This is a genomic window from Kutzneria kofuensis (assembly GCF_014203355.1).
Taxonomy (GTDB): Bacteria; Actinomycetota; Actinomycetes; order Mycobacteriales; family Pseudonocardiaceae; genus Kutzneria; species Kutzneria kofuensis.
On record NZ_JACHIR010000003.1, the window covers coordinates 1 to 225,972 of the forward strand.

The 225,972-nt window shown below is 70.8% G+C and carries 208 protein-coding genes and 3 pseudogenes (1 of these 211 only partly in view); 102 read left to right on the forward strand and 109 right to left on the reverse strand.

The window, feature by feature from the left end; all coding sequences use genetic code 11:
- Positions 1-323 (reverse strand): annotated as a pseudogene (locus BJ998_RS42220) (hypothetical protein); the annotation flags it as partial.
- Between the two features lie 139 nt (positions 324-462).
- On the opposite strand from BJ998_RS42220, the gene BJ998_RS42225 reads away from it, so the two are divergent.
- The gene (locus tag BJ998_RS42225) at positions 463-1,155 is read left to right on the forward strand and encodes a hypothetical protein (protein ID WP_184869797.1); all 693 of its coding nucleotides are present in this window, start codon (positions 463-465) and stop codon (positions 1,153-1,155) included.
- Here BJ998_RS42225 and BJ998_RS42230 read toward each other — a convergent pair.
- Genes BJ998_RS42230 through BJ998_RS42250 form a run of 5 tightly spaced genes read right to left on the reverse strand, consistent with a single transcriptional unit; the run spans position 1,140 to position 6,216 of the window.
- The gene (locus tag BJ998_RS42230; protein WP_184869798.1) at positions 1,140-2,036 is read right to left on the reverse strand and encodes an acyl-CoA dehydrogenase family protein; all 897 of its coding nucleotides are present in this window, start codon (positions 2,034-2,036) and stop codon (positions 1,140-1,142) included. The genes BJ998_RS42225 and BJ998_RS42230 overlap by 16 nt on opposite strands.
- The gene (locus BJ998_RS42235) at positions 2,027-2,830 is read right to left on the reverse strand and encodes an acyl-CoA dehydrogenase family protein (protein WP_184869799.1); all 804 of its coding nucleotides are present in this window, start codon (positions 2,828-2,830) and stop codon (positions 2,027-2,029) included. Before BJ998_RS42235 ends, BJ998_RS42230 begins: the two co-directional genes overlap by 10 nt.
- Positions 2,827-3,933 (reverse strand): acyl-CoA dehydrogenase family protein, encoded by a 1,107-nt coding sequence (locus tag BJ998_RS42240; protein WP_184869800.1) that lies wholly within the window; start codon positions 3,931-3,933, stop codon positions 2,827-2,829. The genes BJ998_RS42235 and BJ998_RS42240 overlap by 4 nt, the downstream gene beginning before the upstream one ends.
- Positions 3,923-4,765, reverse strand: coding sequence for an enoyl-CoA hydratase (locus BJ998_RS42245; protein WP_184870266.1), 843 nt, complete (start codon positions 4,763-4,765; stop codon positions 3,923-3,925). The genes BJ998_RS42240 and BJ998_RS42245 overlap by 11 nt, the downstream gene beginning before the upstream one ends.
- A gap of 11 nt (positions 4,766-4,776) precedes the next feature.
- Positions 4,777-6,216, reverse strand: a complete 1,440-nt coding sequence (locus BJ998_RS42250; protein ID WP_184869801.1) for a FadD3 family acyl-CoA ligase — start codon at positions 6,214-6,216, stop codon at positions 4,777-4,779.
- A gap of 44 nt (positions 6,217-6,260) precedes the next feature.
- On the opposite strand from BJ998_RS42250, the gene BJ998_RS42255 reads away from it, so the two are divergent.
- From BJ998_RS42255 to BJ998_RS42270, 4 genes are read left to right on the forward strand one after another with little or no spacing between them, the layout of a single operon-like run.
- Positions 6,261-7,388 carry an acyl-CoA dehydrogenase family protein gene (locus BJ998_RS42255; protein ID WP_184869802.1) on the forward strand — a complete coding sequence of 376 codons (1,128 nt, stop codon included), beginning with the start codon at positions 6,261-6,263 and terminating at the stop codon, positions 7,386-7,388.
- On the forward strand, positions 7,385-8,155 hold the full coding sequence (locus tag BJ998_RS42260; protein WP_184869803.1) for an SDR family oxidoreductase: 771 nt from the start codon (positions 7,385-7,387) through the stop codon (positions 8,153-8,155). Before BJ998_RS42255 ends, BJ998_RS42260 begins: the two co-directional genes overlap by 4 nt.
- Before the next feature lie 9 nt (positions 8,156-8,164).
- Positions 8,165-8,764 carry a TetR/AcrR family transcriptional regulator gene (locus BJ998_RS42265; protein ID WP_184869804.1) on the forward strand — a complete coding sequence of 200 codons (600 nt, stop codon included), beginning with the start codon at positions 8,165-8,167 and terminating at the stop codon, positions 8,762-8,764.
- The gene (locus BJ998_RS42270) at positions 8,742-9,896 is read left to right on the forward strand and encodes an acetyl-CoA C-acetyltransferase (RefSeq protein WP_184869805.1); all 1,155 of its coding nucleotides are present in this window, start codon (positions 8,742-8,744) and stop codon (positions 9,894-9,896) included. The genes BJ998_RS42265 and BJ998_RS42270 overlap by 23 nt, the downstream gene beginning before the upstream one ends.
- Here BJ998_RS42270 and BJ998_RS46890 read toward each other — a convergent pair whose 3' ends face one another.
- Positions 9,897-10,148: a hypothetical protein gene (locus BJ998_RS46890; RefSeq protein WP_221339614.1), complete on the reverse strand. Its 252-nt coding sequence runs from the start codon at positions 10,146-10,148 to the stop codon at positions 9,897-9,899. It abuts the gene before it with no gap.
- Here BJ998_RS46890 and BJ998_RS42280 point away from each other — a divergent pair.
- A complete protein-coding gene (locus BJ998_RS42280) occupies positions 10,129-10,422 on the forward strand; it encodes a hypothetical protein (RefSeq protein WP_184869806.1) in 294 nt (97 codons plus the stop codon). The two genes, BJ998_RS46890 and BJ998_RS42280, sit on opposite strands and share 20 nt — an antisense overlap.
- 100 nt (positions 10,423-10,522) lie before the next feature.
- On the opposite strand, the gene BJ998_RS42285 is transcribed toward BJ998_RS42280, so the two are convergent.
- Together BJ998_RS42285 and BJ998_RS42290 are read right to left on the reverse strand one after the other, a co-directional pair.
- On the reverse strand, positions 10,523-11,875 hold the full coding sequence (locus BJ998_RS42285; protein WP_184869807.1) for an NtaA/DmoA family FMN-dependent monooxygenase: 1,353 nt from the start codon (positions 11,873-11,875) through the stop codon (positions 10,523-10,525).
- A gap of 10 nt (positions 11,876-11,885) precedes the next feature.
- On the reverse strand, positions 11,886-12,950 hold the full coding sequence (locus tag BJ998_RS42290) for an LLM class flavin-dependent oxidoreductase (protein ID WP_184869808.1): 1,065 nt from the start codon (positions 12,948-12,950) through the stop codon (positions 11,886-11,888).
- Positions 12,951-13,051: 101 nt separating this feature from the next.
- Here BJ998_RS42290 and BJ998_RS42295 point away from each other — a divergent pair, with 101 nt between their 5' ends.
- On the forward strand, positions 13,052-13,450 hold the full coding sequence (locus tag BJ998_RS42295) for a VOC family protein (protein ID WP_184869809.1): 399 nt from the start codon (positions 13,052-13,054) through the stop codon (positions 13,448-13,450).
- On the opposite strand, the gene BJ998_RS42300 is transcribed toward BJ998_RS42295, so the two are convergent.
- Entirely contained in the window at positions 13,434-15,221 is a 1,788-nt protein-coding gene (locus BJ998_RS42300) for a pectate lyase-like domain-containing protein (RefSeq protein ID WP_184869810.1), read from the reverse strand. The genes BJ998_RS42295 and BJ998_RS42300 overlap by 17 nt on opposite strands.
- A gap of 132 nt (positions 15,222-15,353) precedes the next feature.
- On the opposite strand from BJ998_RS42300, the gene BJ998_RS42305 reads away from it, so the two are divergent.
- Positions 15,354-15,965 carry a TetR/AcrR family transcriptional regulator gene (locus BJ998_RS42305; protein ID WP_184869811.1) on the forward strand — a complete coding sequence of 204 codons (612 nt, stop codon included), beginning with the start codon at positions 15,354-15,356 and terminating at the stop codon, positions 15,963-15,965.
- Between the two features lie 54 nt (positions 15,966-16,019).
- On the opposite strand, the gene BJ998_RS42310 is transcribed toward BJ998_RS42305, so the two are convergent.
- On the reverse strand, positions 16,020-16,751 hold the full coding sequence (locus tag BJ998_RS42310) for an SDR family oxidoreductase (protein WP_221339615.1): 732 nt from the start codon (positions 16,749-16,751) through the stop codon (positions 16,020-16,022).
- A gap of 147 nt (positions 16,752-16,898) precedes the next feature.
- Here BJ998_RS42310 and BJ998_RS48285 point away from each other — a divergent pair, with 147 nt between their 5' ends.
- The 9 genes from BJ998_RS48285 (at position 16,899) to BJ998_RS42355 (ending at position 25,773) form a co-directional block, all read left to right on the forward strand.
- Positions 16,899-17,798, forward strand: a complete 900-nt coding sequence (locus BJ998_RS48285; RefSeq protein WP_246490105.1) for a TetR/AcrR family transcriptional regulator C-terminal ligand-binding domain-containing protein — start codon at positions 16,899-16,901, stop codon at positions 17,796-17,798.
- A 4-nt stretch (positions 17,799-17,802) separates the two neighbouring features.
- Positions 17,803-18,564, forward strand: coding sequence for an alpha/beta fold hydrolase (locus BJ998_RS42325; RefSeq protein ID WP_184869813.1), 762 nt, complete (start codon positions 17,803-17,805; stop codon positions 18,562-18,564).
- 40 nt (positions 18,565-18,604) lie between these two features.
- A complete protein-coding gene (locus BJ998_RS42330) occupies positions 18,605-19,237 on the forward strand; it encodes an HNH endonuclease family protein (protein ID WP_184869814.1) in 633 nt (210 codons plus the stop codon).
- A 108-nt stretch (positions 19,238-19,345) separates the two neighbouring features.
- Positions 19,346-20,278: a hypothetical protein gene (locus BJ998_RS42335; protein ID WP_184869815.1), complete on the forward strand. Its 933-nt coding sequence runs from the start codon at positions 19,346-19,348 to the stop codon at positions 20,276-20,278.
- Positions 20,279-20,460: 182 nt separating this feature from the next.
- On the forward strand, positions 20,461-22,995 hold the full coding sequence (gene lanL / locus BJ998_RS42340; RefSeq protein ID WP_184869816.1) for a class IV lanthionine synthetase LanL: 2,535 nt from the start codon (positions 20,461-20,463) through the stop codon (positions 22,993-22,995).
- A 47-nt stretch (positions 22,996-23,042) separates the two neighbouring features.
- Positions 23,043-23,156 carry an ALQxL family class IV lanthipeptide gene (locus tag BJ998_RS46895; RefSeq protein WP_221339616.1) on the forward strand — a complete coding sequence of 38 codons (114 nt, stop codon included), beginning with the start codon at positions 23,043-23,045 and terminating at the stop codon, positions 23,154-23,156.
- Between the two features lie 127 nt (positions 23,157-23,283).
- On the forward strand, positions 23,284-23,964 hold the full coding sequence (locus BJ998_RS42345) for an NBR1-Ig-like domain-containing protein (RefSeq protein ID WP_312890651.1): 681 nt from the start codon (positions 23,284-23,286) through the stop codon (positions 23,962-23,964).
- Positions 23,965-24,094: 130 nt separating this feature from the next.
- A complete protein-coding gene (locus BJ998_RS42350) occupies positions 24,095-24,475 on the forward strand; it encodes a hypothetical protein (protein WP_184869817.1) in 381 nt (126 codons plus the stop codon).
- A 101-nt stretch (positions 24,476-24,576) separates the two neighbouring features.
- Positions 24,577-25,773 carry a helix-turn-helix domain-containing protein gene (locus BJ998_RS42355; protein ID WP_184869818.1) on the forward strand — a complete coding sequence of 399 codons (1,197 nt, stop codon included), beginning with the start codon at positions 24,577-24,579 and terminating at the stop codon, positions 25,771-25,773.
- 187 nt (positions 25,774-25,960) lie between these two features.
- Here BJ998_RS42355 and BJ998_RS42360 read toward each other — a convergent pair whose 3' ends face one another.
- The 3 genes from BJ998_RS42360 to ileS form a co-directional block, all read right to left on the reverse strand.
- Complete coding sequence (locus BJ998_RS42360) at positions 25,961-27,487, reverse strand: ATP-grasp domain-containing protein (RefSeq protein WP_184869819.1); 1,527 nt, start codon at positions 27,485-27,487, stop codon at positions 25,961-25,963.
- 90 nt (positions 27,488-27,577) lie between these two features.
- Entirely contained in the window at positions 27,578-27,943 is a 366-nt protein-coding gene (trxA, locus tag BJ998_RS42365) for a thioredoxin (RefSeq protein WP_184869820.1), read from the reverse strand.
- 127 nt (positions 27,944-28,070) lie between these two features.
- A complete protein-coding gene (gene ileS / locus BJ998_RS42370) occupies positions 28,071-31,139 on the reverse strand; it encodes an isoleucine--tRNA ligase (protein ID WP_312890652.1) in 3,069 nt (1,022 codons plus the stop codon).
- 1,004 nt (positions 31,140-32,143) lie between these two features.
- Between ileS and BJ998_RS42375 the strand changes: the two genes are divergently transcribed.
- A complete protein-coding gene (locus BJ998_RS42375) occupies positions 32,144-32,734 on the forward strand; it encodes a YczE/YyaS/YitT family protein (RefSeq protein ID WP_312890653.1) in 591 nt (196 codons plus the stop codon).
- Positions 32,735-32,736: 2 nt separating this feature from the next.
- On the opposite strand, the gene BJ998_RS42380 is transcribed toward BJ998_RS42375, so the two are convergent.
- Positions 32,737-33,156, reverse strand: coding sequence for a roadblock/LC7 domain-containing protein (locus BJ998_RS42380; RefSeq protein ID WP_184869822.1), 420 nt, complete (start codon positions 33,154-33,156; stop codon positions 32,737-32,739).
- A 14-nt stretch (positions 33,157-33,170) separates the two neighbouring features.
- Positions 33,171-35,867 (reverse strand): ATP-binding protein, encoded by a 2,697-nt coding sequence (locus tag BJ998_RS42385; protein ID WP_184869823.1) that lies wholly within the window; start codon positions 35,865-35,867, stop codon positions 33,171-33,173.
- Between the two features lie 566 nt (positions 35,868-36,433).
- Here BJ998_RS42385 and BJ998_RS42390 point away from each other — a divergent pair.
- From BJ998_RS42390 to BJ998_RS42415, 6 genes are all read left to right on the forward strand, one after another.
- Entirely contained in the window at positions 36,434-37,477 is a 1,044-nt protein-coding gene (locus BJ998_RS42390; RefSeq protein WP_184869824.1) for an ABC transporter substrate-binding protein, read from the forward strand.
- An 80-nt stretch (positions 37,478-37,557) separates the two neighbouring features.
- Entirely contained in the window at positions 37,558-38,307 is a 750-nt protein-coding gene (locus BJ998_RS42395; protein ID WP_184869825.1) for an ABC transporter permease, read from the forward strand.
- Positions 38,304-39,125 carry an ABC transporter permease gene (locus BJ998_RS42400; protein WP_184869826.1) on the forward strand — a complete coding sequence of 274 codons (822 nt, stop codon included), beginning with the start codon at positions 38,304-38,306 and terminating at the stop codon, positions 39,123-39,125. Before BJ998_RS42395 ends, BJ998_RS42400 begins: the two co-directional genes overlap by 4 nt.
- Positions 39,109-39,879: an ABC transporter ATP-binding protein gene (locus BJ998_RS42405; RefSeq protein ID WP_184869827.1), complete on the forward strand. Its 771-nt coding sequence runs from the start codon at positions 39,109-39,111 to the stop codon at positions 39,877-39,879. Before BJ998_RS42400 ends, BJ998_RS42405 begins: the two co-directional genes overlap by 17 nt.
- Positions 39,880-39,932: 53 nt before the next feature.
- Positions 39,933-40,892, forward strand: a complete 960-nt coding sequence (locus BJ998_RS42410; RefSeq protein ID WP_184870270.1) for an LLM class F420-dependent oxidoreductase — start codon at positions 39,933-39,935, stop codon at positions 40,890-40,892.
- Positions 40,893-41,015: 123 nt separating this feature from the next.
- A complete protein-coding gene (locus tag BJ998_RS42415) occupies positions 41,016-41,618 on the forward strand; it encodes a mycothiol-dependent nitroreductase Rv2466c family protein (RefSeq protein WP_184869828.1) in 603 nt (200 codons plus the stop codon).
- Positions 41,619-41,954: 336 nt separating this feature from the next.
- Here BJ998_RS42415 and BJ998_RS42420 read toward each other — a convergent pair whose 3' ends face one another.
- Positions 41,955-42,407: a DUF5709 domain-containing protein gene (locus tag BJ998_RS42420; RefSeq protein ID WP_184869829.1), complete on the reverse strand. Its 453-nt coding sequence runs from the start codon at positions 42,405-42,407 to the stop codon at positions 41,955-41,957.
- Positions 42,408-42,528: 121 nt separating this feature from the next.
- Here BJ998_RS42420 and BJ998_RS42425 point away from each other — a divergent pair, with 121 nt between their 5' ends.
- Both BJ998_RS42425 and BJ998_RS42430 read left to right on the forward strand, forming a co-directional pair.
- Positions 42,529-43,392 (forward strand): hypothetical protein, encoded by an 864-nt coding sequence (locus tag BJ998_RS42425; protein ID WP_184869830.1) that lies wholly within the window; start codon positions 42,529-42,531, stop codon positions 43,390-43,392.
- Positions 43,393-43,426: 34 nt separating this feature from the next.
- Positions 43,427-44,368, forward strand: coding sequence for a hypothetical protein (locus BJ998_RS42430; protein ID WP_184869831.1), 942 nt, complete (start codon positions 43,427-43,429; stop codon positions 44,366-44,368).
- 14 nt (positions 44,369-44,382) lie between these two features.
- Here BJ998_RS42430 and BJ998_RS42435 read toward each other — a convergent pair whose 3' ends face one another.
- Entirely contained in the window at positions 44,383-45,297 is a 915-nt protein-coding gene (locus tag BJ998_RS42435; RefSeq protein ID WP_184869832.1) for an NAD-dependent epimerase/dehydratase family protein, read from the reverse strand.
- Positions 45,298-45,368: 71 nt separating this feature from the next.
- Between BJ998_RS42435 and BJ998_RS42440 the strand changes: the two genes are divergently transcribed.
- The 6 genes from BJ998_RS42440 to BJ998_RS42465 are packed head-to-tail and all read left to right on the forward strand — an operon-like array spanning position 45,369 to position 52,158.
- Positions 45,369-45,827, forward strand: a complete 459-nt coding sequence (locus tag BJ998_RS42440; protein ID WP_221339617.1) for a MarR family winged helix-turn-helix transcriptional regulator — start codon at positions 45,369-45,371, stop codon at positions 45,825-45,827.
- 40 nt (positions 45,828-45,867) lie between these two features.
- On the forward strand, positions 45,868-47,343 hold the full coding sequence (locus BJ998_RS42445; protein WP_184869833.1) for an amidohydrolase family protein: 1,476 nt from the start codon (positions 45,868-45,870) through the stop codon (positions 47,341-47,343).
- Positions 47,340-48,425: a M20 family metallopeptidase gene (locus BJ998_RS42450; protein ID WP_184869834.1), complete on the forward strand. Its 1,086-nt coding sequence runs from the start codon at positions 47,340-47,342 to the stop codon at positions 48,423-48,425. The genes BJ998_RS42445 and BJ998_RS42450 overlap by 4 nt, the downstream gene beginning before the upstream one ends.
- Before the next feature lie 27 nt (positions 48,426-48,452).
- On the forward strand, positions 48,453-51,662 hold the full coding sequence (locus tag BJ998_RS42455; RefSeq protein ID WP_184869835.1) for a serine hydrolase: 3,210 nt from the start codon (positions 48,453-48,455) through the stop codon (positions 51,660-51,662).
- Between the two features lie 28 nt (positions 51,663-51,690).
- On the forward strand, positions 51,691-51,960 hold the full coding sequence (locus BJ998_RS42460; RefSeq protein WP_184869836.1) for a DUF6343 family protein: 270 nt from the start codon (positions 51,691-51,693) through the stop codon (positions 51,958-51,960).
- A gap of 30 nt (positions 51,961-51,990) precedes the next feature.
- Positions 51,991-52,158, forward strand: a complete 168-nt coding sequence (locus tag BJ998_RS42465; protein WP_184869837.1) for a hypothetical protein — start codon at positions 51,991-51,993, stop codon at positions 52,156-52,158.
- 82 nt (positions 52,159-52,240) lie between these two features.
- Here BJ998_RS42465 and BJ998_RS42470 read toward each other — a convergent pair whose 3' ends face one another.
- From BJ998_RS42470 to BJ998_RS42510, 9 genes are all read right to left on the reverse strand, one after another.
- Positions 52,241-54,520, reverse strand: coding sequence for a M4 family metallopeptidase (locus tag BJ998_RS42470; RefSeq protein ID WP_184869838.1), 2,280 nt, complete (start codon positions 54,518-54,520; stop codon positions 52,241-52,243).
- A gap of 610 nt (positions 54,521-55,130) precedes the next feature.
- Positions 55,131-56,432: an FAD-dependent oxidoreductase gene (locus BJ998_RS42475; RefSeq protein ID WP_184869839.1), complete on the reverse strand. Its 1,302-nt coding sequence runs from the start codon at positions 56,430-56,432 to the stop codon at positions 55,131-55,133.
- On the reverse strand, positions 56,417-57,682 hold the full coding sequence (locus BJ998_RS42480) for an ATP-grasp domain-containing protein (protein ID WP_184869840.1): 1,266 nt from the start codon (positions 57,680-57,682) through the stop codon (positions 56,417-56,419). The genes BJ998_RS42475 and BJ998_RS42480 overlap by 16 nt, the downstream gene beginning before the upstream one ends.
- Before the next feature lie 12 nt (positions 57,683-57,694).
- The gene (locus BJ998_RS42485; RefSeq protein WP_184869841.1) at positions 57,695-58,891 is read right to left on the reverse strand and encodes an acyl-CoA dehydrogenase family protein; all 1,197 of its coding nucleotides are present in this window, start codon (positions 58,889-58,891) and stop codon (positions 57,695-57,697) included.
- 11 nt (positions 58,892-58,902) lie between these two features.
- Positions 58,903-60,198: an ATP-grasp domain-containing protein gene (locus tag BJ998_RS42490; RefSeq protein ID WP_184869842.1), complete on the reverse strand. Its 1,296-nt coding sequence runs from the start codon at positions 60,196-60,198 to the stop codon at positions 58,903-58,905.
- Complete coding sequence (locus BJ998_RS42495) at positions 60,195-61,445, reverse strand: MFS transporter (RefSeq protein ID WP_246490106.1); 1,251 nt, start codon at positions 61,443-61,445, stop codon at positions 60,195-60,197. Before BJ998_RS42495 ends, BJ998_RS42490 begins: the two co-directional genes overlap by 4 nt.
- Positions 61,442-62,440 (reverse strand): NAD(P)/FAD-dependent oxidoreductase, encoded by a 999-nt coding sequence (locus tag BJ998_RS42500; protein WP_184869843.1) that lies wholly within the window; start codon positions 62,438-62,440, stop codon positions 61,442-61,444. The genes BJ998_RS42495 and BJ998_RS42500 overlap by 4 nt, the downstream gene beginning before the upstream one ends.
- Positions 62,440-63,981: a class I tRNA ligase family protein gene (locus BJ998_RS42505; protein WP_184869844.1), complete on the reverse strand. Its 1,542-nt coding sequence runs from the start codon at positions 63,979-63,981 to the stop codon at positions 62,440-62,442. Before BJ998_RS42505 ends, BJ998_RS42500 begins: the two co-directional genes overlap by 1 nt.
- Positions 63,981-65,255, reverse strand: coding sequence for a lysine N(6)-hydroxylase/L-ornithine N(5)-oxygenase family protein (locus tag BJ998_RS42510; protein WP_184869845.1), 1,275 nt, complete (start codon positions 65,253-65,255; stop codon positions 63,981-63,983). The genes BJ998_RS42505 and BJ998_RS42510 overlap by 1 nt, the downstream gene beginning before the upstream one ends.
- A gap of 338 nt (positions 65,256-65,593) precedes the next feature.
- Here BJ998_RS42510 and BJ998_RS42515 point away from each other — a divergent pair, with 338 nt between their 5' ends.
- The 6 genes from BJ998_RS42515 (at position 65,594) to BJ998_RS42540 (ending at position 70,523) form a co-directional block, all read left to right on the forward strand.
- Complete coding sequence (locus tag BJ998_RS42515) at positions 65,594-66,316, forward strand: LuxR C-terminal-related transcriptional regulator (RefSeq protein ID WP_184869846.1); 723 nt, start codon at positions 65,594-65,596, stop codon at positions 66,314-66,316.
- 118 nt (positions 66,317-66,434) lie between these two features.
- Positions 66,435-66,842 (forward strand): cupin domain-containing protein, encoded by a 408-nt coding sequence (locus BJ998_RS42520; RefSeq protein ID WP_312890654.1) that lies wholly within the window; start codon positions 66,435-66,437, stop codon positions 66,840-66,842.
- Entirely contained in the window at positions 66,839-67,171 is a 333-nt protein-coding gene (locus tag BJ998_RS42525; protein WP_184869847.1) for an avidin-fold protein, read from the forward strand. The genes BJ998_RS42520 and BJ998_RS42525 overlap by 4 nt, the downstream gene beginning before the upstream one ends.
- Positions 67,168-68,541 (forward strand): FAD-binding oxidoreductase, encoded by a 1,374-nt coding sequence (locus tag BJ998_RS42530; RefSeq protein WP_184869848.1) that lies wholly within the window; start codon positions 67,168-67,170, stop codon positions 68,539-68,541. Before BJ998_RS42525 ends, BJ998_RS42530 begins: the two co-directional genes overlap by 4 nt.
- Positions 68,538-69,182 (forward strand): DUF6875 domain-containing protein, encoded by a 645-nt coding sequence (locus BJ998_RS42535; protein ID WP_184869849.1) that lies wholly within the window; start codon positions 68,538-68,540, stop codon positions 69,180-69,182. Before BJ998_RS42530 ends, BJ998_RS42535 begins: the two co-directional genes overlap by 4 nt.
- Positions 69,183-69,197: 15 nt before the next feature.
- Positions 69,198-70,523 carry a M20/M25/M40 family metallo-hydrolase gene (locus BJ998_RS42540; protein WP_184869850.1) on the forward strand — a complete coding sequence of 442 codons (1,326 nt, stop codon included), beginning with the start codon at positions 69,198-69,200 and terminating at the stop codon, positions 70,521-70,523.
- Between the two features lie 251 nt (positions 70,524-70,774).
- On the opposite strand, the gene BJ998_RS42545 is transcribed toward BJ998_RS42540, so the two are convergent.
- On the reverse strand, positions 70,775-71,917 hold the full coding sequence (locus BJ998_RS42545) for an HNH endonuclease signature motif containing protein (protein WP_184869851.1): 1,143 nt from the start codon (positions 71,915-71,917) through the stop codon (positions 70,775-70,777).
- Between the two features lie 318 nt (positions 71,918-72,235).
- On the opposite strand from BJ998_RS42545, the gene BJ998_RS42550 reads away from it, so the two are divergent.
- Both BJ998_RS42550 and BJ998_RS46900 read left to right on the forward strand, forming a co-directional pair.
- Positions 72,236-74,542: a molybdopterin-dependent oxidoreductase gene (locus tag BJ998_RS42550; protein WP_184869852.1), complete on the forward strand. Its 2,307-nt coding sequence runs from the start codon at positions 72,236-72,238 to the stop codon at positions 74,540-74,542.
- A gap of 123 nt (positions 74,543-74,665) precedes the next feature.
- Positions 74,666-75,850: a PAS domain-containing protein gene (locus BJ998_RS46900; RefSeq protein WP_221339618.1), complete on the forward strand. Its 1,185-nt coding sequence runs from the start codon at positions 74,666-74,668 to the stop codon at positions 75,848-75,850.
- 46 nt (positions 75,851-75,896) lie between these two features.
- Here BJ998_RS46900 and BJ998_RS42560 read toward each other — a convergent pair whose 3' ends face one another.
- Both BJ998_RS42560 and BJ998_RS42565 read right to left on the reverse strand, forming a co-directional pair.
- The gene (locus BJ998_RS42560; RefSeq protein ID WP_184869853.1) at positions 75,897-76,820 is read right to left on the reverse strand and encodes an LLM class F420-dependent oxidoreductase; all 924 of its coding nucleotides are present in this window, start codon (positions 76,818-76,820) and stop codon (positions 75,897-75,899) included.
- A 9-nt stretch (positions 76,821-76,829) separates the two neighbouring features.
- On the reverse strand, positions 76,830-77,420 hold the full coding sequence (locus tag BJ998_RS42565) for a TetR/AcrR family transcriptional regulator (RefSeq protein ID WP_184869854.1): 591 nt from the start codon (positions 77,418-77,420) through the stop codon (positions 76,830-76,832).
- Positions 77,421-77,502: 82 nt separating this feature from the next.
- Between BJ998_RS42565 and BJ998_RS42570 the strand changes: the two genes are divergently transcribed.
- Genes BJ998_RS42570 through BJ998_RS42580 form a run of 3 tightly spaced genes read left to right on the forward strand, consistent with a single transcriptional unit; the run spans position 77,503 to position 80,770 of the window.
- Positions 77,503-78,945 carry a bifunctional 3-(3-hydroxy-phenyl)propionate/3-hydroxycinnamic acid hydroxylase gene (locus tag BJ998_RS42570; RefSeq protein ID WP_184869855.1) on the forward strand — a complete coding sequence of 481 codons (1,443 nt, stop codon included), beginning with the start codon at positions 77,503-77,505 and terminating at the stop codon, positions 78,943-78,945.
- Positions 78,942-79,772: an alpha/beta fold hydrolase gene (locus BJ998_RS42575; protein ID WP_184869856.1), complete on the forward strand. Its 831-nt coding sequence runs from the start codon at positions 78,942-78,944 to the stop codon at positions 79,770-79,772. Before BJ998_RS42570 ends, BJ998_RS42575 begins: the two co-directional genes overlap by 4 nt.
- On the forward strand, positions 79,769-80,770 hold the full coding sequence (locus BJ998_RS42580) for a VOC family protein (RefSeq protein ID WP_184869857.1): 1,002 nt from the start codon (positions 79,769-79,771) through the stop codon (positions 80,768-80,770). Before BJ998_RS42575 ends, BJ998_RS42580 begins: the two co-directional genes overlap by 4 nt.
- A gap of 3 nt (positions 80,771-80,773) precedes the next feature.
- Here the strand turns inward: BJ998_RS42580 and BJ998_RS42585 are convergent, their stop codons facing one another.
- Genes BJ998_RS42585 through BJ998_RS42605 form a run of 5 tightly spaced genes read right to left on the reverse strand, consistent with a single transcriptional unit; the run spans position 80,774 to position 83,954 of the window.
- Entirely contained in the window at positions 80,774-81,769 is a 996-nt protein-coding gene (locus tag BJ998_RS42585; RefSeq protein WP_184869858.1) for an amidohydrolase family protein, read from the reverse strand.
- Positions 81,766-82,122 (reverse strand): cupin domain-containing protein, encoded by a 357-nt coding sequence (locus BJ998_RS42590; RefSeq protein WP_312890655.1) that lies wholly within the window; start codon positions 82,120-82,122, stop codon positions 81,766-81,768. The genes BJ998_RS42585 and BJ998_RS42590 overlap by 4 nt, the downstream gene beginning before the upstream one ends.
- 13 nt (positions 82,123-82,135) lie before the next feature.
- Positions 82,136-82,561: a protein-tyrosine phosphatase family protein gene (locus BJ998_RS42595; protein ID WP_184869859.1), complete on the reverse strand. Its 426-nt coding sequence runs from the start codon at positions 82,559-82,561 to the stop codon at positions 82,136-82,138.
- Positions 82,558-83,064, reverse strand: coding sequence for an oxidoreductase (locus BJ998_RS42600; protein WP_184869860.1), 507 nt, complete (start codon positions 83,062-83,064; stop codon positions 82,558-82,560). The genes BJ998_RS42595 and BJ998_RS42600 overlap by 4 nt, the downstream gene beginning before the upstream one ends.
- A complete protein-coding gene (locus BJ998_RS42605; protein ID WP_184869861.1) occupies positions 83,061-83,954 on the reverse strand; it encodes a class I SAM-dependent methyltransferase in 894 nt (297 codons plus the stop codon). Before BJ998_RS42605 ends, BJ998_RS42600 begins: the two co-directional genes overlap by 4 nt.
- A 68-nt stretch (positions 83,955-84,022) precedes the next feature.
- Here BJ998_RS42605 and BJ998_RS42610 point away from each other — a divergent pair, with 68 nt between their 5' ends.
- The gene (locus BJ998_RS42610) at positions 84,023-85,663 is read left to right on the forward strand and encodes a glutamate--tRNA ligase (protein ID WP_184869862.1); all 1,641 of its coding nucleotides are present in this window, start codon (positions 84,023-84,025) and stop codon (positions 85,661-85,663) included.
- Between the two features lie 176 nt (positions 85,664-85,839).
- On the opposite strand, the gene BJ998_RS42615 is transcribed toward BJ998_RS42610, so the two are convergent.
- Positions 85,840-87,165, reverse strand: coding sequence for a ferredoxin reductase family protein (locus tag BJ998_RS42615; protein ID WP_184869863.1), 1,326 nt, complete (start codon positions 87,163-87,165; stop codon positions 85,840-85,842).
- A 232-nt stretch (positions 87,166-87,397) separates the two neighbouring features.
- Here BJ998_RS42615 and BJ998_RS42620 point away from each other — a divergent pair, with 232 nt between their 5' ends.
- From BJ998_RS42620 to BJ998_RS42630, 3 genes are read left to right on the forward strand one after another with little or no spacing between them, the layout of a single operon-like run.
- Complete coding sequence (locus BJ998_RS42620; protein WP_184869864.1) at positions 87,398-88,669, forward strand: FAD-binding protein; 1,272 nt, start codon at positions 87,398-87,400, stop codon at positions 88,667-88,669.
- Positions 88,666-89,280, forward strand: coding sequence for a hypothetical protein (locus BJ998_RS42625; protein ID WP_221339619.1), 615 nt, complete (start codon positions 88,666-88,668; stop codon positions 89,278-89,280). Before BJ998_RS42620 ends, BJ998_RS42625 begins: the two co-directional genes overlap by 4 nt.
- 9 nt (positions 89,281-89,289) lie before the next feature.
- Positions 89,290-89,964 (forward strand): endonuclease/exonuclease/phosphatase family protein, encoded by a 675-nt coding sequence (locus BJ998_RS42630; RefSeq protein ID WP_184869865.1) that lies wholly within the window; start codon positions 89,290-89,292, stop codon positions 89,962-89,964.
- Here BJ998_RS42630 and BJ998_RS42635 read toward each other — a convergent pair.
- Complete coding sequence (locus tag BJ998_RS42635; protein ID WP_184869866.1) at positions 89,954-90,799, reverse strand: MmyB family transcriptional regulator; 846 nt, start codon at positions 90,797-90,799, stop codon at positions 89,954-89,956. The genes BJ998_RS42630 and BJ998_RS42635 overlap by 11 nt on opposite strands.
- A gap of 101 nt (positions 90,800-90,900) precedes the next feature.
- On the opposite strand from BJ998_RS42635, the gene BJ998_RS42640 reads away from it, so the two are divergent.
- The 9 genes from BJ998_RS42640 (at position 90,901) to BJ998_RS42680 (ending at position 101,478) form a co-directional block, all read left to right on the forward strand.
- Entirely contained in the window at positions 90,901-91,665 is a 765-nt protein-coding gene (locus tag BJ998_RS42640; protein ID WP_184869867.1) for an SDR family oxidoreductase, read from the forward strand.
- Positions 91,666-91,732: 67 nt separating this feature from the next.
- Positions 91,733-92,473: an alpha/beta fold hydrolase gene (locus BJ998_RS42645; protein ID WP_312890656.1), complete on the forward strand. Its 741-nt coding sequence runs from the start codon at positions 91,733-91,735 to the stop codon at positions 92,471-92,473.
- A gap of 34 nt (positions 92,474-92,507) precedes the next feature.
- Positions 92,508-93,515: a LacI family DNA-binding transcriptional regulator gene (locus BJ998_RS42650; protein ID WP_184869869.1), complete on the forward strand. Its 1,008-nt coding sequence runs from the start codon at positions 92,508-92,510 to the stop codon at positions 93,513-93,515.
- A 257-nt stretch (positions 93,516-93,772) separates the two neighbouring features.
- Positions 93,773-94,774 (forward strand): LacI family DNA-binding transcriptional regulator, encoded by a 1,002-nt coding sequence (locus tag BJ998_RS42655; protein ID WP_184869870.1) that lies wholly within the window; start codon positions 93,773-93,775, stop codon positions 94,772-94,774.
- 35 nt (positions 94,775-94,809) lie between these two features.
- Entirely contained in the window at positions 94,810-95,988 is a 1,179-nt protein-coding gene (locus tag BJ998_RS42660) for a sugar ABC transporter substrate-binding protein (protein WP_221339620.1), read from the forward strand.
- Positions 95,985-97,016 (forward strand): carbohydrate ABC transporter permease, encoded by a 1,032-nt coding sequence (locus BJ998_RS42665; protein ID WP_184869871.1) that lies wholly within the window; start codon positions 95,985-95,987, stop codon positions 97,014-97,016. The genes BJ998_RS42660 and BJ998_RS42665 overlap by 4 nt, the downstream gene beginning before the upstream one ends.
- A complete protein-coding gene (locus BJ998_RS42670; protein WP_184869872.1) occupies positions 97,013-97,810 on the forward strand; it encodes a carbohydrate ABC transporter permease in 798 nt (265 codons plus the stop codon). The genes BJ998_RS42665 and BJ998_RS42670 overlap by 4 nt, the downstream gene beginning before the upstream one ends.
- 10 nt (positions 97,811-97,820) lie before the next feature.
- On the forward strand, positions 97,821-99,749 hold the full coding sequence (locus tag BJ998_RS42675; RefSeq protein WP_184869873.1) for a glycoside hydrolase family 31 protein: 1,929 nt from the start codon (positions 97,821-97,823) through the stop codon (positions 99,747-99,749).
- Between the two features lie 19 nt (positions 99,750-99,768).
- Positions 99,769-101,478 carry a GH39 family glycosyl hydrolase gene (locus tag BJ998_RS42680; protein ID WP_184869874.1) on the forward strand — a complete coding sequence of 570 codons (1,710 nt, stop codon included), beginning with the start codon at positions 99,769-99,771 and terminating at the stop codon, positions 101,476-101,478.
- Between the two features lie 38 nt (positions 101,479-101,516).
- Here BJ998_RS42680 and BJ998_RS42685 read toward each other — a convergent pair whose 3' ends face one another.
- Entirely contained in the window at positions 101,517-101,900 is a 384-nt protein-coding gene (locus BJ998_RS42685; protein WP_221339621.1) for a nuclear transport factor 2 family protein, read from the reverse strand.
- Between the two features lie 131 nt (positions 101,901-102,031).
- Here BJ998_RS42685 and BJ998_RS42690 point away from each other — a divergent pair, with 131 nt between their 5' ends.
- Complete coding sequence (locus BJ998_RS42690; protein WP_312890657.1) at positions 102,032-103,930, forward strand: potassium transporter Kup; 1,899 nt, start codon at positions 102,032-102,034, stop codon at positions 103,928-103,930.
- On the opposite strand, the gene BJ998_RS42695 is transcribed toward BJ998_RS42690, so the two are convergent.
- Entirely contained in the window at positions 103,927-104,286 is a 360-nt protein-coding gene (locus tag BJ998_RS42695; RefSeq protein ID WP_184869875.1) for an ArsR/SmtB family transcription factor, read from the reverse strand. The genes BJ998_RS42690 and BJ998_RS42695 overlap by 4 nt on opposite strands.
- 37 nt (positions 104,287-104,323) lie before the next feature.
- Between BJ998_RS42695 and BJ998_RS42700 the strand changes: the two genes are divergently transcribed.
- A complete protein-coding gene (locus BJ998_RS42700) occupies positions 104,324-105,334 on the forward strand; it encodes a cation diffusion facilitator family transporter (protein ID WP_184869876.1) in 1,011 nt (336 codons plus the stop codon).
- Here the strand turns inward: BJ998_RS42700 and BJ998_RS42705 are convergent.
- Positions 105,325-106,107: an alpha/beta fold hydrolase gene (locus BJ998_RS42705; protein WP_184869877.1), complete on the reverse strand. Its 783-nt coding sequence runs from the start codon at positions 106,105-106,107 to the stop codon at positions 105,325-105,327. The genes BJ998_RS42700 and BJ998_RS42705 overlap by 10 nt on opposite strands.
- A gap of 140 nt (positions 106,108-106,247) precedes the next feature.
- Between BJ998_RS42705 and BJ998_RS42710 the strand changes: the two genes are divergently transcribed.
- Positions 106,248-106,967: an enoyl-CoA hydratase-related protein gene (locus BJ998_RS42710; protein WP_184869878.1), complete on the forward strand. Its 720-nt coding sequence runs from the start codon at positions 106,248-106,250 to the stop codon at positions 106,965-106,967.
- A 122-nt stretch (positions 106,968-107,089) separates the two neighbouring features.
- Positions 107,090-107,833, forward strand: coding sequence for a PIG-L deacetylase family protein (locus BJ998_RS42715; RefSeq protein ID WP_184869879.1), 744 nt, complete (start codon positions 107,090-107,092; stop codon positions 107,831-107,833).
- Here BJ998_RS42715 and BJ998_RS42720 read toward each other — a convergent pair.
- Positions 107,830-108,873, reverse strand: coding sequence for a lysylphosphatidylglycerol synthase transmembrane domain-containing protein (locus BJ998_RS42720; protein WP_184869880.1), 1,044 nt, complete (start codon positions 108,871-108,873; stop codon positions 107,830-107,832). The genes BJ998_RS42715 and BJ998_RS42720 overlap by 4 nt on opposite strands.
- Positions 108,874-109,018: 145 nt before the next feature.
- A complete protein-coding gene (locus BJ998_RS42725) occupies positions 109,019-109,588 on the reverse strand; it encodes a TIGR03086 family metal-binding protein (RefSeq protein WP_184869881.1) in 570 nt (189 codons plus the stop codon).
- A gap of 124 nt (positions 109,589-109,712) precedes the next feature.
- Between BJ998_RS42725 and BJ998_RS42730 the strand changes: the two genes are divergently transcribed.
- Genes BJ998_RS42730 through BJ998_RS42740 form a run of 3 tightly spaced genes read left to right on the forward strand, consistent with a single transcriptional unit; the run spans position 109,713 to position 111,237 of the window.
- Complete coding sequence (locus BJ998_RS42730) at positions 109,713-110,153, forward strand: SRPBCC domain-containing protein (protein WP_184869882.1); 441 nt, start codon at positions 109,713-109,715, stop codon at positions 110,151-110,153.
- Positions 110,150-110,497, forward strand: a complete 348-nt coding sequence (locus BJ998_RS42735; RefSeq protein WP_184869883.1) for an ArsR/SmtB family transcription factor — start codon at positions 110,150-110,152, stop codon at positions 110,495-110,497. Before BJ998_RS42730 ends, BJ998_RS42735 begins: the two co-directional genes overlap by 4 nt.
- Positions 110,494-111,237, forward strand: coding sequence for a DUF6597 domain-containing transcriptional factor (locus tag BJ998_RS42740; RefSeq protein WP_312890658.1), 744 nt, complete (start codon positions 110,494-110,496; stop codon positions 111,235-111,237). The genes BJ998_RS42735 and BJ998_RS42740 overlap by 4 nt, the downstream gene beginning before the upstream one ends.
- On the opposite strand, the gene BJ998_RS42745 is transcribed toward BJ998_RS42740, so the two are convergent.
- The 9 genes from BJ998_RS42745 to msrA all read right to left on the reverse strand — a co-directional run bounded on the left by BJ998_RS42745 (position 111,234) and on the right by msrA (position 120,522).
- On the reverse strand, positions 111,234-111,824 hold the full coding sequence (locus BJ998_RS42745) for a TetR/AcrR family transcriptional regulator (protein ID WP_184869884.1): 591 nt from the start codon (positions 111,822-111,824) through the stop codon (positions 111,234-111,236). The genes BJ998_RS42740 and BJ998_RS42745 overlap by 4 nt on opposite strands.
- A 52-nt stretch (positions 111,825-111,876) precedes the next feature.
- Positions 111,877-113,031: an acyl-CoA dehydrogenase family protein gene (locus BJ998_RS42750; RefSeq protein WP_184869885.1), complete on the reverse strand. Its 1,155-nt coding sequence runs from the start codon at positions 113,029-113,031 to the stop codon at positions 111,877-111,879.
- Positions 113,028-115,034 carry an acetate--CoA ligase family protein gene (locus tag BJ998_RS42755; RefSeq protein ID WP_184869886.1) on the reverse strand — a complete coding sequence of 669 codons (2,007 nt, stop codon included), beginning with the start codon at positions 115,032-115,034 and terminating at the stop codon, positions 113,028-113,030. The genes BJ998_RS42750 and BJ998_RS42755 overlap by 4 nt, the downstream gene beginning before the upstream one ends.
- A 92-nt stretch (positions 115,035-115,126) precedes the next feature.
- Positions 115,127-115,945 (reverse strand): helix-turn-helix transcriptional regulator, encoded by an 819-nt coding sequence (locus BJ998_RS42760; protein ID WP_184869887.1) that lies wholly within the window; start codon positions 115,943-115,945, stop codon positions 115,127-115,129.
- A 20-nt stretch (positions 115,946-115,965) separates the two neighbouring features.
- Positions 115,966-116,799: an SAM-dependent methyltransferase gene (locus BJ998_RS42765; protein WP_312890659.1), complete on the reverse strand. Its 834-nt coding sequence runs from the start codon at positions 116,797-116,799 to the stop codon at positions 115,966-115,968.
- 50 nt (positions 116,800-116,849) lie between these two features.
- A complete protein-coding gene (locus BJ998_RS42770) occupies positions 116,850-117,596 on the reverse strand; it encodes a class I SAM-dependent methyltransferase (RefSeq protein ID WP_184869888.1) in 747 nt (248 codons plus the stop codon).
- Positions 117,597-117,604: 8 nt separating this feature from the next.
- Positions 117,605-118,810 carry a cytochrome P450 gene (locus BJ998_RS42775; protein ID WP_184869889.1) on the reverse strand — a complete coding sequence of 402 codons (1,206 nt, stop codon included), beginning with the start codon at positions 118,808-118,810 and terminating at the stop codon, positions 117,605-117,607.
- On the reverse strand, positions 118,755-119,501 hold the full coding sequence (locus tag BJ998_RS42780) for a tRNA-dependent cyclodipeptide synthase (RefSeq protein WP_246490107.1): 747 nt from the start codon (positions 119,499-119,501) through the stop codon (positions 118,755-118,757). Before BJ998_RS42780 ends, BJ998_RS42775 begins: the two co-directional genes overlap by 56 nt.
- Before the next feature lie 499 nt (positions 119,502-120,000).
- Positions 120,001-120,522 (reverse strand): peptide-methionine (S)-S-oxide reductase MsrA, encoded by a 522-nt coding sequence (msrA, locus tag BJ998_RS42785; RefSeq protein ID WP_184869891.1) that lies wholly within the window; start codon positions 120,520-120,522, stop codon positions 120,001-120,003.
- 194 nt (positions 120,523-120,716) lie between these two features.
- On the opposite strand from msrA, the gene BJ998_RS42790 reads away from it, so the two are divergent.
- The 3 genes from BJ998_RS42790 to BJ998_RS42800 are packed head-to-tail and all read left to right on the forward strand — an operon-like array spanning position 120,717 to position 123,187.
- A complete protein-coding gene (locus BJ998_RS42790; protein ID WP_184869892.1) occupies positions 120,717-121,349 on the forward strand; it encodes an alpha/beta fold hydrolase in 633 nt (210 codons plus the stop codon).
- Positions 121,350-121,389: 40 nt separating this feature from the next.
- Positions 121,390-122,064 carry a TetR/AcrR family transcriptional regulator gene (locus tag BJ998_RS42795; RefSeq protein ID WP_184869893.1) on the forward strand — a complete coding sequence of 225 codons (675 nt, stop codon included), beginning with the start codon at positions 121,390-121,392 and terminating at the stop codon, positions 122,062-122,064.
- Between the two features lie 13 nt (positions 122,065-122,077).
- On the forward strand, positions 122,078-123,187 hold the full coding sequence (locus BJ998_RS42800) for an FAD-dependent oxidoreductase (RefSeq protein WP_184869894.1): 1,110 nt from the start codon (positions 122,078-122,080) through the stop codon (positions 123,185-123,187).
- Here BJ998_RS42800 and BJ998_RS42805 read toward each other — a convergent pair.
- The 3 genes from BJ998_RS42805 to BJ998_RS42815 all read right to left on the reverse strand — a co-directional run bounded on the left by BJ998_RS42805 (position 123,176) and on the right by BJ998_RS42815 (position 125,354).
- On the reverse strand, positions 123,176-123,865 hold the full coding sequence (locus BJ998_RS42805) for an SDR family oxidoreductase (protein WP_184869895.1): 690 nt from the start codon (positions 123,863-123,865) through the stop codon (positions 123,176-123,178). The genes BJ998_RS42800 and BJ998_RS42805 overlap by 12 nt on opposite strands.
- 74 nt (positions 123,866-123,939) lie before the next feature.
- Positions 123,940-124,776, reverse strand: coding sequence for an oxidoreductase (locus BJ998_RS42810; RefSeq protein ID WP_184869896.1), 837 nt, complete (start codon positions 124,774-124,776; stop codon positions 123,940-123,942).
- Between the two features lie 137 nt (positions 124,777-124,913).
- The gene (locus BJ998_RS42815) at positions 124,914-125,354 is read right to left on the reverse strand and encodes a MarR family winged helix-turn-helix transcriptional regulator (protein ID WP_184869897.1); all 441 of its coding nucleotides are present in this window, start codon (positions 125,352-125,354) and stop codon (positions 124,914-124,916) included.
- A 77-nt stretch (positions 125,355-125,431) separates the two neighbouring features.
- On the opposite strand from BJ998_RS42815, the gene BJ998_RS42820 reads away from it, so the two are divergent.
- Complete coding sequence (locus BJ998_RS42820; protein WP_184869898.1) at positions 125,432-126,898, forward strand: FAD-dependent monooxygenase; 1,467 nt, start codon at positions 125,432-125,434, stop codon at positions 126,896-126,898.
- On the opposite strand, the gene BJ998_RS42825 is transcribed toward BJ998_RS42820, so the two are convergent.
- Positions 126,884-127,348: a MarR family winged helix-turn-helix transcriptional regulator gene (locus BJ998_RS42825; RefSeq protein WP_312890660.1), complete on the reverse strand. Its 465-nt coding sequence runs from the start codon at positions 127,346-127,348 to the stop codon at positions 126,884-126,886. The two genes, BJ998_RS42820 and BJ998_RS42825, sit on opposite strands and share 15 nt — an antisense overlap.
- 47 nt (positions 127,349-127,395) lie before the next feature.
- Between BJ998_RS42825 and BJ998_RS42830 the strand changes: the two genes are divergently transcribed.
- Positions 127,396-128,586, forward strand: a complete 1,191-nt coding sequence (locus BJ998_RS42830) for an FAD-dependent oxidoreductase (protein WP_184869900.1) — start codon at positions 127,396-127,398, stop codon at positions 128,584-128,586.
- Here the strand turns inward: BJ998_RS42830 and BJ998_RS42835 are convergent.
- Positions 128,567-129,412 (reverse strand): NAD-dependent epimerase/dehydratase family protein, encoded by an 846-nt coding sequence (locus BJ998_RS42835; protein WP_184869901.1) that lies wholly within the window; start codon positions 129,410-129,412, stop codon positions 128,567-128,569. The genes BJ998_RS42830 and BJ998_RS42835 overlap by 20 nt on opposite strands.
- Positions 129,413-129,520: 108 nt before the next feature.
- On the reverse strand, positions 129,521-129,829 hold the full coding sequence (locus tag BJ998_RS42840; protein WP_184869902.1) for a hypothetical protein: 309 nt from the start codon (positions 129,827-129,829) through the stop codon (positions 129,521-129,523).
- 281 nt (positions 129,830-130,110) lie between these two features.
- Here BJ998_RS42840 and BJ998_RS42845 point away from each other — a divergent pair, with 281 nt between their 5' ends.
- Together BJ998_RS42845 and BJ998_RS42850 are read left to right on the forward strand one after the other, a co-directional pair.
- Entirely contained in the window at positions 130,111-130,572 is a 462-nt protein-coding gene (locus tag BJ998_RS42845; RefSeq protein WP_184869903.1) for a hypothetical protein, read from the forward strand.
- Positions 130,573-130,715: 143 nt separating this feature from the next.
- The gene (locus BJ998_RS42850) at positions 130,716-133,730 is read left to right on the forward strand and encodes an AfsR/SARP family transcriptional regulator (RefSeq protein WP_184869904.1); all 3,015 of its coding nucleotides are present in this window, start codon (positions 130,716-130,718) and stop codon (positions 133,728-133,730) included.
- A 143-nt stretch (positions 133,731-133,873) separates the two neighbouring features.
- Here the strand turns inward: BJ998_RS42850 and BJ998_RS42855 are convergent, their stop codons facing one another.
- Positions 133,874-134,029 (reverse strand): hypothetical protein, encoded by a 156-nt coding sequence (locus BJ998_RS42855; RefSeq protein WP_184869905.1) that lies wholly within the window; start codon positions 134,027-134,029, stop codon positions 133,874-133,876.
- A gap of 104 nt (positions 134,030-134,133) precedes the next feature.
- Between BJ998_RS42855 and BJ998_RS42860 the strand changes: the two genes are divergently transcribed.
- The 5 genes from BJ998_RS42860 (at position 134,134) to BJ998_RS42880 (ending at position 138,459) form a co-directional block, all read left to right on the forward strand.
- Positions 134,134-135,135, forward strand: coding sequence for an AraC family transcriptional regulator (locus tag BJ998_RS42860; RefSeq protein WP_184869906.1), 1,002 nt, complete (start codon positions 134,134-134,136; stop codon positions 135,133-135,135).
- 27 nt (positions 135,136-135,162) lie between these two features.
- Positions 135,163-135,516: a YciI family protein gene (locus tag BJ998_RS42865; protein ID WP_184869907.1), complete on the forward strand. Its 354-nt coding sequence runs from the start codon at positions 135,163-135,165 to the stop codon at positions 135,514-135,516.
- Between the two features lie 64 nt (positions 135,517-135,580).
- The gene (locus tag BJ998_RS42870) at positions 135,581-136,138 is read left to right on the forward strand and encodes an RNA polymerase sigma factor (RefSeq protein ID WP_345032285.1); all 558 of its coding nucleotides are present in this window, start codon (positions 135,581-135,583) and stop codon (positions 136,136-136,138) included.
- A complete protein-coding gene (locus BJ998_RS42875) occupies positions 136,135-137,139 on the forward strand; it encodes a CU044_5270 family protein (RefSeq protein ID WP_184869908.1) in 1,005 nt (334 codons plus the stop codon). Before BJ998_RS42870 ends, BJ998_RS42875 begins: the two co-directional genes overlap by 4 nt.
- A gap of 198 nt (positions 137,140-137,337) precedes the next feature.
- On the forward strand, positions 137,338-138,459 hold the full coding sequence (locus tag BJ998_RS42880; protein WP_184869909.1) for a M14 family zinc carboxypeptidase: 1,122 nt from the start codon (positions 137,338-137,340) through the stop codon (positions 138,457-138,459).
- Here BJ998_RS42880 and BJ998_RS42885 read toward each other — a convergent pair.
- The 4 genes from BJ998_RS42885 to BJ998_RS42900 all read right to left on the reverse strand — a co-directional run bounded on the left by BJ998_RS42885 (position 138,449) and on the right by BJ998_RS42900 (position 143,999).
- Positions 138,449-139,390, reverse strand: coding sequence for a methionyl-tRNA formyltransferase (locus BJ998_RS42885; RefSeq protein ID WP_184869910.1), 942 nt, complete (start codon positions 139,388-139,390; stop codon positions 138,449-138,451). The two genes, BJ998_RS42880 and BJ998_RS42885, sit on opposite strands and share 11 nt — an antisense overlap.
- 74 nt (positions 139,391-139,464) lie before the next feature.
- Positions 139,465-140,286 carry a hypothetical protein gene (locus BJ998_RS42890; protein ID WP_184869911.1) on the reverse strand — a complete coding sequence of 274 codons (822 nt, stop codon included), beginning with the start codon at positions 140,284-140,286 and terminating at the stop codon, positions 139,465-139,467.
- A gap of 516 nt (positions 140,287-140,802) precedes the next feature.
- Positions 140,803-143,268 (reverse strand): ABC transporter permease, encoded by a 2,466-nt coding sequence (locus BJ998_RS42895; protein WP_184870281.1) that lies wholly within the window; start codon positions 143,266-143,268, stop codon positions 140,803-140,805.
- Positions 143,268-143,999 carry an ABC transporter ATP-binding protein gene (locus BJ998_RS42900; protein WP_312890661.1) on the reverse strand — a complete coding sequence of 244 codons (732 nt, stop codon included), beginning with the start codon at positions 143,997-143,999 and terminating at the stop codon, positions 143,268-143,270. Before BJ998_RS42900 ends, BJ998_RS42895 begins: the two co-directional genes overlap by 1 nt.
- 121 nt (positions 144,000-144,120) lie before the next feature.
- Between BJ998_RS42900 and BJ998_RS42905 the strand changes: the two genes are divergently transcribed.
- From BJ998_RS42905 to ligD, 3 genes are read left to right on the forward strand one after another with little or no spacing between them, the layout of a single operon-like run.
- Positions 144,121-144,795 carry a response regulator transcription factor gene (locus tag BJ998_RS42905; RefSeq protein ID WP_184869912.1) on the forward strand — a complete coding sequence of 225 codons (675 nt, stop codon included), beginning with the start codon at positions 144,121-144,123 and terminating at the stop codon, positions 144,793-144,795.
- Positions 144,788-146,158 (forward strand): sensor histidine kinase, encoded by a 1,371-nt coding sequence (locus tag BJ998_RS42910; protein WP_184869913.1) that lies wholly within the window; start codon positions 144,788-144,790, stop codon positions 146,156-146,158. Before BJ998_RS42905 ends, BJ998_RS42910 begins: the two co-directional genes overlap by 8 nt.
- A gap of 4 nt (positions 146,159-146,162) precedes the next feature.
- Positions 146,163-147,113: a non-homologous end-joining DNA ligase gene (gene ligD, locus BJ998_RS42915; protein ID WP_184869914.1), complete on the forward strand. Its 951-nt coding sequence runs from the start codon at positions 146,163-146,165 to the stop codon at positions 147,111-147,113.
- On the opposite strand, the gene BJ998_RS42920 is transcribed toward ligD, so the two are convergent.
- From BJ998_RS42920 to BJ998_RS42930, 3 genes are all read right to left on the reverse strand, one after another.
- Positions 147,099-148,745, reverse strand: coding sequence for a substrate-binding domain-containing protein (locus tag BJ998_RS42920; RefSeq protein ID WP_184869915.1), 1,647 nt, complete (start codon positions 148,743-148,745; stop codon positions 147,099-147,101). The genes ligD and BJ998_RS42920 overlap by 15 nt on opposite strands.
- A 68-nt stretch (positions 148,746-148,813) precedes the next feature.
- The gene (locus tag BJ998_RS42925) at positions 148,814-149,494 is read right to left on the reverse strand and encodes an SCO4402 family protein (protein ID WP_184869916.1); all 681 of its coding nucleotides are present in this window, start codon (positions 149,492-149,494) and stop codon (positions 148,814-148,816) included.
- 34 nt (positions 149,495-149,528) lie between these two features.
- The gene (locus BJ998_RS42930) at positions 149,529-149,915 is read right to left on the reverse strand and encodes an SCO5389 family protein (RefSeq protein WP_184869917.1); all 387 of its coding nucleotides are present in this window, start codon (positions 149,913-149,915) and stop codon (positions 149,529-149,531) included.
- Between the two features lie 137 nt (positions 149,916-150,052).
- Between BJ998_RS42930 and BJ998_RS42935 the strand changes: the two genes are divergently transcribed.
- The gene (locus BJ998_RS42935) at positions 150,053-150,256 is read left to right on the forward strand and encodes an ATP-binding protein (RefSeq protein WP_376776059.1); all 204 of its coding nucleotides are present in this window, start codon (positions 150,053-150,055) and stop codon (positions 150,254-150,256) included.
- 24 nt (positions 150,257-150,280) lie between these two features.
- On the opposite strand, the gene BJ998_RS42940 is transcribed toward BJ998_RS42935, so the two are convergent.
- Positions 150,281-150,481: a hypothetical protein gene (locus BJ998_RS42940; protein WP_184869918.1), complete on the reverse strand. Its 201-nt coding sequence runs from the start codon at positions 150,479-150,481 to the stop codon at positions 150,281-150,283.
- Positions 150,482-150,570: 89 nt separating this feature from the next.
- Between BJ998_RS42940 and BJ998_RS42945 the strand changes: the two genes are divergently transcribed.
- Entirely contained in the window at positions 150,571-150,900 is a 330-nt protein-coding gene (locus tag BJ998_RS42945) for a GNAT family N-acetyltransferase (protein ID WP_376776060.1), read from the forward strand.
- On the opposite strand, the gene BJ998_RS42950 is transcribed toward BJ998_RS42945, so the two are convergent.
- Positions 150,897-151,520, reverse strand: a complete 624-nt coding sequence (locus BJ998_RS42950; protein WP_184869920.1) for a TetR/AcrR family transcriptional regulator — start codon at positions 151,518-151,520, stop codon at positions 150,897-150,899. The two genes, BJ998_RS42945 and BJ998_RS42950, sit on opposite strands and share 4 nt — an antisense overlap.
- 81 nt (positions 151,521-151,601) lie before the next feature.
- On the opposite strand from BJ998_RS42950, the gene BJ998_RS42955 reads away from it, so the two are divergent.
- The gene (locus BJ998_RS42955) at positions 151,602-151,949 is read left to right on the forward strand and encodes a PNPOx family protein (RefSeq protein ID WP_184869921.1); all 348 of its coding nucleotides are present in this window, start codon (positions 151,602-151,604) and stop codon (positions 151,947-151,949) included.
- A gap of 285 nt (positions 151,950-152,234) precedes the next feature.
- Positions 152,235-154,985 (forward strand): helix-turn-helix transcriptional regulator, encoded by a 2,751-nt coding sequence (locus BJ998_RS48885; protein ID WP_184869922.1) that lies wholly within the window; start codon positions 152,235-152,237, stop codon positions 154,983-154,985.
- A 7-nt stretch (positions 154,986-154,992) separates the two neighbouring features.
- Here the strand turns inward: BJ998_RS48885 and BJ998_RS42965 are convergent, their stop codons facing one another.
- Positions 154,993-156,855 (reverse strand): AfsR/SARP family transcriptional regulator, encoded by a 1,863-nt coding sequence (locus tag BJ998_RS42965; protein WP_184869923.1) that lies wholly within the window; start codon positions 156,853-156,855, stop codon positions 154,993-154,995.
- Between BJ998_RS42965 and BJ998_RS42970 the strand changes: the two genes are divergently transcribed.
- The gene (locus tag BJ998_RS42970; RefSeq protein WP_184869924.1) at positions 156,856-157,692 is read left to right on the forward strand and encodes an alpha/beta fold hydrolase; all 837 of its coding nucleotides are present in this window, start codon (positions 156,856-156,858) and stop codon (positions 157,690-157,692) included. It begins immediately after the preceding gene.
- Here the strand turns inward: BJ998_RS42970 and BJ998_RS42975 are convergent.
- Entirely contained in the window at positions 157,682-158,167 is a 486-nt protein-coding gene (locus BJ998_RS42975; RefSeq protein ID WP_184869925.1) for a TetR/AcrR family transcriptional regulator, read from the reverse strand. The genes BJ998_RS42970 and BJ998_RS42975 overlap by 11 nt on opposite strands.
- 84 nt (positions 158,168-158,251) lie before the next feature.
- Between BJ998_RS42975 and BJ998_RS42980 the strand changes: the two genes are divergently transcribed.
- Positions 158,252-159,283, forward strand: coding sequence for an FAD-dependent monooxygenase (locus tag BJ998_RS42980; protein ID WP_184869926.1), 1,032 nt, complete (start codon positions 158,252-158,254; stop codon positions 159,281-159,283).
- Here the strand turns inward: BJ998_RS42980 and BJ998_RS42985 are convergent.
- Both BJ998_RS42985 and BJ998_RS42990 read right to left on the reverse strand, forming a co-directional pair.
- On the reverse strand, positions 159,256-160,071 hold the full coding sequence (locus BJ998_RS42985; RefSeq protein WP_184869927.1) for an SAM-dependent methyltransferase: 816 nt from the start codon (positions 160,069-160,071) through the stop codon (positions 159,256-159,258). The two genes, BJ998_RS42980 and BJ998_RS42985, sit on opposite strands and share 28 nt — an antisense overlap.
- Positions 160,072-160,106: 35 nt before the next feature.
- Positions 160,107-161,279 (reverse strand): LLM class flavin-dependent oxidoreductase, encoded by a 1,173-nt coding sequence (locus BJ998_RS42990; protein WP_184869928.1) that lies wholly within the window; start codon positions 161,277-161,279, stop codon positions 160,107-160,109.
- A gap of 278 nt (positions 161,280-161,557) precedes the next feature.
- Here BJ998_RS42990 and BJ998_RS42995 point away from each other — a divergent pair, with 278 nt between their 5' ends.
- A complete protein-coding gene (locus BJ998_RS42995; RefSeq protein WP_184869929.1) occupies positions 161,558-162,388 on the forward strand; it encodes an oxygenase MpaB family protein in 831 nt (276 codons plus the stop codon).
- On the opposite strand, the gene BJ998_RS43000 is transcribed toward BJ998_RS42995, so the two are convergent.
- The 5 genes from BJ998_RS43000 to BJ998_RS43020 all read right to left on the reverse strand — a co-directional run bounded on the left by BJ998_RS43000 (position 162,375) and on the right by BJ998_RS43020 (position 166,589).
- On the reverse strand, positions 162,375-163,547 hold the full coding sequence (locus tag BJ998_RS43000; RefSeq protein ID WP_184869930.1) for an FAD-dependent monooxygenase: 1,173 nt from the start codon (positions 163,545-163,547) through the stop codon (positions 162,375-162,377). The two genes, BJ998_RS42995 and BJ998_RS43000, sit on opposite strands and share 14 nt — an antisense overlap.
- Positions 163,544-164,638, reverse strand: coding sequence for an MAB_1171c family putative transporter (locus BJ998_RS43005; RefSeq protein WP_184869931.1), 1,095 nt, complete (start codon positions 164,636-164,638; stop codon positions 163,544-163,546). The genes BJ998_RS43000 and BJ998_RS43005 overlap by 4 nt, the downstream gene beginning before the upstream one ends.
- The gene (locus tag BJ998_RS43010; RefSeq protein WP_184869932.1) at positions 164,629-165,174 is read right to left on the reverse strand and encodes a hypothetical protein; all 546 of its coding nucleotides are present in this window, start codon (positions 165,172-165,174) and stop codon (positions 164,629-164,631) included. Before BJ998_RS43010 ends, BJ998_RS43005 begins: the two co-directional genes overlap by 10 nt.
- A 7-nt stretch (positions 165,175-165,181) precedes the next feature.
- Positions 165,182-165,667: a hypothetical protein gene (locus tag BJ998_RS43015; protein ID WP_184869933.1), complete on the reverse strand. Its 486-nt coding sequence runs from the start codon at positions 165,665-165,667 to the stop codon at positions 165,182-165,184.
- A 292-nt stretch (positions 165,668-165,959) separates the two neighbouring features.
- Complete coding sequence (locus BJ998_RS43020; protein ID WP_184869934.1) at positions 165,960-166,589, reverse strand: response regulator transcription factor; 630 nt, start codon at positions 166,587-166,589, stop codon at positions 165,960-165,962.
- A 74-nt stretch (positions 166,590-166,663) separates the two neighbouring features.
- On the opposite strand from BJ998_RS43020, the gene BJ998_RS43025 reads away from it, so the two are divergent.
- Positions 166,664-167,287 carry a prepilin peptidase gene (locus BJ998_RS43025; RefSeq protein ID WP_184869935.1) on the forward strand — a complete coding sequence of 208 codons (624 nt, stop codon included), beginning with the start codon at positions 166,664-166,666 and terminating at the stop codon, positions 167,285-167,287.
- On the opposite strand, the gene BJ998_RS43030 is transcribed toward BJ998_RS43025, so the two are convergent.
- The 3 genes from BJ998_RS43030 to BJ998_RS43040 all read right to left on the reverse strand — a co-directional run bounded on the left by BJ998_RS43030 (position 167,284) and on the right by BJ998_RS43040 (position 169,737).
- Positions 167,284-168,300 carry a CpaE/TadZ family protein gene (locus BJ998_RS43030; RefSeq protein ID WP_184869936.1) on the reverse strand — a complete coding sequence of 339 codons (1,017 nt, stop codon included), beginning with the start codon at positions 168,298-168,300 and terminating at the stop codon, positions 167,284-167,286. The genes BJ998_RS43025 and BJ998_RS43030 overlap by 4 nt on opposite strands.
- Before the next feature lie 100 nt (positions 168,301-168,400).
- Positions 168,401-168,823, reverse strand: coding sequence for a hypothetical protein (locus BJ998_RS43035; RefSeq protein ID WP_184869937.1), 423 nt, complete (start codon positions 168,821-168,823; stop codon positions 168,401-168,403).
- Between the two features lie 53 nt (positions 168,824-168,876).
- A complete protein-coding gene (locus tag BJ998_RS43040) occupies positions 168,877-169,737 on the reverse strand; it encodes a helix-turn-helix domain-containing protein (RefSeq protein WP_184869938.1) in 861 nt (286 codons plus the stop codon).
- A 68-nt stretch (positions 169,738-169,805) separates the two neighbouring features.
- On the opposite strand from BJ998_RS43040, the gene BJ998_RS43045 reads away from it, so the two are divergent.
- Complete coding sequence (locus BJ998_RS43045; RefSeq protein ID WP_184869939.1) at positions 169,806-170,540, forward strand: dienelactone hydrolase family protein; 735 nt, start codon at positions 169,806-169,808, stop codon at positions 170,538-170,540.
- On the opposite strand, the gene BJ998_RS43050 is transcribed toward BJ998_RS43045, so the two are convergent.
- From BJ998_RS43050 to BJ998_RS48310, 5 genes and pseudogenes are all read right to left on the reverse strand, one after another.
- The gene (locus tag BJ998_RS43050) at positions 170,528-171,673 is read right to left on the reverse strand and encodes a GDSL-type esterase/lipase family protein (RefSeq protein WP_184869940.1); all 1,146 of its coding nucleotides are present in this window, start codon (positions 171,671-171,673) and stop codon (positions 170,528-170,530) included. The genes BJ998_RS43045 and BJ998_RS43050 overlap by 13 nt on opposite strands.
- Positions 171,674-171,929: 256 nt before the next feature.
- Positions 171,930-172,469, reverse strand: a complete 540-nt coding sequence (locus BJ998_RS48300) for an alpha/beta fold hydrolase (protein WP_246490211.1) — start codon at positions 172,467-172,469, stop codon at positions 171,930-171,932.
- Between the two features lie 56 nt (positions 172,470-172,525).
- Positions 172,526-172,903, reverse strand: a pseudogene (locus tag BJ998_RS48305) (alpha/beta fold hydrolase); the annotation flags it as partial.
- The gene (locus BJ998_RS43060) at positions 172,813-173,868 is read right to left on the reverse strand and encodes a tartrate dehydrogenase (protein ID WP_184869941.1); all 1,056 of its coding nucleotides are present in this window, start codon (positions 173,866-173,868) and stop codon (positions 172,813-172,815) included. The gene BJ998_RS43060 and the pseudogene BJ998_RS48305, both read right to left, overlap by 91 nt.
- A 213-nt stretch (positions 173,869-174,081) precedes the next feature.
- A pseudogene (locus BJ998_RS48310) lies at positions 174,082-174,271 on the reverse strand (LysR family transcriptional regulator); the annotation flags it as partial.
- A 150-nt stretch (positions 174,272-174,421) separates the two neighbouring features.
- On the opposite strand from BJ998_RS48310, the gene BJ998_RS43070 reads away from it, so the two are divergent.
- Positions 174,422-175,228: an SAM-dependent methyltransferase gene (locus tag BJ998_RS43070; protein ID WP_184869942.1), complete on the forward strand. Its 807-nt coding sequence runs from the start codon at positions 174,422-174,424 to the stop codon at positions 175,226-175,228.
- Here BJ998_RS43070 and BJ998_RS43075 read toward each other — a convergent pair whose 3' ends face one another.
- The 7 genes from BJ998_RS43075 to BJ998_RS43105 form a co-directional block, all read right to left on the reverse strand.
- A complete protein-coding gene (locus BJ998_RS43075; RefSeq protein WP_184869943.1) occupies positions 175,229-177,361 on the reverse strand; it encodes an MMPL family transporter in 2,133 nt (710 codons plus the stop codon). It lies immediately after the preceding gene.
- 5 nt (positions 177,362-177,366) lie between these two features.
- Positions 177,367-177,921 carry a TetR/AcrR family transcriptional regulator gene (locus BJ998_RS43080; protein WP_184869944.1) on the reverse strand — a complete coding sequence of 185 codons (555 nt, stop codon included), beginning with the start codon at positions 177,919-177,921 and terminating at the stop codon, positions 177,367-177,369.
- A 75-nt stretch (positions 177,922-177,996) separates the two neighbouring features.
- Positions 177,997-178,395 carry a tRNA (N6-threonylcarbamoyladenosine(37)-N6)-methyltransferase TrmO gene (gene tsaA / locus BJ998_RS43085; protein WP_312890662.1) on the reverse strand — a complete coding sequence of 133 codons (399 nt, stop codon included), beginning with the start codon at positions 178,393-178,395 and terminating at the stop codon, positions 177,997-177,999.
- Positions 178,396-178,453: 58 nt separating this feature from the next.
- A complete protein-coding gene (locus tag BJ998_RS43090) occupies positions 178,454-179,548 on the reverse strand; it encodes a GlxA family transcriptional regulator (protein WP_184869945.1) in 1,095 nt (364 codons plus the stop codon).
- 538 nt (positions 179,549-180,086) lie between these two features.
- Complete coding sequence (locus BJ998_RS43095) at positions 180,087-181,298, reverse strand: FAD-dependent monooxygenase (RefSeq protein ID WP_184869946.1); 1,212 nt, start codon at positions 181,296-181,298, stop codon at positions 180,087-180,089.
- A gap of 114 nt (positions 181,299-181,412) precedes the next feature.
- Positions 181,413-183,002 (reverse strand): Na+/H+ antiporter, encoded by a 1,590-nt coding sequence (locus tag BJ998_RS43100; protein ID WP_184869947.1) that lies wholly within the window; start codon positions 183,000-183,002, stop codon positions 181,413-181,415.
- 73 nt (positions 183,003-183,075) lie between these two features.
- A complete protein-coding gene (locus tag BJ998_RS43105) occupies positions 183,076-184,065 on the reverse strand; it encodes a LacI family DNA-binding transcriptional regulator (RefSeq protein ID WP_184869948.1) in 990 nt (329 codons plus the stop codon).
- Between the two features lie 374 nt (positions 184,066-184,439).
- Here BJ998_RS43105 and BJ998_RS43110 point away from each other — a divergent pair, with 374 nt between their 5' ends.
- The gene (locus BJ998_RS43110) at positions 184,440-185,228 is read left to right on the forward strand and encodes a class I SAM-dependent methyltransferase (protein WP_184869949.1); all 789 of its coding nucleotides are present in this window, start codon (positions 184,440-184,442) and stop codon (positions 185,226-185,228) included.
- A gap of 39 nt (positions 185,229-185,267) precedes the next feature.
- Here the strand turns inward: BJ998_RS43110 and BJ998_RS43115 are convergent, their stop codons facing one another.
- A complete protein-coding gene (locus tag BJ998_RS43115) occupies positions 185,268-186,752 on the reverse strand; it encodes an amidase (protein ID WP_184870284.1) in 1,485 nt (494 codons plus the stop codon).
- Positions 186,753-186,884: 132 nt separating this feature from the next.
- Positions 186,885-189,185, reverse strand: a complete 2,301-nt coding sequence (gene katG, locus BJ998_RS43120; RefSeq protein ID WP_376776061.1) for a catalase/peroxidase HPI — start codon at positions 189,183-189,185, stop codon at positions 186,885-186,887.
- Positions 189,186-189,343: 158 nt separating this feature from the next.
- Between katG and BJ998_RS43125 the strand changes: the two genes are divergently transcribed.
- The 4 genes from BJ998_RS43125 (at position 189,344) to BJ998_RS43140 (ending at position 194,035) form a co-directional block, all read left to right on the forward strand.
- Complete coding sequence (locus tag BJ998_RS43125) at positions 189,344-190,090, forward strand: 3-hydroxybutyrate dehydrogenase (RefSeq protein WP_184869950.1); 747 nt, start codon at positions 189,344-189,346, stop codon at positions 190,088-190,090.
- Positions 190,091-190,109: 19 nt separating this feature from the next.
- The gene (locus BJ998_RS43130) at positions 190,110-191,396 is read left to right on the forward strand and encodes an MFS transporter (RefSeq protein WP_184869951.1); all 1,287 of its coding nucleotides are present in this window, start codon (positions 190,110-190,112) and stop codon (positions 191,394-191,396) included.
- A 4-nt stretch (positions 191,397-191,400) separates the two neighbouring features.
- Positions 191,401-193,266, forward strand: coding sequence for a helix-turn-helix domain-containing protein (locus BJ998_RS43135; protein ID WP_184869952.1), 1,866 nt, complete (start codon positions 191,401-191,403; stop codon positions 193,264-193,266).
- 142 nt (positions 193,267-193,408) lie between these two features.
- Positions 193,409-194,035, forward strand: a complete 627-nt coding sequence (locus BJ998_RS43140) for a DUF4360 domain-containing protein (RefSeq protein ID WP_184869953.1) — start codon at positions 193,409-193,411, stop codon at positions 194,033-194,035.
- A gap of 264 nt (positions 194,036-194,299) precedes the next feature.
- On the opposite strand, the gene BJ998_RS43145 is transcribed toward BJ998_RS43140, so the two are convergent.
- From BJ998_RS43145 to BJ998_RS43160, 4 genes are all read right to left on the reverse strand, one after another.
- Positions 194,300-195,049, reverse strand: a complete 750-nt coding sequence (locus tag BJ998_RS43145) for an SGNH/GDSL hydrolase family protein (RefSeq protein ID WP_184869954.1) — start codon at positions 195,047-195,049, stop codon at positions 194,300-194,302.
- A gap of 43 nt (positions 195,050-195,092) precedes the next feature.
- Complete coding sequence (locus BJ998_RS43150) at positions 195,093-196,442, reverse strand: dihydrolipoyl dehydrogenase family protein (protein ID WP_184869955.1); 1,350 nt, start codon at positions 196,440-196,442, stop codon at positions 195,093-195,095.
- Between the two features lie 19 nt (positions 196,443-196,461).
- Positions 196,462-196,905, reverse strand: a complete 444-nt coding sequence (locus BJ998_RS43155; RefSeq protein WP_184869956.1) for a VOC family protein — start codon at positions 196,903-196,905, stop codon at positions 196,462-196,464.
- Positions 196,906-197,025: 120 nt separating this feature from the next.
- Positions 197,026-197,451 (reverse strand): MarR family winged helix-turn-helix transcriptional regulator, encoded by a 426-nt coding sequence (locus BJ998_RS43160; RefSeq protein WP_184869957.1) that lies wholly within the window; start codon positions 197,449-197,451, stop codon positions 197,026-197,028.
- Positions 197,452-197,500: 49 nt separating this feature from the next.
- On the opposite strand from BJ998_RS43160, the gene BJ998_RS43165 reads away from it, so the two are divergent.
- On the forward strand, positions 197,501-198,337 hold the full coding sequence (locus BJ998_RS43165) for an SDR family oxidoreductase (protein ID WP_184869958.1): 837 nt from the start codon (positions 197,501-197,503) through the stop codon (positions 198,335-198,337).
- 52 nt (positions 198,338-198,389) lie between these two features.
- On the opposite strand, the gene BJ998_RS43170 is transcribed toward BJ998_RS43165, so the two are convergent.
- The 4 genes from BJ998_RS43170 to BJ998_RS43185 all read right to left on the reverse strand — a co-directional run bounded on the left by BJ998_RS43170 (position 198,390) and on the right by BJ998_RS43185 (position 207,809).
- Entirely contained in the window at positions 198,390-199,196 is an 807-nt protein-coding gene (locus BJ998_RS43170; protein ID WP_376776062.1) for a chitosanase, read from the reverse strand.
- Positions 199,197-199,267: 71 nt separating this feature from the next.
- A complete protein-coding gene (locus BJ998_RS43175) occupies positions 199,268-200,464 on the reverse strand; it encodes an MFS transporter (RefSeq protein WP_184869959.1) in 1,197 nt (398 codons plus the stop codon).
- A gap of 370 nt (positions 200,465-200,834) precedes the next feature.
- Positions 200,835-201,977, reverse strand: coding sequence for an HNH endonuclease signature motif containing protein (locus tag BJ998_RS43180; protein WP_184869960.1), 1,143 nt, complete (start codon positions 201,975-201,977; stop codon positions 200,835-200,837).
- A 390-nt stretch (positions 201,978-202,367) separates the two neighbouring features.
- The gene (locus tag BJ998_RS43185; RefSeq protein ID WP_184869961.1) at positions 202,368-207,809 is read right to left on the reverse strand and encodes an ATP-binding protein; all 5,442 of its coding nucleotides are present in this window, start codon (positions 207,807-207,809) and stop codon (positions 202,368-202,370) included.
- Positions 207,810-208,273: 464 nt separating this feature from the next.
- Between BJ998_RS43185 and BJ998_RS43190 the strand changes: the two genes are divergently transcribed.
- Complete coding sequence (locus tag BJ998_RS43190) at positions 208,274-209,473, forward strand: IS110 family RNA-guided transposase (protein WP_376775833.1); 1,200 nt, start codon at positions 208,274-208,276, stop codon at positions 209,471-209,473.
- A gap of 204 nt (positions 209,474-209,677) precedes the next feature.
- Here the strand turns inward: BJ998_RS43190 and BJ998_RS43195 are convergent, their stop codons facing one another.
- From BJ998_RS43195 to BJ998_RS43205, 3 genes are all read right to left on the reverse strand, one after another.
- The gene (locus tag BJ998_RS43195; RefSeq protein ID WP_184869962.1) at positions 209,678-211,015 is read right to left on the reverse strand and encodes a glycoside hydrolase family 5 protein; all 1,338 of its coding nucleotides are present in this window, start codon (positions 211,013-211,015) and stop codon (positions 209,678-209,680) included.
- A gap of 129 nt (positions 211,016-211,144) precedes the next feature.
- Positions 211,145-213,931, reverse strand: coding sequence for a helix-turn-helix transcriptional regulator (locus BJ998_RS43200; RefSeq protein WP_184869963.1), 2,787 nt, complete (start codon positions 213,929-213,931; stop codon positions 211,145-211,147).
- 98 nt (positions 213,932-214,029) lie between these two features.
- Positions 214,030-215,145 carry a discoidin domain-containing protein gene (locus BJ998_RS43205; RefSeq protein ID WP_184869964.1) on the reverse strand — a complete coding sequence of 372 codons (1,116 nt, stop codon included), beginning with the start codon at positions 215,143-215,145 and terminating at the stop codon, positions 214,030-214,032.
- A gap of 158 nt (positions 215,146-215,303) precedes the next feature.
- Between BJ998_RS43205 and BJ998_RS43210 the strand changes: the two genes are divergently transcribed.
- Together BJ998_RS43210 and BJ998_RS43215 are read left to right on the forward strand one after the other, a co-directional pair.
- Entirely contained in the window at positions 215,304-216,359 is a 1,056-nt protein-coding gene (locus BJ998_RS43210) for an LLM class flavin-dependent oxidoreductase (protein ID WP_184869965.1), read from the forward strand.
- 220 nt (positions 216,360-216,579) lie between these two features.
- Positions 216,580-217,527, forward strand: a complete 948-nt coding sequence (locus BJ998_RS43215; protein WP_184869966.1) for a GlxA family transcriptional regulator — start codon at positions 216,580-216,582, stop codon at positions 217,525-217,527.
- On the opposite strand, the gene BJ998_RS43220 is transcribed toward BJ998_RS43215, so the two are convergent.
- The 3 genes from BJ998_RS43220 to BJ998_RS43230 are packed head-to-tail and all read right to left on the reverse strand — an operon-like array spanning position 217,519 to position 219,837.
- The gene (locus BJ998_RS43220; protein WP_184869967.1) at positions 217,519-218,457 is read right to left on the reverse strand and encodes an ABC transporter substrate-binding protein; all 939 of its coding nucleotides are present in this window, start codon (positions 218,455-218,457) and stop codon (positions 217,519-217,521) included. The two genes, BJ998_RS43215 and BJ998_RS43220, sit on opposite strands and share 9 nt — an antisense overlap.
- Before the next feature lie 10 nt (positions 218,458-218,467).
- Positions 218,468-219,220, reverse strand: a complete 753-nt coding sequence (locus BJ998_RS43225; RefSeq protein WP_184869968.1) for an SDR family NAD(P)-dependent oxidoreductase — start codon at positions 219,218-219,220, stop codon at positions 218,468-218,470.
- 14 nt (positions 219,221-219,234) lie between these two features.
- Positions 219,235-219,837 carry a TetR/AcrR family transcriptional regulator gene (locus BJ998_RS43230; protein ID WP_184869969.1) on the reverse strand — a complete coding sequence of 201 codons (603 nt, stop codon included), beginning with the start codon at positions 219,835-219,837 and terminating at the stop codon, positions 219,235-219,237.
- 107 nt (positions 219,838-219,944) lie between these two features.
- Here BJ998_RS43230 and BJ998_RS43235 point away from each other — a divergent pair, with 107 nt between their 5' ends.
- The 5 genes from BJ998_RS43235 (at position 219,945) to BJ998_RS43255 (ending at position 223,875) form a co-directional block, all read left to right on the forward strand.
- Positions 219,945-220,790: a haloalkane dehalogenase gene (locus BJ998_RS43235; RefSeq protein WP_184869970.1), complete on the forward strand. Its 846-nt coding sequence runs from the start codon at positions 219,945-219,947 to the stop codon at positions 220,788-220,790.
- Positions 220,787-221,602, forward strand: coding sequence for an RNA polymerase sigma factor (locus BJ998_RS43240; protein WP_221339625.1), 816 nt, complete (start codon positions 220,787-220,789; stop codon positions 221,600-221,602). The genes BJ998_RS43235 and BJ998_RS43240 overlap by 4 nt, the downstream gene beginning before the upstream one ends.
- 60 nt (positions 221,603-221,662) lie before the next feature.
- On the forward strand, positions 221,663-222,790 hold the full coding sequence (locus tag BJ998_RS43245) for a hypothetical protein (RefSeq protein ID WP_184869971.1): 1,128 nt from the start codon (positions 221,663-221,665) through the stop codon (positions 222,788-222,790).
- A gap of 90 nt (positions 222,791-222,880) precedes the next feature.
- The gene (locus tag BJ998_RS43250; RefSeq protein ID WP_184869972.1) at positions 222,881-223,258 is read left to right on the forward strand and encodes a nuclear transport factor 2 family protein; all 378 of its coding nucleotides are present in this window, start codon (positions 222,881-222,883) and stop codon (positions 223,256-223,258) included.
- 80 nt (positions 223,259-223,338) lie between these two features.
- A complete protein-coding gene (locus tag BJ998_RS43255) occupies positions 223,339-223,875 on the forward strand; it encodes a M15 family metallopeptidase (protein ID WP_184869973.1) in 537 nt (178 codons plus the stop codon).
- 80 nt (positions 223,876-223,955) lie between these two features.
- On the opposite strand, the gene BJ998_RS43260 is transcribed toward BJ998_RS43255, so the two are convergent.
- Positions 223,956-224,717, reverse strand: coding sequence for an NPP1 family protein (locus BJ998_RS43260; protein ID WP_184869974.1), 762 nt, complete (start codon positions 224,715-224,717; stop codon positions 223,956-223,958).
- Positions 224,718-224,837: 120 nt separating this feature from the next.
- A protein-coding gene (locus tag BJ998_RS43265; RefSeq protein ID WP_184869975.1) for a (Fe-S)-binding protein crosses the window boundary here: on the reverse strand, positions 224,838-225,972 show its 3' portion. The gene runs 959 nt beyond the window's last position; the window shows 1,135 of its 2,094 coding nt (coding positions 960-2,094); the start codon falls outside the window, past its right edge; it ends in the stop codon at positions 224,838-224,840.

A 225,972-nucleotide genomic window follows, 5' to 3' on the forward strand; every position in this document is an offset into this window, starting at 1 on the left:
AAAACGCGCTGGTAATCGCGGGCAAAGGGGCTGACGCTGCCGAAATGCCTGGCGAAGTACCGGGACCGGGCCCACGAGGGATGGGCCCGCCGCAGCACCGCCGTGACGAAGGAGGCACACTGGCTCTGGTTGGACCACGTCGCCGGCTCGCCCGGCACGCCCCAGGTGACGATGTTCGGCTCGTCGGGCTCCTTGTACACGTTGGCGCCCGCGCCCGGCAGCATCAGGTGGTCGATGAGCGCCTCGGCCTCGGCCAGGTGCGGCACCACCACCCGCCTGGGTCTGAGCAGGTGGCGGGCCGTAGCCAGGTCGGCTGCGTGCACGTCGGATCCTCCTTGGGCTGGTCGGGGGATACCCTAAATGGTCGGTCCGCAGTCCTGACGCAACCCTGGCGCAACCCGGGCGTGATGCTGTGATCAACGCCAGTTGGGGGCAGCCCTCTCCAGACGTCAGGAGACCCGCGTGACGATGACGAATGTGGTGCCCCGCGGCGACACGGTCCTGCGGTCCGTGCTGCACCTCGCCGACCTCGCCCCGAACGCCGGGGGCTACCAGTGGCGCCTCACCGACGGCGCCGCCCACCTGCACGTCGACGCGCCCGACAGCCGGCCGGCCGTGCTGCTCGGCGTCGGCGCCGTGCTGCACCACCTGCGGATCGCGCTGGCGGCCGCCGGCTGGGGCGCGTTGATCAGCCGCGGCACGACGCCGTCCGATCCGACGCACATCGCCTCGATCCGTGCCGTACGGAAGCAGCCCACCACCGAGCAGGTCGCGATGGCCGCCGCGATCAGCGTGCGTACCGGCGATGACGCCGACTACGGCGAGGCGGCGGTGCCGTGGACGGTGCTGAACCGGCTCGCCGCCCAGGCCCGTGCCGAGGGGGCGGAGATGACCGTCGTGCTCGACCACGAGACCCGGATCAGGATGCTTCGCCGCACGCGGTCACTGCGCAACGCCGGCGTGGTGGCGGTGATCGGTTCACGGCCGGGTGACGAGGTGGTGGCCGGCGCGGCGCTGAGTGCCGTGCTGCTGATGGGCACGGTGTGGGGGCTGCTCGGCTGCCAGCTGCCGGTGCGGCCGCTGCTGGCGCAGCAGGTGATCGGCCCCGACCTGGTGCCGCAGGTCGTGCTCAGACTCGGCTATCCCCGCACCTGATACGCGCGGAGGTGCTCGGCGGGATGGCCGAACAGGAACGCGGCGCCGTGCGCTCTCTTGAAGTAGCGCTGGGCGTCGTGTTCCCACGTGATGGCGATGCCGCCGTGCAGCTGCACCATCTCGGCGGCAACCCGGCCGAGCGCCTCCGAGCAGTACACCTTGGCCTCGACCGGGTGGTCGGTGTCGTACGCCGCCGAGCGGGCGGTCTCCACCAGCACGTGCATGTCGGCCAGGCGGTGCTTGACCGCCTGGAAGCCGCCGATCGGCCGGCCGAACTGGACGCGTTGCTTCGCGTACTCGACGGTCATCTCCAGGCAGCGGTCGGCGGTCCCGACCTGCTCGGCGGCGAGTGCCGACAGGGCGAATCCCCGCACCCGGCCTTCGTCGTAGGGGCCGATCAGGCCGGTCGGCTCGTCGATGGTCACGGTGGCGAGCCGGCGCGACTCGTCCATTGTGGTCAGGGGTTCGACCCGGGCCTGGTTCGGCCGCATCTCGTACAGCAGCCCGCCGACGCCGACCAGCAGCACCTCCGCTCGATCGGCGTCGAGGACGTACTTCTCGGTCGGCGGGCACCAGGTCGCGATGCCGCCGGCGGCGATCCCGGGCAACAGTCGTCGGCACGCTTCGGTGTTGCCGGTGGACAGCACCGCTTCGGCGGCGATGGCCGTGCCGAGCAGGGGAACCGGCGCCAGCGTCCGGCCGAGCTGCTCCAGGACGATCTGCAGCTCGGTCAGTGTCGCGCCGCTGCCGCCGTACTCCTCGGGGATGGCCAGGCCGGCGGCCCCGATCTCGCACAGCTTCGGCCACAGGTCGTCCGGCTCCTTGGCGAGGAGCCGGGCGACGGTGTCCTGCAGAGCGAGCTGCTCGTCGGTCAGCCACATAGCGCCGCCATCAGCCGTTCCCGGTGGAAGGACTCCGTGCCCCACGCCGTCACGAGCGCGCGGACCTTCAAAAGCCACCGGCTCAGCTCGAACTCGGCGGTGTAGCCGATCGCCCCGTGCACCTGCAACGCCGTTCGCATCGCTTGGTACGCGGCGGTGCCCGCCGCGATCTTCGCCGCCGACACGTCGCTGGCGGTCATCGTCACCGCCGCCCCGAACACCAGCGGCTCGGCCAGTTCCAGCGCCACGTGCACGTCGGCGAGGTGGTGCTTGACCGCCTGGAAGCTCCCGATCGCCTTGCCGAACTGCTTGCGCTGCAAGGCGTAGTCACGGGTCCGTGCCAGCAGTGCCCGCCCCAGCCCCACCAGCTGCGCCGAGCAGGCGAGGACACCCCGATCGAACGCCTGGCCATCGATCGGCCCGACCGCCTCGCCGAGCCGGTACTCGTGCAGCTGTCGCGCCGGATCCACCGACGACCGCGCATCCTCGAGGATCGCTCGATATCGCGTATCGTGCACGATCGCGTAAACGTGATCCGCATCGTCCACGATGTACGGAACATGCGGCGGCCAGGCCAGCGTGGAGCTGGGCTCCCGCAACACCGCGAACGACTCCACCACCGGCCCCGGCACGGCCGCCCGCCCCAACTCCAGGAACGCCACCACCAGATCAGGGACGGACTCGACCTCGTGCACGCCCAATGCCAGCAGCGTGTCCCATGACGTCGACTGCCTGAGCGCATCTCGCAACGCCTGCGCGAACTGCCGCTGCTCGTCGGACAGGGTGAACTTCATCGCGGCAGCCCCAGGACTCGCTCGGCGACGACATTGCGCTGGATCTCGTTGGTCCCGGCGTAGATGGGGCCGGCGAGGGCGAAGAGGTAGCCGTCCAGCCAGGGACCGGCCAACTCGGCCGCGGGCCCCAGGAGCTCCAGGGCCGTTTCGTGCAGGGCGAGGTCCAGTTGCGACCAGAACAGCTTGGTGACGCTGGCCTCGGCGCCGACGGGCCGGTCGAGCGAGCCGAGAACGTGCAGGCGGTAGGCCCGAGCGCCCATCCAGGCGTCGAGGACCTTGTTGCGCAGGGCGGTGTCGGAAGGGTCGCCGACCTCGCGCCACAGCGCGAGCAATCGGTCTGCCGCCGCGCAGAACCGCCCCGGACTGCGCAGCGACAGACCCCGTTCGTTGCCGGCCGTGCTCATGGCGACGCGCCAGCCTGCACCTGGCTCGCCGAGCACATCGTGATCCGGCACGAACACCTCGTCCAGGAAGATCTCGGCGAATCCCGCCTCGCCGTCGAGCTGCGGGATCGGTCGCACGGTCACTCCTGGCGCGCGAAGGTCGAACAGGAAGTACGTCAGGCCCCGATGCCGCTCGGCCTCCGGCTCGGTCCGGAACAGGCCGAATCCCCGGTCGGCGAAGGCGGCTCGGGAACTCCACGTCTTCTGGCCGCTCAGCAGCCAGCCGCCGTCGGTGCGGACGCCACGGCTGCGGATGGCGGCGAGATCGCTGCCGGCCTCCGGCTCGGACCACGCCTGAGCCCAGATGTCGTCGGCCCGAGCCATGCGGGGAAGCAGCCGCGCCTGCTGCTCTTCGGTTCCGTGTGCGTAGAGAGTCGGTGCCAGCAGGAAGATCCCGTTCTGGGCGACTCGCCCCGGTGCGCCGGCGGCCCAGTACTCCTCCTCGAACACCAGCCACTCGGTCAGCGAGGCGCCGCGACCGCCGTGCTCCGCCGGCCACGAGACGGCGGAGAGCCTCGCCTTGGCGAGGGTGCGTTCCCACTCGCGGTGCTGCTCGAAGCCGTCTGCGGTGTCCATGGAGGACAGACCGGTGGGCACGTTCTCGCTCAGCCAGGCGCGAATCTCGTGCCGGAACTCCAGGTCGGTGTCGTCAAGATCCACTGGCGCCTCGCATCGACCTGGCGTCCATGCCCGCCAACGAATCCGGCGACACCTCGGCGTTGTGGGCGTGGGCCAGATGGTGCAGGCCGAAGACCGAGTCCATGCCGGCGCGCATGCCCATCTGGTCCTCGGACTGGTTCACGGCCTTCTTGGCCAGGGCCAGGCCGAATCGCGGCATCCGGGTGATACGGTCGGCCAGCGCGGCGACGGTCGACTCCAACTCCTCGCGAGGGACGACACGGTTGACCATGCCCCACTCGTAGGCCCGCTGTGCGCTGAAGCGGTCGCCGGTGAACAGGACCTCCTTGGCGGCGCGGGGACCGAGGACCCAGGGGTGGGCGAAGTACTCGACGCCGGGAATCCCCATACGCACCACCGGATCGGCGAAGAAGGCGTCCTCGGCGGCGACGATGAGGTCACATACCCAGGCCAGCATGAGGCCGCCGGCGACGCAGGCGCCCTGCACCATGGCGATCATGGGCTTCGGGATTTCCCGCCAGCGCCGGCACATCCCCAGGTAGACCTCGCTCTCGCGGGCGAAGCGCTGGTCGCCGCCGGACTTGTCGACGTGGTCCCACCACAGGACGGCCTTGCGCTCGAAGGTGACGTCGACGTCCCGGCCGGGAGTGCCGATGTCGTGCCCGGCGGAGAAGTGGTCGCCGGCGCCGGCCAGCACGATCACCGACACCTCGTCGTCGTTGACGGCCCGCTCGAACGCCGCGTCCAGGGCGTAGGTCATGGCGGAGTTCTGGGCGTTGCGGTAGCGCGGCCGGTTCATGGTCACGGTGGCCACCGCGCCGCTGCGCTCGTAGCGGACCGGCTCCTCGGTCAGCGGGTCCTCGCTCACCGGACCTCCTCGCGTAACAGGCGTTTGAGCACCTTGCCGGACGGGTTCCTGGGCAGTGCGGACAGGAACTCGACATGTCTGGGCACCTTGTAGTTGGCGACCAGGGCCCGGCAGTGCTCGATGACGTCCTCTGTGGACAGTGTCGTCGACGCCACGACGAAGGCCTTGCCGACCTCGCCCATGCGCTCGTCGGGCACGCCGATCACCGCCGACTCGGTGACGCCGGCCAACCGGGCCAGGGCCTGCTCGACCTCGGCCGGGTAGACGTTGAAGCCGCCGCACACGTACATGTCCTTGAGCCGGTCGGTGATCGTCAGGTAGCCGCGATCGTCGAGGATCCCGACATCGCCGGTGTGCAGCCAGCCATCGGCGTCGATGGCGGCCGCGGTCGCGGCGGCGTCGTCGAGGTAGCCGATCATCACGTTGGGGCCGCGCAACAGGATCTCGCCGGAGGAAGCGATCTTCACCTCGAAGCCGGCGGTCGCCCGGCCGGAGGTGTGCGCGACGGTGTCGGCGTCGTCGTCGGGACGGCACATCGTCGCCACCACCGCCTCGGTCAGGCCGTACGCGGTGAGCACGGTGCCGAAGCGTTTCTGCATCCGCTCCACCAGAGCGATCGGAACCGTGGCGGCGCCGGTGACCGCCAGCCGCAAGCTGTCGCAACCGGGTTCGGACAGCAGCGACTGGTAGATCGTCGGCGGCCCGGGCAGGACGGTGATCCGTTCCCGCTCGACGAGTTCGCGCGTGCGGGCCACGTCGAACACGGCCTGCGGCACGAGGGTCGCGCCGGTGAGCAGGCAGACGAGAATCCCCGCCTTGTAGCCGAAGCTGTGGAAGAACGGGTTGATCACCAAGTACCGGTCGTCGGCGACGACGTTCCCGCAGTCGGCCCACGCGGCGGCGACGGCGAGCGCCTGCCGGTGCGCGCTCATCGCCCCCTTGCTGCGGCCGGTGGTGCCGGACGTGAACAGGATGTCGCTGATGTCGTCGGGCTGCACCGCGACGGCGTCGACCTCGTCGACGAACGACCAGTCGTCGCACACCAGCACGAAACCGGGCACGCCGCCGAGCTCCTGCAGCTCGGCCAGCCGGTTGCGGCCGAGGAAATCCGTCGCGACGACGAGGGCGGCGGCCTCGCTGCGGGAAATGACGTCCAGCATCTCCGGCGCGGTGAAGCGGGTGTTCACGGGCACGAGGACGCCGCCGGCACAGCTCGCGCCGAGCGCGGCGACGACCCAGTGCCAGGTGTTCGGGGCGCAGATCGCCACCCGGTCGCCGGGCCGGAGCCCGCCGGCGACAAAGGCGGCGGCCACCTGGCGGACCCGGGTACGCAGGTCGCGGTAGGTGAGGCGCACCTCGCCGTCGACAACGGCCTCGTTGTCGCCGAAGCGCTCCGCGGCCGCGTCCACGGCAGCGGGAATGGTGCTGGGTGCCACGACACCTCCTACCAAGCAACTGCTTGGTAGGCTAGCCTACGGTCATGGCGGTGACCAGATCCGAGATCCGGCGGTGGCTCGCCGAGCATCTCGTCGGGCGCTTCGCCGAGCTCAAGGGGCTCGGCGGGCCCGGCCGCGAGCACGAGGCGTTCGCCGAGCGGCTCGACTGGGAACGCCACCTCGCCGCGCACGGCTGGACCTGCCCGGCCTGGCCGGTCGAGCACGGCGGCCGCGGCATGACCTTCGACGAACAGGTCGCCTTCCACGAGGAGTACGCCCTCGCCGACGCGCCCGCCCGGGTGAACCACCTCGGCGAGAACCTGCTGGGCCCGACTCTGATCGACCTCGGCACGCCGGCACAGAAGGCCCGCTTCCTGCCGAGGATCCGGGCGGTCGAGGAGCTCTGGTGCCAGGGCTACTCCGAGCCCGGCGCGGGCTCCGACCTGGCCGCCGTCAGCACCGCCGCGCGGTTGGTCGGCGACGAGTGGGTGATCACCGGGCAGAAGGTGTGGACCTCGCTGGCGCACGTGGCCGACTGGTGCTTCGTCCTCGCCCGCACGACCCCGGGATCGGTGGGGCACAAGGGTTTGTCCTACCTGCTGGTGCCGATGAAGCAGCCCGGCATCGAGGTGCGGCCGATCCGGCAGCTCACCGGCACCGCCGAGTTCAACGAGGTGTTCTTCGACGGCGCTCGCACCGCCGCCGATCTTGTCGTCGGCGAGCCCGGCGGCGGCTGGGCGGTCGCGATGGCCACGCTGGCCTACGAGAGAGGCGCGGCGACGCTGGGCCAGCAGGTCGGCTTCCGGCGCGAACTGGAGGCCGTGATCGCATTGGCCGACCCGGAAGACCTCGCCCTGCAAGAGCAACTGGCCCGCGCGGCGGTCGAGCTGAGCGTCATGCGATCACACGCCTTGCGTACCAAAGGTTCCGACCCGTCGGTGAGCAAACTGCTGTGGGCCGGCTGGCACCGGCGGCTCGGCGAGCTGGCCATGCGGGCCCGCGGCGCCGAGTCGATGATCGTCGAGTCGGCCGAGTCCGGCTACGACCTGGACCAGTGGCAACGGTTGTTCCTGTTCAGCCGGGCCGACACCATCTACGGCGGCTCCGACGAGATCCAGCGCAACATCATCGCGGAACGGGTGCTCGGCCTGCCCAGGGAGGCGCGCGGATGATCGATTACGTGCCCGGCCACGACCTGCTGGCGGACAAGGTGGTCGTCGTGACGGCGGCGGCCGGCACCGGCATCGGGTCCGCGGCCGCCCAGCGGTGCCTCGAAGAGGGCGCCAAGGTCCTGATCAGCGACTGGCACGAGCGACGGCTCGGCGTGACGCTGGAGAAGCTCGCGGCGGACCACGGCGACCGGGTGGCCGCGACGACGTGTGACGTCACCGACGAGAGCCAGGTCCAGGCGCTGATCGACACCGCGGTCAGCACATTCGGCCGCCTCGACGTGATGATCAACAACGCTGGTCTGGGCGGCACGAGATCCGTGCTGGAGATGACCGACGACGAGTGGTCCCGCGTGCTCGACGTGACCCTGAACGGGACCTTCCGCTGCACGCGGGCCGCCCTGAGGAGAATGGTGGACCAGGGCAGCGGCGCGATCGTGAACAACGCGTCGGTGATCGGCTGGCGGTCGCAGGCCGGCCAGGCCCACTACGCCGCCGCCAAGGCCGGCGTGATGGCGCTGACCCGCTGCGCCGCCGCCGACGTCGCCCCGCACGGGATCCGGGTCAACGCCGTCGCGCCGAGCCTGGCCATGCACCCGTTCCTGGCCAAGGTCACCAGCGAGGAGCTGCTGGCCGAGCTGACCGAGCGGGAGGCGTTCGGCAGGGCGGCTGAGCCGTGGGAGGTGGCCAATGCCATGGTGTTCCTCGCCAGCGACTACGCCTCGTACCTGACGGGCGAGGTGCTGTCGGTCAGCAGCCAGCACCCCTGAGGGAGAACCATGAGCCGTCGAGCCGAACTGCTCGCGCTGGCCGCGAGGATGTTCGCCGAGCGCGGCTTCCTCGCCACCACCGTGCGGGACATCGCCGACGCCGCCGGCATCCTGTCCGGCAGCCTCTACCACCACTTCGACTCCAAGGAGTCGATGGTCGACGAGATCCTGCGCGGTTTCCTGGACGAACTGTTCGGCCGCTACCGGGAGATCCTCGCCGCCGGCGAGCCGCCCAGAGCGGCGCTGGAAGCGGTGGTCGTCGCGTCGTTCGAGTGCATCGACCGCAGCCACGACGCCGTCGCGATCTACCAGCGGGAAGCCGCCTACCTGTCGCAGTTCGAGCGGTTCGGCTACCTGACCGAACGCAACGTCGAGTTCCGCAAGATGTGGGTCGGGCTGCTGGAGGAGGGCATCCGGGTCGGGGCGTTCCGTGACGACCTGGACGTGGAGTTGGTCTACCGGTTCATCCGCGACACGGTGTGGGTGGCCGTGCACTGGTACCACCCGGGCGGGCCGCTGACCGCGGACGCCGTCGCCCGGCAGTACCTGTCGATCGTGCTGGACGGGATAGCGCAAGGGAGGGGCCGTGGCCCAGGCGTACCTGGTTGACGCGGTGCGGACGCCGGTCGGCAGGCGCGGTGGCGGGCTCAGCCACCTGCACCCCGCCGACCTCGGCGCCCGCGCCATCGAGGGACTGCTCGCGCGGGTGAACGTGGACCCGGTCGAGGTGGACGACGTGATCCTCGGCTGCGTCGACACCATCGGCGGGCAGGCCGGGGACGTGGCCCGCACGGCGTGGCTGGCCGCCGGGTTCCCGGAGGAGGTGCCGGGCGTGACCGTGGACCGGCAGTGCGGCTCCAGCCAGCAGGCGCTGCACTTCGCGGCGCAGGCGGTGCTGAGTGGCACGGCCGACCTGGTGGTGGCCGGCGGCGTGCAGAGCATGAGCCGGATCCCGATCGGCGCGGCGATGACCGTGGGGGAGCAGTTCGGCTTCCCGACGCCGTTCGAGGGCTGCGACGGCTGGGCGCACCGGTACGGATCCGAGGAGATCTCGCAGTTCCGGGCGGCCGACCTGATCGCCCAGCGGTGGGAGCTCAGCCGGGCCGAGATGGAGGAGTTCGCCTTCCGCAGCCATTCCCGGGCCATCGAGGCCGTGGACGCCGGCCGGTTCGCCGCCGAGATCGTTCCCGTCGACGGCGTGGAGGCCGACGAGGGGCCCCGTCGGGACACCAGCCTGGAGAAGATGACGGCGCTCAAGCCGTTACGGCCGGACGGCCGGGTGACGGCGGCGCTGGCCAGCCAGATCTCCGACGCGGCGAGCGCGGTCCTGGTGGCGTCCGAGGACGCCGTCCGCGCGCATCGCCTCAAGCCGCGAGCCCGCGTGCACCACCTGTCCGCCCGCGGCGCGGACCCGGTCTACATGCTGACCGCGCCGATCCGCGCCACCCGGCACGCGCTGGCCAAGGCCGGCATGTCGATCGACGACATCGACCTGTTCGAGGTCAACGAGGCGTTCGCCAGCGTCGTCCTGGCCTGGGCCAAGGAACTCAAGGTCGACCTCGACCGGGTGAACGTCAACGGCGGCGCCATCGCACTCGGCCACCCCATCGGCGCCACCGGTACCAAGCTGACGGCGACGCTGCTGTCATCGTTGGAACGCACTGGCGGCCGGTTCGGGCTGCAGACCATGTGCGAGGGCGGCGGCCAGGCCAACGTGACGATCATCGAGCGACTGCCCTGATCACTCCGGTTCCCAGGCGATGAGCTGGTCGAACAGACGCCGGTCGCCGTCGGCCTTCAGGGAGTCCACCGGAACACGGCCGTACAGCGCCAGCACCAGCTCAGCGGCCGTGCCCCGGAGGGAGGCGTCGGCCGCCGGCGTCGTGTCGGGCGTGGCAGGTCGGCACCACCGTGCTCGGGCTCGCCGGCCGAGGCGGTGTCCTCGTTCGGCGTGGACCAGTAGGTTCGGAGGCGTGCCCGAGGAGCCGATCATCGCCTGCTCGCTGACCGGAGGCGAGCAGAAGGACCGTGCCGAACAGTGGCGGCGCCTGCTCACCACAGCCGTCCGCCGGGAACCCGTCGACGGCGGGATCCGCTTCGTGCTGCCCGTGGAGATGTCCGCCCAGGTCGCGACGCTGGCGGTGGACGAGCAGCAGTGCTGCCCCTTCTTCGAGTTCACCCTCCGCCTGGCCGACGGGCGGCTGGCCTTCGAGGTCCGCGCCCCGGCACAGGCGGCCGAGCTGGTGGCCGACGTCTTCGGCACCTAGCACCCCGGCGAGTCCCGCTCTCAGACACACCGAATGCCGGTTTCGGGCAGAACTGAGCCCCGAGGCTCAGTTCTGCCGTTTTCCGACATTCGGTGTGCCGCTAAGCGGGACTCGCGGGGGTGGTCAGGCCGAGGTGGTCGCGGAGGGTGGGGCCGGTGTAGTCGGTGCGGAAGACGCCGCGTTCCTGCAGCAGCGGCACCACCTTGTCGGCGAACTCGTCGAGGCCGCCGGGCGTGACGTGGGGGACGAGGATGAAGCCGTCGCTGGCGTCGGCCTGCACGAAGTCGTTGATCTGGCCGGCGACGGTGGCGGGAGAGCCGATGAAGTTCTGGCGGCCGGTGACCTCGATGATCAGCTCCCGGATCGAGAGGTTCTTGGCCTCGGCCAGCTCCCGCCACTGGCGGGCGGTGGCCAGCGGATCCCGGTACATGCGGACGCTGGCCCGGCCCTTGGCGATGGTGTTCTCGCCGGCCACCGGGTCGAACGCGGGCAGCGGCCCGTCGGGGTCGAACCCGCTGAGGTCGGCGTTCCACAGCTGCTCCAGGAACTTGATCGCGGTCTGGCCGCTGACCTGCTGGCGCCGCACGACATCGGCCCGCTCGTGCGCCTCGGCGTCGGTGTCGCCGAGCACGAACGTGGCGGCGGGCAGCACGATGAGCTGGGAGTGCTCCCGCCCGTACTTGGCCAGCCGGCCCTTCACGTCCGAGTAGAAGGCCTGCCCGGCCTCCAGCGTCCCGTGCCGGGTGAAGATCGCGTCGGCGGTGGCGGCGGCGAACTCCCGCCCCTCCTCGGAGTCGCCGGCCTGGATGATCACCGGCCGGCCCTGCGGACTCCGCGGGACCGGGAACTGCCCGGCGATGTCGAAGTGCTCGTCGTGGTGCTCGAACCGACCGGGCTCACCGCGGAGGAACTGCCCGGTGGCCTTGTCGGCGACGAGGTCGTCGGCCCGCCACGAGTCGAACAGCTCCCACGCGGTCCGCATGAACGTCTCGGCCCGCGAGTACCGCTGGTCCTGCGGCAGGAAGCCGCCGCGCCGGAAGTTCTCGCCGGTGAAGGCGTCCCAGGACGTCACGACGTTCCACGCCGCCCGCCCCTCGGACAGGTGGTCCAGCGACGCGAACTGCCGGGCCACCTCGAACGGCTCGTTGAACGTGGAGTTGATCGTGCCGGCCAGCCCCAGCCGGGACGTCACGGCGGCCAGCGCCGCCAGCACGGTGAACGTGTCGGGCCGGCCGACCACGTCCAGGTCGTAGATCAACCCGCCCTGTTCCCGCAGCCGCAGGCCCTCGGCCAGGAAGAAGAAGTCGAACTTGGCCCGCTCCGCGGTCTGCGCCAGCTTGACGAACGAACTGAACTCGATGTGGCTGCCGGCCTCGGGGTCGCTCCACACGGTCGTGTTGTTCACGCCGGGGAAGTGCGCCGCGAGATGGATCTGCTTCTGCTGCTTGGTCATCGCTTCCCCCTCAGGCGACGTAGCGGTTGGCGGGCCGGTCCAGGCCGAGCAGCCCGCGCAGGGTCGGGGCCTCGTACGACTTGCGGAACGCCCCGCGCGACCGCAGTTCCGGCACCAGCCCCCGGGTGATGGCGGTCAGGTCGTGTGGCAGCGCCGCCGGCCGCAGCCGGAAGCCGTCCAACCCGGCGACGTGCCAGGCGAGCAGCAGTTCCGCCAGCTCGGCGGGCGTGCCGGTGAACACGAGCGCGTCGCTTTCCAGCAGCGCCAACGAATCCAGCCGGGCCCGCCGGTCGGCCGCCGCCTGCGACGTCTCGTCGAGGAACACGACGAGGTCCGCGAACACCTGCCGGCCGTGCTGGGCCTCGACCAGCGCCCCGATCTCCTCACGCGACTGCGGCGTCACGTACACGACGTCAACCGACGAATCGGCGACGCCGGAAGACGCCGTCACCAGCGGCTGCCCCTGCGGCGGCCGCGGCGTGATGGACGGGCCGCGGACCTTGAAGAACCGGCCTTCGAAGTCGATGTAGTGCAGCTTCTCCCGGTCGATGAACCGCCCGGTGGCGACGTCCCGGATCTCGGCGTCGTCCTCCCAGCTGTCCCACAGCCGGCGCAGCACTTCGATGTAGTCGGCGGCTTCCCCGGAGATGTCCTCCCCGAACTCGCGCCGCCCGAAGTTGCGGTATTCCTCGGGGCTGGAAGACACGGAGACCTGCACACCGCCCCGACCGGTGCTCACGTAGTCCAGTGTGGCGATGGCCTTCGACAGGTGGAACGGCTCCGTGTGGGTGGCGACGATCTCCGGCACCAGTCCGATGCCCGAGGTCAGCGGCGCGACCCGGGCCGCGGTCAGCACCGCGTCCAGCCGCCCGCGCACGCCGTCGGACGGCAGCGCCAGCGAGTCGCGGAAGGTGACGAAATCGAGCGTGCCGGCCTCGGCCTCCCGCACCAGGTCCAGCCAGTAACCGGCCTTGAACACCTCGGTCGGGCGCGCGTCCTCGGAGCGCCAGGCGGCCGGGTGCCAGCCCGCGCCGTCCAGCGCGACTGCCAGTCGCGGACCAGTTCCTCGTGTCATGACGGCGATTGTGCGCCGGTCACGCGTCCGCCCGCAGGGACGGCCACGTCGTGGGAAAGTGCCGCCGGTCGGGAATAACCGCGCCCTGACAGAATGCGGGCATGCCGCACATCGGACTGGTCGCCGTGCTCGTGCACGACTACGACGAGGCGATCGCCTTCTACACCGACGCCCTCGGCTTCGAGCTGCGGGAGGACACCGACCAGGGCGGTGGCAGGCGCTGGGTGGTCGTCGCCCCGCCCGGCTCGACGGAGACGGCGATCCTGCTGGCCAAGGCGGACGGCCCCGGCCAGCAGGCGCGGGTCGGCGACCAGACCGGCGGCCGCGTCGGCCTCCTGCTCAACACCGACGACTTCGCCCGCGACCACGCGCGGATGCTCGCCGCCGGTGTCGAGTTCGAGGAGGAGCCGCGACACGAGCCGTACGGCTCGGTCGCGGTGTTCTCCGACCTCTACGGCAACCGCTGGGACCTGATCCAGCCGGTCACGGGTACTGCGTGAGCATCGCGAGGTTGGTCGTCTTGTCCGACGGGCCGCCCGTGGTGTTCACGACGTGCGCGATCGTGCCCTGCCCGCCGCCGAGCGAGAACGTGATCATGCTGTGGAAGCGCACGCCCGGCGAGCGGGGGGCGGCGATCGCCCGGTCGGCCACGATCGTCCGGTCGACGGCGAAGATGCAGTAGCTGCCCAGCCCCCACGCCTCGTGCCGGCGCACGTGGTCGCCGACCGCGTAGGCCGGGAAGCCGCGGTTCTTGCCGTCCATCCAGCCGGCCTGGTTGGGCGGGTCGTACGGCATCTCGTTCTGGAAGAAGTAGGTGCGGCCGTTCTCGCCGTTCCACTGCACCTGCGTCTTCTGGTGGTGCTCGACGAACAGCCCGTACGCCACCACGTCGTCGCCGTTGACCACCAGGCCCTCGCCCACGGTGTTGCTGGTCCAGCCGACGCCGCTGCCGTGGTCGGCCCGCCACAGCCAGGTGTTGTCGATGATCACGTTGTTGCTGTTGACCACCACCGACTGCTTGGTCTTGCCCGGCAGCGTGCCGCCGATGCGCACGAACACGTCGTGCAGCGAGCTCGGGTTGCGGCTGTGGTCCCGGCGCGAGCCGGCGGGGCCGATCCGGATCAGCGCCTCGGACTCCGTGGTGCCGGCCTCGATCAGCAGGCCGGCCAGGTGCACGCCGTCCACGTCGGCGACGTCGATGGCGATCGCGCCGTTGTCCGGGATCAGCGTGGCGTAGCCGAGACCGAGGATCACCGTGTCCGGCTTCGTGACCTTGAGCGACTCCGGCAGGTGGTAGATGCCGGGCGTGATCAGCAGGTGCTTGCCCTGCGCCAGCGCGGCGTTCATGTCGGCGACGGTCGTGCCGTCCTTGACGATGAGGAAGTCCGCGATCGGGATCGAGGTGCCGGCCGGCTGCTGCGCCTCCCAGCTGGTGGCCTGCGCGTCGTGGCGCACGGCCGGCACGAACACCTGCCACGCGCCGGCGGAGTCCACGTAGAGGAAGGGCTTCTCCCGGATCACCGGCGACTTCGGCACGGAGGTGACCGGCGGCGTCGGAAACGTGGTCGCCGGCGCGTTGGCGGTGCCCACGAAGACGATGTTCCAGTTGGAGCCGACCCAACTGCCCAGCACCGAGTTGCGGGTGACCCACTGCTGCTGGGTGCCGGAGTTGATCTGCCCGGTGAGCTGGCAGTCGGCGATGAAACCGCCGCTGGACCAGCTGCCGTCGGACAGCTTCAGGTCGCCGAGCAGGTAGATCCGCCGGTAGAAGGTGGCCTGTGAGACCGCCCAGGTGTCCTGGCCGCTGCGCGGGACGATGTTGAGGTTCTCCGCGCCGCGCCAGAAGTTGATCAGCGTGTTGTTGCCGTGCGCCTCGCCGAGCACCTGGCAGGAGCCGGTGATGCCAGCCGCCGCGGGCTGCAGGCCGAGGCCGGCGACGTGCGTGTAGTAGCCCAGCTTCACGTCGATGCCGTAGCCGCCGGGCTTGAACAGCAGCGCGTATCGGCCGGAGCCGAACTCGGCGTGCTGCTGCTGGGCGTACACCGCGTCCACCGTGGACTGGATCTGCGCGGTGGGAACGGAGCCGTCGAACACGTACACGTTGGGGCCGAGGTCCGGATCGCCCGGTTTGGGCTGCGCCGGCGGGGGAGGCGCGGTCGGCGCGGCCGCCGCGTTGCTGGCCAGCGCGACCGCCGGCGCCGCGGCTAATGCCGCGCCGAGGAAACCTCTGCGGGCCAGGCCTCGGCCGGTCTTGACTTCGTTGTCGGACACAGGGCAGTCCTTTCGAACCGGGCCCCGACCGCCGCCCGACCGGGGCTTTGTTCGAGTCGTGATCTAACTCGTGAAAATAGTGGGCCGTCAAGGTGTGAAGACGAAGAGACGCGGTGTCCATATAGTGGGGGCATGGCGCAGACCGAGACCGACCAGCCGCAGCCGATCCGCCGGGGCCGGGGCCGCCGGCCCGCCGCCGAGGTGCGCGAACAGGTGCTCGACGCCGCCGGCGAGCTGCTGCTCACCGAGGGCATGGCCGGCTTCACCATCGAGAAGGTCGCGGCCAAGGCCGGTGCCAGCCGGATGACGATCTACAAGTGGTGGCCGTCCCGGGGAGCGCTCGCACTGGACGGCTACGCCACCAAGGTGCGCACCGTGCTGGAGTTCCCGGACACCGGCGACATCGAGGCGGATCTGACCGCACAGGTGTTGGCGTTCACGCATCTGCTCACGGGAACCGGCGCGGGCAAGGTGATCGCCGAGCTGATCGGCGCCTCGCAGACCGATCCCGAGCTCGCCTCGGCTTTTCGGGAGCGCTACTCCGCGCCGCGGCGGGCACTGGCCGTGGCGGCGATGACCAAGGCGATCGAGCGCGGCCAGCTCCGGGACGACATCGACCCCCAGGTGGTCGTCGACCAGCTGTGGGGGGCGTGCTACCACCGGCTGTTGATCCCGGACGAGCCGATCACCGACGACTTCGCGAAGGCGTTGGTGCGCAACGTGATGGTCGGCCTGAAGCGCTGATTGTCGGGGGGTGAGGGGCGGTCCGGTGTGGACCGCCCCGCGGCCACGTGCGGCTCAGACCACGCCACCGTTGACGTAGATCACCTGGCCGTTCACCCAGCGCGCCGGGCCCGCCAGCCAGGACACGGCCTCGGCGATGTCGGCCGGCTCGCCCAGCCGCTCCAGCGGCGCGAACTTGGCCATCCGGTCGATGGTCTCCTGGTCCTTGCCGTCCAGGTACAGCGGCGTCGCGGTCGGGCCGGGGGCCACGGCGTTGACGGTGATGTCACGGCCGCGCAGCTCCTTGGCCAGGATCAGCGTCATGCCGTCGACCGCGCCCTTGGTGGCGGCGTAGGCGGTGTAGTTCGGCAGCGCGATGTGCGTGACCGAGGTGGAGAAGTTGATCAGCGCGCCGCCCGGGCGCAGCCGCCGCACGGCCTGCTGGTCGACCACGAAGGTGCCGCGCACGTTGGTGCGGTGCATCCGGTCGAAGTCGGCCAGGTCCAGGTCGGCCAGCGGCGACAGCAACATGATGCCGGCGGTGTGCACGACGACGTCGATGCCGCCGTAGCGCTTCTCGGTGTCCTCGAACAGCGCCGCGACCTGCTGCTCGTCGGCGACGTCGGCCTGGAACGCCGACGCGGTGCCGCCGGCCGCGGTGATCGCCGTGACGGCCTCCTCGGCGCGCTGGGGGTTGCCGGCGTAGGTGACGACAACCGTCTGGCCGTCCTTGGCCAGCCGCTCCGCGACGACGCGGCCGATACCGCCCGACCCGCCGGTGACGATGGCAACCCTGGTCTCGCTCATGGTCCTGACTCCCTGCTCTGTTGTGGACGCTGTGTACATATAAGCACGGATGTGGACGTCGTGTCCATATCTCGTGTCGTGTCGGCGGTCACATGGTGCACCCGTCGATGTTAGATACACTGTGTCCATATAACTGGGAGGTGTGTGATGCGTGGTCGACGTCCCGCCGCCCTCGTCCGCGGGCAGGTGCTCGCCGCCGCCGGTGAACTGCTGCTGGCCGAGGGCATGGGCGGTTTCACCATCGAGAAGGTGGCGGCGAGGGCCGGCTCCAGCCGGATGACCATCTACAAGTGGTGGCCGTCCAAGGGCTCGCTGGCCCTCGACGGCTACGCCACCGTGGTCCGGCACAGCCTCGAGTTCCCCGACACCGGCGACGTCGAGGCCGACATCGTCGCCCAGCTGCTGTCGTTCGTGCGCCTGGTGCGCGACAGCCGCGCCGGGCGGGTGATCGGCGAGCTGATCGGCGCCGCCCAGACCGACGCCGAACTCGGAGCGTCCTTTCGGGAACGCTACTCGCGCCCGCGCCGGGAACTTGCCGAGCGCACCCTGCGGCGGGGCGTGGAACGTGGTGAACTCCGTTCCGACTTCGACCCGCAGGTGGTCGTGGACCAGCTGTGGGGCGCCGTGTACCACCGGCTGCTCGTCCCCGACGAGCCGCTGACCGACGAGTTCGCCCGGGCGCTCGTCGCGAACATCCTGCCCGGCCTGCGCAAGGAGAAGACGATCGTGAGCACTCCCGCCGCCATCCAGGCCTTCGTCGACGCCACCAACAAGGCCGACACCGAGGCGTTCCTGGCTGCCTTCACCGACGACGCGTTCCTGGACGACTGGGGCCGGAAGTTCCACGGCCACGACGGCGTCGCCAGTTGGAACAAGACCGACAACATCGGCGTGCAGGCCCATTTCGAGCTGGCCAAGGTGGAGCCGGCCGGCGAGGCCGACACCTACACCGTGACGATGAAGGTGCGCAGCCACCGCTTCAACGGCACCGGCACCATGGCGATCAAGGTCCGGGGCGACAAGATCGCGAGTCTCGTGATCTCCTGACGGCGTGTTCGTCTGCGATGACGGTCAGGGGCTGCCGGTTTTCCTGCTGCTGCACGGGTTCAGCGGTTCGGTGCGCTGGTTCGACGCCGTGACGCCCCTGTTGGCCGAGCACGGCCGGGTGCTGCGCGTGGATCTTCGTGGGCACGGGCGAACCGGCGGTCACGACGGGCTGGACGCCGAGTCGCAGGCGGCGGCCGTCAACGGCGTGCTGGATGATCTCGGTGTCGGACAGGTGACGGCTGTCGGCCATTCCTACGGCGCCGACGTCGCGCTGGCGCTCGGCCGGCGCGCGGCGAAGATCGTCATCATCGGGCAGGCGCCGGACTACAGCTACGCGACCTTCCCGGCCGGCAACGGATTGCTGGCGGCGCCGGTGCTCGGCCCGCTGCTGCACCGGCTCGCGCCGCCGGCCGCGGTGCGGAAGGCGGTGTCCTACGCCTTCGCGCCGGGCTTCGAGTTCGACCCGGCGCTGCTGCGTGATCACGCGGCCACTAGCCCGGCGGTGGCGCGGGCGGTGATCGTCGACCGGCGGCGGGCGCTGGCTGCTCGCCCACTCGACGAACAGGTGCGTGATCTCGGCGTGCCGACGCTGGTGATCCTCGGCCGGCACGACCGGTTCTACGACTGCGTCCGGACGGCCGAGCGCTACCGGGCGGCCGGCGCCCGCGTGGAGATCGTTCCCGACGCCGGCCACAGTCCTCAGGTGGAGCGACCGTCGCAAGTTGTGGATCTAGTGCTTTCGTTGCACGCCAACTGCTCCGAATGACCTCTGGTCGTCGCGGTCAAGATCGCGTAGGTCTGGGAGCATGGCTGGCTCACGAACCGGCGTGGCCGCCGGTATCGCCCTGTTCGCCCTGGCAACTCTTACCGCGTGCAACCTTCCCGCCACCGCCGGCGGGGACAGCGGCGCGCCCCTGCCCAGTGACAGCACCCAGCAGCTGGCGTCGTTGAAGATCGCCGCCGCCGGGCCGATGACCGGCTACTCGCGGGACCGCTTCGGCGGCGACTGGATCAAGCAGGCCGACGGCTGCGACACCCGCGTCGACGTGCTCAAGGCGCAGGGCAAGGAGGTGAAGTCCAAGGGCTGCACCGTGACCTCCGGCAAGTGGATCTCCCTGTACGACGGGGCCACCGTCACCTCGCCGCACGACCTGGACATCGACCACCTCGTGCCCGAGGCCGAGTCGTGGCGGACCGGAGCCGCGCAGTGGACGCAGGCGCAACGCGTCGCCTTCGCCAACGACCTGGACGAACTCGTCGCCGTCACCGCGCACAGCAACCGGAGCAAGGGCGACCAGCCGCCGCCCGGCTACATGCCGGTGCAGTCGGAGTGGTGCGACTACGCCACGCACTGGATCAAGGTGAAGGCCAAGTACAAGCTGACGATCTCCCAGGCCGAGCACGACGCGCTGACGCAGATGCTCGGCGCCTGCCACTGAGGACGGCAGGGGTGGCCTGCGCCGGTGAAGCGGAAGTCGCTGGTCCCTTCCTGATTCTGGGGGCGGAACCCCCATGTGCCGCCGGCGGTCACGGGGCAGCCTGGCGGTATGGCGTTGCGGGACGTGGGGTTCACCCCGGTGCAGGAAGAGGTGTACCGGGCGCTGGTGGGCAATCCGGACGTGGTGCCGCCGGGATCGGACCAGGCCGTCCGTGAGCTGATCGCGCTGGGGGTGCTGCGGCGTGACCCGTCGAGCCCGTCCGGCGTGCGGGTGCCGAATCCCTCGGTGGCGCTGGGGGAGCTGGTCGAACGGGTCGAGGACGAGCTGGTGCGCCGGCAGCGCCTCGTCGGGGACATCCGCTGCGAGATCGCGGCGCTGACGGCGGAGCACACCCGGCGGCGGACCGCCCCGGACAGCATCGGGGTGGAGTGGCTGACCGACTCCGGCGAGGTGCTGGAACGCCTGGACGAGCTGTCGTTCTTCACCCGCACCAGCGTGTTCGCGGTGCAGCCGCTGAGCCCGGCCGACCGCCGCCGGGCGGTCGACCCGGCGCAGCTGGACCTGCGGATCATGCGGCGGGGCGTGGACATGCGCGTGATCTACGACGGCCGGCTGCTGGCCAACGACGGTGCGGTGGCGCAGCTGAACCGGCTGGCCATGGCCGGTGTGGAGATCCGGTTCGCGCCGGAGCCGCCGGATCGGATGATCATCATGGACGAGAGCGTCGCGGTGCTGCCGGTGGACCCGGCGGACAGCCGCGCGGGCGCGGTCGTGGTGCGGCAGGCCGGCCTGCTGCGCGGGCTGGTCCGGCTGTTCCACCACCTGTGGGCGGCCGCCGAGACCACCGAGGACGTGCTCGACGACGAGGACCGCCGGGTGCTGAAGCTGTTGGCGGACGGCAAGACCGACGAGACGGCGGCCCGCGAGATCGGCATGTCGGTACGCCACCTGCGCCGCCGCATCGCCCGGTTGATGGACGTGCTCAAGGCGACCAGCCGCTTCCAGGCCGGCGCCGCGGCGACGAGGAAAGGATGGATCTGATGGCCGAACCACACCCGACCGAGCCGGAACCGGCCCAGGACGAGGAGTTCCTGGTCAGCGTCTTCGCCTGGGACTGAAGGCGGCGCCGGGCCGCCGGTGTCCGCTTGCTGACCGCGGCCGCGTCACCTTGCTGACCTGCGGCGATCTTCCGGCACGGCCCGGTCACGGCGAAAACTTGGGCCATGCCCGAACACAGCACCTTCCCGCTGGTCGAGCTGGTCCGCGCGGCGATCCCGGACGGCTCGGCCGACCACTGGCGGCTGCGCACCGACGACTTCTGGTGCCACGTCAGCCACGACGACGGCGTGCGCCGCAAGCAGGGCTGGAAGCTGCACCTGTCGGCGACGCCGCTGTCGGCGCCGATGGTGCTGTTCCGCGCGGCGGAAGTGCTGCTGGCACAGGGCTGCGACTTCAAGTTCGCCAAGGGACTGGCGCAGGTCGAGGAGCTGACCTCGGGCCGGTACCGGCGGGCCCAGGCGGGCAAGTTCGTCACGGTCTACCCGGCCGACGACGAGCAGTTCGCCCGGATCGCGCCGTTGCTGCACGAGGCGACCCTCGGCCTGCCGGGCCCGCGCATCCCCTCGGACCGCCCGTACGCCGAGCACAGCCTGGTGCACATGCGGTTCGGCGCGATCCACGGCGTCCCGGTGCTGACCAACGACGGTTCGTTCGAGGCGCGGCTCACCGACCCCGACGGCCGGCCGGTGAAGGACGAGCGCACGCCGTGGTTCGCACCGCCGGCCTGGGCGCCGCCGCCTCCGGTCCCGGTGCCGACGGCGGTGTCCAACGGCCGCCGGGTGGTGATCGACGATCGGTTCCAAGTGGACAGTGCGATCCGGCATTCGTCCCGTGGCGGCGTGTATTTCGGCACCGACCTGGCGACCGGCGCGAAGGTGGTGCTGAAGCAGGCTCGCCCGCACGTCGCCGCGCAGCTCAACGGCCTGGACGCCCGGGACGCGCTGCGCCGCGAGGCCCGGATGCTCACGGAGCTCAAGGGCCTGGCCGCCGAGCTGATCGTCCTCGTCGAGCACGGCGGCGACCTGTTCCTGATCGAGTCCGTGGTGCCGGGACGGCCGCTGACCGACGAGGTCGACGCGATGCTCCGCGCCGGCGCCGAGCCGTATTCCCTGGCCCGCAAGCTGATCGCCTTGCTGCGGGCGGTCCACGACCGGGGCCTGGTGTTCCGGGATCTCTCGCCGGCGAACGTGATGGCGTTGCCGGACGGGGAACTGCGGCTCATCGATCCGGAAACCGCCGCCAGACCGGGCGAACTCGTGCACCGGACCTTCACGCCGGGCTTCGCCGCACCGGAGGTGTTGAACGGCAAGCGGTTCGAGCCCGCGCCGGACACCGCCGTCGACCGCTACGCCCTGGGCACGTTCCTGCTGTTCCTGGCCACGGGCGCGCCACCGGCGCTGCCGTCGGATCCCCGCGACCCGCACGACCGCCTGCGCGCCGTCGTGACCGCCAACGACAGCGAGGCCGTGCGGCGGTTCGCGCCGGCGATCCTCGGCCTCACCCGCACCGATCCGGCCGAGCGCTGGAGCCTCGACCGGGCGCTGGCCTCGCTCGACGGCCCGGTGTCCGACGTCGCCACCGCCGAGCCGATCGGCACCGATCAGCTCATCTGGGACGGCCTCAAGCACATCGAGTCCACAATGGACCTCAGCGCCAAGCGACTGTGGCCCACCGACGGGTTCGGCACCGGCACCGACGCCTGCGCCGTGCAGTACGGGGCCGCCGGCGTGCTGGGCGTGCTCAACCAGGCGGCCAAGGCCGGCTACGACGTCCCGGTCGGCGATGTCGCCCGCTGGATCGACGAGCGGCGGTTGGACGTGCCGAAGCTGCTGCCCGGCCTGTACTTCGGCCGCGCCGGCACCGCTTGGGCGCTGCACGACGCCGGCACCCTGCTCGACGACCGCGAGCTGCGGGACCACGCCGTCGACATGGCCCGGCAGTTCCCGACCCGGTGGCCGAATCCGGACATCTGCCACGGCTCGGCCGGGCACGGCCTGCTGGCGCTGCACCTGTGGAAGGCCGGCGCCGGCGATGAGTTCCTGGCCCGTGCCAGCGACATCGCCGACGGCCTGCTCGACGCCGCCACCAGAACCGACGACGGCGTGTTCTGGCCCGTGCCCGACGACTTCGACTCGGAACTGGCCGGGACCTGGCACTTCGGCTTCGGCCACGGCGTCGCCGGCGTCGGCACGTTCCTGCTCGAAGCCGCCGACGCCACCGGCCGCGCCGATCTCCATGACGTGGCCGCGGAAGCCGGCGCCACGCTGGCGAAGGCGGCCGTCGAAGACCCCGACGGCGGCGTCCGCTGGCGTCCCGACTACCGCCGCGCCGAACGCTCCGGCGACCTGACCCGGCACTGGTGCAGCGGTTCCTCCGGCGTCGGCACGTTCCTGCACCGGCTGGGCCGGCACGACCTGGCCGCCGGAGCTGCCGTCGCGGTGAAGGCCCACCGCTGGCGGTCCTCGCCCTGCGTCTGCCACGGCCTGGCCGGCGACGGCGAGTTCCTGCTCGACCTCGGTCACGACGTCGACGACCTGGTCACGGTGCTGCGGACCCGGGCCGTGCTGAAGGCCGGGCGGGCCGTGCTGCCCGACGAGACCCAGCTCAAGTTCGTCGTCAACTACGCCACCGGACTGGCCGGCCCCGTCGGCTTCCTGCTCCGCGTCCGCCACGGCGGCCCCCGCCCCTGGCACCCCTGAGTTTCCGGCCCGAGCCGGAGAAACCCACCGAGATGAAGGAGATCACCATGGAGTTCAGCCTCGACCTCGACGCCCTGCAGCAGCTGCCCGCCGCCGAGGCCGGCACCATCACCCCCGAGTGCACCTGGACCTGCAGCTGGACCGGCGTCACCACGTACTGACCAACGCTGTGAGACGTGCGCCGTGGTCGTGCCTTCGCACGACCACGGCGCTAGATCATGTCCGGGGTGGCGGGCGTCACAGCCTTGACCTGCCGACACATTCGGGCCTTGCGGCGTCATCACGGTTGTGACGACAGGACGGCGGGGCCGGGTGGCGATGGGCCCCGAGGTGACGGTGGGGGCGACGGGGTCGTTCGCGCACCAGTTGTGGCAGCTCAAGAAGGCGGCGGGGGACCCGTCCTACGACCGGATGCGGGCCGAGTTGGGGGCGCTGGCGTCGAAGTCGGCGCTGTCGGACGCGGCGCGCGGGCATCGCCTGCCGTCGTGGGACATCACGTGGGAGTTCGTCCGCCCGCTGGCGGTGGGGGTGCTCGGCCAGGACCCACGGGCGGTCCGCCGGGCCTGGCGGGTGAAGTGGGAGGCGGCGGCCGCGCAGCCGGATTTGGCCGTCGCGGCGATCCCGGGCGACCGGTCGACCTTCGTCAGCGACCTGGACGTGCCCGACGGCATGGCGGTGCGAGCCGGTTCCCGCATCGTGAAGACGTGGATGCTGCGCAACTCCGGAACGGTGCCGTGGATCGGTCGGTACCTGCGCCGCGCGGCCTCCTTCGGCCCGGACGAGTGCGTGACGCCGGAGGAAGTGCCGATCCCGGCGACCCAACCCGGCGAGGAGGTCCGCGTCTCGGTGGACGTCCGGGTGGCCGAAACCCCCGGATACCACCAGGTCTACTGGAAGATGGTGGACGCGACGGGTCGGCTGCTGCTGCCCGGCCAGCGCGCGGTCTTCTTCCTGCTGCGGGTCGTCTGAATTGTTCGGCGGACAAATCCCCGACCTGCGGCTTCGCCGGGTTTTGTCCGCGATCGCGGCCGGCCGCTTCCGCCCGTCCCGGTCCCGCTCCCAGGCTGGGGAAGATCCATTTCGACGAGAGGGGACGGGCATGACGAAGAGCTGGATCCCGCTGCTGGCCGCCGGTATCGCGACCCTGGCACTGGCCGGGACGGCCGTCGCCGCGCCGGACGCGCCGGCCAGCGCGTCCAGGTGCGGCACGAAGTTCTGCATCAATGTCAAGGGCAGCGGCCTGCACGTCGACTCGGCCACCGTGTCGACGAAGTCGGGCAACGCCGTCACCGGCTACTTCTACCTGGAGGCGAGCACCGGCTCGGGCGCCTCGTTCATCTGGTCGCCGAAGGTGACCGCCGCGGCGGTCACCTTCGGGCCCATCGACTTCTCCGGCAACGTCTCGCTGTGCGGCGGCGAGAGCTCGGTCAAGTCGAACGTCGACCACCCCGGCGACGGCTGCATCAGCGTCCACTCCTGACCGGGCCCGCGGCCCTGACCCTCGTCGCCACGGGGTCAGGGTCGCGACTTTCGGCCACATCGGCTCGTGCGGACCGGCGTCGGGCTGCCACCATCGACCGGGTGGATCCGCTGCCCGATTCGGTGTGGAACGCGCCCGAGGTCCGTGACGCCGTCGCGAGCAACTCGCCGTCGGCGGTGATCGCCTTCGCCCGCCGGGCCCACGGCCTGCGCCAGGACGAACTCGGGGCGCTGGCTGGCTTCTCGCAGTCGGCGATCTCCCGCCTGGAAGCGGGCAGCAATCTCGCCTACGACATGCGGGTGCTGCGGATCGTGCAGCGCACCCTCAACATCCCGCCGCACCTGCTGGGCCTCGCCGAGCAAGGCGTCGCCACGGCCGAGCTGAGGGAACGCGGCGGCACGGACGCGCTGGTGGCGTTGCTCAGCGCCAGAAGCGCCAGGCTGCCGGTCACGCAGGAGATCGTCGGCGAGCTGCTGGTGGCCCGCCGGGTGATCAACGACGCGGACAACTGGCGGGTGTCGGCGGCGTTGAAACCCGCCGCCCGCGAACTGTACGAGCTCACGGACCTCCTGCGCCGGTCGGCTCGCGGTGAGATGCGGCGGATCCTGCTGTCGGTCGCGGCGCTGTACGCGGAGTTCGTCGGCTGGCTGCACGAGGAGAGCGCCGACGCGGACGGCGCCGAGCAGTGGACCGCCCGGGCGATGCAGCAGGCGCAGGCGGCCGAGGACCGGGACATGGTCGCCTACACCTACGTGCGGATGAGCCAGCTCGCCGCCGACGACCACGACCGCATGATCGGCCTGGCCCGCGCCGCCCAGCGGGAACCGGCGATCAGCCCGGTGCTGCGCGTGCTGGCGCTGGAACAGGAGGCCCGCGGCCTGGCGCAGGCCCGGGACGAGGCGGCCTGTCTCGACCGGCTGGAGCAGGCGACCATGCTGATCGACCGGGTCGAGCACCAGGCCACCGACGAGTACCGGGTCGGGTACTGGACGGACATCGAGCACCTGGAGCTGCAGCGCGCCTCCTGCCTGCTCGACCTGGGCCGGCCACACGAGGCGATCACCATCTACAACCGCCTCCGGCCGCGGTGGGGCCACATCTGCCCATGGGTCCAGGGCGTGCACACGGCCAAACTGGCCCGCGCCTACGCCACCGTCGGCGACTTCGACCAGGCCGCGTCGGCCGGCCTCGACGCCGGCTCGCTCGCCCGCGTCACGGGATCGCTGCACGTCACCCGTGAACTGCGCGAACTCGCCCCGTGGCCGACGATCGCGGAGCAGGTGCCGGCCATCGGGTGAACCCGTATGCGGATTCCGCATACGCCGACCCGGAGCCGGCATCGGTCATGCCGCCGGATCCTCGACCGGGGCACCATCGTGGGCATGGACGAGGAGGGCAGGGACGACCTGCTGTGGATGACCTACGGCGACCTGACGCTGCACTTCTACGCCACGCCGCACCTCGTGGTCTGCGAGATCGGCGACGCTACGCCAGAGCCTTCCGGATCAGCGCCTCAGCCTCGCGCGTGACGTCGTGCGGCGCCATGATGCCGGCGATCTCCGCCCCGGCTACCGTCTCCAGTATGCTGTGTACAGTCGACCAGTCGGACACCTGAACCAGTAGCGCCAACCCGTCGCGGATGTCGTCGTACTCGGGCGTGACGACCACCGGCCCCTGGTGACAGACCACGACATCCACGCCGTCCACGGCGACGGCCGCCCGCAGCGTGTCCCAATCGGGTTCCAGCACAAGGAGAACCGGCCGGCCGCTCAGTCCGGGGGAGTAGACGAAGCTGCAGTACTCCACGGGCACCAGCGCGGCGACCTCCTCGCGGTGCGTGGCCAGCTCGGTCCGCCACAGCACCAGCGCCCCGAAGTACTCGCGGTGCGCGATCGGCACGTCGCCGGGCACGATCAGCTCGTCGTAGATCACGGGGTCGGGCATCGCCGGATTCCGGTCCACGCCGAGCAGTTGCCGCTGCTCACGGGGATAGGCCAGCTGCGCGTAGCTGCCGCAGCGGCGCTCGCCCAGCGGCGCGACCGGCCGGCTCGACAGCACGTCGATCCAGTCGTCGGTGATGGACCGGTCGTACTGGAGGTGGATGCTCTCCCACACCATGCCGCCGCCGACCCGAGGATTGATCTCGACGATCTCCGCCACGCCGTCGGCGTTCACCCGCATCTCGACGTGGTAGCCGCCGTCGGTCAGGCCCAGCACCGCCATCGCCTGTTCGGCAACGGATCGGGCCCGCGCGAGCTCCTCGTCGGTGAGAATCGTGACGGGGGAAGCCATGCCGCGCTCCAGCACGGTGTCCGTGCCGAACTCGATCAGCGCCTTGTCGTGGTCCACGGCGTACACCGAGGCGCCGTCCTGGCGGATGATCTCCAGGCTGATCTCGCGGCCGTCGAAGAAGGACTCGGCGATCAGCTCGTTGTCGGCGAAGTACTCGGCCATCATGTCCGCGTCGGCCGGCCCCTCGCCGAAGGCCCGCTGCAGCCGTTCGACGTCCGCCCACTCGCGCGCCAACCCCACGCACAGCGAGCCGACGCCCCGCCGAGGCTTGACGACAAACGTCTCGCCGGCCGCGATCCGTTGCCGCAGCGTCGGGTCGGTCACCGGCACCGAGTCGAGGCCCGACAGCCCGTCGGCGCACAGGGTCCTGCGCATGAGGTGCTTGTCGAGGGTGTTCACCAGCGCGTGCGGCGGCACATCGGGCGCGCCGAGCAGCCGGTTCGCCTCGGCCATCAGCGGGCGCAGCGAATCCGCCTGCGTGAGACAGAAAACGAGGCCGTCGACGGTCTTGACGACCTCGGCGACCTCGTCGGAAGTGATCGCGACACCCTCGGCGATCGAGTACTCGACCTCGATCTGCTCGCACATCCGCCGGAACTGCGCGCCACCGTCGGACGGCAGCGAGGACAGCACGAACGGCTCGAAGCCCTTCCGGCGGAGGGTGTGCACGTGCGACCTGGTCAACGGTGCGCCGCGCCGGACGAGCAGCAGTGCGCGCATGGTTCCCCACCTCCACAGACGGCTTCTCCCGGCCACGCTATGGCCGGGAGAAGCGCCGCCCGTAGGGTCGGAACCGGCGGGGAAAAGCTGTCACTGCTCCTGCTGGGCCGCCGCGATCTGCTCGCGGACCTTGTCCATGTCCAGCGCCTGCACCTGGCCGATCAGGTCCTCCAGCGCCGGCGCCGGCAGCGCGCCCGCCTGGTTGAACACCACCACGCCGTCGCGCACCGCCATCAGGGTCGGGATGGAGCGGATGTTGAACGCCGCCGCCAGCTCCTGCTGGGCCTCCGTGTCCACCTTGGCGTGCACGATGTCGCCGTGCTGCTCGGACGACTGCTCGAAGACCGGCCCGAACATGCGGCACGGGCCGCACCACTCGGCCCAGAAGTCCACCAGCACCGTGCCCTTGCCGACGACCTCGTCGAAGTTCTCGCGGGTCAGTTCCACCGTGGCCATCGCCACCTCCTTCGCTCTCGGTGAAACGTGCCGACCATGGTTTTCATTCCTCGGCGTCGACGGCGTGCACGCACGGCCCGGTGACGTCCGCCACGGTCACGGCGGACGCCGGCGGTGCGGCGGAGCGCTACACCTTGGCCAACCAGACGCTCAGACCCAGCTCCTCGAACACGGTGGGCTCCTTGTCGCCGGCCCCCTCGGTCACCTCGTCGGCGAGAACCTCCTCGGCCAGCAGGTCCCCGTGCCGGCGCATCGCGGCGGCCACGTCCTCGCGGTCGCTGGTCCACCACAGCCGGATCCGGTCGGCGATGTCGAGGCCGATGCCCTTCCGCGTCTCCTGCACCAGCCGCACGGCGTCGCGGGCCAGGCCGGCCAGCGTGAGCTCCTCGTCGAGCTCCAGGTCCAGCGCGACGGAGGTGCCGTTCACGGTCGTCACGGCCCAGCCCTTGCGGGGCTGCTCGGTGAGCACGAGATCGTCACCGGCCAGCGTGATCGTCTCGCCGTCGAGGTCGACGGCCAGCGTGCCGTCGACGGGCGTGCCGGCGGCGGCGATGGCCTTGGCCAGTTGCTGCATCCGTGGCCCGAACCGCTTGCCCAGCACGCGGAAGTTCGGCTTGACGGTCACCTCGACCAGCTCGGTGGTCATCGGCTCCACCGCGCGGACGTTGAGCTCCTCGGCGATCTGCTCGCGCAGGTCGGCGTCGAGATCGGCGAAGCCGGGGGCGTGCACCATGGCCCGGGCCAGCGGCTGGCGGGTGCGGATCTTGTGGGCGGCGCGGGTGGAGCGGCCGAGCTCGACGAGATCGCGCACCAGTCGCATCTGTGCCACCAGGGCGGGATCCGCCGGCAGGTCCGCGGCCGACGGCCAGGAGGCGAGGTGCACGGAGTCGGCGTCCTCGTGCAGGTGCTGCCAGATGTAGTCGGTGACGAACGGCACGAACGGGGCCATCAGCCGGGTCAGCACGTCCAGCGTCTCGTGCAGGGTGGCCATCGCGGACGGCTCGGCCTGCCAGAACCGCCGCCGGGACCGGCGGATGTACCAGTTGGACAGGTCGTCGATGAACGCGGTGAGCCGGCGACCGGCCGCGGCGGAGTCGAAGGCTTCGAGGGCGGCGTCCACGTCGGCGACGACGCTGTGCAGCTCGGCCAGCAGCCACCGGTCCATCACGTGCCGCTCGCCCGTGAACTTTGAGGGCCGCCAGTCGGCCAGGTCGGCGTAGCGGAGCAGGAAGGAGGCGGCGTTCCAGTAGGTCAGCAGGACCTTGCGGACGATCTCGCTGAGCACCTCGTCGCCGACGCGGCGGTCGGCCCAGGGGGAGCCGCCGGCGAGCATGAGCCAGCGCACGGTGTCGGCGCCGTACTTGTCGAAGAGGTCGAACGGATCGAGGATGTTGCCGAGGTGCTTGCTCATCTTGCGGCCCTCGGCGTCGAGGATCAGCCCCAGGCACAGCACCGTCTCGTACGAGGACCGGTCGAACACGAGCGTGCCGACGGTCATCATCGAGTAGAACCAGCCGCGGGTCTGGTCGATCGCCTCGCAGATGTACTGCGCGGGATAGGACGCCTCGAACTCGGCCTGGTTGCGGTGCGGCGCGCCCCACTGGGCGAACGGCATCGCGCCGGAGTCGTACCAGACGTCGATCACCTGCGGCACTCGGCGCGCCTCCGCGCCGCAGTCGGGGCAGGGAAAGGCGACCTCGTCGACGAACGGCCGGTGCGGGTCGAGGTCCTTGAGGTCCGTGCCGACCAAAGTGGACAGTTCGGCAAGCGAGCCGACGCAGGTCTGGTGATTGTCGGCGCAGCGCCAGATCGGCAGCGGCGTGCCCCAGAACCTGTTGCGGGACAACGCCCAGTCGACGTTGTTGTTCAGCCACGCCCCGTACCGGCCGTGCTTGATGTGCGCCGGATGCCAGGTGGTGCGCTCGTTCTCGGCGACGAGCTGGTCCTTGATCGCGGTGGTGCGGATGAACCAGGACGGCAGCGCGTAGTAGATCAGGGCGGTGCCGCAGCGCCAGCAGTGCGGATAGCTGTGCGGGTACGGCTCGTGCTTCAGCAGCAGGCCGCGCTCGGTGAGTTCGGCGATCACCGGTTCGTTGGCGTCACGGAAGAACAGGCCGCCGATGAGCGGCACGTCGTCGAGGAAGTGCCCGTTGACGCCGATCGGGTTGACCATCGGCAGGCCGTGCTGGCGGGCGACGGCCATGTCCTCCGCGCCGAACGCCGGCGCCAGGTGCACGATGCCGGTGCCGCTGTCCATCGTCACGTAGTCGGCGGTGAACACCCGGAACGCGTCGTCGCCGAACTCGCTCAGCGGCACCAGGTCCAGCGGCCGCCGGTAGCTCGCGCCGGCCAGTTCCGCGCCGCTCAGGCGTTCCAGAACCTCGGCGCCCTCGGGCAGCAGCTGCTCGGCGGTGACGACCTTCTCGTCGTCGTGGGCCGCGAGGACGTAGGTGGCCTCGGGATGCACGGCTACGGCGGTGTTCGACGGCAGCGTCCACGGCGTCGTCGTCCACACCAACAGGTTCGCGCCCTGCCACGGGCCGGAGGTCAGCGGGAACCGCACGTACACCGAGGGATCGACGTCGTCCTGGTAGCCCTGCGCGACCTCGTGGTCGGACAGCGGCGTCTCGTCGCGCGGACAGTACGGCGTGACGCGGTAGTCCTCGACGAGCAGGCCCTTGTCGAAGACCTGCTTCAGCGACCACCAGACGCTCTCGACGTAGGCCGGCGCCATGGTCATGTAGGCGTTGTCGAGGTCGGTCCAGTAGCCCATGCGCTCGGTCATCCTGGCGAAGTCGGCCACGTTGCGCAGCGCCGACTCGCGGCAGCGGGCGTTGAACTCGGCGATGCCGTACGCCTCGATGTCCTGCTTCTTGGTGAACCCGAGTTCCTTCTCCACGGCCAGTTCCACCGGCAGTCCGTGGCAGTCCCAACCGGCCCGGCGCTCGACGTGGTGGCCCTTCATGGTCTTGAACCGGGGGAACAGGTCCTTGAACACGCGCGCCTCGACGTGGTGTGTGCCGGGCTTGCCGTTGGCCGTCGGCGGTCCCTCGTAGAAGCCCCAGCGCGGTCCGTCGGCGGTCTGCTCGAGCGAGCGCCGGAACACGTCGGTGGACCGCCAGCGGTCCAGAATCTCCAGCTCGACCGCCGGCAGGTCGATCTCGGTCGGCAGCGGGGAGAAGGCGCGTTCGTTCACCCGTCCGACCTTATCGGTGGGTCGATTCGGGTCGAGCTCGGCCCGCGCGATCTTGCGCCGGCCGGCTCCTGTCGTCGGCCCGGGTGGCCAGGGCGACGTGGCTCGGGTCGACGTCGTCCAGGGTGAGGGATTCCCGGTCGGCGAGGGGCGGAGGACACCGCAACCGCCGATGCGGCCGACATCGACAGCGGAGCGTGGCGGACGCCGGAAAGCCTGGTCGGACCGTGGGTGACGCACTGTGGCTGGCGTTGGACCATTGGACGATGAGTACCGCCAGTGGGGTGAGCTTCCGTCGGAAATCCACATGGACGTCGTGCGGCACCTGCTGTCCCATGAGCGTGCCGCGGCTGGACCAGTTGAGCGACAGGCGACGACCGCGTCGGGCGACGACGGCCACGACGTTCTTCCGGCAGCGAACCGACGGGACTCCGGCCGGCTTCCGGGCCCCGCGCGGCCGGGATTTAATGACGGGATTGCGCCATGAAATTGCATGGAGCGTTCTCATCGGGCATCTGCAAATGACGATTCCATAAGATGTTCGACGGTCGGACACCGTCGCCCGCCCTCGTTCGGGTGGACTGTCACACCGTTGATGTACTGCGGAAATGCGCGCGTGCACGTGCACCTGCATCATCATGCGCCATTTCGAACGGGTGACGCACGCCCGTTCACCTTTTCTGCCTATTTCCGAATCGGCGTCCTTCGTCGAAACTGAACGCGTTCCGGGGGCGTGAGGAGGGCGGTCCGTGATGGAGGAAATTCGCCGAATACGGGACGTGGACAACGAGCAAATTGCACAGGGCGAACCGTCCATCCGGGTGCCACCGGGGACCGCGCAAGTGCCCACGCGAACGTGTCTCGGCCTCCGGCCGCCGGCGGAGGACCGGCGAATAGGCCACCGGCCCCGCCCGATCCACCGCTCCCAATGCCTCGCGGCTCCCAGACGGCCGGAACAAACGCGTCCCCGACCCGACCTGCGCACACTGGCCTGGCGCCTGCTCCGGGTGATCGCCGGCGCGTCGGCGATGGGCGCGGGCCTGGCCCTGATGATCCGCGCTCACCTCGGCGCGCAGCCGTGGGACGTGCTGCACCTGGCGCTGGCCAAGCTGCTCGGCGTCTCCCCGGGCACGGTGATCATCGGCGTGGCGCTGCTGGTGCTGCTGTTCTGGTGGCCCCTGCGCCAGCGCCCCGGCCTGGGCACGCTGGCCACGACCATCCTGCCCGGCGTCTCCTGCGACCTGGTGCTCTCGGTCGTGCCGGTGCCCGACGACCTCGTGCCCCGGGCGGCACTGCTGGCCGGCGGCATCAGCGCCTTCGCGGCCGGCACCGCGCTGGTGATCAGGGCCGGCCTCGGCCCGGGGGCCCGCGACGGCCTGATGACCGGCGCCTGCGCTCGCTGGGGCTGGAGCGTCCGAACCGTCCGAACCTGCCTGGAGCTGGGCGTTCTCGTGCTGGGACTGGTGCTCACCGACCCCATGCAGGCCATCCGCACCGGCACCGCCGGCCCCGGCACGATCGCGATCGCCCTCACCCTCGGGCCGCTGCTGGGACTGCTGCTCAAGCAGCGGGCCAAGCGCGAGGCCCAGCCGTCATGACCTCAGTTCTGCGCGGCCGCCGCGATCAGCTGGGCCCGCAGCTCGGGGGTCAGCCTGCTGGCCATCCGCTCCACCAGCATGGACATCTCGTACGCGACGACGTCCATCTGGCAGTTCGGGGCGGCCAGCACCGCCAGGCACGACCCGTCGCTGATCGACATCAGGAACAGGTAGCCCTGCCGCATCTCCACGATCGTCTGCACCACGTCGCCGTAGTCGAAGCAGCGGGCCGCGCCCTTGGCCAGGCTGACCAGGCCACTGGCCACGGTCGACACCTGCTCGGCCCGGTCGGACGGCAGCGCGTGCGACCCGGCGAGCAGCAGCCCGTCGGCGGACACCACGACGGCGTGCGCCACCTCGGGCACGCGGCGCACGAAGTCGCTGATGAACCACGCGAAGTCGCCGGGTTCCTGGTTGGTCATCCCTGTCTCCACTCTCAGCCGCGGGTCTCGGCCAGGTCGTCCGGCGGGCTGTCCAGCGCGTGCCGGCGGGCCCGGCCCAGGCCGCGCTGGAAGCCGGACAGCCGGTTGCGGGTCGTCTCCGGGGTCCGCTCCGGGAACTGCGGCGGCCGCGTCTCCTGCACCTCGGGCGCGGCGGTGCGGGGCGCGGCCGAGCCGGGCACCAGGTGCTTGTTCGGCACGCGTTTCGGCAGGCCGACGGCGGTGAGCTGGTCGGAGGCCGGGCCGCTGAGCTTGGTGCGCACGGTCAGCCAGCCCTCGTCGGCGGGCGAGTTCCACGACTCGTGCCGGTTGACCGGCTCGGGCGGCGGCTTCACCGCTGGCAGGCTCGTCTCCAGCGGTTCGACCTCGGCGACCGGGAGCGCGGGCAGCGGCGGCGCGTCGGGCTCGTCGACCGGCCATTCGTCCATCTCGACCGGCTGGAACCACCGTGACAGCACTTCCTCGTAGATCGGCAGGCGCGTCGTGGACTCCGGTTCCGGCTCCTTCACCGGCTCGGGAGTCACCGGCTCGGGAGCGGCGGCCGTGACGGCCTCCTCCGGCGGCGGCCGGAACAGGCTGCCGTTCTGCTGCGGGATCGGCACGTGAGCGACGACGTCGGGCTGCGTCTCCTCCAGCCGCGTCGGGCGGCGGACCGGCGCGACGTCGAGGCGCTCGTCCTCCTCGCGCGCCGGCGCCAGCAGGTCGGCCGGCACCGTGATGACGGCCTTGGTGCCGCCCTCGATGAAGTCGCCGCTGCGCAACCGGACCCGGATGTTGTTGCGCTGGGCCAGCCGCGCGACCACGTACAGGCCCATCCGGCGGGCCACCGTGACGTCGAAGTCCGGCGGGTCGGCCAGCCGCTCGTTGGCGGCGTCGAGCTCCTCGGTGGTCATGCCCATGCCGGAGTCGGAGATCTGCATGGCCAGCTGCCCGCCGCGCAGCTGCCGGGCGGCGACCGTGACCGTGGTCGAGGCCTCGGAGTACGTCGTGGCGTTGTCCAGCAGCTCGGCGATCAGGTGGATCAGGTCCTTCACCGCGCGGCCGTGGACCAGCACGGTCGGCAGGCCGGTCGCCTTGACCCGGGCGTAGTGCTCGACCTCGGAGATGGCCGCGCCGACCAGCTCGGCCAGCGGCAGCGGCCGGACCATGTGCTTGGTCAGCCCGGTGCCGGACAGGATGATCAGGTTCTCGCTGTTGCGGCGCATCCGGGTGGCCAGGTGGTCCAGCACGAAGAACCGGGCCAGCTGGTCGGGGTCCTGCTCGTTCTGCTCCAGCCGGTCCAGCTCGCACAGCTGCCGCTCGACCAGCGCCTGGCTGCGGCGGGACAGGTTGACGAAGATCGCGTTCACGTTGTCGCGCAGCACCGCCTGGTCCACGGCCATGCGCACGGCCTGGTCGTGGACCAGGTCGAAGGAGCGGGCCAGCTGGCCGATCTCCTCCCGGCTGAACACCGACACCGGGTCGACCGCGTTCTTCGCCGCCTCCACGGGGTCGGGGTCGGCGAGGATGCGCTTGAGGGTCTGCGGCAGCCGGACGTTGGCGATGTCCAGCGCCTCCAGCCGCAGCCGGCGCAGCGGCGTGAGCAGCGACCAGGCCATCACCAGCATCAGGCCGAGCGCGATCATCAGCGTGCCGAGCAGCGCCGCGATGTCCCGGCCGGCCGCGGCCGCCGCGTCCGCGGCCAGCGCCGACGCCTGCTCCCGGAGCTGCCCGATCAGGCCCAGCTCGACCTGGTGGAACTTGTCGTTGGCGATGGTGCTGGCGTTGGTGAACGCGCGGACGTCGATGTTCAGCGGGGCCGTCGCGCTGTCCGTGAGCAGCGCGGACTGCTCGGTCAGGTGGTCGGCGTCGACGTCGGCGCCGCTGTAGCCGTCGCTGAACGACTGCCGCTCCTGGCTGGTCGCGACCGCGGTGTAGTCCGTGACGGACGCGGTGAACGCCGCGTTGGCCGAGCGGGCCCGGTCCTGGTTGAGCGAGGACTGGAACGAGTTGTGCGCGGCGGCGATCTGCAGCAGCGCGTCCAGCTGCGCGATCTGCTCCTTGGCCTGGTCGAGCGTCTGCGCGGCGGTGCTCGCGCGGGACAGGTCCTGGGTGCCGGCGGCCGCCGTGACCTCCCGGCCGACCTGCACCAGCGTGTCGATCACGGACGTGTACTCGGTGAACAGCGCCGAGTCCGGGTAGACGCCGCGCTGGGCCAGCACCCGAAGCGTGGTCAGCGTGGTCAGGCCGTCGACGGCCCGGCGGTAGCGGTCCATGCTGCCGGCGTCGGCCAGGTTCAGGCCGGCCACCGCGATGCGCAGCTCGGAGATCGCCGCGTTGCTCCGGTCCACCTGGGCGGCCAGCGGGCTGCCGGCGGCGGAGCTGTTCGCGGCCGCGCCGGTGACCATGAGCACCCGCTCCTTCTGGAGCTGGTGGATCACCTCGGTGATCTGCCGGGCCACGTCGACCTGGGCCACCGTGCGGTGGAAGTTGTTGGCGTTGTCGATCTCGGACTGGACCCGCAGGCCGCCGAGGATCAGGGCGGCGACCGTGGGCACCAGCAGCACCGCGCCGACCTTGGTGCGCAGGCGCCAGTTGCGCAGCCGCCATCTGCCGCCCGCGGAACCACCCGGTCCTGGTCGCCGTCCGGTCACCGGCCTGCGGGGCTGGTGGTGATCAACCGACTCGTCGCGGGAGACCCGACGCTCGGACACTTCCTCACACGCTCCCCTGGTCATCCGAACAAGGACCCGTCAGGCGAATCGGAGTTCGAGGGTGGTTGGTGCGGCCCATTTGTCAACAGTTGACGATCCGCACCCGAAAGGTTTCGGCCCCGTCGGATGCAATTGCACCGGAGCTTCTTAGCACGGCTGCGGACCCCTTGTTGACGCGCGTCGGGGTGACGTCCCACCAATGGACGCCGCCTCGGTCAATGGTTGTGCGAGCAAGTAGAAGCCCGTTTCCGCATCCTGACGGTGGTTTTCGAACGCCCGTGCTCGCGGTTTCGTCATGATCGTTTTTTTCGAATTCACCCGCATGGACGTGACGGCGTCTGCTAGGGCGATCCGGCTACTGGAGAATCGACTCCGCGCTTCGGCGTAAACCGTGCGCCGGAATGGCGTCGTCCGGCGGCTGGAACTGCAGGATTTCCGGTCCGCGAGTGTTTGTGCCGCATGGATGACGGTATTGCGGGCGTCGCTAGAGTCTCGCAGGGTGTGGCGGTGATCCGCGTCACGTCAATTGTGAATTCGACCCCCGAGCGGGGAGGAGAAAGATCGACATGAGTGATCCACATGCCGGTCCGACGGTGGGCAGGCCCTGGTCACGGCGGCTGTTCCTGTCGGTGACGGCGGCGGCCGCGGTGGCCGCGGTGGACTCCGGCTGCAGCCTGCTCGGCGGCTCGACCAACACGGGCGTGCAGGCGGCCGGCAACGAGACGCTGGAGAAAACCAAGATCAACGTCTCGCTGATTCCCTGCACCGACGTCGGCCCGCTGTGGCTGGCGAAGAAGAACGGCTACTTCGCCGCCGAGGGACTCGACGTCACCCTGGTCAACAAGCCCAACGGGCCGGGCGTGATCAGCAGCGTCCTCGGCGGTGACGCCGACTTCGGCTTCGCCACCTATCCCGTGCTGGTGCAGGCGCAGCTGAAGACCAACGGCAAGCAGAACCTGCGCGTGGTCGCCGACGCGTCCGCGGCCAAGCCCGACACCACCGCCGTCGTGGTGAAGAAGGGATCCCAGCTGACCCGGGCCGAGGACCTGAAGGGCAAGCGGATCGCGGTCACCGCCCGTGGAACCATGGCCGATCTCGCCGTGATGGCCGGTCTTCGAGCGGCCAAAGTGGACTGGTCCACAGTGGAGTGGAAGCAGATCGGCTTCGCCGACATGCTGCCGAAGCTGGAGAGCGGCGAGATCGACGCCGCCTTCTTCGCCGAGCCGTACGTGACGATCGCGCAGGCGCAGGCCGGTGTCACCACCGTGTTCCAGCCGCTGACCGGTGCGCTGGACGGGATCCCGCTCAGCGGCTACATGGCGACCGAGAAGACCACCAAGGAGCTGCCCAAGACCGTGGCCGCCTTCCAGCGCGCGATCCGCAAGGCGCAGACCGAGGCCGCCACGCAGCAGGGCGACACCGAGGTCAAGCAGACCATGGTGGACAACGCCAACGTGCAGCCCGACATCGCGCCCGTGATCCACCTGCCGTCCTACCCGATCTCCGCCGATCCGACGCGGTTGCAGCGGGTGCCGGACCTGATGCAGCAGTTCGGGCTGATCGGCCAGAAGTTCGACATCAAGCCGATGATCCTGCCGCAGCTGGGCTGAGGCAGGCGACGCGCGCCGCGCTGGAGGGGGCTGAGGTTGGTGGATGCCGTGTTGCGGGACCGACCGGGATCGGTGCGGTGATGCGGGCCGCGCTGCGGGGCCTGATCGGCGTCGTGGTCCTCCTCCTCGTTTGGGAGGCGGTGGTGCGCGCCGGCGCGGTCCCGGCCGACTACCTGCCGCCGCCCTCGGTGGTGTTCCCGCAGTTGGTGGCGATGCTGGTGGATCCCGCGTTCCTGTTGGCCGTCGTCGCCACCGTGCTGTCGTGGGCGATCGCGTTGGCCCTGGCCATCGGGATCGCGGTGCCCGCCGGCCTGATGCTGGCCAGCGTGGCCTGGCTGCGGGTGGCCAGCCGGACCGTCGTCGAGTTCCTCCGGCCGATCCCGGCCGTGGCACTGGTTCCGCTGCTCGTGGTGTCCATCGGCGGCGGTCCGACCACCAAGATCGCGTTGGCGGTGTTCGCAGGGTTGTGGCCCATCCTGTTCAACACCATCTACGCCTTCGACGAGATCGAACCGTTGCAGGTGGACACCGCGCGGGTGTTCGGCGCGGGCCGGGTGCGGGTGCTGACCCGGGTCGCCCTGCCGAGCGTGTCGCCGTTCGTGCTCACCGGCGTCCGGCTCTCCGCCGCCATCGGGCTCGCGGTGGTGGTCTCGGCGGAGATGCTCACCGGCGCCAGCGGCGGCATCGGCCAGTTCATCCTCGCCGCGGCCAGCGGGGCGACGCGGATGGACCGCGTGTTGGCCGGCGTAGTCGTGGCCGGGGTTCTCGGCTACGCGATCAACGCGGCGCTGGAACGGGTGCACCGCCGGTACTTCGGGTGGCAGTCATGAGTCGATTCCTGGTGCGCTGGGGAGTGTTCCTGGCCGTCGTGACGTTCTGGCAGCTCGCCACGACGGTCGCCGACCACCCGTACTTCCCGACGCCGCTGCAGATCCTGGCCGCCGCCAAGGACATGTGGTTGTCCGGCACCGCGGCGACGCTGTTCCTCAGCCCGGACGCGATCGACTCGCTGCTGCCCAGCATCGGCCGGCTCGTCGGCGGCTGGCTGCTGGCGGTGCTGGCCGGCGTGGTGGCCGGCACCGCCCTCGGCCTGTCCCGGCGGCTCGTCGAGTACACCGGCCCGCTGTTCGCCTTCTTCCGCTCACTGCCGTTGCCCGCACTGGTGCCGGTGTTCGTGCTGCTGTGTCGACTCGGGACACAGATGGTGCTCGCCGTGATCCTGTTCGGCGCGGTGTGGGCGGTGCTGCTGAACACTGTGGACGGTGTGCGGACGGTCGACCGGGTGCAGTTGGAGACCGCGCGGGCCTTCCGCGTGCCGGCCGCCCGGCGGCTGCTCGGCATCGTGCTGCCGGCCGCGCTGCCGAAGATCTTCGCCGGGCTGCGGGTGAGCCTCTCGCAGTCGGTGACGCTGATGGTGGTCGCCGAGTTGTTCGCCGCCAACGGCGGTCTCGGCGGCGAGCTCCGCGACGCGCAGGACCAGTTCGACTTCGCCCAGATGTGGGCCGTGGTCGTGATGATCGGCGTGCTCGGCTACACCCTCAACACGGCGCTGCTCGCGGTGGAGCGGCACGCGTTGGGCTGGCATCCCGCCGCGGGCGCCCGCCGCCCGCCGGCCAGAGCAGGAGGACACCTTGTCGACCATGCTTGAGTTGGCTCGGTTGAGCCATGTCTACGGTGATCACGCCGCGATCGCCGAGTTGTCGTTCACCGTGGACGCCGGCGAGCTCGCCTGCATCGTCGGCCCCTCCGGCTGCGGCAAGTCCACTCTGCTGCGGGCCATCGCCGGCCTGCTCCCGCCCACCAGCGGCTCGGTGCTCCTGCACGGCTCGCCCGTCCGCGGCGTGCCCGACGACCTCGCCGTCGTGTTCCAGGACTACAGCCGTTCCCTGTACCCGTGGCTCACCGTGCAGTCCAATGTGGAGTTTCCGCTGCGGGGACGCGTCGGCCGCACCGAGCGTCACGACCGCGCCCGGTTCGCCCTCGCCCAGGTCGGGCTGGCCGGCGCCGCCCACAAGCATCCGCAACAACTCTCCGGCGGCATGCAACAGCGCGTCGCCCTGGCCCGTGCCCTGGCCTACCGCCCCGCCCTGCTCCTGCTCGACGAGCCCTTCGCCTCCGTCGACGCCCAAACCCGCTTCGAGCTGGAGGACCTGCTCCTGCGCGTGCATGCCGAGCAGGGCACCACCATGCTGCTCGTCACCCACGACATCGACGAGAGCGTCTACCTCGGCGACCGCGTCCTCGTCCTGTCCGCATCACCCGCCCGTGTGCTCGCCGACCTGCCCGTCGACCTGCCCCGCCACCGCGACCAGATCACCACCCGCGAGTCCGAGACCTTCGTCGAACTCCGCTCCGAGGTCGCCCGCCTGCTGCGCGGCGTCCCCGTCCCGGTGGCCACCTGACATCAAACGGCCGGCAGCGGGTACCCGCAGCGTGACGAGCACGAGGAGGAGCGCTGATGATCGGGTACACGCTGATGACCGAGCAGGCCGGGCCGCGCGAGCTGGTGGCGCACGCCGTGCGCGCCGAGCAGGCCGGCTTCGACTTCGAGGTGATCAGCGACCACTACTCGCCGTGGCTGGTGGAGCAGGGGCACGCGCCGAACGCGTGGGCGGTGCTGGGCGCGGTGGCTCAGGCGACGGAGCGGGTCCGGCTGATGACGTACGTGACCTGCCCGACCATGCGGTACCACCCGACCGTCGTCGCGCAGCAGGCGGCGACGGTGCAGCTGCTGTCCGACAACCGGTTCACACTGGGACTGGGCGCGGGGGAGAACCTCAACGAGCACGTGGTCGGGCGCGGCTGGCCGCCGGTGAACGTGCGGCACGAGATGCTCGGCGAGGCGCTGGAGATCATCTCCCGGCTGTTCAACGGTGGCTACGTGGACTTCGTGGGCCGGCACTTCCGGGTGGACTCGGCGAAGCTGTGGGACCTGCCGTCGGAGCGGGTGCCGGTCGGCGTGGCGGTGTCGGGGCCGCAGTCGGTGGAGCTGTTCGCGCCGAGCGCGGACGCCATGATCGCGGTGGAGCCGGACGCGGAACTGTGCCGGGCGTGGCGGACGGCGGCGCCGGACGCGGACCGGATCATCGGGCAGTTGCCGGTGTGCTTCGACCGTGACGAGCACGCGGCGATGGCCCGTGCGCACGAGCAGTTCCGCTGGTTCGGCGGTGGCTGGAAGGTCAACTCCGAGTTGCCCGGCCCGTCGGCGTTCGCCGGCGCGACGCAGTTCGTGCGGCCGGAGGACGTGGCGGAGTCCATCCCGTGTGGACCCGAGGTGAAGCCGATCGTCGAGGCGGTGGCGAAGTTCCAGGAAGCCGGCTTCACCGACGTGGCGCTGGTCCAGATCGGCGGCAAGCACCAGCGCGAGTTCCTCGACTTCGCCCGGGACGAACTGCTGCCGGCGCTCAGGTCGTGACGACGACGAACCGGTGGGACAGCGGGAACACCGCCGGCGCAACGGCCATGCAGGGACGGGCAGCGTTGATCATGCGGCATGCTGGACCTTGACCGATCAGCCGGCGCAAGGGGAGGGCACCAGATGACCAAGGTCGACTTCTACTTCGACCCGATCTGCCCGTTCGCGTGGATCACCTCGCGGTGGATCCTGGAGGTGGAGCGGCAGCGTGAGCTGGACCTTCGCTTCCGGATCATGAGCCTGACCGTGCTCAACAGCGGCCGTGAGGACCTGCCCGAGCAGTACAAGGCGCACATGGAGGAAGGCTGGTGGGCCGTCCGGGTGGCGGCGGCGCTCGCGCAGCGGCGCGGTGAGGCGGCGCTGCGGGACTACTACACCGAGTTCGGGATCCGCCATCACAACCAGGGCATCAAGGACCGCCGCGAGGTCATCGCGGCGGCCCTCGACGCGATCGGTGCTCCCGCCGAGCTCGCGGCGGCGGCGGACTCGACGGAATACGACGAGGCCGTGCGCAAGAGCCACCACGAGGGCATGGATCCGGTCGGCATGGACGTCGGCACGCCGACGATTCACATCGACGGCGTCGCGTTCTTCGGGCCGGTGCTCAGCTCGATCCCGCGCGGTGAGGCGGCGCTGAAGGTGTTCGACGGCGCGGTGGCGCTCGCCGGCTACCCGGACTTCTTCGAGATCAAGCGAACCCGGACCGGCGAGCTGAGCTTCGACTAGTTCACGTGGCCGATGCCCGGCCAGCTTCTTCCGTTGTGTCCCAACGCCCGCTGCACCGTGCCGCCCCCGCTGCCCTGCGCCCTGCGCGCCGTCGGAACAGGTTCGAGGAACCTGTTAGTGATGACACTATCACTTCAGTGCGGACTGAATATCAGGGCGGAAAGTCGGGAACGAGGGAGTCAGGAGAGGACGGGCGACGAAAAGGCGGGCGGCAGGGAAGCGCGAGCGAAGCCCGTGGCGGAGCAGCGCTGCGGGCAAGGTGAAGCCTCACGGCGAGCAAGGCCGAGCAGTTGGGCGCGATGGTCGGTCTTGCGGGCCGGTGCTCTGGCCGCCCAGCTAGCTGTCCTCGTCGCGGATGATGTGCACGGCGGCTTCTTCGGCCGAGGCACCGGCGCCGTCGATGCCCACGTCGACGCCGAGGAGGTCGGCGTCCCATTCGGGGCCGCCGACGGAGGCGGAGTCGGAGGCGATGTAGGAGGAGCTGACGAGGCGGCCGGCGCGCACATCGCCGACCTCGTCGTCGAGGAGCTCGCCGTCGGACGAGGAGAGGTCGCCCAGCCCGTCGTCGGAGGGGTCGTCCGCGCCGAAGTCGGGGAGTTCCCGGGCGAGACGGTCGTCGAGGGACTGGCCGGTGAGCTGCTCACGGGGGGTGGTGCCCCAGTCGTCGAGAACCCAGGGCTTCTCGACGGGGGAGTAGCCCTCGTCCAGCGGATCGGCGGGCCCGTCGTCGAGGGTGTCCGAGGCGTCGAGCTGCTCGTAGGCGTCGTCGTCGATCTCGTCGCGGTCCATGGGGCGGCTCCCGTCGTACTCGTGGCAGCGGCCAGAATAGCCGCGTACGCCGGAATGCGTAGGCCGCAGGTACGTCCTGCGTGCGATGTCTGCCGGCAGGGCACGGACATACGGTCACGCCATGAGGATCGAACGTGCGTGTTACGTGGTGGCGGCAGTCCTGTTCGCCAGCGGACTGGCGCACCTGGGCGTGCAGGCCGTCGTGGGCGGACCGTGGGACGGGCCGGTGTCCTGGCGCAAGCCGGCGGACTTCGGCATGGCGTTCGGGCTCACGTTGTACGCGGTGACGTGGGCAAGCACCGTCATCGACCTGCGCCGCCGCCGGGCGGTCCTGGGTGCGTTCGCGGCGGCGTCCGTGGCGGAGGTCGTGGTGATCTCGGTGCAGGCCTGGCGCGGGGTGCCGTCGCACTTCAACACGACGACGCCGGTGGACGCCGCCTTCGCCTTCAGCGCGGCCGCCGGCGGCGCGGTGATCATCGTGACGACGCTGGCGCTGCTCCGGGCGGCATTCCGGCCGTCGGCGGCGCCACCCGGGCGGAAACTGGCGGTCCAGGTGGGCTTCGGCAGCCTGCTGGTCGGGTTGGCCGTCGGCGCGGTGATGATCGCCATCGGCACCAGCGAGGCCCGCACCGCCTCATTGGACGCCGCATACGACGCGGCGGTCGTGCTCGTGCCGGCCCACGCCGCCGCGATGCAGGGCATTCTCGTGCTGCCGATTCTGGCCTGGCTGACCGGTTTCACGACCTGGCCGGAATCCACCCGCACCCGCGTCACCGCCCTCGGCGCCGCCGGCTACCTGGTCTGCGCCGGCACGATCGTGCTGGAGTCGTTCCTCGGCATCAACGGCTTCGACCCGGCCTCCGCGCCCGTGGCCGGCACCGCGATCGCGGCGGCCGGTGCGACGGTTCTGGTCGGCGCCGGTGTGGTAACCCTGGCCGGGCTGAGGTGGGGGAGCCGCTTACCCCGGGCGGCCGCCAGCCGATAAGGTCGGCAAAGCCGAGCGACACTGTGGGGACGGCATGCGAGCGCACGCGTGGATGACGGCACTGACGGCCGGCGCGTTGGTTTCCACCATGATCTGTGGGTCCGCGGAAGCGGCGACCGACTGCGCCTGGAGCGGGACACCGTTGCCGCACGACGGCGTCACCGCCGGAACGGCGCAGGTGCTCGCGGCCCCCGGCGACATCCTGGGATTCGGTGACGGCCGTCTGCTTCGCTGGCACAACGGCACGTTGACCTCGACCGTTCTGCCCGACGGCGCCACCCAACTCCGGCTGCGCGGCGCCGACGGCGCGGGTCGGGTCGCCGGCACGATCAACTCCCCGCAGCACGCGATCACCGTGCGGGACGGCAAGATCACCGAGTACCCGGTGCCGACAGGGGCGAGCAACGGCGAGGCCCGGGGCGTCAACCAGCGCGGCGACGTCGCCGGCTTCGCCACCGGCCCCGGCCCGCAGCAGCGGCGCTACCTGATCTGGACCGACAGCACGACCGGCAACCCGACCGAGGTGCTGGTGCACGCCGACCAGTTCCGCACCCTGTCCGGCATCGCCGACGACCGCCGCCTGGTCCTCGACTGGGCCACCACGGACGGCCACACCCGCGCCGCCACCTTCCTCGGCGGCACCGCGACGCTGCTGGCGCTGCCCGAGGGCGCCACCGATTCGTGGACGACCGCCGTCGCCGGCAGCTGGATCATCGGCAAGGCCGGCACCCAGCCGCAGCGGTCCGTGGTGTGGGACCCCACCGGCGCCCCGCGCCTGCTCCCGGCCGGCTTCGACGCCGTGTCCGTCAACCGCTCCGGCGTGATCGCCGGCTACCTCGACGGCCAGGCCGCGGTGCAGACCCCGGACGGCACCGTGCACCAGCTCGGATCCGGCACCGAACTCGGCTCGGTCGCCGACGACGGCACCGTGCTGGGCGCCGCTGGCGGCGTTCCGACGACGTGGACCTGCCGCTGACGGTCGGGACGCATTCAGCGCGGGTTGCCCGCGCGTAGCCAGGACAGGTAGTCGGCGACGGCGCGCTCCGTGTCGTACTCGGGCAGGTAGCCGGTGTCCTTGTGGACTCGGGTGATGTCGAGATGCGGGTGCGCGGTGCCACCGGCGGGAAGGTCGATGCGCGCGTCGGGGACGACCTTCCTGATGGCGGCGACGACCTCGGCGTTGCTGGTGGCCCGGCCGGAGCTGACGTTGTAGGTGCGGTAGTTGAGCTGGTCGGCGAGCTGGAGCAGGGCGATGGCCCGGCCGCAGTCCTTGGCGTAGCAGAGGTCGATGGCGTCGCCCGCGTGCGCGGTGACGTCGGGCGTGATGCCCCGGGCGGCGGCGTGCACGAGCTGCGGCGCGGCGAAGAAGGGATCCACGGGACGGCCGAACGGTCCCCAGATGGCGCCGATGCGGTAGTTGACGATGTCGAGGCCGGCGGCGTCGGCGAGGTGGTCGGCGAGCAACTCGCCGATCTTCTTGAACGCCGGGATGACGTGGCCGGAAGTCATCGGCAGCGGCAGGTCCTCGGTGAACGGGTCGGCGGTGACGCCGCCGTACACGCCGATGGTGCTGGCGATGCCGACCCGCCGTACGCCCCAGTCCTGGGCCACCTGCAGCACGTTGAACAGGCTGCCGAGCGCACGCCGGGCGGCCTCGATGGGCTGGTCGGGCCCGGGCGGCCAGGGCATCGACCCGGCCAGGTGGACGATGCCGGTGATCTCGTGGCGGTCGCCGACCGCCCGTAACGAGTCGAGGTCGGTGATGTCGGCCTGCACGATTTCCGCTGGTACGGGTACCTCCGCCGGCTGGCGCCGCTGCGCCAGGACGCAGGGCTCACCCAGGTCGACCAGGGCCCGGGCGGTGTGGGTGCCGATGAAGCCGAGGCCGCCGGTGATCAGTATCATCAGTGCTCCAGACGGTTTTTTGAGCTGATCGTCAGTAGTGCTGACAATCAGCGTAGCGATAGGATTACCGGGTGTCCAGCGACAAGGTGAGCAGGCGCCTGGCGTACCTGCTCAAGCACGCCAACCTGCGGATGTCCGAGCTGACCGAGGCGGCGCTGCTGCCCTACGACATCACCGGGCGCGAGCTGGGCGTGCTGAACGTGCTCGTCGGCCGCGAGCCGGGTTCGCAGCAGCAGGCGGCCCAACGGCTGGGTATCGACCGCACGACGATGGTGGCGCTGCTGGACACGCTGGAGCGCAAGGGTTTGGTGTCCCGCCACCCGCACGCGGACGACCGGCGGCGCAACGTGGTCGAGCTGACCGAGCGGGGGGAGGACCTCGCGCGCCGGGCCAACGCGGCGGCCGAGGAGGCGGAGCAGGTGTTCCTGCGGCCGTTGACGGCGGAGGCCGGCGATCAGCTGCGGGAGTCGCTGCGCGCCATCGTGGGTTCGGTTGTCCGGACGGACGACTCCGCGCCAGTTCGGCGGTAAGCACGAGCGGAGCCGCCGAACATCGTTCTAGGGTCGGGGGATGCACACACTGCTGCGGGGCGGCCGGGTGATCGACCCGGGCGCCGGCTTCGACGGGCCGGCCGACGTACTGATCTCCGACGGCACGATCGCGGCAGTGGGCGCGGGGCTCGACGTGCCGGCGGGTGCGGAGGTCGTGGACGTCACCGGCCTGGTCGTCGGGCCGGGATTCGTCGACCTGCACAGCCACGTGCATTCGATCGCCGGGCACCGGCTGCAGGCGATGGACGGCGTGACGACCGCCCTCGACCTGGAGGCGGGCCTGATGCCGGTCGAGAAGGCGTACGCCGACGCGGCACGAGCCGGCCGACCGCTGAACTACGGCTTCTCCGCCTCCTGGGGCGCGGCGCGGGCGCAGGTGCTGCTCGGAGCCACCGCGGACGCACGGATCGGCAGCGGCCTGGCGGTGCTGGGCAATCCGGGCTGGCAGCGGTCGTCCTCGCCCGCCGAGCTGACGGCCTGGTTGTCGGCGCTGGAGAACGAGATCGCCGCGGGCGCGCTGGGTATCGGGGTGCTGATGGGCTACGCGCCGGCCAGTGACCCGGCGGAGTTCCTGGCGGTCGCCAGGCTCGCGGCGAAGGCCGGAGTTCCGACGTACACGCACGTCCGCGAGCTGGTGGAGGTGGATCCCGCGACGCCGGTCGACGGGTCGGAGGAGATCGTCCGCGCGGCCGCCGAGACCGGCGCCGCGATGCACCACTGCCACGTCAACAGCACCTCGGGTCGCCACATCGACCGCGTGCTCGGCACGCTCGACCGCGCCCAACGCTCGGGATCGCGCGTCACGGTCGAGGCCTATCCGTACGGCGCGGGCAGCACGGCCATCGGCGCGGCGTTCATCGACCCGGAGCGGCTGCGGATGAAGGGCCTCGGCCCGTCCAACGTGATCGTGCTGGAGACGGGCGAACGCGTCGCCGACGAGAAGCGGCTTCTCCAGCTGCGGCAGGCCGATCCGGGCGCGCCCTGCCTGATGGAGTTCCTCGACGAGCGGCAGGCCGCGGATCACGCGATGCTGCACCGCACGCTGGCCTACCCGGACGCCGTCGTCGCCAGCGACGCGATGCCGGTGTTCTGGCCGGACGGCAACTCCGAGAGCACCGAGTGGCCGCTGCCGCCCGGTGGCTCGACGCATCCGCGCGCCGCCGGCACCTTCGCCAAGGCACTGCGCCTGATGGTACGGGAGAGCACTACCTGGACCTGGCTGGAGGCGTTCCGGCGCTGTTCCTACCTGCCGGCCCGGATCCTCGACGACTGCGCGCCGGGCGCCCGTGCGAAGGGACACCTCGGGGTCGGCGCCGACGCGGACCTCGTGGTGCTCGACCCGGAGCGGATCACCGACGCCGCCACCTACACCGACCCGACCAGGCCGTCGGTCGGCGTGCGGCACCTGTACGTGGCCGGCACTTCCGTTGTCCGGCACGGCGAATTGCAAACGGATGCGCTGCCGGGGCAGCCGCTGCGTGGGGAGGCGCGATGACCGATCTGCTCGCCGACATCGAGGAACTCGTGCGGTGCGAGTCGCCGTCGTCGGATCACGACGCGGTGGCGCGCAGCGCGGAGGTCGTGGCGGCGGTCGGCCGCCGGCTGCTCGACGCCGAGCCGGAACGGATCGTGACGGACGGGTGCACGCACCTGCGCTGGCGGTTCGGCGACGCGCCCAAGGTCCTGCTGCTCGGCCATCACGACACCGTGTGGCCACTGGGATCCCTTGCCACACATCCGTTCTCCGTGCGGGACGGCGTGTTGCGCGGGCCGGGCTGCTTCGACATGAAGACCGGCGTCGTGATGGCCCTGCACGCCGTCGCGGCGCTGGAGGACCGCAGTGGCGTGACGATCCTGATCACCGGTGACGAGGAGATCGGCTCGCCGCGCTCCCGGCCCCTGATCGAGGACGAGGCGCGGGGCTGCGACGCCGCGTTCGTGCTGGAGGCGTCGGCCGCCGGCGGGGCGTTGAAGACCCGCCGCAAGGGCACGTCGATGTACCGGATCGTGGTGGAGGGCAAGGCATCCCATGCCGGGCTCGAACCGGAGAAGGGCATCAACGCCGGTGTGGAGATCGCGCACCAGATCCTCGCCGTGTCCGCATTGGACGATCCGGAACGTGGAACCACCGTCGTGCCGACGGCGCTCAGTGCCGGCACCACCTCGAACACCGTGCCGGCCAATGCCGTCGTCGCGGTCGACGTGCGGGCGTGGGAGACGGATGAGCAGGAACGGGTCGACGCGGCCATCCGGCAGCTGAAGCCGGTGCTGGACGGGGCGAAGCTCCGGATCGAGGGCGGCATCAACCGCCCACCGCTGGACTCCGCGTCCTCGGCGGGCCTGTTCCGCCTCGCGTCCGCGCTGGCCACCGAACTCGGGCTCGGCGAGCTCACCGAGACCGCCGTCGGCGGTGCCTCGGACGGCAACTTCACAGCGGGGCTGGGAATTCCCACGCTCGACGGCTTGGGCGCGGTGGGCGACGGCGCTCACGCCGACCATGAGCACGTGATCGTCGACGAGATCCCGAGGCGGACGGCGCTGCTCAACGCGCTGGTGAAAGCGGTGCTGTCGCAGTAGTTCACACAACCATGGGGGAGGCGCGGGATGACCCGACGCTTGGAGATCGAGGACCTGTACGACCTGGCGGTCCCGGCGCAGCCGGCGATGTCGCCGGACGGCGGCCGCATCGTGTACGTGCTGCGCACGGCCGACCGGGAGAACGACCGGAACGTCACCCAGCTCTGGGAAGTCGGCACGAGCGGGGGAGAGGCGCGGCAGCTCACCCGTGGCACCAGCGACTCCTCACCGGCGTGGTCACCGGACGGCGCCACCATCGCGTTTCTCCGCGAGGACCAGGTGTGGCTGCTGGACGCCGGCGAACCTCGGCCGGTCACCACGTTGCCGTTCGGCGCGGGCAGGCCGGCGTGGAGCCCGGACGGCACCAAGATCGCGTTCACGGCCGTCGTCGGACCGGACGAGTCCACTGCGCCGATTGTCGTCGACCGCTTGAACTTCAAGGCCGACGGCGTCGGGCTGATCGGGGAGCAGCGCCGGCACATCCACGTCCTCGACGTCGGGACGGGCGAGGTGCGACAGGTCACCTCCGGTGACTGGGACGCCGGCGATCCCGCGTGGTCGCCCGACGGTGCGAAGATCGCCTTCTGCGCCGCGCAGGACACCGACGCGGACCTCACTTTCCGTTCCGCCGCCTACGTCGTCGAGATCGGCGGCGAGCCCCGACTGGTCGGCAGCGACGAGGGCACGTGCGGGGCGGCCGGCTGGACCGCCGACGGCGGCGCGCTGCTCGTGGTCGGGCGGACGGACACGAAGGTCGGGAACACCCGGTTGCTGCGGGTGCCGGTGGACGGCGGTGAGACCGTCGACCTGGCGGAGTCGTTGGACCGCAACGTGATGGTCGGCGAGCCCGGCTACCCCGGCGCGGTGCCGCAACAGGTCGGCGACGCCGTGTACTTCTGTGCCCGCGACCGCGGCTACACCCACCTGTTCAAGGTCGAGGACGGTGCCATCGCGCTGGTTCTCGGCGGTGCCGGGACCGTTGTGTCCGATGTGGACGCCGCGACCGGCAAGGCCGCGATCGTGCTGACCACGCCGACGTCGTACGGGGAGATCGCGGTCGTCGACCTCGACAACGGCGGTATCGACATCCGAACCGCCCACGGCGCCAACGATGTGGAACTCTTTCCGCACGAGGAAAGGGAATTCACCATCTCAGACGGCACGGTCGTGCACGGTTGGCTGCTCCGCGACCCCGCGCGGACGGGCCCGTTGCCGCTGCTGCTCGACATTCACGGCGGTCCGCACAACGCCTGGAACAGCGCTGCCGAGGCCGTGCGCGCCTACCGTCAGGTGCTCGTGGCGCGAGGATGGGCGGTGCTGCTGCTCAATCCCAGGGCAAGCGACGGCTACGGAGAGGCGTTTCTCACCGGGGCCGTCGGCGCGTGGGGTGTCGCCGACGCGAAGGACTTCCTTGAGCCGCTTGACCAACTCGTCGCCGAAGGTGTCGCGGACGCCGACCGGCTGGCCGTCGCCGGCTACAGCTACGGCGGTTACATGACCTGCTACCTGACCAGCCGCGACGACCGGTTCGCGGTGGCGGTCGCCGGTGGCGTCGTCGCTGACACGACCAGCATGTCCGGCACCTCCGACGCGGGGCATTTCCTGGCGGCGGCAGAACTCGGCGACGCGGACTCCTCGCCGCTGGCCAAGGTCGACCAGGTTCGCACACCCACCCTCCTCCTGCACGGCGCCGCCGACGACCGCTGCCCGGTCGGCCAGGCCGAGCAGTGGTTCACCGCCCTGCGCACCCGCGGTGTGCCGACGCAACTGGTGCTCTACCCCGGAGCGTCACACGGTTTCATCTACAGTGGACGGCCGTCGCACCGCGTCGACTACAACAACCGGGTTGTCGACTGGCTGGAGCGGCGGCCGACGATCCGGGCCGACCACTGGCGCCGACGCCTCGCCGAGCTGGCCCGCAAGCACAGGGTTCCCGGTGCCGCGCTGGGCATTCTGCGCGGCGACGAGCTCGTGCGGGTCAGCGCCGGCGTGCTCAACAAGGCCACCGGCGTGCCCGTCACCGACGACTCGGTGTTCCAGATCGGCTCCATCACCAAGGTCTGGACGGCCACCCTGGCGATGCAGCTGGTCGACGAGGGCCGGCTCGACCTGGACGCGCCGATCGCCGCCGTGCTGCCCGACCTGCGGCTGTCCGATCCGGACGTGACGAAGCGGGTGACGCTGCGACACCTGTTGACGCACACCAGCGGCATCGACGGCGACGTGTTCACCGACACCGGCCGCGGCGACGACTGCCTCGCGAAATACGTCGACCTGCTCGACCAGGCCGCGCAGATCCACCCGCTCGGCGCGACTTTCTCCTACTGCAACTCGGGATTCGCACTGGCCGGCCGCGTGATCGAGAAGCTCACCGGCAAGACCTGGGACGCCGTCCTGCGCGAGCGGCTGATCGACCCGCTCGGTCTCGAACGCACCGTCACCCTTCCCGAGGAGACGATCCTGCTCAGCGCGGCCATCGGCCATGACGTGCCAGCCGGCGAGAGCCCACGACCCGTGTCGACCTTCATGCTGCCGCGTTCGATCGGTCCCGCCGGACTGATCACCGCATCCACCGCTGACCTGCTGGCGTTCGTCCGACTGCACCTGACCGGCGGCCTCGCCGAGAGCGGCGACCGCCTGCTGAGTGAGACGTCCGCGAGGGCGATGACCGAGCTGCAGGTCGAGTTGCCGAACAAGCACGCCAAGGGCGGCTCCTGGGGCCTCGGCTGGATGCGGTTCGACTGGGACGGACGCCAGGTCATCGGCCACGACGGCGCCACCTGCGGGCAGTTCGCGTTCCTCCGGATCGTGCCCGAACTGGACCTGGCCGTCACGGTGCTCACCAACGGCGGCAACGTCACCGACCTGGCCAACGACCTGTTCCGCGAGCTGTTCGCCGAGCTGGCCGGCATCACCGTGCCGCGCCCGATCGAGCCGCCGGCCCAACCGCCGGCCGTGGACGCCTCGCCGTACCTCGGTGGCTACGAGCGAGCCGGCATCCGCGTCGACATCCGCCAGGTCGACGACGGCTTGCGGATCCGCACCACCTACAGCGGGACGCTGGCCGAACTGATGCCCGAACCGGTCACCGAGCACGACCTGGTGGCGGTGACCGACACGCTGTTCCTGACCCGGGCGGACGACCAGGGGGCGTGGATACCGGTCGTGTTCTTCACGCTGCCCACCGGCGAGCAGTACGTGCAGGCCAGCGTCCGGACCTTCCGCAAAGTCGACTGATCGCAGCTCGAACGGGTACCCCGTCCACATGAAGCGCACACGTGCCGAGTACGAACGGGGACTGCCCGACTACCACGACCCACTGGGCGGCATCGGCGGCGCCGCGCCGGCGTACAGCGCGCTTACCCTGCGTATCGTGCTCGCCAGCGTGGCGCTGCTGATGTGCATCGCCGCGGGGGCGCTGTTCGTGGTGCTGAACGTGCTGTGGGGCATCATCCTGCTCTCGGCGCTGGCGGTGGTGTGCATCGTCGACCTGGCCTGGGTCATCCACCGCAAACGCCGGGGCGAACCGGGGTAACTCACGCTCAACCGGGGTACCCGGAATCGCATGACACAGCAGACGAAGATCGACCCCGCCCCGCCCACGACGCCGATCCCGGTCCCGCCGGCGCCGCCGACGACCCCGATCCCGGCCCAGCCGGAGCCACCGGAGCCGCGACCGGAAACCGAGTCGGTACTGGGCGACATGCCGAACGAGCGGCCGGGCACGTCGTGACGGCCGTCCGACGCCGCCGTGCCACAGGGTGAACGGGGAGGACGGCAGTCGCCGTCCTCCCCGCCCCCTCATACCAAGGTGATCAGCTCAGCGTCACCGCCGCGTCGTCGACGACGAACGACGTCTGCAGGGAGCTGTCCTCCACCGCGGTGAACTTCAGCGCGAGGGTCTGCCCGGCGAACGACGAGACGTCGATCGACTTCTGGACGTACCCGCTGGCCTTGTTCAGGTTGGAGTAGGTCGCGAGCGTGGTGGAGCCGCCGGCGACGGTCAGCTTGTCGTACTGCGTGGTCGTGGTGGTCTCGGACGAGTCGATGTGCAGGTAGAAGGTCAGCGTGGCGTGGCAGCCGGCCGGGATGGCCACCGACTGGGCCAGCGTGTCGGTGTGGCTGGTGCCGTAGCCGTCCATCCACGCGTTCCAGGTGCCGCCGTGGGCGGGCTGGTCGGGCGCGTTCTGGCCGATCACGCCGGAGCTCGCGGTCCAGACCGTGTTGCCGGACTCGAAGCCGGGGTTGCCGAGCTTCTGCCCGCTGCACCCGCCGGTGGTCCCGATCGTCCACGTGAACGACGCCGAGCCGCTGTGGTTGGCGCTGTCGGTGGCGGTCACCGTGACGTTGTTGCTGCCAGCGGTGGTCGGGGTGCCGGAGATGGTGCCGGTGGAGGCGTTGATGGACAGGCCGGCCGGCAGCCCGGTCGCGGACCAGGTGTACGGCGCGGTGCCGCCGCTGGCCGACAGCGGCAGGCTGACGGCGGTGCCGGTGGCGGTGGACTGGTTGCCCGGGTTGGACACCGTGACCGTGCCGGTGGCGCTGCAGGTCGGGTCGGCCGACTGCGCCGGCACGCTGATCGCGTCCCACGCCGCCTTGACGGTGTTGAACTCGGTGCAGCTGCCCGGGAACAGGTTCTTGGCCGCGGTCAGCGTCCAGGTCCGGTACTTCAGGTAGGAGCTGCCGGACGTCTTGAGCAGCATCGCGTTGTAGAAGATCTTCAGCGCGGTCTGCACGCCCAGGCCGGTGACGCTGGAGTTGTTGCAGGTGGTGCTGGTCGGCTGGCCGTTGCTCGGGTTCGAGCCCTCGGCCAGCAGGTAGAACCAGTGGTTGCCGGGGCCGGCGGCCGCGTGCACCTCGGTGCTGGGGATGGAGCTGTCGTAGCAGTTCTTGTCGCCCAGCGCGGACGGGTTGTACATGTTGCGGATCGGGCCGGAGCCCACCAGGTTCACCTGCTCGCCGACGAGGAAGTCCGGCGTGTCGTAGGGAGCGGGCTCGTTGGCGAACCACTCGGTGGACGCGCCGAACACGTCGGCGACGAACTCCTGGGTGCCGTTGCCGGAGATGCCGCCCGGGGTGTGGTCGTCGATGCCGTGGCCGTGCTCGTGGGCCACCACGTCGATCGAACCGATCCACTGGTTCTGCGTGTTGTGGCCGATCTGCACCTGGCTGCCGTCGTAGTAGGCGTTCTCGTCGTTCAGGCCGACGCGGATCGGCCAGCCGCCGCCGTTGCCGTCGAAGCTGTTGCGGCCCAGCCACTGCGACAACATCTTGTTCTCGGTCTGCACGCCGAACAGGGCGTCGACGCAGCCGGTCTCCTTGCTGGTGGCGTTGCCCGTGCCCCAGCTGTCGGAGGTCTTGGTGAACGTCGTGTTGTTCGAGGCGTCCTGGCAGCTGACGTTGGTCAGCGTCGGGTCCTTCAGCGAGTAGTTGCTGCCGGAGTGCGTGGTGTCCAGGTGCACCGGGTTGGGACCGTTCCAGGCGGACGTTCCGTCGCCGTACAGGACGTGCTCCTGGGTGTGCAGCACCTTGCCGGTGGCGGCGTCGACGACGACGTCGAGCTTGCTCGGCTCACCGGCCTTGATGCCGGTCACGGTGCTCTGCCACGCCAGCGCGGGGGTGCCGAGCGCGTAGGTTACGAGCTGCGCCGCGCCGACGTTGTCCACCTTGGACAACTGCTGGCGGGCGACGGCCTCGGCCTGCGCGGCGGTCAGCTTCGGGGTGGTGGAGGCGAGGTTGATGGTCGTGTCCTGGGCCACCGAGGTGGCGACGACCTGGCCGGTGGAGTTGGTGGCGACCACGAAGTCGCCGCCGACGACCGGGAGACCCTTGTACGTCCGCTCGTACGGCACGTACTTCAGCCCGTTGGTCGAGGAGATCACGTTGTGCTGCACGAAGGCGTCGTCCGAGCTGGCGTGCAGCGCGGCGGGCCTGGATGCGACGAGGCTCTGGGCCGCGGTGGTGGCCATCGCCTCGGCGGTGAGCGGGGTTGCCGTGGGCGCGGTGGTCGGCTGCGCCTGTGCGGCCGTGCTGGTGGTGACGGCGGCGACCAGCAGGCCGGCCGCGACGACAACGGTGGAGCGTCTCAGGATCATCGGCAGTTCTCCTCCGAGCAGGGGCTGACGCGACCCGGGTCTCGGGCCGTGTTCGTCAGAGGTTGAAGGGAGCGTTGACCGCGCACCAGGATCCGGGCTCGGGCAACCGGGAGCAACCGACGAAGGTAGTGAACTTCGCATGAATCGCCTGAACGGCCTTATTGCGACGGACGGCCGCGGGCCGCTCGGCCGACGTGACCTGATTTTATTGCTGTTACAAAGAAAAGGTTCTCGTCACGACGTCTCGGCGACGGCGTCGAGGATCAGCTCGGTCACGGTGTCCGGAAGGGACAATGACGGCGGGCGTGACCCGTCGATCTCGACAATGGCCGAGCCGGCCCGCTGGGCGCGGCCCCGGTGGGGGCACGCCGGGGGCGTGCCTCCGGCGGCGTCAAGGGCGAGGTGGGAGAACGGTCGTTCTGCAGGGTGAGCACCATGGGTGAGGCCCCGCGCGACCGTCTGGTCGCGGAGGCCAACGTCACCCGGTGGGCGCAGTGATCGCCACCTGAGTCAACCAGCGATCGTCCTGAGTGCGAGTCCACATCCGTCCTCGGCCTGACGGCCGCGTCTCGTTCGCGACCGCCAGGCCGAGCGATCCCGCGGCCCGGCTCTACCGCAGCCGCCGCATCAGTCCGCCGACCATCGCCATTCCCGCCGCCGCCACCACTGCTTGCAGGATCCGGCGCTGGCGGCGGGCCCGTTCCTGCGCCTCGGCATAGGGCATGGTGGTGTTGGTGATCATGGCGTGCAGCGGCATCCACCGGTGCCGCAAGGCCTTCTCCAGCACGACGTCACATGCCTTCTCCAGCCGCACGGCAGGGGAGCGGACGGTGTCCCGCAGCTCGGCGAAGTTCTGGCGGGACATCTCGGCGAGGGCGTCGGTGTGGGGCTTGCGGCGCTGGTAGAACCGCTCGACCGCGGCCTCGGGATCGTCGGGGAAGGCGGCGAGGGAGTCCGCCAACTCCAGACCGTCCTCGAAGGCGGCGTTCATGCCCTGGGCGAGGAACGGATACACGGCATGGCAGGCATCACCGATCAGCACGACCTTGCCCTCGTGGTGCCAGGGCGAGGTCCGTGTCGTGACCAGCTTGAAGGTGGGCTGGTCGAGGAAGACCTTGCCGACATCGGGCACGAGGTCGAGGACGTCGGGGAACAGCTCCCGGAACAGGGCCTCGACGTCGTCGGACGTGCGAAGGGCGTCGAAGCTGCGCGGGCCCCGGAAGGGCAGCACGCAGGAGCAGGTGAAGGAGCCGTCGAGGTTGGGGTGGGCGAACATCATGGTCTCGCCGCGCGGCCAGAGGTGGAACACGTCGTCGGCCATGCGGTGCCGGCCGTCGGCGCCGGCGGGGATGTGCAGTTCCCGCCAACCCCACTCCAGGAACTCCTGGTGGTAGTCGGCCCGCTCGTCCCGCTGCATGTGCTTGCGTACCACGGAGAACGCGCCATCGGCGCCGACGATGACGTCCGGGGTGACGGTGAAGGCGTGCCCCGCGTCGTCCACGAAGTCGGCGACGGGGAGGTCCTTGTCGACGGCGACGCAGCGGGTGCCGAACACGAACCGCACGTTGGGCAGCCGCGTGGCGGCCTCGATCAGCAGGATGCCGAGATCGTGCCGCTGGATGGCGAGAATGCCGCCCCGCCCGTACGTCGAGAACCGAACCGACCCGTCATGGCCGTGCACGAGCCGGCCGCGCATCGGGACGACGTGCCGGGTGATCTCCTCGCGCAGCCCGAGGCGGTCCAGGGCCTTCAGGCCCCGCTCGGACAGCCCGAGGTTCATCGACGTGGTGTGCACGGCCGACACCCGGGGATCGGGCCGGCGCTCGTAGACGGTCACCGTGTGGCCCTGCCGGCCGAGCACCAACGCGAGGAAGGCGCCGGCCATGCCGGCCCCGACTACCGTGAATTCCACTGTGGACCCCCGGCCGTGACGATGTGCACCTGGTCGATCGCCTTCTCCGCCAACCGGACCGCCTCGCCGGCGGTCGGCGCGAGCACCATCGCCGAGCCCACCCGGTCCCAGGAGCTGCGCAGCTCCCGCACGGTGTCGCCGACCCCGGGGCCGAGGCCGACGCTGACCACGCCCGGGATGGCCCGGGCCGCGTCCAGGCCGTCGATGCTGACGATCTCGCCCGGCGGCACCTGCATGAACCGCACGGCGGCGGCCTGCGGGGCGGTGCGCGGCAGGGGTGGCGGCTCGAGGCCGCGCATCACCGCGAAGTAGTGCTGGCCGATCGGCTCGCCGTAGGCGCGTTCGATCATCTCGATGATCCCGTCGCCGGGGAACCGGCCGGCGCACTCGACCAGGTACGGCGTGCCGTCCCGGACGATCCACTCGCAGTGCACGACGCCGGAGCCGAAGCCGACGGCCCGTAGGACGGCGAGCGTGCCTTCCTCCAGGGTCAGAGCCAGCTCGGGGGAGATCGCCGCCGGCAGCACGTGACCGAGCTCGACCGGCCGTGGCCCGGGATAGAGCACCTTGTCGGTGACGTTGGCGAACAGCGACTCGCCGTCCCGGACGACCATCTCCACGCTGTACTCGTGGCCGGCCACGTACTCCTCGACCAGCATCCGCACCGCCCGCTCGCGGTCGGGCACGAACATCCCCTCGTCGTGCTGGACACACGATTCCCAGGCCTCGGCCACCGAGGACGGATCGTGCACGATCTGCGTTCCCACCGCGCCCTGCCGGTTGGCCGGCTTGAGCACGACCGGTCCGCCGACGGCGGTCATGAACCGGGCCACGTCCGCCGCCGAGGCGGCCTCCTCCGACAGCGGATTGGGCACGCCGGCGGCGCGGGTCACCTTGCGCAGCAAGGACTTGTCTCGCATCAGCTCGGCGGCGCACAGTCCCGCGCCGGGCGTCCCGAGCCGCTCGGCCAGCCGGGCGGCGAACGTCGTCGCGTACTCGACGAGCGGGACCACCGCCGACGCGGTGAGGTCGGGACGGGTGACGAGCAGGGTGTCGGCCGCCCCGGGCAGCTGGTACTCCCACTCGATGAGCTCGCGCACCAGCGGCGCGTCCGCGATGTGCGCCCGGACGTCCCGCTTGCGCACGACGTCCGGCTCCTCGACGATGATCAGGGAGTTCGCCGGCAGGAACTCGGACAGCACCTGCAGCGCCGCCACGAAGCCCACCACGATGATCGGTCGTTCGGTCACGTCAGCGCTCCTCTACTTCGCGATGCCCAGGCACAGGCCGAATTCGGGGGTGCCGCCCAGCAGGTGGGCGCCGCCGGACTGGAGGATCCGCTCCTGCGCGAACAGGTGCTGGCACATCGTCGTGGTGTCCCGCAGCCAGCGGTCCATCGGCGACGCGCGGTGGATCGACGCGGTCTGCAGCAGGTCGTAGATCCGGGTCACGATCGACCGTGCGGTGCGGAACGCGTGCAGCCGGGACAGCGGCAGCGCCGCCCGCTCGGTGCGGGTGAGATCGTCCAGGCTGCCGCCGCCCGCCAGCACTTCCTCCAGCCGCAGCAGCGCGCCGCGAACCCCGTGCCGGGTGGCGTTGTAGTCGGCCTCGCACTCGGCGATGATCGTCTGCACTCGCCGGTTGTCCGCCCACGCGTCGCCGTTGGGGTAGCGGCGCGTCGTCGCCAGGTCACGCACGTAATCCAGCGCGGCGCGGGCGACCCCCAGCGGCACGCCGGGCAGGCACCGCATGAACGTCTCCGGTTCGGTCTTCGGGCTGGAGTGGTCGCGCAGGTCGCTGAAGACCAGCGTGTGCTCCTCCGGCACGAACACGTCGGTGATCGTGTAGTCGCAGCTGCCGGTGCCCTGCAGGCCCGTGGTCTCCCAGTTGTCGACCAGGCTGACGTCCTCGCGGCGCACCAGGAACAGCCGCGAGTCGTGCGGGTCGCGGCCGTCCGGGCTCGGATCCGGCTGGCCGTCCCGGTAGATGAACGCGCCGGAGATCACCCAGTCGCAGGTGGTCACGCCACTGCCGAACGTCCACCGGCCGGACAGCCGGTAGCCGCCGGGCACCCGGTCGGCCCGGCCGACCGGGAACAGCGCGCCGGCGGTGATCACGTCCAGGCCGGGGAACATCTCCCGCGCGGTTGCCTCGTCCAGGTACCGAGCGAAGTGCCCGGTGTGCGCGCAGACCTCGGCGCACCAGGCGGCGGAAGCGTCCCCGTAGGACAGTGCCTCGACGACGTCCAGCTCCTGCAACGAGGTCAGGTCGGGGCCACCCCACACCCGGGTGAAGCCGGCCCGATAGATGCCGGTGTCCCGCAGCTTCTCCACGATGTCGTCGGGCAACCGCCGGGCCCGCTCGATCTCCGCCGCCCGCTCGCGCAGCTCCGGGGCCAGCGCCTCGGCCCGGGCCAGGATCTCCGCGGCGGTCAGCGTCGCCTCGGGTGCGATGGTCATCTGGTCGCTCCTCACGCGTCGGTGTCCAGCAGTCCGGCGGGCATCTCGAAGGCGGCGTCGGGCGCGGGCGGCCCGATCGGGTCGGCGTCGACCTCGACCATGGCCGAGGTTTCGGCCAGCCGCCGCCGGCAGGTCGGCACGTCGTCGGCCTCGCACACCACGAAGGAGTGGCGGGCCAGGTAGCCGCCCGGCGGCAGCCGCAGGGTGGTGCCGGGGCCGACCATCGGCGACGCCGTGACCAGGCCCTCGACCGCTTCCGGCACGGTCACCGACCGCACCACGCAGTCGGCCGACGGCAGTCCGAACCGGATGCCGGCCACGGACCGCTTCACCGGCGTGACGTCGGGCCGGTTGCCGGTGACCACGTCGAACAGGACCTCGCCGGAGTCGATGCCGGTGGCGATCCGGCCCAGCAGCGGAATCAGGTCCCCGCCGACCCGGCCGTTGATCTCGATCACCACCGGGCCGTTCGCGGTCAGCCGCACCTCGCTGTGGGTGATGCCGTCCTCGATCCCGAGCGCGCGATGGGCCCGCGCCAGGGTGCAGGCCAGCTCCTCGTCGGCCAGCAGCGGATCGGCCGCGTCGACGACGTGTCCGACTTCCTCGAAGTACGGCGGCTCGCCGCTTTCCTTGCGCGCCAGGAACATCGGCGAGTACTCGCCCTTGTGCACGGCGCCGTCGACGCTGATCTCCGGTCCGTCGGCGTAGCCCTCGACGATGACCTTCGCGCCGTACACGCCCTGGTCGACCTCGCTGGCCGCCAGCGCGACCGCGAACGCCGCGTCGAACTCCGACTCGTCCCGCGCCAGCACCACCCCGATGCTCGCGCCCAGGGCACGGGGCTTCACGACGACCGGGAACCCGATAGCCGCAGCTGCTTGCCGGGCTTCGGCCGGATCGGGTGTCATGGCGTAGCCGGGCTGGCGCAGGCCCGCCGCGGTCAACAGGTCGCGGGTGCGGTGCTTGTCCCGGCAGCCGTGCACACCGGCCAGCCCCAGGCCCGGCACGCCGAACTCGGCCGCCAACTCGCCGGCCGTCAGCACCAGCGGCTCGTCCCAGCACATCAGCCCGACGATCCGTTCCCGGGCGGCGACCTCGCGGGCCTCGGCGATCATCACCGCCGGGTCGAACACGTCGGCCAGGACGATCTCGTCGAAGTACGGCCGCTGCCAGGTCGGCTTGAGATTGTTCAGCAGCACCAGGCCCAGGCCGGCCGCGCGGGCACGGCGGTGGATGGACGTGACCAGGTACTCCCGGTAGTAGCGCAGCCCGCTGCCGATCACCAGCAGCACCCCGTTGCCGGTCATGCCACCGCCTCCGAGGTGACCACCGGCTCGGCCTTGGGCTCCGGCTTGACCTTGATGCCGCCCCAGGCCAGCACGCCGGTGACGACGGCGAGCACGGTCAGCACCGGGAAGAACACGGTGCCCAGCGCCGTCCAGGCCAGCACGCCGAGAATCGGCCCGAGCGCCTGGGCCAGTCCGGTGATCGAACTGGTGACGCCGAGGTAGCGGGCCCGGTAGCGGGCCGGCACCTTGGCCGGTCGGGCGAACATGGTCGGGCCGGACATCATCAGGCCGCCGGTGAACAGCGCGGCGCTGATGATCACCACCGCGGCGTTGCCGGACGACAGGCCCCAGCCGAGGAAGGCCAGCCCGAACACGACGTGGCCCAGGAACACCGCCAGCGACGGCGGCCACTTCACGATGTACGAGGTGATCTTCAGCTCGCAGGTGATCAGCACGATGCCCGAGGTGGCCAGCACGAAACTGTACAGGTCGGTGGACAGGCCGTCGGCGACGATCTTCAACGGCAGCGCGACCGTGTACTGGGCGTACACCAGCGTGCCGATGAACACCGCGGCCAGGTACATCAGGAACCGGCCGTCCCGGGCCAGCACCCCGTAGGCCGAGCCGCGAGACGCGGTCTCGCCGGGGGCGGGCTCCTCCTCCGGCGGCGCGACCACGTTGGGCAGCAAGGAGAAGGCCAGCAGCGAGTACAGCACCGCGGTCGCACCATCCACATAGAACAGCAGGTCCCAGTTCACGGCGATGAACACGGTGGCCAGCAGCGCCGCGCCGGCCGCGCCGGCGTTGAGTGCGATCCGCATCATGGAGAACGACATGACCTGGAACTTCTCGGGCATCAGCTCGGCCAGCATGACCGAGGCCGCCGGGCGGTAGGCCTGCGTGACCAGACCGGCCAGGCCCACGTCCAGCACCACCAGCCAGAACGTGCCGGGGCCGCTGAGCAGCGGGATCAGCGCGACCAGCGGGCCGGACGCGGCCATCGCCAGCCCGATGGTGACGCGGGTGCCGAGCCGGTGCGCGAGTTCGCCGCCGAGCGCGCTGCCGATGATCGCGCCCACCGCGTAGGCGACCAGACCGACGCCGGCCAGCTCCGCGGACACCCCGCGGTGCACCAGGTACAGCAGCAGGAAGGACTGGACGAACGCGCCCAGCTGGTTGAGCAGCATGCCGCCGAGCAGGTACCGGATCGACGCCGGCGTCGCCCTGATCGCGGCGAGCACGCCGTCGGACGCCCTCTCGTTCATGCAGTCGCCTCCATGGCCTCGACGATCGTGTTCGCGACGAGCGGTGCGGCGGCGAACCCGGAGCCGCCGCAGGCGGGCCGGGCCCACAGGCCCGGCCCGACCCGGTTCAACAGCGCGCCGCCGGTGTCCGGGTCGGCGGCGTAGTGGCATTCGCGCACCGCCACCACCTGGTAACGGTCCATTTCGGACAGAATCGGCTCGGCCAGCAGCCGGTCGACCCAGGGCCCCGGGTCGCCGCCGGCCGTCGAGTCCACGTGCCGGCACACCAGATCCGAGCTGATCTTGAGCAGGGTCCCGTCGCCCGGCGGCACCAGCCAGGCGCGGCAGTCCGCGCCCAGCCCACCGACCCCGGGCGCGTGGTCCCACCACGCCGCCAGATCCGCCGGCGGACGCAGGTACACCATGGTCTGCCGGTACAACTTCACCGGAACGTCGACCAGCTCTCGACTCCACGGCCCCGCCGCGACCAGCACGACGTCCGCACCCAGGGCCGTGCCGTCCGCGAGGGACACCCAGTGCTCGGCGACGAACCGCACCGTGCATTCCGGCTTCACCGTCACGTCGGGACGGTCGGCCAACCACTGCGCCGCGGCGTCCAGGAACCGGTCCGCCAGCAGCACTCCCGCGTCGGCGTCGAGCACGCCGACCGTGCCGGCCGGGAACCGCACGTGCGGCAGCTTCTCCGGCTCGACGACCGTCAGCGAGCCGGCTCCGGTTCGCGGCCACGCCGTGACGATGCCGACCTGTCGGAAGAACCTCGTGCCCAGCAACGACTCCAGCGCCAGCCACCTTCGGCGGGAGTCGGCCATCCGAGCCGTCAGGACCGGATCGCCGGGCCTTTGCACCCGCAGCGCCCGGTGCTGGTCGGCCGACGTGGACGCCGGGTTGGGGATCGGGCCGCGATCGAGCAGCGTCACGCGGTGTCCCGCCCGCGCGCACTCGATCGCCGTCACCATCCCCGTGACCCCGGCGCCGACGACGATGATCGTGGACATCAGGCGCCGGCCCCGGTGAGGCGGGGCAGGGGAGCGGGCGTGATCGTCACGGCGTCCGGGCGGGCCGGGATCGACGTGTCCGGCAACGCGGCCGCCGCCAGGTCGATCAACACCGGCGCGGCGCAGCGGAGGAACACGTCCACCTCGTGACACAGATCGCCGGCGTTGTCCCTGGTCACCCCTGCGGCCATCTGGTCCAACCGCGCCAACTGCTCGGCCATGGTCGACGCCACGGCCGTGAGGCTGAAGCGCCGCACCCCATAGCCGGCGGCGAAGCGGTCGACCATCCGCTGCGCGGACCGCCGCGACCGCTCGGACACCGGCAACGCGCCCCGCCCCACCCAGGCGTCGACCGCCGCCGCAACCCGGTTCCAGGGCCGGACCAGCCGCGTGTCGGTGACCCGAACCAGTGCCTCGCGGGTGAAGTCGGTGCGCTGGAACTCCGGGCTGGTCGCGGACAGGTGGAACCGGATGAGGTCCCGCGGCACCTCCGCCGCCAGCTCCCGCCCCGACACCACATGTCCCCGGCTGGTGGAGAACTTCTCGTTCGCCAGCTCGTAGAAGTCGTTGGTGATGTACTGCGCCGGCACCACGTGCTCGCCCAGCGCGGTCAACATCGCCGTGCCCACGACCGCGAACGGATAGGTGGCGTCCAGGCCGGTGAAGTAGACGACGGTCGTGCCGGAGTCCTTGCGCCACAACTCGTCGTCGGAGGTCAGCACCGCGCCCCGCCGCTCGGCCGCCAGCGCAGTGGTGAACATGCTCCACGGCATGCCCTCCATGTGCGGATAGATCACTTGCCCCGGCACCTCCGGGAACGGCGCCGGGATGCCCCACGAGGTCGGCTGTGTGATGGGGAAGTCGGGCAGCGGCCCGGCCATCACGTCCTCGATCATCTGCGCCATGTGCGGGCGCATGGTCGTCCCGGCGAAGTACGCCTCCAACTCGGCCCGGTACTCCTCGACCGGGAACACCAGGATCTCCGCCTCGCGGGTCTCCAGCGGCTCGTCCGGGTACAGCGTCGACCGCGGGTCGAGCAGGTCCCCGGGGGCGACCGGCAACCCGCAGCTCTCGCAGATGCCGGCGTAGCCCGTGGCCAGGCAGAACGGGCAACCGCCGAGCACGTAGGCGTCCATCAGGTACTCGCCGGTGCTCGGCAGGTACGGGAAGCGCCAGGTGCGCAGCTTGAGCCGGCCCTGGCTGTGCAGCCGGTCGTAGAAGTCCAGCACCATCTTGGTGAACCGGTCGCCGATGCAGCCGAAGCCGTCCACCTCGATGCCCATCGCGGCCAGCGTCCGCTCGACCTGCTCGGCGGACCGGACCCGGAGGTGCTCCGGCGACACGCCGAGCTTGCGGGCGGCGGTGACCACGTAGTTCTGGGTGAAGTGCATGCCCGTGCCGTACAACGCCTCCCGGCCGGTGGCGCGGGCGTAGCGGGTGCACACGTCGGCGGCGAGGAACGGGCCCGCCAGGTGACCGACGTGCAGGTCCCCGTTCGCGGTGGGCGCCGGTGAGATGATCACCAGCCGGTCGCTGGCCATCAGGCGCTCCTCAGTTCGCCCCGCCGGGCCAGCAGGTCGTTGACGATGTCCTGGGACCGGTGGGCGAGCACGCTGATCAGCGAGTCGGCGATGCCGTGCGTGGCCTCGTTGACGCCCTGCAGGTACATCGCGCCCCAGGTGGAGTCGCCGAGGTCGACCCGGTAGCAGCGGCTGACGGAGACCTCGTCCAGCCCGACCCGGTCGGCGAGATCCCGGACCATGGCCGGCATCCGTTGGTCGTATCCGGTGCCCAGCAGCACGATGTCGCAGCGCAGCGGCTCCACCTTGCCGCTGGTGCGGTCCCGGAGGTCCAGCACCACCTCGTCGTCCTCGACGCGGGCGCCGACCACCTCGGTCAGCGGGCGCACCCGGGACCGCTCCTGGCCGACCCCCCGCTGCTGGTACAGCATCGTGTACAGCTGCTCAAGGAACGGCGGCGCCAGGCCGGCGTAGTTGGTCAGGTGCATCTCGTCGAGCAGCTGCCGGCGCACCTCCGGCGGGCTGTCGTAGAAGACGTCCACAAAGGACGGGAAGAACAGCTCGTTGACGAACTTGCTGGTCTGGTAGTTCTGCAGGCCGATCGAGCGGACCACCATGGTCAGCTCGCTGTTGGGCAGGTTCTGGTGCAGCGCCATGAACATCTCGGCCGCGCTCTGCGCGCCGCCGACCACCACCGCCCGCAGCGGCGCGTCCGGTGGTAACTCAGCGATTCTGGTCCGGTACTGAGCGCTGTGGACGACCCGGTCGGCCGGCAGGTCGGCGAACACCCCCGGGATGTGCCGGTCCCGGCCGCCGCCGACCACGAGATCGCGGCAGCGGATGGTGTCGCCGCCGTGCAGCGTGACCTTCCAGCCGGTGATGGAGCCGTCGTCGGCGCGGGTCGGCTCGATGCACTGGGCCTTGGCGTTGAAGCGGATTCTGACTCGGTCCAGCGACCGGGCCACCCACTGCAGGTAGTCGGAGATCTCCCAGCGGAACGGGTTGAAGGTGCCCAGGTTCACGAACTCGTCCAGCCGGCCGGAGTCGTGCAGGAAGTTCAGGAAGGAGAACTTGCTGCGCGGGTTGCGCAGCGTCACCAGGTCCTTGAGGAAGGACACCTGGCTGCGCGCCCACGGCATCAGCAGGTCGCGCTGCCACTTGATGTCCGGGCTCTGGTCCAGCAGCAGCGTCTCGTCGGCCAGTGCGTCCGAACCGGACTCCTCGATGGCCACCGCGAGCGCCAGGTTCGCCGGCCCCGCCCCGATCGCAAGCAAGCCCACCTCTTGGTCAGTCACAGATGCACCTCGTTCATCGTGATCGATTCGCCCGCCCGGCCGGCGGCCCGGGGCGGTGATGGGTGAAACGCGTGACGTGGTCCCATGTGTCGAGCGAGTGACCAGCTCGTGACCCGATGCTATGGTCGGGCCCTTCCCGGTTGGTAGGGAAGCTTTGCCCTTCTGTCGGGGAATCTGCCGCCCTCGGCGTGCTTTCAGCGGTATCCAGTACGCGCTTTGGCCGGATCAAGCCCCTGGTCTTTGGCGTCTCAACTAACGTTGTGTGGTTGCGGTTCGCTAGCTTGACAACCCGAGACAGGCGGGCGCTGGGGGGAGCCTGTGGACGTTTGGGGGACGACATGACTCACCCAGCACAGATCGAGGGCTTGTTCGCCGGCAGACAGAGCGCGACCATCGAGGCCGCCCGCGGCCCCCGGGTGACGGTCCTGCTGGCCGATGCCCATCCCGTGGCCCGCCGCCGTGTCCGGTCCACGTTGGAGCGGGCCGGTGGCTTCGTTATCGTCGGCGAGGCCACCACCGCCGCCGAGACGTTCGCCGAGACGGCGTGGCACCGGCCGGACGTGCTGGTGGTGGACCCGCACGAGTTCGGCCATCTCGATGTGGCCGACATGATCGGTCACGTGTTCCGGATCGCCCCGGGCACAAGGGTTCTGGTGGTCACGTCGGTGGACGACGACGCGTCGGTGCGGTCGGCGTTGCACGCCGGCGCGCGGGGTTACCTGGTCGCCGCGGACGCCGATGCCGATCAGGTGCTGCGCGGTGTGCAGGTGGTGGCCAACGGCGAGGTGATCGTCGGGCGGTCCGTCGCGGGTCGGCTGCCGGCGCTGTTCGGCCCGCTGGGCGGGCACGTGCCGTATCCGTTCCCGCAGTTGACCGCGCGGGAACAGCAGGTGCTGGAACGGATCGCGGCCGGCAAGTCGAATCTGGCGATCGCGCGTGACCTCGCGCTGGCGCCGAAGACGATCAGCAACCGGGTGTCCGCGGTGCTGGGCAAGCTGGGCGTCACCGATCGCGCGCAGGCCATCGTGTTGGCCCGGGACGCGGGACTGGGACGCGGCTGACCCTGTTGGCGGGCAAGGGATTTCCCGGGAGCACGGGACAACTTCCCCTACCGTGAGGGAAAGCTCCGACATTAGCCTCGGTCGCAGTCAACAGGATCCGGCTGATCGGAGTGGGGACGTGACCGACCAAGAGCCCGTGGCCGTGGACTTCCGCCGACTGGAGCACGAGAACCTGGTCCGTGCCTATGGACTGGAGATGAAGCTGCTCTACCCGTGGGACGGCCTGACGGCCCCGTTCGAGGGCGCGTGGTGCGTGCTGCGGCCGGGCGACACGTCGGTGACGCACGCCCACCACGAGCACGAGATCTTCATCGGGATGACGGGCCGGGCCGAGGTGGTCACGCCCGACGAGCGCTACGAGTTCAACGCCGGGGACATCGCGTTCCTGCGGCCCGGCATCGAGCACCATCTGACCAACACCAGCGACGGGGACTTCGCCTACTACGCGATCTGGTGGGACCGGGCGATGTCCGAGGGGTTCGTCAAGCAGGAGGAGGAGCGGGCCGCCGCCGGTGGTCGACAGTGATCGACTACAACGGCCGCCGGTTCCGCAAGGAGGGCGCCGGCGACGCGCCGGTGGCGGTGTACCGGCAGCGGGGCGATGTCGTGTGGACGGAGGTGTCCGGCGGCCCGGTGCTGCGTTGTTCTGTCACGGGATTGAGTGATCGCGACGGCACCCTCCACATGGGATACACGATCGTGCTCGACTCCGGGGACGTGATCTGCGGCCGTACCGTGAACACGCCGGAGGTCGCCGACGACGGCCGGATCCGGCTGTGCGAGCAGTGGGAGCGCTACGGCCCGCACGCCGCCACCGGCACGTCCTACCTCGAAGAGGTGAGGGATCTCAGATGAAGTCACCGTCCGAAGAGGACTGGCGACGCCTCGGCCGGGCGGTTTCCGGCCGGGTGCTGCGCCCCGGGGACGTCGGCTTCGGTCCGGCGAGCACGCCGTTCAACCGGCGGTTCGCCGGGACCGTGCCGGCCGGCGTGGTGTCCGTCGCCGACACCGTCGACGTGCAGCGGGCCGTTGTGTGGGCGCGGGAGCTGGGCGTCGGTGTTTCGGTGCGGGGCGGCGGGCACAGCTACGCCGGCTATTCGGTCGGCTCGGGGCTCGTGATCGACATGGGCGGGTTGAGCACCGTGACCGCCAACGGTTCCACCGGGTTGGTGACGGCTGGCGGCGGCGCGTCCATGGCCAACGTGTACGCCGCCATCGAACCGTGTGAGATGGCGTTCGCGCTCGGCAACGGGGCAACGGTCGGCATTGGTGGTCTCACGCTCGGGGGCGGTTACGGCGCCACCTCCCGCGTGCACGGCATCACCGCCGACGCGTTGGTGGCGACAACGCTCGTGACCGCCGACGGGGAGGTGCTTCGCTGTGACGCCGACGAGAACGCCGACCTGTTCTGGGCGTGTCGCGGCGGTGGCGGCGGCAACTTCGGCGTGAACGTGTCCTTCACGTTCCAGGCCCAGGCGGTCGCCGACTGCGCGACCTACGTGCTGCTGTGGCGCATCGAGGACGCGGAGAAGGTGTTCTCGGTCGTGCAGGAGACCGTGCGGTCCGCGCCGGACGCGTTCGCGGCCCGGGTCGGCGTCAGCACCACCGGCTCGGACGCCATCGTGTCGTGCATCGGCCAGCACCTCGGGTCGGCGGCGGAACTGCGGGAGATCCTCGACCCCGTGCTGTCGGTGGCGCAGCCGTTCCGGGTGGCCATCGACGACCGAACGTACTGGCAGGCCAAGGATGATCTGCTGCACGAGACCTCAGCCGGCGCGTTCGCGGCCCGGACGAGCGTGTTGAACCGGCCGCTGCCCGATGAGGCCATCAGCGCGATGTTGGCGGCGGTCCGTCGATGGCCCGGCAGTGGCAACCCGGATGGAGGCGGGGCTGCGCTGTTCTCCTGGGGTGGGGCGGTGAACCGGGTTCCGGTGGCCGGCACCGCCTTCGCCCACCGGGACGCGATGTTCCTGCTGTCCATGGACACTTCGTGGGCGGAGGACGACTCCCGTGCGGTCGTGGACGCGAATCTCGGCTGGCTGGGCGAGCTCGCCGACACCATGGCGCCGTACGGCAGCGACCGGTCGTACCTGAACTTCACCGACCCCGACCTGAAGTCATGGCGGAGCGCTTATTACGGCGTCAACTACGAGCGGCTGTCGGAGATCAAGCAGCGGGTCGACCCGGACGGCTTCTTCGCCTTCGCTCAGGGGATCGGGTCATGACGACGCCGCCGCAGGTCGACGCGCGGGTGCTGTTCTGGTCGGCGGCGGAGGTCGACGCCGGGGACGTGCCCGATGAGCATCGGCCGTACGTGCAGGAGATCCTGGCGTGGGCGCGGAGGTATCTCGTGTCCCCGCATCCGGAGCTCGGTCGCAACGGACCGGTGTGCCCGTACACGCAGCCGTCGCTCCACAAGGGACTGTTCCATCTGGCGGCGTTGTCGGGTGACGGGGACGTCAACGAGGCCGTGGAAAGCCTGCGTTCTTGGTACGAACGCATCGGCTCGACCATGTCCGGCTCCGACCGTGAGCTGCTGACCGTGCTGCTTGTGTTGCCGCACCTCGACTACACCGACGCCAGCGGGCTGGACGAACTGCAGCGCGTGGCCAAGGACAAGTTCGTCGAGGACGGGCTGATGATCGGCCAGTTCCACCCGGTGTGCGACGCGCCGGGACTGTGGAACCCCGAGTTCAAGGCGCTGCGGGCGCCGGTGCCGCTGCTGGCGATCCGCAAGCTGGTCGTGTTCGACCTGCCGTTCCTGGTGGAGCACCGGGCCCACGCCGAGAGCTACATCCGCCGCTTCGCCCCGGAGATCCCGCCCCGCATCCGCAAGCAGCTCGCTCAGCGCATGACCGCTCGCTGAGCAACGCTGAGGTGCATGGACGCTATCGAGGAGTACGTGGCGCGGCACGGCGACCAGCACGAGCGGGAGCTCGCCGCGTGGGTCGCCGCGCCGAGCGTCAGCGCCACCGGCGAGGGCATGGCCGAGGCCGCCGATCACGCCCGTGACCTGCTGGTTCGTAGCGGCTTGGCGCCCCGTGTCGTCGAGACCGGGGGATGGCCGCTGGTGGTCGGGCACGGGACGGGGCCGGCGGGGAGCCCGCACGTGGTGATCTACGGCCACTACGACGTGCAACCGGCCGGGCCGCTGGCGGAGTGGGACAGCCCGCCGTTCGAGGCGGTGATCCGGGACGGCCGGATGTACGGGCGCGGGACCGGCGACAACAAGGGGCAGCATCTGGCTCAGCTACTGGCGATCAGGGCGTTGCGGGACTGCGAGGGCGGATTGCCGTGCTCGGTGACGGTGATCCTCGACGGCGAGGAGGAGATCGGCAGCCCGCACCTGGCGTCGACACTCGCCGGGATGCGGAAGGAGCTGAACGCCGACGTCGCCCTGTACAGCGACGGCCCGGTCAACGACGGCTACGAGCCAACGGTGTCACTCGGCGTGCGCGGCGTCGTGAGCTTCGAGATTGTCGTGCGGGGCGCGGGGGCCGTCTTCCACTCCGGTAACTGGGGCAATGTGGCCCCGAATCCGGCCTGGGAACTGGTGTGGCTGCTGGGGACCATGCGCGCGCCGGACGGCCGGGTTCTCGTCGAGGGATACGACGACGGCGTTGTCCCGCTCACCGAGGCTGAACTTGCGTGTCTGGAAGCGCTGCCGGTCAGCGCGGATGTCGGCCTTGACCGTTTTGATCTGGCGACGGGTGGAGTGAACGAGCGGTTGGCGATGCCCACGTTCTCCATCAACTCGCTGACCTGCCTGGACAACGACGAGCATCGGACCGTCATCCCGGCTGTTGCCGTTGCCCGGTGTGACATGCGGCTGGCGTGTGGGCAGCGGACGTCCACGGTCGTCGACGCCGTCCAGAAGCATGTCGCGCGGCACCTGCCGCATGCGGAGGTCCGGTTCAAGGCGATGATGGAGCCGTCGCGCACCCTGCCCGACGCGCCGTTCGCGAAGGTCGTGCTCGACGCCGTCGGAGCGGCCGCTGGCCGGCCCGCGTTGTTCGAGCCGGCCATGGGCGGCAGCCTCCCCATCGCCGGCATCACCGACGGCCTCGGGCTGCCGTGCTACGGCATCCAGCTCGCCAATGTGGATGAGCGCAACCATGCGCCGAACGAGAACTTCGAGCTCCGGCGGTTCCACGCCGGGATCGTGACCGCGGCGAGGGTGCTGCAGGGGATAGGCCGCAGTGAGTGAGTCGCGAAATCCCGGTGGCGCCGTGCATTTTTGGTTGGTGGTGGCGGGGTTCGGGGTGTTGGGTGGACCGATTTTGTGTGGAGCCTCTGGACGATGGCCTACGAGGGGCAATTCCGGGGCAGGCTTCGCCTGCCCCTCGCGCGGAGAGCTTAGGCCATCGTCCACCTCCACACAAAATCGGCCCAAGTGCATTGCTGGGGGTGGTGGGTTGGCGGTTGTTGGTCGCTGTGGAATTGTCAAGGAACCGGGGGTCAGTATTCGAAGGGGTGGGTCGCGTAATGGCGGCCGGTCGGGGTGGTCCAGTGTGAGGTGCCGTTAGGGTCCCTGGTCACGGTGTAGTTGTCGTGTTTGCGGTGGTGGTGCCACCGGCAGAGGCCCTGGAGATTGGCGGGTTCGGTGTTGCCGGTTGGCCAGGGGGTGATGTGGTCGTATTCCTGAATGGGGCTGGCGCAACCCGGGGCAGTACAAGTCCCGCCGGCGGACACGTGGGCGAATTCCTTCATCAACGCGGTGGGGCGGTAGGTGTCGGTGGTGATGGCGGTGGCGTGGCGGTACTCGTCGAGCAGGATGCCGCGCCAGGGGCCGTGCATAGCTAGCTCCCGGGCGGCGTCGGCGGCGATGGGGCCGTAGCCGGCGAGGTGGCCGGGGTCGTTGGTCAGGCCCAGCAACGTCTCCATCGAGAGGGTGACGAAGGTCCGCACGTTCCAGTCGCGCTTGGTCCCCCGTAGGCGGTCCAGCAGGGCATCGGAGCGTTTCTGGTCGGTGGTGCGGTCGTCGGTGGGGAGGGCTTTGGCGTCTTTGCAGAGTTGTTGGAACACGAGGTGGGCTTCGGTGGCGGGCAGGATCCAGGTCAGTTTGGCCATCCCGTCGGGGAGTGGGGCGAACTCGACCCGGCGGTCCTTGGTGGCCTTGTGGCAGCGCTGCTCGTAGCCGTCGGGGTCGGCCTGGGCGACCAGGGCGGTGGTCTTGCGGCACAGCTGGGTCCGGTTCAACCCAGCAGCGACCTCGACCAGTGCATCCTCAACCTCGGTGACCAGGTCGGGGGACAGGTGTTGGACCCGTTCCCGCACGGCGTCGAGCCGGCGGAAGTCCAACTCGCCGCGCCGCAACTGCTCGGCCAGCCGGGGCAGCGTCTCCAGGGCTTCGCTGGCTTCTTTCCGCCGGGCCACGATTTGCTCCGGTTCGGTGAGGGCCATGGCGAGTTCGGTGGGGTCCTCGGTCCGGCGTAGTGCGGCCAGTTCGACCCATTCGCAGGCGGACTTCAGTTTGCGGGCGAGGATGGACACCGTCACCAACTGGTCGGCGTCCAGTCTCGCCCATTCCACACCCATGATCAGGTCGAACAGGTCGCCACTAGGCTCCCTGGTCTCCATTTCGCGGGTGAGTTCTTCCATGTGTCCAGAATACTCGCACGCATGATCGAACTCGAATCACTAATGGGTGAACCTTTTCATGCATAATTACGCCGGCTGCCACCCCACCGTCGACACCGAACACCTGAGCGTGGATTTTGTGTGGAGGTGGACGATGGCCTAAGCTCTCCGCGCGAGGGGCAGGCGAAGCCTGCCCCGGAATTGCCCCTCGGAGGCCATCGTCCAGAGGCTCCACACAAAATCCACGCGACCCAACACGCGCAAACCCAACGCCATCCTCGGCCCGAAAAACCCCACCACCCTTGACAACCTGGGTCTTGTTACGAAACCCTGCTGGGTATGAGCACCTGGCACAAGACCGCCTGCAGCCTCTGCTACGTCAACTGTGGCATCGAGGTGCTCACCGACGGCCGGGCGATCATTCGCGTCCGTGGCGACCGGGACAACCCCCGCTCCCAGGGCTACCTGTGCCAGAAGGCGCAGCGGCTCACCTGGTACGGCGACCACGACGACCGGCTCACCACCCCGCTGCGCCGCCGTCCGGACGGCACGCACGAGGCGATCAGCTGGGACACCGCCCTCACCGAGATCGCCGCCAAGCTGAAAGCCGTCAAACGAGAAGACGAGCGGGCAAACCGCCCGGGTTCGATGGCCTACGTGGGCGGTGGCGGCCAGGGCAACCACTCCGGCGGCGGCTACGGCTTCGCCCTGCGCCGCTGGATGAACTCGCCGCGCTTCTTCGGCGCCCTCTCCCAGGAGAAGACCGGTGACTTCTGGGTCAACGGCAAGATGTTCGGCGGCCAGACCAACCACACCGCCGAGGGCATCGACGAATGCGACCTGCTGCTGGTCATCGGCTGCAACCCGTGGCTGGCCAACGGTTTCACCCGCGCCCGCAGCGCCGTCAACGACATCAGGAACGATCCCGACCGCAAGATGATCGTCATCGACCCGCGCCGGACCGAGACCGCCGACATCGCCGACGTGCACCTGCCGCTGCGCCCCGGCACCGACGCCTACCTCCTCGGCGCGATCCTCGCCCTCATCATCGAACGCGGCGGCCAGGACGCCGACTTCCTCGACGCGCACACCGAAGGCTTCGCCGAAGTAGCGGCCACTCTCGGCAAGATCCCCGTCGACGACTGGATCGCCCACGCCGAGGTCGACCGTGAAGACGTCGACCACGCCGTCGACCTGATCCTCGCCGCGAACGCGATGTCGGTCCGCGTCGAGTTGGGCATCCAGCAGGGCCGCAACTCCACGCTCAACAGCTACCTCGAAAAGCTCCTGTACCTGATCACCGGCAACTTCGGCCGGCCCGGCACGAACGCCCTGCACACCTGGCTGATGCCGCTGTGGGGCGAGTCCCGTGGCGAACGCTCGGAGATCACCGGCTTCGAGTACATCGGCGGCATGCTGCCGCTGAACACGCTGGCCGAGGAGATCCTCGCCGACCACCCGAACCGCGCCCGGGTGCTGTGGGTGGAGTCCTCCAACCCGGCCAACACCGCCGCCGACACGCTGGGCATGGAGCGGGCGATCCGCGCCGCCGAACTGTCCGTCGTCATCGACATCGCCTACACCGAAACCGCCGCGTTGGCCGACTACGTGCTTCCGGCGGCGTCGCAGCACGAGAAGTGGGAGTTCACGTTCTTCGACTTCGACTTCCCCACGAACTACTTCCACCTCCGGCCACCGCTGTTCGAGCCACTCCCGGGCACGCTCGTGGAGGCGGAGATCTACGCCCGGCTGTTCGAGGAACTCGGCGCCATGCCCGAGCAGTCCACAATGGACCAGTTGGCCGGGACGAACCGCGAGGACCTTCTCAAGGCCGCAGGCCCCGTCCTGCGGGAGAATCCGGCAATCGCCCCGATCCTGCTCTACCGCACGCTCGGCCGAACGCTGCCGGACCGCGCCGCCCCGGTGGCGATGCTCTGGCCGGGTCTCCTGGCGCTGGCCAAGCGCATGCCCGTTGCCGTGCGACGAGCGTTGGGCTCCAGCCAGGAAGGCCCGGCGCTGGCGGGGGAGTTGTTCGACCGGATCCTGAACAGCCCGAGCGGAACCGCCTTCACCACGCATGAGTACGACGAGGTCTGGCAGCTCATGCGCCACGACCGCGTGCACCTGGCCGTGCCGGAACTCTTGTCCTGGCTGGAAAACCTTGACCCGGCCACCGACCGTCCTGACCTGGACTACCCGCTCTCGCTGATCAACGGGCAGCGTCGCCGGCACAACGCCAACCAGATCCTGCGCCCGCCGGGCTGGCGTCGCACCGACCCGGACGGCGCGCTGCACGTCCGTACCGACGACCTGAAGGCCATAGGCGCCAACGAAGGCGACTGGGTGGCGGTCGTCAGCCGCGTGGGCCGGATCGTCGTCCGGGCGGAGATCGACGACTCCCTGCGCAAGGGGCAGCTGGCGTTGCCGCACGGTTTCGGCATGGCGGTGCCGGACGGCCGCGGCGGCCGGGTCTTGAACGGCCCGAGGATCAACCTGCTCACCGACGCGCACGACCGCGACCCCATCGCCGGCACGCCCCACCACAAGGACATGCCCGTACGCCTCGAACCCGCCACCGCCGAGGAGGCGGAGGCGGCGCAGCGGGACGCCGAACTCGTGCACGCCCTCATCTCCGCCGGCTCCTGAGAGCGTTAGACCAGGCTCACGTCCGAGATTCGCTGCTCACGGGTGTTTCATCGAACTTGCCGCCTCGACGAACGGCTTGTCCCGGCGCATACTGGCCGCCGCATACCGGCGAGGTGAGTGCCAGTGCACGAGGTGCTGAGAGCAGCAGCCGGCAGCCAGGTGTTCGCGGTGACCGCCGCGCCCTACCTCCTGCTGGACCGCGACCTGCGGATCCAGGCGGCGAACCCCGCTTATCTCCGCGCGACCGCCCGCCACCCGGACGAGTTGACCGGCGCGTTCGTGTTCGACGCCTTCCCCGACAACCCGGGCGACCCCGCCGCCGACGGGGTGCGCCGGCTCGGCTCCTCGCTGGAGCGGGTGCTGCGCCACGGCGTGCCGCACGACATGGGCGTGCAGCGCTACGACATCCCCGACCCCGAGGATCCCTCGTCCTTCCGGGTGAAGGTGTGGTGCCCGGTCAACTCGCCGCTGGTGGACGGCGACGGGCGGGTCATCGGGGTGCTGCACCACGTCGAGGACATCACGACCGTGCACGACATCCTCGATCACGCCGGGAGCTTGCGGCGGCCCGGGGCGATCGTGCGGCACGCGATGCTCTCCGCTGCCCGGTACAAGCGGGCGGCGTCGCAGTCGAGCGCCAGTCAGTCCAGGCGGGACCGGCTCTGGCACCGCCTGACCCACGACGCCCGCGCGGGCCGGTGCGTCGACGCACTGTGCGCGGCCGCCGTCGAGGAGCTGCCCGGCATCGACGGCGCCGTGATCACCTTGTACAGCGGGGGATCAGTGCAGTGTCTGCTCACGGCCAGCGACCGCTGGGCCCGCCGGGTGCAGGAACTTCAGGTGATCATCGGACGGGTGCCGGCGCTGCAGGCCTTCGCCACGGGCGAGCCGGTCCTACTGCCCGACCTGGAACGCGCCGGCCACCGCTGGCCCGCGTACACCGAGGCGGCCCTCGGTCTCGGCGTGGCGGCGGTGTTCGCGTATCCGTTGCACACGGCCACATTCGCGGTTGGTGCCCTCACGCTGTACAGCCGCGGTCACGTGAGCCCGCCGGTCGACGCGGAGGCGTTCGCTGACATCGCCACCGTGCTGGTGCTGGCCGACACCGACAACGACGTGATCGACCGGCTGGCCGCCGCCGGCGACGAGGACGACATCAACCTGGCGGTCGGCTTTCTCGCCGCCACAAGGGGAATCACCATCGAAGCCGCCAAGGCAGTGGTGAACCAGGTGGCCCACACGAGCCTTCGCCGCCCGGTCGACGTCGCCCGTGACGTGCTCGCCCGGCGGCCGGGAGTGCTCACCTAGCGGCGGGCGACGCCGGGCGCCTCGGTTCCTGGCGCTCGACGCCCACCTACAGCTGGGGCGCGATGTCGGACGCGACGACGTCCAACTGCCCGAGGTCGCTGATGTCCAGCACCTGCACGTAGAGCCGGGTGATCCCGGTGCGCTCGCGCCACCGCCCGATCTGGTCGACGATCTGCGCGGGCGAACCGGCCAGCGGGTTCGCCGCCGGGTCGGCCGTCCGCAGCCCGAGTGCCTCCGCCCGGCTCTCGACCTCGGCGTCGGTCTTGCCGAGGACCAGCGTGTGCGCGCAGGAGCGGACGATCTCCGCCGGGTCGCGGCCGGCGTCGACGCAGGCCTGCGCGACCCGGTCGAACTGCGTGGCCACCTCGTCGATGGGGGTGAACGGGACGTTGAACTCGGTGGCGTAGCGGGCCGCCAGCGCCGGCGTGCGGCGCGCGCCCTTGCCGCCGACGATCACCGGGATCGGTGCGAGCGGCTTGGGCAGCGCGGGCGAGTCGGCCACCGTGTAGTGCTTGCCCTGGAAGGAGAAGGTCTGCCCGGCCGGCGTGGACCACAGGCCGGTGATGATCTCCAGCTGCTCGGTGAGCCGGTCGAAGCGCTCGCCCAGCGGCGGGAACGGGATGCCGTACGCGGTGTGCTCGGCCTCGAACCAGCCGGCTCCGAGGCCGAGTTCGACCCGGCCGCCGGACATCTGGTCGGCCTGCGCGACGGCGATCGCGAGCGGGCCGGGCAGCCGGAACGTGCCGGACGTGACGAGTGTGCCGAGGCGGATGCGCTCGGTCTGCACGGCCAGCGCGGACAGCGTCGTCCACGCGTCGGTCGGGCCGGGCAGCCCGTCGCCGGCCATGGCGAGATAGTGGTCGGAGCGGAAGAAGCCGTCGAACCCGGCGGCCTCGCTGGCCTTGGCGACCCGCAGCAGGTCGGCGTAGGTGGCGCCCTGCTGGGGTTCCGTGAAGATCCTCAGATCCATGTCGCCATCCTAGGCAGACAGGTGGCGGGCGGCGTCCACGAGCACTCGCCCGTGCAGCGCGAACAATGCGCCCAGATCGACCGAATCCCCGCCGATCTCGTGGGCCACGAAGAACCCGTCCACCGCGGCCATCGTGTACAGCGCCAGCAGTCGTACGGCCTCGTCGCCCAGCTCGGGGGCGTGTTCCCGGATCGTCGAAGCGATTCGCTCCAGCGTCGTCGCCCGCACCTGCAGGAACATCCGACGCGCGCTCGCCTCGTGGGGACGCCGCTCCAGGGCGAGCATCAGTCCCAGGCGAAGGAAGTCCGGGGTCGCGACCAGCGCCTCGCCGATCCGCACCACCAGTTCGGGGACGTCCTCACCCTCGGCGTCGAACGCCGTCAGCCACTGTTCGAAGCTGCGCTCGATGACGGCCGCGATGAGCTCGTCCTTGTCCTTGAAGTGCCAGTAGATGGAGCTCACCGGCAGCCCGCACCGGGCGCTGACCTGCGCGATGCTGGTGCCGTCGTAGCCGCGCTCGCCCGCGACCTCCGCCGCGGCGTCGAGGATCCGCCGCCGCGACTCCTCGCCGTTGGCGCGCCGCTTCCGCTCGGTGCTCATCCGCCCACCTCCTTGACAACCCAGCTTACTGTAGCGACCATTCCAGTAATTACTGGAGTGATCGCTACAGGAACGAGGTCCGGTGTCCCACTACGACGTCGCCGTCGTCGGGTACGGCCCGACCGGCGTCACCGCCGCCAACCTGCTCGGCGCCCTCGGCTTGAAGGTGCTGGTCGTCGAGCGTGACGCCGAGGTCTACGCCCGCGCCCGGGCGATCTCCACCGACGAGGAGGTCGTGCGCGTCTGGCAGGGCGTCGGCCTTGCCGACGAGCTCACCCGCGACATGCTCGCCGACCGCCCGATCAGCTTCGTCGACCACAACGGCAGGTGCTTCTACGAGGCCGCCTTCACGCCGCGCGGCCATGGTCATCCGCCGCAGCTGTTCCTCTACCAACCCGCCCTGGAGGCCACCCTCCGCCAGGGCGTCAAGCGGTTCCCCGACGTTGACGTCCGCCTCGACCAGGAATGCCTTGGCATCAAACAAGACCCCACCGGCGTGGACATCGAGCTGGCCGAGGGCATCGAGCGCGCTTCCTATCTGATCGCCGCCGACGGCGGCTCCAGCCCGATCCGCACCCGGCTCGGCATCAGCTTCGACGGCCGCACCTACGAGGACCGCTGGGTGGTCGTCGACACCAGGGTCAAACGCGAGTGGCCGGGCCACGACCACCTCAGATTCCACTGCGACCCCAGCCGCCCGGCCGTCGACTGCCCGACCCCGCTCGGCCACCACCGCTGGGAATTCCCCGTGCTGCCGGGCGAGACCGAGCAGCACCTCGTCGCCGACGTCTGGCGGCTGCTCAACCGCCACGGCATCACCGACGAGCACGTCGAGGTCCTCCGCGCGGTCGTCTACAGCCACCACGTGCGGGTCGCCGCCCGTTGGCGTGTCGGGCGCGTCTTCCTCGCCGGCGACGCCGCGCACGCGATGCCGCCGTGGATCGGGCAGGGCATGTCCGCCGGCGTGCGGGACGTCGCCAATCTGTGCTGGAAACTGGCCGGCGTCCTCAGCGGGGAACTCTCCGACACCGTGCTCGATTCGTACGAAACCGAGCGCAAACCCCACGTCCGGGCCACCATGCGCCGCGCGGCGCTGGTCGGACGCGTAATCACCGAACGCCGACCCGCGATCACCGCGGCCCGTGACGCCGTGTTCCGCCGGTTCGGCCGCAGCCCCTGGCTCCGGCGGCAGCTGATGCGGCAGAGCTGGGTTCCCGAGCCCCGTTACGCACAGGGGTTCTTCACCCGTAGCCCCGGTGCCGGGCACAAGATCCCGCAGCCGTGGGTGCTCGACGGCGTCGGCGCTCGTCGCCGACTCGACGACCTGACCAGCGGCTGGACCGTGTTCAGTCTCGCGGAACAGCCCGACGCCGTCACCGTCCTGCCGCCCGGCTCGCCGCCGCGTCCCGGTTGTGTCGTCGACATCACCGGGGCGCTCATCGCGTGGCTGAGCCAGCACAAGGTCGAGCAGATCACCGTGCGGCCGGACGGATTTGTCCACTCCAGCAGGAAGCGAACGGCATGAACGAGCACACCATCAAGGCCGGCGGCCACGAGATCTTCCTGGCCGAGACCGGCGCCGGTCCGGCGGTCGTGCTGCTGCACGGTGGCGGGCCCGGCGCCTCCGGAGTCCCCACCTACAAGGCCAACATCGACGTCCTGGCCAAGCAGTTCCGGGTGATCGTGCCCGACCTGCCCGGCTACGGTCGGTCCAGCAAGACCATCGACCAGGAGGATCCGTTCGGCTCGCTGGCCGACGCCGTCCGCGGCGTGCTCGACGCGCTGGGCATCGACTCCGCCACGCTGGTCGGCAACTCCTACGGCGGGTCCGCGGCGCTGCGGCTCGCCCTGGACACGCCCAGCCGCGTCGACCGGCTCGTGCTGATGGGCCCCGGCGGCATCGGCACGACCCGCGCAGTCCCGACAAAAGGCCTGCGGCGTCTGCTCGGCTACTACCCGGAGCCCAGCCGGGAGAAGCTGGCCACCTTCATCCGCGAGTACCTGGTCTTCGACGGCGCTTCCGTGAGCGAATCGATGATCGACGAACGGTATCGGGCCAGCCTGGATCCCGAGGTGATCGCCAATCCGCCGCTGCGCCGGCCGTCCAACGCCAAGACGCTGTTCCGGATGGATCTCACCTGTGACCGCCGGCTGCGCGGGCTCGACGTGCCGACGCTGGTGTTGTGGGGCACCAAGGACAAGGTGAACCGTCCGTCCGGCGGCGTGGCCCTGGCCCGGCTCATGCCGAACTGCGACCTCATGCTGTTCGCCAACACCGGCCACTGGGTGCAGTGGGAGCAAGCCGACCGGTTCAACCGGATGGTCGCCGACTTCGTGGGGTGTCCAGAATGAATCGACACAGCGTGAACTCCGTCTTCGGCAACGTGCACCTGGGGCACATCGTCATCGAGACGCGGAAGTTCGCCGAGTGGCGGCGGTTCGGCGTCGACGCCATCGGCATGCACCTCGACACCCTGGACCACGGCACGATGCGTTTCCGGCTGGACGAGCGGCAGTGCCGGTTCCTGCTGAACTACGGGCCGGCGGAGGACGCGGTCGCCCTCGGCTGGCACATCGACGATCACGAGACGTTCGACCGGATCCTGGCCCGGGTTGTGGACCGGGGCGTTCCCGTCACCGAGGGCACGCCCGACGAGGCCGCGCAACGCGGCGTGGAACGGCTGTGGCGGTTCCCCGGGCCGAAGGGGCTCACCCAGGAGATCTTCACGACGCCGCTGGTGGATCCCAAGCCGGTCAAGGGTTTCGTCACCGGCGAGGGCGGCCTGGGGCACATCGCGGTGACCACCATGGAGCCGCACAAGGTCCGCGGCTACTACAACACGGTGTTCGACGCCCGGCTCACCGACTACGTCGACGAGACCATCAGCGGCGTCAAGCTGAAGATCCGGTTCCTGCGGGTCAACAGCCGGCACCACTCCGTCGCCGTCGCCGCGACCGGCGGCCTCAAGGTGAACCCGATCCGCACCCGCATCCAGCACCTCAACATCCAGGTCGCCAACCTGGACGACATGCTCCTGGCGTACCAACGGGTCCAGGAGCTCGGCTTCGGCATGGCGCTGTCGGTCGGCCAGCACACCAACGACCGGGAACTGTCCTTCTATGCCCGCAGCCCCTCCGGTTTCGAGTGGGAGGTGGGCTGGAACCCGATCGTCGTCGACGAGTCCACCTGGGAACCGGCGACCCACCAGAGCATCAGCATCTGGGGGCACCAGCCGGTCGGACAGACGGTGATCGACAAGCTGGCCCAGTTCGCCCGGGCCGCGCAGTCGTTGCGACACCGGGAGGAGACGGTGCCGGCGCTCAGCGGCGCCGGCATCCCGGACGAATGATCGTCAGGCCACGGCCACCGGCAAGGACAGGAACTTCGCGGCGTTCCCGCCGAGGATCTTGTCCTTGTCCGGCTGGGACAGGAAGTCCGACTCGCGGACGACCCGGCCGACCGGCCGTTCCCCGAGCGGGTAAGGGTAGTCGCTGCCAGTCATCACGTTGTCGACGCCGAGCGTGTCCACCAGCAGCCGCAGCGCCGCCGGCTCGAACACGACACTGTCCACACTGAACCGCCCGACATAGGCCGACGGCGGCTTTTCGGAGGTGCCGAGCAGATCGTGCCGCTGGTGCCAGGCGTTCTCGAACCGGCCCAGCCAGAACGCGAACGAGCCGCCGCCGTGGGCGAAGCAGATGCGAAGATCGTCCGACACCCGGTCGAACACGCCGCCGAGCACCATCGCCACCAGCGACAGGTGCGTCTCGGCCGGCATACCCGTGATCCATTGGGCCATCCAGCGGTTCAGCCGCGGCGAGGCCGGCATGTCCCACGGGTGCACGAAAACCGGCGCGCCCCGGTCGGCGCAGTGCTGCAGGAACTGGACGATGCCCTCGTCGTCGAGGTCGCGGTCGCCGACGTGGTTGCCGATCTCCACGCCGCGATGCCCGTTGTCCAGGCAGCGGTCGAGCTCCCGACAGGCCAGATCGGGATCCTGCAACGGAACCTGGCAGAACGGGATCAACCGCCCGTTCGACGGCGCGGTCAGCTCCAACGCCGCGTCGTTGAACACCTCGGCGATCCGCAGCGCCTCCCGCGGCGACCGGTCGTAGGAGAAGAACACCGGGGTGGGGGAGACCACCTGGGTGTCGACGCTGTCGGCCCCCATGTCGGCCAACCGCACCGTGTGGTCCCAGGAGTTGGACTGGATGCGCCGGAACTCAGCGGAGCCGACCATGATCGTCGCCTCGCGGGCGCTGTCCACCCGCAGCCACGGCGCGTCGTCCCAGCCGAGCGCCGGCCACTGCGCCGGCACGTAGTGGGTGTGGACGTCGATGACGCTCATCGGGCCGCCTTTCCGGGATGCACGGCGCCGCAGTTGTCGCACTTGCGGACGGTCTCGTCAGCGTAGAACTGCTCGAACACCGGCGGCAGGTCGACGACGATGTCCCGCACCTGCAACTCGACCTCGTGCACGAGGTGGTTGCAGTTCAGGCAGTACCACTGGAACTTCTCCAGCACCCCCTCCTCGCGGATGCGCTCGATCACGACACCGGCCGAGCCGGGATCGGGGCGCTGCGGGGAATGCGGCGTGTTGCGCGGCAGCAGCCACATCTCGCCCTCGCGGACGTGCTGCGTGACCACACCTTCGTCGGTCTGCAGGTTGATGTGCATGTCGCCGCGGACTGGTAGAACCACTCCTCGTCCATGGTCACCCTCCGAACCGGGCCACGAACCGCTTCTGCCACGGGGTCTCGACGGCTCGTCGCGAGTAGTGCTCGCGGACGTACGCGACGGCCTCGTCGGCCGGCACGCCGTCCAGCACCGCCAGGCAGGCCAACGCCGTTCCGGTGCGGCCGAACCCGCCGCCGCAGGCGATCTCCACCCGTTCGCCCGCAGCCCGCTCCAACAGCTCGGTCAACGCCTGCGCGAAACCCGCCCGGTCGGTCGGCAACCAGAAGTCGGGCCAGCGGACCCACCGGCTGTCCCACCCCATCGCGCCCGGATCGGCCCCTTGGAGATAGAGCCCGAACTCGGGCGTCGGCCCGGGCGGCAGCGGATTACGGAGGCCACGCCCGCGAACCAGCCGCCCCGACGGCAATCGCAGCAGACCGGGCGTGTCGGGTTCCCACGTCATCCGACGGAGCCTATCGGGGCGCGATACCAGCGGTGGTGCGTCAGCGGCTCCACCGCGAGCACGGCGGCGGCCGCCACGACGGCGTCGAGGCGGACCAGCCAGTCGTCGGTGCCGAGCCCGGCCCACACCACGGCGGCGACCACGACCAGCGGGCGGACCAGCGTGAACGGCCCGAGGCCGACCAGGATGACAAACGTGCTCTCACGCATCGGCAGCAGCCAGTACGCCACCATCGACAGCACGACCACGGCGGCGAACGGCAGCAGCACCTGGCCCATGAGAACGCCGGCAACCACGAGGTCGTCGAACCGGTCCCCGAGCGGCACCAGAATCACCGTGGCGGTAACGGCCATGCCGATCGCGCCCAGAGCCAGCCCCCGAGCGGCGGCCCGCGCGTAGTAGCGACGCTTCCGGATCCGCGCATTGCGGCCGGTCGCCGCCCGGAAGCCGGCGAACGCGGCGTCGACCAGGGCGAGGAGCACCAGGGACACGGCGACGGTCACGCGACCAACCCCCGCGCCCGCCGGCCGAGAGCCCGGCGGAACCCGTCGGTGAGCTCCGGCCGTAGCCCGAGCACCGGCCGCATCGCGGCGCAGAACGGGTTCGCGAACCGGATCGGCTCGAACAGGAACGCGTCCAGGCCGGCCGCTTGCCGCGCGGCCGACAGCAGCACGTCGTCGCCGTGCGCGCGGCGGGCCGAGGCGACGCCGTCGTGCCGGCCGAGCGGCTCCCGCATGCGGGCCCGGTGGAACAGCCACGCCCCGAACGGCGCCAGCGGCGTCGCGGCGATGTCGTAGTGCAGGAAGCCGTGAGTGCCCGGCCGGTCCTGGGCCTGGAAGAACTCGGCCAGGCTGGCGGCGGGGAAGTGGTGCAGCACGCCGTTCGACAGGTACACGGTCGCGTCCTCGTCCAGCGCGAACGCGTCCCCGCAGACGAACCGGCACGGCAGCCCTTCCGCCGCCGCGAGCCTGGCCGCCTCGTCGACCAGGGCGCGGTTGCCGTCCACGCCGACCAGTTCCACGTCCGCGCCGAGCAGGCCCGAGGCCGCCAGTGACCGGAGGACGAAGCCCAGGCCGCAGCCGATGTCCACCACCCGGGGCCGGCGCACGCCCGTCGCGGCGAGCATCGGCCGCAGCAGCTCGGCGAAGCGCTGCGCCATGTGCAGCTCCTCGTTCAACCGCTGCAGCTCGGTGTGCACGCGGACGAGCGTCCGGTTCACGGCCCGCTGATCCAGGAACTCGCCGGCCACCGGCATCCGTTCGACGATCCGGGCCGCCCTGGCGTCGCCCGCCGCCCGCAGCGTCGCCAGCACGTCGTCGCGGCGGACCGGGAGCTGCTCCCCGCTGCGGGGATCCCAGGCCACCACCAGGTCGGAGATCTCCAGCACCGCCACGGCCGGCAACACTAGCGCTGCTAGCCTGGGGCACACTTGTTGACCTGCGTGCTGGAGACCGAGACCCGATGCTTGACCGTGCCGTCATCGACGCGTTGTTCCCCGCCGATCTGCCCGAGCCGGCGCACTGGGAGCAGCGCTACCCGCAGCGGGAGCTCCCGGACGGCGCCCAGGTCACCCGGGTCGGGCCGTCGCCGACCGGCTGGCTGCACATCGGCGCGCTCTACGTGGGCGCGATCAACCGTGACATCGCGCACCGCACCGGCGGCCGCTACCTGCTGCGCATCGAGGACACCGACCAGGCCCGCGAGGTCGAGGGGGCGGTCGAGCAGTTCACCCGCGCCTTCGACTACTTCGGTCTGCCGGCCGACGAGGCCGAGGGCAACGGCGACTACGGCCCGTACCTGCAGTCCGAGCGCGAGCAGATCTACCTGACCTACGCGCGGGAGCTGCTGCGCGAGGGCAAGGCGTACCTGTGCTTCGCCACCGAGGACGAGCTGGCCGACATCCGCCGCCGGCAGGAGGCCAGCAAGATCCCGCCCGGCTACTACGGCGGCTGGGCCATCTGGCGCGACCGGGACGACGCCGACGTGCAAGCCAAGCTGGACGAGGGCGCGCCGTACGTGGTGCGGTTCCGCTCGCCGGGCCAGGTCGACGGCCGGGCCGTGTTCACCGACGCCATCCGCGGCCGGCTGGAGCACGAGGACAACCGCAACGACGTGGTCATCCTCAAGTCCTCGGCCAACCCGGTGCGGCTGCCCACCTACCACTTCGCGCACGCCGTCGACGACCACCTGATGCGGGTGAACCTGGTGATCCGGGCCGAGGAGTGGATCTCCTCGGTGCCCACCCACCTGCAGCTGTTCGCCGCGCTCGGCTTCGAGCAGCCCACGTACGCGCACATCGCGCCGCTGATGAAGCAGATCTCCGGCGGCAAGCGCAAGCTGTCCAAGCGCAAGGACCCCGAGGCCTCGGTCGACTTCTACATCGCCGAGGGCTACCCGGCCAAGGCGGTGCTGTACTACCTGAAGGGCCTGGCCAACGGGCGCATCGCCGAGATGCCGCTGGCCGAGGCGCTGGACGCGCCGATCAAGCTGGACGAGATGGGCGTGGCCGGGCCGCTGATCGACATGGCCAAGCTGGACGACATCAGCGCCGACCACATCGCCACCCTGACCGGCGCCGAGATCCTCGCCGCCGTGCGCGAGTGGGCGCTGACCCACGACGCCGACCTGGTGCCGGTGCTCGACGCCAACCCCGACCTGGCGCTGGCCGCGCTGGCCGTGGAGCGCGAGGGCGTCGACAACCCGCGCAAGGACCTGCGCAAGTGGTCCGACTTCCGCACCGCGTACGGCTTCTTCTTCCCGGAGCTGTTCACCCTGGTCACGGCGTCCGACGAGCGGATTCAGGGCGTGGAGCCGGCGCTGGCGCGGGCCTTCGCCGCCGACTTCGCCGCCGGCTACCAGCACCTCGACGACGGCCAGGAGTGGTTCGGCCAGATCCGGGAGCTGGCCGCCAAGCACGGCTTCGCGCCGAACGCCAAGGAGTACAAGAAGAACCCGGACGCCTACCCGGGTTCGATCCGCGAGGCCTCGCAGATCATCCGGGTCGCGCTGACCGGCTCCACCCGCAGCCCCGACCTGCACGCCGTGGCCACCACCCTCGGCGCCGACGAGGTGCTGCGCCGCATCGGCCACGTGGCTGGCTGAAACCCGGCGGAGATTGGCAGGCCGGCGGCTTCCGCACGGGGCGAACGCGTTCTAGCGTTCGCCCCGCGACGGCCGAGCTGGTGTCCGCGGAGGGTCTCGTGACGTGCCCAGCGGCAACGGGTTGATGTCGCCGCGGGCCGAGTCCCGCCTGGACCCTGCGCGGGTCATGCCGGTGGTCAGCCGGCCAGGCTGAACTTCTCGGCGTGCACCTGGCGCTCGGGCACCTTCAACGCCCGCACGCTGGCCAGGACGGCGTTGGTCATGGCGGCCGGGCCGCAGACGAACACGTCGCGGGCCCAGATGTCCGGGACCATGTAACGCAGGCTCTCCGGGTTGAACTGCCCGGCCGACGGTCCACTGAGGACACGGACCACCGGCGCCAGGGCGCGGAGTTCGTCCAGCAGCACGGCATCCCGCTCGTCACGGACCCGGTACAACACCACGACGTGCCCGCGGATCTCCTCCAGCAGCGCGCGGATCGGCGTCACGCCGACGCCGCCGGCGATGAGCAGGGCGTGCGGGTGAACCTGGTTGGCGGTGGTGAAAGCGCCGTACGGACCCTCGGCGTAGACGCGAGTGCCGACCTTGAGGTCGCGCAGGGCGGCGCTCGCGGTGCCGACGGCCTTGGCGGTCAGGCGTAGGCAGCGGCCGTCCGGCGCGGCCGACAGCGAGAACGGGTTGGCGCGGTGCCACATGCCCTTGGCCAGGAAACGCCACACGAAGAACTGGCCCGCCCGTGCCGGCAGCTCGTGCAGGTTCCGGCCGGAGATGTAGACGGAGACGACGTTGTGCGACTCGGCGACCACGCCCGCGACCCGCAGCTGGTAGCGGCGGTTGCGCAGCAGCGGGCGGATCACCCGACCGGTGATCAGCACGCCGATCGCCGCGCCCCACAACAGGATCCAGTAGATGCGGCCGCCGGTGGACGCGATCGTCGTGCCGGAGATGAACTGGTGCGTGAACGCCAGCGCCACGATCGCGTAGGTCAGCAGGTGGATCGCGTGCCACGTCTCGTACGGCAGCCGCTTCCGCGCGATCCGGGCCGAGGTCGCGCCCACGACGATCACCAGCAGGAAGGCGATGATCGCCAGGAAGACGCCGGTGAACGTGTCGGACAGGACAACAACCTCGGAGATCACGTCGTGGGCCTCGAGCTCGGCGTAGCCGACCACGATCAGCACCACGTGCGCCAGCAACGTCCACATCAGACCGATGCCGTTCCAGCGGTGGTAGGACGTGAGCCGGTCCATGCCGAGCCGCTCGTCCAGCCACGGCAGGCGGGCGATGAGCAGGAACTGGAAGGCCATCAGCAGGCCCGCCACCAGCCCGGCGATTCGTTCCAGCGTGATCAGGATGTTCGGTGACGCCCCGGTCGCCACCACCAGCGCGGCGACGATCAGCACGTTCACGCCGAGCGCCGCGAGCAGCGCCACGCGCGCCGTCGAGCGGCGGTCCGGCTTGGCGGCCGGCGCCACGGCCGGACGGTGTTGAGTGGTGGTCACGGGGTCCTCCCGGGGAATCGGTACGCCAGCACACACGAACCGGCGCCGCCCCCGGTTCACCCCGCGACCAAGATCTTTCCTCGCCGGGGACCGGTCGCCGCGTGGAACCCAGCCCGTGACGTGCTCGGCGTCCTCGGTCACCACCCGATCGGCGAAACTTTCGATGTCGCGGATTCCCGCCGTCACGGTCCGAACGCCCTCGGCGATCACCAGCCGTTGCTACGGTTCAACGGTGGGTGAAAGTGGGGTTCTGCATACCGACAGCGCGGCGCTGACCAGGGTGTCGTCGGACTTCGGCGGGATGATCCGACGCCGGCCGGACGCGGTGCTGGTGCCGGGTGCGGCCGCCGACATCGCCGAGGTCATCCGCTCCGGCAGGCCCGTGACCGCCCGTGGGCGCGGGCATTCCACGCACGGCCAGTCGCTTGTGGACGGTGGCGTCGTGATCGACATGGCCGGCCTGGGCACCGTGCACCGGGTCGAGCCCGGCTACGCCGTCATCGACGGCGGCGCCTCGTGGCGGACCGTGCTGGAAGCGACTCTGCCGCACGGGTTGACGCCACCCGTGATCACCGACTTCCTCGATCTCTCCGTCGGCGGCACGCTCTCGCTCGGCGGCATCGGCGGCACCAGCCATCGTCACGGGGCGCAGTCCGACAACGTGCTCGAACTGGAGGTTGTCACCGGCGCCGGCGAGATCGTCACCTGCTCACCGGGGACGGACCTGTTCCGGGCCGTGCTCGGCGGGCTCGGCCAGTGCGGCATCATCACCCGGGCGACGATCAAGCTGGTGGCGGCCCCGCCGACCGTCCTCCACCGCAAGATCCGCTACCCCGACACCGCCGCCCTGAACGCCGCCCAGCGGGATCTGGTCCTCAGTGGACAGTGTGACCACGTCGAGGGGCTCATCGTCCAGGACGGCGGCTGGTCGCACGTCCTTGAGGCCGTCTCCTTCGGGGCGGAGGAGTTCGCCGTGCCCGGCGGCGGCGAGATCATCCGGTCGGAAACCGTGTCGTACTTCGACTTCCTCAACCGCCTGGGCACCGAGGACGAGTTCCTGGCCACCCTCAGCCGCCGCGTCCAACCCCGCCCCTGGTGCACCGTCTTCCTGCCCCACACCGCCATCGACGCAGCCGTCGACGCCTCGCTGGCCCGGCCGCTGGCCGAGGTCGGCACCGCCGGCGGGTTCCTCGTCTATCCCATCCAGCGGTCCGTCTTCAACACCCCGCTCCTGCGCGTCCCCGAGGACCCGATGCCCTTCCAGTTCAGCGTCTTCCGTTACGCCGACGACGACGGTGACTCCGCCGCCATGCTCGCCGCCAACCGCGCCGTGTACGGTCTCGCCCTCGCCGCCGGCGGCACCCTCTACCCCTTCGCCTCCGTGCCCCTCGACCACGCCGGCTGGCAGGCGCACTGGGGCCCGCACTGGGAATTCCTTCGTGCCGCCAGGTCCAGCTACGACCCGGCCGGCATCCTCAACCGCGGACAGGGCATCTTCCCGTGAGCCCGCAGCGGAACCGGGTGACGCCGACCGGGGAGATCGAGGCGTTTCCGTTGCGCGGGGCGTGGACGGGCAACCGCGGCGTGATCCACCGCGGCCGGGAGATCGTGCGGTTCCACGCCGGCGACCTGTGGATCACGTGTGCGCTGGAGTTCAAGGGGCGGTGGCGGGAGCAGTGGCTGCCGAACCGGTGGACGCACCTCTACTTCCACGACGAGGCGGTGTCGTTCGCCGCCGGCCACCGGCCGTGCGGAGAATGCCGGCGGGCCAGCTACGTCGCCTACCGGGACGCCTGGGCCGATGCCGTGGGCCACCGGCCGTCCGCCACGGAGATGAACCGCCAGCTGCACGGCGAGCGCATCATCCGCGGCACCCACACCCGGCGGTTCCACGACCTGCCGTGGGCCGGGCTGCCCGATGGCACGTTTGTGCTGGTGGACGCGCTGCCGGCGCTCGTCGTCGACGGCTCGCTGGCGCTGTGGACCCGGGCCGGCTACCTCGGCCGCAAGCGGCGGCCGACGGCCGGCACCGCCACGGTGATCACCCCGCCGTCCACGGTCACGGTGCTCCGGGCCGGCTATCCGGTGCAGGTCGACGAGTCGGCCCGTCACTAAAATCGTGGTGTGATCACCGTGGCGACCTGGAACGTGCTGCACCGCATCCACGCCGACAACTGGGGCGAGGACGTGGCCGGCAACTGGCCGGACGAGGCGAAGCGGGTCGCCGCGATCGCGCACCGGGTGGCCGAGCTGACCGAGGACGTCATCGCGCTGCAGGAGGTCAGCGGCGACCAGTTGGCGGCCCTGCGCGAGACCGGCCGCACGGTGCACGCGATGCGGTACCCGCGGCTCCCGCGCCCGAGGGTGACGACCTCCCAGCTCACGGACGACGCCGAATACCTGGTGCTGCTGGTGAACGGCCCGAGCCGGGAGCTCTCGCAGGAGGCGTTCCCGGACGACGGCGGCAAGGGAGCGCTCGCGATCACCGTCGAGGGCCTGACGGTCGTCGCCACGCACGTCAGCTGGGGCCGGAAGCGCGTCGGCCAACTGACCAGGCTGGCGGCGCTCGCGCCCGCGCCGGCCGTGCTGCTCGGCGACTTCAACGCCGACGCCGAGACGGTGCTGGCCGTCCTGGGCGACGACTTCGGCGCCGCCGAGTTGCCGCCGGGGGAGCCCACCCGCGGCAGGCAGGTCATCGACCACGTGATCGTGCACGGCGCGACGGCCACGAACGCGCAGGTGCTCAACGCGGACGGCCTCTCCGACCACAACCCGGTGCGGGCGACGATCAGTTACTGACCGGAAAGCGCTCGTTGCCGAGCACGTTGAGCAGCTGCAGCTTCTCGTACCCCTCGGACCGCGGCGCGGCGGTCAGCACGAGCAGCGCCTGCGACTGGTCCTCGGTGAACAGGGCCTGGCAGTCCACTTCGATGGGTCCCAGCTCGGGGTGTATCAGCGTCTTGTGGTCGACGAACCGCTGCGCGACCTCCTGCCGTTCCCACAGCTCGGCGAACTCGGCGCTGGCCTTGCACAGCACTGCCACCAGCTCGCCGGCCCGCGACTTCGGGCCCATCTGGCCGTAGGCGGCGCGAAGGTTGGCGACCAGGGCCCGGCTCTGCCGGTCACGATCGTCCTCGGGATAGACCTTGCGCTGGTCGAGGTCGGTGAACCAGCGGTAGATCTCGCTGCGGGCATGCCCGGTGTGCCCGGTGTGGTCCCCGAGCAGGGCCTTGGACATGCGGTTCTGCACCAGCACCTCGCCGAGGTTGGACAGGATCAGCGCGGGCGTGTCGTCGAGGCGGTCCAGCACCCGCAGCAGCGCGGGGGCGACGTGCGCGGCGACCGAGATGGAGGACGGGGCGTTGCGTCCGGCGACCCGGAACAGGTAGTCCCGCTCCTGGGTGGACAGCCGCAGCGCCCGGGCCAACGCGGCCAGCATCTGCTCGCTGGGCTGCGGGCCCCGTTCCTGCTCCAGCCGCGTGTAGTAGTCGGTCGACATCGCGGCGAGTGACGCCACCTCCTCCCGGCGCAGTCCCCGGGTACGGCGGCGTGCGCCGGTGGGCAGCCCGATGTCCTCGGGTTGCAGCGCCTCCCGTCGCGTGCGCAGGAACGCGGCCAGTGCGGGTCGATCCATGCACCCAGTATCGGACCGGGCCGATCGGCCAGCCAGGGATCGCCGATCCCCCGATATGCGCTCTCTGCACACGTCCGCCGAAACCGAGCAGGCTTCAGGCCATGGACATCACCGGAAACACGATCTTCATCCCCGGCGCCACCAGCGGCATCGGCCTCGCCCTGGCACTGGCCCTGAAGGACAAGGGCAATAAGATCATCATCGGCGGGCGGCGGGCCGCGCTGCTCGACCAGATCGCCGCCGAGCACCCCGAGATCGACACGGTGCAGATCGACACCGCGGACTCGGCCAGCATCCAGGTCGCGGCCAAGGAGGTGCTGGCCCGGCACCCCGAGCTGAACGTGCTCATCGCGATGGCCGGCATCATGCAGGTGGAGGACTGGCACAAGCCGGCGGGCTTCCTCGCCTCGGCCGAGGCCGTCGTGACGACCAACGTGCTCGGCCCGATCCGCCTGGTCGCGGCCTTCGTCGAGCACCTGCAGACCCGCCCGGACGCCACCATCGTCACCGTCTCCTCGGGCCTGGCGTTCACCCCGCTCAAGGTCACGCCGAGCTACAACGCCTCCAAGGCCGCCATCCACATGCTCAGCGAGTCGCTGCGCCTGCAGCTGTCCGACACCACCGTCAAGGTGCTGGAGCTGGAGCCGCCGTCGGTGCGCACCCCGCTGATGCCCGGCCAGGAGGACAACGAGCACGCCATGCCGCTCGACGAGTTCATCGCCGAGGTCGTGACCCTGATCGAGACCCAGCCGGACGCCAAGGAGATCCAGGTGGAGCGGGTGAAGTTCCTCCGCTACGGCGAGGCCCGCGGCGACTACGACCAGGTCGTGGCCACGCTGAACGGGACCGACCCGCACGGCAAGTAGCCCGATGCCGGCCGGCGACGCGAAAACCCCACGCGTCGCCGGCATCTTCCGTGCCAGAATCCGCCGAGTGCCCGACTTTCGCAGCTTCGACGGCCTGAGGATCGCGTACCGGGAACTGGGGGAGGGCCGGCCGGTCGTGCTGCTGCACGGCATGATGGGCCTCGGCTCGCAGTGGATCGACCAGGGGCCGGCGGCGGCCATCGCCGAGCGCGGCCACCGGGTGATCCTGCCCGATCTGCGCGGGCACGGCGACAGCGCCCGGCCGCACGATCCGACCGGCTATCCGCCGGACGCGCTCGCCGACGACATGCTGGCCCTGGTCGAGCACCTCGGCCTCGACGACTACGACCTCGGCGGCTACTCGCTGGGTGGCCGCGTGACCCTGCGGATGCTGGTTCGCGGCGCCCGTCCGCGCCGCGCCGTCATCGCCGGTCAGGGCTTGGACGCGATCGAGGGAGTGACCAGCAGGACCGGCGGCTATCGCAGCGTGCTGACCTCGATCCTCGACGGCGGCGAGCTGGATCCCGCCGGGCAGCGGACCGCGCGCTGGCTGGACCAGCTCGGCGCCGACCCGTACGCGCTGCTGCACGTGCTGGACACGCATGTGGCGACGCCGATCGAGGACCTGGGCCGGGTGAAGGTGCCGACGCTGGTGCTGGTCGGCGACGGCGACGACGGGCACGCGTCCGCCGTGGACCTTGCGGCGGCGCTGCCCGAGTCGCGGTACGTGCGGGTTCCCGGCGACCACTGGAGCGCCTTCACCGGCCCGGACTTCGCCGCCGCGATCTTGGACTGGCTGGCCTACTGATCGCGAAACGTTTCGACGCGTAGCATGCCGGACCATGCGTGGTGACGCCCCGACGCTGGCGGAGATCGCACGGGAGGCGGGCGTGTCCACGCCGACCGTGTCGAAAGTGCTCAACGGACGCTCCGACGTCGCGCCGGCCACCCGCGCCCGCGTCGAGGAGCTGCTCCAGCGGCACGGCTACCGGCGGCGCTCCAGCGGACCACCGTCGCGGCTGTTCGACCTCGTGTTCCACGAGCTGGAGAGCGCGTGGGCGATGGAGGTCATCCGCGGCGTCGAGAACGTTGCCCGGCAGGAGAATCTGCACGTCGTGCTGTCCGAGTCGGCGGGTCGGCTGATGCCCGGCCAGTCCTGGGTGGACGGCGTGCTGGCGCGCCGGCCCAGCGGGGTCGTGCTGGTGCTCAGCGACCTCGACGCCACCCAGCGGACGCAGCTGGCCAGCCGCGACATCCCGTTCGTGGTGCTGGATCCGGCCGGCGACCCGGCCGAGGGCGTGCCGGCCGTCGGCACCAACAACTGGCTCGGCGGGCTCACCGCGACCCGGCACCTGATCGACCTCGGGCACCGGCGGATCGGCATGATCGGCGGCCCGTCCCGGATGATGTGCAGCCGCGCCCGGCTGGACGGCTACCGCGCCGCGCTGGAGACCGCCGGCCTGCCCGTCGACCTGAAACTGGTGCGGGAGGGCGACTTCCACTTCGAGTCCGGCTACAGCGCCGGCCGTGACCTGCTCTCGCGGCCGGAGCCGCCGACCGCCGTGTTCGCCGGCAACGACCTCCAGGCCCTCGGCCTCTACGAGGCCGCGCGCGAGCTCGGCCTGCGCGTTCCCGAAGACCTGAGCGTGGTCGGCTTCGACGACCTGCCGATGGCCCGCTGGGTCGGGCCGCCGCTGACCACCGTCCGGCAACCGCTCGTGGCGATGGCGGAAACCGCGGCGCGGCTGGCCTTGGAGCTCGGCCGCGGCGAGCGGCCCACCGCCACCCGGGTGGACCTGGCGACCACGCTGGTGATCCGGCACAGCACCGCCGCCCCCGGCAACGTTTGAGGTCGCGCGGCGTCTACGTTCGGAAACTCCGCCGAAACATCCGCTCTGTCCGCCACCGGTGAAGGCCCCGCCCCCGTCGGAAGGCGGGGGCGGTCGGACAGGGGTGAAAGTTCCGCGGAACGGACCCTGTCCCGTTCCGGCCGACAGCGACACCGGCGCTCCCCGGCGGGGAAGCGTCGGTGTTGACGTGCCCGAGGCCCGGCCCTACAGTCTGGCGAACCGGTTCGCGAACCGGTTCGCAGGCAAGGAGGCCGCGGGTGAACATCGGCGAGATCGCCAAGCTGGCCGGCGTGTCCCGGAGCACGGTGTCGTACGTGCTGAGCGGGAAACGGCAGGTGAGCCCCGAGCTGCACGAGCGCATCACCCGCGTGATCGAGGAGGCCGGCTACCGGCCCAACGCCACCGCCCGGGCGCTGGCCGAGGGCTCCACCCGGACGATCGGGCTGGTGATACCGCCGACCGGGCCGCACCTGAGCGTGGACCAACTGCACTTCGTCGGCGCGGTCGCGGAGGCCGCCGCCGACCGCGACTTCGACGTGCTGCTGTCGCCGGAGCGGCAGCAGTCGTTCGAGCGCATGGTCACGGAGAAACGCGTGGACGGCGTCATCCTGATGGAGACGGTGCTGCGCGACGCCCGCGTGACCAGGCTGATCGACGAAGGCTTTCCCTTTGTCACCATCGGCCGCACCGGCGCCGACGACGCGCACGGCTGGGTCGACCTCGACTACGCGGGCCTGGTGACCGAGGGGGTGCGACGCCTGTCGGCGTTGGGGCACAGGTCGATCGCGCTGGTCAACCGCCCGCAGGAGTTGTTGGACCACGAGTACGGCCCGGCGTTCCGGGCGGCGGACGCGTTCGAGAAGGCGACCGTCGAGTTGGAGATCGCCGGCATCTCGCGGTGCTGCGACGACAGCGACGATGCCGCCGCCGGCTGCCTGGACGAGATCCTCGCCCAGGCCCCGGACACGACGGCGATCCTGACCATCAACGAGCGCTCGCTCGCCGGCCTGGTGTCGGCGCTTTCGGCTCGTGGCAAGGCAATTCCGGACGACGTGTCGCTGCTGGCGATCACCTCCGTCCGCAACGCCACCGCGTTGCGTCCCCAGATCAGCGCCGCCGACGTGCCGGCCGCGGAGATGGGGGAGGCCGCCGTGGATGCGCTGCTGCGCCGCATCCGCTCCCACACCGAGCCCGGACCGAACGTGCTGATCTCGCCGCCTTTCGTCGACCGCGGCAGCCTCGCGCCGCCGCGCCGCTGACCCACCACTCTCTTTTGCGCGAAGGAGGCTTCGCGATGAGGAAACTCGCCCTGATCGCGGCGACCGTCATGCTGCTCACCGCCGGCTGCGGCGGCGCGTCCGCCGGTGACGACTCGACGCTGACCGAAATGGACTACTACAACACCGACCCCCTGCTCACCGCCTTGCCGCAGCTGCTCGACACCTGCGGCAAGCAGGCCGGCGTCACGATCAAGCGCCAGGTCGTCCCCGACCTGCGCACCAAGGTCTTACAACTGGTCGGCAGTCACGACGTGCCCGACCTGGTGCTGCTGGACAACCCGGACCTGCAGCAGATCGCCGCCACCGGCGCGTTGTCCGAACTCGGCCTCGCCACCGACGGCCTGTACCCCAACGTCGTCGAAGCCGGTCGCTACCAGGGCAAACTCTACGGCGTCGCACCCGGTGTGAACGCCCTTGCCCTGTACTACAACACCAAGCTCTTCGCCGCCGCCGGTGTCGCCCCGCCCAAGACCTGGGACGACCTCAAGGCCGCCGCCGCCCGCCTCACCACCGGCAACCAGCACGGCATCGGGTTCGCCGTTCCCGCCACCGAGGAGGGCAGCTTCCAGTTCGAGGCGTTCTTCCTCAGCGCCGGCGGTTCGTTGTCCAGTTTGGACTCCCCGCAGTCCGTCGCCGCGCTGCAACTGCTCACCGACCTCGTCGGCAGCGGTTCCGCTCCGAAGGACGTCCTCACCTGGACCCAGGCCAACCTGGAGGAGCAGTTCGCCAACGGCGCCCTCGCCATGATGGTCAACGGTCCCTGGCAGTTGCCCCAACTCGCCAAGGCCGGCATGACCGACTTCGCCATCGCCCCCATCCCCGTGCCCGCCGGCGGCACCCCGTCCAGCGCGCTGGGCGGCGAAGTCTGGGCCGCCGGCAACGGTCCCAGGTCGGCCAAGGCCACCGAGGTCGTCAAGTGCCTCACCGCCAAGGACAACAGCCTGTCCTGGTCGAAGCTGACGAACTATGTGCCCAGCAACGAACAGGCCGCCCATCAGCTGGCCGAGACCGATCCCCGGTTCAGGTCCTTCGTGGACGAGATCGCCGACGCCAAGGGCCGCACCGCCACCCTCGGCGTGAACTACCCGAAGTACTCGCAGGCCCTGTGGACAGCCGTGCAGTCCGCGCTGGCCGGCCGGGCCACTCCCGCCGCCGCGCTCGAAGCGGCCCAGAAGCAGGCGACCGGCCAATGAGAGCCGCACAGGACGGGGCAACGGTGGCCGGGGAGTGGCAGCGCCAGCCGGCCGCAGCCGGCGGGAGGCCGGGCCGGTGGGCCGTGGGGCGGCTCGGGTGGGAGCGCGGTGACCGCCCGGCGCGGGGGAGCGGCGTCCGGCGGCGGTGGAACTCCGTCGCCCGCATCGGCTTCGTCCTGCCGGTGATCCTCTACCTGGCCCTCTTCTTCCTCTACCCGCTCGTCAGCAATCTCGTTCTCTCGTTCCAGGACTTCGGCATCCAGTCGGTCTACAGTGGACGAGCACCGTTCAACGGCGTCGACAACTACCTGCGCCTGCTGCGCGACCCGGTGTTCGGCACAGCGGTGGTCAACACCGTCGTTTTCGTGGTGGGCTCGCTGGTCTTCCAGTTCACCATCGGCCTGGGGCTGGCGGTGTTCTTCAACCGGGCTTTCCCGCTGAGCGGGCTCCTGCGTTCGCTGCTGCTGATCCCGTGGCTGCTGCCGCTGGTGGTGACGGGCACGGTGTTCCGCTGGATCCTGGACACGAGCAACGGAGTGCTCAACCACGTGCTACTGAGCCTGCACCTCGTAGATGCGCCGGTGCCGTGGCTGAACAGCGTGAGCACGGCGATGATCGGCGTGTTGCTGTGCAACGTGTGGATCGGGATCCCGTTCAACATGGTGATCCTGTACGGCGGCCTGCGATCGATCCCCGTGGACGTGCACGAGGCGGCGGCACTGGACGGGGCCACGGGGTTGGCGCGGTTCCGGCACATCACGATGCCGCTGCTGAGGCCGGTGGTGGCGGTGGTGCTGACGCTGGGCCTGATCTACACGATCAAGGTGTTCGACGTGATCTGGGTGATGACCAAGGGCGGCCCGGCGAACTCGACGCAGACGGTGACCACCTACGGCTACCAGCTGTCCTTCGGCGGGCTGTCGCAGTTCGGGCTGGGGGCGGCGGCCAGCAACCTCCTGATCGTGGTGGCGCTGGTGTTCGCGGTCTTCTACCTGAGGTCGACGCGGTCCGAGGTGGTGGCGCGATGAGAACCGCCATCGCGATCGTCCTCCTCGCGGTGATGTTGTTCCCGCTGTACTGGATGGTCGACGCCTCCTTGCAGACCAACCAGCAGATCGCCGACCGGGAGCCGCACTGGTTGCCGTTCGGCGGAACCCTCGACGGTTACCGGGACGCGCTCGGCCAGCAGGGCGGCCACCTGGTCGTGTCGGTGATCGTCGCGCTCGGCACGGTTGTCCTGACGCTGCTGATCGCGGCGCCGGCGGCCTACGGGCTGTCGCGGCGGAACTCGCGGCCGGTGCTGTTCACGCTGCTCATCGTGCAGCTGATCCCGGGCATCGTGATGGCCAACGCGCTGTACCGGGTGTTCTCGACGCTGGGCGTGCTGAACTCGCCGGAAGCGTTGGTGCTGGCCGATTCCACGCTGGCGGTGCCGTTCGCGGTGCTGATCATGCGGGCCTTCATGCTGTCGGTGCCGAAGGAGCTGGTCGAGGCGGCCGGGCTCGACGGGGCCGGGGCGGTGCGCACGTTCGTCACGATCGTGTTGCCGGTCAGCCGCAACGGCGTGGTCACGGCCGGCTTGTTCGCGTTCCTGTTCTCGTGGGGCGACTTCATGTTCGCGTCCACGCTGAACCTCGGTGCCCCGAACTGGACGCCGATCACCGTCGGCCTCTACGACTTCATCGGCGCCGGCACGAACACCACCAGCTGGAACTCGGTGATGGCAACCGGGGTGCTGGCGTCGTTGCCGGTCGCCGTCCTGCTCGTGGTGGCGCAGCGGCACGTGTCGGCGGGCCTGGCCGCCGGCGCGGTCAAGGACTGAGGGGAGTCCCGTGACAGAACTGTGGTTCCGCAGCGGCGACCACGTGCTGTGCGCGCAGCCGTGGGGTGCGGACAGCATCCGGGTTCGCGTCGGCCGCAAGGCGATCCTGCCCGACATTCCGGGCGCGCTGGAGATCACGCCGCCGGAAGTGCCGGCAGCGGCAACGGAAACTTCGCTGACGGTCGGGAAGCTGCGGCTCGACCTGTCCGAGGACGGGCTGCTGACCTTCTCCGAGGACGGCAGGGAGTTGCTGGCCGAGCAGCCGGCGCACTTCGCCTGGCCGGGGCCGAGGTTGTTCGCCGCCAACGGCGACGGCTACCACCGGCTGGAACAGCGGTTCCGCGCCTACGAGGACGAGAAGATCTTCGGGCTCGGGCAGCACCAGCACGGCCGCCTCGACCAGAAGGGCATGGTGCTGGACCTGGTGCAGCGCAACGCGGAGGTGACGATCCCGTTCGCGTTGTCCTCCCGCGGCTACGGCATCCTGTGGAACCTGCCCGCCGTCGGCCGCGTCGAGTTCGCCGAGAACGGGACGCGTTGGGTGGCCGACTCGGCCCGGCAGATCGACTACTGGGTGACCACCGGCGACGGCCCGGCCGAGATCCTCCAGCACTACGCCGACGCCACCGGCCACGCGCCGGCCCTGCCGCACTGGGCAACCGGCTTCTGGCAGTCCAAGCTCCGTTACGAGACCCAGGACGAGCTGCTCGCCGTCGCCCGCGAGTACCGCGATCGCGGCCTGCCGCTGGCGGTGATCGTGGCCGACTACTACCACTGGACGCACCTGGGGGACTGGCGGTTCGACCCGGCGGAGTGGCCGGACCCGGCGGCGATGGTGAAGGAACTCGACGGCATGGGCGTGAAGCTCATGGTGTCGGTGTGGCCGTCGGTGAACCCGTTGAGCGAGAACTACGAGCACATGCGGGACAACGGGTTCCTGATCGGGACCGAGCAGGGCATGCCGCTGCACCAGATCTTCCCGGACAAGGGTTTCGACGGGAACCGGCACGGCGTCGCCTTCTACGACGCCACCGACCCGGCTGCGCGCGACTTCGTCTGGGAGAAGCTGAAGGCCGGCTACTACGACCACGGGGTGCGGGTGTGGTGGTTGGACGCCTGCGAGCCGGAGATCTTCCCGGAGCAGTTCGGCAACCTCCGCTTCGCCGCCGGGCCGGGCCGCGAGGTGGCGAATCTTTATCCCCGCGAACACGTTCGGGGCCTGCACGAGCACATGGCCGCCGAGGGGGAGGACGAGGTCGTCTGTCTGGTGCGGTCGGCCTGGGCGGGCAGCCAGCGGTTCGGGGCGGCGCTGTGGTCCGGTGACATCCCGGCGACGTTCGCCTCGCTGCGCACCCAGATCCGCGCCGGCCTGAACGTCGCCATCAGTGGAATCCCGTGGTGGACAACGGACATCGGTGGTTTTCACGGCGGCGACCCGTCGTCGGAGGAGTACCGCGAGCTGATGGTCCGCTGGTTCCAGTACGGCGTGTTCTGCCCGCTGTTCCGCCTGCACGGCCACCGTGAGCCCCGGATCGGCTTCGGCGCGGGACATTCCGGCGGTCCCAACGAGGTCTGGTCGTACGGCGACGACGCGTACGAGCTCGTCGCCGAGCAGCTGCGCCTGCGGGAGCGCCTCCGCGACTACATCCACGAGCAGCTGCGAACGGGATTCCCGTTGCAGCGCCCCATGTTCGTGGACTTCCCGGACGATTCGTCCGCATGGACGGTCGAGGACCAGTTCCTGTTCGGTCCCGACCTGCTCGTCGCGCCGGTCACAGAGTTCGGCGCACGGTCCCGCCCGGTGCACCTGCCGGCCGGAACCGCCTGGATCGACGTGCACACCGGCATCGAGCACGCCGGCGGTGTCACCGTCGAGGCCCAGGCCCCGCTGGCGCGCATCCCCGTCTTCCGGCGCGCCGGCAGCACCCTGCACCTGTAGGACCGACGAAGGGTCAACGATGACCACGTCCCTTGTCGCCGCGGCCACCCTGCTGCTCGCCGCGGCGGTTCCCTCACCGCAGACCGACCACACTGTCACCGTCGATCTCGGCACGTCGCTGGGCGCGCCGACCGGCGTCGGCTCCGGCTTCCTCTACGGCCTGAGCCAGGACGGCAGCGCACCCGCCGACAACCTGCTCCGCCCGCTCAACGTGAAGTCCGGCCGCGGCGGCGGGGCCCGGATCGACGGGCACGGCTGGATCGGCGACGGCATGACCGCCGGCAACGGCTACCGCGTCCGGATCACCTCCGCGCTCGACCAGGCCCGGCGGCTGAGCACCTACCAGGCCGGCTACGACCTTCTGGTCAGCGATCTGTTCGGCGCCGACACCACGCAACCGTCGTCGACGGTGTATCCCTGCACCAACGGCGACTGTTCCAACTGGACGAAGTTCATCGACCAGGTCGTCAACGACGTCAGGGCATCCGGGCTGACCGTGAACTACGACGTGTGGAACGAACCGGACGGCACCGCGTTCTGGCCCGCCGGCATGAACTCCACGCAGTACTTCCAGATGTGGGACGCCGCCGTACGCGAGATCCGGCGACTCGCACCTGCCGCGTCGATCATGGGGCCGAGCATGTCCGGCTGGAATCCGTCGGCGCTGGGCACGTTCCTCGACCACGCGAAGTCCGCCGGCACCGTCCCGACCTACCTGAACTGGCACTTCAGCCCGCACCCGGTCGAGGACGCGCGCACCGCCCAGTCCCTGCTGTCCGCCCGGGGAATCACGGGAGTCAAGCTCGCCGACAACGAGTACCTGTTCTCCGGCGAGCAGCACGCCGGCTACGAGGCGTGGTACCTGGCCGAGCTGGCGAAGTCCGGGATCAGCCTGGCCGATCACGCCATCTGGTCGGACTGCTGCGTCACCGGCAGCCTCGACTCGACCCTGGTCAACGGGCAGCCGACCGGCCAGTGGTGGGTGTACCAGGCGTACGCCAACATCACCGGCCAGCTCGTCTCCGTCGACAATGCCGGCGCCTCGACCGACGCCGTCGCCGCCAAGGACCAATCGCTTCGACGGGCGACTGTCCTGTTGGGAGACTCGGCCGGCAACACGGGGACGATCACCCTGGCGTTGCGGAACCTTCCCTCCTGGCTGGCGGGAAGTTCCGGCGTGCAGGTGACCGTGCAGCGCATCCCCGACCAGAACCCCTTGGCGCAGCCCATCACCGTCAGCACGACGGTCGTCACCGGCAACGCGACCGTGCCGATCGGCTGGGCCGCCGGCACCGACGCCTACTTCGTCACGCTGTCACCGGCGAACGGCCCGATCACCCGGATCATCGACGGCACGGTGACCTCCGGCCCCGACTACTTCCAGTACGGCAGCAACTGGGGTCAGACCAACGGCGTCTCCGACATGTACGACGGCACCGCGAACTGGAGCTACGTCCCGGGTTCCGTCGCCCAGTTCCACTTCACCGGCAGCCAGGTCGCGCTGCATGCCGTGCGGGACTTCGACCAGGGCCAGATGCTGCTGTCCATGGACGGCGGCCCGGCCGTCACCATCGACGACTACGCCCCGAGCCGGAACGCCTCCGGCATAGTGTGGACGAGCCCCGGCCTCACCACGGGGGCGCACACGCTGACGATCACCGTTGGCAGCGGCCAGAACCCCGCCAGCGCCGGCCGGAACATCGCGATCGACCGCGCCGACGTGAGTTGACTGCGCTGAAGGAACGAGGCGTCCAGGGCACGCGTCCCCTATGCCACGCTGTCCGGCGCGAAGTAGTCGCGCAGCCGCGCTATCTTCCCGTCGCGCAGGCGGACGATCTGCACCAGCGACTTGGCCACGCCGTCGACGACGGTGTCGATCTCGGCGATGAACACGTCGGGGTCGGCGGTGTCGTGCAGCACGTAGCTTGACCGCGTGGTGTCGACGGTGCCCTGGGCGCCGGCCGGCAGCCGGTAGTACTCGGCCATGCCTGCCCGGATCGCGTCCCGGCCGACGAGGTGGTTGGGGAAGACGTGCCCGTCGGGGACGAGCGGCGCCTCGAACACGCCGTCCTCGGTGAAGAGGTCCGCGAGCGCGTCGGCGTCGCGGCTGAGCGCGCCGGCGTGCACGTAGCGGCCGAAGATCTCTCGCACGGTGGCTCCTCTGCTGGTGGGGCCGCCGACGATAGGCGTTGGAAGGCGAGCGGGATCCGTGAACCGGCTGGTTACTGCCCGGACGGGTGTCGTCGGGGGCGTGATCCACTGGGGCCGGGCAGACTGTCGGCGTGAGCAACGAGAGACACCATCGCACCGGGATGGCGGCGCTGGCGGTGAGCGCGCTCGGCGTCGTCTTCGGCGACATCGGCACCAGCCCGCTGTACTCGCTGCAGACGGTCTTCGCCATCGACGGCGGCGCGATCCGGCCGGTGGCGGCCGACGTGTACGGCGTGATCTCGCTGGTCTTCTGGGCCGTGCTGCTGATCGTGTCGATCAAGTACGTGGTGTTCGTGATGCGCGCCGGCAACGACGGCGAGGGCGGCATCATGGCGCTGGCGGCGCTGATCCGGCGCAGCGTCACCGGCCGGACCAGGATGGTCGCGACGGCGATGCTGTTCGGGGTGATCGGAGCGTCGCTGTTCTTCGGCGACAGCGTGATCACCCCGGCGATCTCCGTGCTGTCCGCGGTCGAGGGCATCGAGGTGGTGTCGCCGGAGATCAAGGAGATCGTGCTGCCGGTCGGCGTCACCATCCTGGTGGTGCTGTTCCTGGTGCAGCGCCTCGGCACGCACCGGGTCGGCCGGTTCTTCGGGCCGGTGATGCTGCTCTGGTTCGTGGTGATCGGGGTGCTCGGGCTGCCGTGGGTCGTGGCCAGGCCCGGTATCCTGCTGGCGCTGTCGCCGACGTCGGCCGTCGCGTTCTTCGTGGACCGCCCGCTGCTGGCGTTCATCGCGATGGGCGCGGTCGTGCTGGCCATCACCGGCGCCGAGGCGCTCTACGCCGACATGGGCCACTTCGGCCGGCCGGCGATCAGCCGGGCCTGGTTCTTCGTGGTGTTTCCCGCCCTGACGCTGAACTACCTCGGCCAGGGGGCGCTGATTCTCAGCCGGCCCGACGCGGTGGCGAACCCGTTCTTCATCCTGGCCCCGGGCTGGGCGCAGATCCCGCTGATCGTGCTGGCCACGGTGGCGACCGTCATCGCGTCGCAGTCGGTGATCTCGGGTGCGTTCTCGATGGCCCGGCAGGCCGTTCAGCTGGGATTCCTGCCGATCCTGACCGTGCGCCACACCTCGAAGGAGGAAAGCGGCCAGATCTACGTGCCGGGAATCAACTGGATTCTGCTGGCCGGCGTGCTGATCTTGACGGTGACCTTCGGCTCCTCGCAGTCCCTTGCCACGGCATACGGACTCGCGGTCACCGGCACGCTGCTCCTGACGACGTCGCTGTTCCTCGTGCTGGCGGCCGCCGCGTGGCACTGGAAGTGGTGGCAGCTGACGCTCGTCGCCGTCGTGTTCGGCGGGCTGGAGCTGGTGTTCCTCGCCGGCAACCTGACCAAGGTCGTGCACGGCGGCTGGCTGCCGCTCCTGCTCGGCGCGCTCGTCGTTACGGTCATGCTGACCTGGCAGCGCGGCCGCCGGGTCGTCACCGCGCGCCGGGCCGAAATCGAGGGTTCGATGGCGGAGTTCGTGGACGAGCTGCGTTCCGCCGGCACCGTCCGCGTGCCGGGAACCGCCGTGTTCCCGCACCCCTCGAAGGAGACCGTGCCGCTCGCTCTGCGGGCGAACTTCGAGTTCAACGGCGTCGTGCACGAACACGTCGTGATCGTGACCGTGATCCCCGAGAACGTCCCTCATGTGCCACGCAACGAGCGCCTGAACGTGGATTCCCTGCACCGGACCGACGACGGCATCGTCCACCTGACCGTGCGCTTCGGTTTCCAGGACGACCAGGACATTCCGTCCGCCCTGCGCGACGCCTTCATGCTCACCTCCGAACTGGAGGTCGATCCGGCGTCGGCCTTCTACTACCTTTCCCGCGTCAGCATCGAGCTCGGGGCCGGCGACGGCCTGCCCCGATGGCAGAAGATGCTGTTCATCGGGCTCGCGCACAACGCGGCCAGCCCGGCGTTGTACTTCCGGCTGCCGGTCGAACGGACCGTGGTGATGGGAACCCGCGTGGATCTCTAACCGTGGTGATGGGGAATCCCCAGCACCGCGTGATCCGCGAACCCGAGCGCCTCGTCGACCAGCCCCGACAGGTGGTCGCTGGTGATGCGGTAGAGCATCCGCCGGCCGTCCCGGCGCGCCTGGACGAGGCCGGCGAGCCGCAGCCGCCCCAGGTGCTGCGACACGGATGACCGTGACGCCGCCACCTGCGTGGTCAGGGTGGTGACGTCCTGCTCGCCGTCGCCGAGCAGCCGGAGCAGGTGCAGCCGGGTCGGGTCGGCCAGGTGGCGCAGCACGTCGGCGGCGACGGCGAGCCGTTCGCCGTCGATCTGCTGGTGCGAATCGCTGGCACCTGCCATGTTCTTGTGCGCGCACATGCTTGCATATTGCTCCTGACCAGCGCATCCTGGCAACGTGACGCCTCAACACGGACACGGTCACGGCCACCGGCACTCGCGGTGGGCGAAGCTGCGGCATCTGGTCACGCCGCACAGCCATGACAGCGCCGATCGCGTCGACACGGCGTTGGAGACCAGCCGGCAGGGCATGCGGACCCTGGCGTGGTCCTTCGCCGCGCTGTTCGTCACGGCTGTCGCGCAGCTCGCGGTGGTGCTGGTCAGCGGCTCCGTGGCGTTGCTCGGCGACACCATCCACAACTTCGCCGACGCGCTGACGGCCGTGCCGCTCGGCGTCGCGTTCCTGCTCGGCCGCCGCGCCGCCACCCGCCGCTACACGTACGGTCTGGGCCGCGCGGAGGACCTCGCCGGGGTTGTGGTCGTTCTGATCATCGCCGGCTCCGCGGTGGTCGCCGGCTGGCAGGCCGTCGACCGCCTCTTCCACCCGCAGACCGTCGATCACCTCTGGGTGGTCGCCGCTGCGGGTGTCATCGGCTTCCTGGGCAACGAGATCGTCGCCCGCTACCGCATTGTCGTCGGCCGCCGCATCGGCTCCGCCGCCCTCGTCGCCGACGGCGTGCACGCCCGGACCGACGGCTTCACCTCGCTCGCCGTTGTCCTCGGCGCCGGGGGAGTGGCTCTCGGTTTCCCGCTCGCCGACCCGATCATCGGGCTCGGCATCACCGTGGCCATCCTGTTCGTGCTTCGCGACGCCGCCCGTGAGGTCTTCCGCCGGCTCATGGACGCCGTCGACCCCGCCACCATCGACCTCGCCGAGCGCACGGCGTCGGAAGTGCCGAATGTCCTTGCCGCCGGCCAGGTTCGGATGCGCTGGATCGGCCACACCCTGCGCGCCGAGCTCGCCGTGACCGTCGACGCCGACCTCACCGTCGAGCAGGCGCACCGCATCGCCCACGACGTCGAACACCGGCTTGTGCATGCCGTTCCCCGTCTCGCCGCCGCCACCGTGCACACCGAGCCCGCCGTCCGCGCCGGCGACGCCCACCAGACCCTCGCGCATCACCGGTGATCTAGGAACTCCCTGATCGCCGGCGCGACCCTGCGGTCGAACATCGTCGTCATGTGATCGCCGCCCTCGATCGCCAGCAGCGTCGCGTCCGGGATCCCCGCCGCCGTGGCGCGAGCCAGTTCGAACGGGATGATCGCGTCCCGCGTGCCCGCGATCACCAGGGTCGGCGCCGCAACCTCGCCGAGGCGGTCTGTCACGTCCCAGTTCTGCACCGCCTCGACCAGCGCGAACTCGCCCGGCGCTCGCTTCCTTCCGCCGACGGCCGCCGCCGCGTACGCCACGAACGTCAGCACGCGTCGAGGCCCCCGCGTCACCAGCCCGCTCGCCGCCCACGGATCGTTCCGCCCCTCCCGCTCGCCCCGCGTCAGCCGCAGCAGCGTTTTCTTTCCCTGCTCACCCGGTCTGCTCGCGATCGTGCAGAGGATCAGTCGCCGCACCACGTCCGGATGATCGATCGCCAGTTGCAGCGCCGTCGCCCCGCCGCCCGACGTGCCCATCACGTCCACTGCCCCGTCGAACCGCTCTCGCAACGCCGTCGCGTGCCACCCCGCTAGCTCCGCCAGCGTCGTCCCCACCCGCATCGCCGGCGGCCGCTGGATGTGGTGGACCCGCCGGTTCAACCCCCGTGCCAGCACTGTCGCCGAGAAGCCCGCCAGCGGCGGCACCTTCACCGCCAGATCCGCCCCCTTGCCCAGCCCTGGCAACGTGACCAGCGGCGGACCTTCCCCCACCACCACCGCTGTCAACCCGTCGTTCAGCCGCTCCCCACGCATGTTCCCCCCTTGTCCCGTGCCGGTGGAACGCCGCCGACCCCGGCTCGGGTTCCATGCTTGAGCGTGGCTTGACGCGAGGTGCTTCGCCTCCGACACACCACTGAGTTTCAAAACGGAACTGTGATGCTACCGTGAGCCCCATGGACGAGATCACCACGGCGGTGGACGGCCCGGCGCTGACGATCACCATCAACCGGCCGGCCAAGCGCAACGCGCTGACCACGGCGATGTACCGCGAGCTCGCGACCGCGCTCCGAGACCATCGCGACGTCCGGGTGGTGGTCCTCACCGGCACCGGCGGCGTGTTCAGCGCGGGCAACGATCTCGGGGACTTCGTCGGCGACTTCAAGGCGGACGACGCCGTGCGGCAGTTCCAGGAGGCGGTGCTCGACACGACGGCGGTGCTGGTCGCGGCGGTCGACGGCCCGGCCGTCGGCATCGGGGCGACACTGTTGCTGCACTGCGATCTCGTGTACGCGACCGAGCGCAGCTATCTGCAGTTCCCGTTCGTCAACCTCGGCGTGGTGCCGGAGTTCGGCAGCAGCCTCCTGCTGGCGCAGCGCGTCGGCCGGCAGCGGGCAGCGGAGCTGCTGCTGTTCGGCGACCGCCTGCCGGCCACCACGGCGCAAGAACTGGGACTGGTCAACGAAGTTCTCGTCAACGTTGAAGAACTGCACACCCGCGTCAAGGACCGGGTGTCCACGCTGCTGGCGAAGCCGGCCCGGTCGCTACAGGAGACCCGGGCGTTGCTGCACAACACAATTCACCCGCACGACCAGCTCGAGCGCGAATCGGTCGTGTTCGGGGAACTGCTCGACGACCCGGACACGAAGGCCCGTATCGAGGCGATGCGCCGCTGACCGGCGGCGGTCGGCTCCCCGGGCCGGCGCGATGAGCGCGCCGCGGCCCGGCGAGTAGCGGCGACATCGCCCCAAATGTCCCGGAGATCGAAGTGACCCGGGTCGCCTGGCACACTCGCGTGATGGCGACCCTGGTGGCGTTCCACGCGCACCCCGACGACGAGGTGCTCCTTACCGGCGGCACACTGGCGAAAGCGGCCGCCGAGGGGCATCGCGTGGTGATCGTCGTGGCGACCGACACCATGGTCGCCGCCGACGAGGGGCAGCCGCAGCGCATGATCGAGCTGCGGGCCAGCGCCCACGTACTGGGCGCGCAGCGGGTCGTGCACCTCGGGTACGCCGACAGCGGTCACGGCCCCGTGCTCTATCCCGACCCGCCGGACCGGCAGCGCTTCGCCCGCGCCGACGTGGACGAGGCCGCCGGCCGGCTCGCCGAGCTGCTTCGCGAGGAACGGGCCGACCTGCTGCTCAGCTACGACGCCAATGGCGGCTACCGGCACCGTGATCACGTCAAGGTGCACGTCGTCGGCAAGCGGGCCGCCGAACTGGCCGGTGGCGTGCGGGTGTTGGAGGCGACAGTGCCGCGTGACTTCGTCGTCCGCATGATGCGGCTGATCCGCCTGCTCCGGGTGCCGTTCGGACACGACCCGGAGGCGTGGGCGAGCGCGTTCAGCCCGTCGAACGCGATCACGCACCGGATCTCCGTGCGGAAGTACGCCGCCCAGAAGCAGTCGGCGCTGGCCATGCATCGCACGCAGGTCTACGGCGGCGGGCGGCTGGCGGCGGTGATGCGGCTGCTGGTGCGGATGCCGACCAGGCTGTTCGGCCTGCTCCTGGGCTACGAATGGTTCGTGGAGGAGCCTTAGAAGGCCAGCTCGGGCTCGGCGTCGCGGCGGCCGGTGCGCGGCAGCACGGCGTAGACGGCCCAGCCGATCACGGCCAGCCCCAGCCACGTGATGGCCCGGTAGAACAACACGATCGCGCCGGCCGGCGCGGCGGCGATGCCCGCGCCGAGCAACACACCCAGCAGGCCGGTCTCGGCGAGGCCGGCGCCGCCGGGCAGGATCTGCAGCGCGATGCTGCCCTGCACGATCAGGAAGCCGACGACCAGCGCCGCCCAGGGGATCTCGACGTCGACGCTGAGCACGCTCGCCACCAGCGTGACGAAGTCGAGGACCCAGCTCAGCAACGCGACGCCCACGAGCGCCAGCCACCGGCGGCCGCTGGGGCGCATCGACGCCACGTTGTCCGACAGCGCGATCGCCGAGGATTCGGCGCGCTCGGCCCAGCTGCGGGGCGCGAGGCGGAGCAGGGCGTGCAGGCCGCGGCGCAGCACGGCCGGGTGCGTCAGCAGCTGCCACGCGCCGATCGTCCCGAAGCCGATGACCAACGCGATCGGCACCGCCACGATGGCCGGCAGCTCGCCGGCGACGGCCAGCGCCAGCGCGCCGATGACGATCAACGTCACGGTGGTGATCAGCCCGGCCATCAGCACCGACCAGGCGGCGACCGGCCCGTTCACGCCACGCTTGCGCAGCTGCGTGATGCCGTAGCCGAGCGACCCGGCCCCGCCGACCACGGGCACCGTCGTCGAGACCGCGTTCTGCGCGAAGTTGATGCCCTGCACAGTGCCGGCCGGCAGCTCGACGCCGCCCACGACCAGCAGCTGCCGGTGCAGTTCCCCATATGCCGCGAGCGCCCCGGCGCCGCTCAGGATCGCCACGAGCAGCCAGCCCCACTGCACGTGGTCGAGGTGCACGCCGGTCGCGGTGAACTGGGCGACCATGTCCGGGATCCGCCACGCGACCCATCCCAGTGCGGCCCCGACCACGGCCCAGTGCAGCACGGCGCGCCACGGGAAGACGAACGGCTTGTGCTCTTCGTGCACCCACCCGATAGCCGTCATCGCCGCCTCCCTCGTCCACCCGAGTCAACCTTGCCGTCGGTGAACGAATTTCCGCCAACGGCGGCGATGTGGCCAGCGTCTCTCCGACTCAGGCCGCCCTGTGCCCCTCGCGGACGCGCGAGAGGCAGGGCGATCGAGGACTTCGTCAGCTGACCGTCCATCCGGGATCGCGGCCGGTCAGGCCGAGGACGCGGTGCATGGCCGGCGCCGACTTCGCGACGGCCACCTCCGGTCCGAAGATGCCCATCTGACGGGCCTGCTCGGCGGTCTTGGCCAGCTCGGCTTCCAGGTACTCGGCGATGTCCGGGTCCACGGGCAGGTCCCGGCCGGCGGCGCGGGCGAGGTCCCAGCCGTGCACGACGAACTCGCCGGCGACCATGGCGCCGACCAGCTCCGCCGGCAGCTCCATCGGGCCGCCCATGTAAGTCGTGCCCTCCCAGGCGGCCGGGTCGCTCCACGCCTTGACGGTGGTGGTGATCGAGGCCGTCAGCGCGGCCAGGCAGTCGCCGGTGGTGAGGTCGAGGTCGGACTCCGCTGCGGCCGGCGGTGCGATGGCCTCCTTGGTCGCGCCGCCGGTCAGGGACGGGGCCCAGAACAGCAGGTGGTTGATCAGCTGCCGGACGGTGTAGTCGGTGCAGGGCGTCCGGGCCTCCAGGTGCGGTTCGAGTTCCGGGATGAGGTCGAGCAGTGGAGCGGTGGCGCGTTCGATCAGCATGTGCGCAGTCAAGTCCGCCCTGCCGGCGATGTATTGAACAAACGCGACGCGCAACTGATGGTTGCGCGTCGGGTCGTTGGCGGCCTAAGGTGCAACCACTGGTTGCGAATCCGAGGGAGACGTCATGGAGTACGGCACCATCGAGCGGGAGATCCACATCGCCGCCACCCCCGAGGTGGTCTTCGAGGTCATCAGCAAGCCGGAGCACCTGGCCGCCTGGTGGGGCGTCGACGCGCGGTTCGAGGCCGGCACGATGTCCTGGCACCGGCCGGAGCGCTCGACGGTCGTGCAGGTCGACGTCGTCGAGGCGGAAGCCCCGAAGCGGTTCGCGTTCCGTTGGCTGCAGCCGGAAGGCGAGTCGGCGACCCCGCGGAACTCGTTCCTCGTGACGTTCGAGCTGTCGCCGGCCGACGGCGGCACGCTGCTGCGGCTGACCGAGGCCGGTTTTCGGGAGATCGGCTGGGAAGCCGCGAAGCTCGAGGAGCACTACCGTTCCCACAGCATCGGCTGGGACGAGCACCTCGCCGACCTGGTGACCTACGCGGCCGACCTGGTGCGGGCATGACCTTCACCATCGACGACGAGCTGTGGGCCGCCCTCGGCGACCCGACCCGCCGTCGGCTGCTGGACCTGCTGCTGGCCGACGGCGCCGGCACGGCGACCGGCCTCAGCGACCGACTGCCCGTGACGCGGCAGGCCGTCTCGAAGCACCTCGGCGTCCTGGAGCGCGCCGAACTGGTCGTGTCCCACAAGGACGGTCGTGAGGTGCGGTACGCCGTCAACGAGGCGCAGTTCGCGCGCGCCGTCCGGCAACTCGCCCACGTCGGCGCGACCTGGGATGCCCGACTGCGCCGCGTCGCGGCCATCGCCGAGTCGATCCAGGCGAAGCGCCTAGAATCGGGCCGGTGAGGGACGACCGGGAGCTGCACGGCGCCTGGCGGCGGTTCCAGCGCCACGACTTCCCGCCGCCGTCGCCGGACCTCGCGGCGTACGTGGACCACTACTGGATCGTCAGCTGGTCGTACGCGGAGCCGTACCGGCAGAAGATCGTGCCCTATCCGCGGGTCAACCTGACCATCGCCGACGACGGCACGGCGGCGGTCACCGGCGTCGCCAGCGAACACGGAATCCGCGTCCTGGAAGGCGATCGCACGGTTCTCGGCGTCGCCTTCCGGCCCGGCGGCTTCCGGCCGTTCCTCGGCCAGTCGGTCAGCACGATCACCGACCGGGTGGTGCCCGCGGCGGAGATCTTCGGCCCAGAGCTGCCGCCCGAGCCGACGGTCGAGGCCGTGGAGGAGCTGCTGCGACGGCAGCGGCCGGAGCCCGATCGGCGGGCGGAGGAGGCGGCGGACATCGTCGCCACCATCGCCGCGAAGCCCGAGATCACCCGGGTCGACGAACTCGTGCGAGCGTTCGGCATGACCGTCCGCCAGCTGCAGCGGCTGTTCGCGGACTACGTCGGCATCAACCCGAAATGGGTGATCCGGCGCTACCGCCTGCACGAGGTGACCGAGCGCCTGGCCAAGGGCGCGAAGATCGACTGGGCGGGCCTCGCCGCCGAGTTGGGCTACGCCGACCAGGCGCACTTCGTGCGTGACTTCACCAAGATGTTCGGGGAGACGCCGACGCACTACGCCCAGCGGTACTAGCCGGCGAGCCCGCTCAGGTACGCCCGGCAGGTGGCGCGCATCCGGTCCACGGTCATGTTCCGCGACCCGAGCAGCACCTGGATGGCCAGCCCGTCGATCATCGCCACCACGGTGTTGGCCAGCAGCACCGGATCGCCGTCCCCGATCAGCCCCTGGTCCTGGGCGTCGCGGAGCAGCCCGATCACGGTCCGCCGCCAGTCGCCGTAGATGCTCTCGTTGAGCTCCTGCAGCTCCGGCTCGCGCAGCCCGTGCACCCACAGCTCGGCCCACACCCGCCAAGCCGAAACGCTCTCCGCGTCCAGCGGCGCGTACGACTCGACGAGCCTGGTCAGCAGCTCCAGGGGGTTTCCGTCGGCGGCGAGCACCGCGGCGCGGCGTTCCAGCGAGTGCCGGAAGTTGTACTCGAACGCCGCGTGCAGCAGCGCCTGCTTGCTGTCGAAGTAGTAGTGGATGGTGCCGGAACTGACGCCCGCTCGCGTCGCCACGTCGGTCAGCCGCAGGTCGTGGATGCCGGACTCGGCGATCACCGCGCACGTCGCGCTCAGGATCTGCGCCTTGCGCTCGGCCTCGACGCTCGGACGCGGCACGGTCACTCCTCCCTGCGGGTGTGACCGTGAGTATAGATAACTGGCCCGCCGGTCAGAGATGACGGGAGATCACCAGCCGCATGATGTCCGAGGTGCCCTCCTCGATCTCCTCCAGCTTCACGTCCCGCATCCACTGCTCCACCGGGAACTCCCGCGAGTAGCCCCAGCCGCCGAGCGTCTGCACGGCCGCCCAGGTCACGAACATCGCCGTCTCGGACGCGGTCAGCTTCGCCATCGCGGCCAGGCCGGTGACCCGCTGGCCGGCGTCGATCTGGCGGGCGGCGTGGTGCACCAGCAGCCGCGCCGACTCGATCCGGGTCGCCATGTCCGACAGCCGGAACGCGACCGCCTGGTGCTCGATGATCGGCACGCCGAACTGCTGGCGGTGGCGGGCGTAGTCCAGTGCGAACTCGTACGCGGCGCGGGCCGCGCCGACCGCGGCGGCGCCGAGAACGACCCGGGAGATGTCGAAAGCGCCCATCAGGCCGTGGAAACCGCGGCCCTCGTCGCCGAGCCGGTGCTCCGCCGGCACGAAGACGTTGTCGAAGAAGACCTCCCGGCAGACGATCGCCCGCTGGCCCATCTTCCGCATCGGCTCGCCGAACCGCAGGCCGGGCGCGTCCCGTTCGAGCAGGAACGCCGTCACGCCCGCGGACCGCTTGCTGCGGTCGGTCTTGGCGAACACCACGTAGTACCTCGCCGCGCCGGCATTGGAGATCCACGCCTTCTGGCCGGTGAGCTCGTAGCCGCCCTCGACCCGCCGGGCCGTGGTGATCATCGACGCCGCGTCCGAGCCGGCGTTCGGCTCGGTGGTGGCCAGGGCCGTCATCGGGGCGTCCGGGCCGGTCAGCGGGGTCAGCCACCGGCGCTTCTGCTCACCGGTGCCCAGCACGAGGATCGGGTCGGCGTAGAAACCGTTGGAGCACAGCAGGTTCCCGATGCCCGGGTCGCCCCAGCACAGCTCCTCCTGCACCAGGCACTGGGTGAACACGTCGGTGAAGCCGCCGCCGCCGTACTCCTCGGGCAGCATGAAGTTGGTGATGCCGACCTCGGCGGCCTTCGCGAACAGGTCCACCGGCGTCACCACGTCCGCCTCGTCCACCTCCCGCGCCCGCGGCCGGATCTCCTTGGCGGCGAAGTCCCTGCACAGCTGGACGATCTGCCGCTGCTCGTCGGTGAGCGGCCAGGCCGGGAAGTGGATGGTCATGCTCGATGTGCCTCCAGACGTGTCGTCGGGATGATCAGGGCGTCGACGGCCAGCGGCCCGTCCGGCCCGACGCGGACGGGGTTCAGCTCCAGCTCGCCGACCAGCGGCGAGCCCGCGACCAGCACGGATACCCGGTGCACCAGCTCGGCCAGGCCGTCGATGTCGACCGGCGGCCGGCCGCGCCAGCCGTGCAGCAGCCGGGCACAGCGGAGCCGGTCGAGCATTTTCCGGGCCGTTCCCGGGGAAACCGGGGCCAGCTCGGTGGCGGTGTCGTGCTGCACCTCGGTCTCGGTGCCGCCGGCGCCGACCGTGATGAGCGGGCCGAAGTCGGGGTCGCGTTTCCCGCCGACGAGGATCTCGACGGTGTTCGGGCGGGTGTCCTGCTCCTCGACGACGTACTCGCCGGGGCCGAGACGGGCCGCCATCTCGTCGAATGCCCGGGCCAGGGCCTCCGGAGTGGACAGTCCGGTGCGGACGCCGCCGGCCTCGCTCTTGTGCTCCAGCCAGGCGGCCTTGAGCACGTACGGAGCGGTCAGCCGGGCGGCGTTGCCGAGGTCCTCGCGGCGGCGCGCGACGAAGGCCCGCGGGAAGGCGACGTCGACCAGCACCTGCCGAGTCTCCCAGTAGCCGTCGGGCAGAACGCCGATGGGTCGGGTCTGGTCGGGGAGTGGCAGCTCAGCCGGCCGGCCGAAGGCGGTGAGGCCCTTCAGCGCCGACAATGTCGCCTCGATGCGGTCGTAGGTCGGCACGCCGGCCGCCCACAACGCGTGCGCGGTGGCGCTGTCGGGGCCCATGGAGTGCACCAGCACCGGCTTGCCGGCGGTCGCCGCGATCTCGCCGATCCGTTGCGCCACGGCGACTTCCTGGTCGCCGATGGCCGGAATGTCCAGCCCGTAGCGTCCGAAGTAGCCGGTCAGCACGGCGGCGTCGACGTGGTCGGACCGCAGCACGGCCTCGGTGACGCGGGCGTAGTTGGCGATGTCCTGCTCGCCCGCGCCGGCCAGGTCGACGGGATTGTGCTGCGCCGCGCCGTCCGGCAGTGTCACGGCGATGTCGACCGGCGGAACCCGCAGCTGGTGGGCGTGCGCCACATCCGCCGCGATCCCGCACTGGCCGCCACTGTCGCCGATGATCGCCACCCGTCCGCCGCGCGGCGGACGGGTGGCCAGCAGCGCACGGGCAACGTCGATCACCTCGGCCGGCGTGCCCACCCGCGCGACTCCGGCGGCCCGGCACGCCGCGTCCACGACGTCCAGCGAGGACGTCAGGGATCCGGTGTGCGAGCGGGCCAGCCGGGTGCTCGCCGCGCTGCCGCCGACGGTCAGCAGCAGGGTCGGCTTGCCCAGCTTCCGCAACACGTCGAGCAGCGCCGCGCCGTTGGCGAAGTTCTCCAGGTAGACGGCGACGACACGGGTCGACTCGTGGTCGACCAGGTCGGCCAGCAACTCCGTCGCGGTGACGTCGCTGGCGTTGCCGAGGGAGACGAACCGCGAGATGCCCAGTCCGTGCCGGACGCCGAGCAGCGCCAGCTCCGAGCCGACCTGCCCGCTCTGCGACACGATCGCCAGCGGGCCCGGTGTGAAACTGCCCCAGGCCAGGCACAACTGCGTCGCCGTGTCGACGATGCCGAGGCTGTTCGCGCCGACGAGCCGTGCGCCGGCGGCTCGAATCCGTTGCGCCAGCTCAGCTTCCGCCGGAACGGCGGCCGTGATGCCGAGGAAACCCTTGACGCCGGCCGAAAGCCCCTCGTCGACCACGTCCGACACGTGTGCCGGCGGCACGCAGAGCGCGACCAGCTCGGGCACGTCGTCCAGCGCCGAGAGGCTCGGGGCGGACGGCTGCCCGCAGACGGTGCCGCCACGGCGGTTGACCAGGTCGACCCGGCGGCGGTGGGCGCCCGTCAACGCCCCCGCCGCCAGCCAGTAGCCCCACTTGGACCGGTTGTCCGAGGCGCCGACCACCGCCACCGACGCCGGGTCGCGGAACACGCCCAGTCGCTGCATCGCCGCCCCCGAGGTAGATAACTGGCTGACCAGTCAGTTATCGTGGGCGGCGTGGCGCGTGGTTGTCAACGGCGGGCTGTCGTCGACCGCGCCTAGGCGTGTGCCATGGCCGCCAGCCGGTCGATGGCGTCCTGGCTGGCCAGGCTCTCCGCGGTGCCGACCAGGAGCTGCTGCCCGGGCGCGTCCGTCACGTCGAAGGTCTGGTACGTAAGTTCCACTCGACCCACCCCGGGGTGCACGAACACCTTGTACGCCCGGGTGAGGCCGGCGACCGTGTGGTCCGCCCACAGCTCCCGGAACTCCGCCGACGCCGCGGACAACTCCGCCACCAGCGCGGAGATCCCCGGATCCGACGGGAAACGGCCGGCGTTGAGCCGCAGCGCGTGCACGGTCGCGCCGGCCACCAGCGGCCACTCCACGAACACCGTCCGCGCCGCCGGATGCGTGAACAGGATCCGCGGCATGTTCCGCTCGTCGCCGAACGGGAACAGCAACCCGTCGGCGATGCGGTTCGTGGCCAGCACGTCGAACGCCGGTCCCAGCACGTATGCCGCCGCCCGCGGGAAGGCGTCCACCAGCTGCGACAACGACGGATGCACCCGCGTCGGCGCCACGTCCGACAGGCCGGGCAGCAGCCCCGCCAGCCGGTGCAGATGATCGCGGGCGTCCGGGGTCAGCCGCAGCGCACGGGCCAGCGCCGTCACCACCTGAGCCGACGGATTCCGTTCCCGCCCTTGCTCCAGCCGGGTGTAGTAGTCGGCGCTGACGCCCGACAGCACCGCCACCTCCTCGCGGCGCAGCCCGGTCACCCGGCGCGCGGTCAGGTCGCCGGGCAGCCCCGCCGCCGACGGCTCCAGCCGGCCCCGACTGGAGCGCAGGAACTCACCCAGTTGGTTCTCGCGGGTCGCCATGCCCAGATGCTACGGCCTGGTCAGTACAACGGCTTGCGGCCGATCGCCCCGTAGGCGCAGCTACGCTCCGGATGCTCGTCCACGTCGTCCGGCGACTCCGGCCGCCACTGCGGCACGTAGACCACGCCCGGGTCGACCAGGTCCAGCCCCTTGAACAGCTGGGTGAACTGGTCGCGGTTGCGCGCCGTGAACGGGCTGTCGGTCTCGTCGTACAGGCGGATCACCTGCTCGCCCTGCTCGCCGGCGGTCTCCTGGGTGCCCTGGGAGATCACGACGAAGCTGCCGGGCGCGATGGCGTTGCGGTAGCCCGCGACGATGGACTGCGCCTCGGCGTCGGACTCGACGAAGTGCAGCACCGCCGACATCAGCACCGCCACCGGCTGGGACAGGTCCAGCAGGTCCGTGACGACGTCGCTGTGCAGCACGTCCCGCGGCCGGCGCAGGTCCGCCCGCAGCGCCACGGCGTTGGCGTTCTTCTCCAGCATCAGCGCGGAGTGCGCGATGGCGACGGAGTCCCGGTCCACGTAGGCGACCCGCGCGTGCGGCGCGACCGCCTGCGCGATCTCGTGCACGTTGCCGGCGGTGGGGATGCCGGAGCCGAGGTCGAGGAACTGGGTGATGCCCTCGTCCAGCAGGAAGTGCACGGCCCGGCGCAGGAACCGGCGCGAGGTGCGCAGGATCACCGGCAGGTCCGGCATCGTCTCCTGGGCCCGGTGCGCAAACTCCCGGTCGACGGCCAGGTTGTGGTAGCCGCCGAGGAAATAGTCGTACACCCGGGCGGCGCTGGGTACTTCCGGATCCAGCCCCGTTGGCATCCAGGCGGATTCGTGCACGAGCATGACCTCCCGTTTCACCGCACGTTCTGCGGACGCCCCCGATTCGCCGCGGGAATACTAGTACAACCTCACGCGGTTGCGGTGACAACTAGGGTTGGTGGCCTGCGCAGATATTCGCGGAAGTGGACCGTATCGGCGGCAGGGTCGCAGACCGGATCCCACCACGTGACCTGCCGGAAGCCGGCCCTGAGCAGGGCATGTTCCTGGGTGGCCCGTGACCAGTAGTGCGGGGTCACGTCGATCGTGCCGCCGAGGAACTCGCTGTGTAACTGAATCGGATCACCGTCGTGAAGTTCAGCCGAAGGGGCTATCAAGTCGAATCCGTAGCGGGTGTAGTAACCCGGCTCGCGGGCGAAACCGGGATTGATGGTCACGGTCACGAATCGCTTTCCCGGCCCGGACAGCGCTGATCGGGCGGTCGCGCACATCGCGGCGAACGCCTCGAAGGTCTCCGCGTACGGCAGTAGGTGCACGGCGAGGACCAGGTCGAAGCCGCCGTTGACCGGCTCCACCGCGTCCTGCAGCACGAAGGTCGCGCCGGACGGCTCCTCGGCCTCGCGCCGCCGAGCGTAGTCGATCATGCCGGCGGCGCCGTCCATGCCGACCACCGGCCGCGCCCCGCGCTCGGCCAGCAGCCGGGTGTACGCCCCGGAGCCGCAGCCGAGGTCCAGCGCCGCCAACCCGGTCACGTCGCCGAGCGCCGTCAGCACGGAATGCTGCTCCACGTCCCGTCGGTACGGCCACACGTCGAAGCTGCGCTCGTACAGGAAGGCCAACTGGTCGAACTGGCTCCCGGAGCTGGTCGTCTCGGTCATGGCGCTCCTCACCAGGTGACGGGCAGCTGCATCGGGCGGGTGAACATGCGGTTCGGGTCCCATGGCAGCTCCCGCTCGCTGACCGCCAGGTCCAGCGTCGGAAACCGGTGGAACAGCGCGGAAATGGCCTCCTGCAACACGACCCGGGCCAGCTGCGAGCCGAGGCAGTAGTGCGGCCCGGCGCCGAAGGTGGCCGACCCGTCGGTGGACCGGTGGATGTTGAACCGCTCCGGGTTGTGGTAGTGCCGGGGATCCCAGGTGACGGCCTGCATCGGCACCACGACCGCGTCGCCGCGCTTGATCAGCGTGCCGTGCAGCTCCACGTCCTCACGGGCGATCCGCGGAAAACCCAGGCCGCCGTTGTGGAAGTAGCGCAGCACCTCCTCGATCGCCTTGGGCCACAACGCCGGCTCGGCCAGGCACTCGGCGAGTTGCTTGCGATGCAACATGAGGATCATCGGCCCGGTGGTCAGCGGAGCCACCAGCGGGTCGAACGACGTGACGAAGATCAGGAACACCGTGCCGAACATCTCCGACTCGCTGATCACGCCCTGGGAGCGCGCCCGGAGCAGCGCGTGCACGGGGGAGTCGGGCACCGGATCGGCCCGGTGCGCGGCGATGAGCCGGGCGATGAACTGCTTGGCGGCGTCGGTCTCCTTCTCGACGGCCTCCTGCGTGGACGACAGGTCCAGGCTCATCGGGTACGTGCGACGGCACTGTTCGGCCAGCTCCGCCGGCACGCCGAGAAGTTCGCCCATCGCGTCCAGCGGCAGCGCCGCCGAGTAGGACTCGACGAGGTCGGTCGGGTTGGGGCCGTTCGACATCAGGTCCAGCAGTCGGTTCGCGTGGCGGGCGACGAGCGGGCGGTGCCGCTGCACCGCGCGGCGGGTGAACCAGCCGCTGAGCACCTGCCGCACCCGGTCGTGGTCGGGCGGGTCCAGGTTGAAGATCGCGTCGTCCACCGAGGTGAGGTCCTCGCCGACCATGCGGGGCGAGCCGCGTTCGGCGAGGTCCCGGCTGAACCGGTTGTCGGCGAGCATCCGGGCCACGTCGTCCTTGCGGGTCAGCATCCAGGCGGTGATGCCGCTGGGCAGCCGCACCGGGCAGACCGGTCTGGCGCGCTGCGCCCACGCGGTCAGCGGTGGCAGCGCACCGGTGTCACCGAGCGGGAACGGGTATTGCAGCGGGAGTCGCGGTTCGGGCGAGTTCGTCATGATTGTTCTCCTGGTGGCTGGCGACCGCCCACGCCTGTCCGGGCGCCGCGGTGAGAATGGAGTTGCCCGCCGCGATCGCGGTCACCAGTGGAGTGGCACGGTGGTACACGAATACGCTCCGATCGGCGCCGAAGACGCTCGGACCGTCGGTGAGCAGCGGAATTTCGGCAATCACGTAGCGAACCGCGATGTCGATATCGGCCGGCGTGGCCGGGCGTCGCCCCGCGGCGTTGCCGACCACCTCGGCGGTCATCTCCCGGCAGACCCGCCGAATGTGCGGATCCGTCAGATACGCCTTCCTCGACCGGATCAGCGACGCCCGATAGGCGGCGTTCGCGTGCAGCTTGGTCCAGCTCGTCACGTGCCCGGCCGGGTCCGGTACGCCCAGGTCGGCCAGGGCTCGGACCGCCGGGTTGCGCAGCTGGCGGTAGGCCCGGCGGGCCCGGTGCACCGCCTGCGCCGGCGGGTGGCCCGCCGCCACCAGTGTGTACGCCGCCTCGAATCCCGGGATGACCACGTCAATGGATCTGAACCGGGGATGCAGCCACCAAATCAGCTGCCGGATGTATTCCGGCTTGTATCGTCCGTTCTGCGGACTCAGCCCGACGAGAACGTGGTCGCAGTGCCTGTCGGTCGTTGTTAACCAGCCGAGCGTGAACACGATGGAGCCCCTCCCTCGCCCGTTCGACATGGCGTCGACGGACCGTTGGAGACGGACAACTGCGCATTATGCATAGTCATATCTGCAAATTTCGGCACAAGTCTAGGTCGTGTTCGTCGGTGGCGGACAGAGCTAGTTCGTGTGAAAGAGCAATCACTCGCCGCAATCGCCCCTCACACTGTCGAGGGAACCGTCCCTCGGGTGAGGGACCCACGCCGCCGGTGCCGTTGAGACGCCCGGTACGCCTCCGGCCTGTGCGAGCGGGCCCGCCACCTGGTCATACACCGGATTCTCGCCACTATTGGGTGACTTTCGCCCCGATCACGCACGACCAACGGGGCGAATGTGGCGGATTTGTGCGCGGGGGCCGAGGAAGGCATATGCGCAGCGGAGCACGCGGCCGGCGTGGCGACGCGTCGAGGCGCGCGGCGGCGCGTATGCGTTGTTCGCGGTCAGCGGGCGCGGGTCATCGCGACCCGCGCCGCCGTGTGCTGCCGCCTCACACTCGAGGCGGCAGCCGTGGAGATCCTCAGCCCTGCGTGGACTCGGCGCGCTTCGGGAGCTTCCACCCCGGGCGCACGAAGTGGCAGGTGTAGCCGTTCGGGTAGCGCAGCAGGTAGTCCTGGTGCTCGGGCTCGGCCTCCCAGAAGTCACCCGCCGGCTGGACCTCGGTGACGACCTTGCCGGGCCACAGGCCGGAGGCATCGACGTCGGCGATGGTGTCCTCGGCGACGCGGCGCTGCTCGTCACTGGTGTAGAAGATCGCGGACCGGTAGCTGAGGCCGATGTCGTTGCCCTGGCGGTTCTTCGTGGTCGGGTCGTGCACCTGGAAGAAGAACTCCAGCAGGTCCCGGTAGCTCGTCGCGCTCGGGTCGAAGACGATCTCGACGGCCTCGGCGTGGGTGCCGTGGTTGCGGTAGGTGGCGTTGGGCGTGTCGCCGCCGGAGTACCCGACCCGGGTGGACAGCACGCCGGGCTGCCGCCGGATCAGGTCCTGCATGCCCCAGAAGCAGCCACCGGCCAGCACCGCGGTCTCGGTCGTGTTGCTCATCGCTCCCTCTCTCGTCCGTTGCCCCCGGCCGATACAACACCGGTCAGTCCGGTTTTGGTCCCGGCTGTGACGTGCGTCCGGTCCAGCGTAAGCGCCAGGTAATGACTCTCAGGAGCCCTCCCGAAGAAGCCGGCCACCAGGCCCACGGCAATCACGAACTTGTTCGTAACGAACATGTTCGTTAGGCTGGGGTCATGACCAAGACACTGCTGGCTCTGCACGGTGGCCCGGGGCGGCGCTCGGTGCAGCCGATCGTGGATCGCTTCGGCGCCACGCACGAAGTCCTCGCCCCGACCCACGCCGGCTGGGACGGCACGCCCCGACCGGACTGGTACGAGGGCGTGGACGACCTCGCGATCGAATACCTCGACCTGCTTGACGACCAGAACCTCGACGACGTGGTGCTGATCGCCAGTTCGTTCGGCGGCTGGGTCGCTGCCGAGATGGCGGTGCGCGACCGTGGCCGGCGCATCTCCGGTGTGGTGTTGATCGACGTGATCGGGCCGCGCATCCCGGGCCACTCCATCGCCATGCCGAACATGGACGACACCCGGCTGCCCGAGGCGGTGCGTGCCAACTTCGGCCACTACACCGCGCGGCATCCGCAGGGCGACCCGCGGTTGCTGCACCGGGTGGGGCGGGTGGCCGTGCCGGTGCTGTTCATCTGGGGCGGGGACGACCGGATCGTCGGGGCGGAGTACGGCCGCGCCTACGCCGAGCACTTCCCGAAGGCGGAGTTCGTGCTGCTGCCCGGCGTCGGCCACGCACCGCTGATGGAGGCGCCGGAGCGCACGCTGGACCTCATCGACGATTTCCTGCGTTCGTGACGAACATGTTCGTCACGAACGCGTCCGTTAGGCTCGGTCCATGGACAAGATCTACAACCGGCGGGAGCGCCCGGCCAAGCCGGCCCTGACCCGCGACGGCATCGTGGCCACCGCGCTCGCCGTGATGCGGGCCGAGGGCATGGACAAGGTGACCATGCGGCGGCTGGCCAAGGAGCTCGACACCGGACCGGCCTCGCTCTACGTGTACGTGAAGGACACCGAGGAACTGCACGCCGCGATGCTCGACGAGTTGCTCGGCGAGATCGACCTGGCCACCGGCCACGAAGGCGACTGGCGGGCCAGGCTCTGGCAGGTCGTCAGCTCCTACCGGCAGGTGCTGCACGACAACCCGAGCCTGGCCCGGGTCGCGCTGGTCACCCGGCTCAGCGGCCCGAACTACCTGGCCGTCATCGAGGCGGTGCTGGCGCTGCTGGTCGAGAGCGGCATGCCGGCGGCACAGGCCGGCTGGGCGGTCGACCTGCTGCTGTTGATCGCCACGGCCAGCGCCGTGGAACACGGCACCCGCAGCGAGAACCCCGACGCCTCGGCGGCAGACCACGACCTGCTGCTGCGCACCGTGCGAGGCGCCTCGCCGGAGACCTACCCCAACATCGCCGCCCACGCCGCGGAACTGGTGGCGGGCCCCGAATCCGACCGGGCCCGCTGGATGTTCGACGTCCTGATCACCGGCGCGTTCGGCACACCCATACCGTAGAAGGAGATCCGCCATGAAGGTCACCATCGTCGGCGGCGGGCTCGGCGGCCTGACGCTCGCCCGAGTGCTGCACGTCAACGGCATCGAGGCCGTTGTGTACGAGCTCGACGGCTCGTCCACCGCCCGCGACCAGGGCGGCACGCTGGACATGCACGAGGAGTCCGGGCAGCGCGCGCTGCGCGCGGCCGGCCTGTTCGACCAGTTCCGCGCGGTCGCCCGGGACGAGGGCGAGGCGCTGCGGCTGTTGGACGGCAGGGGAGTCGTCCACCTCGACGAGAGGCCCGACGAGCCCGGCGGCCGGCCCGAAGTCGATCGCGGCGAGTTGAAGCGGATCCTCGTCGAGTCGCTGCCGGCCGGAACCGTTCACTGGGGCTCCAAGGTCACCGCCGTCGAGCCGTCGGCGATCACGCTCAGCGGCGGCGACACCGTCGAGGCCGACCTGGTCGTCGGCGCGGACGGGGCGTGGTCGAAGGTGCGGCCGCTGCTGTCGAGCGCCCGTCCCGTCTACTCCGGGCTCTCGTTCGTCGAGACACACATGTCCGATGTGGACACTCGACACCCCGACCTGGCCGCGTTCGTCGGTCCCGGCTCGATGTTCGCTCTCGACGACGGGAAGGGCGTGCTGGCCCAGCGGAACGGAGACGGCCGGATCCGCGTCTACGCCGCCGTGCGGGCCGAGGACGAGAACTGGGTGGCGACCGACGTCGTCGACAGCGACCCGGTGCAGACGCGGTTGCGGCTGCTGGAGATCTTCGACGACTTCCCCGAACTGGTGCGCGCGCTGATCGCCGACGGCGACGGCGTCTTCGTGCCGCGCCCGATCCACGCCCTGCCGGTCGGGCACCGCTGGCCGCGGGTTCCTGGGGTCACGCTGCTCGGCGACGCCGCGCACCTGATGTCACCCTTCGCCGGCGAGGGTGCGAACCTGGCCATGCTCGACGGCGCCGAGCTGGCGCTTTCCCTTGCCTCCCATGACGACGTGGAGTCGGCGCTGGCCGCGTACGAGGCGGCCATGTTCCCGCGCGCCGAACAGGCCGCGCGGGAGTCGGCGACGAACCTCGTCGAGTGCTTCGAGCCCGGCGGCGCCGCGCGGCTCGCCGGGTTCATGGGGTCAGGTCAGTAGCCAGCCGCCGTCCACGTTCAGGTCGTGGGCGTTCATGCCGCCGTTGCGCAGCAGGAACTCGGTGGCGTCGGCCACCTCCTCCATGGTCACCAGCCGCCCGATCGGCGTGCGGGCCACCGCCGGGTGGTCGTCCCTCATGTGGGCCCACTTCGGGCTGTCGCCGACCACGCCGGAGTGCAGCGCGTTGACGCGGACCGGCGCGAGCTCGCGGGCCAGCGTGCGCATCAGGCCGGTGACGCCGGCGTTGATCGTGGTCACCATGGTCGAGCCCGGATAGGGGCGTTCCTTGGCCAGGCCGCCGAACAGCACCACCGAGGCGCCGGGGCGGAACCGCCCGTGCAGCACGCGGACGGTCTCCGCGTAGCCGACCAGCTTGATCGTCACCGAGTTGATCGCGTCGGCGATGTCGAAGGCCGCGATGGTCTGCTGCGTCTGCTCGATCGCCGTGACCACCAGGTGGTCGACCTCACCGACCTCGGCCAGTGCCGCCTCGATCGTGGTGGGAGCGGCCAGGTCCAGGGCGATGCCGGTGGTGGCGCCGCCGATCTCCGCCGCCACCGTCTGGGCGCGGGCCTTGTCCCGGCTGGTGATCACCACGGTGTCGCCGCGCCCGGCGGCCCGCTCGGCGATCAGGCGGCCGATCCCGTTGCTGCCGCCCACGACTACAGTTGTTGACATTTCATCATCGTGGCACGCGGTTCCCGGTGGACGACCCGATGTGTACGAACGGGCAGACGGCCGTGATTGCCCGGTCAGCGCCGGAAATCCGCCCCGCGGGACAGCGATTCGTGGGCGCGTAGTTCGGTCAGCATCGAGTCGAGCTTGCCCGCCACCGCGTCGTAGCCCGCGTTGCCGAGCACGAGTCGCTGCGGCGGGTTGTCCGTGCTCATCGCCGCGAGCACGGCCCGTGCGCCGCGGTCGGGGTCGCCGGGCTGCTTTCCGTTGTCCTCGACGAAGGCCGCGCGGATCGCCGCCAGCATCGGCTGGTAGTCCGGGATGGCCTCGCCGATCGGCTCGTCCTCGAAGCCGGCGTAGGCGTTGGTGCGGAAGGCGCCTGGTTCGACCGTCAACACCTTGATGCCCAACGGTTCCACCTCGCTGCGCAGTGATTCGCCGAGGCCCTCCAGCGCGAACTTCGCCGCCGAGTAGTAGCCGAATCCCGTGACGCCGACCAGGCCCGCCACCGAGGACATGTTCACGATCCAGCCGCTGCCGCGGGCTCGCATCCCCGGCAGCACGGCGCGAATCACGGCGACCGTGCCGAAGAAGTTGAGGTCGAACGTCCGGCGGACCACCTCGTCGGCGGTGCCCTCGACCGACCCGTACCAGCCGCGGCCGGCGTTGTTGACCAGGACGTCGATGCCGCCGAACCGGGTTTCCGCCTCCTCGACGGCCTGCCGGATCTGCTTCTCGTCCGTGACGTCCAGCGGCAGCACCAGCACGCGGTCGCCTTGCCGCCGCGCCCATTCCGCCAGCTCGTGCGGCCGACGCGCCGTCAGCGCCACGCGATCGCCGGCATCGAGCGCCGCGTTCGCGTACGCCATGCCGAACCCGCCCGGCGTGCCGCCCGTGATGAACCAGGTACGCATGCCCGCCTCCTCTGCTACATACGCTATAGCAGACACTGTATCGACGTTACCCATCGCGTGCAACGAGACGCCACATGCGCCTCCCATGTGGCACCAGGGCGCAGATGGGAAGCGCATGTGGCATTACCCGAGGGCTGTTACTCGTCGGCTTCCGCGGCCGCGTTGAGGGCGTCCATGGCGTCGGCCATCTTGCGCAGGGCCTCGTCGTCGAGGCGGCGGAGCAGGCGGCGCTTGTTGTCGCGGCCGGCGTCGCGGAGGACGGCGAGGGTGGCGGAGCCCTTGTCGGTGAGGTAGATCCGGCGAACCCGACGGTCATGGGGGTCGACGGCGCGGCGGATGAGGCCGCGAGCGGAGAGCCGGTGCGTGATGCCGGTGACGGCGGCGAGTCCGACGCCGAGCGCGCGGGCGAGGTCCTGGCCGGAGGCGCCGTCCTGGAAGGACAGGACGAGCAGCACCTTGAGCTGGCGCATGGTCAGGTCGGTGTCCTGGAGCGGGCCGGCCCCGGTACGCGAGGTGATGCGCAGGAAGCGGTCGTCGGCATGCTCGATCCGCTCGATGAGCCGATCCCTGTCGTCCACGGCGCCTCCCGCTGATAGTTTACGGCATGCATACTGTTCACATCATGTGAAGTATTTCGCGTCAGGGGGAGGACGGCATGGCGGACGTGTCGGTGCTGGTGGTCGGGGGCGGGCCGGTCGGCCTGTTCCTGGCGGCGGAGCTGCGGCTGGCGGGCGTGAAGCCGCTGGTGGTTGAGCGGCTGGCGCAGCCGGACCAGGGCAAGAGCGACGACGACCGGGGGCTGACGGCACGCACCGTGCAGACCCTCGACCTGCGTGGACTGGGTGACCCGGTGCGTGCGATGACGGCGGCGGCGCTGCGTCGCCTCGCCGGCTTCAGCGACGAGACCGCCGGCGAGGATCCCGGTGATCTCGCGGAGCTGATGGCCCGCCTCGGCATGGCGGACTTCAAGGGGGACTTCGCCGCGTTGCCGCTGATCGACCACGACGGCCAGTTGGGGGACCTGGCGCCGCCGCTGATCGTCATGCAGGGCGAGCTCGAGCAACTGCTGGCGGCCCGCGTCGCCGAGCTCGGCGTCGAGGTGCGGAAAGGCGCCGAAGTCGTCGACATCGACGGCGGCACGGCCGTTCTCGCCGACGGCACGAGGATTTCCGCGGACTGGATCGTCGGCTGCGACGGCGGTCGGAGCACCGTGCGCCGCAAGGCCGGCTTCGACTTCCCCGGCACCGACCCGTCGATGCTGGCCCGGGTCGCGGTCGCCACGTACGCCGGCGAACTGCCGCTGGAGCCGGGGATTCACCGCCTTCCCGGCGGGATTCTCGCCGTCGCGCCGTCACCGTCGCCGAGCATGACCATCGAGTTCGACCCGGAGCCGTTCGACCGCGACTCCGTGCTGACCGCTGCCGAGTTCGAGGCCAGTCTGCGCCGGGTCAGCGGCCAGGACATCGCCGTCACGGCCGTCGAGCAGCCGATACGGATCACCGACAACGCCCGCCAGGCTTCGACCTACCGCCGCGGCCGGGTCCTGATCGCCGGCGACGCCGCGCACGTCCACTCGCCGATCGGCGGCCAGGGCCTCAACCTCGGCCTCCAGGACGCCGCCAACCTCGGTTGGAAGCTCGCCCTCGTCGCCCGTGGCCGCGCCGACTCCGAGTTGCTGGACACGTACACCGCCGAGCGGCATCCCGTTGGCGCACAGGTGCTTCGCGACAGCCGAGCGGAGAATGCCCTGCTCCGCACCGATCCGCAGACGGAGGCGCTCCGGGAAGTCCTCGGCGACGTCCTGCGTGAACCGCAAGCCGCCCGCACCCTGCTCGAACTCAGCCACGGACTGCGGATTCGGTACGGAGACGACAAGAACCCGCTCATCGGCACCTTCGCCGTCGACGTGAAACTCGAGGACGGACGCGGTCGCTACATCGGCCCGGCAGGCGAAGTCGTTGCGCCGTGGGCGGATCGTGTCGCCATCGAGCACGCTGACGATGGCGGCACGCTGATCCGTCCGGACGGCTACATCGCCTGGGTCGGCACCGACCCGGACGAGCTGCGCGCCGCCCTCGGCCGGTGGTTCGGGGCCTGTGCCGGAAACCTACATTCGGTGTGACGCTGAGCGGGACTCGCCGGGGTTGGCGTAGGCGCGCATGGCGGCGGTGACGTCGGTGAGGAAGGCCAGGACGGTGGTGGCCTCGGCCGGGCTGAGGTTGCCGACGATGGTGTCGATCTCCGTCAGCAGCGGCGAGAGCGCGGCATGGACGTCGCCGCGGGCGTGGTCGGTGGCGTGCAGGACGACCCGTCGGCGGTCATGCGGGTCGGGTTCGCGGCGGAGGTGGCCGGCGGCGACCAGGCGGTCCACCAGCGCGGTGGCGGAGGCGGAGCGGATACCGAGCCGGCTGCCCAACTCGACCGGGCCGAGCGGCTCGTCGGCGGACACGACGTGGTCGACGGCTTGCACGTCGGTGATCCGCACGCCCATCCGGCGCGCCACCGCGCTCTGCATCTCCCGGCCCGCCTGCAACATCCGGCGCAGCGCCAGGCTGATCGACTGGTCCCGCACGGACGCATCGTAGCTAGAAAATCTAGCCATCGGGTACGGTGGGCGACATGGCTAGAACTTCTAGCGAATCAGCGTTGGTCGTCGGCGGCGGGCCGGGCGGCATGATGCTCGCCTACCTGCTGGGGCGGGCCGGCATCCGCGTGACGCTGCTGGAGGCGCACCGCGACTTCGACCGCGATTTCCGTGGCGACTCGCTGCACCCGTACACGCTGGAACTGCTCGACGAGCTTGGATTGGCCGAGCCGCTGCTGGAGTTGCCGCACGAGAAGGCCCGGCAGTTCCGGCTGCACACCACGGCCGGCTCGGTCACCACCGCCGACTACACCCGCCTGCGCACGCCGTTCAACTACGTGACGCTGATGCCGCAGGCGCGGTTCCTGGACTTCATGGCCGAGCGCTTCCGATCCCTGCCCGGCTGCGAGCTCCGCACCGGCTGCAAGGTGACCGAACTCGACGAGCGCGACGGCCGGATCGTGGGAGCCCAGGGCATCGAAGCGGACGTGGTGATCGGTGCGGACGGCCGGCACTCGCGGCTGCGCCGATTGGCCGACCTGCCGGCGCGGTCGCTCGGAGCGCGGACCGACCTGATCTGGTTCCGGCTCCCGCACCGGGACGGCGATCCGCCGGACGCCGACGTCGACCTGTTCTTCGGCCGCGACCACTATGTCGGCCTGCTCACCGGCACGGAGGGGTGGCAGCTCGGGTACAGCGTCCCGAAAGGCGGCTACGCCAAGGCCCGGGACGCCGGCGTCGAGCCGATCCGGCGGTTCCTCGACGAGCACGTGCCGTGGCTGGCCGGCCGCACGCACCTGCTGACCGACTTCACGCAGACGACCTTGCTGTCCGTGGACATCTCCCGCGTGCAGCGGTGGTGGCGGCCGGGCCTGCTGCTGATCGGCGACGCCGCGCACGTCATTTCGCCGGTCGGAGGCAACGGCATCCTGATGGCGATCCAGGACGCCGTCGCCGCCGCCAACCGCCTCGTGCCAGCACTGCGTCAAGGGCCGGTGCCGGACCACGTCCTCGCCGCCGTCCAGGCCGACCGGGAGCCGGCGATCAAGCTCGTGCAGGACGACCAGGTCCGGATCGAGCACCGGGCCGCCCGCGCCCGGGAGTCGGGCCGCCCGATCGTGCCGGCCAAACTGCTCCGGCTCATCACCGCTCTGCCCGGGGTGCGGAGGCGTGCAGCCCGCGCCAATGCCTACGGCCCCAACGCTCCTAGGCTGTCATTGCCTTGAAGCCGTCACGCCAGGACGGCCAGACCGGCTGCCAGCCGAGGCTGTGCCGGGCGTAGCCGTTGTCGGCGCCGCGGGCGAAGCCGGTGCGCTGATCCGACCGGGCCGGCGGCTCGGCGCCGACGGCGGCGCAGAACTCCGGCACCCACTCGAAGCCGGGAGCCGGCTCGTCGTCGCAGACGTTCACCGGGCCATTTCCCCAGTCCAGCGACCGCAGGGCAGCCGTGGCGGCGTCGTCGATGTGCACGAAGCTCGTCACGTCGCGGTTGGCGGCCAACGGCCCCGTGGCCATCAACCCGTCCGGGGCGTACCACGTGCCGGGACCGTAGAACGTGCCGTAGCGCAGCACGACGTGCGACGGAACACGAGCGGCCTGCGCCTCCAGTTCGGCGACACCGCGCACGGTCGTCCGCCGTGGTTCGTCGGCCTCGACGTCGAGCGGCGTGTCCTCGCGAGCCGGCGTGTCGCCCGGCTCGTAGGCGAAAGCGATGCTCTGCACGACAAATCGCCGCACGTCGGCGGCCAACGCCGCGTCGACGAGGTTCCGCGTGCCGACGACCCGGATCGCCGAGTTGGCGGCGAAGTCGCGGGACGCGAGGTCGGTCAGCTGGTGCATGACGACGTCCGGCCGCGCGACCAGCACCGCCGCCCGCACGCTGTCCGCGTCGAGGGCATCACCGGCGGCGGGCTCGGCCCCGAGCTGCCGGATTCGGTCCGCGCTGGCGGTCGACCGGGCCAAACCGGTGACGTGGTGGCCGTCGGCGAGCAGGAGCGGGACGAGGCGCCGACCGAGGACGCCGGTCGCGCCGGCGAGGAAAACACGTGCCATGGGCAGACGCTATCCGGGGCCGCGGCGACAGGTGTGGACCAGCGCGCGGCCGGATTCCGGTACCAGGCCGCGCCGAGGGGCGGGCCACGACCCCTCGGCGCGCGCCGGTCAGTCCCGGGTGAAGCTCTGCACGTCGTGGTTCAGGAAGCTGTGCAGGTCGGTCGCCGGGATGTGCAGCGCGGAGCCGCTGCAGTCCGGAGTGGTGTAGAGGTCGAAGCTGGCGTCGCTGTTGTTGAACTCGGAGTGCACGACGAACGGCAGCGTGGTGCACCCGGTGGTCGACGCGTCGTAGGTGACGCTCTGGCCACTGAAGTCGGCCTGCCAGAAGGTGATGCCGGTGGGCTCGTCGGCGGACGCGGTCCCGGCGACCGCGGCGACGAGGCCGAGTGCGGCGACGGCGGATGCGACAAGACGCATGGATTCTCCCCATTCCCGATGCGGCGGCACACTCGATCATCGTCGCCGCGCGCCGCGGTGGTCAAAGTTTTGTGACGACGTGGACAAAGTGACCGTTGACTTCGCCTCGACCGGAGCGTTCCGGACACCCGAGTCCGACAGTGCCGGTGACGCGAGCACTCGGCGCGTACGACCTAGCCCGCCCTGACCTGCCGGTTCAACAAAACCTGCATCACGCCCCAATCCCGGCCGCCGAGCCTGGTCCTCGTAACGCTCCGCCATCGATCACAGGGAGAGTTGGTATGCGAACCAGATTGGCGATCACCGTGCTCGCGGTGCTGGCCGCCGTGTTCGGCTTCGCCGGCGCCGCGAACGCGGCGACGCCCGCGCCGCAGCACGTCACAGTGCAGGGGGTCCTGGTCTCGCCGGACGGGCACGCGGTGTCGGTTCCGGCTGGCACGGACGGCGTGCTGCGGGCGGACGGCCTGGTGTGCATCGCACACCCGATCAACGCCTGCGGTTTCGTGTTCAGCAAGAGCCTGACCGAGACGATCTACACGTATGCCATCAAGAACGGGGTGAACGCGGCCGCCGCGTTCTGCGCGTCCCAGCTGAACGCGCACGGCTTCGGCTGGCTGAGCTGGGTCTGCAACGCGGCCGCCGACTACGTGAAGAAGCTGGCCGATCCCAGAGGCTCCTGCCTGTTCGTCGGTGCGGCCGGCCTGGTGCCGATCGCCGTGTACACGCACGACTCCTGCGCCTGACCCGCCCGCGGGCGTCGCAGAGGGGTCGACGCCCGCACCGACCCGGTTCCGCGAGATCTTCCCTACGGTGGCGACTTGGGGGATAGTCCCCCATGCGCGTCGTGGGCAGGCGGGACCGGGTTGGGGGCCGTATGGAGTTCCACGTGCTCGGGCCGGTGGAGTTCGTGGTTGCGGGCCGGGTGGTGCCGACCGGGCATCCCCGGCAGCGCTGTGTGCTGGCCGTGCTGCTCGCGGAGGCGAACCGCACCGTGCTCACCGAGCAGTTGATCGACCGGGTGTGGGGCGACGATCCGCCGAACCGCGTCCGCAACGTGCTCTCCGGCTACATCACCAGGCTGCGGGCGGTGATCTCCGGCCCGAGCGTGGCGCTGGAGCGATGTCCCGGCGGCTACGCCGTTTCCGTTGACCCAAACGCGATCGACATGCACCGGTTCCGCGATCTTGTCGGACGGGCCAGGCCGGCCGAGGATCCAGCTCTGCTGACGGAGGCGCTGGGACTGTGGCGCGGGCCGGCGTTCGCGGACACGTCGTCACGGTGGCTGGCCAACCTCGCGGCGACACTGGAGACGGAGCGGATGGCCGCGGTGTTGCTGCGCAACGACATCGCGCTGCGCGCCGGCGATCACGCCGAGCTGTTGGCGCAACTGTACGACCTCGCCGCGGCGCATCCGCTGGACGATCGGGTGACCCGGCAGCTGATGACCGCGCTGTACCGCTGCGGCCGGCAGGCCGAGGCGCTCGCCGTCCACGCCAAGGCCCGTGCGCTGTTGAAGGAGGAGCTGGGTCTCGATCCCAGCCCTGAACTTCAGGCACTGCAGAGCCAGATCCTCGACAACGACCCGGCACTCGCGGTCCCGCCGCCGAAGTCGGCCGCACGGCCGATTCCGCGGCAGCTTCCCGCCGTGACCTCGGCCTTTGCCGGGCGGGACTGGGAAATCACGCAGCTGGACGCCGTTCGGGACACGCCGGTGGTAGCCATCGACGGCGCCGCCGGCATGGGCAAGACGGCGTTGGCGGTCCAGTGGAGCCGTCGCGTCGCGTCGCGTTTTCCGGACGGGCAGCTGTTCGTGAACCTGCGCGGCTATTCGCCGGGGCCGCCGCTGCATCCGCTCGGCGCGTTGACCCAGTTCCTGCGGGCGCTGGGAGTTCCACCCGATCAGCTGCCGCTGGACGTCGACGAAGCGGCCGCGCTGTATCGCAGCGTGCTGGCCGACCGTCGGGTCCTCGTCGTGCTCGACGACGCGCGCGGGCCGGAGCAGGTGCGGCCGCTCCTGCCGGGCAATCCGGACTGTGGCGTGGTGATCACCAGCCGGAACCGCCTCGGCGGGCTGGTGGCGCGAGAGGGCGCCTGGCGGCTCACGCTGGATGTGCTCTCCGATGACACAGCCGTCGAACTGCTGACGAAGCTGCTCGGCACGCAGCGTGTCTCGCTCGAAGCGGAGACCCTCACCGAGCTGGTCGCGCTGTGCGCGCATCTGCCGCTGGCGTTGCGGATCGCCGCGGCGAACCTGGCGAACCACCCGCAGCGGCGGATCGCCGACTACGTCAAGCAGTTGCGCGCAGGCGACCGGTTGGACGCGCTGCAGGTCGACGGCGATCAGGAGGCGGCTGTCCGTGCCGCGTTCGAGCTGTCGTACGCGACGTTGAAACCAGAGACACAGCTGCTGTTCCGCCGGATCGGCTTGCTGCCCGGCCCGGACATCACGGTGTCGTCGGTCTCCGCGCTCGTCGACGACGCCTCGCAGCTGGAGGTGCTCGCCGCCGCCCATCTCGTCGAATCCGTGGGAGAGGGCCGGTACCGGTGCCACGACCTGCTGAAGCTGTTCGCGGCCGAGCTTGCCCGGGACGATCCCGACCGCGACGCGGCCTTCACCCGGCTGGCCGCGTTCTATCTGGACGCGGCGGAGTCGGCCGCGGCCCTGCTGTATCCGCAGATCCTGCGGCTGCCGGGGCGGCACGGGTATCGGGAGCGGTTCGCCGAGCACGCCGAGGCGCTGGCGTGGCTGGACGGCGAGCGGGTGAACCTTGTCGCCCTCGTCGCGCACGCCGCCGAGCACGGGCCGCATTCGCTGGCGTGGCAGCTGTCCGACGCCCTGCGCGGATATTTCTGGCTTCGCCGCCACGCCGGCGACTGGCTCGCTGTCGCCCGGACCGCACTCTCCGCGGCTTCCGGTGAGCCCCTCGCGGAGGCGTCTGCGCAGCTCAGCATCGCCGACGTGCACTGGAGCGTCGGCCGCCACGGCGAGGCCATCTCCGCTTACGCCGCCGCCCTGGACCTGGCTCGCCGCGCCGACTGGATCGACGGACAGGCGACGATCCTCGGCAACCTCGCCAGCGTCAACGTCGAACGCGGCGAGCTGGATCTGGCGCGGCAGCACTATTCGACGGCCCTGTCCATGCATCAGGACAAGGGCCGCCGCGCCGTGACCTTGAGCAATCTGGGCAACGTGGACTGGGAACAGGGTGCCCTGGCCGACGCGGAGGCGCACTTCACGGAGGCCCTCGAGCTGCACGAATCCCTTGTCGCTCGGGCGAATTCGCTGCTGAACCTCGGTTCGGTCCGGCATGACCTGGGTCAGCTCGACGCCGCCATGGCCGACCTGTCCGATGCCCTGCGGCTCAGCCGCGAGGTCGGCGACGGCGCCGACGAGGCCACCGCGCTCGTCAGCATCGCTGCCGTGCAACGGGATCGCGGCCTGCTCGCCGAAGCCTTCGACGAGGCCCGCGCCGCACTCGTCCTCGCGCAACGCATCGACGGCCGGCGCATCGAGGCCAGCGCCGTCAACGTGCTCGGCACCATCTGCCAGCGGCTCGGTCGCCATCGTGAGGCCATCGGCCACCACGAGGCCGCCCTGCGGCTCGGGCAGGTCACCGCCGATCGCCGCGCCGAGGTCGAGGCCCTCATCGGCCTCGCCGACGCTCACCTGTCCTCCCGCCGCCTCGACCTCGCGGCCTCCCACGGCGACCGCGCCCTGGCCGCCGCCGAGCGAGCCGGGTATCGCCTGCTCGCGGGCTACGCCCACACCGTGCTCTCGGACGTGCACCGGCGCCTCGGCGACCACTCCGCCGCCGTCACCCACACCACCCGCGCCGCCGAGATCTTCGCCTCGACCGGCGGCCGGCTGTGGCTGTCCCGGCTGGATCGGGCAAGCAACTGACGGTGTCCGAGCAGGCCGCTCGCCGCGGTGCTGGCCGGCAACCGCAGTCCCCCGCAGGCGTGGCGGTTGCCGACCAGCTCTGTCGGCACGGTCCGGCCGCGCGGTCGAGGTGGCGCCTCGACCGCGCAACCCGTATGACCTGGTCAGGCCAGCCCGTGACCGTGCCGCGTGGGCGTCGGCGTGCCGGTCGGCGCAGGAACGCCGCTCGCCGAGACGTGCGCGGCGGTATGTGCGGCCGCGATACCCCCAGTGACGGTCGCGGCGACCAAAGCCAGCGCGACCATCAGCCTGCTCACCATTACTGCCTCCCCTTGTCGGTTGACGCGGAGGAGCGTGACGGGCGGGGATTGAGGAAAAGTTGAGGCCGCGAACGGGGGTGGATGGCCTAGCATCGGCGGCTGTCATGGTGGGAAGCAGACAGCCGTCGCCGGTGGTGGAGTTCGGGTTCAGCAACCCGGACCGGCCCCGCCTCGGCCTGGAGGTGGTGGACTTCGCCCGGCTTGCCGCCCGGCTGCCGGCTTCGACGTTGTCCACAGTGCACCGCACGGACTTCCACCAGCTGTTCCTGATCACCGGTGGTCGCGGCGCGCTGATGGTCGATTTCGTCGACCACCCGTGCGAGCCGGGCACGCTGGTGTCGGTGTGCCCGGGTCGGGTGCTGCGGCTTCCCCGGGCCACCGACGGCGGCCGGCTGGACGCGCTGATGGTGCTGTTCACCGACACGTTTCCGCAGCGGCTGGAGGCGATTCGTCCGCTGCTGAGCCCCTTCGGCCAGGTGGTCTGGACGGTGCCGGTCGACGAGCACAAGGAACTCGCCCGCGCGGTCCGGGAGTTGATGACGGAGTACCACCGCGCCGTCGACAAGGTCACGGTGGATCTGCTCAGGCAGCTGCTGGGGGCGTTGCTGCTCCGCATCGCGCGGCTGCCGGCGGACGGGCCGCCGGCGGCGCACGAGGACACGTACGCGAGGTTCCAGCACGAGTTGGAGCGCTCGTTCGCCACCACTCGCAACGCCAACGACTACGCCGCCCGCGTCGGTTACTCGCTGCGCAGCCTGAACCGGGCCTGCCAGGCGGCGACGGGCCGGTCGGCCAAGGCGCTGATCGACGCCCGCGTGGCGCTGGAGGCCAAGCGGCTGCTCGTCCACACCGACCTGCCCGCCGCCGCGATCGGCAACCGGCTCGGCTTCACCGAGCCGACCAACTTCGGCAAGTTCTTCCAGCGCGAGACCGGCGAATCCCCGGGCGCGTTCCGCGACCGCGAGCGGGTCAGCGCAGGCGGTAGTGTCCATTTCGATCGGTTCCTTCCCTCGGCTCGGGCGGGCTCGCACCGAGGGGCCGGAGTCGCCGGAGAATCCTCGACACGCGATGTCGAGGCGGGACGGCGGGGTCCGACCAGAGCGTGACAGGCCCGCACACGAGGGAGCAGAGCCATGAAGTACCTGCTGATGATCTACGGCAACAAGGAGAAGTGGGCGTCGCTGCCGGAGGAGCAGTGGCCGGAGGTGATTGCCGAGCAGGAGGCGTTCAACGCCCGCTACCGCGCGACCGGCGAGCTGCTCGGCGCCTACGGCCTGGCCGACGCCGAGGAGGCGAAGCTGGTCCGCCGGGTGGACGGCGCGGCCGTGGTGACCGACGGCCCGTACCTGGAGACCAAGGAGTACATGGCCAGCTTCTACCTGCTCGACGTGGCCGACGAGGCCCGCGCCCGGGAGATCGCCGCGGACATGCCGATCGCCGGCACCGACCCGGTCGAGCTGTGGCCGGTGCCGCACGAGTCGGCGTGATGTGACCTGCGTCTCACTTGGCCGTGCGGTGGGACGCGGGCGCGGGTAGCGGACAAGGACGGGTGTGACCTCGCTGATGGCCCGTGGCGCCGAGGGGGAGGCGGACCTGAAGGACGTGTTCGCCCGCCTCTTCGACGAGCACGCCCGCCCGCTGCGCGGCTACCTGGCTGGCCGGGTCGGCGCGGACACGGCCGACGATCTCGTCGCGGAGACGTTCCTGGTGGCGCTGCGCCGGTGGCCGAGCTTCGACCCGGCGCAGGCCCCGGTCCGCGGCTGGCTGTACGGCATCGCCACGAACCTGCTGCGCAACCACCTCCGCCAGGAGATCCGGGGCTATCGGGCGACGGCGCGGGCCGCCGCCGCGAGCGAGCAGGAGCCGCACGACACCCGGGCCGCGGAGCGGGTCGACGCCGAGAACGCCACCCGGTCGCTCGCCGCCGCCCTGGCCGCGCTCGGGCGGCAGGAGCGGGACGTGCTCCTGCTGACGTCGTGGGCGGGCCTGACACCGGCCGAGGTCGCGGTCGCCACGGGGGTGCCGGCCAGCACCGTCCGCTCCCAGCTGCACCGGGTGCGGGAGAAGTTGCGGGCGACGCTGGCCGCGAACGACGGGAGCGCCCGATGACCGCGGACCGCCTCGATGAGGCGCTGGACCGGCTCCACCAGGCCCAGCGCACCGAGGAACCCGACCTCGGGGCGATTCGGGCCAGGGTTCTGGCCGCCGCCGACCGGCCCCCACGCCGAACGCGACCCGTGCTGTGGCTGGCGGCGGCCGCCGCGCTGGCGTTGCTGGCCGCGTCCCAGGTCGTGCCGCGGCCGGTGGCGCGGGAACCGAAGATTTCGCTGGCGTCGGCCTCCGCTTTCCTCGACGCCGCCGCTGACCGGCAGGCCGACGAGCCGATCAAGCCGGGCCAATACCGTTACGTCGTCACGCATTCCTTCGACTCGGTGAGTCAGCAGCTGTCGGCGACGACCGGCTACTCCTATCTCGTCGAGCACCGCCAGCAGCTGTGGATCCCGGCGGATCCCCAGCAGCAGTGGGTGATGCGCCGCGAGGTGCCGGAAACGACGCCGATGTGGCTGGGCGGCAGCATTCCACAGGCTCAGACCTCGCCGCCGGAGCCGGATCGGACGGCCAAGGGGGAGTGGCGGGCGGACTGCGGCGCGTTCTTCCCCAGCGCCAACGGGAAGCGGCCGTGCGAGGATCCGACCGACTCGGAGAGCCAGGCGTTCTACCGGAACCTGCCGCGCGATCCCCAGCAGCTGCTGGCCTTCCTGGCCACCCACGGCTCCACGCCGCTGGCGCGATTCCGCTACGCCACCAGGGTTCTCGTCGACGGCCTGATGCCGGCGGATCTGCGGGCCGCCTGGTACCGGGCGATGGCGATGATCCCGGGCGTGCGGATCACCGCCGATCAGGCCACTGTGGACGGTCGCGTCGGCGTCGCCATCGGCCTCGCCGACAGCGAGGAGCACGACGACGTGATCATCGACGGCAGCTCCGGCCGGTTCATCGGCCTGCGCCAGCTCGTCGGCGAGCACTCGCAGGACTTCCCCTGGCTGGCGCCGGGAACCCTGCTCGAAAGCAGCGCCGTCACCACGACGACCGTGAACGGCATCGGCTGAAAGGCGCAGACCATCAAGACGAGAACCATCGCACTGGCCGTTGCCCTCGCCCTGACCGGCTGCGCGGCACAAGCCCCGGCGACGACAACCACGGCGACAACCACGACAACGCCCAAGGCCCACGACGGCAAGGCGCTACAGGACGCCAGGCACCCGGCCGGCGCGTCTCAGCTTCCCAGCGGCCGCACCGGCTACCGTGTGCCCGCCGACATCCAGGCGGACGTCCAGCAGACCGTCGAGGCGCGGCCGGACATCGTGCGCACGATCTCGTTGCCGCACAAGTCCGTTCTCGGCAGGGACGTGCCGGCCCTGGAGATCTCCCACCACGTCCGGGACAACGACGGCCGCCCGGTGTTCCTGCTGATGGGCGGCATCCACGCGAACGAGTGGCCGGGGGTGGAGGTGGCCACCGAGTTCGCCATGGACCTCGCCGAGCAGGACGGCCGCGACCCGCGGATCACCGCCCTGCTCGACCGGGTCCGGGTGATCATCCTGCCGGTGGTCAACCCCGACGGCTACGAGGTCTCCCGCGGCGGCCGGATTCCGGACAAACGCAAGAACTGCGACCCCACCTGCGGAACGGCGGTGGACCCCGACACCGGCTCCGACAGCGCCGGCGTCGACCTGAACCGCAACTTCGGCGTGAACTGGGGCGGTGTCGGCTCCGGCGGCGACAAGGCCGACGGCGACTACCGTGGCCCGAAGCCGTTCTCCGAGCCGGAGACGCAGAACATCCGCGACCTCGTCACCGGCCGCCAGGTGACGGTGCTGGTCGGCCTGCACACCTACGGCGACATGAACCTTCGCCCGCCCGGCCAGAACGCCAGCCCCCTCACGCCGGACGAGGCCGTGTACGCCGAACTCGGCGACCAGATGGCCCAGGCCAACGGCTACCCGAGCAAGCTGAGCCGCGACCTGTACGAGACCAGCGGCACCGCCGAGGAATGGTCGTACCACACGACCGGCGGCCTCGGCTTCGAGACGGAGCTGGCCGGCGAGACCAACCACGGACCGTTCACCACGAGCGTGCTGGACCAGTACCACGGCGAGCGGGAGGCGCTGCTCCGCGACGCCGAGGCCGCCGGCAATCCCCGATACCACAGCAGGATCACCGGCACGGCCCACGGCACGCTGGAGCTGTCCAAGCCCGGCCTGCACAGCACGATGACCGCCGACGGCCCGTTCACCTGGGACGTGAACCCGTCGATCCGTCCGGGCACGGACGGCCGGAACATCCAGGAGAGCTGGACCCTGACATGCTCCGGCCGGACCGTGCCGGTGACCGTCGGCCGCGGTGAGACGACGACGGTCAGCTGTTAGCCAGGTAGCCACCCATCGTCTTGAAGTAGTCGCCGGCCGCGAGTTCGGCGCCGTCGGCGGTGCGCACCCGCTCGATCACCAGGCCCGGTGACGTGCCGCGCAGGGCGTCCGGGCCGGCGACGATCACCACGCCGTCGCCCTCCCGGATGAAGATCCGGCCCGGCGTGCCGCCGTAGTGGCCCTTCGACACGGACGCCTTGACCACCCGCAGCTCCTGGCCGCGGTGATAGGTGAAGGCGTTCGGGTAGGGGTCGGACTGGGCGCGCACCAGCCGTTCGATCCGGGCAGGCGGCCAGGTCCAGTCGATCAGGCTGTCCCGCTTGGCCCGCTTGTGGAAGAAGCTGGCCCTGGACCGGTCCTGCGGCGCCGGCGTGAAGCCCTGCTCGATCAGCTTGATCGCCTCGGCGGTGATCGGCGCGATCAGGTCCACGGTGCGGTGGAACAGGTCGGTGGCGGTGTCGGTCGGTCCGACCGGCACCGACCGCTGCAGCACGATGCTGCCGGCGTCCAGCTCGCCGTCCATCATGTGCGCGGTGACGCCGACCTCGGGCTCGTCGTTGAGCAGCGCCCAGATGATGGGGGAGAAGCCGGCGTAGGCCGGCAGCAGCGAGTCGTGGATGTTGAGCGTGCCGTGCCGGGGAAGGTCGAACACCTCCGGCGGCAGCCAGGTCCGCCAGTTGTTGGCCACGATCAGGTCGAGGTCGGCGGCGCGCAGCTCGGCCAGCAACTCGGTGTCGTCGGGACGGTCCCGCAGCAGCACCCGGATGCCGTGCTCCTCGGCCAGGTCGGCCACCGAGTCGGCCCAGATCCGCTCGTACGCGTGGTCGCTCTTCGGGTGCGTGACGACCAGTGCGACGTCGTGGCCGGCGTCGATCAGGGCGCGCAGGGTGCGGTGACCCCAGGTCTGGTAGCCGAACATCGCGACGCGCATGCGCAGGAGCCTTCCGTGATCGACGAGTAGGTCAGCCTAGCCTAACTTAGGCTAGGCTGACCTCTGTCGTTCGGCTAGGCCTTGGTCGCGGTGTAGTTCCTGAACAGCAGATACGTGTCGAGGATGTCGGACTTGGCGCTCTGCACGGACCGGTAGATGCCCCACTTCGGCCGCACGTAGTCGCCCTGGTCAGGGATGTTCACATTGGACATGTGGCCCTGCGCGGCGATCGGGGCGCCGCTGCCGGCGCCGCTGCGGATGATCGCGGACGCCGAGCCCTTCGAGCCGGGTGTCAGCGTCAGCTCGATGTTGATCCACTTGTCCCGCAGCGGCGCCAGGTTCGTCTTGGCGATCGCCGGCGAACCCGAGTTGGCGTACGCGCGGACCTGGATGATCTCCGTGCTGCCGCTGCGGCTCAGGTCGATCGTCACCCACGGGCCGCCGTTGGTCGACGGCGTCTTGGTCTGGAAGATGTGGGTGAACTTGCTGGTGCCGTGCAGGGACGACGGCATGTACATGTCGTAGGCGATGGTCCACGTCTCGCCGTTGCGCATCTTCAGCGTGGTGCCGTTCTGCACCATGCCCTTGGACTCGGTGCGCTGGCGGTCGCCGCCGCCGGTGGTGTCCCGGTCGTCGGCCCAGATGTTGAACCGGTAGTGGTCGCCGCCCTCCACCACGACGTACTTGCGGTCCGGGTGGTGGTTGCCGCGGTCGGCCTCGATGCCCTCGAACGCCTTCAGCCCGTCGGTGGCGGGATTCGGGTGCCAGAGCGGGGACGCGGTCGGTGCGGCGAAGGCGGAGGTCAGCGGACGGAGTGCGATCGGCGCGGCGAGGGCCGTGACGGCCAGCGTGCGCAGAGCGGTCCGACGGGAGAAACCGGGCAGGGATTCCGGCATCTTCGGTGTGTCCTTCCTGGCGGCGTACGACAGGGGTACACATCGGGCGGCGGGAGAACGGCCCTGGGGGCAGAACATCCGATGTCTTGCGCCAGCGACCATAGGCCCGTTCGAACCTGACTGTCAATGGAAAGGCATACATCCGAGCACTGCTAGTGCTGTGGGCAGCGGAAAGTCCGAAACGCCACCGTGCCCGCCATGCGTCCGCTCACGTGATCGCCGATGCGGTCACGCGGTCATCAACTTCTCCAGTGGCCGACCGAGCTGATCGCGTTCCGAGCCGGGCCGTCTACGCCAACGGCGCTGCCATCTGGGCAAGCTGTTCCCTGGAACGCGCCCACTGCTCGTGGGCGCGTTGTCGGAGCCACTGGATTTCCGCCGCCGTCTCGACGGCTCCCTGCGGATTACTGTCCACAATGGTCAGAGCAACTTCGACGACACCCGGCGGTACGTCGACGCCGTCGCACTGTCCGAAGAGGGTGTACGAACACAACGCCCGCCGGGTGTATCCGTGTCTCACTGTTCGGTCATTGCAGCACTGAGCGACTCCTTCGTGGCGCGGCGGGCGGGAATGAGCGCGGCGAGGGGAGCGGCCAGCACGGCCGCGCCGATCAGGACGCCGAGCCGGTCCCACGGCAGCGTGAACAGAACCGGCTCGGCGTCGGTCGACGCCACCCGGGTCAGCAGCCACGCCGACACGATGCCGACGCCCAGCCCGCAGACCGCCCCGAGCAGCGCCACGAACACCGACTCCGTCATCACGGTCGCGCCCAGACCGCCCCTGGTCAGGCCGAGCGCCCGCAGCAGCGCCGACTCCCGCGTGCGCTCCAGCACCGACAGCGACAGCGTGTTGGCGATGCCGGCGAAGGCGATCAGCACCGCCAGCGCGGTCAGCGCCCACAGCAGGTCGAGCGTGCCCTGCAGCGGTTCGGACAGCTGCGCCTTGATGTCCGCGATGCTGTTCAGCTGGGCCAACGGGTCGCCGGACAATGCCCGCTCGATCTGTGGCCGCACCCGGTTGACGTCCGCGGTGGACGCCAGCTTGACCAGCACGCTCTCGTCGTAGCTGGCGGCGCCCTCCGGCGTGATCGCCGGTTGCTGCGCGAGGTCGACCAGCGCCAGGCCGAGGTCGGCGCCGGGGGCGTTCACGCTGTCGTAGACGGCGACGACGTGCAGCGGCACCTTGGCCGGCACGGTGTCGCCGACCTTGAGTCCGGTCTCCGTGGCGAGTTGCTTGCTGACGGCTATCTCACCAGCGCCGAGGCGGTCGAGTTTGCCGGACAGCACGACCGGGCGCAGCACCTTGCCCAGGGCGTCCCCTTGGACGGCGGACAGGCCGTAGCCGCCGTACGAGCCGAGGTCGCCGGAGAACGACACCCGACGCGCGGTCGCCTCGACGCCGGGCACCGTCGCCAGCGTCGCCGCCAGGTTGTCCGGCAGCGGCCGGTTGCTGACGGCGCTGGTGATGGTGAAGTCCGCCGTCAGTTGCTGGTCGACGCCCCGGCTCTGCCCGGCCTCGATGCCGGCCGTCATGGTCGTCACCAGCGACACCACGGCCAGCCCGATCGTGAGCGCGGCGGCGGTAGCGGCCGTGCGCTTGGGGTTGCGGTCGGCGTTGAGCGCCGCCAGCTTCGCCGGCTGCCCCAGCATCGGCGCGAACACCGCGGCGAACGCGCGCACGACCGGCCCCACCAGCAACGGACCGGCGGCCAGGGCCGCCACCAGCAGCGCCACCATGGCGGCGACCACCAGCGCCGTGGCGGCGTCCAGGTCGGCGCTGCCGAGCGCCAGCGCACCGGCCCCGACACCCACCAGCAGCGCTATGACGGCACCGACGGTGCGTAGCTTGCCGGCGCGGGCGGTCTTGCCTTCGAGCGGCGTGCGCAGCGCCTCCACCGGCGCGACCCGGGTTGCCGCCCGCGCCGGCAGCGCGGCGGCGAGGGCCGTCACGAGCACGCCGATGGCCACCGACTCGACGGCCGTCCGCACACTGAGCGGCACGTGCACACCTGCCGGGTTCCCCGTCTGCAACAACGCCGCGACGCCCAGCCCGCCGAACAGGCCGGCCAGGGACGCCACCGCCCCCACCACGACAGCCTCGATCAGCACGCCGGTGAACACCTGTGCCTTGCCGGCGCCGACACAGCGCAGCAGCGCCAGCTCACGGGCCCGCTGCGTGACGAGGATGGTGAACGAGTTGACGATCACCAGCGCGGCCACCACCATCGCCAGCACCGCGAACGCCGTGAAGAACTTGGTCAGACGGGCCGAGTCCGACGCCGCGGTGCCGAGCAGCTTCGCCGCCGCCTGCTCGCCGGTCGCCACATCGGTGCCGGGCACCGCCTGCGCGATGCGGTCCCCGAGCTCCGTGTCGCTCACGCCTGGCGCCGCGCGGACGGCGATCTCGTAGTAGCCGTCACCCGGCACCAGCTGGCGTGCGGCCTCCGGCGTGAGCACCAGCTTCGACGAGCCGATGCCGGCGTCGGTCGGCCGGCTGAACGTGCCGACCACCGTGAACCGGTGCTGCTGGCCGCTCTGGTCGAACAGTGTCACCTGCTGGCCGGGCGAGTACCCGGCCTCGGTGGCGGTCGCCAGATCGTCCGCCTTGCCCGGCCACCGCCCGTCGGCCAGGTCGAACGGCCGGAGCTGCTCGTCCGCCGGCAGCGCCGTCGCGCCCTCGCTCCGCGCATGGCCGTCGACCAGCAGGGGCGCTTCGACCTCGATGCGCCCCTCGGCGGCGGCCACGCCCGGAAGCCGACGCACCTTGTTCAGGACGGCGTCGTCCAGGGCGCCGTGCTTGGCGGTGATGTCGATGTCGACGCCACGCAGCTGGTACGCGACGGCGGCGCGCACCCCCGCGTGCACGGCGTCGGCCAGGATGAGCGAGCCCGACACGAACGCCACGCCGAGCGCGATCGCGACCGCCGACAGCAGCAGCCGCTTGGGCCGGGCCTTCAGCCCGGCGATGACCGTACGCAGCATCACGCCCCCACATTCGCCAGTGCGGACAGCACGGCGTCGGCAGTCGGCCGCTGGAGGTGCGCCGCGATGCGACCGTCCGCCAGCAGCACGCCGTGATCGGTGTACGAGGCGGCGACCGGATCGTGCGTCACCATCACGACGGTCTGCCCCATCTCGTGCACGGACGCGCGCAGGAAGCCCAGCACCTCCGCGCCGGACCGCGAGTCGAGGTTGCCGGTCGGCTCGTCGGCGAACACCACGTCCGGCCGTCCCACCAGCGCCCGCGCACATGCCACGCGCTGCTGCTGGCCACCCGACAGCTCACCCGGCTTGTGCCCGAGCCTCGCGCGCAGGCCCAGCACGTCCACCACGGTGTCGAACCACTGCCGGTCCGGTTGCCGGCCCGCCAGCCGTAGACCGAGCAAGATGTTCTCCTCGGCGGTCAGCGTCGGCAGGAGGTTGAAGGACTGGAACACGAAGCCCACGTGATTCCGCCGCAGCCGGGTCAGCGCGGCGTCGGACAGGCCCGTCACGTCGTGCCGTCCGATCCGCACCCGTCCCGAGTCGACGGCGTCCAGTCCGGCCAGGCAGTGCATCAGTGTCGACTTCCCCGAGCCGGACGGTCCCATGATGGCGGTGAACCGTTGGGCCAGGAAGTTGACCGACACGTGGTTGAGCGCCCGTACCGCGGTGTCACCGCGGCCGTACACCTTCACCACATCGGTCACCTCGGCCGCTGTCGGACTGTCCACTGTGCTCTCCCAGCTCGCTCGACGACTGCCCGGCGAGCATGCCCGTCCGACCCTGAACGGCTCCTGAAGCAACCTGAAGTTCCCTTCAGGAGCCGCCGGCGGCATCTGGGAGGATCGACGCATGCGAGTGCTCGTCGTGGAGGATGAGAGGCGGCTGGCCGAGTCGCTCCAGTGGGGACTGGAGGCGGAGGGCTACGCCGTCGACCTCGCGTACGACGGGATGGAGGGGCTCGAACTCGCGCAGGAGAACCCGTACCAGGTGATCGTGCTCGACATCATGCTGCCCAAGCTGAACGGGTACAAGGTGTGCGCGGTGCTGCGGGAGCGCGGCGTGACGACGCCGATCCTCATGCTCACCGCCAAGAACGGCGAGTACGACGAGGCCGAGGCCCTCGACACCGGCGCCGACGACTTCCTGAGCAAGCCTTTCTCCTATGTGGTGCTGACGGCCCGGCTGCGCGCCCTGACCCGGCGCGGGCGGGCGAGCGCGTCGGCCACGCTGACGTTCGGCGACCTCGTGCTGGATCCGGCCAAGCGCACGGTTCGGCGCGCGGGGCAGCCGGTGACGTTGACGTCCAAGGAGTTCGCGGTGCTGGAATGCCTGCTGCGGCACGACGGGCAGGTGGTGGCCAAGCACGAGATCCTGGACCAGGTGTGGGACATGGCGTACCGCGGCGACCCGAACATCGTGGAGGTGTACGTGAGCGCGCTGCGCCGCAAGCTCGACACCCCGTTCGGGCGGCGCACCATCGCCACCGTGCGCGGCCTCGGCTACCGGCTGGTCGACGATGAGTAGGTGGTGGCCGGCGTCGGTCCGGCGCGGCACGACGCTGGCGGCCTTCCTGGCGTGCGGGGTGATTCTCACGCTGGGATGGCTGGGGACTCGGGCGTTCGTGGAGACGAACCTCACCAGCCAGGCCACGAACCTGGCGCGCAGCCGGGTGGATCGGCTGGTCGCCTCGCTCGGCGACGGCAGTGACCCGGCGTTGAGCGGCGACGCGATGTTCGTCGTGGTGGACGGCGCCGGCCGGGTGGTCTCGGTCAGCGACGCCATCACCCGGCTGAATCCACAGTGGACGCCACCGCCGCCGGCACCCGTTGGCGCGCCGGCGAACTGGGAGGGCACGGCGCAGGTGACGCTGCGATCCGAGGCCCATCCGCAGTGGCGCGAGTTCCGCACATACACCGCGGTGGGGCGGGTCGCCGGTCCGCTCACCGCGTACATGTTCGTGCTGCCCTGGGACACGCTGTACACGCTGCAGCTGTTCGACGACACGATGGCGTTCTTCGTGCCGCTGGGCATGGTGATCGCCGCCCTGGTGACGTGGTTCGCGCTGCGACGGACGCTGCGGGCCGTGGAGGCGATCCGCCGGGAGCTGTCCGGGGTCAGCGGCAGCCGGCTGGACCGGCGGGTGCCGGTGCCGCCGTCCCGTGACGAGATCGCCAGGCTCGCCTCGACCACCAACGAGACGCTCGACCGGCTGCAGCAGGCCCACGACCAGCAGGAACGCTTCGTCGCCGACGCCAGCCACGAACTGCGCAGCCCACTGGCCAGCCTCCGCACCGGACTGGAGGTGGCGCTGGCGCACCCCGACCGGGCCAACTGGCCCTCGGTCGCCCGGCGGTCGTTGCTGGACGTGCAGCGGCTCCAGCGGATCACCACCGACCTGCTCCAGCTGACCGTGGAGGACAAGCCGGTGTCGGCGGAGGTGGTGGATTTCGCCGACGTGGTGGCGGAGCAGGTGGCCGTGCAGACGGTGGGCGCCGGGCCGACGGTGCGGGCCTCCGTGCAGTATCCGGCGATGGTGCGCGGCGAGCTCGTGCAGCTGGAGCGGCTACTGCGCAACCTGCTCGACAACGCCGTCCGGCACGCCGCCACCACCGTCACGGTGACACTGTCCGTCGGCGACGAGGTGGTGCTGGAGATCCTCGACGACGGCCCCGGCATCCCCGTCGGCGACCGCGAACGGGTGTTCGACCGGTTCGTCCGGCTGGACGACGCCCGGGCCCGCGACGTCGGCGGCTCCGGCCTGGGGCTGACGCTGGCCCGGGACATCGCGGTCCGGCACGGCGGCTCGCTCCGGGTCGAGGACAGCGACTCCGGAGCCCGATTCGTCGCCCGCTTGCCCGGTGCGTGGGGCGCGGCCGGGTTACCGTGAGCGGGTGGCGAGCCCGGTCGAACTGGACGTCGACGGCTACCCGGTGCGGATCTCCAACCCGGACCGGGTCTACTTCGCCGCCCGCGGCGAGACCAAGCTGGACCTGGCCAACTACTACCTGGCCGTCGGACCCGGCATCGTGCGGGCGCTGCGGGAGCGGCCCTGCATGATGCACCGGTTCCCGACCGGGACCAGCGGCGAGAAGGTGCACCAGAAGCGGGTCCCGGCCGGTGCGCCGCCGTGGCTGGAAACCGTGCGTGTGCACTTCCCCCGGTACAACCGGCACGCCGACGAGCTGTGCGTCACCAAGCTGGCGGACGTGATCTGGTCGGTGCAGATGTCGACAGTGGAGTTCCACCCGTGGAACTCGCGGCGGGCCGACACCGAGCGTCCCGACGAGTGGCGGATCGACCTCGATCCGATGCCCGAGTGCGGGTTCGACACCGTGCGCCGGGTGGCCGACGTCGTGCACGGGCTGCTGGACGAGCTGAAGATCACCGGCTACCCGAAGACCTCCGGCGGCCGTGGCCTGCACGTCTACGTGCGGATCCGGCCCGACTGGGAGTTCGGCGAGGTGCGCCGGGCCGCGCTGGCGTTCGCCCGCGAGGTGGAGCGGCGGGCGCCCGACGTCGTCACCACGACCTGGTGGCGGCGGGACCGCGACCCCCGGACGCTGTTCGTCGACTACAACCAGAACGCCCGGGACCACACCATCGCCAGCGCCTACTCGGTTCGCGGCGTGCCCGAGGCGACGGTGTCGACGCCCATCCGCTGGGAGGAGCTGCCGGACATCGAGCCGGAGGACTTCACCATCGCGACCGTGCCGGCCCGGTTCGCCGAGCTCGGGGACCTGCACGAAGGCATCGACGACGTCGCGCACTCGCTGGAGCCGCTGCTGGAGTGGGCGGAGCGGGACGGCGTCGACGAGGACCCGGACGAGTCAGCAGGTGCTTGAGTTGCAGGGCCGGCGGCTGAGGGCGTCGAAGAAGACGGCTCGGAAGGCGGCCCCGTCCAGCGCCTGATACGCCTTGCCGCCGGTGGCGGCCGCGATCTGGTTGAGCACCGTCATGTCGGCATCCGGCCCGAGCCCGATGCCGATGATCTCGACCGGGCGGGTGGGGTCGGCCTGCGACCGCAGCCGGGCCAGCAGGCCGTTGAGGTCGAGCCCGCCGGCGCGTTCGTTGCGGCCGTCGGTGATGAGCACCTCGGCGTTGACCTTGGTCGGGTCGAAATCGCTCTTCAACGCCTCGTAGCCGGCGAGGGCGGTGTCGTAGAGGGCGGTGCTGCCGCCGACGCGGCCGGGCAGCGTGGCGCCGGCCCGCTGCAGCGCCAGCCGCTGGGGCACGCCCCGGTCCAGCCCGCCGAGCGGCCCCAGCGGCACGAGTTCGGTCGTGGTCAGCGAGAACGTCCACAGACCGACGGACGTGGTGTCCGGCATGAGCGACAGCCCGGCGAGCGCGCCGTCGCGGGCCACTTCGATGCGGGACTGGCCGTCGGGCATCGGGTCCTTCATGGAGCCGGAGGTGTCGATCACCGCCAGGGTGCGGCCGTCGAGGTGCACGACGCTCCACGCCCGCATCACCGTCGTGACCTGGTCGGCGGTGGGGGCGGGGATGAGCTTCGGGGTCTGGGCGCGGACGCCGTCCTTGCCGCCCCAGGACGCGGAGGCGACGGCGTGCGGGTCGCGGAAGCCGGCGGCGCTGAGGATGCCCATCGACCGGGCGGAGCGGAGTTCCGCCTCGAAGGCGGCCGCGGCGACGCCAGTGCCGGCCGGCTCGGTGGCGGTGGTGACCCGGACGACGGGGTAGTCGAACAGGACGCTGCCCTCGGTGGGGTACACGGCGGCGGCCTTGGTGGCGGCGGTGGCGTTGTAGGAGACGACGGACTGCTCGGTGGCGGTGAACACCGTGTCGGGATGTTGTTGCAAGACCCGAAAAGCCGCGGCGGTGCTGTCCACAGTGGCGTTACGGAGCTTCAGCAGCACGGCGATGAGCTGCGGCGGCGGGGCGCCGGTGGACGCGGGGGAGAGGCGCTGCGCGAGGGCGAGGGTGGCGATGCCCTCGGTGTTGCTGAGCGGATCGGCGATCGTCACGTTGCCGGACACCAGTTGCCGCCAGGACGTGAGCTTGCCGGCCTGCTGCTCGGAGGCGGCGATCACCAGCGGCGACGAGGCGATCGAGGGATGCTCGGCCAGCTGCGGGGTCTTGCCGGTGACCTTGCCCTCGAGCTGCTGCGCGGTCGGAACCCAGAGCGCGGAGTCGGGGACCCAGAGCGCCGGCGGGTCGACCGGGTTGACCGGCAGGTCCTGGACGACCTGCGCCGCCGGCTCGGCGGTGACGTCCACTGTGGCGCACTGGCCGTCGGCGTTGGTGACGTCGTGGTTGAAGGCGTCGGCGATGGCGTGCACGGGGGTGAGCATCGCCGGGGTGACGACGACGCGGAGCGGGATGTCCGAGCCGTGGCAATGGGGGGAGGCGGCGGCGTTGGCCACGACCAGGCCGGTGACGGCCAAGGATGCGACCAGCAGGGGTAGGAGGAACGGGCGCAGCGGATGCTGCGGGGCGCGAGACTGGTGATGGGCCGCCATGTGCCTCTCCTCGCGAGTGCGTGGACGTGGGTCGCCACACTCTGATACGCGAGGAGGGCGCGGACGGTTCAGGCGGTCAGCACCTCCAGGGCCTTTGTCGCGGCGTCGATCACGTCCGTCCACCGTGGATCCCTGACGAACCGGTCATAGGGGTAATCGGTGCCGAGGTCGGCGACCATCGACTCCACCAGTGCGACCAGCGGTGTGACGGCTGCCGCCTCACGGTCGTCACGGAGCGCGTCAGCGAGGTCCCGGTCGACCAGGAACTGCCATGCCCAGCTGTCGCCGCGAGCAAGGAAACACAGCCGCTCCAGCAGCTCGACGCGTTTGCGCGGCTTGTCCACGTCGGTCGCCCCGGCGCTGACACGGTTCCACCACTGCGCCGTCTCCTCGGCGACGTCCCGGGTCTCCCACAGCCGCAGCGGGTGGTCGCCCCACGGTTCCCAGCGGCGCATGAGCTCCCGGTACACGGCGGGGCTGTAGATGCCACGGACCCGGAAGTTGGTCAGGTGGTAGCGGTCGATCACCAGCCGGGCGAGCCTGCCGGTGCCGCGGCCGCGATGGTGGCCGACGACGAACAGCTTCTCCCCGCCGTCGCCCCACTGCGGCGGCAGCACCCAGAGTTTGGCGCCGGGGGCGAAGTGCTTGAGGCCCCGTCGGACCTCGACGCCGTCGGGGCCGTGCGTGGTGTGCGCGGCCACGTTGGCGACCACGCACCACGCCAGCACCTCGGCCTCGGAGTCCCCCATGCCGGCCATTCTGGCAAACGGCGGAAACCGAATTTCAGCAGTCGCGGAGCTCCGGGCCCTGGTTGAGCAACTGCCCGCGCGGCGACACGAACGCGCGGTGGCGGTCACCGTCCACTGCGGACGGGCGGAACGCCGCGACCCGATGGCAGTTCTGGAACGCCAGCGTCACGCCGAGGTGGCGTTCCAGCCCGCCGCGGATGGCGTCCGATGCCAGCGCTCGCAGCAGCTGCCCGCGTTCGGCCTCGCTCGGCGGGGGAGTGGCGTGGTCCGCGAAGTCGCCGTCGCCGAGGTCGGCGACGACGCCGCTGATCACCTGCCACGCGTACGGCAGCGAGTCGCGGACGCAGGTGACGAACTCGTCGTCGGTGACGTCGCCGCTGGTGGCGCGGGCGTGCAGGGCGGCGGACACACCCATGTGCATGGGGTTACCCGAATGAAGATCGCCTTCGTCGGCAAGGGCGGCAGCGGCAAGACCGCTCACCGACGACGATCTCGGCGTCGCCTGCTACCACTCCAAGGTCGGGGCGGCCGAGCTACGCCAAGGACTTCGGCATTCGCGTGGCCGTGATCGGCAACAAGGTCTGCGACCGGGACGACCTGGACTTCCTGCGCGGCCAGGTCGGCGACGACCTGCTGTGCTGGCTCGGCCGCTCACCGCACGTCCGGTCCGCCGAACGCGGCCGGGTGCTGCCGATTTCCGCGCTGGAGCAGAAGAACCTCGCCGCGCAGGTGGATCCGGATTTCGTGCCCGTGGGTCACTGACGTCGGGGCGGGATCGCCCGCCGGTCACTCGTCGTCGGGGTCCGCGTAGGTGATCGAATCGATCCGACCGGCCTGGATCACGGTGTGCGGGTCCCCGTTCACCGTGTTCCGGGTCGTGCCCGGCTCGCTCTCCGTGCTCTCGGCGTGCGCGTTGTCGCCGACCGCGATGTTGTCGGCGTTGATCGTGCCACCGAACATCTGGATGCCCTTGTTCACGTGCGCCATGCGCCCATCGTCGCCGCCCGGCCGCCGGCCGTCGCCCCCATCCCCGCCGCATCACCCGAACGGCCCGTCGCGGACCTAGGATCATGGGCGTGACCGACACCGAGGTGCTTCGCAAGGACAATCGCTACGAGCTGTGGGTCGACGGCAAGCTCGCGGGGCTCGCGGCGTACGCGGACCGCGATGAGCAGCGGGTTTTCCACCACACGGAGGTCAACCACGCCTACCGTGGGCAGGGATTGTCCACTGTGCTCATCGAGCGGGCGCTGGCGGACGCGAAGGCGTCGGGGAAGCGGATCGTGCCGGTGTGCCCGGCGGTGGCGGCGTATCTGGGCAAGCATGACGGGTTCGCCGACGTGACGGACCCGGTGACGGACGAGACGCTGGACTGGATCGAGGGGCTGTTCGACAAGAAGCGCTAGGGGAGCACGTTCCTGAGGTCGATCGACACCGGCGGCGGCAGCGGCCCGGCGTGTTCGGCGCGAAACGAGTTGAGCAGGTACGCGACGAGTCGCCGGGACGCCGCCAGTGTGGCCTCCGGTGTGTCGGCGACGATGCCGTTGTTGGCCATCAACAGCAGGGTCAGGTCCTCGGGCACGAAGTCGGCCCGCAGCTGCCCGGTCTGCTTGGCCCGTTCGACCAGCACGGAGACTTCCCGCACGGCGCGGTCCCGTTCCCGCTCGATGTCGACGGCGGCGGGGAAGGACGCCAGGAACGCGGCGCCGAACCCCCGGTCGACGGCCTGCATCGCGCAGATCTTCTCGACCGCGCGGCACAGCCCGCGCCACGGGTCGGGATCGGCCAGAGCCTCGTCCATGCTGGCCACACACGTCCGGAACTGGTCCTCGAACACCTCGGCGACCAGCGACTCCTTGGTCGGGAAGCGACGGTAGAGGGTGGCGACGCCGACCCCGGCCCGGCGCGCGATCGTGGCCATCTGCACATCGATTCCGCGTGACGCGAACAGCTCGCGGGCGACCGCGAGGATGCGGTCGCGGTTCTGCGCGGCGTCCGACCGGAGTTGAGACTTCTCGGGGCTCATGTCTCTCACTTTAGACGCAAGTGGACTAGGTGCTCCACTTCCGGTGATAGGGTTCGGGTAATTGGCGATCTGGAGGATGAAATGAGTTTTCAGGGAACCACCGCCGGTCGGGTCATCACCCGATTCAACGGAGTGGTCGACCGGCTGCGTTCCTCCCGGCTGCTCGGTCCGCTCGTCGGCCGGTACCTCACCGTCGTCAGCTACACCGGCCGCCGGTCCGGCCGCACCTTCCGGACCCCGGTCGGCTACCGGCGCACCGGCGACGTGGTCTCCATCCAGGTGATGCTCGCGGACACCAAGAACTGGTGGCGCAACTTCACCGGCGACGGCGGGCCGCTCACGCTGGACCTGCCGGGCGACCCGGTCACCGGCCACGCCGTCGCCGAACGGGTCCGGGAGAATCGAGTGAATGTCACCGTGCGGTTGTGAACGTCATTTCGCGCCCCGGGTCCGCGGGAATTTGAGCATTTCTGCTTGTCGTACGACGAACAGAACGGCGGTGGCATGTTCGCGGGTCGAGGAGGATGCGCTGTCCTCCGCAGGCCGGGGTGGGGCGGGAAATCAACCGGAATTTGCCGGATCTGCTGACCGAAGACGGGTCCTCGGGGGCGCGGTCAGGATGGACGTGCAGACCTGACCGACCGGGCAGCGCACCTTCGCTATTCGGGCGCGGGCGAGGCCGGAACCGCGGGGAATCGGCGCTACCCTCCGATCGTGCTCGTGGGTCGCGCTGCCGAACTCGACCTCTTCCGCGCGCTGCTGCGGGACCTGGTCGCCGGGCGCGGCCGTTCGGTACTGGTGGAGGGCGAACCGGGAATCGGGAAGTCGGCCCTTGTCACGGCGGGGTTCGGCATGGCCCGCACGCTGGGGTGTCGCGTGTTGTGGGCGACGGCCGACGAGCTGGTGAGTCGTTTTCCGTTGCGTACGCTGCTCGACGCACTGTCGCCGGAAGAACGGGAAACATTCGACGCACGCCCGGCGGCGGGCGACGCGGTGCTGGCCGGGGTCGAGCAGTTTCTGGCCCTGATCGACCAGTTGTGCGCGAAATCGCCGGTGGTACTGGTGCTGGACGACGTGCACTGGGCGGACGAGGCGAGCCTGCTGGTGTGGGGCCGGCTGGGCCGAGCGGTCGACCAGCTGCCGCTGCTGCTGGTGGGCGCGGCCCGGCCGATGCCGCGCCGGTCGCAGGTCGCCGAGCTGCGGCGCACGCTGACCGGCCAGGGGGCCATGGTGATGCGCCTGCGGGAACTGCCGGCACAGCAGGTGGACGAGCTCGTGGACGACCTCGTCGGCGCGCCGTCGGGCCCACGGCTGCGGGCGATGGCGCGGCAGGCCGGCGGCAATCCGCTGTACGTGCGCGAGTTGGTCGACGCCCTGGTCCGGGAGAACCGCGTCGAGCGCGAGGATGCGGGCTTCGCCGAGCTGGCGGCGGACGTGGAGCGGGCGCCGGCGTCGCTGGGCACCGCGATCGCCGACCGGTTGGCGTTCCTGTCCGATCCGACGCTCCACGACCTCCGCCCGGCGGTGTTGCTCGGCACGGAATTCTCCGTCGCCGATCTCGCGGCCGTCAGCGGACGGACGGTGGTCGACGTGGCCGAGGGCATCGAAGAGGCGCTGACGGCGGGCGTCCTGGCCGAGCGGGGCGACCGGTTCGCCTTCCGGCACCCGCTGATCCGGCAGGCCCTGTACGCGGCGATTCCCGAGGCGCTGCGCTCGGCGCTGCACCAGGACGCCGCCTACGCCCTCGTACGCACGAACGGCGCTGTGGAACGGATTGCCGCGCAGTTGCTCGCCGCCCGCGGGGACATGGCCGACTGGGTGCCGCAGTGGTTGGCCGAGCACGCCACCTTCCTGACGCAGCAGGCGCCGCAGATCGCCGAGCAGCTGATGGGCTGGGCGCTGGAGCGGATCCCGCCGGACGACCGGCTGCACGACCGGCTGGAGTCGCAGCTGGCCGTCGCGGCTTACCTGCAGGGCAACGGGGAACTGTGCGAGCGCATGGCGCGCAAGGTGTTGGCGCGGACCACCGATCCCGACCAGGCGGCCCGGATGACCTGGGCGCTGGCGAGCACCCTCCAGCGGTCGCGGCGGTTCGCCGCGGCACGGGACACTCTGGACACCACGCTGCAAGATCCGGGTATCTCCCCGACGTGGCAGGCCCGCCTGCTGGCGATGAGCGCCCGGCTGTGGCGCTCCGGCCGCCGGTTCGACGACAGCGCGGCCGACAAGGCCCTGGCCCACGCGGAACTCGCCGAGGACCCCACCGCGATCGGGTACGCGCTGCACGAGGTGAGCCTGGTCCGGTTGCGCCGGCGCGACACCGCCGGTGCGCTGCGAGCCGTTCGCCGTGCGCTGGAAGTGATCGGCGACGACCCGTACACCCTCGATCTGCGCCAGATGCTGCTGATCAACCAGACGGCGTTCGTCGCCGTGTTCGACGACTGGGACGAGACGCGGACGTCCATGCGGGCGGCGATCGCCCTGGCCGAGCGGACCGGAACGCCCCGCCTGTGCACGGTCCACACCACAGCCGCCGACTGCCTGTGCGCCATGGGGGAGTGGGATGACGCCATGGCCGCGACGGAGGTGGCCGTCGACTACCTGCCCGAGGCCGACGCGTGGCCGGAGCTGTGGGAGCGCGTCTACAGCATCAGGGCGTTGATCGCGGGACACCGCGACGACATCACCTCCGTCGAGGCGGACCTGGCCCGCCCGCCCGTGCGCGGCTCCGACTCCATCCTGCTGATCCGGGCCCGGGCGCTGCCGGAGGAGCGGGCCGGTCGGCCGGAGCGGGCGTTGGCCGTGCTCAAGGAGACCCTGGACCCGGATCGCGCCGAGAAGTACCAGTACTGGCGGCACCGCTGGTCGCCGCAGCTGGTGCGGCTGGCCGTGGAACTGGGGGAGTTGGACACCGCCATGGCCGCGGTGGAGCTGCTCGAGTACGAGGCCGAGCAGGAGCCGACGCCGCACAAGCTGGCGGCCGTGCAGTGGTGCCGTGGCCTGCTGGCCGGCGACCCGGCCGGGGTGCTGCGGGCGGCGGAGTACTTCCGCCGGACGAAGCGTCCCCTTGAGCTGGGCAATTGCCTGGAGGACGCCGCCGTGCTGATGGCCGACGAGGACCGGACGGCCGCGCTGGCCACCCTCACCGACGCCGTCGACGTCTACCTGTCGCTCGGAGCCACCTGGGACGTGATGCGGGCCGACGCCAGGGCCCGCCGGCACGGTGTCCGCCGGGGCCGGCGCGGCCCGCGCAACCGCCCGGCGACCGGCTGGGACGCCCTCACCGGCGCCGAGCTCAAGGTCGCCGTCCTGGTCGCGGACGGACTGTCCAATCCGGACATCGCCGCGATGCTGTTCCTCTCCCGGCGGACGGTTCAGACGCACGTCTCGCACATCCTGGCCAAGCTCGGCGCGCAGTCCCGCGTCGAGATCGCCAGGATGGCGGGCGAGCGTCGGCCCACGTAGGGCGTACTCAGCGCAGATGGTCGGCAACGGGCCCCAGAGTGACGAGACCGCTGCCGGCGCCGGCGAGTTCGGCGCCGGCCGGAGCGACGCGGGCGCGGAGTTCGGCCAGCAGGCCGCGGTCGTCAACCGCTTTGGCGGCGATGATCCGCAGGCAGCACAGGAGTTCGTACATCAGGTCGGCGGGCGGCTCGGGGGCGGCGTGGAGCGCGTCGCGGGCGGCGGCGTGATCTCCGTTGTCCAGCAACAGGAAGGGCTCGATCCACGGCCGGTACGGACCCCAGTCCGCCGCCGGATCCGCCTCGGAGTCCAGGGAGAACAGGGCCAGCGGCAGCAGACCCCGTTCCACGCCCGGCATCCCGGTGCCCTCAAGCAGCAAGGCCGCTTCACGATAGGCCGAGGCGGAACGAGCGCGCATGGCTCGGTACCAAGCGGTGAAGACGCCGACGAGCGGCAGTTCATGCCGTGCGGCAAGGCGATCCGCGGCGGCGGCGTGCGCGGAGGCGGCAGTGAAGTCGGCGACCGCGCTGCGGGCCTGCAGCCGGATGAGATGCCCGAGCACCTCGAAGGTGACCAGGTCATGCCGGGCAGCGAGCTCGATCAGTTCGGCGCCGACGGCGTCCCGTTGCGGCGACATGCCGGCCCGGGTGCAGGACTGCATGAACCGTCCATTGAGGGCGAAGGCGAGCAGCGCGGGGTCACCGAGTTCGCGGGCGATGTCCTCGGCCTGGCCAGCGGCTTGCGGCCCGCGCGGTGACCGGGTGCCGCGCATCTCCAACGCCACGGTGGCCAGCAAACGGCAGCGAGAGGCGGGAATGTCCGGCAGCACGGCCAAAGTGCGCTCGGCGGCGGCGACGACCTCCCGTGCCTGCACGGGATCGTCGCTGCGGGTCCAGATCGCCGGAACGTCGTAGGCGCCGATCACCCGGGCGGTCAACGCCGGATCGCCGAACTCCTCGGCGGCGGTGATGGCGGCGAGCCGGTGTTCCTGTGCCGCCCGAAGGCCCCCGGTGACGGCGAGCGTGCGCAGCAGGCCGACCGTCGACTCCAGCCGGGCCCGCGAACCGACGGCCACGGTGCGGTCGTACACCTCGGCGGCACGCGTCCACACCCCGGGCGGATCGAGCCGGGGATCCTGGGCCAGCACATCGGCTTCGAGGCGGCGCAACCGGGGCCCGGGATCGAGCCCCAACTGGTCGGCCAGCATCGCCCGCGCCCGCCGCAGCACCGCCAACGCATCCGCCTGTCGGCCGGACTGGTACAAGGCCAGCGCCAGCAGCCGCCAACCCTCCTCGCGCCACGGGTGTTCCGTCACGTGAGCGTCGAGGTCGGGCACGGCCTGTGCCGCCGCGCCGGCAGCAAGCCTGGACGCCGCAAGGTTTTCCACGGCCCGCAAGCGCAACTCCGCCAGCCGGGAACGCTCGGCCGCAGCCCACGGCTCCGAGGCGAACTCCGCGTAGGCCGGCCCGCGCCACAAGGCCAACGCCGCCGGAATCCGGTCGGCTACGAGGGATTCGAACTCCCAGGCGTCCACATCCGTTGCCAGCAGGGCGTATCCGGGGCCATCCGTGACCAGCAGTCGGGACGGGGTACGCGGCGGACGCGAAGGCTCCAGCACCCGGCGCAGGTCGGCGACGAAGGTCTGCACGGCCCCGACGGTGCCAGCCGGCGGCTCCTCCCACAGGTCCGCCACCAGCCGCGAGACCGGCACGACCCGGCGGCGGGCGACGATCAACCGGGCCAGCACGGCACGGTGCCGAAGTCCCTTCAACGCCAACGGCTCGCCACCGGCCCAGGCGGCGACGGGGCCGAGCACCCCGAACCGGACGGCTTGCTGATCGGTTGCTGATTGGCGGCCGGCAGGCTCGTGCACATGACCACTATTCCCGGCTTCCGGACCCACCGCATCCCCGTCGCCGAGGGCGTCGCGCTGCACGTCGCGGTCGGCGGAACCGGCCGGCCGATCGTGCTGCTGCACGGGTTCCCGCAGACGCACCTGATGTGGCGGTACGTCGCCGCCGACCTGGCCGCCGACCACACGGTGATCTGCCCCGACCTGCGCGGCTACGGGGCCAGCGACAAGCCGGACCACGGCTACGACAAGCGCACGATGGCCGCCGACATCGTCGCGGTGGCCGGTGAACTCGGCCACGACGAGTTCGCGCTCGCCGGCCACGACCGCGGCGCCCTCGTCGCCTTCCGCGCCGGCCTGGACCACCCGGACAAGATCACGCACCTGACCTGCCTGGACGTGGTGCCCACTCTTGACATGTGGGACGTCATGCACGGGACGGCCGCCGCGGTCGGCTTCCACCTGTACCTGATGGCGCAGCCGCCCGGCCTGCCGGAGCGGTTGATCGCCGCCAGCCCCGACGTGTTCTTCGGCCACTTCCTCGACGCCTGGACCCGCGACCCCGGGGCGATCCCGCCGGACGTCCGGGCCCACTACCTCGACGCGTGCCGACACGCCGTGCCGTCGATCGTGCGGGATTTTCGCGCATCGTCCACGATCGACGTCGAGCACGACACCCAGGACAAGGGCGACAACCAGCTCCGGATGCCCGTGACCGTGCTCCAACAGGACTGGGGTCTCGGCGGCGAGGAGCTGTGGCGGGCGTGGGCCCCGAAGCTCGACCACCGCACGGTGACCTGCGGCCACTTCATGGCCGAGGAGGATCCGAAGCTGATCGCGGACGTGCTCAGGGCTTGAGGGCCCGGATCTCGGCCACGACCTCCGCGCCGGACGGAGCGGTGTCGGGATCCACCAGCCATTGCAGCATCAGGCCGGTCAGGATCGCGTTCGGCACCGAGCCGCCGAGTCCCTCCCGTGCCTCGCGCTGCCCGGCGGCCAGGTGCTCGCGGATCTCCTCGTTCCGCTCGGCCTGCACGATCGCCTCCAGCTGGGCCACCCACAGCGTCCGGTGCGTGGTGAAGGTGTCGATCAGCGCCTGCCACCGGTGTTCCGGGTCGACGTCGGCCAGCCGGCTGGCCATCTCGTCGCCGAGCTCGTCCATCGCCTCCATGACGGCCTGGGTGAGCAGCGCCTCCCGGGAGCCGAAGTGGTAGCCGATGGCCGCGTGGTTCACGCCGGCGGCGGCGGCGATGTCGCGGACGGTGGTGCGCGCCCAGCCACGCTCGATCAGGCACTGCTTGGCGCCGGCCAGCAGATCCTCACGGTTGCCCATGCCGGAGAGCCTAGCCCAGGGCTTAACCAAGCGGTTTATCCAAATGGATTGACCAAATGGATAAGACGTGGCTACGGTGACGCCATGACCAAGGTGCTGATCTCCGGCGCGAGCGTGGCGGGACCCGCCCTCGCCTACTTCCTGTCCGACCACTGCGACGTGACGGTGGTCGAGCGGGCGCCGGGGCCGCGGGACAGCGGCTGGGCGATCGACTTCCGCGGCGGCGCCATCGAGGTGCTGGCCGAACTCGGCATCTCGGACCGGATCCGCGACCTCGACACGAGGTCCCGCGGCACGGCGGTGCTGGACGCGGACGGCGCGAAGACCGGGGAGCTGCCGCGGGAGGTGTTCTCCGGTGAGCTGGAGGTGCCCAAGCGGGACCTGACCCGGCTGCTGCACGAGATCACCGCCGACCGTGCGCGCTACGTCTTCGATGACTCGATTACGTCCATCCGGGACGGGCACGTCGAGTTCGAGCGGAGCCCGGCCGCCGACTACGACCTGGTGATCGGCGCGGACGGCGTGTACTCGAAGGTCCGCCGGCTGGCGTTCGGCCCGGCCGGCCTGCTCCACCTGGGCCTGTCCGGGGTCGGCTTCAGCATGCCCAACCACCTGGGCCTGGACCACAGTGGACTGCTCTGGCAGCACGGCGGCGCGTTCGTCTACCTGTTCAGCGGCAACGATCCGGACCGTCTCACCGTGGGCCTGTCGTTCGGCACGGAGTCACCGGAACTGGACCGGCGCTCCCGGGCCGAGCAGGAGCGGGCCACCCGGGCCGCGTTCGCCGGCCACGGCTGGGAGATCCCGCGCCTGCTGGACGCGATGGCCGCCGCCGACGACTTCTGGTTCGGCTCCACCTGCCAGGTGCGGATCGACTCCTGGTCGGCCGGCCGGGTCGCGCTGGTCGGCGACGCCGGCTACTGCGCCGCGCCGACCAGCGGCATGGGCACCTCGCAGGCGTTGATCGGGGCGCGGACCCTGGCCCGGTGCCTCCTTGAGACCAGCGACCACGAGGCGGCGCTCGTGGCGTACGAGCGGGAACTCCGTCCGTACGTGGCCGAGAACCAGGAGATCGGCCGGGCGCACGCTCAGAGCTTGACGGCCACTCCCGCGTAACCGGCGTTCGGGATGTCGAACGCGGGGCCGGCGTCGGCCGGATCCGGGCGCCAGTCGGGAATCCACACCACGCCCGGCTCGACCAGTTCCCACCCGTGGAACAGGGCCTGAACCTCCCGCCGGGTGCGCAGCCGCACCTGGGCGACGGACTTCTCGTACATCTCGCGCGCCCCGTGCAGGTGCTCGTCCGGCATGTTCTCCGTGTTGGGGCTGCCGTGGGCGATCGCCAGCATGCTGCCGGGCGGCAGCGCCTCCCGGAACCTCGCCAGGATCCCGACCGGATCGTCCTCGTCCCGGATGAAGTGCAGGATCATGATCAGCATGACCGCTACCGGCCGGTCGAGGTCCAGGGTGCCGCGCAGCTCCGGGCTGTCCAGGATCTCCACCGGGTCGCGCAGGTCGCCCCGCAGCACGGTGGTCGTCGGGTCGTCGCCCAGCATCTGCCGCGTGTGGCTGACGGCGACCGGATCGGTGTCCACGTACACCACCCGCGACTGCGGGTCGGCGGCGCGGGCGATCTCGTGCACGTTGCCGACGGTCGGGATGCCGGAGCCGATGTCCAGGAACTGGGTCACGCCCGACGCGGCGCACATCCGCACCGCGCGGCGCAGGAACGCCCGGCTGGCCTGCGCCATCCGCGGCCCCTCCGGCATCAGCCGCAGCATCTGCTTGGCCACCTCGCGGTCCACCGCGAAGTTGTGCGAGCCGTCCAGGAACCAGTCCCAGATGCGGCTGATGCTGGGCTGGTCGATGTCCACGTCCGGCGGCGCCCAGGCGGGTCGTTCCATGACCGTCACCCTAGAACACCGCCGGACCCCGGTTGCTAACGATCGAACTCCGGGATCAGCTCGCCGATCAGCCGGATGCTGGTGTCCACCGCCTCGTCGGGGATGCTGCCGATCTGGTGCAGGCACATCAGCCGGTCGATGCCCAGGTCGGCGTAGGTGCTCAGCTTCTCCCGGCACGTCTCGGGGCTGCCGACGATCAGCGACTGCTGCGCGCTGAGCACCGTGAACAGCTCCTCCTCCGGCACGTCCTCGCCCTGCAGCACCCGGCCGATCAGCAGCTGGGCGTCGGTCGGGGCGTTGTCGATCTCGCCGCGCAGGAAGTCGCCGGTGAGCCCGCCGCCGTCGGGGGAGTCCAGCAGCTCCTGGTGGCGCTGCATGGTGGCGGCGAACTCGGTTGCCGCCTCGAAGAAGCGCAGCGCCGTCACGGTGTACCAGGCGGCGGCCGCGGCGGCGCCGTTGCGCATCGCCTGCTCGTCGGTCTCCGCGCAGTGCACGAACGTGAAGTAGCCGACCTGATTGTTCACGAACGAGCCCACCGGCTCGGTGCAGGCCTCGGCCGCCGCCCGGTACAGCTTGATCATTCGGCCGACCCGTTCCAGCGACTCCCACATGGTCGTGCCCAGCACGCCGACGCCGCGCCGGCCGGCGTCCTCGAACGACGTGGGGCTGGCCGCCGCCTGCCACAGCGGCGGGTGCGGCCGCTGCAGCGGCTTCGGTCCGATCGAGACGTTCTCGATCCGGTAGTTCTCGCTGTGGTAGGAGAAATCGTCGGTGGTCCACATCTTGGGGACCATCTCGAACGCCTCCTGCGTCTGCGCCCGGGCCTGCGCCGGCTCGATGCCGAACAGCCGCCACTCCGGGATGGTGGAGCGGGTCAGGCCCAGTTCGACGCGGCCGCCGCTGAGGTGGTCCAGCGTCGCCGCCCGCTCCGCCACCCGGATCGGGTGGTTGAACCGGCCGGGCGCCAGCACAGCGGAGTGGCCGATCCGGATCCGGTTGGTGTGCTGGGCGATCGCGGCCAGCACCAGTTCCGGCGCCGAGGACAGGCTGAACTCGCCGGCCCCGTGGTGCTCGACCTGCCACCAGCAGCCGTAGCCCAGCTCGTCGGCCAGCTTCGCCTGCTCGATGGCCCGCCGGAAGCGGTGCTGCTCGTGGCCCGGCGGCCACGGCCGGGGATTCTGGATCTCGTTGAACAGATCGATCTTCACGGCGGACGCCCCTTCGTCGCGACGGTCACTGCACGCTGATGTCTGCCGACCGAGCGTGGTCGTTACAGGGCGGCGTTTACCTGGGCGTATGTCCGGGAACGCTCCCGCAGAGTTCCCTGGGAATCCCTCGACGGAGCGCGGGTGGCGAAGGTACGGTCTCCCCGCCGGCTCGCGACAGATCGGGCAACTGGGGGCGGCTTTCGGACAGGGGTGTCCGGGAGTGTCGTCGTCGTGCCGGCTCCCTGCGCTGGTTGGAATCCACAAGAAGGAGCGCAACGTTGTCGCCGGTCAACCTGCCTGTTGCCGCCGTTACGTGTGAGTCCCTGCGTCCGCTGCGTGACGGGTTCGACACGCCGCGTACCCGGACCGACGGCGGCCTCGTCAGCGACGACTCGGTCCTGCGCCGCTACTGCGCGCCCTGGCTGCCGATGGTGCTCGGCGGCTGGTCGGCGTACACCACGCTGGTCCTGGTGGACCACATGAGACAGTCCATTTCGATGGCGATGGCCCGTCGGCCCAACTTCAACGAGTTCCGCCAACTCACGCGGGGCATGCTGATCGCCATCTTCGGTGACACCGAACAGGTTGAGGCCCAGCGCAAGGGCGCCTGGGAGGCGCACGACCGGTTGCGTGGGATCGATGCGGACGGTCGCGAGTGGACGGCGAACGACCCGGAGCTGACCACCCGGGTGTACACCGTGCTGATCCGTCATCTGCTTGCCGCCCAGGAGAGGCTGATCGGCCCGCTCGATGAGTCCGATCGGGACGCCTACTGCGCGGACGCGGTGCGCACGGTCGGTCACGTGTTCGGCACAACCCGTGCTCTCCCCGTCACTTTCGCCGAACTGTCCACACAGTACGACCACATCGTGGCCGAGGAGCTGACCGTCACGCCGGAGGCGCTGGAGGTGTTCCGGGAGAACCGGACGCTGTGCGTCAAGGGCGTGCCGATGGAGGACCTGGTGCGGGCCACCGCCGACCTGCTCGACCCGGAGGTGGCGGAGATCTTCGGCATCGACCGGTCACTGCCGGTCTGCTTCCCCCCGATCGATCTGGCCACGGTGACCGAGGACGACCTGCTGCCGCTGGCCTGCCTCAGCCGGCGGTAGTGCGGTCGCTGTCCCAGTCGATGTGGTGCAGGTGCAGCCAGTCGACGTCGGGGTTGCGCGCGCGGCGGGCGACGGCCCGATCCCGCAGCAGCCGTCGCAACGGCCCGGGGACGCGCGGCCCGAGCTTGCGGAACCCGGTGCGCACAACGCGTTCCACCCGTTCCCGCCGGAGCCGCTCGTAGGCGAGCAGGGCGGCAGTGGTGTCCGGATCGTCGCGCAGGCACTTGGCCAGCGTGACGGCGTCCTCGATGGCCATGGACGCACCCTGTGTGGTCGACGGTGAGGCGACGTGCAGCGCGTCGCCGACCAGAGTCATGCCGGCGCGGGACCAGGTCGGCAGGGAAGGCAGTTGGTAGCACGCGGTCGCGGTGAGTTGCTCGTCGGCCGTCGCCCGGATCGCCTGTACGGTGCCGATCCGGTCGCCGGCGAACAGATCGCCGAGCCGTTGTCGCAGCACGGCGGGGGAGACGCCGGCCAATTCCTGTTCGCCACAGGGAACATTGGCGAACCACCACGTCTCGCCGTCCGGCGCGGTGATGTGCCCGCACGTGGCGCGGCGGCCGAAGTACATGTAGTAGCAATCCCGGTGGCTGGCCGGCAGCACGTCCCGGGCCGCGCCCATCGCGATGTTCCAGCCGGTGTAGGCGGGTTGCGGGGCGTTCGGGTCGATCAGGGTACGGGTCGTCGAGTGCACGCCGTCCGCGCCGATCAGCAGATCGCCGCCGGTGCGGGTGCCGTCGCCGAAGAACGCCGTCACGCTGCCGTGATGGCGGACGCCGACCAGCCGCTTGCCGTGCACGATCTCGACCCCGCGCCGCCGCGCCTCCTCGACGAGCACCCGGTACAGGTCGGCGCGGCGCATCGTGCGCGGGCCGTGCTCCGGATCGGGACTGGGGATGGTGAGCACGCCGAGCCGGCGGTCGTGGCCGTTGAGCATGCGCACCTCCTTGGAGGCGAACGACCGGTCGAGCACCAGGTGCTCGGCGTCGATCGCGCGCAGCGCGTCCAGGCCGTTGGCCATGATCGTCAGGAATGCGCCCCTGCCGTCGGCGCCGGTCGGGTGCGCCTCGTACACGGCGGCGTTCATGCCGGCATGGCGCAGCGCGATCGCTGTCGTCAGGCCGGAAATCCCGCCGCCGACGACCAGCACCCGGCTCATACGCGCAGTTCCTGGGACAGTGCGACGAGTTCACGCACATCGGCTTCGAGGCCACCATCGGCCGGCACCGCGACCGGTTGCGCCGCAACCACTTGGACTTCGCGAGGCTCGCCAAGGGCGCTGCGCAGCCACGCGGCGACGGCGGCCGGTTCGGCCGGGCAGTCGCCGGGCAGGCGGCCGCTGGCCCGCACGAGGCCGTCACGGCATTCGATGACACGGCGGTAGAAGCGGCGGTTGATGGCGCGCAGGCTGAGGGTGTCCCGCCAGGGGCTCGCCGGGGCGCGGCTGAGCGCGTCCTCGGGGAACGCCTCGTGCAACATGGTCCATAGTGGACGAAGCTGGTGGTAGTCGCGCAGGTGTCGCCACCAGACCCGGGCCGCCACCCAGCGCACGCGGGCCCCGGGGATGATGAAGCCGACCAGAACCACCAGATTGGCCATCAGCACAACGGGAGTCGGCAGCTCCAGCGCGATCGCCGTCTCCGGATCGGCCAGGCGGATCACCATCGAGACGGCGATCAGCACCGACCCGACGCCGATCACCGACAGCCCGGCCGACGCGGTCGTCAGCCCCCGTGCCAGCCAGCGCTGGGTGATCTTCGCGTGGCGGTGCATCCACACGATGCACGTGATGACGCCGTACACCGTGTAGACGTTGGCGACAAAGCGAAACGCGTCCAGGGTGGCCCGCGGGTACTCGGCCGGCGACAGGTGCTGCGGCACAGTCGCGGCGAGCGTTCCCAGCACCGCCAACGTGAACACGAGCCGGACGGCCTCACGCGCGGCCTGCTGCCAGGCCCGTTTCCCTTGCCCGGCCGAGAAGACGAACACACAGATCAGCGAGTACAGCATCGTCAGCAGCAGGGCCTCGCCCAGCCACATCAGCCAGATCGGGCCCGCGCCGGACACGCCGCCCTCGACGCCCACGCCGGCATGCGGCGTCACGGCGAACGCCGCCGCCGACAGCGCGAAACAGGCGACGACCCACCACAGCGAGATCCGCTTCGGGGTCCGGGCCAGCTGGGACGCCTTCCAGACGCCGATGCCGACGGCGGCCAGCACCTGCACCGTCATGTTCAGGTTCACAGCCACCCCAGCCGGTCGCTCAGCGCGGCGTCGACACCTTCGGCCGCGTCGGAACTCTGTGGCAGCCGCATGGCGTCCAGGATCGACGCCCACTCCAGGATGATCGTGGCCACCGTCTCGGCCTCGCGCTCCTCCCGCTCCTCGTAGGCGGTGCGGCAGCGCAGCGCGTCCGGCGGCTCCGGCATCTCGCCGCCGGGGCCGGCCAGCATGTCGCACAGGTGGTCCGCGCCCTCGTCGGACGGGTGGTCGGCGAGGATGTGGCCGACCTCGTGCAGGATGATGTGCCGCTGGTGCGGCTTGGTGGTGTGCTCCTGGTAGACGATGAAGTCGGTGGTGCGGCCCTTGAACCACAGCCCGAACGGCCCGTCCGCCCACAGCGGGTAGGGGACCAGCTTGATCGGGCGGCCGCGCACCACGGCCAGCCGGGCGCAGAACTCGTGCACGTCCAGGGGCGGCTGCACGTCCAGCTCACGCAGCAGCCCGCGGCAGCGTTTGCGCAGCTCGCGCTCGCTGGTTCCGTTGTCGCGGCGGGCGAATCGCATCGGCTCCTCAGCTCCCGGTACCCGACAGCGCCTCGCCGCCGCCCGGGTCGATCACTTCGATCATCTCCACCAGCATGCGCAGCCGCTCCGGGCTCATCCGCCCGGCCCGCATCGCGATGGCCCGCACCTGCTCGGCCCGTTCCGGCAGCGGCTGCGGGCTCGCCGGCGGTTCGTCGTCGCCCTCGGCCAGCAGCCAGGCGGCGGTCACCCGCGGCGCGCCCTCGGGCCGGTGGTCGTCGAAGAACTTGGCGATGGCCCGGACCTTCTCCATGGTCGGGTTCGCCTTGCCCTCACGGACCTTCCACAGCGTCACCCGCGAGATGGAGATCGGATGTGAAGGATCCTCGGTGATCGCGGCGGCGACCTCGGGCGTGGAGTAGCGCACCGGCCGGCCACGCTTGTCGACGGCCTTCACGGTGGTGTTGAACAGGTGATTGAGCCGGCGTGCCAACGCGAACTCCGGCGGGGCAGCCCCCTCGCTGCTGGCGTCCACGGCAGCCCTCCCTTGTTGCGTGGAACGCCCCGATGTTAACCGGAACTGCGCCAGTGGGGACAGCTGGTTGCGCCAAGCGGGTGATTCGGACCGGATTGTGTGACTCCCGTTAATTATAATGTAGCGTGAGCGGCGTTGGGTCACGCCCGGGTTCATCGCGGTGACGCGGAGTTCCCGGCGCCGCGCGGGTTCCCTGGGGGCGAACCCGCGCAGGGCCCCGCGCGCATCAGGCCGGTTGCTACGGGGGGTAGCCGCTGGTCGCTCTGTGGGGAGGGAGGCGCGCGGGGCCACCCTACGACGCCATGGTCCGGATGAGGCCGTGCTGGACGGCGGTCATCAGCGCCTGGGCGCGGTTGCTGGCGCCGAGCTTGTCGTACAGGCGCGTGACGTAGGTCTTCGCCGTCGACTGCGTGACGTGCATCAGCTCCGCGATCGCCGGCACGGACAGCCCGCGGCTCAGCAGCTGCAGCGTCTCCCGCTCGCGCGGGCTGAGCATGGACCGTGCCTGCCGCCGGGCGAACGCGCCGATCAGACCCGTTGCGGTGAAAGAGGAAGCGGCCACGGCGGCGTGCCGCACCGCGCCGAGCACCTCGGCCGTGGGCGCGGTCTTCGGCACGAACGCGGACGCGCCGGTCTCCATCGCCCGGAACAGCACGTCGTCCTCGTCGCGCGAGGTCAGCACGACGATGCCCAGATCCGGGTAGCGGTCCCGCAGGCCACGGGCCAACCGCATGCCGTCGATGTCGGGCAGGCTGACCGCCAGCGTGACGACCGTCGGCCGCTGCGTGGCGACGAGCCGGAGCGCCTCGGCGCCGGAGCACGCCTCGCCGGCGAACGCCATGTCCGGCTGCTCCTCGATGAGCCGGGCGAGCCCGTAGCGGGTCAGCGTGTGTTCCTCGATGACTGCCACTGTGATCGCCATGGCGTGCCGTCCTGTCAGGTGGTGCGTGGTGGTGTTGTCATCGCGACGGCGCGACTTGTGCTACATCTGGTGCCATGGGGGATGCCGTGCTCGCGGTGGTCGTCGGGGCGTTCGGGCTGGTCGTGGGGGCTGCGCTCGGCCCGCTCATCGGCCGGTCGTTGCCGAACCGTGATGTGAGGGTCCGTCCGCGAGCGGTCATCGTGCCGGTGACGGGCCTGCTGTTCGCGGCGACGGCGCTGCGGATCGAGGCGCCTTCGCTGCCGGCTTACCTGTACTTCGTCGCGGTGTGCGTGGCGCTGGCGGTGATCGACCTGGCGGCTCGGCGGCTGCCCAACGCGATCGTGCTGCCGTCCTATCCGGTCATCGCGGTTCTGCTGACGGCGTCTTCGTTGTGGCGGCACGACTTCTGGCCGCTGGCGTGGGCCGGCATCGGCGGTGCGCTGCTGCTCGTGTTCTTCACGGTGCTCGCGACGGCGCAGCCGGCGAGCATGGGCTTCGGTGACGTCAAACTCGCCGGCCTCATCGGGCTGGCCCTCGGATACCTGTCGTGGACGGCGTTGCTGGTCGGCGCATTCGCGGGAGTGCTGCTCGGCGGCATCGCGGCCGTCGTGCTGATCGCGCGCGGCCGAGGCCGGGACGCGACGTTTCCGTTCGGTCCCTTCCTGATCGCCGGGGCGCTGCTGGGAATGCTCGTCTAGACGTGGTCGATGCACGTCTCGGTGAAACGGCGCAGGGCGCGGGCGAACGGGTGGTCGGGGATGGCGGTGGCCAGCGGCACGCCCTGGTTGATCGACGCCGGCACGGCCCGCGTCGCCGGTAGCTCACCGTCCACACGGTTGTGCACGAGGGCGTCGACCTCGCGCGCGCCGAGACGGACCTCCGGATCCACCCGGTTCAGCACGATGCGGCGGCCGCGCGGGTCGTAGGTGAGCAGGTCGAGCATGTCCAGCGCCAGCCGCATCGCCTTCAGCGACGGCCGCTCGGACGTGCCGACGACCACGTGGTGGCGGGCGGCGTCGAGGGCGGTCAGCACCTGCTCGGTGAACCGGGTCGGCGTGTCCACCACGACGTGGTCGTACTCGCCTTCCAGCGCCACCAGCAGCTCGGCGACGAAGGTGGGGGAGAACAGCTCGCCCGGTTTCGCCTGTGCGAGCGCGCAGTCCAGGCCCGGCACGTACGGCGTCACCAGCGGCGACACCGGGTCGATCCCCAGCGCACCGGCCAGGCCGCCGGTGTCGAGGCTCAGGTCGACCAGGCACACCTGTGCGCCGGTCGCCGCCAGCACGGAGGCGAGGTTGATCGCGATCGTCGTCTTGCCGCAGCCGCCGGTCGAGCCCAGGACGACGGTGATCTGCCCCGGACGGTAGGAGACCTCGGACGGATGGGCGCGTCGGCATGCGTCGACGATCGCCGTCCGGTCGTTGGCGTCCACGACGACCAGCACGCCGCCGCGGACTGCCCGCGCCAGCACGTCGTCGTCGATCACCTTGCGCAGCAACACGATTCCGACACCCGGTCGGGCCAGCCTCGCCTCGGCCGCGTACTCCAGTGCCTTGGACATCGGCAGGCCGGGGCCGATGACCACCACCGACTCGAGGGCCTTGGTCAGCGCCGCGGTGGTCGCCTCCCGCGTGGTCGCGATGCGCAGGTCCGGGATGACGGTCAGCAGGCGGACCGCGAGGACCGGGTTCGGTTCGTACAGGAGAGTCACATGCTCAGCGTGACCTTTCCGGCCCGATCGTCACAGAGGGTGAACGGCCGACGGGGTGTCGTCGATCCGGCGACACCCGTCGGCCGTTCGGTCGACACGGTCAGAGCACGACCAGCGCGAACACGTCCGAGTAGGCGGCGGCGTACAGCGTGGTCTCGGGGTGGAACACCCGCAGCGACAGGGTGGCGGAGACGTCGAAGCTGACGTCGATGGAGAAGGCGCCGTTCGGACGGCAGCCCCCGGTGGCCACGTTCACCCAGACACCGGCCCGCAGCTCCTGCACGATCAGCGTCTCCACGTCGGTGGTCGCGGACCGCGCCGAGTCGTCGATGCGACCCTTGATCTGGGTCTGCTCGTGCTTCTTGACGTGGCCCTTGGCCGGCTGGGCCTGGACCTTCATCTTGTGCTTGGCCGGCGCCTGCACGGCCACGGGAGCGGCGGAGGCGGCGACGGGCGTGACGGCGAGTGCCGCAAAGCCCACCGTCAGTGCGGCGAGCGTGCGGGTCAGTGGCGACATGTTCATGAACGCAGTGCAGCGCACGACCGTGAACGCTCACGGAGGCGCGCCGGACAAGATCATTTGATCAGCCGTTCGAGTGACGTAGGGGCCCGTCGTGCGGCGTCGGTGTCGAGGAGTTCGCCCCGCGCCAGGACAGCGCTGATCCGGGCGGCGTCCGCCGGCTCGGCCCGGAACGTGACGAGCTTCTGCTCCGGGTCGTCGGCGACCTGCAGCACCAGCAGCCCGAGATCGAGCCGGCCCAGCTCCGGGTGGTGCAGGATCTTCCGCCCGGACGTGAGCGGGGCGACGTCGTGGCGCCGCCACCAGTCCCGAACCTCCTTGCTGCACAAGCGAAGCCGTTCGAGCAACGCCTCGTACGCCGGATCCTCCGGATGCCGCGCGGCGGCCGCGCGGAACCGTGCCAGCTGCGCCCGCGCCTCCGCCTCCCACTCCACGAGCACGGTCCGCGCCCGGGGGTCGGCAAAGGTCCACCACAGGATGTTGCGCTCCGCCGGCGGCAGCGCCGGCCAGTCCGTCCACAGTGCACGCGCCGACTTGTTGGCGTGCAACACATCCCAGTGGCGACCGCTGACGTACGCCGGATGCGGGTCGAGACGGTCCACCAGGTCTGCCACTCCCGGCACGAGCACTTCCGGCGGCCGGGCTTCTCGCGCGCCGTGCACCAGGGCCCGCATGTGGTCGTGTTCCGCCGGCGTGAGCCGCAGCGCCCGGGCGAGGGCGTCGAGGATCTGCCGTGACGGGCTGACGTCCCGACCCTGCTCCAGGAACGTGTAGTACGTCGTCGAGATCCCGGCCAGTTGCGCCACTTCCTCGCGCCGCAGGCCCGGCGTGCGGCGCCGGCCGTGCGGCGGCAGACCCACGTCCGCCGGCTGGAGCGCCTCCCGGCGGGTGCGCAGCAAATCGGCCAGCTCACTCATCCTGGTACCCGTCTTACCACTAAGAACAGCAGCTGGCTCGCAGCCTAGCCTCCGGATAGCGTCACCGCGTGAAGATCGAAAACCGCTGGCTCGACGTGCCCGTCGCCGGCGAGGCCGAGCCCATGTCCGCCTATCTCGCCCGCCCCGCCGCGCCCGGTCCGCACGCGACCGTACTGGTGGGCTTCGAGATGTTCGGCGTGACCGACTACGTGCGGGCCGTCGCCGACCGCATCGCCGCCCTCGGCTACACCGCCGTCGTGCCGGACTTCTACCACCGCTCCGGCCGCCGCATCTGTCTGCCCGCCACCGCCGAAGGCCGCTCCCGCGGCCTCGAACTGCTGTCGCAGGTCACCCGTGACGGCGTCGACCGTGACATTCAGGCCCTGCTCGACCAGCTTCCCGGCCCGCACGCCATGGTCGGCCTCAGCGTCGGCGGCCACATCGCCTACTACTCCGCGACCCGCTTCCCGTTCGCCGCCGTCGCCGCGTTCTATCCCGGCTGGCTCACCGACGACACCATCCCCCTCGGCCGCCCCACGCCCACGCTGGAGCTCACGGCCGGCATCGCCGAGCACGGCACCCGCCTGCTCCTGCTCGTCGGCGACGGCGACCACCTCTTCACCCGTGCCCAACTCGACGAGATCGCCTCCCGCCTCGACGCTGACGGCGTCGACCACGACCTCGTCGTCTACCCCGACACCCCGCACGGCTTCTTCTGCCACGAACGCGACACCTACCGCCCCGACGCCGCCGATGACGCCTTCGCCCGCGTCACGTCGATGCTGGCGGATCACCTGCGCTGATCGCCGGCTAGCGGACCGTCCGGGCCGAAAGCCAGCGGCGCGAAGCGAGAGCCGATGAGGCGATGCGTCTCGGCGTCGGGGTGGAGGTTGTCGGGCAGCGCGGGATCACCCTCGCCGTAGAGCTCCAGGCCGTCGAGGTAGTGCAGGTCGGGGTCGTCGGCGGCGCGCTGCTTGACGATGCGGGAGAGCTCGTCGCGAATGACGGTCAGGGTGAGCTTGCCGGGTGCCGGTTCGCCGGTGGCCTGGAACCGCAGGGTGTCGCCGTCGCGGAAGGGCATGGCCGGGCCGGGAGTGTGCTCGTGGATGGGGCAGTGGATCGGCGAGATGACCAGCAGCGGCGTGTTCGGGTGGCCTTCGCGGATGGTGTCGAGGAAGCCGTGCACCGCCGGGCCGAAGGCGCGCAGCCGCATCAGGTCGTGGTTCACGAGGTTGATGCCGAGCTTGAGGCTGATCACGTCGGCGGCGGTGTCCCGGATCGCCCTGGCGGTGAAGGGATCGAGCAGGGCGCTGCCGCCGAAGCCGAGATTGATGAGCTCGACGCCGGCCGTCGCCGCCGCCAGCGCCGGCCAGGTGGCGCTGGGGCTGGCCGCGTTCGAGCCGTGGCTGATCGAGCTGCCGTGGTGCAGCCACACCCGGCGATCCGTCACGACCGGCTCGATCGGGGCGTCGGTGCGCAGGGCGACGAGCTCGGTGATCTCGTTGTACGGCAGCCAGATCGCCACCTCCTTCGACCCGGTCGGCAGGTCGAACCGGACCGTGCCGACCGGGCCGGGGACGGTCTCGGCGGCGCCGGTGGCCATGGTGATCCGCAGCATGTTGCCGCCGGTGACACCGGCCTGGCCGTGCAGGCGGCCGTCGACCAGCAGGTCGTACACGCCGTCGGGCCGCTCCGGCCCGTCGACGTAGAAGTTCTTCGTCCGCAACGCGTCCAGCTCCACGGCCGTGGCCTCGGTGCGGAACACCAGCCGCACCCCCGACGGCTGCGCCTCCGCCAGCGCCAGCTGGCCGTCCGGGATCTGCACCCTCGCCCGGGCCGGCAGCCGGTGCGGCAGCACGCCCCGCTCGGTCCGCTCCAGCTCCAGCGCCCCGCGCACCAGCTCGGCGGTGATCGGAGTGGTGATCCAGTCGCTCATGGCCCCCACCCTGTCACACGCCGAACAGTGCCGGCCCGGCCCGGTTCGCGGGCCGACGCTGGGCCGGCGATTACGCCGGAAATCGACCGCTGACCGCTGCGGACGTGCCGCTGAGCGGCCGAAACGTGCCGCTGGGCAGTTGTTCTGCCCGAAAGGCTAACGATCAGCGGCACCCTCGCGAATAGCCCCGTAGCCGGGATTCCCAAAGGCCCTACCCGGTGCCGCGTGGTCCCCCTGTCACCCCCGAGCGGGGGGATCACGTCGGCCGGAAGAAGTCACGGACGGCCCCGGCGACAAGATCGGGCTGTTCCTCCGGCAGGTAGTGGTCGCTGGGCAGCGCCTCCCCGGTCACGTCGGCGGCATACCCGCGCCAGACATCGAGAACGTCGTAGGTGCGGCCGACGAAGCCGTGCTCACCCCAGAGCACCAGCAGCGGGCACTCGATCCGGCGGTCGGCGTCGGCGTTGTCGTGCACGAGATCCAGGCCTGCGGCGGCCCGGTAGTCGGAGCAGGAGGCGGCGATCGCGGCCGGGTCGGAGAAACAGCGCACGTACTCGTCGACGGCGGCCGGGTCGAACGGCGCGCCGCCGTGGTGGCGGGAGTTCATCCGCGACCGGATCCAGAACTCCGGCTCGGCGCCGAGCAGGCGCTCCGGGATCCCGTTGCCGGCGGCCAGGAAGAACCAGTGGAAGTACCCCAAACCGAACGTTTTGTCGGCGCGCTCGAAGGCGTGCCGCGTCGGCACGATGTCCAGCACGGCCAGGCGCTCCACGGCCTCCGGTGAGTCCAGGGCCACCGGTGCGCGACCCGCCCGCCGCGGTCGTGCCCGACGACGCCGAACCGGTCGAAACCGAAGTGCCGCATCAGCGAAACCTGGTCGGCGGCCATGGCCCGCTTGGTGTACTCCGCATCGCCTTGCGACGGTGCGGGCTTGTCGCTGTCGCCGTAACCGCGCAGATCAGCCAGCACAACCGTGTAGTCGTCGGCCAGCTGAGGGGCGACGCGGTGCCAGATCAGGTGCGTCTGCGGATAGCCGTGCAGCAGGAGCAGCGGCGGACCGTCACCCGCGACGGCGCAGTGGATGCGCACCTCGCCGGTGTGGATGTCGTGGTAGGCAAAGCTTTCCGGCAGCGGCACGCTCACGCGAACTCCAGCACGGCCTTGGTGAACTCCACGGTGTTCGCGGTGCCGCCGAGATCCGGCGTGCGCACCGGCGACTTCGCCAGGCATGCCGCGATGGCGTGCTCCACCTCGGCCGCCGCCTCGGCGTGACCGAGGTGGTCGAGCAGCAGCGCGGCGGTCCAGATGGCCCCCAGCGGGTTCGCGATGCCGCGGCCGGCGATGTCCGGCGCGGAACCGTGCACCGGCTCGAACATCGACGGGAACTCCCGCTCCGGGTTGAGGTTCGCGGCCGGCGCGATGCCGATGCCGCCGGCGACCGCCGCCGTGAGGTCGCTGAGGATGTCGCCGAACAGGTTGGAGCCGACGATCACGTCGAACCGGGTCGGGTCGAGCACCAGCTTCGCCGCCAGCGCGTCGATGTGCTCGGCCCGCCACGTCACGTCCGGATGGCTGGTGGCGACCTCGGCCACGATCTCGTCCCAGAACGGCATCGTGTGCACGATCCCGTTCGACTTCGTCGCCGACGTCAGCACGCCGCGGCGGTTGTCGGCCAGCGTGAACGCGTACTCGGCGATCCGGGTCACGCCGGCGCGGGTGAACACCGCCTCCTGCACGGCCATCTCCTCCGGGAAGCCCCGGTGCAGCCGGCCGCCGACCTCGCCGTACTCGCCCTCGACGTTCTCGCGCACCACCACCAGGTCGACCTGGCCCGGCAGCGCCGTCCGCACCGGGCTCGGCAGGCCCTCGAACACCTTGACCGGCCGCAGGTTCACGTACTGCCGGAAGCCGCGGCGGATCGGGATCAGCAGTCCCCACAGCGAGACGTGGTCCGGCACCGACGGGTCGCCGACCGCGCCGAGGAAGATGGCGTCGTGCTGGCGGATCTGCTCCAGACCGTCGGCCGGCATCATCGCGCCGGTCTCGTGGTAGCGGGCGCAGGACCAGTCGAACTCGTCGTACGTGAAGTGGACGCCGTGCCGGGCGCCGACCGTGTCCAGCACGTGCCGGGCCGCGGGCGTGACCTCCTGGCCGATGCCGTCGCCGGGGATGAGCGCGATCCGATGGGTGACCATGCCTCGATCACAACACCGGTTCGGAGGTGCGGTCCAAGACCGGATTCCAGCCCGCCTGATAGGCGTTGCCTATGACACGCTCGCCATGAAGGCCGCGGCCGCCGGGCTCAGCGCGTCCGGCCGGGTGGCGAGGGAGATGTGCAGATGGGCCGCCGGTTCCAGGTCGTGCACCCGCGCGCCGCTCCGCTCCGCCAACCCCGCCCAGGCGTCCGACAGCCAGCCCCGCGTCGTTGAGCACCAGCCTTCGGCCGATCCGGTGGAACAGCGGCTGTCCCAGGTCCCGCTCCAACGTCCTCAGCGCCTGCGATAGCGACGGTTGCGCGACATGGAGTGCCGCCGCGGCCCGGCCCATGCCGCCGTGGTCCACCACCGCCAGGAAGTACTCCAGCTGCCGAGCGTCCACAGTGGGCAGTATCGTCGATCGTCACCCCGATCGACGGGGAGTCGCGCGGCAGATACACGATCGCCGATCTGTCACCCGTTCCGGGGTATGTCGGCGCACCCACGGTGATCACTAGGCTGGTCGGCGACTTCGAGGAAGAGGTGGCAACGGGTGGAGCGACCGGACTGGGCCCCCAAGGACGTCGACATCGAAAAGGCCAGCGCCGCGCGGCTGTACGACTACTTCCTGGGCGGCAGCTACAACTTCGAGGTCGACCGCGCGCTCGGCCGGCAGATCGAGAAGGCCGCGCCCGGTGTGCCCGAATTCGCCTTCCTCAACCGCGCCTACCTGCGGCGGGCAGTGCGGTTCATGCTGTCACGGGGCGTGGACCAGTTCCTGGATCTCGGCTCGGGCATCCCGACGGCGGGCAACGTGCACGAGATCGCCCAGAACACGAATCCGGACGCGCGTGTCGTGTACGTCGACAACGAGCCGGTGGCGGTGGCGCACGCGGACCTGCTGCTGGAGGACAACCCGAACGCGGTGGCGATCGAGGCGGACCTGCAGGACTACGCGACGGTCCTCGGCCACGAGAAGACCCGCGGGCTGCTGGACTTCAGCCGGCCCATCGGGCTGCTCGCCGTGGCGGTGCTGCACTTCCTGCCGGCGGACGTCGACCCCTACGCGGTGCTGGCGGAATACCACCGTGCCCTGCCCGCCGGCAGCTACTTCGCGCTGTCGCACCTGACCCACGACGTCGGCAGCGACCAAGTGGACCAGATCATCCGCCTCTACGCCCAGTCGCAGAACCCGATCATCGCCCGTGGCCGGGACGACATCGCCGCCATGTTCACCGGCTTCGACCTGGTGGAGCCGGGCATCGTGTTCACGCCGCTGTGGCACCCGGAGTCGCCGGAGGACGTCGGCGAGCACCCGGACCGCAGCGGCGCCTTCGTCGGGGTCGGCCGCAAGCGGTAGTCAGGCGTCGACCTTCTCGCGTTCTTCCGGTGAGACGGCGGTGAGCCGAGCGCCCTCCAGGTCGAGGCTGGGCAGCCAGCGCAGCCAAGCCGGCAGCCACCATGCGACCCTGCCCAGCAGGGCCAGCGCCGCCGGCACGAGCACCATGCGCACGACGAACGCGTCGAACAGGATGCCGATGGCCAGCGCGAACGCGATGGACTTGACGGTGGCCTCGCCGGCGGGCACGAAGCCGGCGAACACCGAGAACATGATCAGGGCGGCCGCGACGACCACCGGGGCGGCCTGCCGGAAGCCGGTGGTGATGGCCTCGCGGGCGGACACGCCGCCGTGGTGGGCCTCGTGCATGCGGGACACCAGGAACACCTGGTAGTCCATGGCCAGTCCGAACAGGATCCCGGTGACGATGATCGGCGTGAGGCTGATCAGCGGCCCGGCGCTGTCCAGGTTGACGGCATCGGCGAGCCAGCCCCACTGGAACACCGCGACGGTCGCGCCGAGCGAGGCCCCGATGGTGAGCAGGAAGCCGACCACGCCGACCAGCGGCACGAGCAGCGACCGGAACACCAGCACCAGCAGGATGAGCGCGAGGCCGACCACGAGCAGCAGGTAGATCGGCAGCGCGTGGTCCAGCGAGGCCGCGACGTCGACGCTGACGGCGGTGGCGCCGGTGACCGACACGGTGGCGCCGCCGAAGCCGGCGAGGTGGTTGCGCAGGTCGCCGACCAGCCGCTCCGTGTCCGCGCTGGTGGGCCCGGACTTGGGGATCACGGTGAGCAGGGCGGCGGTGCCGGCCTTGTCCGGGATCGCCGGTGCGACGACGGCGACGTCGTCCAGCTTCTGCACGGTCGCAGTCGCCTTGTGGGCCGTGGCAGCGGCGTTGTCGCCCTCGAACAGCACGATCAGCGGACCGTTGAATCCGGCGCCGAACGCGTCGGACAGCAGCTGGGTCGCCTTGGCCTGGGTGGATCCCTGCGCCGCGGCGGGCACCAGGGTGGTCCGCATCGACGCGGCGGGGATGGCGAGCACGCCGAGCCCGACCACGGCGAGCAGCAGCGCGGCCACCGGCCGCCGGAGCACCGACGCGATCCAGCCGAGCTGGAAACCCTTGTCGCGGCGTGGTTTGCGGGGCAGCGCGCGGCGACCCAGGTAGCTGAGCACGGCCGGCACGAGCGTGATCGCGACCAGCACCGCGACGGCGATGGTCAGCGCCGCCGCGATCCCCATCTGGGTCAGGAACGGGATTCCGGCCACGGCCAGGCAGGCGAGTGCGATGACGACCGTCGAACCGGCGGTGACGACCGCGGTGCCGGCCGTGCCGACCGCCGTGGCGATGGCCGGGCCGACCTCCGCGCCGCCACGCAGTTCCTGTCGGAACCGGCTGATGATGAACAAGGCGTAGTCGATGCCCACGGCGAGGCCGAGCATCGTCGCCAGGATCGGGGTGGTCGACTGCAGCTGCAGGAAGCCGGTGGCGATGGTGACGCCGAGCGCGCCGATCCCGACGCCGACGGCGGCCGTTAGCAGGTTCATCCCGGCGGCGACCAGCGATCCGTACGTCAGGGCCAGGATGACCAGTGCGGCGATCACGCCCACCGCCTCGCCGGCGCCGCCGATGTCGGTCGGGTCGGTGATCGCCTGGCCGGTGACTTCCACCGTGAAACCGTTGGTGCGGGCGGCATTCACCGTGTCGAGCAGCGCGTGCTGCTCGTCCGCGGTGACGTCGCCGACGCCGGCCTTGTAGGTCACCGTGCTGTAGGCGGTGGTCTGCTTGGCGTCGATCCCCGGAGCCTGCGGGTTCAGCGGGTTGGACGCGGACCGCACGCCGGGCAGCCCCGACAGCTTGGTCACCAGGTCGCCGAGGGTCTTGGCGTTGGCCGGCGTCGTGAGCTGCTGACCGGCCGGGGCCTTGACGACCACCTGTGCCGTCGCGCCACCCGAGTCGAACTCGGTTTGGATCCGGTCCTGGGCATTGGTGGATTCCTGGCCCGGAATGGAGATCGCGGTGGTGGTGTGGCCGCCTGATGTCACCGCCCCGGCACCGGCGGCAGCCAGGATCACCAGCCAGAGCAGGACGAAGACGAGACGGCGCCGGTGCGCGAGCGCGCCGAGTCGCTGGAGGAGACGTGCCACGGTGATCAGGCCTTCCGCTCGTGGCCGAGTGCGTCGAAACAGGTTGCGATGATCTGGGCCCGCCACAGCGTCCGGTCGCCGATCTGGTGGGCGGCAAGGCAAAGCACCGCGAGCGCGCCGAGGGCGCCGGTCACGCGGATCAGTCGGTCCGGATCGCCGGCCTCGGGGTCCACGGCGAACGCCTCGAAGGCGAAGACGTCGCCCTCGGCCAGGACGTCCGCCTCCATCGTGGTCAGCGGCCGCAGCAGCAGGGCGACCAGGCCGGGCCGGTCCAACGCGATGTCGGTCATCACCTCGATGGCCCGGCGGTCCCGCGCCGGCCCCGGCGGCAGGCCCCCGACCTGCTCCAGCGCCCGGCGCGCGTGCGTCCGCCCCTCCTCGATGGCCGCCGCGTAGAGGGCGTCCTTGCTCGGGAAGTGGTGCAGCAGCCCGGCTTTGGACAGCCCGACCGCATCTGCCAGCGACTGCAGCGACGTGTGCGCGAAGCCGTGCTGCGCGAACAGCGCCGCGGCGCGATCCAGGATGCCCTGGTCCACCTGCTGTCGGAACTGACGTGCCATGTCCCCGACCGTACGCCGCCTACCTACCAATTCGGTAGGTAAACCGACCGGATCGGTAGGTGACGCTCGTCGCAGTCAGCGCACCGGCTTGATGTCCAGCACGGGCGTGCCGTCGATCGCCTCGAGATGCCGCACGGTGATGCCGTCGGCCGAGACCTCGGTGATGGTGACGGTGTGCAGCCCGATGGGATTGGGGCGGTCGGGGGAGCGCGTGGAGAAGACGCCCTGCTGCGGGCGGGAGGTGTCGCCGCGCGGATGGACGGAGAGCACATCGCGCCGGCTCTGGTGCAGCCAGGTGAGCAGGACGACGTCGTCGCCGACGCGGAGATCGGCGGCCGCGGGCAGCGCCGCGGGATGGAACACGACCCGCGCGGCCGGCGCGTTCTCCTCGGGCTGGCGCGGGGCGGCGGAGCGGTCGGTCAGCACGGAACTGATCCAGCCGATGGGCCGCACCTCGTAACAGGGATCGGTCACGGCGGCGAGACTAGCCACCGGGTGCTGCGCCGGCAGGGTATCGGCGCAGCCCCGGGCATCAGTCCCGCTCGGCGCGGGCGGCGGCGTGCCGGAACTTGTGCCGGTAGCTGCGGGCGGTGGTGCCGACGTGCCGCTGGAAGTTGCGGCGCAGCGTCTCCGGCGAGCCGAAGCCGACCATGGCGGCGATCTCCGCGACCGGGTGGTCGGTGGTCTCCAGCAGCAGCTTGGCCCGGTCGATCCGCTCCCGGTTGACCCAGTCGAAGATGGTGGTGCCGGTGGCGGCGCGGAACTTGCGCACCAGGCTGCGCTCGCTGATGTACGACTGCTCGGCGACCTTGGCCAGCGACAGCGGCTCGTGCAGGTGCTCGCGCAGCCACGCCATCACCGGCGCCATCGGCTCCCGGTCGTCCCGCCGTGCACGGGCGTCGCCCCGCCACGGCGCCGCGATCACGGCCCGGCCCACGGCTTCGGCGCGGGCTTGGCCCACATCCATGGCCAGCAGGTGCAGCGCCAGGTCGACGCCGGACAGCACGCCGCCGCCGGTGTGCACCCGGTCGTCGTCGACGTACGAGATCTCGGTGTCCACACGAACGGAAGGGAAGCGGTCGCGGAATTCGCGGGCATACTTCCAATGCGTGGTTGCGCGCCGGCCGTCGAGCACACCGGCATAGCCGAGCAGGAATACCCCGCTGCCGAAGCCGACCATCCGAGCGCCGGTGGCATAGGCGCCGCGCAAAGCGTCGATGAGTGCGGTGCTGCGCGGCGCGAGCGGATTCTCGACACCCGGAACGATGACGGTGTCCGCCGTCACCATTGTCTCCAGCGGAGCCAACTCGTCACCGTCGGTGTTGCTTTGCTCGCCGCACAGCAGTACTTCGTACTGGCCGGCGACATCGGACTCGGCAACGGCCCGCGGGTCGAATACCTGCCGAACGACGGCGATATCGAGGGAAACGGCGTCGGCGGGCACGACGAGCGCGATGACGTGGCGGTAGCGGCCACGCGACAGCGCGGGCCGGCCTGCGCCGCGAACAGGCGTGGTGCCGGTGCGCATCACGACGGCTCGCTGGCCGTGCGGCGTGGCCCGCCACAGTCTGCCGCGGTCGGTGGCGAAGGTGGTGTAGGTCGGGTACACCTGCATCGGCGTCGCCATGGGCGCCTTCCTTTCGGGGTGTCGACGCAGGTTCGCACGGCGTCTGCCGCTCTCACTCCGTCGCGCATCGGCGCACGCTCCTACGGGGTTTGCGGGGGTTGTCGAGAACGTACCCATCCGGGCCGGGAATGAGCATCAGTCATCCGACCGGTGATGTGTAGGTAGCCCGTTACGTCATCCCGCGAATTGGCGGCCGCCGTGGTCGATCTGGCGCACGCTGGGCGATCGAACGCGCCATGGCGAAAGCCGTTCCCCCGGTGCTGTGAGATCGCCGTGAAGGAGAACGTTCGCATTTCAACTTCCCGAAGCATACGGCCGCGAGCGGCGGCGGACCAGACCGATTCCCGCCTACTCGCCAGCCACCCGCGTGGGGTCCGGCCGGCGCTCCGGCTTGTCACCGAACGAGATGTCCAGGGTCCACTTGTGCCCCTGGGGCGAGCGGTAGCCGAGGCCGGGACAGAGTCCGTCCGGATAGGACGGATCCGTGTTCCGGACGCCGGTACGGCAGTCCGAGGCTCACCGCGCCCGAGGCGGTGGCCTACGGCCTCGCGGAGGACTCCGAGGCCCCGGAGTCCGGCACCCCGGCGTAGTCGGGCAGTTCGACGCCGTTGATCGCGCGGTCGATCAGCGCGGTGAACGCCTCCATGTCGGGCTCCGGGCTCGGCTCGGCGTCCGCCCCGGGGGCGAGGCTGTGCACGTGCAGCCGGCCGATCTCCTGGTTGGCCTCGACGAACGGGCGCATCCGCGCCTCGTAGCCGGCGAACCCGGCCTCGGGGTCCCAGTCGGCGGCGGCCAGTTCTCCGGCCAGTAGGTACGCGCCGACCAGGGCCAGCCCGGTGCCCCCGCCGGACATCGGCGACGAGCTGAACGCCGCGTCTCCGAGCAGCCCCACCCGTCCGCTCGACCAACGGTCCATCACGACCTGCGCGACCTGGTCGAGGTAGAAGTCCGGGGTGTCGTCCAGGTGCGCGAGGATGCGCGGGGTCAACCAGCCCAGGCCGGCCGTCCGCTCACGGAGCAGGCGCTTCTGAGCCGCGACGTCGCGGTGGTCGACGTCGAAGTCGGCCGCGGGGAAGGAGAACATGGCCATCGCTCGGGCGGCGTCCTGGATGGGCCGCAGGAGGGCGGAGCGCCCCGACTCCTGGTGCTGGTACTCGATCAGCCAGCGGTCCAGCCCGAACTCGTTGGGCACGCTGTAGAAGGCCAGCACCAGCCCGAGGTGGCGGACGAACCGCTCGCGCGGCCCGAAGACCATCGCGCGCAGCGCCGAGTGCAGCCCGTCCGCCCCGACCACCAGGTCGAAGCGTCGCCGGTCGCCGCCCGCGAACGCCACGTCGACCCCGTCCGCGTCCTGGGTGAGCTCGGTGATCCGGTCGCCGAAGAGGTACTCGACACCGTCCCGAGTGTCCTCGTAGAGCACCTGGGACAGGTCCCCGCGCAGGATCTCGATCTCCGAGATGTACCCGTCGCCGCCGTCGTCGTCCGCGCGGTAGGTCTCCAGCACGTTGCCGTCCACGTCCACGGTGTACGCGCCGGCGGTCTCGGTGCGGGCCGCGCGCACCGCCGCGTCCAGCCCCATCCGCCGGATGACCTCCTTGGCCACGCCGCGCGCGTCCACCGCCTGCCCGCCGGGACGCAGCTCGGGCGCCCGCTCCACGACGGTCACCTCGGCCCCCCGCCGGCGCAACCAGTGGGCCAGCGCCGGCCCCGCGATGCTTGCCCCCGCCACCAACACCCTGATACCGCTCACCGCGCCCCCCTGCTCGCCCCTCCGGATCGGAGTCCGAATCGTACAGTGACGCCGAGTCCGCCTCGGCCACTACGAATGACGCGGCCACCCACTCACCTGACCGCCGTTGCAGTGCTAGTCGACGAGTTCGCGTTGGGACAGCCGGACCTCCTCGATGTCCAACCGGGCCTGAATCTGCCGCAGCACGGTGTCGTCGATGCGGTTCTCGTCGCGCAGCCGAACGACGGTCGCCCGCTTGCGGGCCAGCAGCGCCAGGCGCAGCGCGGTGTAGTGCTGGTCGTGCCGCAGCGCCGGCCCGTCGGCGTCGTCCTCCTCGGTGCCGGCGTGCAACACGTGCAGGTGCTTCTGGAACTCCCGGTTGAGCCGTTCGACCACATCGGGATCGGTGCCGAGTTCCTCCGCGACGAGCGGCATCGCGGCCATCGCCTCCTCGGTGGCGGTCCGCTGGGCCATCAGGCGTTCCTCCGCGACGGAGTTGTCCTGGGGCAGGTGGGCCCACCGCACCACGCCCGGCAACACCAGTCCCTGTGCCACGAGCGTGACGATGATGACGCCCGCGGTGACGAACACGATCATGTCCCGATCCGGGAAACCGGCCCCGGAGACGACCGTCTCCGGCACGGCCAGCGCCGCCGCGAGCGACACGGCGCCGCGGAAGCCGGACAGGCCGCTGACGATGCGGCTGCGATGGCTGACCCGGCGAAGTCGTTGCGAGGGACGGCGGTCGACGGCCCGGATGATGTAGACGGAGACGAACAGGAACACGATCCGCACCGCCACCAACACCACGCACACCGCGCCGACGGTGATCAGCCCGCGGACGAGGTTGGCGCTGGCCAGCCCGCGCACCGCCGCGTGCGACTCCAACCCCACCAGCACGAACAGCGCGCCGTTGAGGATGAACGTGGCCAGGCCCCAGAAACCCTGCGACAGCTGGCGGGTCTCGGCGCGGCCGATCCGCGGCCCGACCTGGCTCATGATCAGCCCGGCGGTGACGACGGCCAGCACGCCGGAGGCCTCGATCGCCTCGGCGAGCAGGAAGGCGAGGAACGGGGTGAGAATCATCGCCACGTTGGCCAGCAGCGGATCCGCCAGCCGCCTGCGCACCGGGATCATCGCGGTCGCCGTCACCACCCCGGCCGCCGCGCCGCCGAGATAGGCCAGCAGGAACAGCCCGCCGACGTGCACGGCGTCGAACTCCTCCTGGCCGACGGTGACACCGACGGCGATGGCGAAGATCACCAGCGCGGTGCCGTCGTTCACCAGGCTTTCGGCCCGCAGCACGGTGATCAACCGGCGCGGCAGCATCCGGGCCAGCACCCCGACCGCCGTCGCGTCCGTCGGCGCGACCGCCGCGCCGAGCACCCACGCGGGGCCCCAGGGCATGCCGAGCCAATGCGCCGTCGCCGCCACCGCGCCGGCTGTGACGACCACGAGCACGGTGCTCACCAGCACGATGCCGCGCAGGTTGAACCGGATCTCCCGCAGCGACGTCGTCAGGCTCTCCCAATACAGCAGCGCCGGCAGGAAGAGCAGCAACACCACTTCGGACGGCAGGTGCACGTCAAGCACCGCGGGCACGAACCCCAGCAGCGCGCCACAGGTGAGCAGCACCACCGGCGGGGCGACCCGGAAGCGTTGCGCCACCACGCCGGACACCAGCACCGCCACGCCCAGCGCCACCACGAGTTCCAGACCGAGCACGTCGACCTCCTTCGACAGCGGTAATCATGCCGCCTGTCGAGGCGTGCGCCAGCCTCGCGTGCACTGTGGATGGTTACGAACGGAGCGCGGTGCTCGCCCTCGGGGTCAGCCGCGGCGCCAACAGTCGAGTCTCGGGCTGCGCGTCCCGGCCCAGCTGCCGGATGATCATCTCGACCGCGAGCTCGCCCAGCTCCACAGTCGGGATCGGAACCGTGGTCAGCGGCACGGCCCCGCTCGTCGCCGCGCTGTCCGAGCACACGGCCACCACGGAGATGTCGTCCGGCACCCGAAGCCCGCGCCGGTGCAGCTCGGCCAGCACGGTCGGCAGCACCGCCTCGTTGTTCACCACGAGCCCGGTCGGCTCCGTGGCCAGCAGCGCGTCCAGGCAGGCGCGGACCGCGTCGTAGTTGTGCGCGCACGGCCGCGCCTTGGCCACGACGCCGTGTGCCTGGGCGGCATCCGTGAGGCCGCTCAGGAACCGGCCGGCGGAGCTGATGCCGCGCTGGTACACCGACGGCGCCGGGCCCACCATCGCGATCGACCGGTGCCCCAGGTCGGCCAGGTGCTCGACGCAGCGGCCGCCCGCCGCCGCGAAGTCCAGGTCCACGCTGCTGAGGTCGACCGGCTGGTCCGGGGCGCCGATCAGCACCACGGGGCGGTCCAGCGCGAGCAGCGTCGGAACCCGCGGATCCGCCGCCTCCACCTCCATCACGATCAGCGCGTCCGCGATCGCCGACGAGATCACCCGGCGCAGGGCGGCCGGGCCCTCGTCCTTGGTGAGCAGCAACAGGTCCTGGTCGTGGTTGCGGGCCGCGGTCGCCACCGCCGCCACGAAGTCCATCACGGTCAGGTCCTCGCGCAGCGGCGCCACCAGCGCCAGCACGTTCGTGCGGCTGGTGGCCAGCGATCTCGCGCCGGCGTGCGGGTGGTAGCCCAGCTTGCGGATGCTCTGCTCCACCGCCCGCCGGGTCTGCGGCGAGATCGACCGCTTCCCACTGAGCACGTACGACACCGTGCTCGGCGCGACGCCCGCCGCCCGTGCGACATCGATGATGGTCACCACGGAAATTCGTCCCCTCGCGGAAGTCGGCCCCTCATGGAAGTCGGCCCTCATGGAAGTTGGAGCGCATCGACGACCCGTTCGACGCTAGAACACGCGATCCCGGCTGTGCAAGAAGGAGTTGAAAGCCTTCGAAACATTCGGGAATCCGAGACTGCAAACGGTTGTCGAATCCGTCGAACGTGCTGGTCCGTGACTTCTGTATCGATCACGCGATGTCCGTTTGTCGGTGCGGTTGTGCCCGACCGACGGGGAATTGCGCTGCGTTACCCGCCCATTTCAATTCGCAGTCGACGGAGGCCGCCGAACCGGTTCAGTCGAGTGACGCTCACCCGGCCGGGCCGATATTCGGTGGCGGCCGTTCCTAGGCTGATCAGGTGTCGAACACGAGTTGGGAGTGGGACGAGACGCTGTACGCCGGCAGCGCGGCCTACTACGCGCGCGGCCGGGTGCCGTACCCGACCGCGGTCGCGGAGGTCCTGGCCGAGGAGCTCGGTCTCGACGGATCGGGGCGGTTGCTGGACGTCGGCTGCGGGCCGGGCACGTTGACGCTGTTGCTGGCCGACAAGGTCGAGTGGGCGGTGGGGATCGACGCCGACCGCGGCATGATCGAGACGGCTTCCCGTTCCGGCGCAACGAATGTGGAGTGGCTCCGGCTGCGGGCCGAGCACCTGCCGGCCGGGCTGGGGGAGTTCCGGCTGATCACCTTCGCCCAGTCGTTCCACTGGATGGACCGGCCCCGGGTCGCGGCCGCCGCGCACGCGATGCTGACCGCCGACGGGGCCTGCGCGCATGTGCATGCCACCACCCACGAGGGTGTGTCCGGCGACGTCCCGCACGAGGCCATCGGGGAGCTGGTTCGCAGCTTCCTCGGGCCGGTGCGGCGAGCCGGGAAGGGATTCCTGCCCGAGGGAACCGCGGGCGGCGAGACCGAGATCTACCGGGCCGCCGGCTTCACCGGCCCGACCCGGCTGGAAATCCCCGGCTGGGACGTCCCGCGGACCGCCGACGAGATCGTCGCCGCGGTGTTCTCCCTGTCCGGCTCCACGCCCCACCTGTTCGGCGACCGGCGGGCCGAGTTCGAGGCCGCGCTGCGCGAACTCCTCGGCGACCGCGTGTACCACGAGCGGATGCGGGAGATCGCCATCGACGTGTGGCGGCCATGACCAACCGGTTGGGTCGCGACGACCCAACCGGCTCGGTCGTCACGGTGTCGTGGGCAGGAAGGTCGGCGCCCGCCGGGCGTTGCTGACGCGTTCGAACGCCGAGGCGAGGCCGATGAGCCGTGCGTCGGCGTTCCTGCCGGCCATGAACGACACGCCGATGGGCAGCGCGCCGGCAAAGCCCGCCGGCACGGTGATGTCCGGGTAGCCGGCCACGGCGGCGGGCGTGGAGGAGCCGATGAGGTCGACGTCACCGGTGGCGTAGTCGGTGAGCCACGCCGGCCCGTTGGTCGGCGCGATGATCGCGTCGAGCCGGTCGGCGGCGATCAGGTCGTCGATCGAGCGCCGCGCGAGGTCGGTCGCGGTGGCCCGCTGCTGCCGGTACGTCGGATCGGTGACCGGCGGCGCGGCCTGCGCCTGCTCGAACAGCTCCTGGCCGAACTTGGACAGCTCCACCGGGTCCCGCCGGTTGAACGTGATCAGGTCGGCGAGGGTCTGCGGCACGCCGGGCCGCATCGCGAGATAGGCGTTGAGATCGTGCTTGAACTCCGTGAGCAGGGCGGGAAGCTCGTCGGCGCCGATCTCGTCCTGGTTGGCGGGCACCACGTCCACGATTGTCGCGCCGGCCTGGCGAAGCGTGTCGACGGTGTGCTGCATGACCTTGTCGACGCCGGCATCGATGTCGGCCATCGCCCACACGCCGATTCGCTTGCCCCGCAACGAAGTCGCGTTCGGGACATAGTCCTTGCCGGCCAGCACGGACAGCGTGATGGCGGCGTCGACGACGTGCCGGGCGAACGGGCCGGCGGTGTCCTGCTCGTGCGAGATCGGCACGATGCCGTCGCCGTCGACCACGCCCAGAGTCGGCTTGATGCCGACGATCCCGTTGACACCACCGGGACACACGATCGACCCGTCGGTCTCGGTGCCGATCGACACCTGCGCCAGCGACGCCGCCACCGCGACCGCCGACCCCGACGAGGACCCGCACGGATTCCGGTCCAGCACATAGGGATTGTTGGTCTGGCCGCCCACACCCGACCAGCCCGACGTCGACTTCGTGGAGCGGAAGTTGGCCCACTCGGACAGGTTCGTCTTGCCCAGGATCACCGCGCCCGCGTCCCGCAGCTTGTGCACCAGCGGTGCGTCCCGCCGTGGCTTGGCCGCCAGCAGCGCCCGCGAACCGGCGGTCGTCGGCAGGTCCCGGGTGTCGATGTTGTCCTTGAGCAGTACCGGAATCCCGTCCAGGGGACCCAGCACGCGGCCGCTCCGCCGCCGCTCGTCGCTGGCGCGTGCCTGGCTCAGCGCCGTCGGGTCGAGGAACACGATCGAGTGGACCTTCGGCTCCAGCTCGTGGATGCGCCCCAGGTACGCCTCCGTCAGCCGCACCGCTGTCAGGCTGCCCTTCGCCATGCGCGCCTGCAGGTCGGGGATCGTCGCCGCGTCGAGCGTCACGGCGTTCAGGGTAGGGGCCGGCGCGCCGTCGGCGCCGACGGGCGAGACAGCCACCGCAGCGGTCGCGGCCATCGCCAGGGTCAGTGTGGCAAGGCTCAGTCTTCGCACGCCCCCACCGCACTCACCCCGGCCGCCGCAGTCAACCCCTCCAAAGTCGGGTCCGGGCCGGCCGCGCGGAGCGACCGGCCCGGACCACCAGCTGTCTCAGGCGACGTCGTACCGGTCCAGGTCCATGACCTTTGCCCAGGCCCGCACGAAGTCCGCCACGAACTTCTCCCCGGCGTCGTCGCTGGCGTACACCTCGGCGACGGCCCGCAGCTCGGAGTTGGAGCCGAAGACCAGGTCGACGCGGCTGCCGGTCCACTTGACGTCGCCGGCGGCGTCGACACCCTCGTAGGTCTCCTCGTCGGAGCCCTTGCGCCACTGCACGCCCATGTCGAGCAGGTTCACGAAGAAGTCGTTGGTCAGCGACCCGACGTTGGCCGTGAACACGCCCAGCGGGGACTGCTGGTAGTTGGCGCCGAGCACCCGCAGGCCGCCGACCAGCACGGTCATCTCGGGCGCGCTCAGGTTGAGCAGGTTGGCCCGGTCGACCAGCAGGTACTCGGACGGCAGCCGGTTGCCCTTGCCGCGGTAGTTGCGGAAGCCGTCGGCGGCGGGCTCCAGCGCGGCGAAGGACTCGACGTCGGTCTGCTCCAGCGACGCGTCGGTCCGGCCCGGCGTGAAGGGCACGGTCACGTCGTGGCCGGCGGCCTTGGCGGCCTGCTCCACCGCGGCGACGCCGCCGAGCACGATCAGGTCGGCCAGGGACACCTTCTTGCCGCCGGTCTGCGCGCTGTTGAAGGACTCCTGCACGCCTTCCAGCGCACGCAGCACCTGCGCCAGGTTGTCGGGCTCGTTGACCTCCCAGCCGCGCTGCGGCTCGAGGCGGATCCGGGCGCCGTTGGCACCGCCGCGCTTGTCGCTGCTACGGAACGTGGACGCCGACGCCCACGCGACGGACACCAACTGCGACACCGACAGGCTGGTGCCGAGGATCTGCGCCTTGAGGGCGGCGATGTCGGCGTCGTCGACCAGCTCGTGGTCAACGGCCGGCACGCGGTCCTGCCAGATCAGCTCCTCCTGCGGCACCAGCGGGCCGAGGTAGCGCTGGATCGGGCCCATGTCGCGGTGCGTCAGCTTGAACCAGGCCCGCGCGAAGGCGTCCGCGAACTGGTCCGGGTTCTCCAGGAAGCGGCGCGAGATCGGCCCGTAGATCGGGTCGAAGCGCAGCGCCAGGTCGGTGGTGAGCATGGTGGGCGTGCGGGTGAGCTCACCGGTCTCCGGGTCCGGGAAGGTGTTCGCGCCCGCGCCGTCCTTCGGCTTCCACTGGTTGGCGCCGGCCGGGCTCTTGGTGAGCTCCCACTCGTAGCCGAAGAGGTTCTCGAAGAACCCGTTGCTCCACCGGGTCGGCGTGGCGGTCCAGGTGACCTCCAGGCCGCTGGTGATGGCGTCGCGGCCCTTGCCCGAGCCGAAGCTGTTCTTCCAGCCCAGGCCCTGCTCCTCCAGCGGCGCGCCCTCCGGCTCGGGGCCGACGTGGTCGTCGGCGACGGCGGCGCCGTGCGTCTTGCCGAACGTGTGGCCGCCGGCGATCAGCGCGACGGTCTCCTCGTCGTTCATCGCCATCCGGCCGAAGGTCTCGCGGATGTCGCGGGCCGAGGCCAGCGGGTCCGGATTGCCGTTGGGGCCCTCGGGGTTGACGTAGATCAGGCCCATCTGCACGGCCGCGAGCGGCTGCTCCAGGTCGCGGTCGCCGGTGTAGCGCTCGTCGCCCAGCCAGGTGGTCTCCGGGCCCCAGTACACGTCCTCGTCGGGCTCCCACACGTCCGCGCGGCCGCCGGCGAAGCCGAAGGTCTTGAAGCCCATGGTCTCCAGTGCGCGGTTGCCGGCGAAGATCATCAGGTCCGCCCAGGAGACGCGGCGGCCCCACTTCTGCTTGACCGGCCACAGCAGCCGGCGCGCCTTGTCCAGGTTGGCGTTGTCCGGCCAGCTGTTCAGCGGCGCGAACCGCTGCATGCCGGCGCCCGCGCCGCCGCGGCCGTCCTGGATGCGGTACGTGCCGGCGCTGTGCCAGGCCATCCGGATCATCAGGCCGCCGTAGTGGCCGAAGTCGGCCGGCCACCAGTCCTGCGAGGTGGTCAGGACGGCGTCCACGTCGCGGGCCAGCTCGTCGAGATCGACGGTGGAGAACGCCGCGGCGTAGTCGAAGTCCTCGCCCATCGGGTTGGCGACGGCCGGGTGCTTGCGAAGGATCTTCAGGTTGAGCTGGTTGGGCCACCAGTCGCTGTTGACGCCGCCCTCGGTGGGGTGCTTGAAGCGCCCGGTCACCGGGCACCCGCCTGCGCTGGGGTCGTTCATCTCGCCAACAACGGCGTCGGGCTTGTCGGACACGGGATTCCTTCCAGGGCTTCGGGGGCGCGGCTCGCGGACGGGAGTGCCGTCGACCGTCGGAGCAGTCTGGCCCATTTTCTGGAATGAATCAAGTTTGGGTCACGCCCACGCGGGTCGGCCCTTCAAGATCGAGAACCGCTGCCGGACATGGTGCCAGACCCCACAAATCGGGCTCGCACCGTGGTGGCCGCGCACATGTTCAGCGGCGGCCGGGCTGCCTACGGTGGTCGTCCATGCAGCCACTCGACGGGAGAACCGCCCTGGTCACGGGGGCGGGCAGCGGCATCGGCCGGGCCTGCGCGGAGGCGCTGGCGGCCGCCGGCGCGAAGGTGCTGGTCGTCGACATCGACGGGGACTCCGCCCGGGAGGTCGCCGGCCGGGTCGGCGGCACCGCCCACGTCGTCGACCTGGCCGAACCCCGGCAGATCGAGGAGCTGCCGGCCGATGTCGACATCGTCGTGAACAATGCGGGAATTCAGACCGTCGCGCCGGTCCACGAGTTCCCGCCCGACCGGTTCGCGCTGATCCAGCAGGTGATGCTGACCGCCCCGTTCCTGCTGGCCCGACGCTGCCTGCCGCACATGTACGCCAACCGCTGGGGCCGGCTCGTGCACGTCTCCAGCGTGCACGGGGTGCGGGCGAGCCCGTTCAAGGCGGCGTACGTCGCGGCCAAGCACGGCATCGAGGGCCTGAGCAAGGTCATCGCCCTCGAGGCCGCGCCCTTCGGCGTGACCAGCAACTGCGTCGCCCCCGGCTACGTGCGCACGCCGCTGGTGGCCGGCCAGATCGACGACCAGGCGGCCCGCCACGGCATCGACCCCGACCAGGTCGTCGCCGACGTGTTCCTGCAGCGCTCGGCGATCAAACGGCTGATCGAGCCGAGCGAGGTGGCCGCGCTGGTCACGTGGCTGTGCGGCGACGAGGCCGGCTACCTCACCGGCGCCAGCCTGCCGATCGACGGCGGCTGGACCGCGTCCTGATCCTCCAAGGGAGTCAACGATGACCGAAACCCTGTCCCCGCGAAGAGAACGCATCGCCCGCGTCGTCACGGCCAGCCTGATCGGCACCACCGTGGAGTGGTACGACTTCTTCCTCTACGGCTCGGCCGCGGCCCTGGTGTTCAACAAGGTCTTCTTCCCGACGGCCGATCCGCTCACCGGCACGCTGCTGGCGTTCGCCACGTACGCGATCGGCTTCGGCGCCCGGCCGCTGGGCGGCCTGGTGTTCGGCCACTTCGGCGATCGCCTGGGGCGCAAGCGACTTCTCGTGCTGAGCCTGCTGATGATGGGCGGCGCGACGTTCCTGATGGGCGTGCTGCCGAGCTACGCGTCGTTCGGCGTCGGCGCGCCGCTGTTGCTGACGGCACTGCGGCTGGTGCAGGGATTCGCGCTGGGCGGCGAGTGGGGCGGGTCGGTGCTGATCGTCGCCGAGCACGGCAGCGATCGGCACCGCGGCTTCTGGGCGTCGTGGCCGCAGGCCGGCGCGCCGGGCGGAAACCTGTTGGCCACGGCGGTGTTGGCGGTGCTCGCGGCCGTGCAGTCCGAACAGGACTTCGCGAGCTGGGGCTGGCGGATCCCGTTCCTGCTCTCGGGTCTGCTGGTGGCGATCGGGTTGTGGATCCGGGTGCGGATCGAGGAGACGCCGGTGTTCCAGGCGGTCGCCGACGAGCCGGAGCGGACGCCGGTGGTGACGGTGCTGCGTACGCAGTGGCGCGAGGTGCTGGTGGCCATGGGCGCGCGGATGGGCGAGAACATCTCGTACTACGTGATCACGTCGTTCATCCTGGTCTACGTCGTGGAGGCGCTGAAGCTGCCCAAGTCCACCGCGTTGAACGCCGTGCTGATCGGGTCGGCGGTGGAGCTGGTGGCGATTCCGTTGTGGGGCGCGCTGTCCGACCGGGTCGGGCGCCGTCCGGTGTACCTGTTCGGCGCGGTCGGCATGGCGCTGTGGGTGTTCGCGTTCTTCGCCATCCTCGACGTGCGGTCGACGTGGGCGATCGTGTCGGCGACGACCGTGGCACTCGTGCTGCACGGCGCGATGTACGGGCCGCAGGCGGCGTTCTTCTCGGAGCTGTTCGGGACGCGGGTGCGGTATTCGGGGTCGTCGATCGGCTACCAGCTGGCGTCGATCCTGGCCGGCGGGCTGGCCCCGCTGATCGCGACGGCGTTGCTGGCGGCGTTCGCGTCGGCCGTGCCGGTGGCGGTGTACGTCGCGGCCGGGGCGCTGATCTCGGTGCTGGCGGTGACCGTTTCGCGCGAGACGACGGGCAGGTCGCTGGATTCCTGACATCATGACCGGCGTGGACGGGGACCCCACGACACGGGCGTTGTGGTGCCTGCTGGAACTGCTCGACCGGGGCGGATCGGTCGAGCAGTTCGCGCATGTCGTGACGTCCGCGAGCCGGGCCGGGGCGGGCGAGGAGGAACTGGCCGGGATCGAGCGGGCGGCCGACGCGGCGCTGCGGATCAGGGCGACGTTGACGCAGCACCGGCGGCGTGAGGCGGAACTGGCGGCGCTGTTCGACACGGCGAGCGATTTGGCGAAGTTGCGGGACACCGATGCGGTGTTGCGGGCGATCGTGCATCGGGCGCGGATGTTGTTGCAGACGGACGTCGCGTATCTGAGTTTGAACGACGTCGGCGCCGGGCGGACGTATATGCGGGTGACGGAGGGCTGCACGTCCGCCTTGTTCCAGCAGGTGATTCTCGGCATGGGCGAGGGGCTCGGCGGTCTTGTCGGGCAGACGGCGCGGCCGTATGCGACGACGAACTACCTGCCGGATCCGCGTTTCGACCACACGTCGACGATCGACGCCGCGGTGGTCGACGAGGGACTGGTGGCGATTCTCGGCGTGCCTTTGCAGCTGGGCGATCGGGTGCTGGGTGTGTTGTACGCGGCGGACCGGGTGACCCGGGAGTTCAGCACGGCCGAGGTGGCGCTGTTGGCGTCATTGGCGGATCACGCGGCGATCGCGTTGGACGCCGCTCAGCGGATGGAGGAGGCGAAGTCCGCGCACGAGACCATTCGCCGGCACAACGAGGCGATGCGGCGGGCCGAAGAGGCGCACGACCGGCTGTCGGATTTGGTGTTGCGGGGCGGGGATGTGACGCGGGTGGCCGCCGCTCTGGCGGAAATGCTGGGTGGCGGGATTGTCGTGCACGACGCGTCGGGCGGCGAGTTGGCCCGAGTGGGGACCGGGGCTTCGGGAGTGGCGGCCGAACTGGTCGAGGAGTCCCGGGTCGGCGGGCGGGCGGTTCTCGGCGCCGGAATGTGGGTTTCGGCAGTGGTGGCCGGGCCGACGTTGTTGGGCAGTCTGACGTTGGTGGGTGTGGGGGAGTTGGCCGACGCCGATCGGCGGTTGTTCGAGCGGGCGAGTGTGGTGACGGCGTTGCTGTTGTTGCTGCGGCAATCGGTGGCCGAGACCGAGGATCGGGTGCGCGGCGAGTTGCTGACCGATTTGTTGACGGCTCCCGAACGCGATCCGGCGGGGCTGATTGCCCGCGGCAAAAGGCTCGGCGTGGATCTGACCGCGCCGCATGCTGTTCTCGTCGCCTATGTGGAGCAGGAATCGCGGCATCGGCTCGCGGTGGCGGCGGGCAGCCGGGTGGCGCGGAACAGTTTGATCGGGACGGTCGGGGACCGGCTGGTGTTGGTCGTCCGCGATGAGGAACCGGGACGGCTGGCCGAGCGGCTCGCGCGTGAGTTGGGGTCCGTGGTGGGAAAGCCGGTGACCGTCGGAGCGGCCGGGCCGGGAGCCGGGGTTGGCGAGCTGGTGGCGGTGTACGGCCAGGCCGAGCGCTGTCTGCGGGCGTTGTCGGCGCTGGGCCGGGAGGGCAGCGGGGCTGATCTGGGCGGGCTGGGATTCGTGGGGGTTCTGCTCGGGGATCGGGCGGATGTCGATGGATATGTGCGGAGTGTGCTGGGGCCGGTGCTGGATTACGACGCCACGCGCGGGTCGGATCTGGTGGCCACGCTGCGGGCTTATTTCGAATGCGGCGGCAATTTGAGTCGCGCCAAGGACGTGCTGCACGTCCATGTGAATACGGTGGTGCAGCGGTTGGAACGGGTGACGGTGTTGTTGGGGGACCGGTGGCGGGAACCCGATGAGGCGTTGGAGGTGCAGCTGGCGTTGCGGTTGATGGTGTTGTCGGGGTGAGGGTGGGTTCGTCCCGTCATCCGATGAGCCGCCGCGACCGCACTTCCACCTTTTACTCCGTTCAGTGGGCTGCCCGCTCGCATCAATGCTATAGCCTCATCTCCGCAGTGCGACCGAATTGTCGCGCATTTCGGAGGCAATTATGCGTGGTGCGTTGGCCGTTGCCGGCCTCGTCCTGTCGTTGTTCACACCCGTGACCGATTCGCAGACATCGTCGCCGCCGCCCGGAAAGATCACGCTCGATATCAAGACCATCAACGGTTCCGGCTGCCCGGCCGGCACCGCGGACGCCACGGCGGTCGTCTCGCCGGACAACACCGCCTTCACCGTCACCTACAACAACTTCGTCGCCCGCGCCGGGGCCGGCGCCGCCGCCGTCGACCAGCGCAAGAACTGCCAGATCAACGTCCTGGTCCACGTTCCGCCGGGCTTCACCTACGCCGTCGCGGAGGCCGACTACAGCGGCTTCGCCCACCTCGCCGCCGGCGCGACCGCCCTGGAGCAGGCCAACTACTACTTCACCGGCACCGCCCCCACCGCGCGGGTCCCGCACTCCCTCACCGGCCCGTTCGACGGCGAGTGGCAGACCCAGGACGTCGCCGACGTCCTCGTCTACGCCCCGTGCGGCGTCGACCGGAACCTGAACATCAACGCCGAGCTCCGCGCCGGCGTCGGCAGCTCCAACTCCGCCAACGGCAGCTACATCGAGATGGACACCTCGCACGCCAGCGTCAGCACCGTCTACCAGTTCGCCTGGAAGCAGTGCTGACACCCGAGTGAGCGGCCACGGGGGCGGATTCCCGGTCGGGAGGTCGGGAGTCCGCCCCCACCGGGTATCTCCGCCGCCGCGAGGAAAGAATCCCGGCGTGCCTGCCGTGGCCGGCGGGCTTGGTGATCGAGGTCTACGGCGTACTGCGGCGGCGCCACGCTGGCGGCGTTCGCCGACGAACTGCCGCCGGCCGTCGCGCTGTTCCTGACCACGCTGGTGCTGACGGCCGGAACCCTCCCGCGCGCCAAGCGCAACGCCCGCCGGTCACCCGCTCAGTAGCGGCAGGTATCCCAACCGCTGGCCGGCCTCGTTGGGATGGAAGGAACCATCGGTGTCCGGGGCCGTCACGCCGTTGATCCACGCGTCGGGGGCGCAGTAACCGTGCCCGGCGAACGCCGGCCGCGCGTCCAGGAACGCCGCCCCGGCCTTCGCCGCCCGGTCACGCGTCACCTCGGCGAGCTGGTCCGCGCCTTCGTTGAGCGCCTTGCGCTTGGCGACGCTCAGCGAACAAGGGCCGCTGTCCTCGACCACATGCGGGTACCCCAGCACGACCAGGTTGGCGTTGCGTGCTTTCGCACGGATCGCCTGGAACGTGCGTTCCAGGTTGTCACCGAGCGGCCCGTTCACGATCTTCTCCGCCTGGTGGACCTTGTCGATGCACGCCGCGTCGCCGCCGAGCACGCACGTCGACATCACGTCCGCGAAGCCGGCATCGGCGCCGCCGACGGTGATGCTCACGAGCGACGTCCCGCCGGTGAGGTCGCCGAGCTGGTCGTTGATCACGTCCGCGGTGCTGGCCCTGTTGCACGCCACCAGGTGCGTGTTGAACAGGTTGTGCTGCTCCGCGTACAGGCTGGGGTAGGCCTCCGGGCTCCGTCCACAGTGGCCGGTAGAGCCCGGTGTGCCCACCCCCGCCGCGTACGAGTCGCCGAGCGCCGCGTACTCCGGTGCGAACGTACCGGGAGCACCCGCGACGATCAGCGAACCGATCAGCAACGCCATGAGTCCAGGCATGAAATGTGAGTACCACACACCATGTCGACCTAGCCAGTGGTTCTCAGGCGTGAATTTGGCGGTCGAGGTCCCGCAACGCGTGCAGGAACGACTCCGAGAACGTGGGAAACGGCTGGATGACGTCCAACATGATGTCCAGCGGCACCCGTGCCCGAATTGCGACAGTGGCCTGCTGGAGCCACTCGCCGGCCTCGGGACCGAGGGCGTACGCGCCGGTGAGGACCGCGCCGTCGGAGACGAGGGTGAGGAAACCGGGAGTGGTGTCGTAGGCCCGGGTGTAGGTGGCGGTCCGCGGTACCCCGGAGAGCTGGATGGTCGAGGTGTACGCGCCCTCGGCCGCGCCGACCGCGGCGGCCTGCGGATGGGTGAACACCACCCGCGGCACGGCGTCGTAGTCGACCGTCCGGGGGCGGCCGTGGATGTTCGACGCCACCACCCGCCCGTGGTACTCGCCGACGTGGGTCAGGTTCCACTGGCCGGTGACGTCACCGATGGCCCACAGCCCGTCACCGGCCGACATCCGGTCGTCGACGGCGATGCCGTGCGGGTCGGCCTCGACGCCGACCGTCTCCAGGCCGATGCCGTCGACCCGCGGCCGCCGGCCGGTGGCGACCAGCAGCTTGTCGCCGCGCAGCTGGGTGTCGTCGGGCAGGTCCAGCACGTACTCGTCGCCTTCGACACGGGCGGCGCTGGCGTGCTGGCCGAGCACGAGCTCGACGCCGTCGGCGGCCAGCGCCCCGGCCAGGGCCTCGCCGAGCGCCTTCGGCTCGCGGGGCAGCACCCGGTCGGCGCCGTCGACCAGCGTGACCTGCGAGCCGAACCGGTGGAACGCCTGGGCCAGCTCCACGCCGGTGGGGCCGCCGCCCAGCACGAGCAGCCGGCGCGGGATCTCCTTCGCCCCGGTGGCCTCGCGGTTCGTCCACACTCCGTGCAGTTCACGGAGCCCGGGGACGGGCGGGATCACCGGGTCCGAACCGGTGGCGACGACGATATGGTCCGCCGTGTACGTGCGGTCACCGACCGCCACGGTGTGTGGGCCGGCCAGCCGGCCCGACCCACGCAGCACCTCGATGCCGGCGCCCTCGGCCCACTTCCGCTGGCCGGCGTCGTCGTAGGAGGAGACCATGAAGTCCCGCCAGGCCAACGCGGCGGCCGCGTCGACGGGACCGGTCACCGCCTCCCGCGCGCCCGGCACATCCCGCGCCCCGGCGACGGCTTCGCCGGGACGCATCAGCGTCTTGGACGGAATGCAGGCCCAGTACGAGCATTCGCCGCCGAGCAGCTCCCGCTCGACGATGGCGACCCGCAGGCCGCCCGCGGCGATCGCGGCCGCGCAGTGCTCGCCGGGCGCGCCGCCACCGAGCACGATGGCGTCGAAGCGATCGTTGGTCATCTCGGACACCCTTTCGTCTCTACCGTCCGGGCAGGCGGGTGGTGATCTCCTGCAGCACCCACTCGTTGCCGTCCGGGTCGCTGAACCGGGCGAACGAGGAGTAGCTGCGGCGCTCCGGGTCCGGGCCGGTGACGTCCTTCTCCCCGTCGGCGTGGTGGAAGACGCCGTCGGCGTCGTGGAACACCTCACTGACCTCGATGCCCCGCTCCACCAGCTCGGCGCGGGCCTTCTCGACGTCGCTCACCACCAGGTGCAGGCCCTGCGCCGAGCCCGGCCGGGCGCCGCTCACCTTCGCGCCGAAGATCACCGACGCGGCCGACCCGGGCGGGGTCAGCTGGATCACCCGGAAGCCGTCCCTGCCGGGGAAGTCGGCGTCCTCGCGCCAGCCCAGCCGGGTGTAGAAGGCCTTGGCCCGGTCGACGTCGGAAACGGGCAGGACCACAACCTCGAGCTTCATGTCCATGATCGGACTCCCTGTTCCGGGGTCATCCCGTGATGACCGCTGGCCCAAGGTTGCTCCCGCGGCCGGGCTCTTCGAACCCGTGTAACACCCTGGCCCCCGGGACCCCAGGGTGCGGGGACCCTAGCCGTCCAGGACGAGCTTGAGCAGGTCGCGGAGGGCTTGCCGCTGGCGGTCGGTCAGCGGGGCCAGGGGGTTGCCGGCAAAGGGCATGCGGGCGTCGAGGTCGGCGACGACGGCCAGCCCGGCCTCGGTGGCGGCGACGAGCTTGCCGCGACGGTCGTCGGGATTGGGGCGGCGTTCCAACAGCCCGTACTCGGCGAGCCGGTCCACGATCGGCGTCACGTTCGGCGGCTCCGTGTGCAGCACCTCGGCGATCCGGCGCATGGGCACCGGCGTCCGGGCCGCGCGCAGCGCCTTGGCCTGCATCGCCGTCAGGCCGTGCGGAGTGGCGGCGGCCTGGGCCTCGGCCGCGTACCTGCGGGTGATGGCGCCTATGAGGTCCACCACCTCGGCGGTCATGTCCAGGGTCACGTCCTCGTCCGGCATGGTATAAAGCATAATAGTTATGAACCATAACTAGTGAGAGAGAGTCGACATGACCGACACCGTGCTCGTCACGGGCACCTCCACCGGCATCGGCCTGGCCACCGCCATCGCCGCCGCCAAGGCCGGCTGGCGGGTCGTGGCCACCATGCGTGACACCGCGAGGTCGTCCGCCCTGCTGGAGGCCGCCGCGACCGCCGGCGTCACCGACCTGATCGACGTCCGCGCGCTGGACGTCACCGACGCCGAGGCCGCGGCCGCCTGCGTGGACGAGGTCGTGCGGGACCACGGCCGGCTCGACGCCGTGATCAACAATGCCGGCGCCGGCCACCTCGGCACCCTGGAGCAGGAGTCGATCGACGAGGTCCGGGCCGTGTTCGAGGTCAACTTCTTCGGCATGCTCAACGTGACCAAGCCCGCCCTGCCGCACCTGCGCGCTTCCGGCGGCCGGCTGCTGGCCGTGACCAGTGTCGGCGGCGTTGTCGGCCAGCCGTTCAGCGAGTCCTACTGCGCGGCCAAGTTCGCCGTCGAGGGCTACCTGGAGTCCCTGGCTCCGGTCGTCGGCGCCCACGGCGTTCGCGTCACCGTCGTCGAACCCGGCGCGGTGGCCAGTGAGTTCGTCACCAACGTCGGCTTCGACCCCGCGCAGGTTGACGCCGCCGGCCCCTACGCCCCTCAGCTGCGTAACGTCCTGAACCACATCGGCGACGCCTTCTCCAGCGCCCAGTCCTCCGAGGACGCCGCCGCTGCCATCGTCGACACCCTCACCGCCGACAAGCCGGCGTTCCGCGTGCAGACCTCCGAGGTCGCCCGCACCTTCAACGCCACCAAGCTCGCCGACATGGACGGCTCCGCCGTCCAGGCCATGACCACCGAGTGGGTCTCCTAGGCGTTGGGGCACAACGAGAGTGGGGGCCGCCGACCGGCGGCCCCCGAGTGCGTCAGCTGTCGATCTCGAAGGGCTCGCCGTAGACCTTCCACTTCAGCGGCGGGTTGAGGGCGAGGTTGCCGGCCTTCAGGAACACCCGCTGCTCGGTGTCGACGCGGCTGGTGTCGCTGTGGGCCTCCTCGGTGAGCATGGCGGCCTTGCGGGCGTCCAGGAAGGCGTTGAGGTACGTGGTCTCGTTGCCGCCCTGGGCCGGGGTCTTGGCCTTGCGCATGGCGGTGGCGCGGATGCCGCCGAAGGACGTGCCGTCGTCGCCGGGGCCGTGCATGACGATGGCGTCGTAGTAGATGAACTGGCCGAGCGCGCCGAGGCCGTCGGACTTGGCCTGGCTGACCGACGGGTTGAAGTAGACCCGGTCCCGCTCGTCGTTCTGGGCCTGCTGGAAGACGGAGTCCTTGGCGGCGGTGGCCCAGTCCTTCTTGAAGTTGGGGTCGAGGCCGCTGTGGGAGTCGGAGCCGTTGACCTTCTCCAGCGCCGGCAGGTACTTGGCCAGCACGTTGCTCGGCTTGCGATCAGTGTAGAGCTGGACGAGTTCCAGCATGTCGCCGGTGCCGGAGCAGAAGCCGATGATGCCGGCGGTGTAGCCGCGGCCGTCGTGGATGTCCTCGATGTAGGAGTACTGCGACTTCCAGTCCAGCGTGGAGTTCTCCGCGCTGGACACCAGCTCCATCGCGATCTCCTTCTTCTGGGGATCGTTCAGGTCGCCGCCGCTGGACGCGGAGGCGGCCGGTGCGAGCGTGGCGCACAGGGCAAGGACGGCGGCTGCGGACAGGACCGAGCGCCGGGTGTATGCGGTTGACACCGAAGCATCTCCAGGGGGCAGGGTTTGGAGGATCTTCTTCGGCGGCGGAGCCTCATGTTCGTAAAGGAACCTTATGATGTCAAGGCCGAGCGGTCCTCGGAACTCCGGTGCCGGCCGAGCGCCCGCCAGCCCGCCGCCACGGTGAGCAGCAGCGGCACGCCCGACGCGGCGAAGCCGGTGCGCGGCCCGAGCCCCTCGGTGATGCCGGCGGCCACCAGGCTCGTGACCGGCAGCATTCCGGGCAGCGCCATGGTCCACACACCCATGACCCGGCCCCGCATCGCCGGGGCCGACTCCACCTGCACCAGCGTGTTGGCCATCGCGATGAACCAGATGGACGCGAAGCCAGCGATGATCATGCCTGCGTACGCCACGATCGGATGTGGGGCGTAGCCGACAAGGATCGCCGACAGGCCGGTGGCGACGGCAAGGACCCGGACCCGGCGTCCGGTCGGCCAGGTGGTCGCCGCGGCCATGCCGGCCCCGGGCAGCGCGCCGATGCCGAATGCCGCCATCAGCGATCCGAATCCCGCGCCGCCGAGATGCCACACGGTGGTCGCCAGCAGCGGCAACGCGACACCGAGATCGAACAGCATGCCCGTGGCGGCCGCCAGCAGGACACAGGCCAGGATCGCCGGCTGTCCCCTGACGTAACGGAGCCCGGCCCGGATCGCGCCGGGTTCCCGCGCGGGGCGGTCGATCCGATCGGAGCGGGTGGCGGTCTGCCGCAACACGATCAGCGGGGCGACGAACGACAGCGCGTTGGCCACGAAACCCCACGTGACGCCCACGGTGGACAGCAGCACGCCGCCGACCGCCGGCCCGAGCACCCGTGACACGTTGATCACGACCTCGTTGAGGCTGACCGCACTGGCCACGCCCGCGCCGCCGACGAGGTCCCGGACGAACACCTGCCGCGCCGGCCCGTCCACCGCGCTGACCGCGCCGGTGGCCAGGGAGATGGCGAACAGCGACCAGAGTTGGATCGCGCCCGTCGCCGTCAGCACGCCGAGCAGCAGCGACAGCGCGGCGAGCAGGGTCTGCGTCAGCATCAGCAGCCGGCGGCGGTCCACGTGATCGACCAGCGAGCCCGCCCACGGGCCGAGCGGGATCAGCGGGGCCATGGTGCAGACCGTCACCAGCGCCAGGAAGATCGCGTTCGAGTTCAGCCGGAGCACCAGCCACGACACGGCGACCGACTGTGTGATGGTGCCGGACGCGGACAACACCTGGCTGCCGAACCACCACCGGAACTCCGACCTGGCCAAGGAACCGAACATCCTCGTGAACGCCGGCAAGGCCACCCCGTCCCCCTCCCCAGTGAACTAAAAAGAGGCTATCAGGTGGGTCGAAGGGTTTTGGAATGAATGGAGGGGGTGGATGTTTGAGGTTGCTCGGCGGTGTGGGACGGTCGCGGTTGTCATTTGGGATGGGAGGTTTGCTTTGTTGGTGGGCCGATTTGGTGTGGAGCCTCTGGACGATGGCCTACGAGGGGCATTTCCGGGGCAGGCTCCGCCTGCCCCTCGCGCGGAGAGCTTAGGCCATCGTCCACCTCCACACAAAATCGGCCCAAGTGCATTGCTGGGGGTGGCGGGTTGGCGGTAGTCGGTCGCTGTGGAATTGTCAAAGAACCGGGGGTCAGTATTCGAAGGGGCGAGTCGTGTAGTGGCGGCCGGTGGGGGTGGTCCAGTGTGAGGTGCCGTCCGGGTCCCTGGTCGCGGTGTAGTTGTCGTGTTTGCGGTGGTGGTGCCAGGTGCAGAGGCCCTGAAGATTGGCGGGTGTGGTGTGGCCGGCTGGCCAGGGGGTGATGTGGTCCAGCTCTTGGATGGGGCTGGCGCAGCCGGGGGCGGTGCAGGTTCCGCCGGCGGACACGTGGGCGAATTCCTTCATCAGGGTGGTGGGGCGGTAGGTGTCGGTGGTGATGGCGGTGGCGTGGCGGTACTGGTCGAGCAGGATGCCTCGCCAGGGGCCGTGCATGGCCAGCTCGCGGGCGGTGTCGGCGGCGATGGGGCCGTAGCCGGCGAGGTGGCCGGGGTCGTTGGTCAGGCCCATCAGGGTTTCCATGGAGAGGGTGACGAAGGTCCGCACGTTCCAGTCCCGAGACGTGCCCCGCAACCGGTCCAGGAGGGCGTCGGAGCGTTTCTGGTCGGTGGTGCGGTCGTCGGTGGGGAGGGCTTTGGCGTCTTTGCAGAGTTGTTGGAACACGAGGTGGGCGTCGGTGGCGGGCAGGATCCAGGTCAGTTTGGCCATGCCGTCCGGTAGCGGGGAGAACTCGACCCGGCGGTCCTTGGTGGCCTTGCGGCAGCGGGTCTCATAACCGTCGGGGTCGGCGTGGGCGACCAGGGCGGTGGTCTTGCGGCACAGTTGGGTGCGGTTCAACCCGGCGGCCATGTCGACCAGGGCGTCTTCGACCTCGGCAACCAGGTCGGGGGACAGGTGCTGGACCCGTTCCCGCACGGCGTCGAGCCGGCGAAAGTCCAACTCACCACGCCTTAGCAGCTCGGCCAGCCGGGGCAGCGTCTCCAACACCTGGCTGGCTTCCTTGCGGCGGGCCACGGTCTGTTCGGGTTCGGTGAGGGCCATGGCGAGCTCGGTGGGGTCCTCGGTCCGGCGTAGTGCGGCCAGTTCGACCCATTCGCAGGCGGACTTCAGTTTGCGGGCGAGGATGGACACCGTCACCAACTGGTCGGTGTCCATCCTCGCCCAGTCCACACCCATGATCAGGTCGAACAGGTCCCCGCTGGGCGGTCTGTTCTCCATTTCGCGGGTGAGTTCTTCCATACCTCCAGAATACTCGCACGCATGATCGAACTCGAATCACTAACGGGTGATTGTTTCATGCATAATCGGCGCACTCTGGGGTTTCATGCATAATCGCGCCGGCCGCCACCCCACCGTCGACACCGAACACCTGAGCGTGGATTTTGTGTGGAGGTGGACGATGGCCTAAGCTCTCCGCGCGAGGGGCAGGCGGAGCCTGTCCCGGAATTGCCCCTCGTAGGCCATCGTCCAGAGGCTCCACACAAAATCCACGCGACCCACGCGACCCAACACACGCAAACCCAACCCCCCTCAACCCATACCCCACCCCGCACCCCAAAACAAACGCCCCCAAAACAAAAAGCCTGCCCGGGAGCCGAACAGCCCCCGGGCAGGCCCACCAACCAAACCTCAGCCCTTACGGATCGCCTCGATGATCCGCGGCCGCAACTCCGCCGCGCTCACCACGGCGTCCACGGACCCCACCTCAACGGCCCGGTGCACGCTGTGCACCCGGTCGAACTCGGTCGCGACCTCGGACAGCTTCTCGGTCCGCACCGACGTCCGAACCTCGGCCAGCTTGGCGCTCAGCTCGGCCCGCTCGGCCCCCGAGGTCTCCGCCAGCCGCGCCTCCAATTCGGCGACCCGGGCATCCATCGACGTCCGCCGGTTGACGTCGGCGGTGAAGACCACCGCCGCGGCCGGCGCGCCACCGATGACGGAGGCGAACGAGCCTTCGACGGCCAGCACGGTCATCCGAGGGTTCAACGCCTTGGAGAAGACCACGAACGCACCGCCGTGGTACCGGGAGATCACGCAGAACACGATCGGGCCCTGGAAGTTGACGATCGCCCGTCCGATCTCCGCGCCGTACTCCAGCTGCAGCTTCCGCATCGACTCCGGCGACCCGTCGAACCCGGACAGGTTCGCCAGCACCACCAGCGGCCGGTTGCCACTGGCCGAGTTGATCGCCCGCGCCGCCTTCTTCGACGACTGCGGGAACAGCGTGCCGGCGGTGTAGGTGTCGGGGCCGTCGGTGGGAGGGAAGCCGCGGCGCTGCACGGACTTCGACTCGATGCCGAGCAGGCACACCGGCTGCCCGCCCAGGTGCACGTCCTGCACCACGGCGGTGTCGGCGTCGGCCATGCCGGCCCAGCGCTCCAGCACCGTGTGGTCCTGGTCGGCGACCGCCCGCATCACCGTGCGGATGTCGAACGGCTTCTTGCGGTCCGGGTTGGCCGTGGCCGAGAAGATCTCGCCGACGGTCTTGAAGTCGCTGCCTTCGATGTCGTGCGGGAAGTGGCAGATGTCCCGGTCCACCGGGTCGGTGGTGGCCGACGGCCGCGGCGCGTTCTCGCCCGGCGCGACGTAGGTGTGCTCGTAGTGCCCCATCAGCACGTCCCGGGCGCCGGCGAGGTTCGGGGCCCAGTACTGGGCCTGCCCGTTCGGGCCCATCACGCGGTCGTAGCCGCCGATGCCGAAGTTGTCCTCGGCCGACACGCCGCCGGAGAAGTCCAGCGCCTGCTTGCCGGTCAGGACCATCGCCGAGTCCGGCGTCATGACGAGGATGCCCTTGGTGTGCATGAGCATCGTCGCCTCGGCGTTCCAGTACGGCTGCGCGCCGACGTTGATGCCGGTGACCACGATGTTGATCTCGCCGCCGTCCTGGGTGAACTCGACGATCCGCTTCAGAGCGGCCGCCACCCAGTCCATGTTCTCGGTGCCGGACTCCATCGAGATCCGCGCGCCGGAGGACAGCGCGAACCACTCCACCGGCACCCGCATCTGCTCGGCCAGGTCGAGCGCGGCGATCACGCGGCGGCACTCCGGCTCGGACAGCGCGCCCAGCGACTTGGTCGGGTCGCCGAGCAGCACCACCCGCTTGATGCCCTCCGGGTAGCGTTCGGTCGGCGTGCTCACCACACCGGCGACCATCGCCGCCTTGTTCTGGCCCTTGGGCCGGTCCACCGGCACCAGCGCGTGGTTGGCGTCGAGGTCGTGCTCGACGAAGTCGCCGAGCAGGCCGGTCAGCTCGTACGGGTAGACAGTGTTGCGGCTGCTGGCCCGCATCACCTTGAGCCGGTAGTCGTCCAGCGGCTCGACCACGTCCACCGGCGGCTCGCCGACCTCCAGCGTGGTGCCGCCGGTGGCGTCGAACGCGATCCGCACCGCGATCTTGGTCAGCTCGCCGGTCTCCCGGTCCCGCTGCCGCGCGATGAGCAGGATCTCCTCCAGGCCGGCGCCGGCCGTCGTCGGCAGCACGCGGCCGGCGATCATCTCCAGCTCGGCCCGGGTCATCTCGCTGGCCGGCCAGACGTAGATGACGATTCGGTTGGTGTTGAACCGGTTCTTCGACGGGCGACGGGACTGCGCGCGGCGGATCGAGTCGAGGCAGGTGGCGATGGTGTCCTCGGCGGTGGGCAGCGCGACCAGGCGGCCGTCGTGCTCACGCAGCTCGGTCAGGTCCCGCACCTGGGCGAAGGCGACCAGCCGGTCGTCGGCCGGGTTCTCCCGGGCGACGCACTGGAACAGGTACACCTCCTCGTCGGAGGACGGCAGGCGGGTCAGGTCGAACTTGCGCAGCCGTTCCAGCTGCATCCGCTGCGCGATGTACGGGTGCAGGCCGCGGATCAGTCGCTCCTCGGTCATCCCGGTGGTGGACGGCCGGAAGGTGAAGTGGTGGTGCATGACCGCGCCGCCGCGGCCGGCGACCGTCGCGGTGACCCGACGGACCTGCGCCGGCAGCGGGTGCGAGCTGATCACCTCGAGCAGTTCCGCCGCCATCGCGTCGAAGTCCTCGGGCTGCTTCTCCCACGCCAGGTAGATGTCGGCGTCGACGGCCTCGTCGCCGCCGGCCAGCTCGGCCAGCCCGCGCAGCGCGCCGCCGAAGGCCTCGAAGCTGACCGCGGCGGACGCGATCCGCGCCCCCGCACGGGAAGCCACCACGAAGGTGCAGCCGGCGACCTCGCTGCGGTGCACGTCGGTGGTGCCCTTGTTGCCGTAGTAGCGGCGGATCAGCACCTCGAGCATCGTGGCGTTGTCGAGGTCGGCGCGGATCAGGCGCTGGCCGAGCAGCCGGACCAGCGGCTCGGTGCTGCGGACCATCTCGGCGACGCGCTCGGCGCGGTCCGGCGAGTCCGGGTGCGCGTCGAGGTGCCGCAGGTGGTTGCGCACGGCCGCGTAGACGCGGGCCCGGTTGCGGCGCAGCAGCGGCTGGCCGAACCACGCGAACACGACGCCGCGGGCGATGTCGGAGACCACCGGGAAGCGGACCTGGGTGGCCGCGACCAGCCGCTCCAGGGCCAGACCGGTCGGTTCGCGCAGCGCCTCGTCCGGCGGCAGCTCCCGCAGCCACGCACGCAGCAGCGTGGTGACGATGGTGGCGTCGGTGGCGGCCCGCTGCTGGGCGAGGAAGATCCGGAAGACCGCGGTCTCCACCTCGGGGGTGCGGTCCAGCTCGGTGATGCCGTAGTGCGCCAGCACCTTGGCCAGCTTGGCCTGGAACTCCGCCGGCAGGCCGGCCCGTTCCACGTCCAGGCTCTGCAGGTAGGTGTGGAAGTACTCGCGGGCGCTGTACGAATGACTGTCGTTCTCGCCGGTGGGGCGGTTGCGGCTCAGCTCGGCCAGGTCGGCGAAGACGTCCAGCAGCGCCAGCTCCTCGGCCAGCGGCCGGTGGCCGTCCTCGGTGGCCTCCCGGCGCGCGGCCATGTAGTCGTCCAGCACGCGGCGCTCGTCGATCGGGTCGACATCGAAGCCCAGCAACAGGTTCCGCAGGTCTTCCTGGCCACGGGCGAGGCGGTCCAGCGCCGGCACGGCCGCGGCGGCCTCGGGCAGGTCCAGCTCGACGGTCTGGGCCGGACCGGTGTCCTCGGCGGCGTCGTCGGCGATGGGCTCCAGGCGCAGCAGCGGGGCGCCGGTCGGCACCTGGCTGCCCACGGAGACCGGGCGCTCCTTGAGGCGGGCCTTGAACGGCGCGCGCAGCACCGTCTCCATCTTCATGCTCTCCAGCACGAGGACGGGTGCGCCGGCCTCGACCTCGTCGCCGACCTCCAGCGGGGTGGCGACGACCAGCGCCGGCGCGGGGGAGCGGACCACGCCGCCCTCGTCGCGGCTGACGCGGTGCGCGACGCCGTCCACCTCGACCAGGTGGATCGGGCCGTGGGTGCCGGTGAGCAGGCTGTGCCGGGAGCCGTTGACGAGGATCTGGCCGCTGTGGTGGTCGAAGCGGTCCAGCACGACGTCGGCGGTGCGCACGTCCTCGCCGGACTCGATGGCCACCCGGAACCGGGTCGCGCCGACGCGGGCGACCCGCACCCGGTAGCCGATGCCGCGGAGCTTGAGGTCCAGCGGGCGGCCGCTCTCGTGCTGCACCTGCGGGCGGCCGCCGAACGCGGTGGACAGCAGGCGCTGCCGCTCGACGCGCTCCTCTTCCTCGTACGCCTCGATGGCCGCGGCGGCCAGGGCGACGGAGGAGTGGCGGTGCGAGACCAGCCGGCCCTCGGCGCGGACGCGGTCGATCCAGCCGGTGTCGGCGCTGGCGTCGATCACCTCCGGCTGGTCGAGCAGGTCCAGCACGAAGCTCTTGTTGGTGGCGCCGCCCTCGATGATGACCTTGGTCTCGGCCATCGCGCGGCGCAGCCGGCCCAGCGCCTGCTCGCGGTCGCGGCCGTAGGCGATGATCTTGGCGATCATCGAGTCGAAGTCGGCGGGAATGGTGTCGCCCTCGCTGACGCCGGTGTCGACCCGGATGCCCGGGCCGGCCGGCAGGTCCAGCCGGGCGATGCGGCCGGGGGACGGGGCGAAGTCGCGGTCGGGGTCCTCGGCGTTGAGCCGGGCCTCGATGGCGTGGCCGAGCTCGGCCGGCTGCTCGCCGGTCAGCTTGCCGCCGGCGGCGACGTGCAGCTGCAGGCGCACCAGGTCGGTGCCGGTGGTGATCTCCGTGATCGGGTGCTCCACCTGCAGGCGGGTGTTCACCTCGAGGAAGGCGAACAGCTTCTCGCCCGGGTGGTAGAGGAACTCGACGGTGCACGCGCCGCGGTAGCCGACCTTCACGGCCAGCCGCTCGGCCGAGCGCTTGAGCTCGGCGGTCTGCTCCGGCGCGAGGACCGGCGACGCGGACTCCTCGATGATCTTCTGGTTGCGGCGCTGCACCGAGCAGTCGCGCACGCCGAGCGCCCACGCGGTGTCGCCGTCGGAGATCACCTGGACCTCGACGTGGCGGGCGCCGGTGACGAGGCGCTCCAGGAACACGACGCCGGACCCGAAGGCGCGCAACGCTTCCTGGCTGGTGCGCTCGTAGGCGTCGGCCAGCTCGTCGGCGGAGGCGACCTTGCGGATGCCGCGCCCGCCGCCGCCCGCGGTGGCCTTGAGCATCAGCGGGTAGCCGATGTCCGCGCCGGCCTTCAGCGCGTCCTCCAGCGTGGCGACCTCACCGCGGCTCCACGGTGCGACCGGCACGCCGACCTCCTCGGCGATCAGCTTGGCGCCGATCTTGTCGCCCAGCTGGCGCATCGCGTCCGCGCTGGGGCCGACGAAGGTGACGCCGACCTTCTCGCACACCTCGGCGAACGCCGGGTCCTCGGCGACGAAGCCCCAGCCCACCCACGCCGCGTCGGCGCCGCTGTCGACCAGCGCCTTCTCCAGCTTGGCGTGGTCGAGGTAGGGGCGGGCCGAGGCCGGGCCCAGGTCGTAGGTGAGGTCGGCCTCGCGGACGAACGTGGCGTTGCGGTCGGCGTCGGTGTAGAACGCGACGGTCTCGATGCGCGTCCCGGTCTCCGCGGAGAGATCCCGGACGGCGTGGATCAGCCGCATCGCGGCCTCTCCGCGGTTGACGATGGCGACACGACTGAACACCGACCGAGCCTCCTACTAGACACGTGCGGGGCCGACAGACCCCACTCCCACCCTGAACACTCTCGTGTATCCGCCAGTGGCGAAATGCTGCAAGTAACGGTGCCGAGCACCAGAGTTTGTAGAGATCCCACAAAAGATGACGCCAGTCACAGAGGCCATGGCCGGCCGCCCGGCCGTCCCGGCGTGTCGCGCTGGACAACCCACGCTGTCGCGGTTCCGAACGCGCATGACGTCCTTATCTTCTGAGTCGGGTCGGTTCTGGTCAGTCGTAAGATCAGGAAGGCCCGGGGACCTCGGGTGTGGCTGTCATGACGGAGCCGTTGGTGTGGCTGGGAAGGATTGGCCGCCCGGGGTCCTGCGACGACTCGGCCGCTGATTGGGATGAGCGAAACAATCGCTGCATAAGGACGTGACGGCGAGGTCGTCTGCTGGGTGTCTGGCACGAACGACGACGGGAGGTGGCCGTGCCGCAACTGTGGGCCGGTGTGGACGCGGGCAAAGCCCACCACCACTGCGTGGTGATCAACGCCGAGGGCGACAAGATCCTGTCCCGGCGAGTGCCCAACAACGAGGCCGAACTGCTGGAGCTGATCGCCGATGTCCGAGCGCTGTCGCCCGACGTGCTGTGGGCGATCGATCTCAACGCCGGCGGCGGCGCGCTGCTGATCGCCCTGTTGGTCAACCACGACCAGGCCCTGCTCTACATCCCCGGCCGCACCGTCCACCACGCCTCGGCCGGCTACCGAGGATCGGGCAAAAGTGACGCCAAGGACGCGTTCATCATCGCCGACCAGGCCCGCATGCGCCGCGACCTGCACCCGATGACCGCCGGCGACGAGATCGCCGTGGACCTGCGGATCCTGACCGCCCGCCGCTACGACCTGACCGCCGACCGCACGAGGGCGATCAACCGGCTGCGCGCCCAGATCCTGGAGTACTTCCCCGCCCTGGAACGAGCCTTTGACTACAGCTCCTCCAAAGCCGCGCTGGTGCTGTTGACCGGCTTTCAGACTCCCGCCGCGCTGCGGGAGTGCGGCCAGGCCGAGCTGGCCACCTGGCTGCGGGCCCGCAAGGTCCGCAACGGCGCCGCAATCGCCGCGACCGCGATCGCCGCAGCCCGGGCCCAGCTCACCGCCGTTCCCGGACAGTCCACTGCCGCGGCCATGACGGCGCGGCTGGCCAAGGGGGTGATGGCCCTGGATGAGGAGATCGCGGAGACCGACGCCCTGATCGAGGGCCGGTTTCGCCAGCACCGGCACGCCGCCGTGATCCTGAGCATGCCCGGCATCGGGCCGTTGCTCGGGGCCGAGATCATCGCTCTGACCGGCGGGGATCCGGCCGCGTTCGGCAGCGTTGACCGGCTGGCCGGTGTCGCCGGCCTGGCGCCGGTCCCGCGTGACTCCGGCCGGGTTCAGGGCAACCTGCGCCGTCCGCGCCGCTACAACCGGCGGCTGCTGCGGGCGTTCTACCTGTCCGCGCAGTACGCCATCGTCCGGTGTCCGGAGTCGAAGGCCTTCTACGAACGCAAACGGCACGAGGGCAAGGTCCACAAGCAGGCCGTACTGGCCCTGGCGCGTCGACGCCTCAACGTCGTGTGGGCGCTCGTCCGCGACGAACGAACGTTCCAGCCCCACGTGCCACGACCAGGCAGCGCAGCAGCCTGACAGGCTCACCGCCTATCACCGCTACCGCTTGACAACGTCATTGGGAATCCTTCTCGGCCGGGGAACGTTCCGTCTCGGCGCGTCGCCGCGCCCGGCGAGCAGTCTGCCCCGGGAACCTTTAGTGGATCTCGCAGTTCGCCCAAGAACGGCTGGGAACTGGATATAACGCCAGTTCCCAGCCGGGAAATCAGGGGGCCGTAGGGGTCAGTGGGTGACGATCAGGGCCGCGCTGCCGGCCGGGAGGTCCAGCGTGACGGTCCCGCCGTGCACGGTGGCGTGCCGCGGCTTCGGCGTGAATTGTCCGTTCCTGCCGACGGTGGCGCCGGCGATGGCGATGGCCGTGGAGTCGAGTGACGGGGCCGTCAGCACGTACTCCTCGGCCTTGTGGGCGGTCGCGGCCAGCTTGACCGTGACGTGGATGGGGGAAGAGCCGGTGTTGTTCACGATCGCGTTGTCGCCGATGCCCCAGGCCGTCACGTTCGGCGCGCCGCTGACGGTCGCCGCCCGCAGCGAGCCGGCGCCGGCGAGTGCCCACAGCAGTTGGCCGTAGTAGACGCCCTGCACGCCGGTCGGCGTCAGGCCGTCGAACACGATCGGCGAGTACGCCAGCGGGAACTGGGACGAGGTGCCGCCGTGGAAGTTCACGCCGTCGCCGTGGTTGGCGGCGATGCCGTGCATGTAGTCCAGCGACCACAGCGCCGCCGCCTGCACGTTGCTCACGCCCGGCGCGCCGCCGTGGAAGTAGGAGTTGGACTCGGTGATCCGCCACCCCGGCAGGCCGTTGGCGGTCGTCGCCTTGGCCATCGCGGCCTCGTTGTTCGGCAGCCGGCCCGAGGAGTTGGACGCCAGCAGGCCGGGGATGGAGGCGGTGGTCTTGTTGCCGATGTAGAGGTGCGTGGACAGCAGGCGCAGGCCGTTGTTCTTCTCGTGCGCGGCGAACGTGCTCGCCCACGACGTCGAGTCGGCCTCGCCGGGGCCGTCGAAGACCGCGGTCGGCACCTTCGCCCGGATCGCGCGGGCGTAGGCGTCGAAGGCCGTCTCGTAGGCCGATTCGGTGGTGTAGACGTTCGGCTCGTTGCCGATCTCGAACGCGATCAGGCTGCCGCCCAGGGCATGTGCCGCGTACTCGGCCTCGGCAGCGGCGTTGTCCGGCGTGTTGGTCTTCAGGTTGACGCCGTAGATCACCTTCCAGCCGGTGGCCCGGACGAACGTCGCCAGCCTCGTGACGTCGGCGGGCGCGATCTCCTTGTCGGAGCCGCCCTTGCCGGCGGGGTTCCAGTTGACCTGGTCGCCGAGGTTGCCGCCGAGGCGCAGCACGCTCGGGCCGAGCCGGCGGAACAGTTTCACCAGGTCGGTGTCGTGGGCGTCGAACATGCCGGCGCCGACGCGGTCCTTCTCGTAGCTGAAGCCGGCGAAGCCGCGGTCGACATGGCCGCTGGCGGCCTTGGTGATCTCGACCGTCACCGGGGTCGGGGCGGCCGGGCCGGTGGCCAGCACCGTGAGTGAGGCGAGCGCGGCCACCAGGATGTGGGCGGGTGCCATCGGGTCTCCCTTGGAGTCGGGGCAACCGGGCGGCACGGATACCGCGGGCGACTATAGATCCGATGTATTAACCCCGTAAAGCTTTGCAGTAGGGCGTGGACCCTCGAAACATCCGAGGGCCCGCGGCTTCTACATCCCGCTGGCGTGGCGCGCGAGGTGACTGGCGACCGCCGTCCGCGACGCGACACCCAGCTTGGTGAAGATGCGGGACAGGTGGGCCTCGACGGTTTTCGGGCTCATGAACAGCTGGGTGGCGATCTGCCGGTTCGTGTAGCCGGTCGCCACCAGCTCGGCGATCTCCAGCTCCCGTTGGGTCAACGGGCCGCCGTCCTTGCGGACCCGGGTCGACCTGGCCCCGAGCAGCCGCTGCTGCTGCACGACGGCGGCGTGCATGCCGGCGGCGCCGCAGTTGGCGAACAGCTCCTTGGCCCGGCCGAGCTGCTGCTGCGCCTCCTCGCGCCGGCCGAGGTCGGCCAGCGCGGCCCCCGCCAGGTGCCGAGCCTGCCCCTCGAACACCGGAAGGTGCACCTGCGCGAAGTTGTCGGCGGCCTTCCCCGCCAGCTCGGCCGCGGCCGTCGGGTCCTTGCCGGCCAGCTGGGCCCGCGCCGATGCCAGCCAGGCCTGGGCGGTCCGCCCGGGCAGATCGCCGCCCGCGACGGACTCCTCGGCGCGGCGGCCCCAGTCCAGCGCCGACTCGATGTGACCGAGCGCGATCTCCGCACGGACGAGCTCGTCGAACCAGAGCCGGCGCAGCGAAGGCGCGTAGCCGACGAGCGTCGGGTCGCCGCCGCGCAGCAGCTCCTGCAGGCAGCCCTGGGGATCCCCGTTGGCCAGCCGCGCCGCCGCGAGGGCGGCCGTGCCCTCGCCGGACCACCAGTAGGCGCCGGGCTGCGTCTTCTCGACGGCCTGTTCCGCGTACTGGAGGGCAGCCTTGAGATCGCCCCTCCACAGTGCGATCTCGGACTGCCGGGCATGGATGACCTCCAGCAGCTCCGTGCGGTCCATCAGCAACGCCGTCTCCAGCGTGGTCTCCGCGTGCTCCGCGGCCTGGGTCAGGTCGCCGAGCTGGCCGTAGACGTGGGTGAACGTCAGCAGGATGTCCGGCTGCAGGTGGCTGTGACCGCCGCGCTCGGCCAGCGCGGCACAACGGCGGACATGGCGCAGCGCGTCGTAGAAACGCTCCAGCACGAGCTCCGACCAGGCGACCTCCAACGTGAGGTAGAGCCGCTCGCCCAGTTCGCCGTCGGACAGGCCGTCCAGCATCGCGGCCGCCCGGCGGACGTGCCCGACGGCCGAGTCGAAGCGGCCGGTGTAGGCGTCGGCGGTGGCCAGGATGCTCAGGCCGATCGTGGTCGTCAGCGGCCGCATCCGGTGCCGTGCCGGGGAATCCAGCGCCTCCGTCACCCAGCCGCGGGCGTCCTCGAACTTCGCGCACTGCAGCAGGCCGGCGGCGATGTCGATGCGCATGCCCAGCGCCGGTCGGTCGTGCCGGTCCGGCAGCCGCGCCAGCTCGCCGACCAGCAGCGCCTGCGCCTCGTCGTAGCGACCGAGCAGGCGCTCCACCGTGGCGCACATGGAGACCGCGGTGCTGCGTTGCTCGCTCGGTTCCGCCGGCAGCAGGGCGAGGACTTCCTGCAACGTCCCACGGCACTCGTGCAGCTGGCCGATCACCAGCATTGCCCTGGCCTGCAACAACATCAGGCCGCACAGCCGGGACCGCAGCTCGGGCGTGCGCGGCAGCAGGTCGATGGCGGTGCGCAGCCAGTCGATCGCCAGCGCGGGAACGCTCGCCAGCACGGACTCGGCGGCCTCCACCAGCACGGCGACGGCCTTGTCGTCACCGGCGCGGGCGGCCCGCTCCACATGATGGGCGCGCGACGTTGCCGGTGCGCCACGGCGTTCCAGCCCGGCGGCCGCCCGCGCGTGCGCGTCCAGCCGCCAGGCCGCGCGGCCCGTCCGGTACGCCGCGCTGCGCACCAGCGGATGCCGGTAGCGGAACCGGCGGGCGCTGTTCTCGGCCCGGATCAGGTCGCGGGCGACGAGTTCGTCCAGATCTGCCAGGGTTTCCGCCTCGGGCAGCTCGGCCACCTCGGCGACCAGTTCCGGGTCGAACGGATCGCCGGCCAGCGCCGCCGCCTGCGCCACCAGCAGGACCCTCGGTGTCAGCGCGGCGAATTCGGCCGACAGCGCCACCTCCGGATCGCCGTCGGCGGCGACCCGGGTCAGCGCGTCGAGATAGAACGGGTTGCCGCCGCTGGAGTCGTGCAGCTGACGGGCCCGGGCCGCGTCCACGTCCGGCAGCAGCTGGCAGACCTGTTGCAGTGTCAACGGTTTCAGTTCGAGGCGGAGCCGCTCCGAGCCGGAGGCGTGCGACAGCGCGGCGAACAGCCGCTCCGACGCCTGGCGCGGTCGGTAGCCGACGCCGAGCCGGAACCGGCCGGTCGGTGGGTGGCGGACCAGAAACTCCAGCAGCCCAACGGATCCCTCGTCGGCCCAGTGCATGTCGTCCAGCAGCAACGTGCCGCCCTCGACCGGGCTGACGACCTCCAGCAGGGTGCGGACGGCGCGGTAGAGCCGGTGCCGGCCGACGCCGTGCAGGTCGGCCTGGGTGGTGTCGGCGCCGTGGAAGACGGCGGTGAGCAGCTCCATCGACTGCTCGCCGATGCGGTCCCGCTCGCCGGCGTCGAGCCGGGCGACGCGGTCCGCGAGCGCGTCCAGGAAGACCCCGAACGGCACGTGCTGCTCGAACTCGGTGGCGCGGCCGGTGAACGCGCCGGCGCGGGCGAGCTCGCCCAGCAGGCTGGTCTTGCCGATGCCCGGGTCGCCGACGATCTCGATCAGCCGGGCCGGTCCCGGCTCGTGCAGCAGCGCGAGTTCGTGCTCCCGTCCGACGATCGGGCGGTTGGTCGTTCTCAATTGTGTCCCCTCAGTACGGCTCGGCAGAACAATACGCACCGGGGGACCGATCGGTTAACCGAGAACTAATGGTGGGATGGATCGGCGGCCGAACGAAGTCAGGGCCAGACCGACAGCTGGGTGAGGCCGGTGAGCTTGGACCCCTGGTTGCCGTGCACGCGGACATAGCGTGCCGTGACCGGGTCCGCGAGAGTGATTTTCTGGAATCGGCCCGAGTCGGTTGCATTGCCACGGGCGGTCCAGTTCTTCCCGTCGTCACTGGTTTCGACGGTGAGGCCGCCGGCCGGGTTCGCGCGGGCGAAGACCGCGCCGACCGGCTCCGGTTTGCCCAGGTCGACGGACACCCAACCGTTCACCGAGCACTGCGCCTCGGGGCAGGAGGGTTCCGCCAGCGGATGGTCGAAGGAGCCGTCCGTGAGGGTGCAGGGGGATTGCTGGCCCTCGGCATAGCAGGGCTTGCCGCGGGATTCGGGCGCGCCGGCGGTGCCGCGGAATCCGATGCCCTGGCTCGTGTACCAGAGTTGGAACGTGGTGTCCGGGCCGGGTGCGCCGGCCGCCGCCGAGATGTGCACGACGCCGTTGGCGTCCTCGAACGCCCGTGCGTCCATTGTGGCCCCGGGTTCGGCCGTGTCCGTCCAGATTTCCTGGCCGTCGACCGCGAAATGCGCCGCGTATTCGTTCACGTTCTTGAAGGCCGACCAGTCGAGCGTGACGTTTTTCGCGTCGCCGCCGGCCGAGACGTGATCGGGTTCCCAGAACCGCAGCACCGGCACGGTGAGCTCGGTGCGCTGGATCTGGAAGCCGGCCCGCACGCTGGGACCGTCGACTTCGGAGCCGGTGCGCGGGAGTTGCGCGGTCAGGTCGAAGTTCGTGGCGGTGTTGAAGGTGCCCTGCACGTCCGACCCGGTCATGTGGACGGTGTACGTGCCGTTGGCGTCGGTTTCCGTGCGCTGCAACAGCTTGCACAGTGGGGGCGGGTCGTCGGCCAGGCAGGCCGTGCCCAGCGTCGCCGCCACCGGGATGCCCTGGAACGCCACCTCGCCGAGGTCCGGAATGCGGGTCAGCGCCAGCCGGAGGTTGCCGGCCGGCGTGCCGTCCTGCCGGTCGACCCGGCCGGTCAGCGTCACCTTGGCGTTCGTCGGCACCTTGCTCTGGGCGCAGCCGGCGGCCAGCGCCGCGACCACGAGGAGCGCCGCGGCCCTGGTCCTGTGCATGGCTCGGGATGCTAGGCCCCTCGTCCCTGGTCGGTCGGCGTTTCAGATCAGGTTCTAGAGTCCTATCACTTCAGTGGCGAGTGAAAATGACGGGAATGCGATGATGATGGTTCAACGTTCAACTGGTTGTCTCAAGCGCCAGGAGAGAAGGGATGGGGATGACCACACCCGTCGAGTTCGGGCCCGTGGAGTTCGGGGTCGACACCTTCGGCGACGTCACCGTCGACGCCGAGGGCAACCGCAAGTCGTACGCGCAGGTCCTGCGTGATGTCGTCGACGAGGCGGTGCTGGCCGACCAGGTCGGCATCGACTACTTCGGCGTCGGCGAACACCACCGGGACGACTTCGCCGTCTCCGCCCCCGAGGTGGTGCTGGCCGCCATCGCCGGCCGCACCCAGCGCATCAAGCTCGGCACCGCCGTCACCGTGCTCAGCTCCGACGACCCGGTCCGCGTGTTCGAGCGGTTCGCCACGCTGGACGCGGTGTCGAACGGCCGGGCCGAGATCACCCTGGGCCGTGGCTCGTTCACCGAGTCGTTCCCGCTCTTCGGCTACGACCTCGCCGACTACGAGAAGCTGTTCAGCGAGAAGATCGACCTGATGGCCCACCTGCTCACCGAGCAGCCCGTGACCTGGGAGGGCACCGTCCGGCCGCCGCTGGCCAACGCGAACGTGTTCCCGAAGACCGAGAGCGGCCGCATCACCACCTGGGTGGGCGTGGGCGGCAGTCCCGAGTCGGTGGTCCGCGCCGCCAGCTACGGCATGCCGCTGACGTTGGCCATCATCGGCGGCGACCCGGCGCGGTTCGCCCCGTACGTCGACCTGTACCACCGCGCGCTGGACCAGGTCGGCCTGGAGCGGCTGCCGGTGGCCGTGCACTCGCCCGGCTTCGTCGCGGACAGCGACCAGGAGGCGGCCGACCTGGTGTGGCCGCACAGCAAGGCGATGCACGACCGGATCGGGCGGGAGCGCGGCTGGCCGCCGATGACCCGGGCCCAGTTCGACGGCGAGATCGCCCACGGCTCGCAGTACATCGGCGCACCGGAGACGGTCGCGCGCAAGATCGCCCGCACCGTCAAGACGCTCGGCGTGCAGCGGTTCGACCTGAAGTACTCGAACGGGACCATCCCGCACGAGCACGCCATGCGGAACCTCGAGCTCTACGGCGCCAAGGTCATTCCTCTGGTTCGCGAGCTGCTCGCCGACGGGAACTGACCCGAAGGTCCGCCAGGACCCGGACGAGGTCGCGGTCCTCGATGTCGCTGCTGCCGTACAGGCGGGGGTGCGGCATCGCGGGGCCGCGGCGGAAGGCGTTGCGGAGGCGCTGGGTGAAGTGGTTCATCGTCATGGCATGAAGTGTGCGCTGACGTAAATCCTGCCAACAGTGGCAGGAGAGACGTTGTTGCACAAAATCCTGCCAGGTAGGCTGGTGGTCGTGTTGAGATCCGTGGCCGCGCTGGTCGTCGACGGGGTCGCCCCGTTCGAGTTCGGCGTGGTCTGTGAGGTGTTCGGCATCGACCGGACCGACGACGGCGTGCCGCCCTTCGACTTCCGGGTGTGCGCCGAGCGGCCCGGCGAGCCCGTGCGGACCAGCGTCGGCGTGCAGCTGACGCCGGACCGCCCGCTGGCCGACCTGGTGTCGGCCGACCTGGTCGCCGTGCCGGCGTGCACGGTCCGGGCCGAATACCCACCGGCTGTGCTGGCGGCGCTGCGGGAGGCGGCGGACCACGGCGCGATGCTGCTCTCCGTGTGCAGCGGCGGTTTCGTGCTCGGCGCCGCCGGACTGCTCGACGACCGGGCCTGCACCGTGCACTGGCGGTATGCCGAGGAGTTCCAGCGCCGGTTCGGCAAGGCCCGCGTCGACGCCGACGTGCTCTACGTCGACGACGGCAACCTCATCACCAGTGCCGGCACCGCCGCCGGCATCGACGCCTGCCTGCACATCGTGCGCCGTGAACTCGGCTCCCGCGTCGCCGCCCTCATCGCGCGGCGCATGGTCGTCGCCCCGCAGCGGGATGGCGGTCAGCGGCAGTTCGTCGAGATGCCCGTGCCGGAATGCACTGCCGACAGCCTCCAGCCGGTGCTGTTGTGGATGCTGGAGACGCTGACCGAGGAGCACACGGTCGCCGAGCTGGCCGCCCGCGCCGCGATGTCCGAGCGGACGTTCGCGCGGCGCTTCGTCGCCGAGACCGGCACGACCCCGCACCGCTGGCTCACCACCCAGCGGGTGCTGCACGCGCGCACCCTACTGGAGCAGAGCACCCTCGGCGTCGACGAGATCTCCCGGCTGGCCGGCTTCGGCACGCCCGCCCTGCTGCGGCACCACTTCCAGCGCGTCATCGGCGTGACGCCGACGGACTACCGCCGCTCCTTCTCAGCGTGACCGCAGCCAGTCGCGGTAGTGGGTGGCCGCGAGGGGAGCGTCGGCGGGGGCGATCAGGGCGTCGTCTTTGACGACAGCAAACCGGTAGAAGTCGGCCGCGCCGACAGCGTCGGGGACGCCGAGTTCGGCGGCCACCGCGGTGATGGCCTTCGCGCCAGTCGCGAGATCGGCCCGGCCGTCGGTGGTGTAGTGCGGCGCGATGAACGTCTTGTAGTGGGACTGGATCTCCTCGGCGGTGTGCCGGCCCAGGAACGTCCGCATGTGCTTGGTCGTGGTGCCGGGATCGTTGTGGATCACCTGCAACGCCCGTTGGTGGGCGCGGACGACGGCCTGCACGGCGGGATCGTCCGGCCGGATATGGGTCGGGTCGACGGCGACGCCCACGGTGGGAATCCGGAAGTGGTCGCCGACCCAGGCCAGCACCCGCAAGCCGGCCATGGCTTCCGGCGCCATGGTGCTGCCGACGTAGGCGGCGTCGATCGTGCCGTCCGCGAGTTGGCGCAGGTCCATGCCGTAGTCGCCGGGGGAGCGGACCACGCAGTCGACGTCGCGGTCCGGGTCGAGGCCGGCCTGGCGCAGCACGATCCGGGCGAAGCAGCCGGGCGCGGTGTGCGGGGCGTGCACGGCCAGCTTCTTCCCGGCCAGGTCGGCGAGCTCGGTCAGGCCGGGGCGGGCGAGGAACCAGAACAGCGGACGGTGGGTGTTGACGGTGAGCGCCACCCACGGGACGCCGCCGGTCAGCCGGGACAGCAGCGCCCGGCCGAGCCCGATGGTCGCGCCGCGGCGCAGGCGTTCCTCGTCCCAGGCGCAGCCGTCGCGCAGCGCGACGTGGACGTTCTCGGCTTCGTAGAAGCCTTCCTGGTCCGCGATGTGCGCGACCAGCTCCTCGTGCATGCCCCGCCCCACGTAGGCGAGATCGATGGTGTGCATGACCAACCCCTCAGTACATCGCCATGCCGCCGTTGACGGCGGCCGTCGTGCCGGTCATGAAGGTGTTGTCCGCGCTGGCGTAGAAGGCGACCGCCTGCGCGACGTCCTTGGGCAGCGCCAGGCGGCCCATCGGGGTCGCCGCGATCTGCCGCTGCTTCTGTTCGTCGTCGAGGACGTTCGAGATCTTGGTCTCGGCCACCGGGCCGGGCTCCACGACGTTGACGGTGATGCCCAGCGGGCCCAGTTCCTGGGCCAGGTAGCGGGCGAACTGCGTCAGCGCGGCCTTGGCCGTGCCCAGTGCGATCATGCCGGCGCGGGGCCGGCGGCTCAGTCCCGTGCCGAGAAGGACGATCCGGCCGCCGTGATCGGTCATGTGCGGCAGGACGGCCTTGGTGACCGTGAACGCCGCCTTCATCTCGTCGTCGAGCTTGCCGCCCAGCTCGTCCCAGGTCATGTCCCGGAACGGCTTGATCGCGTACGGGGTGAGGGCGTTGTGCACGAGCACGTCGACGCCGCCCCAGCTGTCGTGGACCTGGTCGATCATGGCGTCGACCGCTGCGTTGTCGCGTACATCGGCCTGCACGGCCATGGCCTGACCGCCCTCGGCCTCGATACCGGCCACCACCTCCTTGGCCGCGGTCTCGCTGTGCAGGTAGTTGACGACCACTCGCATCCCGCGTGCCGCCAGCAGGCGCGCGGTTGCCGCGCCGATTCCGCTGCTGGCTCCGGTGATCAACGCCACCCTGCCGGTGTCCCCAGTCACTTGTCCTCCAGTGGTCAGGAGTTGCCCTCGCGGATCGCTCCGTACAGCACTGTGTCCACGGTCGTCCGCAGCAGATCTGCCGCGGTGCAGTCGAGTTCGCGGGGCAGCTGCGAGTTCAGCAGCCGCTCCACCGCGCCCCGGGTGATCTCACCCAGCAGCTCCGGCGGCGCCGTCAGCAGTCCGCGCCGGTGGCCGTCCCGGAACAGCTCGTCCAGCCGCTGGTAGACCACCGCGTCGATCCGCTGCTCCACGTGTCGGCGGAGCATTGCGTCGCCGCGGCCCGTGGCCAGTTGCGCCGCCCCGATCCGCGCCAGCTCGCCGCCCGCCGCGATCAGGAACCGCTGCACCCGCTCGCTGAGCGGCCGCCCCTCGGTCTCCTGCTCCGCCGCTCGCACCGCGCGCTCGATCGCCCCGAACTGCCGGTCCAGCACCGCCGTCAGCAGGCTCTGCTTGTCCGGGAAGTGCCGGTAGATCGTCTTCTTGCTCATTCCCAGCTCACGGGCCAGGTCGTCCATGCTGACCCGGCCCGGCCCCAGGAACAGCCGGCTCGCCGCGTCGACGATGACCTCGGCCCGCCGGTCGTCGGTGGAAACGGAGGAAACTATTTTGGTTTCCATAGTTTCCACGATGGCCCTGAGCCGGACCGCTGTCAAGGCGGCCCGATGTCACAGTCGCCCCTGGGATGTGTCCAACCTCGTGTAGGCGGTTCGACCAGGGAGGACACGTGAAGACCATCGAGGTCGAGGACTCGTTCATGGCGTACCGGGAGGCCGGCGCGGGGGACACGACGATCGTGTTCCTGCACGGCAACCCGACGTCGTCGTATCTGTGGCGGAAGGTGATCCCGGAGCTGGCGGACCGGGCGCGGTGCCTGGCGCCGGACCTGATCGGCATGGGTGACTCGGGCAAGCCGGACATCGGCTACCGGCTCGCCGACCACGCCCGGTACCTGGACGCCTGGTTCGACGCGCTGGGACTGGACGAGGTGGTGATCGTCGGACAGGACTGGGGCGGGGCGCTCGGCATGGACTGGGCTCGTCGCCACCCGGGGAGGGCGCGGGGGCTGGCGCTGGTGGAGACGTTCCTGCGGCCGCTGGCGTGGGCGGAGCTGCCCGAGCTGGGGCAGCAGCTCTTCCGGCGCATGCGGTCGGCGGAGGGGGAACAGATGGTGTTGCGGGACAACCAGTTCATCGAGTTCAACCTGCCGCACGGAGTGGCGTCCGGGCTGGCGCCGGCCGATCACGACGTGTACCGCGCGCCGTACCCGGACGAGCGGTCGCGGCGGCCGCTGCTGGCCTGGCCGCGGGAGATTCCGTTCGACGGGGAGCCGGCGGACGTGCATGATCGCGTGGTTGCCTACGGCCGGTGGATGGCCGAGACCCCGGAGGTGCGCAAGCTCGTGATGACCGTGGAACCCGGGGTGGGCATGGGATCGCCGGAGACGGCCGCCTGGGCGAAGGAGACGTTCGCGGCGGTGACGCTGGTGTCGCTCGGTCCCGGCGGGCACCAGGCGCCGGAGGACCAGCCGGTGGCGATGGGCCGGGCGATCGCGTCCTGGCTGTGGTCGTGAGCGACGTCGTCGCCCGTGCTGTCGACGGGGACCAGGACGCGCTGCGGGAGATCGTGCACGAGCTGCGGGATCCGCTGTACCGGTTGGCGCTGCGCATGGTGTGGCGGCCGGCCGACGCCGAGGACGCCACGCAGGAGATCCTGATCCAGGTGATCACCCGCCTCGCGTCGTTCCGCGGCGAGGCCAAGCTGCTCACGTGGGCGTACCGGATCGGCGTGAACTACCTGCTGAACCTGCGCCGGAAGACGCCGCAGGAGGCGCGGGAGCTCAGCCTGGACGAGTTCCGCGCCGATCTGGCCGAGGGCCTGGCCGCCGAGGACTACGGCGGCCCGGACGCGGAGCTGCTGGCGCACGAGGTTCGGCTGTCGTGCACGCAGGCGGTGTTGCAGTGCCTGGAGCGGTCGGAGCGGATCGCGTTCGTGCTCGGCGACATCTTCGAGCTGACGTCCACCGAGGCCGCCTGGGTGCTGGACATCTCGTCGGCGGCCTACCGCAAGCGGCTGGAGCGGGCCCGGGAACGGCTGCGGGCGTTCATGGGCTCGACCTGCGGGATCGTGACGCCCTCGGGCTTCTGTCGGTGCGCCCGGCGGGTGTCGACGGCCGTCTCGATCGGCCGGATCGACGCCGCCGCGCCCGCGCTCGTCGGGCATGCCGTCAACGGTCGCGGCGTGCAGGAGGCCGCCGCACAGCTGCACCGGCTGCACGACGCCGCCGCTGTGCTGCGGGCACACCCCGACTACGCGGCCTCTCGGTCCCGCACCGACGCGATCTTGGGCCTGCTGCGCTCCGGCTCTTTCCCGCTCCTGGAGTGAAACGATCACGGTTGGGCATCTCCGGACCCGTGACCGGTGACGCGCTGCTGTGATCACGGCATGCGGGGCATGGTGTTGTGGGCGGCGCTCGGCGCGGCGGTCGTGTTTGCAGGGGCCTGGTTCCTGCCGTGGATGGGGGACACTCCGCCGTTTCCGCTCATCGGTCACGGCATGACCGGAGCCGGGTTCATCTTCGACACGCCCCCGGGCCCAGGGACCGGCCTGGAGATAGTGCTGTTCGGCCTGCTCGGGCTGGCGGCGTTCGTCGCCGCCTTCCTGACCGCGCCGGTGGGTTCGGTGATCATCGCGCTGCTGGCCGACATCACCGGAGTCCACCTGGCGCTTCGGGACCACCCCGGGCTGTCGTCGGGGCCGGGTACGGTGATCGCCATCATGGCGATCACCGTGCTGGCCGCGACCCAGGTGGTCGTGATCTGGCCGGCGGCCAGGAAGTCGGCGATCGTGGCCGTGGCGCTCGCGACGGTGGCGGGCGTGGGCGGATCGGTGCTCGTCACCGCACGGGATGTGGACGCCACGACGTCCACTGCGCTGAGCGCCGTCACGGTCAAGGAGCAGCACGGGCCGCTCAGCGGCATCACCGCCGTCGACGCCAAGAACGGCGCGGAACGCTGGCACCACTGGGAACGCGACTGGACCGACGCCCAGGCCGGTCTCAGTCCGGACGGCGCCACCGCCTATCTGGCAGTGGACAAGACCACCGGCCGGTACGCGCTGGCCTTCGCCGCCGCCACCGGCAAGCTGCTCTGGCAGAAGGAACTGCGTGCCGACCCCTGGTACTGGCCGGCTTCGAGGCCCACCGCCCCCGGGGTGACCGATGAGGACCCGTGGCTGCTGATCGGGCCGGGCCTGGTCCACCACACTGGACTCAACCAGCTCCGGTACCTCGACGCCGACGGCCGGGAGGGGACGATTCGGCTGGACGCCCGCTGTGCCGGCGTGCTCGGCGCCGGCGGGGTGCGGCGGCTGTACCTGGTGGAGATGTGCGGCGATGCCGTCGGGGTGCTCGCCACCGACCGGAACGCCACCCAGCTGTGGTCCGCCATGCCGTTTCAGTCGGTGGCCGACGCTTTCCGGGCCACAGTGGACGATCACGGCGACACGATCACCATTGGCGTCAACGATCGCACCGCGACGCTGGACGCCGGCACCGGACGGGTCACCGGGTGAAGGGCTCGCCACCCCACCGTACCGACGCGATCCTGCGGTTTGCTGCGGAACGGCTCGTTCCGCCGCCGGAGTGATGGCAGGATTGCCGGCGTGTCGAACAAGAGCGTCGTCGAGACGTACATCGAGGGCTTCCGCCGCACCGATCACGCCATGATCCTCGGCTGCCTGGCCGACGACGTGGAGTGGGTGCTGCACGGGTACAAGACGCTGCGGGGCAAGGCCGCCTTCGACGGCGAGATCGAGAACGACGCCGCCGAGGGCAGCCCGACCCTCGTGATCGACAAGCTCGTGGAGGAGGACGACACCGTCGTCGCCGTCGGCCACGGCACCTTCACCCTCAAGGCCGCCGGTCCGGTCGACTTCGTGTTCAGCGAGGTGTTCACGTTCGTGGACGGCCTGGTGTCGCGACTGGAGACCTACCACATCAACCTGGGCGGCGTCGGCAGCCTGGGTGAGACCGTGGTATGACGCCGGATCAGCTGCTGGGATGACGTCCGCGCAGGTCGAGGCTTCCTAGTCTTTCGGTATCGACCGAAAGAGGACCCACCATGGACGTCTACCGGCTGGCCACGATCGGCCTGGCGGCGTTTCGGCTGCCGCTGGACGCGCTCGCCGGGCGGTGGCGTCCGTCGGAACGGGCCAGTGAATGGGCCCTGGGCCTTCGCTTCCCGCACGAGGACCTCTCCGGCTTGGACCTCGGCGCCCGGGTGGCCTTCGCCGCCGCCCGGTCCGAGGCCTTGTGGCGGCACGGCATCGTCATCGGCCTCACCTCCGGCGGGCGGTCCTTCGCCGAGCAGCAACGCCTCTTCGACGAGGCCGTGTCGCAGTACGGCAGCGAATCCGCCGCGCGCCAATGGGTTCTCCCGCCCGCCGAGTCCCTCCACACCCAGGGCCGCGCCCTCGACATCCGCCCCCGTGAAGGCGCCCGCTGGCTCGAAACCCACGGCCACCGCTACGGCCTTTACCGCACCTACGCCAACGAGTGGTGGCACTTCGAACACTGGCCCGAGTACATCGGCACCAGCTCCCGCCCACCCCTGCGCGCCGACCCCCGCGAGTCCCGCCCAGCGTCACACCGAATGTAGGTTCCGGGCGGCCGGGTGACTTGCCGACGTCAAGGCGACGGCTCGCCATCCCGGAAGATGGCGAGCCGCTCAGCAGCTGCTCAGCCGTTGGGGTTGAAGGGGATGCCGGTGGGCATCGAGTGTTCGAGGCCGTAGTGGAAGTTGGCGTCGTTGATCTTGATGGTGGCCTCGCCGAAGTTGGCGCTCATCAGCTTGTCCCGCAGGCCGGCGGGATAGCCGTTCCAGCCGACCAGCCGCGGGTAGAACCAGCCGTGGGTGTAGTTCTCCGGCGGTTCGTCGTTGCCGTTGGCCAGCCGGAAGAAGTGCGTGCTGGCGCCGTCCTTGTGGTAGACGACCTTGGGGTGCGAGCCGTCGAAGCGGACCTGGGACCGCGGGTACCACTTCCAGTCGCTGTGCTGCGAGGTGGACACGTACTCGACCTGGTTGCTGGCGATGTTGATCCACACCACCACGTGCTCCCAGTCATGGGTGTGGCCGATCGCGAGCGGGCCGAGAGTGGCCTGGTCCTTCTCGAAGTAGCTGGCGTACATGACCGCGCACCAGCCGTTGTTGCAGAGCTCACGGGAGTACGTGTTCGAGTTCTGTAACTGGGCCGGGTCGTGGCAGTGCCCGTTGACGTCGCCCCCGAGCTTGAGCCCGGGGTTGAGGGTGCCGTCCGATCCGATGGCGGCGGTCGCGTAGCAACCGTCGCCGTCGTAGTCGTAGGCGGGGGAGAAGGACTGTTCCCACCCGTCCGCGTTCTGCGGCAGCGGGCTGAGGATGGCGGCATCGGCAGGGCTTGGCAGGGACAAGGTCAGCACCGCGGCGCCGAACGCGGCCGCCAGTGCGGACAGTTTGCGCACATCCACTCCTTGGGTGTGTCGGGCGGCGGCGGGAGAACTATGGCCGAGATCGGCAGGGGCGATCAAGGCAACAGGCGTGAACTCCCTTGTGTTCCAAGGGAGTTCACGCAGCCGTCAGAATCAGGCGGTGGTGTCCCGGGATCGGTGCACGGCGTCCAGCAGCAGCTGCGACACGTCCCGCACGGACACGTTGCCGCCCACGTCCTCGCTCTGCCGCTGCACGAGACCGTCAGTGATCATCACCCGGCAGAACGGACACGCGGTGGCGATGGTCTCCGCGCCGGTGGCGATGGCCTCGTCGACCCGCTCCAGGTTGATGCGCTTGCCGATCCGCTCCTCCATCCACATCCGCGCACCGCCGGCGCCGCAGCACATGGACCGGTCGCCGTGCCGAGGCATCTCGGTCAGGGGAGCGCCGGCCGCGGCGGCGAGTTCGCGCGGCGGCTCGTAGACCTTGTTGTGCCGCCCCAGATAACACGGGTCGTGGAACGTGATCGGCTGCGCCGACCCGCCGGCCGGCTGGATCGGGGTGAGCTTCTTCTCGCGCACCAACCGGTTCAGCAGCTGGGTGTGGTGCACGACCTCGTAGTTGCCGTCCAACTGCGGGTATTCCCGGCCGAGGGTGTTCATGCAGTGCGGACAGGTGGTGACGATCTTGCGACGGCCGGGTTCACGCTCGCCGAAGGTCTCGTTGAGCAGCCCGGCGGTCTCCTGGGCCAGCATCTGGAACAGGAACTCGTTGCCGGAGCGGCGGGCCGGGTCGCCGGTGCAGCGCTCGCGGTTGCCCAGCACGCCGTAGTTCACGCCGGCGATGTGCAGCAGCTCGGCGGTCGCCTGCACGGTCCTGCGGGCCTGGTCGTCGAACGCGCCGGCGCAGCCGACCCAGAACAGGTACTCGACGTCGTCGGGCAGCTCTCCGGAGATCACCGGCACCTCGAAGTCGAGGTCCTTGGCCCAGTCCAGCCGCGCGGAGTTGTTCTGCCCCCAGGGGTTGCCCTTGTTCTCCAGGCCACGGAACAGCGCGCCCAGCTCGGTCGGGAACTCCGACTCGATCATCACCTGGTAGCGCCGCATGTCCACGATGTGGTCGATGTGCTCGATGTCCACCGGGCACTGGTCGACGCACGCGCCGCAGGTGGTGCACGACCACAGCACGTCCGGCTCGATCACGCCGCCCTCGGCGACCAGCTGGATGGGGTCGCTCTCCTGCTGCCCCAGCACGTACGGCGCGCGGTCGAACAGGTGGTCCCGCAGG

What these genes read in the sequence shown, in the direction of transcription:
- BJ998_RS42235 (WP_184869799.1), bottom strand. Translation starts at nt 2,830, where the DNA reads ATGAAGTTCACCCTGTCCGACGAGCAGCGGCAGTTCGCGCAGGCGTTG.
- BJ998_RS42650 (WP_184869869.1), top strand. Translation starts at nt 92,508, where the DNA reads ATGCGTGGTGACGCCCCGACGCTGGCGGAGATCGCACGGGAGGCGGGC.
- BJ998_RS42575 (WP_184869856.1), top strand. Translation starts at nt 78,942, where the DNA reads ATGAACGAGCACACCATCAAGGCCGGCGGCCACGAGATCTTCCTGGCC.
- BJ998_RS42230 (WP_184869798.1), bottom strand. Translation starts at nt 2,036, where the DNA reads ATGTGGCTGACCGACGAGCAGCTCGCTCTGCAGGACACCGTCGCCCGG.
- BJ998_RS42420 (WP_184869829.1), bottom strand. Translation starts at nt 42,407, where the DNA reads ATGGACCGCGACGAGATCGACGACGACGCCTACGAGCAGCTCGACGCC.
- BJ998_RS42285 (WP_184869807.1), bottom strand. Translation starts at nt 11,875, where the DNA reads ATGACCAAGCAGCAGAAGCAGATCCATCTCGCGGCGCACTTCCCCGGC.
- trxA (WP_184869820.1), bottom strand. Translation starts at nt 27,943, where the DNA reads ATGGCCACGGTGGAACTGACCCGCGAGAACTTCGACGAGGTCGTCGGC.
- BJ998_RS42845 (WP_184869903.1), top strand. Translation starts at nt 130,111, where the DNA reads ATGCGAACCAGATTGGCGATCACCGTGCTCGCGGTGCTGGCCGCCGTG.
- BJ998_RS42435 (WP_184869832.1), bottom strand. Translation starts at nt 45,297, where the DNA reads ATGATACTGATCACCGGCGGCCTCGGCTTCATCGGCACCCACACCGCC.
- BJ998_RS43160 (WP_184869957.1), bottom strand. Translation starts at nt 197,451, where the DNA reads ATGCCGGACGAGGACGTGACCCTGGACATGACCGCCGAGGTGGTGGAC.
- BJ998_RS42290 (WP_184869808.1), bottom strand. Translation starts at nt 12,950, where the DNA reads ATGACACGAGGAACTGGTCCGCGACTGGCAGTCGCGCTGGACGGCGCG.
- BJ998_RS42910 (WP_184869913.1), top strand. Translation starts at nt 144,788, where the DNA reads ATGAGTAGGTGGTGGCCGGCGTCGGTCCGGCGCGGCACGACGCTGGCG.
- BJ998_RS43020 (WP_184869934.1), bottom strand. Translation starts at nt 166,589, where the DNA reads ATGGCGATCACAGTGGCAGTCATCGAGGAACACACGCTGACCCGCTAC.
- BJ998_RS42260 (WP_184869803.1), top strand. Translation starts at nt 7,385, where the DNA reads ATGATCGATTACGTGCCCGGCCACGACCTGCTGGCGGACAAGGTGGTC.
- BJ998_RS42530 (WP_184869848.1), top strand. Translation starts at nt 67,168, where the DNA reads ATGAAGTCACCGTCCGAAGAGGACTGGCGACGCCTCGGCCGGGCGGTT.
- BJ998_RS42835 (WP_184869901.1), bottom strand. Translation starts at nt 129,412, where the DNA reads ATGGCACGTGTTTTCCTCGCCGGCGCGACCGGCGTCCTCGGTCGGCGC.
- BJ998_RS43245 (WP_184869971.1), top strand. Translation starts at nt 221,663, where the DNA reads ATGCGGGGCATGGTGTTGTGGGCGGCGCTCGGCGCGGCGGTCGTGTTT.
- BJ998_RS42760 (WP_184869887.1), bottom strand. Translation starts at nt 115,945, where the DNA reads ATGGCGACCCGCGAGAACCAACTGGGTGAGTTCCTGCGCTCCAGTCGG.
- BJ998_RS42380 (WP_184869822.1), bottom strand. Translation starts at nt 33,156, where the DNA reads ATGACCAACCAGGAACCCGGCGACTTCGCGTGGTTCATCAGCGACTTC.
- BJ998_RS42790 (WP_184869892.1), top strand. Translation starts at nt 120,717, where the DNA reads ATGACCAAGACACTGCTGGCTCTGCACGGTGGCCCGGGGCGGCGCTCG.
- BJ998_RS43220 (WP_184869967.1), bottom strand. Translation starts at nt 218,457, where the DNA reads ATGCACACCATCGATCTCGCCTACGTGGGGCGGGGCATGCACGAGGAG.
- BJ998_RS43010 (WP_184869932.1), bottom strand. Translation starts at nt 165,174, where the DNA reads ATGCGATTCGCCCGCCGCGACAACGGAACCAGCGAGCGCGAGCTGCGC.
- BJ998_RS42390 (WP_184869824.1), top strand. Translation starts at nt 36,434, where the DNA reads ATGAGTGATCCACATGCCGGTCCGACGGTGGGCAGGCCCTGGTCACGG.
- BJ998_RS43145 (WP_184869954.1), bottom strand. Translation starts at nt 195,049, where the DNA reads ATGCCTGGACTCATGGCGTTGCTGATCGGTTCGCTGATCGTCGCGGGT.
- BJ998_RS42255 (WP_184869802.1), top strand. Translation starts at nt 6,261, where the DNA reads ATGGCGGTGACCAGATCCGAGATCCGGCGGTGGCTCGCCGAGCATCTC.
- BJ998_RS42450 (WP_184869834.1), top strand. Translation starts at nt 47,340, where the DNA reads ATGACCGATCTGCTCGCCGACATCGAGGAACTCGTGCGGTGCGAGTCG.
- BJ998_RS42975 (WP_184869925.1), bottom strand. Translation starts at nt 158,167, where the DNA reads ATGGGCAACCGTGAGGATCTGCTGGCCGGCGCCAAGCAGTGCCTGATC.
- BJ998_RS42635 (WP_184869866.1), bottom strand. Translation starts at nt 90,799, where the DNA reads ATGGATCGACCCGCACTGGCCGCGTTCCTGCGCACGCGACGGGAGGCG.
- BJ998_RS42550 (WP_184869852.1), top strand. Translation starts at nt 72,236, where the DNA reads ATGAGCACCTGGCACAAGACCGCCTGCAGCCTCTGCTACGTCAACTGT.
- BJ998_RS42885 (WP_184869910.1), bottom strand. Translation starts at nt 139,390, where the DNA reads ATGCGCGTCGCGATGTTCGGCTACCAGACCTGGGGTCACCGCACCCTG.
- BJ998_RS42540 (WP_184869850.1), top strand. Translation starts at nt 69,198, where the DNA reads ATGGACGCTATCGAGGAGTACGTGGCGCGGCACGGCGACCAGCACGAG.
- BJ998_RS42730 (WP_184869882.1), top strand. Translation starts at nt 109,713, where the DNA reads ATGGAGTACGGCACCATCGAGCGGGAGATCCACATCGCCGCCACCCCC.
- BJ998_RS42680 (WP_184869874.1), top strand. Translation starts at nt 99,769, where the DNA reads ATGACCACGTCCCTTGTCGCCGCGGCCACCCTGCTGCTCGCCGCGGCG.
- BJ998_RS42985 (WP_184869927.1), bottom strand. Translation starts at nt 160,071, where the DNA reads ATGGAACGACCCGCCTGGGCGCCGCCGGACGTGGACATCGACCAGCCC.
- BJ998_RS43230 (WP_184869969.1), bottom strand. Translation starts at nt 219,837, where the DNA reads ATGGAAACCAAAATAGTTTCCTCCGTTTCCACCGACGACCGGCGGGCC.
- BJ998_RS42810 (WP_184869896.1), bottom strand. Translation starts at nt 124,776, where the DNA reads ATGCGTACCTGGTTCATCACGGGCGGCACGCCGGGCGGGTTCGGCATG.
- BJ998_RS43180 (WP_184869960.1), bottom strand. Translation starts at nt 201,977, where the DNA reads ATGGAAGAACTCACCCGCGAAATGGAGAACAGACCGCCCAGCGGGGAC.
- BJ998_RS42895 (WP_184870281.1), bottom strand. Translation starts at nt 143,268, where the DNA reads ATGCTGCGTACGGTCATCGCCGGGCTGAAGGCCCGGCCCAAGCGGCTG.
- BJ998_RS42265 (WP_184869804.1), top strand. Translation starts at nt 8,165, where the DNA reads ATGAGCCGTCGAGCCGAACTGCTCGCGCTGGCCGCGAGGATGTTCGCC.
- BJ998_RS42580 (WP_184869857.1), top strand. Translation starts at nt 79,769, where the DNA reads ATGAATCGACACAGCGTGAACTCCGTCTTCGGCAACGTGCACCTGGGG.
- BJ998_RS42770 (WP_184869888.1), bottom strand. Translation starts at nt 117,596, where the DNA reads ATGACCGAGACGACCAGCTCCGGGAGCCAGTTCGACCAGTTGGCCTTC.
- BJ998_RS43090 (WP_184869945.1), bottom strand. Translation starts at nt 179,548, where the DNA reads ATGGCGACGCCGATGCAGGTGTACCCGACCTACACCACCTTCGCCACC.
- BJ998_RS42795 (WP_184869893.1), top strand. Translation starts at nt 121,390, where the DNA reads ATGGACAAGATCTACAACCGGCGGGAGCGCCCGGCCAAGCCGGCCCTG.
- BJ998_RS42875 (WP_184869908.1), top strand. Translation starts at nt 136,135, where the DNA reads ATGACCGCGGACCGCCTCGATGAGGCGCTGGACCGGCTCCACCAGGCC.
- BJ998_RS42305 (WP_184869811.1), top strand. Translation starts at nt 15,354, where the DNA reads ATGGCGCAGACCGAGACCGACCAGCCGCAGCCGATCCGCCGGGGCCGG.
- BJ998_RS42545 (WP_184869851.1), bottom strand. Translation starts at nt 71,917, where the DNA reads ATGGAAGAACTCACCCGCGAAATGGAGACCAGGGAGCCTAGTGGCGAC.
- BJ998_RS42920 (WP_184869915.1), bottom strand. Translation starts at nt 148,745, where the DNA reads ATGGCGGCCCATCACCAGTCTCGCGCCCCGCAGCATCCGCTGCGCCCG.
- BJ998_RS43210 (WP_184869965.1), top strand. Translation starts at nt 215,304, where the DNA reads ATGACCACACCCGTCGAGTTCGGGCCCGTGGAGTTCGGGGTCGACACC.
- BJ998_RS42660 (WP_221339620.1), top strand. Translation starts at nt 94,810, where the DNA reads ATGAGGAAACTCGCCCTGATCGCGGCGACCGTCATGCTGCTCACCGCC.
- BJ998_RS43025 (WP_184869935.1), top strand. Translation starts at nt 166,664, where the DNA reads ATGGGGGATGCCGTGCTCGCGGTGGTCGTCGGGGCGTTCGGGCTGGTC.
- BJ998_RS43165 (WP_184869958.1), top strand. Translation starts at nt 197,501, where the DNA reads ATGACCGACACCGTGCTCGTCACGGGCACCTCCACCGGCATCGGCCTG.
- BJ998_RS42500 (WP_184869843.1), bottom strand. Translation starts at nt 62,440, where the DNA reads ATGTCCACGATCATCGTCGTCGGCGCCGGGGTCACGGGGATGGTGACG.
- BJ998_RS43060 (WP_184869941.1), bottom strand. Translation starts at nt 173,868, where the DNA reads ATGGTCACCCATCGGATCGCGCTCATCCCCGGCGACGGCATCGGCCAG.
- BJ998_RS42505 (WP_184869844.1), bottom strand. Translation starts at nt 63,981, where the DNA reads ATGGCCAGCGACCGGCTGGTGATCATCTCACCGGCGCCCACCGCGAAC.
- BJ998_RS42350 (WP_184869817.1), top strand. Translation starts at nt 24,095, where the DNA reads ATGACGAAGAGCTGGATCCCGCTGCTGGCCGCCGGTATCGCGACCCTG.
- BJ998_RS43155 (WP_184869956.1), bottom strand. Translation starts at nt 196,905, where the DNA reads ATGGACATGAAGCTCGAGGTTGTGGTCCTGCCCGTTTCCGACGTCGAC.
- BJ998_RS42890 (WP_184869911.1), bottom strand. Translation starts at nt 140,286, where the DNA reads ATGCCGGAATCCCTGCCCGGTTTCTCCCGTCGGACCGCTCTGCGCACG.
- BJ998_RS42735 (WP_184869883.1), top strand. Translation starts at nt 110,150, where the DNA reads ATGACCTTCACCATCGACGACGAGCTGTGGGCCGCCCTCGGCGACCCG.
- BJ998_RS42415 (WP_184869828.1), top strand. Translation starts at nt 41,016, where the DNA reads ATGACCAAGGTCGACTTCTACTTCGACCCGATCTGCCCGTTCGCGTGG.
- BJ998_RS43195 (WP_184869962.1), bottom strand. Translation starts at nt 211,015, where the DNA reads ATGGCACCCGCCCACATCCTGGTGGCCGCGCTCGCCTCACTCACGGTG.
- BJ998_RS42955 (WP_184869921.1), top strand. Translation starts at nt 151,602, where the DNA reads ATGAGTTTTCAGGGAACCACCGCCGGTCGGGTCATCACCCGATTCAAC.
- BJ998_RS42535 (WP_184869849.1), top strand. Translation starts at nt 68,538, where the DNA reads ATGACGACGCCGCCGCAGGTCGACGCGCGGGTGCTGTTCTGGTCGGCG.
- BJ998_RS48285 (WP_246490105.1), top strand. Translation starts at nt 16,899, where the DNA reads ATGCGTGGTCGACGTCCCGCCGCCCTCGTCCGCGGGCAGGTGCTCGCC.
- BJ998_RS42330 (WP_184869814.1), top strand. Translation starts at nt 18,605, where the DNA reads ATGGCTGGCTCACGAACCGGCGTGGCCGCCGGTATCGCCCTGTTCGCC.
- BJ998_RS42925 (WP_184869916.1), bottom strand. Translation starts at nt 149,494, where the DNA reads ATGGGGGACTCCGAGGCCGAGGTGCTGGCGTGGTGCGTGGTCGCCAAC.
- BJ998_RS42705 (WP_184869877.1), bottom strand. Translation starts at nt 106,107, where the DNA reads ATGCGTGGGGAGCGGCTGAACGACGGGTTGACAGCGGTGGTGGTGGGG.
- BJ998_RS42595 (WP_184869859.1), bottom strand. Translation starts at nt 82,561, where the DNA reads ATGACGTGGGAACCCGACACGCCCGGTCTGCTGCGATTGCCGTCGGGG.
- BJ998_RS42310 (WP_221339615.1), bottom strand. Translation starts at nt 16,751, where the DNA reads ATGAGCGAGACCAGGGTTGCCATCGTCACCGGCGGGTCGGGCGGTATC.
- BJ998_RS42465 (WP_184869837.1), top strand. Translation starts at nt 51,991, where the DNA reads ATGACACAGCAGACGAAGATCGACCCCGCCCCGCCCACGACGCCGATC.
- BJ998_RS42560 (WP_184869853.1), bottom strand. Translation starts at nt 76,820, where the DNA reads ATGGATCTGAGGATCTTCACGGAACCCCAGCAGGGCGCCACCTACGCC.
- BJ998_RS42820 (WP_184869898.1), top strand. Translation starts at nt 125,432, where the DNA reads ATGGCGGACGTGTCGGTGCTGGTGGTCGGGGGCGGGCCGGTCGGCCTG.
- BJ998_RS42905 (WP_184869912.1), top strand. Translation starts at nt 144,121, where the DNA reads ATGCGAGTGCTCGTCGTGGAGGATGAGAGGCGGCTGGCCGAGTCGCTC.
- BJ998_RS42425 (WP_184869830.1), top strand. Translation starts at nt 42,529, where the DNA reads ATGAGGATCGAACGTGCGTGTTACGTGGTGGCGGCAGTCCTGTTCGCC.
- BJ998_RS43140 (WP_184869953.1), top strand. Translation starts at nt 193,409, where the DNA reads ATGCGTGGTGCGTTGGCCGTTGCCGGCCTCGTCCTGTCGTTGTTCACA.
- BJ998_RS43150 (WP_184869955.1), bottom strand. Translation starts at nt 196,442, where the DNA reads ATGACCAACGATCGCTTCGACGCCATCGTGCTCGGTGGCGGCGCGCCC.
- BJ998_RS46895 (WP_221339616.1), top strand. Translation starts at nt 23,043, where the DNA reads ATGGAGTTCAGCCTCGACCTCGACGCCCTGCAGCAGCTGCCCGCCGCC.
- BJ998_RS42775 (WP_184869889.1), bottom strand. Translation starts at nt 118,810, where the DNA reads ATGACGAACTCGCCCGAACCGCGACTCCCGCTGCAATACCCGTTCCCG.
- BJ998_RS42455 (WP_184869835.1), top strand. Translation starts at nt 48,453, where the DNA reads ATGACCCGACGCTTGGAGATCGAGGACCTGTACGACCTGGCGGTCCCG.
- BJ998_RS42460 (WP_184869836.1), top strand. Translation starts at nt 51,691, where the DNA reads ATGAAGCGCACACGTGCCGAGTACGAACGGGGACTGCCCGACTACCAC.
- BJ998_RS43115 (WP_184870284.1), bottom strand. Translation starts at nt 186,752, where the DNA reads ATGGCCGCGACCGCTGCGGTGGCTGTCTCGCCCGTCGGCGCCGACGGC.
- BJ998_RS42715 (WP_184869879.1), top strand. Translation starts at nt 107,090, where the DNA reads ATGGCGACCCTGGTGGCGTTCCACGCGCACCCCGACGACGAGGTGCTC.
- BJ998_RS42800 (WP_184869894.1), top strand. Translation starts at nt 122,078, where the DNA reads ATGAAGGTCACCATCGTCGGCGGCGGGCTCGGCGGCCTGACGCTCGCC.
- katG (WP_376776061.1), bottom strand. Translation starts at nt 189,185, where the DNA reads ATGGGCCAGACTGCTCCGACGGTCGACGGCACTCCCGTCCGCGAGCCG.
- BJ998_RS46890 (WP_221339614.1), bottom strand. Translation starts at nt 10,148, where the DNA reads ATGATCGGCTCCTCGGGCACGCCTCCGAACCTACTGGTCCACGCCGAA.
- BJ998_RS42710 (WP_184869878.1), top strand. Translation starts at nt 106,248, where the DNA reads ATGGACGAGATCACCACGGCGGTGGACGGCCCGGCGCTGACGATCACC.
- BJ998_RS42940 (WP_184869918.1), bottom strand. Translation starts at nt 150,481, where the DNA reads ATGGCGCACGTGAACAAGGGCATCCAGATGTTCGGTGGCACGATCAAC.
- BJ998_RS43000 (WP_184869930.1), bottom strand. Translation starts at nt 163,547, where the DNA reads ATGAGCCGGGTGCTGGTCGTCGGCGGCGGGATTTCCGGCCTGACGACA.
- BJ998_RS42805 (WP_184869895.1), bottom strand. Translation starts at nt 123,865, where the DNA reads ATGTCAACAACTGTAGTCGTGGGCGGCAGCAACGGGATCGGCCGCCTG.
- BJ998_RS42665 (WP_184869871.1), top strand. Translation starts at nt 95,985, where the DNA reads ATGAGAGCCGCACAGGACGGGGCAACGGTGGCCGGGGAGTGGCAGCGC.
- BJ998_RS43255 (WP_184869973.1), top strand. Translation starts at nt 223,339, where the DNA reads ATGGACGTCTACCGGCTGGCCACGATCGGCCTGGCGGCGTTTCGGCTG.
- msrA (WP_184869891.1), bottom strand. Translation starts at nt 120,522, where the DNA reads ATGAGCAACACGACCGAGACCGCGGTGCTGGCCGGTGGCTGCTTCTGG.
- BJ998_RS42400 (WP_184869826.1), top strand. Translation starts at nt 38,304, where the DNA reads ATGAGTCGATTCCTGGTGCGCTGGGGAGTGTTCCTGGCCGTCGTGACG.
- BJ998_RS42865 (WP_184869907.1), top strand. Translation starts at nt 135,163, where the DNA reads ATGAAGTACCTGCTGATGATCTACGGCAACAAGGAGAAGTGGGCGTCG.
- BJ998_RS43125 (WP_184869950.1), top strand. Translation starts at nt 189,344, where the DNA reads ATGCAGCCACTCGACGGGAGAACCGCCCTGGTCACGGGGGCGGGCAGC.
- BJ998_RS42470 (WP_184869838.1), bottom strand. Translation starts at nt 54,520, where the DNA reads ATGATCCTGAGACGCTCCACCGTTGTCGTCGCGGCCGGCCTGCTGGTC.
- BJ998_RS42445 (WP_184869833.1), top strand. Translation starts at nt 45,868, where the DNA reads ATGCACACACTGCTGCGGGGCGGCCGGGTGATCGACCCGGGCGCCGGC.
- lanL (WP_184869816.1), top strand. Translation starts at nt 20,461, where the DNA reads ATGCCCGAACACAGCACCTTCCCGCTGGTCGAGCTGGTCCGCGCGGCG.
- BJ998_RS42565 (WP_184869854.1), bottom strand. Translation starts at nt 77,420, where the DNA reads ATGAGCACCGAGCGGAAGCGGCGCGCCAACGGCGAGGAGTCGCGGCGG.
- BJ998_RS42670 (WP_184869872.1), top strand. Translation starts at nt 97,013, where the DNA reads ATGAGAACCGCCATCGCGATCGTCCTCCTCGCGGTGATGTTGTTCCCG.
- BJ998_RS42495 (WP_246490106.1), bottom strand. Translation starts at nt 61,445, where the DNA reads ATGAACGAGAGGGCGTCCGACGGCGTGCTCGCCGCGATCAGGGCGACG.
- BJ998_RS43040 (WP_184869938.1), bottom strand. Translation starts at nt 169,737, where the DNA reads ATGAGTGAGCTGGCCGATTTGCTGCGCACCCGCCGGGAGGCGCTCCAG.
- BJ998_RS42610 (WP_184869862.1), top strand. Translation starts at nt 84,023, where the DNA reads ATGCTTGACCGTGCCGTCATCGACGCGTTGTTCCCCGCCGATCTGCCC.
- BJ998_RS42840 (WP_184869902.1), bottom strand. Translation starts at nt 129,829, where the DNA reads ATGCGTCTTGTCGCATCCGCCGTCGCCGCACTCGGCCTCGTCGCCGCG.
- BJ998_RS42930 (WP_184869917.1), bottom strand. Translation starts at nt 149,915, where the DNA reads ATGCACATGGGTGTGTCCGCCGCCCTGCACGCCCGCGCCACCAGCGGC.
- BJ998_RS42585 (WP_184869858.1), bottom strand. Translation starts at nt 81,769, where the DNA reads ATGAGCGTCATCGACGTCCACACCCACTACGTGCCGGCGCAGTGGCCG.
- BJ998_RS42980 (WP_184869926.1), top strand. Translation starts at nt 158,252, where the DNA reads ATGACCAAGGTGCTGATCTCCGGCGCGAGCGTGGCGGGACCCGCCCTC.
- BJ998_RS42855 (WP_184869905.1), bottom strand. Translation starts at nt 134,029, where the DNA reads ATGGTGAGCAGGCTGATGGTCGCGCTGGCTTTGGTCGCCGCGACCGTC.
- BJ998_RS43205 (WP_184869964.1), bottom strand. Translation starts at nt 215,145, where the DNA reads ATGCACAGGACCAGGGCCGCGGCGCTCCTCGTGGTCGCGGCGCTGGCC.
- BJ998_RS42430 (WP_184869831.1), top strand. Translation starts at nt 43,427, where the DNA reads ATGCGAGCGCACGCGTGGATGACGGCACTGACGGCCGGCGCGTTGGTT.
- BJ998_RS42515 (WP_184869846.1), top strand. Translation starts at nt 65,594, where the DNA reads ATGACTCACCCAGCACAGATCGAGGGCTTGTTCGCCGGCAGACAGAGC.
- BJ998_RS43035 (WP_184869937.1), bottom strand. Translation starts at nt 168,823, where the DNA reads ATGAACATGTCGCCACTGACCCGCACGCTCGCCGCACTGACGGTGGGC.
- BJ998_RS42640 (WP_184869867.1), top strand. Translation starts at nt 90,901, where the DNA reads ATGGACATCACCGGAAACACGATCTTCATCCCCGGCGCCACCAGCGGC.
- BJ998_RS42970 (WP_184869924.1), top strand. Translation starts at nt 156,856, where the DNA reads ATGACCACTATTCCCGGCTTCCGGACCCACCGCATCCCCGTCGCCGAG.
- BJ998_RS42295 (WP_184869809.1), top strand. Translation starts at nt 13,052, where the DNA reads ATGCCGCACATCGGACTGGTCGCCGTGCTCGTGCACGACTACGACGAG.
- BJ998_RS42485 (WP_184869841.1), bottom strand. Translation starts at nt 58,891, where the DNA reads ATGACCATCGCACCCGAGGCGACGCTGACCGCCGCGGAGATCCTGGCC.
- BJ998_RS42755 (WP_184869886.1), bottom strand. Translation starts at nt 115,034, where the DNA reads ATGCAGCGACTGGGCGTGTTCCGCGACCCGGCGTCGGTGGCGGTGGTC.
- BJ998_RS43050 (WP_184869940.1), bottom strand. Translation starts at nt 171,673, where the DNA reads ATGAGCGACTGGATCACCACTCCGATCACCGCCGAGCTGGTGCGCGGG.
- BJ998_RS42725 (WP_184869881.1), bottom strand. Translation starts at nt 109,588, where the DNA reads ATGCTGATCGAACGCGCCACCGCTCCACTGCTCGACCTCATCCCGGAA.
- BJ998_RS42360 (WP_184869819.1), bottom strand. Translation starts at nt 27,487, where the DNA reads ATGCGCGCACTGCTGCTCGTCCGGCGCGGCGCACCGTTGACCAGGTCG.
- BJ998_RS43080 (WP_184869944.1), bottom strand. Translation starts at nt 177,921, where the DNA reads ATGGCACGTCAGTTCCGACAGCAGGTGGACCAGGGCATCCTGGATCGC.
- BJ998_RS42720 (WP_184869880.1), bottom strand. Translation starts at nt 108,873, where the DNA reads ATGACGGCTATCGGGTGGGTGCACGAAGAGCACAAGCCGTTCGTCTTC.
- BJ998_RS42490 (WP_184869842.1), bottom strand. Translation starts at nt 60,198, where the DNA reads ATGACCGGCAACGGGGTGCTGCTGGTGATCGGCAGCGGGCTGCGCTAC.
- BJ998_RS43130 (WP_184869951.1), top strand. Translation starts at nt 190,110, where the DNA reads ATGACCGAAACCCTGTCCCCGCGAAGAGAACGCATCGCCCGCGTCGTC.
- BJ998_RS42750 (WP_184869885.1), bottom strand. Translation starts at nt 113,031, where the DNA reads ATGACCATCCACTTCCCGGCCTGGCCGCTCACCGACGAGCAGCGGCAG.
- BJ998_RS42335 (WP_184869815.1), top strand. Translation starts at nt 19,346, where the DNA reads ATGGCGTTGCGGGACGTGGGGTTCACCCCGGTGCAGGAAGAGGTGTAC.
- BJ998_RS42395 (WP_184869825.1), top strand. Translation starts at nt 37,558, where the DNA reads ATGCGGGCCGCGCTGCGGGGCCTGATCGGCGTCGTGGTCCTCCTCCTC.
- BJ998_RS42780 (WP_246490107.1), bottom strand. Translation starts at nt 119,501, where the DNA reads ATGTCGAACGGGCGAGGGAGGGGCTCCATCGTGTTCACGCTCGGCTGG.
- BJ998_RS42695 (WP_184869875.1), bottom strand. Translation starts at nt 104,286, where the DNA reads ATGTGCGCGCACAAGAACATGGCAGGTGCCAGCGATTCGCACCAGCAG.
- BJ998_RS42950 (WP_184869920.1), bottom strand. Translation starts at nt 151,520, where the DNA reads ATGAGCCCCGAGAAGTCTCAACTCCGGTCGGACGCCGCGCAGAACCGC.
- BJ998_RS43135 (WP_184869952.1), top strand. Translation starts at nt 191,401, where the DNA reads ATGACCGGCGTGGACGGGGACCCCACGACACGGGCGTTGTGGTGCCTG.
- BJ998_RS42830 (WP_184869900.1), top strand. Translation starts at nt 127,396, where the DNA reads ATGGCTAGAACTTCTAGCGAATCAGCGTTGGTCGTCGGCGGCGGGCCG.
- BJ998_RS42860 (WP_184869906.1), top strand. Translation starts at nt 134,134, where the DNA reads ATGGTGGGAAGCAGACAGCCGTCGCCGGTGGTGGAGTTCGGGTTCAGC.